Raw genomic sequence first — 230,686 nt, 5'->3', positions numbered from 1 at the left:
AGAAGAATTGCAGCGGATACTGACCGCGCAGCTGAATCTGGGCAGACAGAGCCAGGGCCAGTGACAATGAGGTCAGGAACGTCTCTCCACCAGACAAGGTGGACACCGGACGTTTAACTCCACCGTTTGCATCGTCACAGATGACAAAGCCCCCGCCTGAATCCACCTCAAGTGAATAACGTTGTTTGGTCAGGAAGCGCAGACGCTGTGAAGCAGCCTGACTTACCTGCATCAGTTGTTCTTCTGCAATATACTCGACAAATGCATTACCTCTGAAAGCTGCTTGCAGTTTGCTAAGCATCTCACCTTGTCTGCTCACTTCTACCCGTTTGTTCTCCAACTCGGTCCAGCGAACGTGTCGCTGCTGCACATCTTCCAGATCCCGCTCTGCACGCGCCTTGGCTCTAAGAGCTGCTTCATCCTCTGCACGAGACAGTTTCAGTCGCTCTGAGCATGCCAACCATTGTTCCTCGGATACAACGACTCCGCCCAATTTTTGTTCCAGCTCACGCAATTGAGAAATAAGTTCACGATCACGCTCCCGATGCTGCTGAATTTCCGCGGCAAGACGCTCCGCTTCTTGGGAAGGGAGGGCTGCCTCCACAACATCATTCTCCGAATCAAATGGCGATTGTTCCATCAATTGCTTCCAGCGTTCCTGTGCCTGCTGCAAATGCTCTGCTGCCGAGGCTGCTGCTTGTTGAGCCATGACATCCTTCTTGGCCGATTCCTGTTTCAACACATCCGCTTCCTTGAAACGCTGTGCTGAATCGGCAGCAATTTTCCGTAGTCCATCCAGACGAGTCTGGGCCGCAGCAATCAAATCCTCGACCCGTTGCTCGCCAACCCATTGACGCAGACGTTCTTCCTTCTCGGCAAGCTGTTTGCTGTTGCCTTGCCATTCCGTTTGCCATTGAATCAGCTGTTTGTCCAATTCAACCAGCTTCTGCTGAAGGGACTGTACCAACTGTTCCTTTTCTTCAAGGAACGTCACGCTCTTGTTCAGCCGTTCCTTGATGTCTTCTGCGCGCGCGTCTCGCTCCTGCATCGCCTGGTGAAGGGCCATGGCCTGCTCTTGAACGATGCCGGGCAGTTCCGCGGCCCAGCGGCCGTGCAATGCGGCTGCGGCGGCCTCACTCTCGGCCAACCGGCGCTCCGCCTGGGCGAGTCCGGCTTGGCCGGCCTCCTGCGCAGCAGCCGCTTCCATGCGGCGCTGCTGCGCGCCCACAGCCGCCTGCTGCAACGCGGCGGCTTCCGCTTGCAGCGGCGCTGCGGCTGCGGCCAGCGCCCGCGCGGCTTCGCGCAGTGCGGCGGCACGCTCCGCCCAGTCCGCCGGGGAGCGCCCGTGTACGGGCGAACCGGCGGGCTCTGGCTTCGCAGCCGCAGGCGCGGCCTCGGCTGTGGCCGGGGCTTCGCCGGCCGCAGCGCCAAGCTGCGTCAGCAGGCTGCGACGTTCGTGCAGCTGCTGGCGCAGCCCAAAGCGCAGCTCCTGCAGCTCCGCGTGCAGGCTGCGCAGCAGTTCCAGGTCCGCATCGCCTGCGGGCGGACCTTCTCCCGGCGGCGCAGCCGGGAGCGGGTGGTGTGCGGAGCCGCACACCGGGCATGGCTCGCCGTCGCGCAGCTCGGCGCGCAAGGCGGAGGAGAGCCTGTGCAGCTCCTGCTCACGCATGGTTCCGCGCAGCTGCTCCTCCGCCCTGGCCAGCAGGCTCTGTTCGCGGCCAATGTCCTGCTCACAGGCAAGCAAGGCCTCAAGGCCCACTGCCGCCTGTTCGATCAGATGCTGACGCTGTTCACTCAGACGGGTCTCTTCCTGGGCAGCCAGCTTCAGCCGATCTGCCCCCTGTTCAGCCGACTGCTTATTGGCTTCCATCTCAGCCTTGTTCTGGCGCAATTGCTCCGCCGCAGTATCCAAACGATGCTTCAATTCCAGTGCAGCCTGCAGCTGTCTGCGTTCTTCGGACTTCACTTCATTCGGCTTCAGGCTTTCCTGTAATTCTTCCCGCCGTTTGCGGCCGCGCTGCTGTAGTTCTTTTTCCTTCTCCAGCTGCTGTCCGATGACGCTCTGTTCAGCCTGTCCTTTGTCCAAAAACTGCTTAAGACGGGTACTATCCTCTCGTAGCCCATCCCGTTCCCGTTGCAACTCCTTGGCCTGTTCAAGCTGTTCCAATCGAAGCAGCAGCTTGGGTTCTTCCTCAGCCATCTGTACACGGGCCGTTTCGGCCTTCTCGGCTTCCAGTACAGACAGCCGTTCATGTTCCACCGCTTGCTGGTGAGCAATCCCGGCTGCATCCTCACGTAACTTCTGCTGTGCTGCTGCGTCACGCATCGTCTGCAATGAAGGCAGTATCGCGTCTGCCGCCCCGGCCAGTTTCAGCCGTTGTTCCCCAGCTTCGATCTGTGGTGCACGTGCTTTCAGCTTTTCGTGTTCCTCCATACGAGCCTGGCGTTCATGGCTTAACTCACGGACTTTACCGAGTTGCTCGGCTTCCTTCATCGCTTCATCAAGCGTTTTGCGTGACAATTCAGACTGTTTCACAGCAGCTTGAAGAAGAAGCTCCGTTTCTGCCAACGTCTCTTTGCTGGCATTCCCAAGCCCCTGCTGCTCCGCGGCCAATGACTGATGAACCATATCATTGTCCTTCACCCGACGGCTGAGCTTGATGGCAAGCTGATCTCCATACTTCTCCAGATGGAATAAACGTTGCAGCATCTGGCGTCGTTCACTGCCTTTCAGTGACAGAAACTCAGCAAATTTCCCTTGTGGAAGCACAACGGCCCGCGTAAAATCATCCATTTTCAACCCAATGACATCTTCAACGCATCGGTTCACGTCTGCCAGTTTATCAGCCAGCACCTGTTCCTCTCCGTTGACGGTCTCAATGAATTTGCTTATTGTGTTGCTTACCGATACCTCATTGTTTCGTTTGAAGCGTCGTTCCACCCGAAATCTTCTTGTGCCTTCCGCCGATACAAGTTCAAATGTAAAAGCAACGGACAACGAATCCTCAGCGTGGTTCATGATTCCCTGGGTACCATTAACCGCACGTTCCACTTTTCCGTACATGGCCAGCGTAATCGCGTCGAGCAAAGACGATTTCCCACTGCCTGTAGGACCAAAAATACCAAACAGTCCCGTTTCCGTCAATACAGTAAAATCAATCTCCTGAGTCTCCCGATAACTTTGCAGACCTGCGACTTTCAATAAAATCGGCTTCAATTCCCCTCGACCTCCTCACGCACGCCCGGCTCGTCCTCATCTACGAGTTCCAGGAACAGTTGAACCAGACTGTCTTCAGGTAATGCCCCACCTGTCTGACGCTGATAAAATTTGCGGAAAAGCTCATGTACCGGAAGCTCGGATCGTTGCTCCAAAAGCCCTGCGGCTGCCATCTCGGGATACACCGGACGGATATGGATGATCCCGTCATGCGACTTACGGAGCTGCTGAATTTCTTTCAGAGACATGGCGTCATCCAGCCATACTTCCATATCAATAAAAGCCTGAGGATCACGCCCTTCATCCAGCCACCGATAAACCTCAGCCAGACCGCCACGCGCCTTCCAGCGTACAAGGGGACGTCCGGAGGTCAACAGCACTTCTTCCACGTTTGCGGCGCCTCCTGGTGCCACATCAACCATGGTGACGGACTTACTCTGCCCCGCTTCGGAGAAACTGTAGGCCAGTGGAGAGCCACTATAACGAATCACACCTTCTCCTTTAACTGCCTGCGCACGATGGAGATGCCCCAGTGCTGTATATTGCGCACCTGTCGACAATGCAGAAGGGTCAACCGTATAGGCGCCCCCTACCTGAATGGGACGTTCCGAATCACTTTCCACTCCGCCCAGAACATAAATATGACTCATTGCCAAATTCACCGTATCCGGACGAAAAGAAGCAGCCAGACGCTGCATTAACATGCCAACCCGGCGACTGTATGCCTGGCGAAGCACATTCTCATCCTCATCCGTTGTCAGCAGTTCATTCAGTCGCGCTTCCGAGGGGTATGGCAATGCAGCAATCTGCGCAGTCTCTCCAGTTCTCTTCGCATGGATAGTGACTGCTTCTGAAGTAGGCATACCTACAAGTGTAATTCCCTGTCTGTTCACAAGCGGGGTCACCGAAGCCACTCGCTCTGGCTGATCATGGTTCCCGGCAATTACCACAAGTGGTCTTCCTTGTTCTGTCAGACGCGCCGCAGCCTCATAAAAAAGCTGTTCCGCCGATGCAGGCGGATTTACAGAATCATACACGTCTCCAGCCATCAATATGGCATCTGCCTGCTGCTCATCCGCGAGTCTAACAAGCTCATCCACAAAATCCTCCTGCTCTCGCAGCCGGCTCCGTCCCTCCAGCGTTTTCCCCAGATGCCAGTCCCCTGTGTGCAAAATACGCATCGTCCGTTCAACCCCTCTCTCAAGCAAAATCCGCTGATACAAATTCCATCTGGCCGTTTTAAAATTTCACTTTATAGTTTCACAGCATGTCCGCCATCAAAAAAGTACAGCCACTTCCGGTCGACTTTCCGACCCAGAATATCTTCAATAGCCCGGCCATACAGCTCCAGCTGAAAGCGATAGTTTTCCGTCAGTTTGTCCAGTCCACCGCGATGCTCCAACACCCGGTCTGTCTTGTAATCTAGCAAAACAAGCTCGCCATCCACCTCATACAGGCAGTCAATAATCCCCTGTACTAGCACCGTCTCATTTTCTAGTGATGCCTGCATCTTACCGTCTTCTTCCAAAGTTTGTATCCCTGCATCTGGTGATAGACTATGAAGCCATTCGGCAGGAGAATGATGTGCCGGAAGTCCATAAATAAATGGAATCTCCCGTTTCATCCACTCTGCACGCAACAATTCTGTCCCAGGCTCTGTATTGAAAAATCCAGCCAGTTGATCAGACTCAATAACCTCTGCCTGATGGGGGAGCAAAATCTGGAGCTCAACTAACCGCAAAAGTGTCTGCTCAACGATTTGCGAATCAACGGGTGAACCATCTACAGGAAGATGCAGCATCAACGTATGATACACCGTTCCCCGCTCGGCTCCAGTCAATTGTTTCTCCTCCATGAATTTGGGACGACGTAGATGCAATTTAAAGGACGAGCCTCCATCCTTCACTTCATGGCCCTCATAATCCACAGAAGCCTCAGATTGTTCTTCAACTTCCTCCATCATCTGTAAAGACTGATGGTCTTGCATGGCTAGCAATGTTTTTAGTTCGGTAACCGATGTACTGGCAGCTACTTGCGTTGCTGCTTGATGAGGATACGCCCATGAAAGCCGTTTATCAACTTCACGAAGCAGCTGTACACCCTCTTGCTCACCTATTGTAAATACATCTTCCTCACTGATGTCTCGTAGTGTTGCATCTTGAGTATCCTCGACCATCTCTTCTTCAGTGGAGGAAGGAAACAGCTCCACAGGCTGAACGGCTTTTAGGGCAGCAATTCGATGTTTCCGCACTTCTGTCATGCCCTCTTCTTCACCAAGCGTCTGATCCACAAATATTTCCCGGGATACTTGATCAGCAGAAATGACGGAAATGCCCCAGCGTGATTCATCATCCACAAGACAGGCAGCATATGAATCAGTGCCTCCCGCAAGTTCACGCAGCAAAGCTGCGTCTGGATGTCTCATCAGGGATGGACCGATCCAGTCCAGATAACTCCGTCCGGCTGCAAGCAGATAGTCAGGCAATACCCGTTCCGGACTGTCCTTAATCTGAGACCAGGCCACTGCCTTTTTAACAACATCTTTTACCGTACCGACCAAAATCATTTTCTCTTTTGGACGGGTTAGAGCCACATAGAGCACCCGCATCTCTTCGGCAAGCAGCTCAAACTGGGCACGACGACGAATCGCCAGATTCGCCAAGGTTGGATAGGCAACCCGATTCTCACGATCTACAAACCTCGGGCCAAACCCCAGCTCCTTATGCATCAGAAACGGCGAGTTCAGATCCTGCTGATTGAACATCTTGGATATACCCCCGACAAAAACAATAGGGAATTCCAAGCCCTTACTCCGGTGAATCGTCATGATGCGTACCGCATTGTCCTGCTCACCAGAACCACTTGCTACGGTGCCAAGATCTCCCCCGTTCTCACGTAGTCTGGATACATAGGTCAGGAAGCGAAACAATCCACGATTGGCCGTTGCCTCCTCATATTGCCGTGCGCGATCATACAGAGCCTTCAAATTACTTTGACGCTGCATGCCTCCCGGTAGGCCGCCAACCCAGTCCAGGTAACCCGTTTCCCGGTACATGCGCCAAATGAGTTCACTCAAGCTGCCTTGTCTGGCTTCAAGTCGCCAATGTTCCAACTGACGCATAAATCGAATTAGCTTTTGTTGCAGCTCTGTGCTGGTACCGTTGTCCCTATCCGCATCGTCGCTTATACGTCCACCCATACTTGCATCTATACCAGCATCCATAATCTCATCTTTATCTGCATGTACAGAGGTTTCATGTATACGTTCGATAACGTCTGCTTCGGCGGATACTGCCGACTCCCGTTGCCCCTGTTCCATTTCTGACCAGACTTCGGGCCATTGCAGCTGGATTGCAGATGAATCCGGATTCGAAGCTTTCTCACCATGCTGCCCGAAAACATTCAACGAACTTGAGAATGCTCCTGTAGCTGATATAACAGCATCATAGAAAGACTGTCGCTTGTCCCCAAGGCGAATCTGAGCCAGTTCCTCTTCATCCAGTCCGACAATCGGCGAACGAAGCACGGAAGCAAGCGGTATATCCTGCCTTGGATTATCCACAATCTGCAGCAAGGACAACATCACTTCCACTTCCGTCGCCTGAAAATACCCTTTGCTTTGCTCCCCTCCGGCAGGAATACCCTGCTGTCTGAATTCCTCAATCATGAGTGGAGCCCACATCAGGGCAGAACGCAGCAAAATAACAATGTCTCCATAACGCGCAGGTCGCATGGATTTGAGGGCTTTATCATAAACGTTGAGGGGTGGGTTATCCGTATCTCCGACCATTTCACGAATACGGCGAGCCATGGCCCGAGCCTCCAGCTGAGCGGTTTCAAGCTCGGCACTCTCCAGCTCAGCAGAAGGTAACGCATCCCCATTCTCATCCGTGCTTTCCGTCAGATCAGGTCCTCCGCCTTGACGATCGATCAATATGAGTTCAGGTGTGTATGCCTCATCTCCAAGCGTCTCTGCCGGGAAAGTAGCCCCATAAGCGAGCTGAGCTCGTTCATCATAGGCAATCTCGGCTACCCCTTCATTCATGAGCTGCTTGAATAACATGTTGACCGAATGGACTACTTCTGCACGACTACGGAAGTTACGTGCAAGATCAATACGTCTTCCTGCATGCAGTGATTCTCTCTCTCCGTTCATTTCCATATCCATATCCGAATTCGCTGCGTATTGACGGTACTTGTTCAGGAACAGACCGGGTTCAGCCAGACGAAAACGGTAAATACTCTGTTTTACATCACCAACCATGAATCGGTTTCCTGGATTTTCTCTGGAAATCAGTCGGACGATATCTTCCTGCACTGTATTGGTATCCTGATATTCATCCAGCAGAACTTCATCGAAACGTGCCCGGTATTCCATTGCTGCATCCGAAGGCATGGACAGCTCAGGGGTTGAATCTTCATGGCGCAAAATATGAAGACAGTAATGCTCCAGGTCACTAAAATCGACCTGACCGCGCTCCTGCTTGGCCTGTCGGTATCGCTCTCCAAATGCACTGACCAGCTTGGATAGCTCCTGCATTAGTGGTGCCGCCTGCTCCAGCTCCTGCCAGAAAGAAAACGCACTTCTTCCAAACAATGACCCTTTCAGGTCCGTCACGGCTTTTTTCGCAGCCTCACGAAGTTCCTTGACCTGTTCTTGTAACCCCGGGTCTGTCTGGTCCTTTTTGCAAGGCTTCAGCTTGCCAAAAGCTGCTGGCTGAAACACTTCAGGCAATCTTTCCCATGGCATGACCTCAACAGCTGACAGAAGCTCTTCGACCATTGCTAAATCTTCTTTCAATGTATCTGCATAAGGTTTCGGACCTTCCGGCTGCATCGATATGCTGATCCCTTGACGCAGCAGACCAGCCGCACCACTCAGGGCAAGAGCGGCATCACGCAAAATACTCTGAACCCATGCAGAATGTCCAAGTGCCTCGACACTTTCCACCTGAAAAGCAGATGCCATCTCTACAAGCCAATGATCCGGCCAAGAATGACTGCGTGAGAAATCATACAAACGCTGCACAAGTCGATGCATGGCATCATCGTTCCGTTCCCCACTGAACCAATCCACCAATTCACGGAATGTACTTCCTTCGTCTTCTTCCCCATACTTTTCCTCAAACAACTGCTCCAACAATTCCTGCCGCATAATTTCGGCTTCATTTTCATTCAGAATCCGGAAAGCCGGGTTTAGCGGTATTTGCTGATAATAACGACGAATGACTTCCATACAGAATGAATGCAGTGTCGTAATGGATGCTCGCCCGAGCAATGACAGTTGTTTGCGCAGATGTTCTTCGGCAGGTTGCTCTTCAAGTGCACGTTCCAGTGCTTCCCGAATCCGCTGCTTCATCTCAGCAGCAGCAGCTTTCGTAAATGTCGCAACCAGCAAACGATCTACGCTGAATCCACGGGAAGGGTCTGCAATCTTGCGAATAATCCGTTCAACCAATACAGCCGTCTTCCCGGAACCCGCTGCAGCAGCAACCAGAATGTCTTCTCCACTCTGTGAGATGGCACTCCATTGGTCATCACTCCAGAAGCTTCCCTCCGGTTTTGGCATATTCGTCATGATGTTTCCCCTCCTTTGCCATGAGACAGCATGTCCCAGATTTGCTGTTTGCCCGGTTTGGACAACAGATTATATTCATTACCTTCGATATTTTCATCAAATTGACAGACTGGCTTGTACGGACAGAAGGTGCATGCAACCTCCTGCTGGATACGGTAAGGTTCAATCGCGACATCCCCGTCCGTAATCCGGGTGCCAATCTCACGTATATTGCTGCGAACTGAAGCAAGCAATGTATCCCATTGCTCCGGCGTAGCTACAGCAGCGCTACTATAAAAGCTGCCATCCGCCTTAAGCGCAACTGGAATAATAGCTGAGTAGCCTTTGTCCAGGGTATTGTCCATTTGAGCGATCGCATCCCGATCCGCGAGCAGCAAGCCTTTCATTTTGAACCGTTTCAGCAGTTCTTGTCCTGCCTGCTCAGAAGTCATGCCGTTCGCGGATTGAAGCAACGGATTATGCACATGGAAATAGAGTGTTCCTCCAGGCATCGCCGATTCTCCAAGCCACTCCTCGGCAGCACTAAGCAGCACCTCCAAGTACGTGAGCATCTGTAATGACAGGCCATAATACACTTCATGGAGTTTGAGGTCGGTCTGGCTCGATTTGTAATCAATAACCCGCAGCAGCAGGCCGTTCTCTCCTTCGGCCACATCCACGCGGTCGATCCGCCCCACAATCTCCATCACACAGCCATTTTCCAATTCAAAACGAAGCGGTGGCAGGGGTTTACCTGGCCCAAAATCAAGCTCCAACCCAATCGGTTCAAAGCTTCCTCGTCTGGACTGTTCACCCAGAATAACCGACGCCCGGCTAACGATATCCTTCAGCTTGCGGAAGATATAACCATACCGTTTCGTGCTAAGCAAAATCTCTCCCTGCAACTGTGGTGCAATCTGCTCCACGGTGTGCTCCGCTTCCTTCCGACATTCATCCGGAGACAGACTGCCCCAACTGCGATTCTGCTCACGCAAACGCATGGCAAGCTGACTCAAGGCAGCATGGAACAATTGTCCTATATCAGGGGCTTGCAAGCGGTACAACTGGCGCTCTTTCAGTCGCAGCCCATGGGATGCAAAATGGGAGAACGCACACGCCACAAAACGCTCCATTCTGGAGACACTGGTCCTTACCTCTGTACCATATAATCTACGGCTGGTAGCCGTACGCAGAGGTAACGCCCGATTGCGATAAAAGACCGATCCAAGCAATTGTTTCAGCTGAGGTCTGCTTGTCTCCCGAGAGACATGCCAGTTATAGATCGCCCACCACATTTCAGAAATATCTTCTCCACGGCGCCATCTGCGCAACTGTCCGATGAGATAAGAGAGGCTCTGACCAGGATGAATAACATAAGACCAGTGCACCTCTTCAGCATTTGTAACCGGCGGCTGGGCAAGTAATGGCTGCTCATGCAGACCGAACATCTTACGTACATGTCGTACAATTTCTGAGGGTAGCAATGTTTTCCCTTCATCATCTGCAACGGGATAACTCAGCCATAACTGATTGCTCGCCGCTGTCAGGGCTGTATATATCAGAAAGCGTTCATCCAACATTTGTCTTGTTGCTCCTGGCCCAAGCCCCAAACCTCTCTCCGTCAACAGCAGCCGTTCCTGCTCAGTTAATACACCATCATCCTGAGGCACAGCAGGCAGTTCACCCTCTACTGCACCCAGAATAAATACGTACTTGATACCCTGAAGACGTGTACGATCCATCGATCCAATCAACACTTGATCAAGCGCTGGAGGAACAAGTCCCAGCTTCAGTTCGGTTAATCCGGTCTCCATTAGCCCGGCAAATAAATCGATATCCAGCCGTTCGGCCCCCATCATATCAACCATCTGATCTAATAGATCAAGGACGGCACCCCACATTTGACGATGCTCTCTCGAACGTTCCGGATCACCCTGAGCCTTGGCTTCTGCAGACATCTGATCCAGCTTCCAAGGAATCTCGGCATCTTCCAGTAATCTGTAAAGCGCCGCACATTGGTCTTTAGCTGTCTTTGCCTTGCTCATTCGTTTCTCAAAAGCACCCAGTGGATCAACAATCACCGTACGGCATTTTTCCATTAAGGACAGCATTTGTTCCCGGCCCCGGCTGCGGACATCCTGATCGTTGTCTTCCAGGGACAGGCTGGGTACATACTTCCATGGCTTTCCATCTGTCCAGCGGTATCCGTGAATTCCGCAAGCTAATATATAATTTTCGAGCTGGTCCATATCTTCACGTGTAATGGAACCGCCCCGTGGAAGCAGCAGATCCGTTTTCACACAGCGAAATACATCCTCATAACGCCAGCGACGGCGAACGATATCGAGTGCTGAACGAATAAATTCCGATAATGGATGATGTAGTTCATTTCTTCTCCGATCCAGAAAGACAGGCACGCCATAATCCCTGAACAGAGGCTCAGCAATGTCGGCATATGTATCCAACTGACGAACGAGCACTGCCATATCTCGATAACGCGCACCTTCATCTTGCGCCAGACGACGCATCTCACGAAGTGCTCCTTCCATCTCAGCCCGGCGGTTCTCAGCGGCGTAAAGTCGGACACCCGCATCACGCCCCTCACTCTTCCAGCGGACTCTACGATCAAAGCCAGCCTCCAAATGCGCCAGTCCAGGACTGCCTTCATATCTTGGCAAAACTTCCAGTTGAAGCACGGTTGTCTCATTAAGAACACCCAGATCCTCAGCCATGCCTTTGAGACGTGCATATGCACTCGCTGTGGGATGGAACAGCTCCAGTTCTCCTGGAAGTGCGCCGTGGTCGTAAGCACGATCCAACGTCAATGCAATTGTGACGGAAGAAGCTTGCAGCATCAATCTTCCAATGACACTCATTTCCTGCGGGGTAAATCCCTGAAATCCATCGATCCAGATCTGTGCATCTTGCAGCAGCGTGCTCTCCGGCAACCGCTCTGTTAGTTCAGTCAACGTGTCTTCATCATCGATATATAGTTCGGTTAATTCCTTTTCATAATCACGGTATATAAGAAGCAAGTCATGCAGCTTGTCTCCCAGAATCGGTGCAGAAGAGGAAGTATTCCATGCGGAAAGTCCTTCTTCCAGTGAAGTGGGGTCAAGTTCATAACGTTTAAACTCACTGTATAGATCATTCAAGTCTCCGATAAATCCCAGCTGACTGCCTGATGCTGCAAACAGCTTCAATTCTTCCTTACGACGCTGGAGCACTTTGTAGAGCAGCATTTTTTTACCTTCAGCTCCAATGGGAATACGTGCAGAACCACCTGCCTCCTGCATTACCCGATAGGCCAATCGGCGAAAACCAAGCACTTCAGCACGCATGGTACCTTTTATAGCACCTGAAGAAACCAGTGACTGTTCGGTTCGAAACGAACTCTGTTCCGGGACCAGCAGAATCAGTGGTTTACCTTGCGGTTCCTTTTGTAGCAGGGATGTGATTTCCCGGGTAATCAGCGTACTCTTGCCGCTGCCTGCTCGGCCAATAACGAAGCGTACGGACATGTTTAATCCTCCAAACCATCACGAACAGATTTTAATTCCCAGTATAACATATCTGACTTGGTTCGGAACATACGTTTGCCACTATCCGGCAATTCCAGAGATCATATGCACGAGCATAGCAAAAAGCCCGCAGCTTATGAAAACTGTGGACTCTTTGCGTAAATGTATGTTCGACTTAAATGGAAATCGCTCGATTAATTCTTTTTGCTGCGCACTTCGAAGATGGCAAATTTCAGGTAATGACCTTCGTCTACGCCCAGAATTTGCGGGTGATCCTTACCGGCTGCTTTCCAGTCGATCAGACGCAGTACTTTGCCTGCATCTTCGGCTGCATCCGCAATGGTTTTCAGGAAGAGATCCGGACGCATGTGATATGAACAGCTTGCCGTTACCAGATACCCGCCCTCATTCACCAGCTTCATTCCTTGCAGATTGATATCCTTATATCCACGGCATGCGCCTTTGACTGCTGATTTCGTTTTGGCAAAGGCTGGCGGATCGAGGATGACCACATCAAATGTTTTACCACTGGCTGCAAGCGCCTTGGACGTATCCACTTTCTGTTCGCCAGCACGTGCACGTACGTTACGCTCATCGAGGCCTTTCACCTGCTCACGCAAGTATTGGAATGCATCCGCAACGACAAATTCAACCCGGTCAGTGAAACCGTTCAGCTCTACGTTGGTACGTGCACTTTCAATCGCATGCTCTGAGATATCAAGACATGTTACTTTTTTGGCTCCATATTTGCAGGCGTTCAATGTGAAGCTGCCTGTGTGGGAGAAACATTCCAGCACAGTAGCCCCATCCCAATAAGGGAACGTCACAACCTTGCCACTTTTATTCACAGGAAGCAACTGCTGCGTACCATCCTGCTCGGTCTGTTGGAGCGTAATGCCACTCTTGTAACCCCAACCCTTCATAAGTGGTTCGATGGCTGCACGATTCTCTCGCTGGTCAAAGAAGTACCCTGTCTTCTGGCCTTCTACGATATCCACCTTAATGAGCAATCCATTCTCCGTTACCGTGACATGACGCGGGCAATCCCCATACAATGGTCCTTTCGTCTGCTCCAAGCCTTCCAGTTCACGAATGGACACATCACTGCGTTCATAGATGCCTTCCGGCTGCATCACTTCAATTAGAGCTTGTACGATCGCTTCGCGGCAACGGTCCATGCCCAGTGTGAGCAATTGAACAACAAGGATGCTGCCAAAACGGTCAACGATCAGTCCTGGCAGGAAATCAGCTTCCCCATAAACGAGACGGTATGCCTCTCCATCCTGGATAAAGCGCTCCCGGTGGCGCAAGCAATCGCGGAAACGCGCTGCAAAAAACGCGGTGTCCATCTGCTCAAACTCCAAAGGTTGATAGGCCACGACTCGAACTGTGATTTGAGATGCAGGATTATAGTATCCCGTCGCAAGATAGCGACCTTGATGATTCAATACGTTGACCAGATCTCCCGGCTCGGGGTTTCCTTCAACAGAGGCGATTTCATTGTTATATATCCATGGATGTGCATGTTCAAGCCGCTTTTTGCGGCTGCGTTCCAGTGTAACTGATGGCAAGATAGATCCACTTCTTTCATAGTTAGTTGAAAAGATAGGCTTGCTGCAAGAGAGACCGCTGCGGTGATGGATTGGACTTCGATCGCTGTTATCCCCAGATTTTTCTGATTCCCTTTCTTGAAAGGGAAAATCCGGGGATAAAGGCGCACGCTTCGCTTCTTCAGTTCCAATTCCATCCCCTCCGCTGCGTTTGCAGAATCTCCGTATCTTTTGAATTGTGGTGGTAATTTGGGTGACCGTTAAGGAAACTTATAGGTCTTTCAAACTCTGTTGACTCCAGAATTCCGTTAGCCTGTCATGGTTGTCCTTATTTACTCATAGGATGAGAATAAGGATATGCACGGAAGGAATGATGTTAACTCATGTTCAGAGATGTTGTGCTGCCCCTGTTATATGGGCTTCTTATCTTTTTTGGTGGGATGAAGCTGATGGAAACAGCCTTACAGCGGATGGCCGGGCCCATGCTGGCTGGATGGCTGGGCCGAGCTACCTCTGCTCCCTGGAAAGGCATGGCTTTTAGCGCAGGCGCTACTGCCCTGCTGCAAAGCAGTACCGCCGTCACCGTACTCACTATTGGACTGGCGAACGCCAGATTAATTACCTACGGACGCACACTTGGCATTATTCTTGGAACCAACATCGGAACGTGCCTGACCACCGAGCTGGTCGGACTGCAGATCGGACGGGTTTCCCTGCCTCTGCTTGCCTTGTCACTGACAGGCTGGGCCGTCTTTGTTGTGCTTGGTGAACGAAATCAGTTCGCTCCTGAACGCACGCGTCGGACGCTGTCTACCATGCAATACAGCTTTCTCGCGTCCGCCGGATTTGCCCTCGTCATGACAGGCATTCAAGTGATGCAATCCATTGCCGTGCCCCTGCGTAGTATGGGCGTATTCCAGTGGTTTCTGGATCGCTCAGCCGACAGCTTGTGGTGGGGCTTTCTGGCAGGTGCCTGTCTGACGGCGCTCATTCATAGCAGCGCAGCCGTAATCAGCATGGCCATTACGCTTGCAGCCACAGGCGTACTGCCTGTAGAGATCGGCATCGCCATTGTGATCGGGTCGAACGTGGGGACCTGTATCACCGCCGTGATTGCAGCCGCTGGCGGAGCATTCGCAGGCAAATTTGTCGCAGCCTCCCATGTCGTATTAAACATTGCGGGGGCGCTGCTATTTATGCCGCTGATCGGCCAGCTGCATGCAGCCTCGGCCTGGCTATCAGCGGATAACGGGGCACAGATTGCGCATGCCCAGACCCTTTTTAACGTCACCAGTTCACTGCTTGCCTTGCCGTTCTGTTACTTGCCAATTTGGCACAAAAAACCACCGGTCTCCACCCCAGTGGCGAAGTCACCCGTGGCCTGATGCTCAAAACTCTCTCAACAAACAGTAGCGTTACGTCATTCAATAGAAAACAGCTATACGTTAATGCCTAATTTGTTCAGCGCCACTCGTAAAATGTCATCGTTATTATCGTATCCACTATGCTCCTGTCTAGACCAAGCTTCTTCCGGAGCGTACCAATCCACACCTTTGATTTCTTCAATCTGAGGCTGCAGGTCGCCGCTTTCCGCTTCAACGAGATAATAATGAACTTCCTTGTCCACCGGACCAAACTCTGCATGCTGATACGTGTAGGAAATGATATCGACGGGTTCTACTATTCGGCCGACCATGCCTGTCTCTTCCAGAATCTCACGCAGTGCGGTCTGTTCCACCGTTTCTCCATCTTCCATTTTGCCCTTGGCGAGAGTCGTTTTGCCGTAGCGATCTACAATCAGTTGAATTTGAAGCTTTCCGTCTTCTCCCGTGCGGTAGACGACTCCGCCTGCCGAAATTTCTTTTCTGTTCATGTTGCTCTCCCCCATTACGGAATTGTCTTCATCTTTTTTTGGAAAAAGAAGGACCTCATCTCCACGGGTACGCTCCCCAAGGAAATGAAATCCTTGTTTCTGACGCCTCGATTACATCGCTGCGGACTTGAGATTTTCTTCCAACACACGAACCAGCGTAGCCTGGCTTTCATTCACACCCGCTTCGGTCACTTTGACACGGCATACCTTGCCGACCATATCCATCGAACCATCAAAGACCAGCTGAATGTAGTTGTCACTGTAACCGTGCAGTTTACCACTGCCTTCACGGCCCTTGGCTTCACCTTCAGGAATGACATCCAGTACTTGTCCCACAAACTGCTTGGCGTATGCCAGTTGCATTTGCTCGGATAGATCAATCAGTTCATGCACGCGTGCATTTTTGACTTCTTCATCCACCTGATCTTCCATACGTGCTGCCGGTGTTCCGGTACGCTTGGAATATGGGAATACGTGCATTTCGGAAAAACCAATTTTTTTCATCAACTCGTAGCCATTACGGAACATCTCATCCGTCTCACCCGGGAACCCAACAATAACGTCAGTTGTGATCGCTACATCCGGCATCGCTTCCCGAATGCGAAGCATTTTATTGTAAAACTCTTCGGTCGTATATTTACGGCGCATACGTTTCAGTACGGTATCATCGCCCGCTTGCAGCGGAATGTGGAAGTGGCGTACGAGTTTGTCTGAACGTTTGATCACATCCAGCATCCGATCATCAATCTGACTGGCTTCGATCGAACTGATCCGAATACGCTCCAGGCCTTCAACTTTGTCCAAGTCCCATAGGAGATCCGTCAGATCGTAATTCTCCATGTCATCCCCGTATCCACCAGTATGAATGCCTGTCAGGACAATTTCCTTGTACCCGGCGTGCACCAGTTGATGAGCCTGTTGGATGATGCTATTTGCTTCCCGGCTACGGGAAAGTCCACGTGACCACGGAATAATGCAGAACGTACAGAAGTTATTGCAGCCATCCTGAATTTTCAGAAATGCACGGGTACGATCGGCAAAATCCGGTACGTCCATCTCTTCAAATACCCGCGTTTTCATGATGTTGCGCACAGCATTGACGGGCTGACGTGATTCCTGAATTTCATTGACATATGGCAAAATTTTGTCCCGATCCTGTGTACCGATAACAAGATCCACACCAGGGATGTCCAAAATCTCTGCCGGAGAAGTTTGCGCATAACAGCCTGTAACGGCTACAATCGCATCCGGGTTGCGCCGAATGGCACGACGGATAATCTGGCGGCTCTTTTTGTCGCCGGTATTGGTTACTGTACAAGTATTAATCAAGTATACATCCGCTGTCTGTTCGTCAAAGTCTACCTGATCGTATCCTTCGTTTTTGAACAATTGCCAAATCGCCTCTGTATCATAAAAATTAACTTTGCAGCCTAAGGTGTAAAACGCCACGGATGGCATAATTACATTCCCCCCATTTCTCCGGATTCATATAAGACGCAAGTTAGCGCCGCCATTCCAGCTGTCTCGGCCCGCAAGATGCGTTTGCCCAGTCCAACGGATACAGCACCCGCCTGATCGGCTTCAATCGTTTCCCTCTCCGAGAATCCACCCTCAGGTCCAACAACGATCAACACTTCAGCACTCGCACCAGGTGCAAGCTGCTCCACAAACGGCTTCAATGCGTCTCTTAATTGCTTGCCGTTTTCCTTTTCATAACAATAACATACCAGACTGTAGCCCTCAAAAGAAGATAGCAGCCCTTTCCAGGAAAGTGGCTGCTCGACGGATGGAATGCGGTTCCGATGGCTTTGTTCAGCGGCTTCCTTGGCGATTTTCCGCCACCGCTCCAACCGTTTGCCTTCTTTCTTGGCATCATATTGCACAATCGTACGCTCAGACAGGAAAGGAACAAAGGAAACTGCTCCGATCTCTGTACATCTTTGGATGACCGTCTCCATCTTATCGCCTTTTGGCAAGCTCTGAGCCACGGTTACACGTATCCGTGCTTCATGGTCCATTTCGAGAGGTTCCACAATATTCGCTGTTACTTGCTGGGCTTCGATGCTTTCAATCTCCACCAAAGCTTCTTTGGAGTTTCCGTCACTGACAATCAGTTTATCTCCAGGTTTACCACGCATCACTTTGCCGATATGGCGCGCATCATCACCCGTGATGACTACGGAATGTTCATTAAACTGTTCTGCAGATACAAAATAACGCTGCATTCGTCTATCCACCCATTCTGTCCTGTTATGACTGGAATTCACCCCGCCTGATGGCAGGCGTGAATCCAATCGCCACAGATGATCATACAACTTTTATGTCTATCTGACCAGTATTTCAGCCCTAGAGGTACGTGTTGCTTATCGATATAATTCAATGATTAGTTTTGCCAGATCCACATACATCGTTTGTGCAAACTCATACAACGGTTGAATCGTCACATTTTGCAGCGGAGGTATAACCAAAATCAGCAGGAAGATAAAAATCGACCATTGCTCCACTCCTTGCAGCTTGCGACTGATAGATGGTGGCAATACGTCTTCAAGAATCCGATAACCATCCAGGGGTGGCAACGGTATAAGGTTAAACAGAAACAAGAAAAAGTTCGTCAGGTTAAAAATAGAGAAAAACATGGATATCGCTGTGAGCAATCGCTCATTTTCTATACTCCCCAGCGCTCCCGAACCAACCAATGAAGCGTAAATAATTGTACCAATGATCGCAAGCAGAAGATTGCTTAGTGGCCCTGCTGCAGAGACGATAACACCCATCAATCTTGGTTTGTCAAAGTTCGCCCGATTAACTGGAACGGGTCGTGCCCAACCGAAGCCAGCAATAACGAGCAATAGCACCCCAAACAAGTCAAAGTGTACGACCGGATTGAGGGTAACCCGGCCTAGCAGCTTGGCTGTTGGATCACCGAATTTGTTGGCAAAATAGGCATGAGAGAATTCATGGACCGTAAAAGCAATCAGGATCGTCAACAGGAAAAACGGCAGTTGATCCAGTGGATAACGAAAAAACGAGTTTAAATCCATCGGTTACCTCTTTCTGGCCACAAACGCGATCCAGTCCTCATCGCGATGAACCGAACTTATTTCGAAGCCGGAAGCAACGAGCGCATCATGGACGAGCTGCTCTTTATTTTTCCAAATGCCTGAAGTAATATAAACACCGCCAGACTCAAGCGCATGATAGACATCATCCACAAACAGCATAATAATTTCGGCCAAAATATTGGCAACAATAACTTTCACCGGAAGCTTCACGCCCAGCGCAGGGTCCTGACTGCCCAGAACAGACAGCAAATCACTCTCTTTCACCGTAATTTGTTGTCCCAGCCCATTCAGTTCCACATTTTCTTTGGCACTTGCTACCGCAACTGGATCGAGGTCCAGCGCCAACACATGTTTTGCACCAAGATGAACAGCTCCAATGGCCAAGATGCCAGAGCCTGTACCTACGTCAATGACTTCCTCGCCACCCTGAATGACCGATTCTAGTGTACGCAGACAAAGCGAAGTGGTTGGATGTGTTCCCGTACCAAACGCCATGCCTGGATCAAGCTCAATAATTTTCTCATTTGGGCTTTCCGGCGTATACTCTTCCCATGTCGGTTTAATGGTTAGACGTTCCGAGACACGTACTGGCTTGAAATATTGTTTCCAGGCGTTCGCCCAGTCATTTTCATCCACTGTTCGAGTCTCAAAACGAACCTCCCCCGTTTGGATATCGAATTCGGAAAGCTGCGCAATGCGTGGACTCACTTCAGATTGCAATGCGTCCATGTCCGTACCTTCGGAGAAGTATCCTTTAATGACCGCAAAGCCTTCAGGAATATCATTCAAAGGAGACTCGTACAATTCGCCATACGTCGTATCCCGTTTTTTATTTAAAGTACCGGACTCTTCAATCGAGACCCCTCCAGCACCCGCTTCATGTAAAAAATTCGAAATCATCTCCACAGCTTCTTCTGTGGTATGTATTGTTAGTTCATGCCATAACATACTTCGTTTTTCCTCCTCATTTTTCAAACATCCCAACTATTGTACTACACAAGCGAGCAGGAGTACAAAACCGCGGCAGTAAAGAAACAACAAAAACAGGATACCCGCAGCCTGACTGCTCGAATACCCTGTTTTAATTATGACTAAACTCGATTAACTTGTTAGCAAAAGCGTCCACCGTTCTGCGTAATCATCTCTGCAGCTTGCGGGAGAGAGTCACTGGATACGGATACGGTCAGCAAGATTTCTTGCTTGGACCTGCCTTCAGAGCCAGCATCCGGATCGTCATACACTTGTCCACCCGACAACACCTCGGTCTCATCGCTAATGAGGGAAAGTACATTCAGCTCACCACTGAATCCCCCAATCACAGCCATAGTCGAATTATCTGTGCTCTCAGGCGCTCCAGAATCCACTGAAGACGATGAGTCATTCAGACTCTCGATACTCAACTGGTTTGGGTGCAGCAATTCCAGAGCTCTGCGTGCAGATTCAGCCTCGGACCAGCTCGTAAACACCGCTTCGATAATCACTGCAGAGCGATCTTCAGTCATGAATCTCCCGACCCTGACGACGATCGGCCGCTTCACTGCGGCGCAAAGCCTCTATATCTTCATGATCCGCAGCTTCGGCACTGAATTCCACATCCTCATTTTTGGCGGACTGCATTCGCTTCACCTTTTCCGTTTTCGTTAAAATCTTGCCTGGACGTTCATGTTCTGCCATCGTTATGCTCCTCCTTCAAAATAGGTATCTATATAAAATGAACTAATACTTGTTACACTGTACCACTCCGACTGTAGTACCATCCTCCGATCGCTGTTATCCCCAGATTTCTTCATCTCCCTTCTTAAAGGGAGAAATCCGGTGATAGCGTATGCTTCCGAAGTAGCTTTCTTACGAAAGCTTTCAGGCGAACGCTTCGCTTCTTCAGATTGGTTCTACAATCTCCGTTAAAGTGTAATGCTCTGTCCATCTTATATAGATTTGGTGAAACTAAATCATACCGCCGGCTTGTTCGATAATGGATAGGGCGCGGTGATGTACTGCCTCGTCAACAACGACGGTCAGTAATACATCTCTGCCTGTCGGTCCCTCTTGTCCGCCATCGCTCATACCGCTTGCAGAAGGATCTGCTGCAGCCATGATTCCCGCGCTGGCATTTGTGCCTAGAGCACCTGGTACCCAGGAAGAAAAACTGCCGGAAACACCCGGCGTATAGGATGCTCCACTTGGCCCGACACCCGCGTAACGACTGAATCGATTGATAGACAGGTCTTCCACTCGTAATGCCTCCAGTTTTTTGGCTGCCCCTTCCGCTTGCTCCGGGCTATGGAAATAAGCCAAAATATTTTTTTCGGTCATCCGGTTCACCTGCTTCCCTAGTTTCGGCACATCAGTAAACCACTGAATGCTCATGTCTGGTATCTTTCCGCAAGCGTGCCCATATTATGCAAAAAAGGACACCCTGCGGAAAAACCGCTGTGGTGTCCTTTTTTAAATTAATGATTAAGACTCAGTCTCCACGGAAGGCCCGTTTCACCCGGTCAAAGAAGGATTGCTCATGCTCATGAGTTTGTTCTCCATCCAGCGCAGCAATTTGGCGAAGCAGATCTTTCTGCTCGTCATTCAGCTTGCTAGGCGTAACTACAACGACTTTCACATGCTGATCCCCTTGCCCCATACCGCGCAGGCGTGGTACGCCTTTGCCTTTGAGACGGAAATACGTTCCTGTCTGTGTACCGGCAGGTACTTTCAGCTTCACTTTCTCGGACAGCGTTGGAATTTCAATCTCATCTCCCAATGCTGCCTGAGCGAAGGTAAGCGGAATTTCGCAATAGATATCATCGCCTTCACGCTCGAAGAAATCATGTGATTTCACACGGATGACAATATACAGATCTCCTGCTGGTCCTCCGCGCAGACCACCTTCTCCTTCACCAGTCATACGCAATTGAGCGCCATCATCTACACCCGCTGGAATGCGAACATGAATTTTGCGTTGTTTACGTACTTTACCGCTGCCGCTGCACGTAGTACATTTTTCCTTGATAATTTGTCCCGAACCATTACAGTTCGAACAAGCACGACGGTTGACCATACGGCCAAACGGTGTATTTTGAACCACTTCCTGTTGACCACTACCTTGGCAGACGGAACAGGTTTCTGGTTTGGTTCCCGGTTTCGCACCTGAGCCATGACAAGTATCACAGCCTTCGGTACGAGGAATGGTAATGTCAGTTTCCTTACCAAATACCGCTTCCTTGAACTCAATCGTCATGGTGTATTGCAGATCGTTTCCCCGTTGCGGAGCATTTGGATCACGTCGTCCACCGCCACCGCCAAAGAACATATCGAAGATGTCGCCAAAGCCGCCGCCGCCAAAATCGCCACCGCCGCCGAATCCGCCCTGATTTGGATCAATATGACCGTATTGATCATACTGCGCCCGCTTCTGGCCGTCACTGACCACATCATAAGCTTCTTTAACTTCCTTAAACTTGGCTTCCGCGTCAGCAGCCTTGTTTACGTCAGGGTGATACTGACGGGCAAGCTTGCGGTATGCCTTTTTGATTTCCTCGTCGCTGGCATTTTTGCCGACGCCGAGTACCTCATAATAATCACGTTTTTCAGCCACTCTTCCACCCCCATATCATTCACCATATCGCACATCGTGACAAAAGGAAAGCCAAAGCACGGGAGCCCCGGCTATGACTTTCCCTTCGATCCGAACGTCACCGATGATTAATTCACTAAAAATCGTGAATTAGTTTTGTTTTTTATCTTCATCCACAACTTCGTAATCAGCGTCTACGACGTTGTCACGTTTTGCAGAACCTTGTTGCTCTTCAGCACCTTGAGCTGCTTGCTCTTGAGCTTGTGCTTGCTCATACAGTTTTACGGACAGTTGTTGAACGATCTCTGTCAATTCTTCTGTAGCGGCTTTGATGTCTTCCAGATTGTCGGAAGCCAGAACGCCTTGCAGTTTTTCTTTTGCAGCATTCGCTTTTTCAACTTCACCAGCGTCCGCTTTTTCGCCAAGATCTTTGATCGTTTTGTCAACAGAGTAGATCAGTTGATCTGCGCTGTTTTTCGCTTCAACGAGTTCTTTGCGTTTTTTGTCTTCTTCAGCATGCAACTCAGCATCTTTCATCATTTGTTCAACTTCAGCATCACTCAGACCGCTAGAAGAAGTGATGGTGATTTTTTGAGTTTTGTTAGTACCTTTGTCTGTTGCAGATACGTTAACAATACCGTTGGCATCAATATCGAAGCTAACTTCGATTTGTGGAACGCCACGTGGAGCTGGAGGAATATCTCCCAGCATGAAGCGACCGAGGGATTTGTTACCCGCTGCCATCTCACGCTCCCCTTGCAGAACATGAATCTCAACGCTTGGTTGGTTGTCTGCATAAGTGGAGAACACTTGGGATTTGCTTGTAGGGATCGTTGTGTTGCGCTCGATCATTTTAGTGAATACGCCACCCGCAGTTTCAATACCCAGGGACAATGGAGTTACGTCAAGCAATACAACGTCTTTCACGTCACCTGTCAGTACGCCCGCTTGTACAGCAGCACCCAAAGCTACAACTTCATCCGGGTTAACACCTTTGTGAGGGTCTTTACCTGTAAGTTTTTTGATTGCTTCCTGTACTGCAGGAATACGTGTGGAACCACCAACCAAGACGATTTTGTCGATATCGTTAGCTGTCATTCCAGCATCGCTCAGTGCACGACGAGTTGGTTCAAGCGTACGCTCAACCAGACCAGCAGAGATTTCTTCGAATTTAGCGCGGCTAAGGTTCAACTCCAAATGTTGAGGAACGCCATCAGCCACAGTAATGAACGGTAGGGAAATAGTTGTAGTCAATACGCCGGAAAGTTCTTTTTTCGCTTTTTCCGCTGCATCTTTCAAACGTTGAACCGCTGCTTTATCTTTACTCAAGTCAATGCCTTGATCTTTTTTGAACTCACTTACGAGATAATCAATGATCACTTGGTCAAAGTCATCGCCACCCAGTTGGTTATCACCACTAGTTGCTTTAACTTCGAAGAAGCCGTCACCCAGTTCAAGGATGGATACGTCGAATGTACCGCCACCCAAGTCATATACGAGAATCGTTTGGTCTTCGGATTTCTCCATACCGTATGCCAAAGCTGCTGCTGTTGGCTCGTTGACGATACGCAGAACTTCCAGACCTGCGATTTTCCCTGCATCCTTTGTTGCTTGACGCTGGCTGTCATTGAAGTAAGCTGGTACTGTGATAACCGCTTGAGTTACCGTTTGACCCAGATAAGCTTCAGCATCGGATTTCAGTTTTTGCAGGATGATTGCAGAAATCTCTTGTGGTGAGTAGTCTTTGCTATCGATTGTTTCTTTGTGGGATGTACCCATATGACGTTTGATCGAGATGATCGTACGATCCGGATTCGTGATCGCTTGACGTTTAGCCGTTTCACCGACAACGCGTTCTCCATCTTTTTTGAAACCCACTACGGATGGGGTTGTACGTGCGCCTTCCGGATTTGGAATAACGACAGCCTCGCCGCCTTCCATAACCGCTACACATGAGTTTGTTGTTCCTAAGTCAATACCGATTACTTTGCTCATCGGAAAATTTCCTCCCTCGACAATTTAAAATGGATCAGATTGATCCTTATTTGTATTTGTTGTTCCTAATCGTGCTCTATGTGTGTACTAACCTTTATATTAAACTTCGGTGGCATCGTACAATCAAGAGTGAACTCATTTCATTCTTTAATAGAAATTATGAGCTAACTTTAACCATAGCCGGACGAAGTACTTTATCCTTCAGCATATAGCCTTTTTGGACTTCCTCGACAACGGTACCTTCTTCATACTCGTCGCTCTCCACGGACATAATCGCCTGGTGGAATTCGGGATTAAACGGTTGTCCTACCGTATCCATTGACGTCAGACCTTCATTGTTCAGCACAGTTTCCAGCTGACGGAAGATCATTTGGATACCTTTGGAGAAGGACTCGACTTCAGCACCTTCCGGTACAGTAGCCATGGCACGCTCGAAGTTATCAATGACCGGCACCAGTTCGGTGACCAGCTTCATCGAAGCGTATTTCGCCAGTTCTTCTTTTTCTTTTTGTGTACGACGACGGAAGTTATCAAAATCAGCTTGCGCACGGACAAAACGCTGTTGATGTTCCTCAGCTTCCGCCTTCAAACGTGCGATCTCATCTTGCTCCTGATCTGTCATCTCTTCCGCCTGCGCTTCTGCAGCTCCGGCTTCGTTGACAGGCTCCTGCTCCGCTGCTGTAGTTGCTTGCTGTTCCTGTTCTTCTGCTGCGAATGATTGCTCCTCTTTCAAGATGTTCACCTCCTTATAAGAATGAAATGGTTCATTCCCTTATTTGAAGCGATGCGTTAGCATGGCCGTCAAATCACGGGATAATGTATTTAAAATATGAATGACACGTGCGTAATCCATTCGCGTAGGTCCCAAAATTCCGATGGAGCCCAAAGCCTCTCCATCCAATGAATAGGATGCCGTTATCAGGCTGCAATTGGCGAAGGCTTCATGATCATTCTCGGTGCCTATTCGCACCTGAATACCAGATCCACCCTGCACGGGCATCATCAATTTCATGAGTGTTGGTGTCTCATCCAGCAGGTCAAGAATATCTTTTACCTTTTCAATATCTTTAAACTCTGGCTGGGTCAACATATTGGTGGCACCACTAAGGAACAGACGATTATCATGCTCGTTGTCAAAGGCACTGTTCAGCACCTGCATGACTTCCTCATAACGTGTAATATGCCGTTCCATCTCTTGCCCAAGCTCGGTGTAGAGACGAGACTTTAATTTGTAAATCGGCACGCCGACCAGCTTGCTGTTTAATAAACGAACTACATTCTCCATCTCCGCTACCGAAATTTCAGGTGGAATCTGAACTGTCTTGTTCTCTACCTGACCCGTGTTCGTTACGATGATGGCTACAGCCTCGCTTTCATTAAGCGGAAGCAGTTGAAAATGACGAAGTGACGTGTGGAAAACTTCCGGTCCAAGCAGGATCGAAGTATAATTCGTCATATGTGACAAAATGACTGAGGCATGCTGAATAACTTGTTCCATCACGTTCAGCTTTTCTGCGAAAAATGATTTCAGGTCGTCCAGCTCTTGCGGCTCCACCTGATTCCAGGGAACCAAATGATCGACATAATATCGATAGCCTTTGTGCGAAGGTATGCGACCAGCCGATGTATGCGGCTGTTCCAGAAAGCCCATATCTTCAAGGTCCGCCATTTCATTACGGATCGTCGCCGGACTGTATCCAACATCTCCCCTTTTGGAAATGCTCCGGGACCCTACGGGCTCAGCTGAACGGATATAGTCATCCACTATAGCGTTCAGAATCATTCGTTGACGCTCTGTTAACATGGTGAGTATTCCCTCCTTCTGACTGTACTGTCCCATGTCGTTAGCACTCCGGTTAGATGAGTGCTAAGCGGTAATACAAAAATACCAAAATGACGTGAGCATTGTCAAGTCAGTTTGATGAGTACGCTCATCTATTTATAGTATAGACCAATGTCTCCAAGACATAACAACTTTACTGTACATCTCATGAATTAAAAAGAACCGCAGGTGAGATAGAGTATACTCGGCTCAATCCATACGGTTCATTCATTTATCAGGCTGAAATATTCAACTCTTTCAATACAGCAATCTCATCACAGCAATCCTGCTTGCTGCAATGAACACAGTCGGTCCATACTTTTTCCGGGAAAATTTCCTTGTTCACAACGGCAAAACCGTTTTTGAGAAAAAAGGACACCTCATATGTCAACGCCATGACCTTGGGAATTTGCTGTTTCTCCGCTTCCTCTACCAGCCGGTCCAGCAGCAGTGAGCCAATGCCCATGCCTTTGTGACCTTCGGAGATGCCTAGCGATCTGACTTCCACCAGATCATTTCCCAAACGGCAGAGAGATCCACAGCCTACAACCTGACCATTCACTTCTGCTACAACAAAGTGCTCCAGCTGCCGTTGCAGTACTTCCCGTGAACGCGGAAGCATGATCCCACGCTCTGCATAGCCCTTAATCATTTCAAATAATGGTTCAACATCTTCCGGTACGGCTTTTCTGCATATGGCCGACATCCAGCTCTCCTCCTATAAGAAGCTTTCCAGAGGAAAGCTGACTTCGTAGTTGTATAAATTACACGCTCTGTAAAATCAATATGAATAAATATACAACAGAGCGTATAGAATTTCAAGCTACGAATTCAGCGATATAGACCCGATAAACTCGGCAAAAACGTCATTTCCGAACAGGATGCCCTGTTCACTAAGCCGGAAGCCGTCTGGCGTCTTCTCCAGCAGTCCTGCATTCAGCATTTTGCCCAAAGGCTTCGCAAACACTTCCTCCATAGGCTCCCCGAACTGATCGCTGAACCGTGAGGATGAAGCACCTTCCAGCATTCTCAATCCAACCATCAGATAATCTTCCATTGCCTCGGCGCGGCTGATCTCAAAATGATCGAGACGCGGCAGACCTCCTTTGGAAGCTTCAACATACGGGTTTATACCTTTTATATTCATATGGCGTTCGCGGCCTACATATCCATGTGCACCTGCACCCAGACCGTAATAGTCCTCATTACGCCAGTACGTGATATTGTGACGGCTCTCGAAGCCGGGTTTGGCAAAGTTACTGATCTCGTATTGTCCGTAACCTGCTTCTTTCATACGCTTCATTAATAGAAGATACATTTGCAACTCGTCGTCTTCATGAGGAAGCGGTAGCTGGTTCTTCTGATACAACGTATGGAAAAGAGTATTCTCTTCCACCTTCAGGCTGTATATGGAGTAATGCGGCAAATCCAGTTCCAGCGCTTTATCAATACTCTCGTTCAGCATCTCGACAGTTTGGTTTGGCAAACCAAACATGAGGTCAATGGACAAGTTATGCAATCCAGCTGCTCGGGCATTTTCCAAACTGCGGTATACATCATCTGTATTATGAATCCGGCCAATACCTGTCAGCAGATCATTTTGAAAAGCCTGTACCCCAAAGCTGACGCGGTTCACTCCGCCTTCTTTCATAACGGCGAGTTTCTCCGCATCGGTCGTGCCCGGATTAGCTTCCATCGAAAACTCAATATCATCTGCCCAATTGGGGAAATAGGTCTTAACGGACTTCAGGAATACGGCCATTTCATCCGGTTTCAGTGCAGTAGGCGTACCGCCGCCCACAAATATGGTTTTGATTTCTCCCGGCGGATTCGCTTTAACCGTGTGTTCCATCTCCCGTTCCAGCGCTTCAAGGTACTGCATAACAGGCTGGTCCTTCAATACATAAGAGTTAAAATCGCAGTAGAAACATTTATTTGTGCAAAAGGGAATGTGAAGATACACCGCTTGGGGTGCACCTGTTTTCCGGCTGTGTGCTGCCAATGTCATGGCGAGTCCCCCTCTATTTGAAAAAAGGAAAGCCATCCGGCTTCCCTTTCAGCTTGGTTTATTGGTTATTCTGTGTTGTGCCTAAGTTTGCAAGCAAACGTCTTGCAATTCAATTTTGATACACACACTCAGTGTTGTACCCAAAAATGAATTATTAATCTAATTTGAATACACACATTCTGTGCTGTACCTCAAAAATCCGTTCATCCTTTCATACACAAATTATTGATGTACCGAAAGGGTTCACGTGACGTTTGCAAGCAAACGTCTTTTTAAACGCATTCTCCGATACACAAAATTTGATGTACTCAGAGATTGCGTTCTTAATCATCAATTTTCAGCACCGCCATGAATGCTTCTTGCGGCACCTCTACGTTACCAACCTGCTTCATCCGCTTCTTACCTTCCTTCTGCTTCTCAAGCAGTTTCCGTTTCCGCGAGATGTCACCGCCATAACACTTCGCAAGTACGTTTTTACGCATTGCTTTTACCGTTTCACGAGCTACAACTTTGGTACCTACAGATGCCTGAATTGGCACCTCGAACATTTGCCGTGGAATCAGCTCGCGCAGTTTCTCACAGACAATGCGTCCACGGTTATAGGCACGGTCACGGTGAACGATGAAGGACAGAGCATCCACCTGTTCGCCATTGAGTACAATGTCCATTTTCGCCAGATTGGACTGACGGTAACCGGACAGCTCATAATCAAGGGATGCATATCCTTTGGTACCGGATTTCAGCTGGTCGAAGAAGTCATATACAATCTCGGACAACGGAATCTCATAGGTAATGGTAACCCGGGTTGTGTCCAGATATTCCATATTCACATATTCACCACGTTTATTCTGACACAGCTCCATAATGGTACCTACATAATCATTCGGTACGATAATGTCTGCCTTGACATATGGTTCCTCGACGTAATCAATCCGTCCCACCTCAGGATAGTTGGATGGGTTGTCGATTTTCATCACTTCACCATTCGTTAAGGTGACGTGATAGATTACACTTGGTGCCGTTGTGATCAACGGAATATTAAACTCCCGCTCGATCCGCTCCTGGATAACGTCCATGTGAAGCAGTCCAAGGAATCCGCAACGGAATCCAAAACCGAGTGCACTGGATGTTTCCGGTTCAAAGCTCAGAGACGCATCGTTCAACTGCAATTTCTCCAACGCTTCACGCAGATCAACATAGTCCGATGTTTCAATCGGATAGAGACCACAATATACCATTGGGTTAATTTTACGATAACCCGGCAAAGGTTCCGGTGTTGGATTTTTGGCATCCGTTACCGTATCCCCGACTTGTGTATCGCCTACATGCCGAATACCGGCAACAATAAATCCAACATCCCCGACGTTCAGCTCGTCCACGATGGTCATACGAGGTTTGAACGCTCCAACTTCAATGACTTCAAATGATTTACCTGTTGCCATCATTTTGATTTTGGAACCGGATTTGATTTTGCCGTCAACAACACGCACATATACGATTACACCTTTGTACGGGTCGTAGTGCGAGTCAAAAATCAGCGCTTTCAAAGGCTGTTCAGGATCACCAGTTGGTGCCGGAACACTTTTCACCACTTGCTCCAAAATTTCTTTGATTCCGATTCCTGATTTGGCCGAAGCCAAAACCGCATTACTTGTGTCCAAACCAATAACATCTTCCACTTCCTGCTTCACCCGTTCAGGATCAGCGCTCGGAAGGTCAATTTTGTTGATAACCGGTAAAATTTCAAGATTGTTATCCAACGCCAGATACACGTTGGCAAGTGTTTGGGCTTCAATTCCCTGAGCCGCATCCACAACCAGCAGAGCACCTTCACATGCAGCAAGACTGCGTGATACTTCATACGTGAAGTCTACGTGTCCTGGTGTATCAATCAGATTCAATAAATACTCTTCACCGTCATCCGCTTTGTAAGTCAAGGCTACTGCTTGTAGCTTGATCGTTATTCCACGTTCGCGTTCAAGGTCCATTTTATCCAGAACCTGTTCCTGCATTTCACGTGACGTGAGCGCACCTGTGTGCTCCAAGATCCGGTCCGCAAGTGTTGATTTGCCGTGATCTATATGTGCAATAATTGAAAAGTTACGAATTTTACGTTGTCTTGCCCGAATGTCAGTCATTCCTTACCCCCAGAAACAGCCTAGTGTCAATCACATCATTATAACAGTTGATGCAGGGTGCATCAATCCCGCGTTGCCCCAACTTTATAATTATCGTCACAATTGCGAACTCCCAAGGGTATATTTTGCCTATATTTCATAACCTTTTATTCAGCGACTCCGCTAAATAAGGATACTACCCACTTCATTCCGTTATGGGACAGATTTTGAAGAAGACCTGCCGTTTTGTCAGCCAGCACGTCGACCGGTGCTTTGCTCTGCTCTGCGCCAAGCACTTGACTCGGTGACAGAACAGGTACGGCTGGGGGTTCTTTGACCTCCTGTTGTACCGCCGCGATCGGAACAGACTCGGCAGCCGGTGCCGCCGGCTCAGTTTTCACCACTGCAGGGTTGCCAGTCGAATCATCGCCCCTATTAAAGTTGCTGCCTGCCAGCTGCATTCCAAACAGAACACCCAGCAACATTAATAAACAGATGGAAAACAATCTTTTGCCGAATCTGGACACATTCCTCGCCTCCTGTTATATCTTCAATTCTTCTATTCTCCATATCAGGAATACTAGCCACCTTGTGATGTCTTTTCCGCACTCGCTTTGTCCACCTTCTGATCATTCCAGTACACCTCTGCAATCATGTCGGCGAGTACTTTGGATGTCCGCTCCAGTTCAGCAGCTGTATTGTCGATGCCGCCAATCTCAATCAATATGCTGTTGGGAGAAAGCGTCTGGTTGTATTCACCATTGTTGGCCCCGCCGCCGTCCTTGCCCCATACGCCCCGAGATACCCCTGGATATTTCGCTTCCAGCTTCTTATGAATTTTGGCCGCAAAGGCCTCATTCTGCTGCCAGTTTGGATTTTCATGTCCTATAATAAAATATACTTTGGCATAACCCAGATTATTAATGGTCGTTGTTGTTTTGTTATGACGTTGTGAGTCACGGTGGATATCGATGAGATACGTAAGATCGTCATTTTGAGCGAGTGCAGTTTTCACCGTCTGACGAGAGTATTTATAGGAATAATTCCAGTTATAATCCTTCACCTTGGTCGGATAATCTTCCTGTGCATGCTCCACCCCAATCCCCAGCTTCTCCAAACTGTCGGATAAGTAGGTTCCCACTTGAAAAACATTGCCCGTCGATTTACCAGAAGAAGGATTGTCACTCTTTGTGCCCAAGAGAGGATTGTATCCTTCACGTGGATGGGAATGGTAGACAAGAATCGCTTTTTTTCCTGTCGTTGGTTTGCTCGGTTCATCTTTACCGCCACTCTTCGGTGGGGGATCACCCTTTACTTCACCATCACCCGGATCCTGTGGATCAGATGGATCGGGGTTATCCTGACCTGGTGGGATATGCTGCTCGCCACCTGATTTCCCTCCGCCTGCCGATGCCGTATCAATGAGTCCAGGACCCGGCTGATAATCTTCTGGAGCTTCAGCTTTTTCATTTCCCGAGCCCGGTCGCAGCAGTACGGGTTGATTGGAACCCATGCCAGGCATTTCTCTAGCGATCAGGCTTTTGGGGTCTTGCGGATTCACATTCGTCAGCAGTTGGAACACAAATGAAGTCAGATTTTCACCAGAAAATGCAGAGGCTTGTTCCTTCTGAGTTAGATGCGGCATTTCCATGCCGAGCATGTCCACAAAAAAGCTGCTTGATACGGCTCCCGCAAACCCTTTCATAGAAGAAACTGGTGAGCTATTCAAACGCTTCTCTGCCATGCCCCCTAGACCGAGTACAACAAAAAACAAAGCAGATATGATCATAAGCAACAACAACGTACGGCCCATGGCCAGCACGTGCAAACATCTCTTTTTCCATTTACCAATATTCCAGGCCAATATTTTGTTCATTGCTTCTGTCTCCTTCCCTGCTGGACAACGCTTATACTTCAACTCTATGAGCCTGCCAGATTTGATAGAACAGGAAAAAGAAGATTGCACAAAAAAAAGAAAGTCCGATAGATTCGGACCTTCTTCCCAGGAGTCTCAAACATTTTAGACTTCAAAATGTTAATTAATGAGTGTAAGCAGCTACATTCTCCGCATTTACCGCATCATGGAGAGCTGCATTTAGACCGGTTGCAATAATATTGGCAATATCTTCGACAAATTCGTCGATTTCTTTGGGCGTAACGATCAGATCATGGCCTAGTGGCTCCAGTACCTCTTTTACCAAACTGAGACGGTCATTTTCGCCGATATCGTCCAGCATGCCCATAATCTGTTTCGTTTGATCGGTTTCTTGTCGAAAATGAGTACGCATCATTTCGATGACGTTATTCACGATGGTCGACGCATAACATACGGTAGGTACACCGATGGCAATGCAGGGAACACCCAATATTTCACGTGTCAGTCCACGTCGCTTGTTCCCAATTCCTGAGCCAGGATGAATGCCGATGTCTGCCACTTGAATCGTTGTATTAACACGTTCGAGGGAGCGTGAAGCCAGCGCATCAATCGCAATGATTGCATCCGGTTTCGTTCGATCCACGATCGCTTGCACGATGTCACTGGATTCTATACCCGTTGTACCCAGCACACCTGGCGCAATGGCACTGACTTCCCGATACCCCGGTGCAACCTGATCCGGCACCAGCTCAAAATACTGACGGGTAACCATCAGATTCTCCACTACCAGCGGACCAAGTGAATCAGGCGTGACGTTCAGGTTGCCCAAACCCACAATCAGCACCTTGGACGTCTTGTTAATTCCCGCTTTGGCCAAAAAATCTTCCATCTCTCGCGTGAATTCTGCCGCCACCCGCTCCTGAAGATCGGTATCCCCGTTACGAAGCGATGGAACCTCCAAAGTGACATAGTGCCCCTTTACACGCCCAATTGCTGTAGCGGCTGCATCATCAAGCACATCAATACGTGTGATTTTGATACCGTCTTTCTCATCCACATCCTCCCGCAGCCCGGGAATCGTCTGTTTCTGTCCCCCCTGAGCCATCTCCTTGGAGTCAATTGCCAAGTCGGTACGAACTGCATAATTTTGCAAATCCAGTGTCATCTGTCCCTGCCTCCCTTACCGCATTTGAGCATATTGTGTGGGAAAATGGTGTGCTTTATGCAGCACCATCGAACATCATAGGAAAATCTGTTGCAATTTGCATGCCAGCGTGCTAGAATATTTTAAGTTGTGAAACGTTTGTATTCATGCAAATGCCTTACAGGAGGTGAATGTAATGCCAAACATCAAATCCGCTGTTAAACGCGTAAAAACGAGCGACAAGCGCCGCGCACTCAACGCTTCCCAGAAATCTGCACTCCGTACAGCTGTTAAAGCTGCTGATGCTGCTCTGGTAAGTAACGAAGTTGATACTGCAAAAGCTGCGATTCAAGCTGCTTCCAAAAAGCTGGACAAGGCTGTAACTAAAGGTCTAGTTCATAAAAATGCTGCAGCCCGCAAAAAGTCTCGCTTGGCGAAAAAACTGAACGCTCTTTCCGCACAAGCGTAAGAAGCGTTACTTATACGATCTAATGGAAAAATCCTGAACAGCACGAGCTTTCAGGATTTTTTAGTATCTGATTCTATAAGCACTCATTCAAACGGGCGGCCTCTATTCCGATGATCTCACCATCAACGGAATAGAGGCCGCTTTGTGTTACAGTTATATCTAAGTTTAAGCACCGAGCCTTAACAAGAAAAGCTCTAGTCCGAGCACTTTATCCACTGCCCCGGTCTTCATCTGATAATCCAGTTCACTGAGATGACTCAGAATTAGCCTCAAACGTTCTGCCTGAAACTTGCGAGCCTGTTCACCAGCAATTTTGACAGCATACGGATGCAGACCAAGCTGACTGGCAATCTGCTGTTGGGAGTAACTCTGCTGCCCTAACTCCTTTACCTGAATCATAATTCGAAATTGACGGGCAATCAAGGCAGCAATTTTGATTGGTTCTTCACGCTGCTTCAGCAACTCATAAAAAAGACCCAACGCTTTCTCCAGCCTCAAGTTAGCAAGCTCCTCCACCAACGCGAACACATTCTGCTCGGTACTTCGCGCCACCAAAGATTCGATATCTGCGCGTTTAATCGTGCCTCCGTTACCAGCGAACAAACACAACTTGTCCACTTCCGCAGATAACGTCTGCAAGCCTGTTCCTGCATAACTAACAAGCGTGTCAGCTGCTCCAGTCTCAAAAGATACATCCCGTTGCTTCGCCAGCTTTACAATCCAACCCAGCAGCTCTTCACCACTTAGTGGAGCGAACGCAAGGACAACGGCTTGTTTCTTGGCTGCCTTAACTAGTTTTTTACGCTCATCCAGCTTATCCCCTTGGGCCAGAAACACAATAATACTATAATCTGCCGGATTGTCCATATATGTAAGCAGCCGATCAATCTGGTGATCAATTTTGGAATCCTTGCCTGCTGTAAACAAATTAGCATCGCGAACGATAATGAGTTTACGTGGAACAAGAAAAGGAACCGTCTCCGCTTCTTCAATGACCACCTCCACAGGTGTCTCAGAGAGATCATATGGAATGATCGCAAATTCTCGGTGCTCTTCTTCAATTACCTGTTGTTTTAACATATCCGTAAATTGCTGTATCTGGTACTTCTCCGTTCCGTACAGCACATATACCGGAGCCGTTTCTCCATTACGTATTGCCTTTGTCGCACTCTTTACATCCATCACGGTGCCCCCTTATCCCTCTTATCCTACCAGAAATCGTGACAGACAACAAAGGGGCCTTACATCCGGTTACGGATGAAGGCCCCCTGTCCTACATCTATATAAACGCTGACACCAACAATTCTAGAAAAAGCTGGTGCGCGGTCATACGACGTCAGTTATGCCAACTGAGATAGGACGTTGTTGTTACTTTCAATATATTCTTGATACAACAGAAATGTTCGGCAAGTCTTGAGGCCAAACGTATAATTTACAGCCTATTTGCCAGAGGTCCCGGTTGAACCAGTGGACACATTAAACGATTTCTTCACTGTTGTCCCATCTTGATCTGTCTCGTAATTGAATACGGTGCTATCCTTGGACCAGCTCGCAGATTTTAGTGTACCCTCCACACTACGTTGCTCGACCAGATTAAGCACATCCGGGTCAGCGGCAGGTTTAGAGTAAATGCTGATCTGATCGCCGAGCAGCATGACCAGATAGGAGCCATCGGGTGACTTCCATTCTTTTGGAGTCGTCGTGGCAAGTGCACCTGAATCCTTGGCAGCCAATCCCTTATTTCCTCCCGCTGCATCCATGCCTGTCTCGGAATCAGGACTAGTCACGCCCTCCGTCGGCTCTTCTACCTTAACATCAGGCATATCCTGAGAAGTAGTGAATGATTGTGCATCCCCATTTTCAGGCTCCGTTGCTCCACTCTCAGTAGAACCTGCCGAAGGTCCGGTAGCAGCTCCTGAATCCTGACTTTTTTGCTGATCTGCACTCTTGGTACTATCAGCAGGATTGGAACTGGAAGGGGCGTTTTTCGTTGCATCACTCTTGTTCAATTCTGACCCAGTATCTGGCTGTTTAGAAGGTTGCTCTTCCTTCAATTCTGGTTCCTGCACCTTCTCTGAACCGTTTTCTTCAGGACCAACCTCTTGAGCTTGTTTATCTTCAGCGGATGGCTGACTTTCCGAACTATCGATCCACACACTGTTATCGCTCTGTAGTGAGGAGGAAGAATCTTCATTGTTGATCTCTCTGCTCAGTGGATTTTGATCCTCATTCCCGCCTTCTTGGGTACTGCCCGTGCTCATTATCGTTTCTGCATTTTCAATCTTCTCTGGCTGATATCCAAAAATGGCAACGCCCAGTACAACAGCGGCTGCTGCTGCGCCCATGGACATCCGGCCCGCCATAGAATTCAACCATTTTTGCTTCGGTTTCCGCTCACTTGAACGCTGTAAATTCTCAAATGCAGCAGGGACAGGACTCATTTCCTGTATTGTACTGCTTTGTTCCCTTTTCGCTTCGTCGATTGCATCCAGTTGCGGCATAATGGCATCAACCAGACTGAATCTCGGGGTTACCTGCGGCAAATCTTCCAGTTCTCTGGAGAGAGCTCTGAGCAAACTAAAATTTTCGGCGCACTCCGCGCATTGGGCCACATGCTGTAGCATCTGCGCAGTTTCCGCCTCGCCCAGATCATGATCCAGATACCGGTGCATCCATTCCACCACCTCTTCGCATTTCATCCTGTCACACCACCTTTCTGATACTCCTGTAGTAGATTCTGTAATTGCTGTCTGGCTCTAAATAAATAAGATTTAACCGTATTCAACGGAAGATCGAGGCAATCCGCAATTTCGTTATAGGATAAGTCCTGCAAATATCTTAGAACAATAACGGTACGATGATGCTCAGGCAGCTTGTTAATGGCATCCTGAATATCCTTTGCCACATATGTGGACATCACTTCGAATTCCACATCCTGATTGTCCTGAAAAACCATATCATGCTCGTCAATGGAGACGGAGGGCTTGGTTCTTCTGAATTTGTCAATACAGATATTCGTGACGATGCGTTGAACCCATGTCTTAAACTGGGCCTTTTCCTCATATGAATTAATCTTGGTGTAAATTCGGATCAACGCTTCCTGAGCAGCATCCAAAGCGTCTTGTTCATTATTTAGAATGTAATATGCGGTCCGATAAACATGCTGTTCAATGTCCCGCAATAGGGTAATTAGAGCGTCGCGATCGCCCGATTGAGCGGCTCTGATGAGTTCCGGCTCTACCACAAAGGATCCCCCTCTCCCTGCAACCTTACAGACGTGACCATCAATAAAATTGTTGCAAAGTTAAGTATTTTTTTTATTGCCATAACAAAATAACGGCTTATGTATTGGGGCCGCTGAAATCTTCTCTTAGAATAACAGAAATTGCATAACGAGTCATCAAGCCAGCTCAAAAGTCATTCCAGTACTTACACGACTCAATTTTATTACAATGGCATACATTATAGCTAACAACACTTATAGCATTGAAAATAAAAAAGTTCAAATTTTGTACAAATTTAAGCTCGTTTTAATGTAATTTTCATGAAAACAGTGTATTGTAAATTTACATTCATAACACGAGGTGATGAGCATGCCAGCTCTTGCAAAAATTCAAGCGTTAAAAGAACAAATGCCCAAAGAATATCAAAGCATATCCCATTTTGTGGAACATGCTTTGCAGTCTATTGATACCCTGGTTGAGGAACATCGGAAATACACCGCTGCACAGGCATTATACGGCGATAAAATCGTCGGATCGGAAGAACGCTTGTACAGAGAAACCGTGCTTGATGTACGAGCACAGCTCTTGCTGACGCTTGAGAAAACCGTAGAAGATCTGTTGCACAAAGGCGACAAACATTGGAGTAAACACTTCAAAGATGGCGTTGAATAATTCGTTGTTATAAGTCATTCCAAGATTAGCCCGCTTTCCGGCATTCTCCCCGAGGAGTATAAAGGAAAGCGGGCTTTTGGTTTCATTCTTCGAGCAAATGATGTACTTCATAGAGAAAATTAATAAATGACAACCAGTTGTAGATTGGGACTGTATAGATTTTATCTTTATTGAGCGAACATGATGAACACAGAAGTATTACGTATCTTTCACGAAATTTTACATTAATTTCACATAAACAGCATAATCAATCCCATTTTATAACTTAAAATAGAAAATATAGGCACGTAGAGGAGCGAAATCAGACAACTAACGGAAAACTGGACACTATTTAATAGTAATTCAAGTCGCACAGACGAACTAGAACTCACAACGGCGCAACAAAATTTCTAAGCAGATATGAGGCAGATTAAATGAATTTGAAAATCTTTTTAAAGTACTTCCTGGGATTTTTTCTACTCTGTAGTCTATTATTTATTGTATATAATATGATGATACGCCATAAAACTTGGGATCAAATCGATCACACGATTAACTTATTCAGTGCGACTATAATTAGCTTAATAGTTGGTATTTCAAAAGCAAGAGAGTAATCCATTTTAGCCAACTCCCACAGAAATTCATGAATCATCCATCGTCAACTTGTAGCGCACATCAATCTTCCCATCTTTGATCTTCATCTGAATCTCCCCCATTTGATCTGTTCGATAGATCTCTGTACCCGAATCTACAAGACGTTCAAGCACCCCAGGATTGGGATGTCCATATGTATTGTTGGCCCCAGCAGATATCACGGATGCAGATGCATTCCAGTACTGTAACCAAGCTTCCGTTGACGATGTTTTGCTACCGTGGTGTGCAACTTTTAATACGTCTATGGTGACAGGAACCTCATGATTCTCCCCCAAATGACGTGTAAACATCTCCTGAATAGTAACATCTACTAACGTAGCATCCGCATCGTACTGTCCAAACGAGGCTGAGAGCGATCCATCTTGAATCATATAGAGCAGATCCTGCTCGGCTGCAGCATCCATGTCTCCTGTGAACAATAATGAGGCGCCTGCCATTTCCAGCATAAAGACAACCGAATCATGATTCTGATGTTCCGAGAAGGGCAATCTTTCTTCTGTATCCATCGCTTTCTCCAGATCCGGATATATAAAATGTAGTCTGGTCTCCCCATCCGGAGCGTAGGACATCCCTTGGCGAATGGCATATAACGGAATCTGCTTGTCTATAACGGTATCCAGCAATTTCTCGAAATTGGCTGTACCGCTGGTTGTCCCATTGAACATGAATCGTTCCACTGGAATCTGTTCGAGCACGGCCTGTAATCCACCAGCATGATCCTGATCGGCATGGGTTACGATTACGGCGTCCAGCCGATGAATGCCCCGCTTTTTCAATAAAGGAACGACCACCTTGGCCCCTACTTCGTATGGATCACGCCGTGTCTTCCAGGATTGTTCAGACTTCCCGAACTGGACCGTACCTCCACCATCGACCAAAATATGTTTGCCTTCAGGTGTTGTAATAAGTGTACTGTCCCCTTGTCCGATATCCAAAAACTGCACCACTCCTGTCCCCGCAGGCTGCGGTGTCTGGTATGCCCACCATAATCCCACCACAAAGCTGAGAGCCAGCAGCGCACACATCCATTTGTGGAAGACGTTCATCCGTTCACCAGAGTAAAAACCCGCCCCACGCGCAGCAAATGCACTGGTATATTCCGGCCAGGCAATACTTGCACTTAATGTTGTCATCGAACCCGGGCTAGCCTCACGTCCACCTTTGTTTAATCCTTGTGATGATACATTAGACAACCCAGACAATCCTAGAGCCGCTTTAGGCGTTCCCCCAACAAATCGGCGATCCAGCGGAGCCGTATCCTCTTCTGTGCCCTGAACTACAGGCTGGTCACCTCGACCACGATGAAGGACCCGCAGAAGCGCATAGAGAACGGCATAATATGCTGTTATCCACAGTAGCGATGGGGTAGCCCAGATCAGCACAAATCCAGGCAAACTGTTCATCCACTCCACACTTACAAAGGTCAATTTGTTCAACATAATAGCAATCCACGCCAATGGTTTAGCCAGAGGTATCCAAATGAACGATAAAATCAGGGCAACCGTTCCAAGAGGAAGTACAATGGCACTGATCAAAGATACAAGCAGGAAGTTTGCGACAAATGAAAGCAGTGAAAACTGGTTGAAATACAGAATCGTGACCGGAAAAGAAATGAGCTGTGCTGTTACCGTCACAGAAGCTGTTGCTGCAAGGCCCTTGGGCCAACTGCTAAATATCCGATTAATCAGTGGCATGTAAATCATCAGTCCAGCCGTTACAAGAAAAGATAGCTGAAAGCTCACGCTCAGTAAAAAATACGGGTTCCACCACATCATCAACAACGCTGCTGCACTGATCATCTGCAATCCATCCCTCGCAAGCCCGCGCCGCGCCATATACAAACCAATCATCGACATGATACCCGCACGAATGACTGATGGCGAACCGCCAGACAACAGTACATATGCAGGTATTAGCAGCAACACAATGGTGAGCGAGGTTTCTCGGGTTAACCTAAGCCATGATAAAAGGAGAAGCAGCGATGCCACATACACCGCGACATGTGTTCCGGAGATCGCCAATATATGAGTTAAACCAAGCTGTGAAAATTGTCCATATGTATCCGGATCGATATCATTAGCCATCCCAATAATCAGGCCTTTCATATACCCCGCATGAGGTTCGGGAAATATCTGTTCTACCGCTGCGCCAAGTTTATGCCTGACGATGTCATTCCACCGGAGGATATTGAGTTCCCCCAGCCCTTCCGGCGGAACGGTGGTTACCGAGCTGGCACCCTTCACTTTAAACAACCAATGGATATGAAGAGTCCTTAAGTAATTTCGATAGTCAAACCCACCAAAATTTCTAGCTTCGCTGGGAAGCGCAAGCGCACCCGTCAACGTGATCGTATCTCCTCGCTTCCACCCTGCTGCTACTTGCTGTTCTTCTTCCTCAGCCAGGCGAACTTGGACCATTAGACGTTCTCTCACGTTAGGCGCAGTTCGCGCTTCCGACGCTGGCGCCGAGGATGCATCGGATAGTGGAAGCATCGACGTGACCTGCATTTCAAAATCAGCCCGATCCCCATCTATGCGTACATCCGACATAAGGGTTCCTTCGAGTGTAGCTGCATAACCGTCCAAATCCTCGGCTGTCGTATGTGTGATATCGGGCAGACTACTCCGATTCCGCGCATCATTCCATTCCCAGTGCACAGCACCGCCAACGAGTGCTCCAATCAGTAACAAGATGGACCAACCGCGTATATCAATCCATCGTAGTAAAAGAGGCAGACAAACGAATGCTCCGATCATTCCCACGATCAAGGACCAACCCGATAATACACATGCCATCCCACTACCGCATAACCAGCAGACGGTAAATACGAGTAAAGGTCTACCTTTCATTTTCTTCCCCTCCTTTGTGTCACCCGTATGAACGCAGAAAAACCCCCGGCAGCTGATACAGCAACCGGAGGTTCTTCCCCGCAAATTTGAATATTATATTGGTTCTAGTCACTTACTGTCATCATCGTCTCCCGCGGAGGCTGGTAATTTTCCAGCTTACGAAACGTAATACCTTTTTGCTTCATCATATTTGTTACCTTGCCTGTGTCCTTGGGATACGGGCGATGAAACACGATTTCTGTAATACCGCTATTCGCGAGCATATTAGAGCAAGTCCAGCAAGGTTCATCCGTGACATATACAGAAGAGCCTTCACGGTCAATTCGATCGGTGAACAAAAGCAAATTCTGCTCCGCATGAATAGTACGAATACAGCGTTGCTTTTTAACCATTTCCTCCTGACCGTCGGTTACCACCAGCTCATATTCTTCCGAGATCATGCATCCTGCTTCAGAGCAGTCCGGAACCCCCATGGGCGCACCGTTATAGGCTGTTCCAAGCAGTTTCTTCCCCTGAACAAGTACGGCGCCAACATGGCGGCGTGAACAGCGGGAACGGGTAGAGACCATATATGCGATGTCCATGAAATACGTATCCCAGTCTTTGCGTACGTCTGCTGTGCTCATAACCGTTTCCCTCCCACATGATGAAAGTTGAACCCATACATCGTTCTTATGTCATTTCCAATTCAACTTATATCCTAATATTTAATATTGCGTGATTACCTGATCTGTACATAAGGAGCCATTTTCTCCAGCATCTTCATTCCGATTCCTTTCACCTTGGTCAGATCGCTGACTTTGGTAAAAGGACCATGGGAATTACGATAATCAATAATGGCTTGCGCCTTTTTCTCCCCAATTCCAGGAAGGTCCATAAGCTTCGCTGCCGGAGCTGTATTGACATCAATTTTGCCATTGTCGACATCTTCATTGCTTACCAAAGCTTGGTTATTGTCTGGTGAAACAACCGCTGCCTCGGATTTCGTTTGTGTCCCATCAGTAGGAGTATCCGTTTGCTTAACTGCAACTGTCTGATCAGACACTTTCCCTGCTGCGGCATCAACCAGATTAGTCTCTACTGGGGCCTCTGTTGTTGACGATCTCTGTTCTGCATCGGAAGCCTTCGTTTGTTCCTGAACCAAAGTAGCCGACTGTACAGCAGGGGTTTCCTGCTCTATCGTCGGCTTCTCGGTGGCGAGCTGCATAGGTTCCCAGCCCGAAGGCGGCTGTTCACTTTTGCCCGACCATAATATCAGAATACATCCGACCACCGCCGCAGCAATGGTCATCCCCTTGTTCCATCTCATTTTCTTCCACACCTCTCCCTGGATTCAAAAAAATCTATTCTGAACACGGGCGGTGCTTCCGAACCGTTGGATTTGCCTGGTAAACCAAGCTGTACTATTTTCATGTCATGTGAAGCAGGTCCTGACGCATACACTAGAGGGAAAGAACTGCGCCATTACCGTAAAGCATGAAAGGAGGCCTGAACAATGAAGGTTGGATTTATCGGAACCGGCAGCATGGGCAGCCTGCTGATCTATGCCTTGATTCAATCCGGTGCACTTGAGCCACGGCAGATCGCCGCCAGCAATAGAACCCCTTCCAAAGTACGGCAGCTATCCCTACGTTACCCCGGTCTGCATGAATCACAGAGCAACCGGGAAACCGTCATCCGCAGCAATATCATCTTTTTGTGCGTGAAGCCACTTGAATTCAAACATGTCATTGACGACATCCTGCCTGTCGTGAATCCCAATCATATAATCGTCTCGATCACCAGTCCCGTGCAGCTGCGCCATCTGGAATCTTCACTTCCTTGCAAAGTCTCCAAAGTTATCCCCAGCGTTACGCACCAGGTCGGCAGCGGAGCGTCCCTGTGTATTCACGGTGAGCGAATGACTACCGAAGACCGCGCTGTGCTGGAAGGGCTGCTCAGTCATATCGGCAGACCCTATCAAGTGGATGAAGCCTGCACCCGGATCACATCCGACTTCTCCAGCTGCGGACCTGCATTCATATCGTTCTTTCTGGAGCAATGGATTGAGAGTGCCGTCAAGCTTACAGGCATCAAACGAGCCGACGCCTGCGCTCTTGCCGGCGAGATGCTCCTGGGAACAGGCAAGCTGCTCACCGAAGGAGGATACACCCCGCAAGAACTTCAGGCTCGCGTGGCTGTCCCTGGCGGCATCACCGCACAGGCACTTGCCCTGCTAAAGGTCAGTCTGAATGGGGTTTTTGACAGTCTGATCCAGACGACTCACGACAAATATGATGAAGATTTGTTGAAGCTGGATGAACTATTCAAAGCCGGTGAGATTAACCGGCAACAATATTAACGAGTTTGCCTGGAACGGCAATGACCTTGCGAATGGTCTTGCCTTCCAGTGCCTGTTTCACAGGTGCCAGTTCCATTGTAAAGTCCTGCATGCCCTGTGCGTCCAGATCCTTCGCGATCGTAGCACGGGTTACAATTTTGCCATTCACTTGAACAACAATCTCCACTTCGGCGTCCACCGTCATGGACTCATCATACTCAGGCCAAGCTACGTAAGAGATTCCACCTTCATGACCGAGACGGCTCCACAGCTCCTCTGCCATATGCGGTGCCAGCGGTGACAACAGCTGTACAAAGTTCTCCATTGCTTCACGCGGCAGCGTATCTGCTTTGTACGCATCGTTGATGAAGATCATCAACTGGCTGATCGCTGTGTTGAAACGCAGATGTTCCATATCCTCTGTAACCTTTTTGATTGTCTTGTGTGCAGTCCGCTTGAACTCATCGGTTCCACCATCTGCTGTGATCTTGTCATTAATTGCACCTGTATCTTCATTGATGAACAGACGCCATACACGTGACAGGAAGCGGTGCATGCCCTCAACCCCGTTAGCGTTCCATGGTTTTGTCGCCTCCAGAGGCCCCATGAACATTTCATACAGACGCAATGTATCTGCACCGAATTCATTGACGATCTCATCCGGGTTAATAACATTACCACGGGATTTACTCATCTTCTCATTGTTGGTTCCCAGGATCATCCCTTGGTTGACCAGTTTGTGGAACGGCTCTTTGGTATGCACCACACCCAGATCATACAGCACTTTATGCCAGAAACGAGCGTACAGCAAGTGAAGCACCGCGTGCTCTGCTCCCCCGATATACAGATCAACTGGCAGCCATTGCTGCTGTTTCTCCTGAGAGATCAGTTCCTTGTCATTGTGTGGATCAATAAAGCGCAGGTAATACCAGCAGCTACCTGCCCATTGTGGCATTGTGTTCGTCTCGCGACGTGCTTTCATTCCCGTTTCCGGATCTACGGTGTTAACCCATTCCGTAACATTCGCCAGTGGTGACTCTCCAGTGCCCGAGGGTTTAATCTGGTCAATATCCGGCAGCAGCAAAGGCAGTTGATCTTCCGGCACCGTCTTCATCGTTCCGTCTTCCAGATGCAGAATCGGGATTGGTTCACCCCAGTAACGCTGACGGCTGAACAGCCAATCGCGCAGACGATAGGTTACCTTGCCTTGCCCCTTACCATTCTCTTCCAACCAGGCAATCATCTTCGCAATCGCTTCTTCGTTGTTCAATCCGTTCAGGAAATCGGAGTTCACATGCGGTCCGTCTCCGGAATACGCTTCTTGTGTCACGTCGCCACCCTGTACAACCTCGATGATGTCCAGACCAAACTGTTTCGCAAACTCCCAGTCACGAGCGTCATGTCCCGGAACGGCCATGATCGCCCCTGTGCCGTATCCAGCCAGAACATAATCGGCGATCCAGATTGGCACCTTCGCTCCGTTTACCGGATTGATTGCATAAGTTCCTGTGAACACACCCGTTTTGTCTTTAGCCAAATCAGTACGTTCCAGATCACTCTTGCGAGCAGCCTGTTCCTGATATGCCTTGATTGCTTCACGCTGTTCAGCCGTTGTAATGACTTCAACCAGCTCATGCTCAGGTGCCAATACAGCATAACTTGCACCAAACAAAGTATCTGCACGTGTCGTAAACACTTTAATAACTTCTTCATGACCCTCAATGGCAAAAGTAACTTCCGCCCCGGTCGATTTGCCGATCCAGTTGCGCTGCATATCCTTGATACTTTCCGACCAGTCCAGCTCTTCCAAGTCTTCCAGCAAACGCTCTGCATATTCCGTAATTCTCAATACCCATTGGCGCATCGGTTTACGAACGACCGGATGTCCACCACGCTCACTCTTACCGTCGATAACTTCTTCGTTCGCCAGTACCGTTCCCAAAGCTTCGCACCAGTTCACAGGCACTTCATCTACATAAGCCAGGCCTTTATTGTACAACTGGATGAAGATCCATTGCGTCCATTTGTAATAGTCAGGGTCTGTTGTGCTGATCTCCCGATCCCAGTCATATGAGAAACCCAGTGATTTGATCTGGCGACGGAAATTGTCAATATTGCGGAATGTAATATCCCGTGGATGCTCACCAGTATCCAATGCATGCTGCTCAGCAGGCAGGCCGAAAGCGTCCCAACCCATTGGATGCAATACATTGAAACCGCGCATACGTTTGAAACGGGATACAGTATCCGTTGCCGTATATCCTTCCGGGTGACCTACGTGCAAGCCTGAGCCGGATGGATATGGAAACATATCCAGGGCATAAAACTTCGGTTTAGCGGGGTCTTCACCCGTTTTAAACGTTTTATTGTCATCCCAGTATTGCTGCCAACTTTTCTCCATGTCTTGTGGCTTATAGCCGTGTTTCGGCTGTTGATTCTCACTCATCTATTGTTCCTCCTCTTGGTTATTCGCTTTTATTGCAACAAAAAAACCTCAGCATCCCGTAGCGTTTGCAGCGCTAGGGACGAGAGGTTGAATTCCCGTGGTACCACCCTAGTTAGCGGACGATCGTGCTTCGTCATCCACTCCCTTTGGACCTGTAACGGCGGTTAACCGATGCGGATTTCCATTCCTGAACCCGAATGTAACTTCGGTCGTTTGCAAGATGGTGTAATCACCGCATTTCTCCAAGGCGAGTTCGTGAAATACTGTCAACCGACTTGCACCAACCGCCGGCTCTCTGTCATGTACAGGATTCACTACTGATCCTTATCATCGAAATATGTATACGATATGATCGGAAACATTATATAAAAAAGCAGCATTAAAGTCAATATTACACTGTCTGTTGAGTATAAGCAATGCTATGCATCAGTATACACATTAAGACGACTGGAATCGCTTGATTCCTTCTTCTAGATTATCAATCGACCACTGAATGTGTTCCTTGTTCTCGTATTGACGATACGGACACTCGATTCTCAGCGCCAGATCAAAGTACAGATCATATAAACTTCTTCTTTTTCGTTCACTATCTGTTGTAACCGCTCTTCCATATCCTTTGAGGAATCCCAGTGTATTATTAAAATGACTGAAATAGTGCTCCATGAAAGGATCTGCCCAAAGGGAACGTTCAAAATCGATAATAGCCGTGATTTTCCCCGCTTCTACAAATACATTCCCATCCCACAAATCCCAATGTACAAGCACAGGCTCTTTGACATCATCCAGCACATCCGATTTTTCTTGAATCAAACGCTCCAGTTCCTCATAACGAATCGAAAATTCCAAACCCGCTGCCTTGCTATCTGCAAGCATATCATCCATTAGGCACAGGAAAGCTTCTTTCCACGTCGTATAATGCGATTTCTTTGAGGAAAAGTAACCAAACTTCTCTCCTTTAATTTCATTGATCCGACGATTGTACGCACCCAGCTGCTGCTCTATGAATTCCTGCTCTTCTGCACTGTACTGATCTTTGACTTTGTTATACGGCGTTCCTGGCATGTACTCCATAATAAAATACTCTGCCGGAACCAGGGTGAGCGATGGATCATAGGCCAATACCCGAGGAACGGGTACATCCTGAAGTTCTGCCGCGAGTCGTAGTGCTTCAACCTCAGCAACCATGACATGCTGTTCGCAGCGCATCAGCTTAATGCCATTAGAAGGAGCTATTTTGAGTACAACCTTCTGTCCGTCGTTCTTGGTGATAAAGTAAGCGTGGTTTGCCCAGCCGTCGATCATTTCTTTGTATTCTTGGATACCTGTGTTAAAATGCTGCTGCACAATTCCGTCTAACTGTTCAGAAGTAAGCCTTGTTTTGTATGTACTTTCCATTCTGCATCCCACCCAGAATTTAATTTTTCAGGATTCTACTAATTAGAAAACGTTTTCCATCCAACTATTATGGCTTCCTTTAACCCCACTGGCAATAACTTTTATTACATATAAAAAACATTCTTATAAACAAAGAACTGCCCTTATACAAACATCATAAGGACAGTTCTTTATCTTAATCCTATTTCACGGCTACATAGAATAGACGCTGTGCGCCTTCTCCCGCCTCTTTCCACTCAAAATCAGCATATACACGTACATCTCTGAAGCCAGCCTTCGTGAGCTCCAGCTTCATCCAGTCCGGATCATACGCACGCTGAACATGAACCTCTTCAAACCGTTGGTACATATCCTTGCCGCTCTCAGCCACACGCGAAAAGATACTTAGATGATGCTCAATCTCACACCGTTCATGATCCATATCACAGGTCCAAATATACGATACGGAGCGTTCGTCCAACACAAATGGTTGCTCCTCTTCGTATCGAATAAGGGTATTCGGATGATGTACATCGAACAGGAATGTGCCCTCCGGCTTTAGCATCTCGTAAGTACGCTGAAAGGTACGAACGATATCCTCTTTTTCAAGCAGATAATTCACGCAATCACAGAACGATATCACCGAGTCCACAGGCTCCGGTACTCTCCAGTCCCGCATATCCTGCTGCACCCAGCGGACACTGCCTTCCCGATATAAGCGGTGGCCTTGAGGCGTGGCCTCCATTTTACTGCGTGCAACAGACAGCATGTCCGCTGACAGGTCAATACCTGTAACTTCAAAGCCGGAGTTCACCAGTGGGATCGTAATTGAGCCGGTTCCACAGCCCAGTTCAGCCACACTTTTCGGCATGCCATGCCGTTCCCAAGCCGTTCTCGCAAACCTTATCCAGTCCGGATAAGGCATATCCTCCATTAATTCATCGTACACATAGGCAAATTTCCGGTAAGACATGTCAGGCACCGCACTTTCAATTTCATTTTCGAATCTCTTTTGAACAAAAGAAAAAGCAGGGGCGTCCGGAGTTCACCCAGCCTTGCCCTGCCTTTACTTGTGGATTCAAGCGTATGCTTGATCCATTCTACCCGTTTGTCTACTTGTCCTCGTTCTGATCCTGAGGTACAGACTCTGTCAGATAGGTCCAGTTTTCCTTTTGAGTTACCAGACCGTCCTTCATCAGTTTGCCCAAGGCCCGTTTGAAAGCGGATTTGCTGATACCAAAGCGCTGCTTGATGATGTCCGGCGGGGTTGCATCCGAATACGGCATGCCGCCCGTAGGGCGCTCTTTCATGAAAGCAAGCAGTTTGTCTGCATCTTCGTTGCGACCAACCTCTTTGAGAGGAGACATTGCCAGATTGACACGTCCATCTTCACGGACCATAGTTACCCGGCAGTTTACCTTTTCACCCAGACGCAGCATCCGGTTACGCTCCGAGGAATGGATCATGCCAATGGCTCCAAATCCCAGCACTCCACCTTCAACAAGTACAAACGTACCCATCTGAAGTGTCTTGTACACCGTAGCTTCAACCCATTGATTAACCCATGAGGTTGGCGCATGGAAAGACAATGGTGCAAGCTCACGTTCTCCGGCCAATTTCGCACGCAAACGTCCCTGCTTGTCATGTTCCATAATAACAAAGACTTCATCGCCCACCTGGGGACGCAGCTCTTCCAATTCAGACAGCTCACGAATCGGGAGTAGCAATTGCCGCCCAAGCCCCATCTCGAGGAAACAGCCAAGGCGTGGATGAATGTCAGCCACAACCAGACGTGCCATTTCGCCTAGAGTGAGATATGGTTTTTTCATGGTTGCCGCCAGGCGATCTTCCGTATCAAAGAACAGAAAGACCTCCAGCGTTTCTCCAATTTTAACGTCCCGTGTAAGCTCCGTATAGTGAAGCAGTACATCTTCCGATCCTGTCGTCAAAAAGTAGCCAAACGGAGACACTTCACGTGAAACCGGCAAGTTGACGACTGTTCCTGCGATCAAACTCATACCGTTTCCACCACTTTGGCATCAGACCACAGTCGTTCAATGTTGTAATACTCACGCTCGTCTCGGTGGAAGATATGAACAACCACATCACCCATATCCATCAATACCCAACGTGCGGAATCCATACCTTCGATGCCTTTGATGTTCACTCCGGCTGCATGCGCCTGTTTGCGAATTTCTGTTGCAATCGCCTGTACCTGAGTATCGGAATTCCCGTGACAGATAACAAAATAGTCCGCTACCAGCGAGATACCAATCAGATCCAGTGCTACAATGTTGGATGCTTTTTTATCGTCAGCGGCCGCAACCGCCATATTCATAAGTTCTTTCGATGATACTGTCATGAACCAACCTCCATAATCTAATCTATAAATGTGCAATCAAGTCATTCCGCGACAACATGGTCAAAGGGTAAATGACACGGCGCTGCGAGATCAACAAGCTGATCGTTGAGTCAAAACCGGCAATTAAACCTTCTTCCAGACTGAGCTCAGCCTGTTCGCGAATATGATTTACTCCCGGGAAGTCTCTTCCCGGTTCAATATAATCCGCAAGACATACCACTTTATCCAGCAGGCTCATGCCCACTCGACCCGAGGTATGCCAACGAATAGCATTAATAATTTCGGCATCATCGATGCCGTAGTCACGTTCAGCAACAAAAGCACCCACTTCGGAATGCCAGAGCTGCTTGTCATGCTGCAAAAGTTCTTCGTTCAAACCATTATCACGGATGACCGCTTCCATCTCAGATACGGGCCAATACTTGGCCACATCATGCAAGATTGCTGCCAAATCCGCTTTTACAGGATCAGCACCATATTTTTCAGCCAATAACACTGCCGACTCCATGACACCCAGCGTATGCTTCCAACGCTTCTCCGGCATTTGACCGGAAACTGCGCGGATCAGTTCGTCACGGCTTAGTCCCATATAAACCGCTCCTTACAATGTATTGGTGCACCTCATCAGGAATCATGAAACGTACCGAATGACCTTTGGCAAGACGTCTGCGTACGGCTGTGGATGATATATCCACTAGGGGCATCTCAGCCAACAATACCCGATCCTGCAACGCGTCCGGCAGGTCATCCAGATGTAACTGGAATCCCGGTCTTCCCACACCGATGAAGGTTAAACGTTCGGCGAGCTCTTCGATCTGCTCCCATTTGGGAAGATAGTTCACCATATCCGCTCCAACAATAAAGTAAAATTCATGCTGCGGATAGCGGCGCCAAAGCTCCTTCATGGTATCAATGGTATAGGACACACCGCCAAGTTCCATCTCGATACCCAGCACCTCATATTGCTGCACACCTTTCACAGCCGCTTCCGTCATTTCGAGACGTTGCTGTCCCGAAGCTCCGGCGCCGCGTTTGTGAGGTGGAACATGGGAAGGCATGAACCAGATCTCATCCAGTGCATGCGAATCCCTTGCCGCTTCAGCTGCCAGGAGGTGTCCCATGTGGATCGGATCAAACGTACCACCCATGATACCGATCTTCACCCGCGTCACACTCCCTTATCTAGGTAGTTCGATTTGTTTGTTATCGCGCGATTCTTTGTACAGGATGATTGTGTTACCGATGACTTGTACAAGCTCACTACCCGTTTCACGGGCAACTTCTTCGGCCATCTCTTTTCTGTCCTCGTCATTGTTGTTGAGCACTTGCACTTTCATCAATTCGCGCTTCTCAATCGCATCTTCGATGTGACGGAACAGGTGCTCATTCGTTCCCCCTTTGCCGATTTGAAATACAGGGGTCAGATGATGTGCCTGTGAACGCAAAAAGCGCTTTTGTTTACCGTTTAACATGAATACTCCATACTCCTTATGGTGAGCAAGCCTTAGCAACAGCACAATGTCTGCCCTAGGCCTGACCGTTCAATTATATTTTTACATTCATAAAACGAACTAACAAAGTTTACACAGTGTGACTACGATTGCAGTACCATCTTACGATCGCTGTTATCCCCAGATTTCTTCATTTCATTTATAAAGGGGGAAATCCGGTGAAAGCTTATGCTTCCGAAGCAGCTTTCCTACAGAAAGCTTTGAGGCGAGCACTTCGTTTCTTCAGATTGGTTCTGCACTCTTCGTCATCGTGTAATCTTGTTTTCATTTTACAATATCAAAAACTGTCTAACACAGCTCGCCGCATCGTCTCCACGGGAGCCGGGATGCCCAGCCAGTGCTCGAATGCTACCGCACCCTGGTATATAAACATACCAAGACCACCATGCACAGTACATCCACGCTGCCTTGACTCGCGAAGCAGGCGTGTTTCCAGCGGATTGTAAATAAGGTCGCTTACTGCTGCGCCTGCTCGAATGAGTGCAGGGTCAACAGGTACGTCATCTACATGCGGATGCATGCCTGCTGCTGTCGTGTTAATCACGATATCAGCCGAAGCCAGTACCGCAGCAGCCTCTTCCATTCCACTACCTGTGATGTCACCCAGTCCATGAGCGCGCAGATCGGAAGCAAGGGCAACGGCTCTGTCGGCTGTACGGTTAAGAATACTAATCCGTTCAGGCTTCTCCAAAGCAAGAGCGTATATCACACCTCTTGCTGCTCCGCCAGCCCCCAGAACAGCGATACGTTTACCTGCGAGTTCCGGAACAGCTTCTTCCTTCAAGGAACGCACATAACCGATGCCATCCGTATTATACCCTGTCAGCTTGCCTTCTTCATTGACAATGGTGTTCACCGCGCCAATCAGGCGTGCACTTTCATCAATGACATCAAGATACTGCATCACCTGTTCTTTGTGCGGAATGGTTACATTCACACCGCGGTACCCCAGCGCCACAATGCCTCGAATGGCGGATTCCAGCTGCTCGGGACGAACATGCAGCGGCATATACATTCCATTCACTCCTGCAGCCTGCAGAGCCGCATTATGCATAGCAGGCGATTTGGAATGTGCAATGGGATCACCCATAACGCCAAGCAGGACAGGGAGTGAAGGATTTGTTTTTTTCTGTTCCGACATACTTCCGCCTCCGATCTGGTGAAAATGCTGCTGTAATTACATTAGATCAAGGATGGGCGGATCAGTACACGAATACCTTTTGGAGCATGAACAGCTACAAGCGCCCCATTCTCACCGTTAACCTTAATCCAGCCCAGTCCGGAAATGAATACATCCGACTGGCTGCCACGTTTGATACGGAATTCATGTCTGGTCCATTCAGGCATATCCGCTGCATCTTCACGCGTTGGTGGAGACAGCAACTCACCCAGATGGTCACGATACAAGTCGTCTGCACGTTCCAGCTTCGTCCGGTGAATATCAAGAGCAGTGCTGATAAAACAAGTGAAGGACTGACGATCTCCCTCTACAAAGTCAAAACGAGCCATGCCGCCGAAGAACAGCGTCTGACCAGAATTCAACTGATAAACAGCCGGTTTAAGCGGTTTTTCTGGCATAATGGCAGCCAGATCTTTACGGGACACAATCTCACTGAAACGCCAAGGGTATACAATTCCCGGTGTATCAATAATAGCTTTTCCATCGTCCAGTGGAATATTAACCATATCGAGCGTCGTCCCCGGATAACGGGATGTCGTGAGTTCCTGCTCGAGATCACTGTAATCACGAATCAGACGGTTAATCAGTGTGGATTTGCCCACATTAGTACCACCAACCACATATACGTCACGATCTCCGCGATACGTCCCGACAAGCTCAAGCAGTCGGTCGAAGCCCTGATTTTGCTTCGCACTGCACAGAACGACATCCACGGTGCGCAAACCTTGTTCTTTGGCCTGTTTTTGCACCCAGTTGCGAACCTTGTTCCAGTTGGTTACTTTAGGAAGTAAGTCCGTTTTGTTCACGGCAAGCAATACCGGATTGTTGCCTACAAAACGCTGCAAACCAGAGATGATACTGCCATCAAAGTCAAACAGATCAACGATATGGATGACAAGTGCATCCTTATCCCCGATTTTGCTCAGTAGGGCCAAGAACTCGTCCTGATCCACTGTAACGGATGATGACTCATTGTAATTTTTAATACGGAAACAACGCTGGCAAATGACGGGTTCACGATCCAACGCTTTTTCGGGGATGAATCCTGGTAATTCCGGGTTTTCCGTTTGCAGATGCACTCCGCATCCGCTGCACCTTACGGCAATATTGCCGTTATGCGGTTCTGTCATTTCTTCTTTTCCTCCTCAAGCCATAAGCCTTTCTTGCGCAAACTCGTTAGAGCAATCCGTTCCACACGCCGATTGAAGCGGGTCATGAAGCCTTCATCTCCAATGGAGATCGGCAATACCAGAACCGTATAGAGTCCCAGTCGATTCCCTCCATAGACATCTGTAAGCATCTGATCGCCTACCACAATCGTTTTTTCAGGAGTTAACTCCATCATCTTCATTGCTCTACGAAACGGAACATTCGATGGTTTGCGTGCACTATGCACAAACTGGATATCCAGTGGCGTCGCAAACAGGGATACACGATTCAAATTGTTATTGGACACAATCATGAGCTGGAAACCAGCCTCTTTGACACGTGCGAACCACTCAATCAGTTCGGGCGTGGCATCAGGAGCTTTCGCCCCAACGAGTGTATTGTCCAGATCAGTTATAATTCCACGGTAGCCTTGAGCGTATAGCTCTTCCAGATTAATGTCAAAAACCGTGTCTACACGCAGCTTGGGCATTAACATTTCAAACAAAGAAGTCACCTCAGTTTCATACGACACACTATATCACAAATCCGTCTTTCCTGAAAATGCATACAGCGCCTCACGGTATAGGAAAAAAGGAAAAACGGGACGGGCGACATTACGCCCGTTCCGCTTTAAGTTCCTTACGCAGCCTCGAAGCAGTCTGATAGACGGCCTTCCAATCGTCTGCAGTTACAGAAGCTGGACTATAACGAGTCTGTTCAAACTTCGCTAGAAGTTCATGCAATGTCGCTGCTGCAGCTGGTTTCAGCTGGCTCCAGCGGGTTACCGATTCACGAAGTGTCTCGTCCCCGCTTCGGGTCAATCCTTTGCGCTTCGCATAACGTATCCAGCGTTCGGTCTCTGCCACTACCTTTTGTTCAGGGGTTAGCGGTCCACCTGTCCGGAGACGAAGCACGAAGAATCGAAGCGAGAGGCGATTTCGCCAGAACATATAAGCCACCCACAATACGATGATGGCTCCCGCAGCCCAGATTACAAAAGTCGGGATACTGGATGAAGCCTGTTCAGGCGCAGGAGTCTGCTCTTCCTCTTTTACCGGTTCCTCTTCAGGTTGTTCTTCAGGCTCATCTACCGGCTGTACATCCGGTTGTTCCGTGAGCAACGGCATGTCAAAGCCCGGCGTCGCTTCAACCGGAATCCATCCATACTCGCCAAAATAAACTTCAGCCCAAGAATGCGCGTCTGCATTCGTTACAGTGTACGTTGTCTCGATCTCAGCTCCAGGTTGGCGCGGGGCCTGCATGTCTGAATTCAGCGAAAGCTGTCCAGGTGCGTACCCTTTCACCCAACGAGCGGGAATCCCTTCGGAGCGCGCCATCATAACCAGTGCAGTCGAGAAATAATCACAATACCCTTCACGAATGTCAAATAAAAATCCTTCAACAAAGTCACTACTTACTTTTCGGGATAAATCCGGATTGTTTGTATAATCAAAATTTTGTTGTAAATAGTTTTGCAGTAATGCCACTTTTTCATACGGCGTATTTGCCGATGCTGTAATTTCAGTGGCCAGGTCCGTCACCCGATCTGGGAATCTGGATGGCAGCTGCAGGTACATATCATCTGCCGGATTGCTCGTATACAGATCATCAAAAGATTTGGTACGAAGTTCATCTTCCACAATAACTGGCGCTTCCGATACAATCGTATACGTCTTTGGATATTGCGGTTGCTGACGGTCTGTTACGACATGAAGTTCTGCCTGCTCTGGATTCCATAACATCCGGTCTGAATTTGCCTCACCATTGACAGATGTGACTTTCGAGATGGAATAGGCTCCAAAGAGGATCGGATACACGTTATCATTCAACATCGTCACTTTCTGAGTGACTTGCTTGGTGGTTACATTTCCGGGTTCATCATTCTCCAGTGCTTGTCCCGCCTCAACATCCTCTGTCGCACCTCGTCCGCGATCATCCCAGCCTGTTCCCGTATACTCTGCCCGCGTCTCACCACGCCAGTAACTGCGCTCATTGGTAGTGACAGACATGACAGGTGTATAGTCGAAGTTAAACCCTCCGCCAAGCTGGTTGTCTTCCCTGCTGTACCCTGACTCGGTAGCTGTCGGAATGTCCAGTGTGCCGTTGCCTGTCTGACTCCCCGAACTTCCGGTGTAGTTACGCCACGCGGTATAAGGATCCGTCAAGGTAGGAGGAACTTCCGGCATATTCACACTGGCTACGATAATCAAAGAGAATATGATGGCAATGTTGGCCAGAATTTTGTAGGGATGTCGGATAATTCGCTTCCACCCTTGTGGATATTGCAGTTGGAAATTACGGAAGTGCTGACATACCAGCCATCCCATTCCTGCAAACATAACCCAGGCGATTTCAATCCAGAGTGGAAACTGGGTAAAGGAGTCGAGAATTCCCATCGAGATAATGTTAATGCCCAGAAAAACGAGAATTCGGCGCGTTGTAGTCACCAGGCGCAGGGCAGCTTCAAGCATCACCCACGCGCACAGGGAGAACCAGATGTAAGGTGCCAGGTGCAGCACAAATTGCTCTGTACGCTCCATTAACGTGCCGTAAGGAATATAAACGGTGTAATCGATTAATGTCTTATGCAAAATATATACAAGGACAACCGCCTTGATTATGGTTCGAATCATTATTTTGAAAGGCAGAATCACTTCCAGAATACTGACCGCTGCGAGCGTCCACAGCACCAATGAAGTGGTCTCGGTATACCAGGATTCCTGTGTGAATGATATCCACTGCATGCCAATCAGGAAAATCCAGAGCAACGAAGCCGCATGATACCAGGACCTTCTCCCCACTGTCAGCTCTTTGCCTTTAGTACTCATACACTACCTCCCCCCATAACCGTTGGAAGCTCCTGCAAATGGGAAACGGTAAAGGATCTTGTACCTCTTCCACGCAGCATCGCATTCCACTCGGAACTCCGGCGGGAATCAGTGGGTTCAATCAGAATATGACAAGGGGTCATCCCTCGTGTGTCGGCCCATCGGAGCAGTTCGAGAACTTTTTCATCCTTCTGGGGAGAAATCACTACAAAATACGCGCCTTGAGGAAACTGACGTGACATCTTCTCAACACCGGGCAGCAGCCGATTCTCTTGGCCGTTATATTGGATATCTACCAGATGATGAATCATCTTCTGCCGCTCCATCGGACTTTCACTGGGAGCAAAAAATGATGTCTTCTCCGACAGTGTCAGCAGCCCCATACCCATTCGTTCTCTTGTTCCATACTCCAGCAGCGAGGCAGCCGTGGACACAGCCAGTTCAAAGGCCTCACCATGTTCATAGCTGCCTGACAGCGCATCCAGCACCAGAATCGTTTTCGGAACCGACTCATGTTCAAATTCCTTGGACTTCCACGTTCCCGTCTTTGCCGTTGCATTCCAGTGAATGCGGGAAAGTCGGTCGCCATAAACGTAGTCACGCACGCCGTTAATCTGGGTCGTTTCCCTGCGCGAGCGGGTCAAGGCCGTCTGTGGACCGGATAACCGTGATTTGCGATCATATAGCTGCCAGTACGGGATAAATACCGTGCGCGGCAACACCCGGAATTCCCCTTTGGCTTTGAACGTTCCCCGATGCTCGATCAGACCAAAGATGTCCTCGCTGGCACATTCCGTTTCGGAAAAGACATACTTTCCCCGCTCCAGCGGCGGGGTTTGAAAAGACAATTCACCATACCCTCGCATGCTCGGAATGAGGCTTTCTTTGAAAGACCAGGATTCGCCGTTATGCCGATGCAGCATTTCGCGCACAACCACATAAGGAAGTGGCAGAAATCCCGGGATGTTCAGACTTAACTGCACCTGTACCTGGTCACCGGCATGCAGCAGCTCTTCATGATCCTGACCAGAAGAGAGCTTGCGCACGCCATGAGTACGACGTACACCGCTAAAACCAGCAATCGCAAGGTAAATACAAATCAGAGTCACCATCGACAGCAGCATCAGGGAGGTCTTCCCGCCCTGGAACAAAACATAAGCCAAACAGCACATCCACACCGCCGCGATGCTCCATACGCGGGGGTGGCGTATTCCCCTTCTGACTGTACTCAAAAGCGGCTTCATCAATTATTGCCCCATGGAGACGGGCACTCGAACCTGTTGAAGTACGGATTTTAATACAGCCTCGGAGCTCATGCTGTCCAGTCTCGATTCGGGACGCAGCACGATCCGATGGGAGATGACATAAGGTGCCATCGTTTTCACGTCATCCGGAAGCACGTAGTCACGTTCCTGCAAAAAGGCAAAAGCCTTCACGGCCATCATAAATGAAATGGCTGCCCGCGGGCTGGCGCCCAGCAGTACGGATGGGTGGGAGCGAGTTTTGCGAACCACATCAAGCAGATAATCCATGACCGGATCACCGATGAATACTTCCTTGATTTCCTGTTGAATGGCTGATATCTGATCCATATGGGTTACGGATTCAAGCCGATCAACAGGCTGACCCGACTGATGCTGCTTCAGCAACGTTTTCTCGATATCCTTGTCGGGATAACCCAGACTTATTTTCAACATAAACCGGTCCAATTGCGCTTCCGGCAATGTGTACGTTCCTTCAAAATCGATTGGATTCTGGGTTGCACAGAGCATAAATGGATGAGGCAGATCATACGTATCGCCATCTACCGTCACACTGCGCTCTTCCATGACTTCCAGCAAAGCGGACTGCGTTTTGGTAGTTGCCCGGTTAATCTCGTCTGCCAGCAAAATGTTGGTCATGACCGGACCTGGACGGAAGTAAAAGCGCTCGTCACGTGGATGGAACACGGATACCCCCGTGATGTCACTTGGTAAAATATCAGGATTACATTGAATGCGGCGGTACTCTCCGCGCATGGATTTCGATAACGCTTTAACCAACTGCGTCTTGCCTGTTCCTGGTACGTCTTCAATCAGAACGTGTCCGCCTGCAAGCAAAGCTGTGAGCAAAAGTTGAATTTCAAAGGATTTCCCCATTATGCATGATTCCAGATTAGAACGAACTGCTGATATGATTTGGATCGACTCTTTGCGCACAGGCATATGGTCTAACCTCCTAAAAAAGCATACAGATTTCCTTTTATTGTACATGATCCAAGGGCGCGAGTACACTCGAAGGAACTCATAATTTGTTTCCAGCCGTCAGATTCACCGCAGTTATCGCATGATTACGACAAAAAGAGGCTCGGATAGAAGTTATCCGAAGCCTCTGCTGATTCCATATATAATGGCTAGCTCTGCCATGCTCTGTTACCCTTTCGGCCGAACCACCAATGCCGCGAGAAAAGAAAAGATAATCGCTGAGGAAATACCCGCCGCGGTCAAATCGAATATCCCCGTAATGACACCGATCCATCCCTCTTTCTCCAGTTCCGTCAATGCCCCGTGCACGAGGGAGTTACCAAAACTGGTAATGGGGATGGAAGCTCCTGCCCCTGCAAATTTGACGAGTGGATCATACAGCCCAAACGCATCCGCAACCGCACCAGCCACAACAAGTGTACTCATCGTATGTGCAGGAGTCAGTTTGACACCATCCATCAGAAGTTGTCCCACGACACATATCAACCCGCCAACAATAAATGCCCATAAAAACTGCATCCTTTATCCCTCCTTTTCTATGGCTACGGCATGCGCAATACAAGGAATGCTCTCGCCCTGCTGATATGAAAGTGGAGACAACAATGCACCGGTAGCGACCACTAATACCTTATTGAGTTCACCCTTTTGCATCCGGTTCAAAATGTGACCGTAAGTCACTGTTGCAGAACATCCACAGCCACTGCCTCCAGCGACAACGTAAGGCTGCTTCTCCCGATCATAAATCATCAATCCGCAGTCATTGAAAACCGTCTGTTCCATGGGAATACCCTCTTTTTGCAGCAATTCTTTGGTAATGGGAAGTCCCACGGATGCCAGATCGCCTGTCACAATGAGATCATAATAACCGGGTTCCAACCCTGTATCCCGAAAATGGGAAACAATAGTATCCGCTGCCGCAGGCGCCATCGCGGAGCCCATGTTAAACGGATCTTTGATGCCCATATCCATAATTCGGCCAATAGTCGCTTTGGTAACTACAGGACCTTCACCAGTACGAGAAACCACACCACAGCCAGAACCGGTGACCGTATACTGCGCATATGGAGGCTTCTGGGAACCATATTCCGTTGGATAACGAAATTGCTTTTCCACCGTACAGTTGTGACTCACCGTACCCGCGAGTACATAATCCCCTGCACCCGAGTCCACAATGAGTGAGGCGAGAGCCAACGTTTCCATCGACGTTGAACAGGCACCAAATACCCCTAGATAAGGTACACCCAACTTGCGGGCAGAAAAGGAACTACTAATAATCTGATTCATCAGATCTCCACCAACAAAGAACTGAAGCTCTTCTTTTGTGATATTCGCATTGATTAATGCCATTTGGGAAGCCTGTTCAAGAAGCTTGCGTTCTGCCTTTTCCCAGGTTTTCTCCCCAATTTCCAAATTGTCATATACATAATCAAAATCTGATGTTAGAGGCCCTTTGCCTTCATCCGGTCCTACGACTGCCGATCTGCCGATAATCCGTGGACGGTTCTCAAATTGCCAGGTTTGTTGGCCCAGGCGTTTCATAGATGTCCACCTCCGAAGCCGAGGATGGCATATACAATCCCCACGATGAAGGCAGCAACGACACCAAACACGATAACTGAGCCTGCCAGCTTGAACATGTTGGCACCAACCCCAAGCACCAGTCCCTCGGCGCGATGCTCCAGTGCTGCCGAACACATGGAGTTGGCAAACCCGGTGACAGGGACAGCCGTTCCAGCACCCGCCCATTGTGCCATTTTATCGTAGACACCGAGGCAAGTCAGGATGACTGAAATGAGGATCATGACCGCAACGGTTGGACTGGCAGCTTCTTTCGATGTCATGTCAAACCCGGCCATAAACGCTTCCTGGATAGCCTGTCCAATGACGCAGATGAATCCGCCGACGAAGAATGCCTTAATACAGTTCGTCCAGATTGGACGGGCAGGCTCATGTTTTTTGGCGACTTTTTTATATTCCTGTTCACTGATGGACAGGGATGATGATGATTTTTTACTACTACCCTTAGTTTGAGCTGGCAAGATACAGAACCTCCCTTGAAATGAAAATAAGTCAACAGATGTGACTGCATGTACTGTGTGTAATCCTGTATTCATTGTTTGTTAAGGTTGGGAAAGTTATGTATCCGGCGAAAGACAGCATATGTTTCCAGCACGATTAAGCTGCCGAATGAGATGAGTCGCTCAGCGCCGGATCAGAGGTCTGTGAAATTTATAAATAAAGCAGAATGATCACGAGCAAAATAAAAAGGACGATACAAAGGATGGTTTCATTGCCTTCATCGGGTGGCGTCATCTATTGTCCCAGCTCCTTCCTGTTGTGAGGCAAGTGAAATTAGTGGGTCATTAAATACCTTATGGAATACTGGTTAAGCAAAACGGTTCCTTACTATATGCATATTCAATGCAGCTGCTTGGCGACTGTGCTTGGTGCGGATTTTATGGCCCGATGAAACATTAAACGAGTAACCATTCATGCCTGAGATACGTGACATAACCATGGACAATTACTTGCGCAAGGTTCATACTGTAGTGTGACCAGTGGTTAAATAAAACGTTCTTCTCTTCCGAAGGACAATAGTCCGGCAGCCGTTCTGCTGAGACCTGATCTACATACAAGCAGAGGAGTTGTCGACACATGAATCAAAAAACGTTGGAAATGTTTCGCACGTTAACGGAATTCCCTTCCGTTTCCGGATTTGAACGCGAGCTTCGCGGATGGATGAAAGAACAAATGTCTCCTTATACGGATGAATTTGTCCAGGATCGCTTGGGCAGCCTTTTTGGCGTATTGCGGGGAGAGGAGTCCGGACCCAAAGTCATGGTTGCAGGTCACTTCGACGAAGTTGGTTTCATGACCACAGGCATTACGGAAACAGGCATGATCAAATTCCGCCCACTCGGTGGATGGTGGAGTCAGGCTGTGCTGTCTCAACGTCTGGAACTCATCACTCCGGATCGCCGGATTACAGGGGTTGTTGGTTCAACACCTACTCATCTACTCGATGAATCCCAGCGTAATAAACCGGTTGATCTTAACCATATGTACTTGGATATTGGTGCGGATAACCGTGCAGAAGCAGAGTCTTGGGGCATTCACCCGGGCATGCAGATCGTGCCGATCTGTGAGTTCACTCCGATGGCTAATCCGAAGAAAATTATGGCAAAAGCATGGGATAACCGTTACGGCGTAGGACTTGCACTTGAGCTAGTTGAAGCATTGCATAAAGAAAAATTGCCAAACACCCTTTATTGCGGTGCAACAGTCCAAGAAGAATTGGGACTTCGTGGTGCACGCACGGCTGCCAATCTGATTGAACCGGATATTTTCTTTGCACTGGACTGCAGTGCCGCGAATGATATGACAGGAGACAAACAATCATTCGGACATATTGGACAAGGCGCTTTACTACGTATCTTCGACCCGGGCATGTTCACCCATCGTGGTATTGTTGAATATGTTCAGGACACAGCATCAACAAATCAGATCAAAATGCAATATTTCATCTCTCCTGGCGGTACGGATGCCGGAGCGGTTCATTTGAGCGGTATCGGTGTGCCTTCAACGGTAATTGGCATCTGCGCCCGTTACATTCATACTTCTTCTTCCATCATTCATACGGATGACTATGATGCGGCAAAAGAGTTGCTCGTGAAACTGGTGAAGGGTCTGGATCAGACAACACTGAACACGATTATCGGAAACGCGTAACTTTTTCTATAGAAGATGCCCTGATTTTCAGGGCATCTTTTTTGATGTTCAGAACACGGAAATTCCCTTTAAAGATGTAGATGTAGCTAAATGGAGAAATAGAGAGGGATTATAAAATGCCAGCCTCTGCATTAGCAGAAGCTGGCATGATTGAGTTTACAGAAATAAAGGAGAGAACGCAATCCAGGCCAAAATAAGAGCCAGCACAATGCACACATTTTCCACAACGGCTCCATGCTTCGTGCCTGTACTCATGAGATTGATCCTTATACGCCACTTGAGTGGTGGCAGTGGACGAATGCCGCGATTCGTCAACGAATCTGCCAATAGGTGCATGACATAGGCTGTACCTCCGGCTACCCAAATCTCTGGCCCCTGCAGATGAGTTGTACTGTAGAGCAACCCAGTCCATACGGCGGTTCCATATAATGTGTGTGTCAATCCCCTGTGGGTTAACGTGGTACACAACATTAACAGACTGCCAGCAATTAGATTCCATGGTGCGAATGCATGCCCATAGAATACAAGTCCCAATCCGATTGCAAACATCAACACTTTGCGCAGGGAACGAGATGGTAGAAAAGATACCATTGCAATCAGAATGGCGAGGAGCAGATTCCATGGCTTTGCCTGTACATAGAAGTACACAAATACAGCGACAGGCAGCAGGATTGTCTGTAATAGCCGAATGAGGCTGTTCGGCAATGCCTTGGATACCAATAGCGAATTCGGCTCATCAATGTCTGGCAGCAGCGAACCGATCAGAGCCACGGTAACCGCCGGTGCAGTCACAGTCATACCGGCCAATTGCAGAACAGAGAGGGATACAGTGGTCCCGATAATCAGGTGGGATCTTCCCATCATGGTGCAAAAACTTCCTTTCGAAGAAATAGGGAACATAAACTGCCCACTCCAGATTTTACAACGAAAACAATATAAGAACAATAGTTCGCATTTCTTAATTTACTTACTCCACACTGTGTAATTACGATGGGATCTATGGGCAGACTAATATGTGAACTGATTTTACCTTTACCTCATACGGCGTTAATCCTGTGTTAACATCACTGGTGTATAGTCGGTTCATACCCAACCAACAAAGGATGATTACTTATATGGGAATTCATACGTACTTTAGATCACTCAACGATCTCGAACGCATTATTCGTACGCCGGGGAAATTCAAGTTCGAGGAACACAGCGTATCCGCCCACTCCTGGAAAGTCGTGCAGTATGCCAAAACACTCGCCGATATTGAGGAACAGCATGGGGTCGCCATCGATTGGAAGAAGCTTTACGAAATCACCAGCAGTCATGATTATGGTGAAATTTTCATCGGTGATATCAAAACGCCGGTTAAACATTATTCACTGGAGCTTCGTTCGATGCTACAGCAGGTAGAAGAAGGCATGGTTGAGCATTTTATTAACGAAAATATTCCTGAAGAGTTCCAGCCGATTTTCCGTAGACAGCTGCGTGAAGGCAAAGACAATTCTGTCGAAGGACTTATTCTGGAAGTGGCAGACAAAATGGATCAGGTATACGAAGCGTTTGCTGAACTGCAGCGTGGCAATACAGAAAAGGAATTTATCGTGATGTACCGATATGCCTTGATCAAAATCAAAAATATTGACCTCCACTGTGTACACTATTTCCTCGAACATATTCTCCCCGACATCATTGAGGAAGGTAACCGCTCCCCATTTGATATCCGCCAAATCACAGAAGATGCTTTGTTACAATAATCAGCTCCAGTCATCGTGGTTCTTCAAGAGCCATGGACAGGGCTTTTTTTCGTTATTGTAACCTTTGGCGATACTCGCTGGGATACAGTCCTGTCTTGTTTTTAAAGATACGGCTAAAATAATGGGAATCACTATATCCCACCGCTTTACCTACTGTCTTGATATCCATATCTTCAAAGGCCGCGAGCAAGCGTTTTGCTTCGTTGATTCGAAGCCCTGTCATGTATTTGAGCGGGGTTTCACCCGTCACCTTTTTGAAACACTTCCCCAGGTAATCTACACTAAAATGCATCTGCCCTGCCATGTCCTGCAACGTAATTTCATGCATATAGTTCTGTTTCAGATACAATTTGACTGCCTCTGCGATGTCCTCCGGCTTCACCTGTTCATCCAAAATTGCACTGACATGTGCTAGCGAATCCTCTGCCTTGCCAAGCTTTAATTCCATCGCATCCAGCAGCGATCGAAGCTGTTCTTCTGCGAGGGGTTTAAGCAGATAATCCTCCACTTTGTAACTGATCGCCTGACGTGCAAACTCAAACTCATGATGGCCGCTCAGGATCACGATCTTGACATGCGGATAGGCAAAATAAAGATGTTTCGCCAGTTCCAGCCCATTCATGACGGGCATCTGAATATCGGTAACGACCAGATCAGGCACCGTATGTTCAATCAGTTCCAATGCTTCCTGTCCATTCCTAGCCTCACCTATAACCTCAAACCGTGTGCCCAGCTCGCTGAATTTCCGGGATACGTTACGGCGAATTAACGCCTCATCCTCCACAATAATAGTTCTATATGTCATCACCATGAGTTTTAACTGTGCTCCTTTCGAATGGAACCTCCAATCGTAATGCTGACGCCGCCAGAAGGTTTATTCGTAATATGCATATGTGCCGCGGAGCCATACCATAATTTGAGTCTGATCCAGATGTTTTTCAATCCCATCCCGTTGATCTCAAGTTCAGGCATACGCTCCCATTCCTGTGATTGTTGTATGTACTGCTGGATGAGCGTAAGCGCCTCGGGTTCCATGCCAGGTCCGTTGTCTTCCACTGTCATTAGCCAGGTTTCCTGCAAGGTGTCCAGCTTTCCAATGATATGCGGCTTCCAGGGTGGAGTATCACGTAGTCCATGTTTCATGACATTTTCCAGCAAAGGCTGAATCAGCAGCATAGGCACCTGAAGGTTTTTCATCGAGTCCGGAACATGGAATTCATAAAGCAGATCATCTTCGAACCGAATTTTCATACACTCCAAATACCGCTCACAGTAGTCGATTTCTTTTTCCAATGCAACACCGCTTTTGTTCGGAGCCGAGATGTAACGCAGCATGGATGCAATGTGACCACAGAACGCAACGATCTGTTCATTCATGCCCTCTTCCGCCATGATGCTGATGTTCGTAATGTTGTTATACAGAAAGTGAGGGTTCATCTGGGACTGCAACGCCAGCAACCTGGCATCCGTTTCCTGAGATTTGATTGCCAGCATGTCCTGAAAAGACTGCACAAGCTGTTGATTCAATTGGATAAAGGTATCATTCAACTCATCCATCTCACGGATGGAACCTGGAACTTCCAACTTGAACAACTGACCAGAGTCCTGACCCGTGGTCAGATCGTGGACGCCAGTTTTCTGAATAATGCGCTGCAAACGATGGAGCGGTAAGGTAACACGTTTGGAGATCAGGTATGAGAGGAGCAGAATAAGCATCAAGGTAGCTAAAGTTGCCCCCATGAACAGAAGAGCCATGCGATTCAAATTCGCAAACAGGGATTGTTTCGACTGCATCACAATAACCGTCCATCCGGTCTCCTGCGAGGTCGTGTAGGTCATCATTTGCTTCGAATTTCCATTGGGATCTACGACTCCTTGCATCGTTCCTGGTGAATATTGATCGTTTCGAATCAAGTTAACCACGTCGGAATGGGTTGCTGTTAACGGATGTTCATTGGACAAAAAAGGATATAAAAGCTCATTACGTTCATTCAATACATAGACGCTCAGATTTTCGTTCCCCGCTTGCACATCGTTTAAATGCTGGAACACGGTTCCTGCATCCTGCAAAATTTCCACTACTCCTTGCGAGACATAATTTCCATCCTTATACACCCGGGTAAGGGAAAGATATGGTTTACCTGACTCCCCCTGCCCTGTTGGCATCGGTAATGCCCCACCATCCAGTAAACTTATGACACGCCAGCCATTGCGCGCCCACGTTTCCTCGTACCACGGTCTTTGGGTCAGATCTACGGACAGCTGGCCATTGAACGCACCGGCACCCAGCATTTTACCGTTCACATCATAAATATTGGCTTGTTTGGCTGTGTTAGAGCTGCTAATGATCGCCAGAATGACATCAATCAGCGTTGTTGTATCCTTGTAAAACGCCGGGTCACTTGTCAGCGTCTGTTCATTGTCCTCCGCTGGAGATAAATAGTGACTGAAGTGCTCCTTGACCAGATTGGAATATACGATGTTCATGGAGAAATTATTCATTTTGACGATTTCCTGATTCAGATTGCCTACCATCGAATTCCCCAACTGTTTCTGCTGTTCGGCACTTCGACTACGAATGTCATTGGCAAGAAAAACATACAAGAGACTGGCCACAATCAATGAAAATACAATAAAGACTGCAGAGTAGTAGGCAAACAGACTTTGCTGAAGCGTTCTGAATCGGTACTTAACCATCTCACACCTCGTTATCGGATGATGTCTTGCAACTTACTCGAAAATGTCCACCCAACAGAACGCTTTTGTCTATTGAGCGCATTCTTCGTTCCGCGTAAAGTTGTTCACATAAGAATACGCTTACATGAAGCGTTTCGGCAAGATCTATTATTCTTTATTCCATGGGAGGTTCATTGATGAGAAAACGATTTCTATTATCCCTCGTAGGTGCGCTGTTGCTGTCCAGCCTGCTTCTTGCCGGGTGCAACTCCGGTGAAAGTTCCGAAGGTTCAGGGAAGGTAACACTAACGTTCGGAACAAGTCAGAGCGGCATTCCACGTACGGGTATCATGCAAACGATGGCTAAAGAATATGAGCAGGAAAAGGGTGTGAAAATTGACTTTCAGGTGGTCCCTGATGCCCAGTGGCGTGACCTGATTAAGGTGAAGCTCGCCTCCGGCGAAGCTCCTGATATTTTTAATGTCGATGTGGATCCACTTAGCATGCCTGCCAACGTAAGACCTGAGGAAAATGCAATTGATCTGACCAATGAGGAATTTACAGGACGCATGTCCGAAGAGATTTTACCAACGGTTAGCTATAAAGAGAAGGTGTACGGGGTTTCTTTTGCACCATCAAAAATATGGTATGTGTACTATAACAAACGCATCTTTGAAGAGCTCGGCATCCAGCCGCCAACGTCCTACGCCGAGTTCAAGGCGTTCAGCCAGAAAATCAAGGATAAGGACATCATTCCGTTCTATCAGGCTCCTGCCAGCGGATGGTATCAGGTGCTGCCTCTGTTCGAAACCGGTCCAAACTATGAGCAAGCTGCGCCGGGAACGTACGAGAAGCTGAACAACAATGAGATGAAGGTCGCGGATTTGACGCAGCTCAAGACGGTCATTGAACAGTTAAAGGAATTTGCGGATCTGGGTTACTTCGGCAAGGATTTTCTGTCCAACACGGTCGAGGCTGGCATTGAAGCCTTTGGTCAGGAGAAGGCAGCGATGCTACTTCGAGTTCCGGGCACCGAAAAGGAAGTGTCTGAGGCGTATCCAGACATGAAGGACAATATGGGATTTTTCGTGATGCCATGGGGCGATAATCAGACGATTGGTGTGAATCCGGGCGGTTCGGCTGCGATGTTTGGCAACAAAAACAGCAAGCACCCGGAAGAGGTACTGAAGTTTTTCCGGTGGATTACGGAGCATGATCATCTGCAGCGTGTATTCGATGGTGGTGAAGGCAATCTGACCATCTGCTGGCCTGAAATTGAACCGAAGCTGACACAGGACTATATCGATTATGAGAAAAATCATGAGAAAGGTACGGTCATGCAGGCCGCTGTGAAGTACATTGATCCGCAATGGATGGATATCGGCAAGGATCTCTCCGGCATGTTCGCCGGAGCCATGACCCCTGATCAGATTCTGCAAAATATTGATAAACGCCGGGCTGAGCAAGCCAAAGTGCTGAAGGATGAGGCGTGGCAATAACAGTGCGTATTCTGGGTAAACACATGAGGCATGTGGCTAACCACCATTATAATGCAGCGAGGTGAGGCACCATGCACTCATGCATTTTGGCAGGAAGGACAGGTGTAACAGTTTATGAATGTAAATAAGATATATCCTTGGTATTTCTCATCTGGAGCGATTGTGCTGTATCTGCTGTTCATCGTCGCTCCCGCCCTGCTGGGCATCTATTATTCCTTCACCGATTGGAACAGCTACAGTTCAGAGAAAAACTTTATTGGTCTGGAGCATTTCCGAACCATTCTGGCGGGTGATCCAACGTATTTACTTTTTATTAAAAATACAGTCCTTTTCACCCTGATTACTTCGATCAACAAGACGGTTCTGGGCCTATTCCTAGCTCTATTACTGGTCAGCGGTGTGAAGGCTGCGAATCTGCATCGCATGATCATATTTTCACCTCAAGTACTTTCGTTTCTGATTGTTGGTCTGGTCTTCAAAAGCCTGCTCGATCCCAACAACGGCTTCGTTAACGTGACGCTGCGTTCGCTGGGGCTGGACGTTCTGGCCCAGAACTGGCTGGGCTCCCTTACTTGGGCAATGCCATCCATTATGGCGGTGGATACGTGGAAAGGCATGGGGTACATTATGGTGCTGTTCATTGCTGGACTGCTTGCCATTCCTCGCGATTATTATGAAGCGGCATCGATTGACGGTGCCGGCTTCTGGCAGAAGCTGTTTCGAATCACGATCCCAATGCTGATGCCGACGATTACCATCGCCACGGTACTCAATATTACGTATGGGCTGCGGGTATTTGATGCGGTATATGTACTGACCAATGGCGGACCAGGCAACGCTACAGATGTGATTAACACAGCGGTGTATTCCTCTTTTGCTAAAGGCTATTGGGGGCTCGGCAGTGCATTATCCACGATTCTGTTTGTCATTATGGCGATCATCTCCTTCTTTATCATCCGCTTGATGAACCGAAAGGTGGAATACTAGATGCGTGTGAAAAAACGGCTGGTTTCCATCGGATTAAATGTACTCGCTTGGCTTCTTAGCCTGGTGGTCCTGATTCCTTTTGTCGTCATTGTGCTGAATTCATTCAAGTCCGATGCCGAAGCCAAAGTGCTCAAACTGACCCTGCCCGAGAAGTTCATCTTTGAAAATTATAAAATCGTCTATGAGCAGGGACACTTGGGTGGTTCCTTTTTCAACAGTTTGCTGCATTCAACGGCTTCTTCCCTTCTGCTGGTGTTTGTTGTGGCGTTCTCAGCCTTCACCTTATCGCGTAATTATTCGAAGTTAAGCAAGTTCCTATATTTCTTTCTTATTCTGGGCATTACGCTGCCATTGAACTACATTCCACTAATGGAGGTCATGAAGTCGCTGGGCATGATTAATTCGCATGTGGGCATGATTCTGCTCTATACCGCGATGGGTATTCCGATCTCGCTATTCATCACATATGCGTTTGTATCCAATATTCCGAAAGAACTGGATGAAGCAGCGATCATGGACGGATGCAACGGGATCAAGCTGTTTCTCAGAATTATTGTGCCTTTGTTAACCTCTGTCCTGGTTACGGTATTTGTTCTTAATTTCCTGAGTGTCTGGAATGAGTTTACCGCCCCACTGTACATGCTCAATACCGTCGAGATGTGGCCAATGACGCTCGCTGTCTATAACTTCTTCGGACAATTCAGTGCCCAGTGGAATCTGGTTAGTGCGGATATCGTGCTTACGTCCCTACCTGTATTGATTGTGTTCCTCATTGGGCAAAAATATATTGTGGGTGGTCTGACTTCCGGGGCGGTTAAAGGTTGAGATATATCCAAAATAATAATTCAATACACGGCTACTTTGAAATTCATCATTGACATCACGTTTATTTGTAACTATTATAGTTACAACGGTGGTGATCATGCATGAAACAAATCAGCAGTCGCTTTTCCATTGCGGTTCATACGCTGTCCCTGGTCGCTGTTGTGCCCAATGAGTGTACGGGAGATTTTATCGCCAAAAGCGTGAATACCAATCCCGTCATTATTCGGCGCATTATGTCCAAGCTGAAACAGGCCGGCCTAATTGAGGTCAGACCCGGTGTCGGCGGTGCTTCTTTGTTGAAGGACCCCGCCGATATTACCCTTTTGGATATCTATCGTGCGCTTGAGGTTGTGGAGGATGGCGAGTTGTTTAACTTCCACAAACATCCAAACCCAAATTGTCCGGTTGGCAGCATGATCGAACAAACCTTGCGCGCCGAACTTATTGAGGCTCAGCTAGCTATGGAACAGCGTTTGAAACGTGTAACGATACAACAGATGATGGATCAGATTCACGTCTCTGAATAAAAAAAGCTCATTACGAGCTTTTTTTAAACCTTTCGTTGTAATCACACCTGTTATAACACATACGATTACATCTATTCATGTCGTTGACATTCCACTTTTGTGTCGACACAAAACATACCTTATAGGAGGAAAATACAATGAAAATTTTAGTTACTGGCGCAACAGGTCATTTGGGTTCACTGGTCGTAGAGGCTTTGTTAAAAACGGTATCTGCTGGGGATTTGGCTGTAAGTGTACGCAACCCGGAGAAAGCGGAAGCATTGCGCGCTCAAGGTGTGGACGTTCGTCAAGGTGATTTCGATCAACCGGAAACGCTGGAAAAAGCATTTGCAGGCGTAGATCGGCTGCTGCTGATCTCCACAGACGGGGACAATGAAACGCGTATTCGCCAACATCAATCTGCTGTAGACGCCGCCAAAAAGGCAGGTGTTGGATTCATCGCTTATACCAGCGTTGTGAATGCGGAGAAAAACACCCTTTCACTGGCTGAAGTACATCGTGCCACAGAACAGGCTATCCGCGAATCCGGCATTCCTTATTCCTTCCTGCGCAACAACTGGTACCTCGAAAATGAAGCAGGCAGCGTTCAAGCAGCTTCACAGGGCGCACCTTGGGTGCATGCAACTAACGCCAGCCAAGTGGGCTGGGCTACTCGCAGTGATTATGCGCATGCTGCTGCTGCAGTACTGACAGGTGAGGGACATGAGAATTCAGTATATGAGTTGTCTGGTAAACTTCTTACTCAAGCTGAGCTCGCCGCTATTGTTGGGGAAGTGCTTGGACAGGACATCAATGTGCAAAACGTAGACGATGCTGCTTACGCTGACATCATGAAAGGTGCAGGTCTGCCTGACTTTGTAGTCTCCATGCTCGTTGATATGCAGAGTGCCATCCGTGAAGGCGCACTGGCTGTAGAGAGCGATACATTGGAAAAATTGCTTGGCCGTTCAGCTCAACCATTGAGTGAGGGTGTAAAAACAATTGTAGGCAAGTAAGTCTAAATAGAAGAGAATAGAATGGATATCAAAAAGGGACACACCAACGAATGTTGGATGTGTCCCTTTTGGTGTTATAAAACAATCTTTAAAACGATATAGCAGTTAATCGGATAACTGTACATTGAACCGGTCCGATTGCGACTTGAATTCTCGATTTAGATATCGGTAGTCTCCATCACCGTTACATCGATTATTGCTCGATATATCGTGCCGGAATGTGATCGGCCAGCCAAATATTTTCGTTTCCATGATAGAAAAGAATTCCGTCCTTGAACGCTTGAGCCGCGTTAATTTTCAGTATTACCGGCTGGTCATCACGTCTTCGTCCCACCTGTTTGGCGGTATCCATATCTGCGGACAGATGAACATACTGCCTTTGCCGAGGCTGCAAACCTTGTTCCATAATGGAAGCAACCGACCGCATTGGCGTGCCATGATAGAGTATCTCCGGTGGATCGGCAGGTGTTTTGGATATCTTTTGCGGAGTCGAATGACCATATAATGCGCGGATGCGGCCAGAATTGATCTCATGTCTCTTTTTCTCCGAGGCTTGAATCATCTGCTCCAGATCCGCTTCCGTGACGTCCTTCCACTGTGGACTCTCATGTAAAGCCACCAGCAATTGCGGAATCTCCACCCATCCCTCTTCGTCCAGCTCCAGCTCATACTCCCATGGGGCGTGACGCAAGGCGTAGGAAAGTTCCTTGCTTAATTTCATCAGATCCATTGCGATCATCTCCCAATTAAGTTAACAATTCATTAGACATATACTGTCTGTACCACTACATGAAAGGGTGAACGCTCTGCTTCTTCAGGTTCTCTCCGGTTGTACCGCCGCCAAAATCTCCTGAATGTTGCGGGCGAGTCCCTCATCATCTTCCTGATTAAACTGGCGGTGTCCATCGATCCCACGATGAATAATCGTGTTCATCACCGGATGAACTTCCCGATCGGAAGCAACCCGGATCAGATCATCGGCAAAATCCACAGCCTGCTGCTCGCTATAGTTAAACGGCTTAATCAGCATACGGATGCTCAGTGCATGAGCCTGCAGCTCAGCGAGTTGATCCCGATGGGTTATGCCATATACAGCGCCAAATCCAAAAGCAGCTATCACCTGACGCTCCAGTTCCGTTGTCTGTTCCAAAGGCGTACCGATCAGTTCACATATTTTGCCTACCATCTGCTCCAACTCTGAAGCCGCCGCAGCCAAAATTACGTCATTAATATCGTCAGCATTGATAAATTCAGTCATATTGTAATTCTCCATTTCTGAGCCATATTGGATCCATTCTCTCAGACTCTATGAGAACATTGTATCGGAGATAGGGTGTTCCTTTCAAATTCATCTACGGTTAGACAAACAATGATTCAGCTTACTTGTAAATGAGAAGCTCTATTTGTGCGTAGTACAACTTGGTAAATGATCATACGCGTAACTATTAATCCCGGCGTGATTCATCGTTTTGCGGAGCTCCGAAACAAACTCCATAAAGTACACTTCAGGACTGCGACTTCCTGCATAATATTGCAGGTCGTAATCGTAGTTTAACCTCGAATACACATCATGCAGATCGTCAACTAGCACCTTTTTCATATCTTCTCTTGTAATAGCCGGGTCCATACTGCACTCATTGACCAGGGTCTGCATTGTCTCCTTGAGCGCCTGCTGATCGTATGACGGGTTAGACAACAGATGCTGCAAATCGTACAAGTCTTTGAACCGAGGTCTCACTATCGTTTGATGCAGCTTCCAAGCGATTTGAATGGAGAGTGGCACGGTGTGAGGAACGACAAAAGCTTCTCCAACCATAGGTTGGTACGATAGAGCGATAGACTTCTCATTCAATTCGAGGTTAAAGGATATATCAAGATGCAGCTCATCCTCATCTTCATACTCATTTTCGCTCCTTGGTTCACTATCAATATAAAAGGCAAGCTCCGTGTTCACCGTTGGAAAATCATCTGCCATCGCGTAGTCTATTCTGCGCCAGAAGGCATTCTCACTAAAGCTTCGAAATACGATACCGTCATTCAGGTCCATCTCCGTCACCCGGATCATCCAGTCTGTAAATATTTCATTGGCCTGGTCCTCAGTCTCAATTCGACCTGTATACAGAAAGTCGATGTCGTCCACATAACGAACATTGGGATTCTCCAAATACTGTCTTGTCAATAAGCTTCCTTTTAATATAAATGGACTATTCACCAGAGAAGCGCGCTTCAATAGAGCTTCTAATACAACAATGAATCTCTCATCCTCATTCAAGCTATGTAATTGTACATTTTTCCCAGACACCTGTTCTCCTCCTCTATTCATCGTACTCAACATTCGGTTAGATCCATCCACGATCCAGTTCTTCCCGGCTGTCGTAGATGCACAGTTCATATTGCTGTTTTAACAGTTCGATCTTGTTCTGCTGTAAGATATTATGTATCTTCTCTACTCTGCTGTAGAATTTTTCAGAACTATTGTATTCTCTGACCGTAACAAATCTAATTTCCCCATTCGCATTCAGCGAGTTCCTTGAAATATGTCCGCCTGAGTCAGCGCACAACTGCTTCAACCTGACTACATCATCAACATACACTTTACCGTGCCATTCAAAATATGGCTTGGACTGCGCCAGCATCGGCTGATCAAAATACGTCTCTTCCTTTGCCGGAATTTCCACCTTCGTCCTAACAACTGTGAATTCGTTATCCCGAAACTTCGCGACAACCTCTTCAATAACATTCTTCACTTCTTCATAATCCGCGCTATGTACAATGCCTGTAATCATTGGCTGATTGATGTATTCACCTTGGTCCAAGACGATCAATACGGGCTTTACGTTCTCTTCATTACAGATGTTGATAAAGTTTTCCTTCTCATTCTGCTTCAGATCACTCATGGTTACATGATATTCAAATTCCATCTGGCCGCTTCCTTACTGATTTTTATCATCTGTCATTAGATAGATCTATCTTCTCATCTTCTGTTAATTATTCAGACACATCGTTTAAATTGAATTGTTATAGATCTTATTTTTTCTACAATTCACGTACAAACGCTCCACTGTTTTCTCTACAAGATACTGATAACTGGGTCACGCGTTAACATGAACTAGAACAACCTTATTCACTGAGCATTTCAAAAATTTCTAATATATTGGGGGCGACTTTTTCTGTCACTGGAGAGAACACCTCCGACTCTTCATGAAACCAAATAACTAACTACAACAGGCTCTTTCTTCTCTCTATAATCCAAACAAATAAAATCTCCTGAAAAAGTGCCGCTATAGGAATTACATTCATCCCCACTAAATCTTCATTATCAGTTAATCTATCACCTATTTGTGTAATAATAACTTCAACATCATACCATCCATTAATAGGATCAGACTCACTGTCTTTTAATATACAAAGAAATTTCTCAACTACATAATCTTGCTAATTCAAACTAAAAATATTTGTGATTGGTACAGCTCCATTATTTTGCTTAATAGATTTCCTATGAATTTCTGGAAATGAAACTGCCAAGCTTCTCAACTAAATCTAATAATTCGCCGGTTGGTAATGGAAAGACAATCGTATTAACATCCATTCTCATTGTTTTTCACTCTCTATTCTTATCTTTTAACATGTTCCACATCACCTGAAGCTCTACCACCCTTATGATATACTAAATGGTACTAATTTTTTTTCATTATCTATTGCCATCCAGAACTTTCACACCTTCGATAATTTCTCCTTTAAGCTCTCCACTAATTTTTAGCCTAATTGAAACTATCCCACTCTATATCTTGGCCCCAATAATAGGACAATAATAGAAGCCACAATACTGAATCATATTGTGGCTTCTATTATTGTGTTGTAACATCCTGTTACCAAGATAACTTTGCTTCATTATTTTAAGATCAGCAGTAAGTGTAACTTGAAAGTTATGCCTCCCTCAAATCATTTCATTTTTATTCATTTATCCTCATTATTTGGAACATTATAACTTTCCAGTTTTCATACTTGACCCTCTCAGCCCAAGTATCTGGATAATGATCCAAATCGTATCCAATCCTCACTACTGGACCATTTTTAGTATTTATTGTAATACTATCTGTGACATCTTTACCAAATATAAGGCAGATGATTTCTTCAGATATATTTTTCGGAGCTTCATTCTGCGCTTCAATGAGAGGTCCTTTCCTAAAACTACTTCACTTATCTTGACTGTCCAAATCATCTTTCCCGACATCTTCAGCCTTACTCTACTTAAATTTACTTTTTCTTCTTCCGCCAGCAGTACTGCCCACAATCATCACATATAAAAAAAACATTTTCTGATCCCTTCAAAATGTTTTTTCTTACTACTAATTTATGTTTTCACTTTAAGTTTTCAATACGTAACTATTCTAATGAAATATCTCCATCACTTGAAGAAACTATTTCTTAAAACTTCAAATATACGTAGTATATTAAGCTTGAATGCATTAGATATTAATCATTGTATTTTTTAATTACTTGCATAGATTTATTGAAGAGTCGAGATAATACTAGGTCTGTTAATATTCACTACATCATCAGTTACCTTTTCATTCATTTTAACACGTAAATATTCATAGCCATTTTTTAACGCTATATTTCTTTCTTCTTCATAAATTGGAACTAAAGTATAAAAATTAATTATTTTACCATGTGGGGTAACAAGCCTCTCAAGGCCAGGCTCTTGGACTCCTGATACCATTATACAAGATAACATTGTATTCGCGGCAAAAGGCCGCGGGGGCTCACCATTAGGAAGAATTACACCTTCAGCCAACCAACCATCAAATCGATGTGGAATGTGAGCAGTTTTACGCAACCAAGAAAATGGCCAAGAATATTCTGATTGATTTGTTAAATCTTCAACTGGCCATTCGGATGGTAACTTAATTATCAATTCTGAATAATTAAATTCACTTGCACCCGATGATTCATCCATTGGTGCATCGCTCATACCTGTAGTTACCAGTGTTAAAAAATCATTTTTTTGAGATAGAGGTATGACATGAATATTTACACTAACATTACTTCCTGGAATAATTTCTCTTAATGTTTTCTGCGGGGAACCAAAAAAAATGGCTATATGCTCAAGTATACAATCATGATCATTTGATTCCATAGTTCTTCCGGACAGAGAGTTTCCATTTTTGTGTTCAAGAAAATTAACTATTTCATTTTGTCCTTGTTCTCGAGCAAAAGTAATTGCATCTACATTATTCATAGAACTACCACTGTATTTTACTGTTGTATCAATTCCCGATTGGATTAACAATCTAGCAATATCCGCATGGCCATTACTGATGGCTCCGAATAATGGATTCCTCTCCGGTTCACTAACATCCATATCTGCCTTACATGATAGAAGATACTTTACAACTTCCAAATGACCTTTCGAGGCAGCTTCATTTAGAGCGCCTCCATCATAGGCTCCTCCTCTTCTATTTATATCACTCCCTAACTCAACCAGTTTTTTAACGATTTCTAGTTTACCTTCTGAAGATGCTACATGAAGCCACGTACCAAAAGGGGTCATAAAATTTAAAAGCTCATAATCATGTTCGATAATTTGAGTTACCTTTGCAACCTCCCCTTGTTTAATAGATGAACGCAGTTCTTTAGCAATATTTATATTTGTCATAAAATTATCTCCTTCGTTTTGCAATGTCACCTAGGATTCTTAGCATTCCAACCATATATTCCCTATCTCCGCCAGCTTCCTTAACTTCTTTCAGCTTGTCTACAACGTATCTTAGTGCCTCAATTCCATGTTGTCCTTTTACTCTATTAGGTGCCAATACAGATTCTCCAAACCCATTATTGGATCAATAGCATATTCTATAACACTTTGCCCGCTTTCTTTCTCTATCTATGCTATCTGTTCTATGAAATCATTCATACCTGCTTAGATTCCTGTCCTTGTTTGCCATTTCATTTAGTTTCCTAGTATATTTTCTGTACATAAAAAGCTCATTCCTCCTATATAGTTCAAGAGGGAAGGAGCTTGAAAGTTTAACGCTTATAAAGCTTTAATCATTTAATTTTTGGTTTGTTGATTGTATTGTATGGTCTGTAAACGCAGTCTACATTTTGGTTAGGTAATATTGTTATTGATTATACGATGAAATCATTTGGCAATAGATAACCCAAATATTTACTTTTATCTAATTTATCAAATTGGATCATCCGGAAATTCTTTAGAGTACCTAGTTATCAGATTTTATAGGGCCATATCTTGAGGAGTCTCATTTAAGTATTTGTATTTCCAAATGATAAGTTGTTCACTAAAACTATAATTGGTATCAAACCATTTTGTATAATCAAAGTGAACTTTTAATTTTCCTGTCCTTTCTAAATTTAAAGTAAAGGAATACCCATAATTCTTGACCGTTATCTTTAAATATATCTCTCATTTGTTCTGCTAATAATAGAAGTTTTCTTTTATTTAATTTAAACTCCCTCTCGTTCACTTGATATTTGAAAGGAATTTCAAGGCTATATTCATACCTCTCCGGATTCGTTTCTGGTAGGTAGAAAAAATATATACCTCCACCATCATCAGAAATTTGAGCATAAAAGTAAAATTCTAGCCAATCTTCCTGTATCATTTCATTAACCGTTTCCGCTATCTGCTGGTATAAACTGTTTAGTATTTTCTCCAATTACTTCAGCCTCCTGATTGATTTTTCATTTTTTCCTCAAAAACCCCTTTGTCTTCAATTTCATAATATGCCGAACTCTTAACATTAACCTGCATGACTTACTTGTGCTGGAAGATGATTAATCTGACCACATAGAACCGCACATGGAAGTGTTATGGCTTCCTTCCACTGTGCCGCCGCTACCTCATCGAAGTTCACTCGCATTTCCTCTACAATCAACCTTCGGTAGTAACCCGAAACATCCTTTTGTTGTTGCAGTTCTCCGCTCATTAGCCCATTCACTCTTTCCCGTTGTTTGGGCTTTAAGCGTTCTGGATGAGCCAGATGGGTGCACAGATAAAACCGGTTGAACTTGGGAGGAAACTGTATGATAGCTTCAAGTGGTATCTTCTCATCAGGTACATAAACAATTTCAAACCTCGTTAACTCCTCAATGACCTTCCTATGCTGACTCATCAGTTGACGCTTCTTATCGTAAACTCTACTGTAACCTGCTACTTGCTTTTGATGTTTCTTATTGGAGTAGCGAGTCCCTTTCCAAGTGTGCATATTCCGCCCTGTAAGTGATAAAGTGAACAATTGATATAGGTAACGGAATATCAAACGCTACATCACATCGTACAAATAGGATTTCTTTGGCGGAATCCTTTATTGGCTTTAGCCATGAATAGAAATGAACTAAACTATCGGATGGCTCTCAATTCTTAGCGTATTCTTTCTTGACTTAGGAACAAAGGTAAGTTGATAGGAGATGTGTAGGTAATGCCCACTATCTCAGACATGTAAATGATACTTAAACCCCTTTTCTTTCAAACGAAGGTTAGCATTTAAATACTCTCGAAGACGTAATTGAAAAAGATTAAAGAAATCCCAATATACATCCGTAAACTCTACTACAATACGGTCAATTGAAACTTGTACCCCTTCCATGTTCAGCCCCCAACCGAAATTTTTTAACGAATTTCGGACTATATTAGAGGACAAGGTGGCTATTCCGATACATTAAACAGGTTGATTATGGTCTATTTTTCGCTCATACCCTTCTAAATTAGATACATCATACTTATGACTAATATCATCTGATGTATCCATCTTATTTGCCAGCTTACTCCGTTCACGCCTTAATTTCTTAAGTTCTTCTTTACTTGCCCCTTCTTTTTTCGCGTTTCTTAAGACCTTGCTAGTGCACCAGAGATGGCATCTCTGGCATTTGCCAATAACCGGAATGAAACTAGCCTTATCCAGCACATTTTTGAGTGATACCCATCACTTTGCTCTAGAAGCCATTTTCTCTTCCGGTTCCTCTTCTCTCTCACCTGACCACTGACTAAAAACATCTTTTCTGGCTATTGTAGTCAAAAGAAAAACACTCTCCAATTATTATAAATAACGAGAGAATGTTGATTTCATTTTTCCAATATATTCCGAATCATAGAACAAAATAACGAAGTGTTGAATACGTCTTTTTCGAGTATTTCTTCATCTATAAAAGAGATTCTTTTTTTTGCAGGCTGTTCCAAACCCCAGACTTGTTATAGGCATCAAATTAGTCTTTCTACTTGTTCTCTTATCTCCTCATCGAATTTGCATCCCTCTACTTTAGCTCCTTTCCAAATTACATTTTGAAGATTCGCTCCAGTAAAATCGGCACCACTGAAGTCTCCATTACGAAGATCAGCTCCATTGAAGTTACTACTTATAAATATTGCATTTAGAGCAATAACATCCGACAGGTTTGCTCCGATAAAGTCTGCTTCTTTAAAATTACCATTTGTAAGGTTTGCTCCGCATAAATCGCATTCATCGAAAATAGAAACTTCACCATTTATCCCTGTCATATTGGAAAAGCGAAATGTTGCCTTTTGAAGTGCTGATCCGTACAAACTGCCATTAGTGAAATCAGTATAATCAAAGCATGTATCTGTACATGTACTTATTTTAATTTCTGTATTCTTCATTTGAGCCTTAAAAAAGTTTGCCTTACTCAGAACACAATCAGCTATATCAGCGTATTCAAGATTACAACTATCAAAATCGGTAGAAATAAATTCACAGTCACGAAATGAAACTTCAACAAAAGATGTCGCCCTAAAATTTATTTCGTTTGCATATAAGCGTTTAGCAATAATTTCAGATAGGTCTAAGAATGAGAGATCTGCCTCTGATATTCTCAAGTCATCAATCAATTCCTTGTTTAATTTGTAATTATTTATAAATTCAGAAGCTTCATCTCTGTCTTTTATATGTCTCACAGTTACACTCCTTCGAAAATATTTTAGTTTCTCATGTAATCCTTCCATTTGTTATTTGGGTTAAATGTAACCCCCATGTTGTCTTCAAAGTTTGGAACAGCAATGACCTCAACTTGATTCAAATATTCCATGACTTCCACCCATCGTTCTAACAGATGTTCTAAATCAGATTCCCAAGGATTTTCCACAAGATCAATTCGTATTCCTCCCCAGCTTAAATCTTTAATAACAGCGGGGCTTTTCACTATTACATCTCTACCAAACATTTCTAAAATATCTCCACTCAAGTACGTTCTCATTCCGATACCCAAAGGCCCATTAGGAAAAAACTTTACCGGAACAGGATATGAACTTAAGTTCATCCATTTATGATTTCTTTCTTTTTCAGTCTGCCACGGCGTTACAGCAGGCCAAGAAATATGAGTTACTCCGTAACGTGGCTTAACCGTTTCAGCGATCTGATCAGACAACTCAAAAAAATCTTTCCTATACTTACCATTCATAGATTTATCGAAAGAAAACTTAAGAAAAGATCGTAAGTTAGAATTCAAATCAAAGTAACCTGAATATTTAACAATTTTATCTCGTCGGAGATGTACTTCTGATATTTGCGGAATATCATAGAAAGATTTTGCTATAATTTCATCGCGATTGTAGCTTACACTGGTTGTTTCACTATTCCCCCATGTAGTGGGAGTAAATTTATCATTTGATTCAAAATTATCCAATAAACGATTCAAAGCCTGTTTTTCTCCTAACTTGACTGTCGGATACATTAATATATTAAATAAATTCGGTTTCACTTCTGACATCCTACCTCCTCTTAATGTGTTCTTTAAAGTTTTTTCCAGTAACCTCCCCCTGGTAAGTCAGGGTCAGCTATCCATTGATGCGTTGTTTTACCGTTAGCAGGGTCAACATAGTAAATATCGCTTTGTTCCCCTAGCGGCCCACTGGGTCTTGGTTTTGGAGGAACTCCTTTCAAATCTGGCAAATCACTAGATATTGTTACAACATGACGACCATTTACTTTGTCTTCAATCATTTCACGTTGAGCACGCATTTGATCGTCATTATATATAACCTGATCCTCTCCACCAGTTTTATGCTTATGATCGTGTACTAGCTCTATCTTCCCTTCTTTATTTCGACCTATGCTGTCTGGTCGTGTTTCTACTCCTTCGGATGATTTATATTTAATAACTGGTGCTTCATTGTTATTTTCTATTTTGCGACCTAATTGGCCTTCTAAAGCCTGTCTACCTTTGCCCTCTTCTGTTGCTCCACGTTGACTACTGTTTTTCAACCTATCATTGACTACGTCCCATTTATCTCGGGACAATGGCTGCTTACCAAGATTTTTTTGTTTCTGTACGTAACGTTCATATCTTGCATCATCAGCTGCTTTGTTGTTACCACGTTTTTCAGCCTCATCAATTTTGTTACGGTAGTGCTTCTCTTGCTCACTTGTTAATCCATTCTTATTTAACTTACCAGGTTCATTTTTTGAAGATTCTCCATCTTTTGTATCCTTCTTACTATCTTTATTATCCCCAGAGGATTTAGAACTTCCTGAATCCCCAGAGCTTTTATTGTTTGATGTGATCCCCGGATTCTGATTCTTCTTATACTTACTATTCAACATACTTAATAGAATCATTGCTTTGGTAATTGTATCCGAATCCACATATTGACTTAGTTGTTCTAAGCCATAATTCATCGCCTCACTGATCAGCAAGTTCTGCATGAATCCGGTCGCCATGCCGCCCGCCGTCTTGAGTCCGTTCGCCAGTTTCGGCGACTTCATCATCAGATCGTTCAGCTTACCTTTTAGCTTATTCGCCAAATCCGCTGGACTAAAGTTGCTCATAAGCCCCTTCGCCTTGGTCATGACCTTGCCTAGTGCACCAGAAATGGCATCTCCGGCTTTGTTCGCCAGATCGCCAATCGCCTTCGCTACCTGACCCGCTTTATCCGCAATCTTTGTTGCTATACCCGCGACACTGTCGATCACTTTGCCGGCCTTCTTGATCAACTTGGCGCCTTTCATCGCGAGCTTAGCTCCTCCTGCCGCCCAGCCAACAAACGGAATTGCAGCTGCGGCGGATAATGCAGCGTTGGTATAATCCCCTCGAGCGGCGTAGATACCTGCATTCGCCAAATCGGCGACTTCTCCAATGACCGGAATCATACCGGCGACGTCCAGCACGGTCTGAGTCACATCCAGCACTTTACCCCAGAAGCCTTTTTTCTCCTCTTCCGGTTCCTCTTCCATCTGCACCTCGGACACAAACGGTGCTTCTGGTACCGGCTCCAGATCCTCCACGGTTACGGGCATTTTGATCAATCCGTCCAGTAGCACTTCGCTGCCCTTCAGATCCGTCATGCCGTCCAGAATCATACTGCTGTCTCCGCACTGAAGGAAGATCGTCTCCTGAGCCTCGATCCCTATCTTTTTCTCGCTCTCTAGCGTAATCTCCTGCCCGCCGGAAGCAACAATTCCGCTATTGCTCTGAATCATGACCCCGCCGCCGTCCAGCGTGATGAACAGACTTCCTTCCGTCGCGATCAGGGACATTTCTGAATCGGTCATCTTCATTTCTTTGCCGTAGTTGGTTCCCCAGCTCTTGGTGGCTGGATCAGCGGTCTTCGGGGAAGGCTGACTACCACGACGGACGGAGCCCATCGCAAATGCATCACTCTCTTGCCCACTGGAGAAATACACCTGAACAGCGGAGCCCGCTTCCGGCATACTGTAAAACCCGCCGCCATCTCCGGCATATACCGCAGAATACGGCATCCAGCTTGCTTCCGATTCGGATTGGTCAGCATCCACATCCAGATGAACTTTCACCGTATCTTTGGTAACCCCGATGATCTTCCCTTCCAATGCGGCCCCTGCAATGTCATCGTTCCGAATTTCATTTTGCCGAATGCCACTTTCCGGACTAAGTGTGACGGTATGCCGAAGCATGCCCCTTACCGTTCGACTGGTACAAGCGGCGACCTTCAGTTCTTCTTCGTGGAAGAGAACGGTATCTCCGAGCGCCAACCAGCGATGGGTATCCAGCACGTAACTCGTAAAGTCTTTCTCCGATACATCAGAGGCTCCCACAGACCAGGCTTCTTTTAAAGCTCTCATATCCCGTCTTAGCGTATATGCCTGATCAGGCAGTTCCGTATACCGACCATCTGGCACCCCAATATATAATTTAGGAGAATCAGCCGATATTTCGGGAATGATCGCTGCACCGAACCGGGATGCTAATCGGCGTAGAAATTGCCAATCTGTTTCCCGATATTGGAGGGTCAAGGCCCCAAGCTTCGAACTTCCACTCACATAATCAATGACATCCGATTTCGGGTAAGCTCTCAGTACCTGGCGAATGACGTCTTCGCAGTCCTGATCCTTGTTCTGGAATGAACGGATACGAGGTTCAATGTCCAGCAAATAGGAATAGGACACGGCCTCCAGTTCCAATATGTATATCCCCTGAACTCGGCGGATGCTGACATCCTGCACGAGTCCCTGGAACAGTTTGCGTACTTCCTGCCCCTGATCCCCAATCTCCACCAGGGACACCGTTTCATCCTGAGCCAGGATGTTCAGATCCCGATCTTGATGTTCTTCCGGGATGATGCCTTGTAGATACAGGCGGGCATGATCCCCTGCTTTGCGCTCGATACGCAAATCTTGTATATGCTGCAGCGTGTATGGAGATATACATCGGATATTCCCCATACCCACAGCCGCTTCCACTACACTCATTGTCTCACTTCTTTCCTCTAGCAATGTCAGCACACGGAAAAAAGGACTCAGCTATATTCTAAGATGTACGTTACCTGATGTTACCGCCGAACCCGGTTGTGCCGCCTATGGAAGATCCGCCAAGCTCTTGACCATCATCTTCAATCTGGATGTAGCCTCCATAGAGGCACATGTTCATACAGGTGCTTAATAAGGCAGGTTCATTTTCGATGAGCACATCGGTTTTGCCATCCATCCACGGTGTAGACACGGACGGAATACAGGGTGCTTTCTGAACGCCCTCAATGTCGAATTCGCCGGTCTGCACGACAGGATTCAACTGACTTGTGCAATTTCCAAAAGGCATGATGTGGATCATGGGTGTTGCATCGGCCACATTCAGTTGTGCTTTTTCCTTCAAATGAACGCCGTGACTGTAAGGGATTTTCAATCGATTTAACTGCGTACCGCAAGAACAGCTTAAGATCGCTCCTGCCACAACATACGTTGGGCCCCCGGCCCCTTCATCCATAACATCGGGTCGTGTCGCGCCAATTGCTTCAGCCATTGTTTTTCCTCCTTCTTTGGGCCTTCTCCCAGATCATTTTTAAAGATTCGTTAATAGTTCGGACTCTCGACCCGATCCACGCGTTGCAAACGCAAACCGATATAGTCTCGGCGTAAAATCGCTTCAGCCAACGCCAGATTCACCAAGATCACGGTTTCCTTCAAACGTTCGTCCGTCAACTGAATAATTGGCCAGTTCGTGCTGCTCAATCGTTCGCCATCGACCTGAAGTACGTTCAACTTGCCACTGCTGTCAAATGTACTACTCATGGCTAATGCTTCCAGTTGTGGTAGCACCATGAACCAGTAAGGGTGTAATTGCTGTCTCTCCATATCCATCAGGCCAGTCAGTCTGAACATCAGGCGTGGAGCGAATGTACTCAGCAAACGTTTAAGCTCATCAGACCATAACGGATACGGCCGCTCGATCAGATCCACGGGAACAGGATTTCGATTAGGGCGAATCGTAAACTGCAAATTCGCTTGCTCCAGTTCATTCAATTGATCGCCTCTCATCCACTCGGGCTGAATAATCCCTTTGACACCAATTGGTTCAAGAGCCCCTGTTACACGCATATCCTGCATGATCTGGAACCAATCGTTTCTCATACCATCCGTCCTTTCTGCTGTAGTCTCTGCTGTTTGAATTCTAATAACTGGTCCTCGATCGTCCCATCGATATGCTCCAGGCCTTCTCGTTTCCGGGCTGCGGGACGACCCTGGATGGGGCAGGAAGCCCCCGTATCCATCTGCGCCCCCTCCAAACGTGAACCTGTAAAATCGACCTTGGACACATCCGTTCCACGGAAATCTGCCTCAGCCAAGTTGCATACGCCAAACACAGTGCCTTCCAGCAACGCTCCCGTAAAATCTGCTCCTTGAAGATCCGCCAGTACAAAGTCTGCCTCTCTCAGATCCGCCCCTGCAAAGGATATCGGATGAAATCCTGGGATTTCCCAGGTCTCAGGATCAGCCAATCCCTGTCTCGCCTCTATGCCATGAAATATGGCACCTACCATCCGGCATTTTCGGAAACGAGCACCATACATCTGGCTACTATTCCATCGGGTATCCGTCAAGTCACATTGCTCCCAGACGGTATTCAACAGATTGCTGGCTTCGAATTGACTCCCTCCAAACGCCACATTGCGAAAAGCTGAGTAACGGAAATCCATCCCGCTATAATCTCCTCCAGCCAGATCCAGATGTTCCAAAGCCGCATATCCGTAGGCTCCCTCGATTCTTTCAGCAAGCCATTTTCGCATCTCTGATTCATCGCCTGGATCACTATTCGTTTTGTACACGGATTCGCTCACATCCAGATATTCACCTACCCGAACTTCAAAGGACGGGCACTTCTCCAGATGGATAAACGATTCACATTGCACAGCCTCCGGCATTGCCAGATGAATCAGATTCGTCACATAGGCGTGTCCGTGTTCAGCTTCCTTCAGGAGTATATGTTCCAGATCTGGTCGTGAAATGGAGCCTGCATAGAGCGAACCGGGCCGATGCAATTCTTCTTCCCAACTAGCCAGCATCACATCCAGATAACCAAATGCCCAGGAAGCATCATATTCTCCTTCAATGGGAGAGGGATCAAATAACCACGTTTCGTCAGCCATTTCGGTCAAATACAGGGCCTGGCCGTCCATTAGTCGTGTTCGAAGCATTGAATATGTAACATGTCCCACCGCTCCATGTTCACCGATCTTCTGCGCATTTAGAACGATTTGACATTTCTTGGCAAAATGACGGAGAAACTCTTCTTTCAAACGTTCGCGATTCTGCTGATACATCTGCTCGAAGCGGAGCATCACTTGGTTGCGTAGTGGAATTACGATCTCTTGCTTGAATTGCACAAGCGCAGTAGTCACGAGCATTCCTCCTTTCTCCTTTTCAAAGATCACCAATACATTGTTATAAGAACATTCCAGAAGTTGATTTGTAGTAGAACTCTAGTCACTTTTAATTGGTTTTCAGTTCTGTGCCCACCAATGAGGTTGTTCCGTCCATTTTGATGTTGCTCTCTTTACAGGTCAGGCTTATTTCTTCTTTTGCAGAAAACACAATACTTTTCTCAGCATTCATCATGATATCTTCCTTGGCGGAAATCGTGATCTGCTGACTGCTAATAATTTCGATACCTCCGCCTTCACTCAGCCGAATAAAAATCTCCCCGTCTTTGCCCGTAACAATCACCTCTTCGGGTGTCATCTTCAATTCCTTACCAGCGGCGGTACGGAAGTATTTATGATCCGGGTTACTCAGTTTGTTGCTCTCGCCTTCGTCCGAGTTCTGCCGTACAGAGCTCGTAGCCACGCCTTCTTCTTCCTTGTTACCGGGAAAATAAACCCGCACATGATCCCCTTTTTCGGGCATTACGTACCAACCACTGTTTCCTTCCGCCGTATACACGGACTGATAGGGAAAAGCATGCGCCTCACCCTCGTTTTGCGCTGGATCAATGTGCAGATGCACTTTCAATCGATCCTTGTCGATGCCAATGACGACACCTTGCAGCGAAACTCCGATAATTTTATCGTTATGGAATGTATTTTGCCGGAGTCCCCGATGTGTACTTAGTGTATAACGATGCTTGAGCAGACCATTTTTCATTTCGGTGAATGCCTCATATACATACAGAAGCTTGCCCTTGAATTCGATGGCATTCCCCAGATCCAGTACGCGATTTGTCTCCACTTCGTAATACACGTAATCCTCTTCGCCAACCTCAACCTTGGTGTTCTGCGAGGTGTAACGGAACTTATCCATCCGTTTGCGGACTCTGTAATTGAAATCCTCCAGCTTCCCCTTGGATGACGTATCAAACACACCGAAATAGAATTTGGGAGTATCAAATACGGATGCAGGCATCAAACCCGTTCGAAGACGGGATGCAATACGCTTCAGAAACTGCCAGTCCGTTTCCTCATATTGAAGGGTGAACTTTCCAATGGCTGCCCCATCTGTTGCAGCATCCATGATATCGATGTTTGGATAGTCAGCCGCAACTTGGTCTAACAACTGTGGATACGTCATGCCATGATTTTGGAACGAACGGCTTTTCTTACGGATATCCAGTTCATGGGTATGAGAGATGCCCTCCACTTCGAGCATATAGACGCCACCGGTCACCATTACCCCAACATTTAGAATCAAGCCGCTGAACAGTACAGATGTACTGCCTTCCTCATCGATCTGACTGATCTCGACTAGCGTATCCGAACCGCTTAGACGCACGTATGTATCCTTTTTTTCTTCATCTACAATTCCCGTGAACTTCACACATGCGTGCTCATTCATTTGTTTGGTAATAACCAGTTCATGCAGACTGACCAGTTCGAACGGGCTTACTCTCACATTTTTGTAAGACAAGGCTTCAATACTCACATTACATCGCCCCTTTCCTCATCGACCTCAAAACGGATGGAGTTCATCATCGCGGAAGCCACACGTTTCCAATCGTCCAGTTCCAGATCTGTGCAGTTGAAGGTAAAGATCAGTGCCCGTTCATCCAACGAAGTGAACAGCATGAGATGATACAGATTCGCATTCACGACAGGAGTCAAAAATTCGCAAGTTGCCGCAGCACGTTCTCCCACGGTGCGATCACCGTCCCCGTACCACTTGGTAAGCTTCTGCGTTCGCCGCAAAATCTGAATCATGCTCTGTTTAAACAAGGGCAGATCCTCCCCTGGCAGTGGGTTAACCGTGTGATTCACGGCGATATTAATCGTGCCTTCTGCATTCGTGTAAATCGTACCGGGTCTGTGCTGTGAAGGATACTTTAGATTCATCATGTGCTCAGACATAGGCTTGAAGGTCCGTGGCAGCATCATCCGGGCCTTTCCTTCAAGCAGCTCCGTTTCTTGAAATGAATAGGGCTCACCACCAATTTGTAAAAAAGCAGCCGTTAAGTCCAGGTCTGGTTCTTCCGGAATTTGTCCATATCCATCATCAGGGGCATCCGTTGTCATGCCGTTCATCATTGCAACAATTTTTTCATCCCAATGCTTCATCGTTTACATCCTCCCATTCTCTTGAAAATTTCAATCCACAATCATACGATGTGGTCCGCCCACCGGCATACCCGAACGTCCCGTTCCCCGACCTGCATTCGCCAGTATACGATCCAGATATCGATGAATTTGCGCATTATCGTATTCTCTGTACTCCAGCCCCAATCGACTGGCAATGTGATGCAAAATGACGCTGCGCGCAACGGTTCCTTCATTGAGACACATCATGGCGAAGACCAGATCCTGGGGATCAGAGGTACCCGTTCGAAGCAATCTGTCGGCATAATCCTTCATGACAACAGGGGATAAGGTGCTTGCTTCCTCGGCTGCATAAGGGACATGAATGACATGCAGTGTGTTGAACTCCGTTGCCAAATCAGCAAAGGTCTGGTAGTCCCGCCGCAGCCGGGCCCCTTCCTTCAACTTGAATCGAGCCAGCTCCAACTCTCCAGATGTGCATGTTGTCTCTTCATCCAAAAGCAGTTCCGAATGGCTTATCGTCATGTCACTCACGGTTTCCTCCGCAGTAAACTGAAGCTTCACCACATTGACCCGGCCCGTAGCCTGGTATGCCAGTTCCATAGGCTCTGTCAGCATATAAAGCCTCCCTTTATGCAGCACCATTCCAGGGGAGACGACCAACTTGTCCGGGAACACTTCTACCTCTGCACCTGCAAGGATGCCGTCTGCATAACCACGATAATACAGTTCGATGTAGTCTCTGGGGAAATCGCGTAGCCCCTCCAACATGGATGTTTTCAGAATTCTTCCCTTGTTAAAATGCGGATACGAATATGTGAACATGAGCGGTGTCCCTCCTTTCTGCTCTTGGTCCTCACTTCATTCCGTCAAAGAAGTCGAGTTCAGACAAGTCTGTTTCAAATGGAAGCAGCTTCTGCGGCCCCAGATACAATCGTTCATTCCTGCGGGCAACCGGCAATACATGAAACCCCCAATGACGGTCATCTGGAAAAACAAAAAACTTCGTTTCTCCATTCACAATAGAATCCGTATCATCCTGCGGGATTTTATCTCCGTATTGATCCCGGATGTCTTCGTAGAGCACCTCTTTATAGGCATCCGGACGGTTGGCATAGACGAATTTCTGTCTCAGCTGACCATCGCTTCCGCTCAGGTACAACTCCACTTCTGCCGTCTCGAATGGACGGGAAATGCTGCCCGGAATGCCGTCACTCCGATCCAGACTGCTGATCAGCATTTTTTCACGTCCATTATGCGTGTAGGCACTTACGGTATAAGGAATTACAGCGGCATCATGCGTGATGTCGGCTTGAACGCTTCCTGTTTTGCGGGCACTCAGATAACGAATCGCCCCTCGAAGGCAGGCAAGTTTAAGATCAGGCACACGCCCTTCCGCAGGTTTTTGCCGAAACTCAATGCTTCTGCCTGGAACGAACTCTTTCAGTGCTTCCCGAAATACATCAATGCGGCAGGACTGACCTGTCAACTTGATAATCGAATATTGGCTCATCCGCCCTTGCCGATAGAAATCATCCAAAAACTTGCGAACCACCTCATAAATATCAGCCTTAATCAGCTGGGTAATTTCCTTGATATTAAACACCACATCGGGGAACTCATATTCATCCTTCAGTTCACCACTACGTTCCACGGACAGAAACCAACGTTCCATGGTCGTGATCTGCAGGTCACTATCCCCATCGTCCTCCATCTCCGAGTGGAATCGGTTACGTAAGATGCCTGTTTTGCGAAAAAATTGCTGCTTCATCTCTTCTGCGATTTCCCACAGAAAGTAGAAGTTGCCTCTCACCCGCAAATACTCATCTCGTGAACGATTCTCTCGACGCGCAAACGCGGTAGGGATGATATGTTCTGCCTCCTCATAGCGTTGTTCCAGCTTCTGATAAACGGACTTCACACCCTCTTCGTCCACCTGACGGAACACATCCGCACCCGGTGCCTCGATCAGGCTATCGATATCCGTCACCTGACGTCGTCCGCTATAGTAGTCGGCGAATATGATCTTCATGAACTGCATAATACGATAGGTAATGTTGTGACCTCCGAAGTTCGTGTCCCCATTTTCGTATGTAGTATGGATATCCAGCTTGTAAGCCATATGTCCGTCCTCGATCGTAAATGCACAAGATGACAAGTCAGTTGTTCCACCGCCACAATCAATCACGAGCGCATGATACGTCTGCCCTTCCATGAAAGCACCGCGTTCCATCCCGTCGGCAAGGGTGTTATAGAGCACAGCCATTCCCTCATCCAGCGCATATGTCTGCTCAATCCGATAATCCGGAAGCATCTCTCCGAACATCTGCAAAAATTGTGCTTTCATCTTCACGGGACTGGTAAAATGCACATGGCGAAACTTACACTTGAACTGATGCTCTGCCGTTCGGATGATGTAATTCATGTACGCACGCAGCAGATCCATACGAGAAACCATGGCCGCATTGCCATGAACATCGACGATCTCTTCCATTTTGTTGTAATTGTTCACCCAGCGCTTCATGCTGCGGAAGACACTCGCCCGGCTGCTGTACCCTCCCCGACGCATGCTTCGCAACGCTTCATAGCCGAACTCGTAACGAATGTTCGCTGGATCTGAGCACTCCGCGACACCGATGGCCGTAGGCAGAACCTCGATCCAGTCCGTGTCTTTGTATGTAGGATCGGGAAAAGCCACATAGTTAATGGCATCCATACGAACCCGCCCATTCAGTAAATCCTGGCTGCTTGGTGCCTGAATATAACCATTATGCAAATAGGCGCCTGCCGTCGTGTTGGAGGTGCCAAAGTCAATTGCAAGTACAGCGTCTGTCGGTTCGAGTTCCCGGATGTCCAGATCGGCCAGTGGAATTTGAGTATATTGAATATGAACCGGAGGAAGAGGCCTGCTAGAGTAATAGGTCTGATATAGATATTCCGAATCGCGTTTACGGAAAAAGAGAAGACTGTACTGTCTGTTTCCCGATCGTTTCCAGGTCGATCCACTTCCTGCAGTCAAATAAAAGGTTCCGGATATGGACTCGTCCTTAACCAGATTAAAGATGCCACACAGCTCCATACTCTCATTGACCAAAAGTACGTTGGATTCGGTTAAACCACCCGGTGCCGTGACTACGTACTGATCCAGCTTGTCCACTTTCAATCCTTCGTACAGAATCAGCCGCGCGGGCACACTAATACCTCCATCACTGCTCATAGGAGCCGTCATATGACGAGAAATGGCCTTTTGTATGCGCTCGAATCCGCCTTCCAAAGACTGATCGATCCACAATACATCGTCCGCTCCCAAAAATTTCAGAATAATCCGAATCAGTTCTTCACGCTCCGTGCGGGGCCCCAATCCCTCAACCAGTCGCTCCTTGTAACAAATATTCCGTAATTGAAATGTGGTCATGTCCATCAACTCTTCGCGCGTATAACGCATGGTTCCTCTGGCCCGTTCCCTGCCCGTGGCATCGGGATACAATCGGTATGAATAGCCGTTCATCTATACTTCCTCCTTACAACTGCTGATGCTGCTTAATATAGGGCAATACCGTCCTGTATCATCGTATAGTCCACATCCAGAATGCCAAAATGATGCCCCCAGTATATTTCCGTGTCAAAACGAACCGGCAGGAAGAGTTCAAGAATCAATTCCAGCTTCTCCTTCGCTTCCGTCCGTTCTACCTGACCAATATATAAGAGCAATTCATCCTTCTCCTCACAATTGGCATAAAGGGTTGAACGCGGGAACATCCGGACAAGAGTATCCCTCAGCAGATGAACGGCCTCTCCCGTATCGTACAGACGGAGCATATTGCAGGCGATCACTTCCTGTTCCTCCCGTCCGAACAACTCCAGTCGCCGCCGTATCCGTTTCCCGTATACACCCGAATGCATATCATTCAAAATGAAGCGAATGTAATACTCCCTTTTATTCATCCCCTGCATCAAATCCATATCCGCCAGAAAATGAATGACCAAATCAAAGAGCGTCTCCCGCAATTCCACCTGCTCTTCGTTATTGATATCGAACAAATCCCTGAAAATATCAAAAAAACGATAATACGGATTGACTTCAATCGTACGTTCCACGTCTGAAGCATTCAGGTTCGTATGACTTAATTCCATGTATGGCGAATATACACGTGCAGGAACAAAAGTTACGTCTCTCAGATCAGTTCCATTACGCTTGGCGCGAATAATCAGATCCCATATATAATTCATGTTGAGCTCACATCCATTCCCCTTCGCAGCGATATTCAGGGAAAGCCAACTGGATCTCGGATACCAGAAAGCTCAGCAAATCATCCAGAAAAATAGCCTGCTCTGGCTGAATTCCGTGTTTGCTGAACCTTAAAATCATTCGATGTTTATCTGCCTCAACACGGACATGATCGCTAACAAATCCATTAAGCGGGTACGTGATGCCCAGGGTAGGCCCAGGTGCCACCACTTTCACATCTTCCAGTTCCAATCCCTCCGCTGCCTGGAAAGCATGAACCATGCGGGCAATCTCCCCTTTGGATCGTACAGAGCGTCCTTCCTGACGCGCATATTTACCGGCAAACCCTTCCCGTTTGTTGTTGGAAAACAGCGGAAAGTCCATCCTCCCAATGCGGGTTGCGACGGGACCGGCTATTTTCAACACCGTCCATGAATCGGATTTCTCCAGCGGAGATACGATGGTGATATCTTCTTCCGATCTTTTGATATATCGAATATGCGATTCGTCTCCATCCACTAAATATCCGTGCTCAGTCCCTGTTTTGCGGAGCGGTAACACATGTTCATAATTGATGCGGTCCGAAGCCGGGACAGGGAATCCACCTGTTTTCATATCAAGCTGCTGAATATTCCAAAGGGGGATCATGTTCGTTCTTTTATATGACTCAAACTCCTCCAAATGGATTGAAAGTTCTTTGACCACATGCTGTTTGTCCCATGCATCTCCATCGTCCGAACCCACTAGAACACAATCAACGAATTTGAACACATAGGGTGCATTAATCGATTTCCATGGTAGGCTGTTTTTACGAAAGACCCGGTACAGTTCTTCAATTTTGGAGATATACGCTGTACTTGATTTCAACCGAACCGTTATGGCATGTCTGCCTTCACTCGTTACAATCTCCCCGCGGAATGTCCGATTACTTTTCAGCAGGGATTGGAGCTCCTGTTGCCCACATTCCATGTAGAACGTGAATAAATTCATCTCTTCCTTACGTGCCAGCGCATCTGAAGCCTCGCTCAAATAAACAGTCTGCGGTGCAACATCCTCCGGAAGAATCGGATACAGAAATTCATGAATGGGGTCCAAATCTTCCCGCGGACATAATGTGACATATACATCGTGGCGTTCCTCCAGCGGTACCACCTCGTCAAACACACGTTGCTCGATCTGTTTGTTTAGCGTCTCCTGATACTCCACCAGATTAAGAAAAACACCTGTCATGAGGTCTTTGAGTATGCGACGTTGTTCCAGATCCTCCATCTTGTTTAGACGGTCACGAATAATATCTTTCATCACGAATCTCCTTCTTCCGTTGCTTCCTGTTCATTCGCTTCTGCCTCGGTGGTGTCGGTGCTTCCTTTAGCCTTTGAAGCGGAATTAATGCTAGCATTGCTTGTCGTTTTCCCTGAAGAAGACCCGGAGCCAGAAGCATCCGCAGTCCCACTTCCGGCCGAAGAGGCATTACCCGCAGAAGAAGTACTTCCCACTGAATTGCCTGCGCTCATTCCTCCCGCATTCCCGGTCCAATCCGAGTTCAAACCAGACGTCTCTGTTGTTCCTAACCCTGCCGCATCCTGAGTAAGATCAACCGCCGGTACAGGTGGATTCAGTTTCTCATCCAGCTTATTTATTTTCCGCTCCATAGCCAGCACCCGTTCCAACATATCGATCTCCTGATAAATTTCCTGTGCCGAAGCATAGGCATCCATGGCGCCACTATAATCTCCGGCTTCATTGAAGCGGTCACCCTTCTGTTCCAGCGTATCAGCTTGAAGCTGTCTGGATTGGCGCTTGATATCCGCCCGTTTAGTTTCGGCCGTCTCCAGTTTGGTGGCAACTTCCTTCAGCGCTTCCTTATAAGCTGTTTCCGTAGCCGCTGTTCTGGCCCTTTTATACAAAATGATCGCTCCACTGTAGTCTCCGTTCTGGAGTTTTAGATCGCCCTCGGTGATCCAGTCTTGTACTTGCTGAAAGGTGGTCATCTGTTCCAAACGTTCCTGAATGACTTCACGGTTGAACATATTGTAGGACTCAGACAATTCCAGTGCTTTGGTGTAACTGGCGGTTGCCTTGGGAATATCCCCTTCTTTCAGATGAGCCTCGCCGTCAACCAATGTCTGAGCAGCAGCCATCTTCGAAGTCAGCAACTTTTTGTGCACAGGGTCCTTTACTTTGATCGAATTGTTGCGAGCAAGACTGTAATCTGAGACGGCCTTGGCGTACTCCTGTTCCTTCACGTACTGGTCAGCGTTCTGTTCGTATTGCAGCATATCTACGACCAGCTCGGCTTTTTTGGCTGCGCTTTTCACCGCGTAGAATATGCCGGCTCCGCCAAAAATCAGGAGCATAATCAACATGATGGCAATCCGTTTAATCCATTTCTTACGGTTCTTGGGTTCTTCATGAAAAATCTTGTTCACATAGATGGCTGCCGCACTATAATTCTCGATTCGTGAACGTTGCTTGCTGAGCATCACTTCTTCCAACGTGTCGGCCAGCGCCTGCGGGTCATTGGCACCTTCCACCGCATCAATCATCTCGGCATCCTGCACGCCTTCCCATAATCCAGGGGTGCATAGAACAAGCACATCACCATCGGCAAGCTTGACCTTATCGGATACATACGGTTTGATCATGCCAGGTTTGCCCGCGTATTCATTCAGATTGCCGCGTTCATCATGCTGATCCACACGATCCTCTGCAATCTGGCCTTCCGCTGCCAGTTGGGCAGCTACACTATGATCCTTGCTTTTTAGTGCAAGCCTATTTCCCCGGAAATGATACAAGCGGCTATGTCCGGCCGATGCCCACACCATGCGTGTATAATCCGTTACAACAATAACGAATCCCGCTTTGAGTCTGACCCGGCGGCTTTCATACTGCAACCATTCATGTGCGATCTTGATATATTCCGTGAGTCTGCGTTTGGACATGGTTGGCTTTTCCAAAAAGGATTCCAGAATGGTCTGTACTGTGATCTGTGCACTATTCACTTCCGTATCGGTATCCAGACCATCTGCAATGACATAACAAGCCCAGTCTTCCAGTTCAACGCAGCCGTAGAAATCCCGATTTTTCAGGAAAGACCCCGCCTCTGAGACAAAAGCCGTCTTGAATTCACTGTTCTCCTTCCTCATCCGTCTCCCCATTTCCCGTCCCTGTGCGTTGCCCGATCCGTTACCATCCTTGCTCCAAAATGATAATCGTGGCGTTATCCTGATGCACGAGCTGTTTTTCTTCAATTAAATCAATGATGGCCTGGGCTGCATCAAATGGCGGAATATCTTGCGCCAGAATGGTCTCCAGTTCCATCTCCGTGAGGGAGTTGTATACCCCATCACTGCATAACACAATCTTGTCCGCCGGCTGCAGTGCAAACGGCTCGTCCGCGATTTCCATTTGTTTAAAATGGTCGTACCCCAAATAGTTGACCAGCCTTTTGCGCTGCGGATTGTCAAGTGCCTCCTGCTCCGAGATCTCTCCAGACATATACTGTTCTTCAAGTTGACTTTCCAGTGTATGCTTATGATTGATGGCAAGCAGCTCTCCATTGCGAAACACGGCCAAGATGCTGTCTCCTACCGCACCCCAATACAGATCCTTTCCCTTGATCATGGCAGACACCAAAGTTGTCCCTCCGGGAACGCCCAGCAAATTCCGAAGGATGGCCTGATTTGCCGCATGGGAACAAGCATCCCAGAACTCTTCCGGATCAGGAAACCGCTCCAACTCTTCAAACTCCCGGATAAATGTTTCCACGGCAGTCGTACTCGCCACTTTTCCACCGGACAATCCACTGATCCCATCGGCAAGTACAGCAAGTACACCATGTGGCTGCACGGCACAGGCAAAATAATCGTCCTGTTCATTGCGAGCACCAATGGTCTGTCCATTGCCAATCTGAACTCCAACCGGTCTATCGTCACGCTGCCTTACCGGAATCCGGCTTCGTGCGAATAACAGCAACCAAATCAACAAACAGCCACCCGCAAGAACCCAGTAGGGTGTTAGCTCCTTGTCGTTCCACAAAATCATGAAGGTGTTCACTGTTGCTCCCATTCAAAGTGCACACCGCACAATGGAATGAAAATGAATTTGCTGCGTCCCAATTGAATAACATCGTAGGCAGCCAGTTCCACCGGAGAATAGACTGCTTCATTATTGTGATATGCGAGGCCAGAAGCATCGCCGGGCAGCAAATAGAAATTCCGCTTTTTGGGATCGTACACAATCACCGCGTGATTACGCCGAGAAATCGTGTTATCCCCGAGGATGCGAACATGCATCTCTTCCGAACGTCCAATAAAGTTCTTTTCAGCCATTATTCGATAATCCTGGCCCATCTGCGGACCCTCGATGCACACCATCCATCCCGTTACCGGTTCGATTCCTGTCGTTTCGCCCAGGTATGGCATCGTTCTGTCATCCTCTGCCGTACGAGGTGCGCGTGGGATTGCACCCGCTGCCTCAACATTACTGGTAGCTGGCGATTCAACGGCCAGATTGCAATATGGACACGTATTGCCGTGTCGTCTCGTGCTGAACATATGTCCGTTTCCACATCTAGTCAGACTCATTTCGTTTCATTCCCCCGTAAGCTTGTATGATGTACGCCAACGTTATTTCACCAAAATGCGGGTATTGGCAATATAAATTAAGTCTCCTGCCTCAATCAGGCTGGGTTCTTCGATTTCCAATTTGGATGCTCTGCTTTGATTTCCTTTACGTACACCTACCCCACTGGCCGAGTCGATATCCTCGATAAACCATTGACCCGAGGCTTTGTTCAATACGGCGTGTTGCGAGCTAATGAGAGACGCATAGGGTGTATCGGACAGATCAATGTCAGCCTCGCTGTTCTTCGAACTTTTCCCGATCAAAACACTCGTTTCGCCCTGAATATACCATTCCTTCACACTTGTGCCGTCGTCGTCCAGGAGGACTAGCTTCACGACACGCGAAGACAATTTCTTCTTTTCCACCTTGGTGGCTGGCATGTATTTAAAAAACAGGTATGCTCCTCCAGAGAGGACCACGATAATTCCAGTTACCCATTGGGCACTCATATCCCGGTTGATGATAAATATGTAATACAGCACGGCTAACGAAATCATGGCGACGCAAGCGTCAAGCCCCATCGTCAATACCGACCTTCCTCGTTTCACTTCCATAACCTCCGCCTGAACCGGCTTGATCCATAACGAGCTACCGGTCTACTTTTTTCGAATTCCGAAATATCGGTCAAACATGGCGGACATATCCATTCCTTTATTGGGACCGGCTTTGCCACCGTTTGGACTTTCCTTGCCTTTGGGGTGATAGCCAAAAAATTGTTCGAACTGTTCCTGCATCCGCGATGGATCCGACCACACCTTCTCGGCATTTGCACTCCCGGACTTCGCATTGCCTTTACTGGATCTGGCTGTATCGGATGCTGAACCCTTCGCTTGACCTGTATTACGTCCAGTGTGAAGCTGCTGATCATATGCTGCTCTAAGCTCGGAATTTCCGAGTGTACTGTATGCCTCATGTACTTGCTTGAAACGCGCTTCTGCCTGTGCATCTCCCCCATTGACATCCGGGTGAAATTTCTTCGCCAATTGACGATAAGCCTTCTTGATCTGCTCCGGAGAAGCTTCACGTTCTACACCAAGCACGGCATAATAATCTTTCATGGTATTCTTTCCTGCCTCCCTGCCGTATTCGGGCGTAAATAAAGATTAAGGGGCACCAGGGCCCCTTAACTTGACAGCGTTGTTCTGGACCAAAACGAACTGGCCCAAGACAACAGTTGTTCCCTTTTATACAGGGAAGCCGCCCTCAATTTTAGTGAATTCAGTTTTATCTTTTTTCTGTTTGATGAACAGGCTGAATTCACCTACGCCTTCGGTATCACCGAAGCGCTCTGTGTAATCCACAACAAATGCGTTAGGCAAGTAAATTTTGCGTACCACTTGATCTGCTGCAACCACTTCCAGGGTTACTTTGCGGTAGCAATCCGCTTTTTCAGCAGGCACGAGGGACCACAAAGCAAGTTTCATCGTGTCATCTGCATTGTCACCGTCGGTTGCAGTGATAATTTTGCCGCTGATGCGAAGTGTTGCGCCTACATCTGTGGATCTAGCGTTGGAATCATCTGGTGTATCCGTGTCATACACAACTGTACGGATATTATCCATTCCCAATTCGATTGTTTCTGCGCCTTCTACTTTCAATACAAAACCCATTAATAAAAACCTCCTTAAGATTAGGAAAAAATGTGCCCGGTATGCTCCCCATCTCGGGAGAGGTACCGGAATATATGTATAAAGGCAAGACGATGAAGTCTGCCTCTAACACCAAAATAAATGTCTATAATACGTTGTTTGATGAATCATATTTAATAATCAGACTTGTTCCAATGGTTTTCTTACACTTTCATCGCGCTGGTGCCTTTGGTAATCATGACCTCCAGGTTCTTCACGTTGCCGTTAAATACCAGGTCAATATGGCACATGTTGCTCTTTTCATCGATGATAAAGCTCATATCGTCGCCTTCCTGAATGATCGAATTGATCGACCCTCGAGTTCCCAGCCACCGGCTCTTCTGACTGCTCGGATTGTTGCTGAAGAATTTGACGATATTTTCATGCTTGAAATCACCGGTTTGGAAACGGAGCAAGCGCTCAATGTAAGTACTAACAAGTGTTTTGTACAAGGAATCAAAACCATCTTCGGACATCGCCATGCTTCTCGCTTTATAGACCGTGATCCGTTTGATGTCGCTATCCTGGATTTGGGCATTTTCCGATGAGAAAATAAATCCAAAGTTTTTGCGGTTAATCAAATCCTTGATCGTATTTGTAAATCCGGAAATTTCTTTGGTCATCGTTGTTACAACACGCAAGCTGTTGTCCCCTGCCTCAATGTCAAAACGCACACCTGGATAATCACGGTTGACGTTCTTGAAAGCCCCTTTCAGGTATTCCGGACACTGATACGCAGCAACAATCCCTGCAGATACATAGGACGCTCCAACATACACGCCTTCAATCCACAGTTTCAGAATGTCTTCCTTCTCCTTGGAAAGTTCCACACCATTCTCCGTCTGAAGCATACGGCTGTCGATAACGACACCCGATTTCTCCTTGGGAATAATCGTGAAGTTTGGAGCACTCGGAATGGCAAATTCGCTATATTCCTTACGGGTCAACACTGAACATTTATCGATATACTTATCAATACCTGCGGTAGCCATGCTGCTGAAGGTGGTTTCTTCTCCGGATTCAAAGCTGAAGAACACCTGCACCTTGTAATCCTTAACAACTTGCAGGAGCATTGCCAGAGATTCCATGCTGTTTCCGTCTTGTTTAACCACTTTCTCGTTACCACGGAAACGGGCACGGCTGACTTTGACTTGGCCTGTATTTTCCAGTTCTACGGAAGGAACGATACCGAACCAGATCGTATCGGTAAAATCATTCTTCGCGTTGACAGTGTTGAGATATGTCTCAAGCCGCGGAATATTACTGCTCTTGACGAGCATATCCAGTTTGGCATTGGAGATCAGCATGGAAGGAAGCATGCCTTTGTTCTTAATCGCATATTGGTCAAAGAACATTTTGACACCCAATATTTTCTCGACCAGCGGTTTTACCGTTTTCACAAAATCATCCTTGGCGTTTTTGTAAAACTCCAGGTATGTATTGTAATTCTGCACTTCAACAGCAGTATCCACTTCAGACTGTACCGCAGGAAGCGGGCAGAATGTGCGGACCACCAGATCCTGTACATACGGCGAAGGTGTCTCGGAAAGTGAATCGTAATCTTCGGCAAATACTTGCGTCAAATCAGTGCTTGTCGCTTCATCAAGAAGCATCAGCTCGTTGTTATCACTCTTCGGAGCTTCGATAATTTTCAATTCTCCGCTCTCACCAATCGTAAGTTGTCCTACCTGAATCGCTTCGGAAGAAGTTTCTTCTTGTGCACGGCCCAGCAACAAACGGGTCTTAATATCTTCAATGGCGAGTGGAAGCATGGCCATGACATTGTTATAGTTCCGGCTTGCATCTTCAAACATGACGTTCAGCTTATCCCCGATATCCAGCTTCTTCGGATCGCCGTCATCCAGCTTCTCATGCTGACCATACATGTAATGGATTTCCTTCCGGACCTGACGAATGTCATCCATAACTTTTTTCGGTGAAATCATATCGAGCAAATTTTCAAACTTGAAATCAACGTTCGTAATACCTTGACTGCGCTTGGTATCAATCAGGGTGAACAGCATTCTCAGAAAGTCGTTACTATGGTCGATCTTGATCTCCGAGATAGCCTCGTCCGGGATACCTTCCGGTTTTTTAAGCGTATACATGACTTTCTGGTTTACCGCATTGAAAAAGGAGTACACGCTAGGTGAGAACTTGTCCAGGAACTCATCGAAGCTGCGAACAAGCAAATGTTCGTTAATCTCCTTGATCTTATCGTCACTCAGACTGTCGATGCCCTTAACATCACCAACAATGGTGATCAAGTCCAACTTCTCGGGATTGATTTCTTCAAAAAGCATCGTTCGGTTCGTTTGATTAATAATGTCCATTCAGGCAACATCCGCCAAGATGATGATCCATTCGGGCGAATGCTTCCCCCCCTCCATCAATTTTTGACACTCCGCACGTCTCTATCAGCCTTCGGTCATGATCCAGGAGAATCACTACTCCCAGCAAACACAAGACCAATAGAACGAGCTGTCAACATACGACTGGAACTTATGTACCAGATTATGCCGTTTGCTTTGGAGATTTATGGAATTCATCTTAATCATCAGCGATATGTTTTGTCAATAATCCCCACCATAGGTCTAAAAGCTCATTTTATAACCTTCGATATACCTATAGAACTAATTTTTGGAATTCGCTTCACTTCCTTACGGATCATGCCGATGATATAGAATATCCTATAATTTGGATTAAGTTGAATGATTTAAGACTAGTGGGGTTTTCCCCCTAATCAAGAGTAAAAATACTGAAAGTATGCGGTGTTGCATTATTCTCAATTAATGAAAACTACGCATAACGGCGTTATATCGTGATTAAGCAAAAGTTTTTCAAAAAAATTTAATATTCCCAACAAGTGAACCGAAGTTTTTCAAACCAGAAAGGGGATTCGAAGCCTCACATGATATTAATTAAATGCAAAAAAATACTGCTCTCTCTATTGATGATTAGCATTTTAATTCCAGCAGGGAACATTGGCAGCATCTACGCAGAATCATCTGTCAAGACCCACGCGTATGAAGGACTAGATGCCATGTTTGTCCTGGATGTTAGCTACTCTATGAATGAGACCGACAAAGATCGCATCGCCGAAGAAGTTATACATATGTTTATGGATATGAGTAGTGGACCTAAGACCCGACTGGGATTCGTAGCTTATAATGATCAAATCACTTCATCCGTACCTCTAATGGATATATCATCCTCTGGGGCACGAAATAACCTTCGTAGTCGTGTTGATGGCTTAAAACGCTCAGGCTATACAGATCTTGGACTCGGCTTGCGCCGAGGTGCGAGTTTGCTCGAACAGTCCCAGACGGACAAACGAAAGCCATTTATGATTTTGCTCTCTGATGGGGAAACGGATTTGCGTGGCTCGTCGAGCAGAACACCAGCTGATTCATCCAAAGATGTAGACAAGGTGATTGAGATGGCTCAAAAAGCTAATTATCCAATCTATACCGTCGGACTAAACCGCGATGGTACGGTTAACCCCGCTGAACTGGAGCGGATAGCTCAGGAGACGGGTGGATCTTCCTTTATCACGGGAAGCGCAGACGACTTGCCTGAAATTTTCAACCGGATTTTTGCAGATCAGATTCAATCTGTTCTTGTATCTGTGGCAGCAGTAACAGCAACAGGGGCAATGCAGGAGGTAACTGTGGACATCCCCAATTCAAGCATGGCGGATGCCAACATTATCATGCTCTCTGATCATGCTGTCTCTGAAGCTCAGCTGTATTATCAGTCCAGCAATGTTAGCTTCATCCGATCTGATAAATATGCTCTAATGAAGATCATTCGTCCGGTCAAAGGACAATTCAAGCTGAAATTCAAGGGGCACAGCGGAGATTTAGTGAAGATCAACCTACTTGGTAACTACAACGTGTCTGCGGTTGCACATATGGCAACGAAGCAGCCAGTAAAGGGGAAAAGCATCACATTTGAAGCCTCTCTCTACGATCAGGCTGTGGACCCTAAACCCATTCAGGATTTGAATGTTTACAAGGGACTTGAAGCAGAACTCATTGTCACTCCGTCTGATGGGAAAACAGAGCATATCCCTTTGACCAATACAGGAAGTGGATTTACGGGAAAATACACTTTTCCAAAATCGGATCTATACACATGGGGTCTTCGGATTGATGGTCCTGACTTTTATCGGGAGATCACTCCGGTTGAAGTAGATATTACCAATCAGGCCCCCGTAGCAACCGGGGAGTCCATGGTGTTATCCAAAGACGATAGCAATACAGAGGTTGACCTAAGCAACTATTTTAAGGATGCCAATAATGATCCATTAACGTATGCCTTGGAAGAAGATGGGGGTGAGCGCAAACTCGGAGACGCTGTCATTGAAGGTAATATACTGCGTTGGTCTTCGCTCCACACCGGTAGTTCATCCATCAAGGTGACCGCAACGGATTCTGAAGGCGCGAGTGTAACCGTAGACATCCAGTTGAAAATTCATTCTTTACGTGAAAAGATACTGCTATATACGGGACTCGGTCTCCTCGCAGCCGGGGGAATCTTCGCCCTGTATTGGTTTGTACTGAAACCAAAACCTGTATTTCGCGGAAGATTGGAAGGATACTTCTTGGCCACTGCAAACGGAGAAGATATTCCCGTGACGAATTGGCCACTGACTTCATTGGACCGACGGAAAGTAAGTCTCAGTGAACTATTTGATCGTATGGACATTGGAGTTAAGGTACCGGAGTCAGGACGAATCTGGCTGGAGGCTGGTAAAAAGGAAACGTTATTGGTACGGCATGATACGAACTGCACAGTCGTCCGGGGACGTACACCAGTGAAGCCCAGACATACAGAAGCTCTAGAGTATAATGAAAAGTTGTATATTACATTTGAGGATGGAGTCACAGAGATTGAAATTCGATACAAAGCCATCAAACCAAGTACTAATATCTATGTAGGACAAAAGAAAGATCCACAGCAGGCCATGGCATAATCATCGCAGTGTTGATGAGAACGATCATCTGCAATGACACTATTGTCAAAACAGATGCATAAAGAGAGTTAATCGACTTATAGAAAATGATTCCTGTTCAGAACAGGAATCATTTTTTTATCCCTTTGGTATCTCGAGTGCTTATGTGTTGTGAAGATAGCAACGTTCTCTTAAAAGTCTATCTAACACTCCCCTGCCAGCTCCACTTCTGTCCAATGAAGCTGAACACCCTGCCGAATCAGCTGTGCCTGATAGTCGTGAAGATGCTTCGCCGAAGCCCTCACCTCTGAGGGCTCTACTTGCTGTGAAATGGCATAAGCGGCAAGGGTTCCGGCAGCCTCGCCAATATTCCATTCGGTAGGATGCAGACGGTAACAACCGTTCGCAATCTGGGTCATGGAGATATTTTTGCAAGCTGGGAGCAAGTTCTTGACTCGCACCGGGATGAGTGCACCCAGCGGAATCTCATAGGGATGGTTCGGTATATAAAAAGTCCGCTGACTCACGGTTGTTGGATGGAGATCCAGATGATAACTGCCGACACCCACACTATCCTCGTAACGTTTGGCTCCCTCTGCTCCGCGCAATGCCTTGCTCACATCCTGCTCGGTAATGGTATATACGCCTCGGATTCGCCGTGATTCCCGAATATACGGAGCTTTCGCGAGACCGTCTTCCGTACCGAGCACATCTCCACGCAGCCTTACGCCCGGATAACCCTTTCCGCCGTCCAGGCGGGGAGCTGCTGTCTGAAGCCAGTATACTAAGGAAAGAGTTAGTTGCCTCGCCCCTTCCAGATGCCGCTCTCGTTTCTCCGGCGATACGCCAATGATTGGCCCGGCGTAATAATCGTTCAGTGCCCAGTTGAGCAGCGTGACTTCACCATCATTCAGTGACTCTGTCCATATAGCCGGGTCAACGATCCGCCGATAATCCCACAGGGGGGTTATGCCCTGATCATTCGGGAACATCGTGAACTCTTTCAGCTTGGAAGTATCATTAGCATCCGAAGCGTACCAGCTCAGGATCGGATACAGTGAGAACGAGGGAACATACTGACGCCAGTAATCATAATCCCTCGGACAAGGGATCGTGAAGTCTCCTCCCGGCACATAATCCACTGCCGCCACATGGGTAATCGACTGCATGTCTAGCGGGTTCGCTTCATCCAGGGCATGTGGCTCACCCGTATCCCGCCGGGATTCCGCTCCACTTACATACTCTACTCCCGCAAGGGGAAGCAGATCACCGCATTCTGTAGCATCCAGATAATAGGCACCCTGGAGCTTAATTAATCCCCCATTTCGCTCTTCACGCACAGTCACGCTAGTCACCCGGTCACCTGCTGTATCTACCTGAACTGGCACAGTATGATAGAGCACCTCGATTCGACCGGTGTTCACGTAAGGCGCAAGCATCTCGTGCAAAACGGCAAGCGCGACCTTCGGTTCATGCGCCAAGCGGCTCACCCAGCCATTGCCGGGGTTAAGAACAGGATCGCTCTTGGCGACATCCGTAAGCGGGTAGTTCCGTCTGTAGTAATCTCTGACTCGGCTGCGGAACTCACGATACGATGCTGTACTGCCAGATTGTTCAATCCAGCGGTGTTCATCTGGCGGTACTGCCTGTGAGGTCAATTGACCGCCAAGCCAGTCCGTCTCTTCCGTCAAAAGTACCCGTTGCCCTGCCTTGGCTGCAGCCAGCGCAGCTGCAGTCCCGCCAAGACCACCGCCAATAATGACGATATCACTGTGTTTCTCCTGTTCAATCCCCATGCTTTGTCTCCTCCCTGTCACTGCCTTCAGACCAGCCAACGCCGTCCTTACGTAGACGTTCCAAGGCCAGCTGCGCCGCCCCGATACAGCCTGCCCAGTTACCGAGTTCAGCCACTGCAACCCTGTCTGCCAACCCGACACTGGATAACTTAGCGGTAAGCATCGGCCACCATATAGCCTGATCATGGGTCACACCGCCACCAAGAATAATCAATTCCGGATCTATCGAGGCAGATATATTCGCAATAACCAAGGCCAAATCAGATATGTAACGCTCTAGAATGCACAACGCTATTGCTTCTCCCTGGCTTGCAGCGGTCATAATCTCTCGGCCGTGAGTATACGTGTTGCCCTTCTGTTCCCGCGCCAACCGCATCAGTGCACTACCGGAAATGTATTGCTCCACGCAGCCGCGTTTGCCACAATTACAAGGCCGACCGTCAGGCACCAGCACACTGTGCCCCCAGTCCCCACCGCGCCAGTCTACTCCCCGTAACATCCTGCCAAATGCCATATTGGCCCCACCGACCCCAGTTCCGAGTGTCAGCATAACCAGGTTCTGCTTACCGCGGCCGGTACCAAGCCACGCCTCGCCGAGCAGTGCAGCATTGGCATCGTTATCAGCAGTTGAAGGTAGGCCAAATTCCGCTGTTGCCCACTGTGTCAGTGGCATTCCCTGCCAGCCAGGTAAATTATTCGTTGCGTGGATCACTGCACCCGTTTCCACATTCACCCTTCCTGCCGAGGCAATACCCAGTGCCTTCACTTCTTCACAGCTAGACAACAGTTCACTTATTAACCCGCGCAGCTGGCCAAGTATGGCCTTCCGGCCCAACCGGGCCTCGGTTGCACATGTAGCCTCCACCAGAACGACTCCGGCTTCATTGACTACAAGCCCTTTAATGCCTGTGCCACCTACATCCACGCCAATGACCTGTGGCATATGCTTTCCTCCTATTCACACAAACCCTTCAATAAATACGGTCGATAACTGCCCTGGCCGTTAATTCTTTCATCTTTTTGGTCTCTTCGCCATGCTCGCGCTCCAGCCCCTGGCAGAGCAAGTCGATAATAAACAGCTGAGAGATTTTAGCTCCTACAGAACCGCCTTCAAGGGGAGACTCCTTCCCCGCGGTCAAGAGCAAGATATCCGCAATAGAAGCAATGGGGGATTTGGCATAGTTCGTCATGGCAATCACCTTAGCCCCGTTTTGTTTGGCCTTCATCAGCATATCGTTGGTATCCAGCGTACTGCCGGACACGCTGATGCCAAAAGCCACGTCACCTTCTCCCATCGTTACCGCCATCATGGACTGAATATGGCTGTCGGAATTCGCTTCCGCACGTCGGCCGATGCGCAGAAAACGGTTCTTGGCATCCATAGCGGTAATGCCTGACGAGCCCACGCCGAAGAATTGCACATGTCGTGCGCTGTCCAGAAACTTTACTGCCTGCTCCAACTGGCTGCGATCCAGCATACCCAAGCTGGATTGCAGCACACCCACCATCGCGGTATATAAATGGTCGGCGTAATCGTCCTCTCCCTGCTCGCCGTCTGGCTGGTTCTGCCGTTTCGGCAGCCCTTGGGCCAGCATCAGCTTGAAATCCTGATAGCCTTTAAACCCGATTTTACGGCAGAATCTCATCACCGTGGTCTCTCCGGTACCAGCAAAATCAGCCAGCTCAGTCACAGACAAATAGATTATATTATCCGGATTGTCCCGTACGCACCTGGCCACCTTCTGCTCCGACTTGGTCATGGAAGGATAATACGTATTAATTCGGTCATTCATCTCCATTACTCTTCATCCTCGCTTTTTGGGTCACTGCTGCGAACTGTCGGGTAATTAGCTGTGGCCGAGTTATTGCGGAGCCCACCACAACAGCGTATGCCCCCAGATCAAGCGCCTCTTCTACCTGAGAGGGTTTACTAATCCGCCCTTCGGCAATGACCGGAATCTTCAACCGCTGTGCGCACATCCCCAGCAGCTCCAAATTAGGCCCTTCCTGCTGCCGGGAATACGGTGTATAACCCGATAGTGTAGTCGAAACACAGCTGACTCCAAGTGACTCAGCGTATACAGCTTCCTCCAGAATGGAGATGTCTGCCATGGAAACCACCCCATTTGCGTTCAGATAGGCGGTGATTTGCTCCAATGTATAATTTTCCGGCCTGCTCTGGCGGGTCGCATCAAATGCAATGATATCCGCTCCGGCCTCCAGCAGCTCGTCAATTTCTCTGAGGGTTGGGGTGATATATACAGCAGAATCCGGGTAATTGCGTTTCACGATGCCAATAATCGGCAATGAGACGGTCTGCTTGATCGCACGTACATCTGCTGCCCCATTCGCCCGAATACCCCCGGCCCCTCCTTCCTCCGCAGCAGCTGCCATACGAGCCATCATCGCCGCGCCATGCAGCGGTTCGTCAGCCAGCGCCTGGCAGGAAACAATTAGCCCCAAATGCAGTTTCTCCAGCACTACCTTTGTCAGGGTTTCCACCCTCTCTCTTATATTCTGCTTTCCTTACCTGGGTTGGATGGTACGAATCGTACAGACAGGCCCACTTCGAACATCCGGTTCCATGGCATATAACAATCGGTAATCTGGATACTCCCTGCTGCAGTATCGATCCGCACAGTAAGCTCTTGTCGCAACCTTTCCTCTACTCGGGCGGCAACAAGGCCACGAGACCCATCCAGCAAGTACTTGCCATATCCCATCTCCTGCACCGGGCCATTGCTAAGTTCTCCCCGAACGACTGAACAATAGCAGACATCCTCAGCATAGCGGAGGGCGAGGAAATCAAGATGCGACGGTGTACGACCATAGAGCAGATAGATCATGGCCTGCGAAATGACGGTTCCTAGCGAGTTGGAGCTGGTATTCCAGGCGGCATATCCAGCCAGATCAAATAACATGTCTTTTTGCCGCAGCATCTTGACCAGCTTCTGATCCCCACCATTGGCATATCCCACATCCGCTACAGCCACCGGCTTGTTCTTGCTCCTGAGCAGAAAGTGTCCATATTCCACCAGTTCCATCAGGTTTCGGTATACATCGTAGCTGTAAAAAGAATGCTGCTGCGACACCGCTTCCGCCATCGTCTCTCCGGGTGTGCTAATCAACAGCACCAGATCTGCTTCAGTCTCACTGGATGCAATTAACCCACCTGCAGCCAAAATCTGATATTTCAGCGTCTCATAGAAAAATCGATCCTCGAATAGTGGAGTAACAAACGCCCCCTGAACAGATGATAATCGTGGGTACACCAGCGGCATCCGGCCGTGAGCCTTGTTCATCATTCTGGAGAGCAATACGCAACCAACTTCGTCCGCACCAGGATACATGTAGACTTTAAGTTCCAGATCAAGGGCGGTAATCCGGGCTCGCACTTTCTCCTGATCCTTGGCTGTATGTCCATAAGGCGCCGAATCATCCTGCGGCACAATCATGAAGTCGATAATTCCTTCCTGCACCAGAGCCAGCACTTGCTTGTTAGCTTCAATATTTACGGCCCTGCGTCCCAGGTAATCTTCCAGCACTTCCATTGGTAGACGGTTATCGATATCGGCCAGCTCGCGGATCTCCTCATCCGTCGCAATCCCCAGCTCCATCCGATGGCTGATGAAACCTTTGCGAAAAATCTCTCTTCCCCAGTCGGCATAATAATCCGGCTCCTCATCGGACAGGGAATATTGCGGGCAGCGCATAATCAGTTGAAACGCATACAGGGTTAGCTGCCGGTACCGCTGCTTGATCCCCCGAAGGAGCTCCAGACGGGCCGTCAGTTCATCCGGCTCCAACTGATGTAGCCGGGAAGGAATAATCCCGCCGTAGAGCAACGTATCCAAGGCAACGATTGCTCCATCTGCCCTTGCACAGCTCTCCTCAAACCAGGTCCATAACTGTTCCACATCGCCCGGACGTTTTTTTAGGCCCATGATTTCAAGTGGGGGACGCTCAACTTTGAATTCCGTTCCCTGTGCCAACAAATAAGGAAACTCATAATTGCAAGGCCGTTCATCTAACGGAACAAAGGTTAGCTTATACTGCTTCGGCATGAATGCGATCACCCTTTCTGTGTTTTTATCCTTTAATCGCTCCGGCGATGCCTTCCATATAGTATTTTTGGGTGAAAAGGAACACGATGATAATCGGCAGTACCGAGATCATGGTGCCGGCGGCAATCCAGCCGAAGTTATACGAGAACTGACCGTTCAAATACGTCAGGGCCGCAGCCAGTGGATATTTCTGCGGATCATCCAGCACCACAATCGGCCACAGGAAATTGTTCCAGAATGCCATGACCTCAAGCAAACCAATGACGGCAACCCCTGGTTTCACCAATGGCATGACAAGCTGCACGAAGATACGGAACTCGGAGGCTCCATCCATTTTGCCAGAATCCCGAATATCTGTCGGTATGCCCAGAAACGTTTGTCGCATCAGAAAAATGTTAAATACCGACACCGCGGCCGGAAGCACAACCCCAAGAAACGTATTGCCCAAGTGAAAGGCCTGAATCGTTAAATAATGCACAATCATCGCCGTTGCCGAAGGGATAATCATGGTCGAGATTAGCAGCGTGAACACCAGATTACGTCCCCTGAACCGAAAGGTGGCGAGTGGATACGCCGTAAGGCAGGACAAGAAGATGTTAAACACTACCCCAAGGAGCGTAATCACCACCGTATTTATGATGTAGCGTGGAAAATCCATGAACTCCCACACCTGCACGTAGTTATCGAAAGCGATGAAGGTAGGGAGAATTGCTGGTGGATTCGCGAACACATTACGACCAGGCATCAGCGATACGCTGAGCAGCCACAGAAAAGGACCCATCATAAACAGGGCAAGCAAAATCAACAGTACATAAATGATCAAATGACGAAGGGCTTTTTTCATTTTTTTAGACGAAAGCGTATGCCGAATCAATAGGTATTCACCCCGCCTCTCCGGTTCAGCCGGAACACCAACACACTGAGCGCCGCTACCATCACACTGACGATCAGCCCAAGCGCCGAGGCATACCCGAAATTGAATTGCTCCAGCCCTTTTTGGAAAATATATACGCTTGAGGTCAACGTGGACGTTCCCGGCCCGCCCTTGGTGAGAATATAGACCTCATCGAATACACGAACGGCACCCATCACCGAAATTACGGTGCAAAAAAGAATATGCGGCCGCAGCAACGGAAGCGTCACATGAATAATCAGTCTCAGCGGTCCAGCTCCATCCACTCTGGCGGCTTCATACAGATCTGCCGGAATACTTTGAAGCCCAGCCAGATAGAGCATCATGTAATAGCCGAGACCCTTCCACATGGTGATGAACATCAGCACATACAGCGCAGTACTGCTCGTGGAAAGCCAGGAGACTTGCTCACTGAGAATGCCAACCTTCAGCAGCAGGTAATTGACTACGCCGTTATTGCCCAACAGCCAGCTCCAGATCAGCGCCACTGCGACCATGGAAGTTACAACCGGTATGTAGTAGGCTGCCCTGAACATTTTGACACCTGGAATTCGGCTGTTAACCAGAATGGCCATGAGGATCGAAATGATTTGAATCACCGGTACAACCAGCACATACACCAACGAATTCCACAGCGAAATCAGGAAATTATGATCTTGAAAGGCCCGGGTAAAGTTATCCAAACCAACGAAATGTGTCTCTGTAATGACAGAATAATCGGTTAATGAGAGGGGTATCCCGTAAATAATCGGCCAAAAGGTGAAAACCGCCAGAAACAACATTCCCGGTGCCATAAACGCCCATGCAGCAAAAGATTCGGATCGAATCGCCTTGTACACGGCTACGCCTCCCTCTCTTCTAGGATTGAGGGGGAGTACTCCCCCCTCATCAGACTGTACCGCTTAAGTTCAGGAATCTTGGTTAAGAATTTGGTTAACTTCCTTCTCCACTGCGTTCAAGGTTTCTTTAATATCTGCTCCGTTCATCAAAATTTCCTGCAAGCCCCGTGCCAATGCGGAGTTGATATCTCCTGCATTCGGTACGCCGACCATGTAATCAGTTGCTTTATCTAGACTTTGAGAGGAGGCTACCTTGGCTTCGGCTTCCAGCGATCCGTCGGATTGCGTAAAGAACGGATCTTCAATGGAGGCTTTGCTCGACGGCAGCGTGTTGGCTACCTTGGAGAAGGCAGTCTGGTTCTCTGCATTGGTAATAAAGGCTGCAAATTCCACCGCTTGCTCAGGGTTTTTGGATTTCTGTGGCACGACGAGATCCATGGAATTGGAGAGCCGGAGGTTCGCTTTGCCCGTTGGGAGCGTTACCGCAATCGTATTCTTGTAAACATCCGGTGCAGATTTCTTGATAAAGTTAATAAAGGTTGGACCCGACAATTGAAAAGCGACCTGCTCCCCGGAAAAATACTGGATCTGCTTGCTGAATTCCGCATCCTCCTTCAGCACCACGCCTTCGGCCATCAGATCACGCATTTGAGCGATCATCGCCTCTGCCTCCGGCGTATTGAAAGCGGCAGCCGTTTTGTCCTCATTTAGAATCGGGATGCCGTCGATTGGAAATAGCTTGGAAATAAGCTGCTGCGCATAACCGGCCACTCCGGTCTTTTCATGGACCTGACGGGCCCACTCCACGAGTTCCTCTCGGGTCTGCGGCGGATTTGCCGGATCAAGGCCTGCCTCCTTCACCAGCTTGGTATTCATGAACAGCACTTCGGTACCTGTGTACCAAGGAAGCGCGTAAGCTTTGCCATCCAAAACAGTAGAATTATAAATGCCTTCAAAGTAACTCTTCGCTTCCTCATCTGTCAGGTATTCGCTCAGATTCAGCAGCGCTCCCTTACTTCCCAATTGACTGGCGAATTCGGTATTGAGATTCACAACATCAGGACTTTTGCCACTGGCCGTGCTGGTCAATAAACGTTGCGAAATGGCATCATAAGGATAGTCCTTCCACTCGACCTTCACGCCAGGATGACTGCTCTCATACTTGGCAATCAATTCATTGAAGTAATCGTTGAACGTTGGCTGTAAAGCAATCGTCCAAAACTCCAGTGTCACCGGCTTTCCAGCTTCCGTACCCGTCTCCCCAGTGCTTCCCGGACTCGGCGTACCAGCCGTATTGTCATTTCCTCCGCAGGCGGCAAGCAGCATAGACATCATAACGACTAGCAGCAAAGAAACTGTGAAGCCCTTTCTGTTGGTGGTCACACAACATTCCCCCTCAGTTTGGTGTAAGACGGGAGCCGGCGCTTACGTCAGATTTCCTGGCTAATTACTCCATCTTTCCAATGGAGTATATGCAGACCCTGGAGTTAGAATGAAGTATTCTTCCAGAAATAAATTAAAAAAAGAAATAATTTTTCTTTTAGGCTAAAAAAACACAAAAACAAGCCAGTTCGATCCGTGAAAGGACCAAACTGGCTTGTTTGTTACGACTATATGTATAAGACAAGGCTGCAATCAAGCCGTCTCATGCTGTTTCTTCGGCTCTGCTTCGTAGACTTGGGTATGTTCATTTTCAGCCAAAACCCATTCTACCGTGCCAGGTTTGCGTATTTTCCACATCCAGGCCTGTACTTGAAGCGATCTCTTAACCCATGCGAGGGACGCACAACGTTGCTCGGAACGAACTGATAATCCCCAGTGAATAACGCGTGCGAGCCACCGGTTCACATACTCATTATGAGAACGCACAGATGGCAATTCATCGCGGAACAGTCGCTGTTTAACATCCATAGGGGGCTGCCCGCATGTCCAATAATGAAGCAACGCTGCCAGGCTATATATGTCTGACATCGGTCCCTGACTGGATTTCTCCGAGTAGAACTCAAGCGGCGAATACCCGGCCGATGTAAAGATCGCCTGTTTTTCCCCGGATTGTACAGGCCAACGAGCTGCTGAACCGAAGTCCAGTAGTTTGGGCGTACCGTCTTCCATCACCATAATATTGGATGGCTTCACATCACGATGAAGAATTCCCTGCTTATGAATATAGTCCAGTGTATCTACCAGCGGGAGCAATGTCTCGGTAATAAATGCCGCGTCCAGTGCATGATTTCGCTCAATCAGATATTCGGTTAAGGTTACCCCTGTACAATATTCCATAACAAGATACCCCGTGTCATTTTCTTCAAAATGATCCACATACGACACAATATGAGGATGATTCAACGTGGATAACAGCTCTCCTTCTACCAAAAATGCAGCAAGAAGTTCCTGATACTGACCACTGAACCCTCGTGAAGAACAGAACACACCCCGTTTGTCAGCCTGACGTGCCGCCAGCCTTTGGGGGAAAAACTCCTTGATCGCTACTTTTGCACCTGTATTCCGATCTCTTCCTGCATATACAATAGCCAGCTCACTGCTAGCCATGAGATGTCTTACCTGATATGTATCATTTAAAATTACATTGCGTTGCAATGCCATTTTACAATTGTCCTTTTTCATAACAGACCCTCTTTTCAACCTTGTCGATCGGAAGACTTGCCGCATGTTGCATCATTCGGTCCAACCAGACAGGCGTTTCATCGCCAACCATGTATATAAACCAAATGATGCAATTTGAATCACAACCATGCGGAAATATTAAAAAATTTCTATATTTAATAATTCTTCTGTAAAAATTGCTGAATTTCTTGGTTCATCTGGATCAACACGTCTTGAGACGGGAAATGACCTGTGTCGTATTTGATTGCTTTGACATTCGGAATAATCTTCTGAGCTCTTTCAATGACCTTAACTGCCGGGAAAAAGACATCCTTTTCTCCCACCAGCAGCAGAGTTGGCGATGTATAATTCACCAATTCGTCCTGCTCCGTAAGCTTGGGCATATCCTGCTCCAGACTGACGTATTTGAAGATTTTCCCGATTATATTTTTATCTATTTCTTTCATACAACTGCATGACATGATATCCGCGATCTTTTGCAAAGAAGTTGGAGAAGAAGTCATTTTGTACGTTACGAGTGGCAACACGATATCCTGAGCCATTTTAATTTTAGATCCTACGGCCAGTCCAGCGGGTGCTACCAGAACAGAACATGCAATTCGGTCCGGAATGTAAGTTGCCAGTCTTAGGATAATTCCGCCTCCAAAGGAAGGACCGATAAACGCACTTTTTTCGATCTTGTAGTGATCCAGCAAATCAGAAATCCACAAAGCCAAACTATCAAACCTTGCCGAAATTCGTGTTTCTTCACTGTAGCCTGGATGACCGATCGTATCCGGCGCGATAATCCGGTAATCTTTGAAAAGAGAAGAGAACCATGACAACGTCATCGGATTCACACAATTTCCGCCCTGGAGAATAAATAGCGGCTTACCGTCTTCTGGACCTGTTAATAAAACATGCGTTTGTCCAAAACGTGTCTCGACGTACTCTCGTGTAAAACCTTCGCCCAATTGCTCAACATACGCTTCGTATTCCTCAAGTATGCTGCTCTTGCCTTCTTCACTTCTATAAATGGAACTCATGTCTGCCTCCTGCAAAGTATACTCTTTCAACATTTTATGGATTTTAAGGTCCATAAATATAAAAGAGCCCGCTGATGACAGGCTCCTTCATATGTGTAACTTATCATAATGAACTGATTATAGAATGGAAACTGGAAATTGTAAACATCGTTTCTCATAGAAAATTAATAATATAGAAATTGTAGAGAAATAGGGCTATTTTCGGCCGTAATCTGCCTTGATTTCGCCCCACTGCTTGGTCTGCCATTTTAGCACTTTATTGCTGTACGTATTCGTCCGCAGCCACTGCTCTGCACGGTCAATCATCAGCCAGATCTCTTCGGTGGAAGCATCCCTTGCGAGCGTGGTGGACACCGCTTTTTGCTTCAACCATTTCATCGCATTGACGGAGTCCGTATAAACCGTCTTACCACTGCCCTCTTTTTTGAGATACGCCAAGGCATGTACGATGGCGAGAAATTCACCCAGATTATTCGTACCTTTGGAGATTGGCCCAACGGAAAAAATAATCTCACCCGTGCGGGTATCTACGCCTTTATATTCCACCGGCCCTGGATTCCCACGCGTACCAACATCAACCGAGATGCTGTCATAGTCAATTTCTGCGGAGGTCTCCATGCCCGCACTTCTTCCGCTACTGCCAGACTTCGTCTTCGAAGAAGCGCCTGAACCACTGGCACCCGTACCCCAGTTTCCTTTCCATCCTGCACGATATGCCTCTTCGGCGGCAGCTTTCGATTCATACGATTTATATTTTGCTCCGGTAAAATGATCCGTTTGTGCTTTGCATTCCGCCCATGTGCTGTATACGCCAGGCTGCTTTCCTGCCCAGACGACATAGTATTTCTGCTTTGCCAATATGACCCGCTCCTTCGTTTGCTGCATTCAATTCCTTATTGTAAACGATAGGGAGGTGAGATTGAAAGAAGCGTGTTTATCTTATTCCTGCACTTGATACCTCCATTTCTTCAACATGTCTAATGCTACTTCCAGAAGCTTGCTTTGGTTATGTGAGATTTGCATTTCAATAATTGTTTGACACCTAAGGTTTTGTAAATCAGATAACTTATCCATCATTTGCTCCAGCAACATGAATGACTGCGCGCTCACTTCCAGACTGGAATCACCGATAAATGGAATAATGTTCTCAATATGTACTATGTAATTCAGGTTTTCAAGAGCGTATAGCAATGTGCCTCTGCTTCCTGATGTCTTGGAGTCTGTGATGACTTCAATTAACGGTTCGACTGCTCGATCATCTCCAATGTCAGATAAAGCGATAGCAATTGTGTTGCGTAGTATGGCGTTGTCCGTAGATTTCAGGAGTTCAATCAAGAAAGCGAATTGAGTTATATCCTTTTTTTCACCAATATATGATATTTGTTTAACAACGCCTTCCATATCTCCTTGGGAAAGATGCTTTTGTATCATGTTTGTATACATTGTACGTTGTATCACTCCTCATTTAGTTAGAAGAAAGCTCTCCATAATAATATCGGTCATTTCCTTATTTTAGGATGTAGTATAATGGTCCTTATCATGCCGGGACTATTTTCCTTATCCACATCTCTTGTCCTAAGCAATTGTATATTTCAACCAGATCAGGAACAGGCTAAGAAATACGACACATGATTTGCTACAGAAAGGAATACAACCAATGGACTGGATATGGAAATCCATCTTGCTTGTACTGATTGGCATGATTCTGCTGCGGATTGCTGGACGTAAATCCATATCGCAAATGAGTGTAGCCACAACGGTCATTATTATCTCAATCGGAACAACGATCGTGCAGCCAATTGCGAATCATGAGTTAGGTAAAGCGATCGGGTCAGCGGCGGTATTTATCATCACACTTCTGATTGTTGAACAATTGCAATTGAAGTTTAATTGGTTTGAAAAACTGATGAGCGGAAAATCGAAGGTTGTTGTGGAAGATGGGAAGTTGAATCTGCCGAATTTGAAACGCATGCGCTTTTCCGTGGACCAATTGGAGATGCAGTTGCGGGAAAAAGGGATTACAAGCATTGCCGATCTGGAAACGGCTACGATGGAACCAAACGGGCAACTCGGTTACGTGCTCAAACGGCACGCACGCCCAGTAACCATAGGCGATTTGGAAGCACTCCTGAAGCAAGGTACGTGGCCCACGGAATCCAAAGAACTTTTCCAAGAGGTCATCCAGGATGGACACTCGCGTCCAATTGACTCCAAGATACAGTAAATGAAATAGTTGAACAGATATAGAGATGGCTGGCCGCAGGTGGCCCCTTTCTACAGCATGTAAAAAAGACACCCGAATGCCTTCAGGTGTCTTTTTTTGCCTTAATCTGCAATCCGTTATGAAATTAGGATTTGGAGGTAACTTCCGTTTTGACCATGTGGTCCGGAATGTTGTTATTGGCAATGATTTCTCCAAATGGACCGACAAAGGAATGATCGCCGCTTTCTCCATGTTGCGAGTACTGAAGCTTTGGAAACAGCAGCTCCGCGGTACGATAACATTCTTCCAGATGCGGATAACCGGATAAAATGAAGGTCTCGATCCCCAGTTCTTTATACTCTCTGATTCTGGCTGCCACCTGATCGGGATCACCGACAAGTGCGGTTCCGGCACCACCTCTGACCAAGCCGATGCCCGCCCACAGATTGGGGCTAATCTCTAGGTTGGAACGATCACCATTATGCAGCTTGGCCATTCTCTGTTGTCCTACGGAATCCATGCGAGCATAGATCTTCTGGGCAGCGGCTATCGTCTCCTCATCCAGGTGGGAGATCAGTTCATTTGCGGCCTTCCATGCTTCATCTGCGGTCGGACGCACAATAACATGCATGCGTATGCCAAAACGAATGCTTCTTCCTTTTTTCGCAGCCAGCTCCCGCATTTGATGAATTTTGGCTTGTACCTGACCCGGAGGCTCACCCCACGTTAAATACACATCGACATGGTCCGCTGCCACTTCCATTGCGGCATCCGAGGAACCTCCAAAATAGAGTGGGGGATGTGGCTTTTGGATGGTCGGATACAGGACGGAGCCACCCTTAACCTTCAGATATTTGCCTTCATAGTCAACCGCCTCTCCCTCCAATTCCTTGCGCCAAATGGTCAGAAATTCATCGGCTAACGCATAGCGCTCATCGTGGTCCAGGAACAGCCCTTCTCCTTCAAGCTCAATTGGATCTCCACCAGCCACCACATTGATCAGCAGTCTTCCTTTGGAGAAACGATCCAGGGTTGCGGCCATACGTGCAGCTGTGGTTGGCATCATCAGACCTGGACGCGCAGCGACAAGAAACTTGAGCCTGTCCGTGGAAGAAATCAGCGATGAAGCAACAATCCACGCATCTTCACACGACTTCCCCGTAGGTAACAAAACACCGGCATATCCAAGTTCATCCGCGGCTTGTGCCACCTGCTTGCAGTAATGATAACTGACCGCCCGAGCCCCTTCTTTTGTTCCAAGATACCTGCCATCCCCGTGTGTGGGAATAAACCAAAACAGTTCCATAGGTATGACCTCATTCCTATCTTTATATTTTATTTTTCCGATTGATTTGGTATGTTTTATTTATTATGATAGCTATTATCCGTTGGATATCAACGATCAATTAGCCAGAATCTGACGGTTAAACAACACAATTGACCGATGTGTTGCGAAATGTCTTGTTATTCTACATTCCCAAACCATTTGAAGGCTCAACAAAGTTGATCAATCCGTTGTTTTCGAGGTGATGAGAAGTGAATGAATCCCGTGGAGTGGATCGAAGAATTTTACGGACCCGTGTGATGATTTCCAAAGCTCTCCTGAAAATTTTGCCACAGAAAGCCTTTACCGAAATTAGTGTCGTAGACATCGCGGAACAAGCGAATATCAATCGCTCTACCTTTTACGCCCACTTTCTAGACAAGGATGATTTATTGGATAGCATGGTGAATGAGAAGTTTCAACTGCTTGAGCAGTTACTAGCGGAAAGGAATTCCCACCTTGGGAGTCTACCTTCATTTAACGAGCCAGATCCCATTTTTGCAGTATTGTTCGAGCATATATTGGAGCATGATGAATTCTATCGGGTGATGGTACTCATTAATCCTGCCGGGAATTTCAACAGCCGGTTGAATGAAGTGATTAGAGAGAGGTTTTTGGATCGGATATCCCAATTAGGTATGGAGCAAAAAGAAGTGCCTCTCGATATTTTGCTGGATCACATCAGCTTCTCCACCATTGGAATTATTCACAAATGGCTTACTGACAATAAGGTAAATTCACCTCATCATATGGCTCTTCAACTAACCCGGATTGCCCTGTTAGGAACATATAAAGCGATGGGAGCATCGGTTTAGAGGGAATAGCCACATCTCCAAAAAGGTGATGCACGACATCTGAATACACGTGACATGTGACACTTGAGACTCTAGAACAAAAAGAACTGTCATTTAAGCATATATTCCGCTTAAAGACAGTTCTTCTTTTGCTACTTAGTCCATAATTGCCTGTGCAACCGGAGTTATAGTGGAAGAGATAATGAGAGAACATGTGTGAGTTTCTGTTAAGACAGTCCTTGTCTCACCGTGTACTCAAATAGGCAATACCCAAGCCACCGGTAACCGGATTTTCATAGATTTCACATTCCACGTCGAATACTTCACCAATCATTTCACGGGTCAAGATATCGGCGGGTTTGCCATGAACCACAATCTGTCCCTGCTTCACAACATAGAGGTAATCACAATACGCTGCAGCGAGTTCGAGATCATGAAGCGCAGCCAATATGCCGATATCCAGACTCCGCACAATGTTGAGGATCTGAAGCTGATATTTGATATCCAGATGATTGGTAGGCTCGTCCAATATCAGAAATTCGGGCTGCTGCGCCAGCACTCGTGCGAGGACCACACGTTGCTTCTCCCCGCCGGACAGGGACACGTAATTGCGGTCCGCATGTCCGGTTAGATGTACCTTTTCCAACGCCTGTTCCACGAGCTCATAATCCCGTTCATTATCCGTCTCCAGCAGCTTCTTGTGAGGAGTGCGACCCATCATAACCATTTCACGCACAGTAAAATCAAAGCTCAATTCGTTAAACTGACCCACAACGCCCATGTGCCTTGAAACGACCTTGGGACTGGATTTCAAAATGTCCGTATCATCGAGAAATACTTTGCCTTGCTGTGGTTTGATCACTTTATAGATGCTCTTGAGCAGCGTTGATTTGCCACAACCATTCGGGCCAATCAGTCCGACGAATTGCTTGCCTTTTACCTGTAAAGAAATGTCCCGGATAATATCCGTGTTCAGCACCGATATGGATACATTTTCTACATTCAGTTTCATGTTTATTTTCCTCCAAAACCGTAGCCTTTTTTGACTAACATATACATAAACATCGGCGCACCAATCATCGCTGTAATAATCCCGATCGGCAATTCAACGCTGGAAATCAGTGATCGTGCAATAACATCCGTCCAGATCAGGAAGATGGCACCGAATAGTACGGATACAGGCATGACTTTACGATGGTCCGATCCAACCAGCCCTCTCACAATATGCGGAATAATCAATCCAACAAAACCGATCATGCCGCAGCTTGCCACCATTACGCCGGTGACGAGAGCCGTTAACAGCATATACAACCTGCGATATACACTGAGATTAATCCCTAGCGTAACCGCGGCTTCGTCACCCAGCAGCATCGTATTAAGGACCCGAGATTGCAATAGGAAGAACAGAATGGCTACGAGCACAACGATGCTAATCAGCGGAAGCTTGTTCCATCCGGATGAGGCAAGACTGCCCATGGTCCAGAATGTTACGGTCTTGATGCCTTCGGCATTGTTAGCAAAATAAATGATAAAGTTCGAAAAGGCACTGCACAGCGCATTAATGACCATTCCGGCAAGCACCAGCTTGACCGATGTCATTTTCCCCCGAATACCTGCCAGAGCCAGGACCAGCAAGGACGCCCCCATGGCACCGGCAAATGCCCAGAAAGCCACCCCGGTCTGACCAAGCCAACCAATTGCGCCGAATCCAATCAGAATGGCAAACGTGGCCCCGAGTGAAGCTCCTGAGGAGATCCCCAGTATATACGGGTCTGCAAGTGGATTCTGCACGGCAGCCTGCATAACTGCACCACATAAAGCTAGCCCGGCACCGATAAACATGGCCATCAGTACACGCGGAAAGCGAATCTGCCAGATAATATCCGTAAAAGACCCCGCCTCAATCGGCGTAGAGCCGAATTGAAATCCGGTTAATTTGTACAACAGAATGCGATAAGACTCAGCGAGTGGAATGCTCACCTGTCCAATGGATACTGCAATTCCAACCGAAATAACCATTACGATGATTAAAGCGGCAATCAATACTGCAAAACCGGATTTGCTGTGAATCAGGGACTCCCTTTTTCCCATACGCTGCTTCTGAATTTGAGCCGTCTGTGCCATCTCTTCCCCCATCAATTCCACTTGAATTTGAATAATAAAAATTTAGCTATTTACAAAGCATTTTCTCGGATTATAATTGAGAATGATTATCTTTGTCAATTTAAAAACATAAAGAAAAGGGACACTCGAATACAACCAAAAGAGCAGGAGATTATTCTAGCTGCTCTTTTTTTATCTCCTTTACACACCAATATTGAAATCCGAGGTTGACATTAGTTTGATAACAAACTATATTACAAATATGAAAACGACAGACGCTATATCACTCATATCCAAAATTAAAGAGAAGGTCAACCGCTTCATTTTATCCGAGATGGCTGAACAGGGAATCCATGATCTGGCCACCTCCCATGGGGATATCATCTACGCCCTGTACAATAATTCCCGAATGACCATGGCTGAAATCGCCAAAAAAATTGGCAAGGATAAATCCACGGTCACAGCGCTTGTCGAAAAATTGGTGCGCAGCGGTTATGTCGCCAAAGAACGTGATGTAACAGATTCACGGATTGTCCATGTGACATTGACTGCAAAAGGAGAACAACTTAAACCAGCCTTTGAAGATATCTCGCAGCGCTTGCTAGACGCGTTTTATGCGGATGTTACTGAAGCGGAGAAAAAGGAACTGCTTCGAATTTTGATGAAAATTCACGGCAACTTCTAATTTTTTTTGGAGTGATAGTTTGATATAAAACTAATTTTGGAGGTTGTCCTAATGATCGATTTTACTCAATTGCTACCTAAACATGAAGTCAAAACGATAGGAAAACATGATTTGTACCTTGAAATATATGAAGGTGATACGGCTCCCCACTCTGTAAATTCAGTAACAAAGCCACCTCTCTTGTTTGTTCATGGCGCATATACAGGCAGCTGGATGTGGAGCAAATATATCCCCCACTTCGTTGAACAAGGCTGGAACTGCTACGTTATGAACCTCAGAAGTCATTACAAAAGCCGGGTAATGGACATGACGAAAATTACGTTTGAGGATTATTTGGAGGATATCCGCGAAGTTCTGGCAGAGTGCACAGCACCTCCTGTTCTCATCGGCTTCAGCATGGGCGGAATACTCAGTCAGAAGATTGCCGAGACGATTGCGTTAGCTGGATTGGTCGTGATTGATTCCAGTTTAAGCCAAGAAGTTCATCAATTGATTCCCTATCCTGAGAATGATCGAATTACACCTGACATTGTCCTCCCTCCCCCGGCCCGTGAAGAACATAGCAGTATCGATGAAACTGCGGAGGACATTGCATTTCAGCGTAAATATCTGCAGATGGAGTCATCGAAGGCATTTCTCACGTTCTCGGCGGCATTTGGGTCAAGCGGCGGTGTATCCATCAACGGCAATTTAATTACATGTCCGAGTCTGGTCATCAAAGCCGTAGAATCCGATGATGAGGAGCGAAGAGGTCAATTGACTGCAGAACAGCTTGGCGCTGAATATGCAGGGCTGTGGGATACAACCCATACCGGATTGCTCGTCGGCCAGCGATATTTGGAAGTTGTGGAGATCATCCTGAAATGGTTAAATCGGAAGAATTAAACTCAATGCAACTGAATATTACGTGTAGAATCCCTGCCACGTCTCCAGTGGTAAGCAGTACTCGTACTCTTTGATTTCCGCAGCAACTAAAACAAAAAAGCAACTCATCCGCAGACAAGTCGCTTCCTCTAAACGCTTTTGTTATCAGTATTACCTTGTAGCTTGTAATCTCACTGCTTCGCCTTATAAAACTCGTGATACAGTTTCATTAGCGCCCTCTTCTCAATCCGTGATACATAGGAGCGTGAGATGCCAAGTTCCTTGGCAATCTCGCGTTGGGTGCGCTCTTCCCCGCCTGCCTCCAAGCCGAATCGGCCGATAACAACTTCCTTCTCCCGATCATCCAAGATGTCGAGATTGCGATAAATCTTACTTTTTTCAATCTTGAGTTGCACCTTATCTACAACGTCGTCGGCTTCTGTTCCGAGAATATCGATTAATGTAATTTCATTGCCCTCTTTGTCCGTTCCGATTGGATCATGTAGAGATACGTCTTTGCGTGTTTTCTTCAGAGAGCGAAGATGCATAAGTATTTCGTTTTCAATGCAACGGGCAGCAAATGTAGCGAGTTTGGTCCCTTTGCCTTGTTGAAAACTTTCGATCGCCTTAATCAAACCAATCGTTCCAATCGAAATCAGGTCTTCCTGGTCTTCGCCAGTATTGTCAAATTTCTTGACGATATGCGCGACAAGGCGCAGATTGTGTTCGATAAGCAAATTACGCGAATGTGCGTTGCCTTCAGCCATAAGGCGTAAATGTTTGGCTTCATCATCCTCAGCCAGTGGCTGGGGAAATGCATTATTTTTGACATACGAGACGAGTAACGTTAACTCTTTGATGAACAGGGCAATTGCGGTAAACAATCCGGGCACAGATGACACCTCCTGCAGTTTTACAACGATCTGGCCTGAGCACATGTGGGAACAGGGTCGATTTATTGTATGTAGGCGTGTGCCCAGAAGTGCACGTACACTTGAAAAAGGAAATGTTTCCGCGAAGATTTCATACACTCACTGAAACGATGGAGCCCACCTTTTGAAGGATGAGGAATTCTTTCTCGACACTATCGATAAAATACTTCTTCTCACCAAATATCACGACATCATTCTCGGCTAATTGAACATCGCTTTTGAAATAAATAAAATTGTCCGTTTCTCTGAACGCACCTTTGTAGTAGTACAAGTTGTCACCTTCTCCTTGGAAAAATGAATGATCTCACCTACTGTAATTACTATTCTTTTCGTTTAAAACACATCTTGTAAAGCATAAGCCCCATACCAGATGAACAAATAAGATATCCAAAGAACAAGAACAGTAAATAAATACCATGAAGATCTTCAGAAATCTGATTTACACCTTCAAACCACGCAGAACGAATAGGATACAATAGCGCTACCCAAATGATCAGCAAGATCAGAATATAATTAATTATTTTTCTCACAGTAACGATCCTTTCAGGTTCGAGTGGAAACTGGAAATAATAAATAGCAGCTCTTACAACGAAAGTAAAAAAGCCGCTAGATTAGCGACTTTCTATGGTACAATGTTTCCGCCCCGACACTTGGAGAGTACAAAATCAGCATCTTTTTCTAGTAATGTGAGATTGTTATGCCATGAATGATTCCCTCGGTTGAATTGGAGGCGAAATGGACCCGGGTATCCCCAAAACGATAGGAGAGTAAATATTCTTCTTGAATATCAGGGTTCACACCCTTTTGACCTTTTCCCAATATCTTCTCAATGTCACTGAAGGTTTTCATAGGGAGAGTTTTCCAACTCAAATAAATATGGTCAAGACGGTCTGTGTCTCCCTCCCCAAAATTAAAGGAAGCATACTCTACCCCTTCAAATATCCAGAAAAGTCCTCCCATTTCCGGTTCATAATAGGGTTCACGATCTGAACTTTTCAGCGCTTTTGATACTTCTGCTTTCGTTTGTCCAAAACTTATATTTTCAAACCCCGGTATTCTCCCACTCTTCAACTCTTGAATGGAGTTTTTATTTAAATCAAAAAATGGTCTGCTCAGTTCAGACTGAATTTTGGAGAAAGGAACTTTTACCTCTATAAATCCGGCCGCATAAGGCCCAACTTCGTATGGATTAAATACCAAGACAATTCCTGTGTTTTGGTAGTAAAAGCTAGATGTATTCGACAAGGGAAAGTTATAAAAACTTTCCGGGAAAACATTCTCATTACTCTTTAGGTCTGATTCAATACCCTCAGCTAGATTAACAGCTTGTTTATTGGTTTGAACCACCTGGTTCAAGTAGAGGCGTTTTCCTGTTGTTAGATCATAATTATAAGTCGTTACTTCTTCATACCCGTGCGCGCCGCCTCTGAAATTATAATCTGTATATACAATAGATAGTAGGTTGTTTTGATTGTATTTAGTCTGTGCAGTGGTATTCCAGTAAAAGTAATCTTGCTGTTTTTTTAGATATGTATTCTGTATAGCGGCATTTACGGCATGGATTTTGAGTGTTTTATTTATTTTATCAATTACCTTTTGTTCGCCGCCAATAATTTGAACATACTTTTGCCCTTTATACGAGTAAATTTTTGTCGTTACTGTGCTCGACCCGGCTGCATTCGCATCACTTATTGGGATTATAAATAGAAACACTAATAAGAAGCTTATTAACATAGCAAATGTTTTGTTCAAATTGAAATCCTTCCTTCTAATTATTATGATATACCAATAATACTGTAACTTGGCTGGTTTGTCTTTTTCTAGTTGGAACTGTAATTCTTCCATAGAAAAGCCTCCATCCACACGTTAATGCGGAGTGAAGGCTGCATCTACCTGTCTATATTTAATTCACTGGTGCCGGCTCTACAGCATCGGCGATTTCCGGTACACTCGTTTTGCGTTCCATTGTCACGCTAACGAATAATCCCACAAGTCCAAGTGCTGCAATAACTGCTGCATATAACGGTACCGAGATGAGCCCCGTATGCGTAATTGCAAACCCGCCCAAATAGGCACCACCTGCGTTGCCCAGATTAAAGGCTGAGTGACTCGACGTTGTCGCCAGCAGCGGTGCTTCGCGAGTCATATTCATAATTCGAATTTGTAGGCCTGGCATAATTCCAAAAGCCGCAATGCCCCAGCAGAAGATGGTGATTACCGCGAGATACGGATTATCCAGCGTCAACGTTAAGGCCGCCAACAGAACTGCCAATATACCGAAGTTAACCATCAAGGAAGGCATCAGCTTCCAGTCTGCCAGACGACCACCAAGCATATTACCCAATGTAACGCCGACACCGAACAGCACCAGAATCCAGGTCACGCTCTGCTCAGCAAAACCACTAATATCGACAAGCATTGGTGTTATATAGGTGAATACAGCGAACAGACTTCCACAGCCCAGCGCACCAATCAGCAATATTAATAACACTTGGGGGCGAACCAGATTCCGGAATTGCTGGCCAAGGTTTGCTGGCGGTCCCTGCTGAATCACCGGAATGAAACGAATGATACCAATCAATGAGATAATGCCCAGAATGGTAATAGCTCCAAACGATGACCGCCATCCTAGCTGCTGCCCAATGAAGGTACCAAACGGCACACCGATAATGTTGGCAATCGTTAATCCAGCCAGGACTACGGATACTGCCCCTGCCCTTCTCTCCGGTGCAACCAATCGTGTTGCCATCAGCGAGCCTACACCCAGAAACGTACCGTGGGCAAATGCCGTTAGAATACGTGCCGAGATGAGCAGCCCGTAAGTTGGTGCAATAACAGACAATGCATTACCGATGATAAAAATACACATCAGCAGTACCAGCAGTTTTTTCTGCGGTATCTTGTGTGTGAACACGGTTAGTATAGGCGCACCCACCGCCACACCAAGCGCGTAACCCGTAATTAACTGCCCTGCTTGGGGGATACTCACATTCAAATCCGTCGCTACATTGGGCAGAAGGCCCATAATAATAAACTCTGTCATGCCAATAGCAAAAGCCCCTACCGTCAGGCATAAAAGGGATAAAGGAAACGCCCCTCGTTTAGCAGATTTCGTAACTTGCGATTCCGTTTGAGATGAATCTGTCTTACGCATATGATGTTCTCTTCTCCTGTCTCTTCTATCTAGCTTCCGCCTTTGACCACAATGCCTCTGACAATTCGCCCAGCGTATCCTGCATGGCCAGCTTCTCTCGCCAGTGTGCCGGAATGCCGCTTAATCCATAATACGCTCCGGCGATTTGCCCATATACCGCTCCCGTGGTGTCCGCATCATCACCCAAATTCACTGCGAGCAGCGCACCCTCTTCGAAGGTCGATGATCGATGGAATGCCCATAACGCTGCTTCAAGTGAACGAACAACATAGCCGCTTCCCTGAATATCAGGCGGTGCTTTATCCCGGTATGATCCTTGGACAATTTCTTCAATGGCTGGCGAAAAAGATTTCTCTTCCCTCCACTGACGGCAGGTATCAGGCCATAACATGACATCCTTGTCCGCTCCGCGCAGTCCTGCAACCAATATTGCCGCCAGTACTTCACATGCTTCTACACTTTCAAGGGCGGCATGTGTCGTTCTGGAACTCAACCCAGCATACCTCACTGCTTGATCCGGCTGGTTGGCATATGCCATGGCTACAGGTGCGAGTCGCATGATTGAACCATTCCCCGCAGTCATCGGGTTGGTTGAACCACTATACGCTTCACCGGTTGCTGCAAACCGTTCAAGGGCACCCCGAGTAGCCCCGCCAATATCAAAGCAGGTTCCCGTACTGCTCATATAACCCACCTGATACCAATTCGTATATCTGCGCATCTGGTCCCCGGGATCAAAGTTCTCTTTTCTCACCAAGCTTTCTGCCAGACACAGGGCCATCGACGTATCATCCGTCCACTGTCCAGGCGCCAGATCGAATACCCCGCCGCCCACAATATCGGTAACAGGCGCAAATGTGCCGGGACTGCTGAATTCCACTGTGGTTCCCAGTGCATCTCCCGCGGCAAGCCCAATGAAACAACCTTGGAAACGATCCTTATGCAGCATCGTTGATCCCTCCTCCGCGATTTAACTCTCAAATAACTTCTTCCATTCTCCCACATGGCTTGATATGGCGTAAAGAATTTTAATAGGTTCACACTGAAAATACAGGTTTTCCAGTACACCGCTTACACGCAAAGGGTATAACGCTTTTCCACTTTTATCATTTTCTGAAAACACATCATCCATGTGCAAATTTTCCATGTAAACAATCATAACGCGCTTGACCCTTCCGTTTGTCCTATGTTACGGTTTTATTAGCTTATACACCTGTTTTTTCCCAAATTAATATTTATAACTTTGCTTTCACGTCAACTAATGTACCGCAAGTTAAAAAAATTACGGTGTGTATTAGCAGAAATTCATTTAGCTTTATCCCAAAACTAATTCTGAAACAGGAGGAACAAATTTATGATTAAGGCACTGATTTTTGATTTCGATGGAACGATTATTGATACGGAGACAGCATGGTATGTTGCTTTTCGTGATGCCTACAAGGAACACGGCGTAAACTTAACCCTAGAGATGTACTCGCAATGCATCGGTACCAGTCTGAAAACATTTAATCCTTATGAGTACCTCATCACAGATTTGAATCTTCCGATCGATCGGGAAGCGTTCAGGGAATCCGTTCAGCTGCATCATGCAGCATTAATGAACAAAGAACAGGTAAGACCCGGTATCCAGAACTACCTTGAAGCTGCACGCAAAGCTGGATTGAAACTTGCTGTCGCTTCAAGCTCCAAACGAGAGTGGGTTGAACAGCATCTGGAGCAGCTCAAGCTGAAGGATTACTTTGAAGTCATTCGCACCGCAGATGATGTTGCCCATGTGAAGCCTGATCCTGCATTGTACAATCAAGCACTTGAAGCCCTTGGAGTAACTGCAGACGAAGCCGTAGCGATTGAGGATTCACCTAACGGCGCGCGTGCAGCTGCTGCGTCTGGTATTCACTGCGTAGTCATCTCGAATACCATTACCGGGACACTTGATTTCGATATGCCTCACCAACGGCTGTCATGCCTGACCGACCTCGAATTTAACGATTTGATTTCGAAACCACTCGTCACTACGGTCTAAAGACTGAACGAATTTCGCATTTCAAACTTTAAAGGGGGAGTTCACACATGAAAGCTGTACATTTTGGTGCGGGCAATATTGGCCGCGGATTTATCGGTCATATGTTGTCCGCTTCCGATTATGAAGTCTGCTTTGTCGCACGTAACCCGAAGAAAATCGCCATGCTTCAAAAGAGGCAGGAGTATCCCATTACCCTCGCAAATGCGGATCAGGATACAACGATTGTAAATAACGTAACCGCCATTAATGTCGGTGAACAGGATCGCGTTGCTGAAGTGATTGCTTCAGCAGATCTGATCACAACAGCCGTCGGTGTATCGGCGCTGGAAGATATCGCTGAACCCATCGCCAAAGGCATCTATCTGCGTATGAAAAATAATAATTCTGCACCACTTCATATTATCGCTTGTGAAAATGCCATCGGAGGCAGCACTCGGCTGAAAAAACGGGTTTATCCGTTTCTGGATGAAGCAACCCGTGAAAAAGCAGAACGTTATGTCTCATTCCCCAATGCAGCGGTTGACCGCATCGTCCCCGCTCAGGATCATAAAGACCCGCTACAAGTTACCGTTGAGCCTTTCTATGAATGGGTCGTTCATCGCCCTGCACTGCTGGAAGGATTTAAGGAAATTGAAGGTGTGCACTACGTGGACTCTCTTGAACCTTATATTGAGCGCAAAATGTTTACGGTAAATACCGGTCACTGCGTTGCCGCATACTTCGGATATCTTGAAGGATTCAAGACGATCCGGCAAGCTATGAGTCATGCACCTCTTCGTGCCAAGGTACGCAAAGTGATGGAAGAAACCGGAGCCATGCTCATCGCCAAGCACGGTTTTAATCCACAGAAACACAGCAAATATATCGATACCATTCTTGAACGTTTTGCCAATCCGAACCTAACGGATCAGGTAACACGGGTCGGACGTTCACCCCTTCGCAAGTTATCGCCTTACGACCGGCTTGTTCGCCCAGCGATGCATGCCAGCGAATTCGGAATTGAAATTCCTCATTTAACTTCTGCTATGGCAGCCGCGATGCTTTTCAATCATGAACATGACGAGGAAGCCATAAAGCTCCAACACCTGATTCGCGAAGATGGCGTCTCTGCCTTCATTCGTGAGCGCATGGGAATTCCCGACGAACATCCCGTTCATCAGCATGCCTTTGCCCGTTATGAAGAGCTCAAAGGGCGACAGGAATCAACCATCTTAACCTGATTAACAATAGGTCAATGGGTTTGATCCCGCAAACTGAATAGACATACGAACAAAAAGCCGGGAGGAACCTATGCTTATCGCATCGTTCCTTCCGGCTTTTCAAACTCACGACATACCTATTTAATATCGAAGCACGCTTACTCGTTCATGATGGAATTGATGGAGGCATAAACCATAGGCAGGAAGCCCTCTGAAGGTTCGCCAACCGGTGCATGGATATGGAAAGCAAAGCCATTGCCATCCAGCTCTTTCACGATGAAATACTCCGTTTTCTTATTGTTTTGAGACATCATGAACAATTTTGCCTCTTTCATCGGACCATTGCTAAGCTTTTCCTCACTTAATTGCTTGACCGCTCCGGTTTCTGACAGATCTTTCTTCGCATCCACTTTCAGTTCATTCAGGTTATAATCCGAAGGCAGTTTTTCAATCTCGACCTCGTAATCCGGATCAATCTTCATGGTCAATTCATGATCATCCGCATCGTAAACCATCGGTTCAAACACATATAATGAGTATCCTTTGCCTTGAGCCAGTGTAACCGGGCGCTTTTCGGTCATGCCTTCCACAGCCACTTCCAGCTCAGATGTTTTGGCACGATCAGATCTAACATTACCACCTGCATTCGTACCGTTATCGTCATCGGACTCGACCTTGGCGATTTCCGTAAGCACCAACTGTTTGATCGTTGTATCGCCTTCGATGGCTTTCTCTACATATTTGAATTGAACGGAATCTTCATCGTCAATGTCATCCAAAGATTTCTGCAGATCTTCACCCACCTGGAAAGACATCGGTTCCTCTTTCACACGAATTTCAACCGTGTGCGGATCTGCCCATCCGGTCAAGATGCCTTCCGCTTCAATCACAGCACTTTCCTCAGGCTGCTTCCCTGGTGCCGGTGTCTGTTCTTCTGTATTATTCGCGGGTGGCTGAGCAGTAGGGCTACTATTGCCGCAAGCCACAAGCGAGAATCCCATAACCAAAACAAGTAATGATGCACTAATATTCATAGTATTTCGCATATGAACACCTCCGTTAGCTTATACGCAATGATGTTTGTCCATGTTGCCTGACTTGTTAACTTGACAGCTTAGTATTACTTACACGGCTGACCCGTCGCTCAATCATCGAAAGTGTTCAATGCTCCTTTGACACCATGAATAGTCAGCCAGCTTGCTCCATTTGCACAAGTTTCGCGTTGGCTCCGTTAAAAGCTTTTGTCTGCTTGTTAAACTGCTGTCTTAACTCGGCAACTTTGGCATATTGGCTGTTCCGTTCCCGAATCGCACGTTTGATTTTGACCAGATTGGGCTCCACACTGCCTCTCATCAATCCATATAACTGCTCGTCCGCATCAAGGCTCTGCCTGTAGGAGGCAACAAACGCTTCAAATGACGCAGCTCTTTGCTCATACTGATCCAATACCGTGTGGGCTTGAGCCAGGTTCTCTTCCTTTTCAAAGGATAATTGATCCAACGAAGTTCGCAGCTCTTCCATCTGTTCTTTAGTCCGGCTCATCACCGCTTCAGCTTGTTCCAGCAGTGTTCTTCGCTCGGCAATATGTCCGTCTGCCTGATCGAGCAAGGCCTCCAGATTACTGTTTTTGTTCTTTCCTTTACTCAGTATCGATCCGTATAATTCCATGTCTTCCCGTTCATGATGAACAAGTTCCTTCAGGCTCTGGTTCATCTCCTGATCGGTAAGAATTAGTTGATTAACTTGATTTGCCGCAGGTTCCTGCGGCTTTCCGCAAGCACTGACAAGCAGAGCCAGCAATATGCTGACCCCGGCCAGAGCTATCTTTTTTCTTCTAAGCACCTCGGGGTGCCTCCTCTCTTGCAACTGCTATGTTGTTATTCTTACAAGCGGGTGTCTGCGCTAAAATTGGATACCCAATGAGCATTCGGATCGTAGACCTCAAACTCATAACCCCGATCTTCAAGCAGCTTCAAAATGCGTGGCAGTGCCTGTACCGTTTGCTCGCGCTCATGCATCAGAATCACTTCCTTATCCCGATGCACACTGCTGCTAACCCGCTCCACGATTTTGTCCGGCTGACCTGGAAGATTCCAGTCGAGGGAGTCGGTGGTCCAATCCCACAGTTTGAATCCGGCCGCAGCAATGTCGCCCCTGAAGTCTTCTCCGATCTGTGGGCTACTGCCATACGGAGCACGAATCAGATGCGGCGTAAAACCGATCAGATCCTTGACCATCTTCTGCTCCTTCTTGAACTCCTTCACAAAGTTAGAGGAGCTTCCGCTCTTATACAATTTGTTATAGTTATGTGTCATGCTGTGAAGCCCAGGATAACTGCCCTCTTTGACAAGCCGCTCCACTGCTTCCTTGTGTTGATTCAACTGACGTCCAATCATGAAAAAGGTTGCCTTTGCCTCATGCTGTTTCAAAATATCCAGCAGTTGATCGGTATATACACTTGGTCCATCATCAAACGTTATGTATGCCAGCTTGCGCACCTGACCCTGGAACCGCGCAGGCTCCTCTTTGGACTCCGGTGTCATGTCAATCATGCCAAGCTTGGTTGGCTGTTCAATCGCAGCTACTGGCGGAGGTGCTACATAATCCTTGATCCAGTGCGTCATGCCAATGAATGCATATGTTAAACCGATAATGAGCAGTGCCAGAAGCGCCAGCGCAGCACTCAGTCTCCCATACCGGATTTTTCTTCTTCCATGCGTCTTGGTTCGGCTTGTTCTATGCGGAATGCCGCCACTCTCTCCCGCTCTCTGTTGTTGAACTCTCACTTCCAGGCCACTTCCTTACTTTCATTTTTTCCCGATTATTGGTACATTATATCGTTTCATGTCTCTATATAGAAGATTAATAGAAAAATGGCCCTGGAGAATGACAGAATAGTTACAAGCCCGGTTACAATCTACTTATCTATTTCTTCTCTTATACTTTTCCTGCAGATGCATTCTCCTGTATAATAAATTGATTTACGCCATTTGACTTCAAGAAGGAGCTACATCCATGACTAGCTTGAACCGTGCCGGCAGGTCGATCTATCTGCTATTCTTTGTCGGCATTATTGCCATTTCGTTTTCTTCCATCTTTGTACGCTGGTCCACAGCGGACGTCGCCGTCATTGCGATGTACCGATTGTTCCTCACCAATCTGCTAATGCTGCCTTTTGTGTGGAAATACCGGCACGAGATGATGCGTTTAAACTTCAGACAGTGGGCTTTACTGCTCGCATCCGGCGTGATGCTTGCAATGCACTTTCTGCTCTGGATGGGATCGCTTCGGCTCACGAGTGTAGCCAGTTCAACGGTCATTCTCGCTTTGGAGCCTATATTGATTCTTGCGGGTTCCGTCTGGCTGTTCAAAGCCAAAATCAACCGCATGATGATCATCGGTATGGGCGTTGCTCTGCTTGGGTCAATCGCTATTGGAGCTGGAGATTTCCAGTTGGCAGGCACAGCGCTGCGAGGGGATATCCTTTCTTTGCTCGGAACGATCGCTGTGGCGGTACACATGCTGCTTGGACAGTTTTTGCGTGCCGGACTGAGTGCATTCTCCTATAACTTCTGGGTATTTTTCGTAGCTGCCTGTACGCTTGCGGTATATAATCTGGTTAATGGTCACCCGTTTGGCGGTTATGCGGCTTCCGAGTGGGGAATTTTCCTGTTGCTCGCAATCGTGCCAACCATCTTTGGGCATTATCTTTTCAACTGGCTGCTTCAATATATGAATGCTACAACGGTATCGATGGGGGTACTGGGGGAACCTGTATTTTCCTCTCTACTGGCCTGGATGCTACTCGGTGAATCCCTCAATGGGCTTCAGTTGTCTGCCGGGGTTGTCATTATTTTCGGGGTATGGATCTTCATTCGATATGGCAAAACCAAACCACAGCCTATTCCCTCAGATGCTCCTGTAGCTGGAAAAGGATCAGTCGAACCTACAGTGGTGTAACTTGTGTTTGTATTCAAATATTTGTAAAAAAAACAACTGGGACCTGCATCACGCAGATTCCGGTTGAATCCATCCCATAACGTATAAGGCGGTGTGTTTTCATGAAAAATATTGTATCCATGCGCTGGCTGCTCGCCAGAATGTATGAATCGGATGTCGTCATTGCCGATTGCCGATTCCTGCTCGGTCAACCGGATGCCGGAAGACAAGCTTACGAAGCTGGACATATTCCAGGTGCCGTTTATCTCGATCTCGAAAAAGATCTATCTTCTCCCGTCTCTGCACACGGAGGACGTCACCCGCTCCCTGATCCGGCTGTGCTCGCAAGTCGTCTCTCCAATGCTGGCATCGGCTCCAATAGTCGTATTGTTGCCTACGATGACCAAGGCGGCATGAACGCATCGCGGCTGTGGTGGTTACTTCGTTATCTGGGACATGAACAGGTGTATATCATGGACGAAGGCTTCTCTGCCTGGCAGAATGCCAAGTTTCCAGTGACTACGGATGTGCCGGTTCAGATTCCAGCTTCGTTTGAGGTGAATGTGCAGTCAGGACTGTTGGCGAGTGTTGAGGATGTGCAGCAAGCATCTGCTGACGGCCCAGCTGTACTAATCGACTCCCGTGATGCTCGCCGCTATGCGGGTCTGGAGGAACCGATTGATGCCAAGGCCGGACATATTCCGGGTGCGGTGAATTATTTTTGGAAAGATGTGTTGGATTGGGATGGACGTTGGACAGATACTGGGGTGTTAGAAGAACGTTTCAGCAAGCTGGACAAGGATGGTGCAATTATCGTGTATTGCGGTTCCGGTGTCTCCGCATGCCCGAATGTGATTGCGCTCGAAGAAGCGGGATACTCAAATGTGAAGTTGTATTCTGGAAGCTGGAGTGACTGGATTAGTTATGAAGGGAATCCGGTGGCGACTGGGGAAGAATAAGGACTAAGAGCCCACGTCAAACGTGGGCTCTTTTGTGCTTCATTATATCCATGTAGAATTTTAGATGCTTACATTTTCGACTTCTGTAACGTTCAGATTCAGTTTATGTTTTCGGCATACCTCGTAAAAATCTTTTGAAATAATGGGTTTGAAGATATTTATATAATCCAGCATAAAAAATTCATGCTCGCCAATTCGCTCTTCATGAAGGCAAATTCGAGCTACAACTTTGACGATCTTACGTGGAGGCTGTTGTACAGATGCAGCAATGACCGTTTTGCGTCCATATTCCGAACGTTCATAATCGAAAACATCCAAACGATCAAGCTGATGTGCAGTCCAATAGGTTTTTTCAACCGAACGACCGTCGTGGTAACACACCGTTGTCGGAATAAACTGTGTATTTGTTTTAGTTTCCTCCAACAGCGTTTTAAAACGATCTGATACGTGTCTCGTTCCTGTGATCGTCTCAAAATAATCTACATTCAGGTTGCGCACCGTAGACAGTAACTCAACATCTGCCGTTGTCCCCTCTGGCAGCGGATTCTCTATCGCCAAATAATTCATATCTAATTCGGGAGTGAAGGTCGTTCCGCCACTAATAAACCCTCGACGTGGATATTGAGATTCCAGAAAATAATAGTTCATAGAATGATGTCTCCTTTCCGAATGAAGTGCTTTTCAATCAACTACAAAGAGGTTAAATGGCAGGGTTTACGAACATGGAGTTGTATTCCGAGAGCTGGAGCGAACGGATTAGTTATGAGGGGGATCCTGTGGCGACGGAGGAAGAATAGCAGAATTAAGCAAATATATAGTATGTAATATAGAGTACATCTGTCATGTGGCGATGTACTCTTTTATTTTACCTATAGTCCTAAAATCGGGAGAGTCGACAAGGGTCTAATTCACTTCTTGATTCCCGATCGATGATTTCACTTGCAGCCAGACGTGCAATCAGTGGCGCCAGCGTAATTGCAGAATGCATCACTGTTAGATAAAGTCCCTTTACGTGATCTTGGAAACCCACAATCGGATAGCCGTCTTCAGGCATTGGTCTCAACCCGACCTTTATGCTTTCCAGTTCCAGTTGATTCCCATCTTTCAGACTGCGACGCAACGTGTCGAACGCTCGCTTACCAACCGCCTCTGGTCCGTTTTCCTCCGACTCGTCGATATAATCTTCCGCAGCCAGCAGCGTATATTCTGTCAGTTGACGCGCTTCAAATTGAGCATTTGAGATTAATGTATGTATCAATTTATTCGTCGATTTCATCCGAATCAGAATGGAAGGCGACGACGTAACCGGCACAGGACAACCTAACGGGTTGCAAAGTTCGGGGACGCCTGCACCTGCGGCCAATACTACGACATCCGACTCCAGAAAACCGTTGGACGTATGCACGCCGACCAAGCGGGAACCTTCTTGCTGAAGCTGTGTAACGTTGGTATCGAACTGAACCTTTGCTCCGTACTCCCTCGCTTTGTTCAACAACAGCTCGGTTACCCCTATGGGGTCTACCGCACCTTCTTCGCTGACATACATCGCTTCGTCCGGATAGTCCAGCAGATTCGGCTCCAATGCCTCAAGCTGCTCCCGGTTTAATTTTTGAAAGTGGGGTTGCTCCCTTAGGGGTGGAGTGTCCCAAGTTAGCGCTCCATGCCAATGAATTTTCAGCTCGGGTAACTCTTGCTGAAGCGTATGATATTCTTCCAAAGATGCATCGTACAAATGCCAGTAATCGGGAGCCACCCTATGAGTAGTATGTATCCAGGCAAACGATTTTTCCGTGACTTCACGCGCCGCTGCAGGATGTCGTTCAATAACGGTTACATCTTGATTTCGTTTGGCCAGATGATAGGCCATGGATGCCCCGACAATCCCTGCGCCAATAATCACGATTTTTTGTTTATTCAATAATGACTCCTCCTTTTTCACCCTATTGTAACATAGGCGTTAATGAGTTCAGGCTCTATTCACCTTATCCAACAGAAAGATGATTCTCCAATTAATCCACGGTTTTAAGCAAGCTATCCACAATAAAGTCAAGCTGTTTGTCTAGCGAATATATATCATTGTAGAAAAATAAACCAAAGCTCATATCAATCAGATGTCCTTTTTTGACTGCTGGGAGGTTGTTCCAAATGGTATTGTTCGAAAGATCTATCATTCCTTCAAAGCTAGAACGGAATATATAATCACCTACATATTCATGTAATACTTCATAAGAGACGTCCTTGCTAGTCGCATCGTTCCTTGCGTTTTCAATTTCGCGTTGCAAAACTTCAGGTGCTTTCATCCCTAAATATTGATAAATAATCTGCGAACCCCGTCCATAACCCAAGCCTGTCATTACAGCCATAGAACCTTTGTTGCTTTCCATAATAGTCGCGGTTTTATCCAAAATACCTGCTTGTTTAAGTTTTTCCTTACTTTGCTCAACCTTTTTGCGAAAGTTATCCAGCATTTCCTGAGCTTGTCCCTCTTTACCTAGAATTTCACCAAGCAATTTCATACGTTCTTCTACTGGCAGATCATAAGGAATGTATACTGTAGGGGCAATTTTTTTGAGCCCCTCATATATTTCTTCATTGGTAACGATAATGAGATCGGGATTAAGCGCAGTTACTGCTTCCGGGTCTGGTTTGAATGCACCCAAGGAGGGAACACCATCCAGTTCGCTCGCAAAAGCTGCTCCTTCTTCTACAGAAGAGATCCCAACAGGATTTACACCTAATGCAAGTAAATCACCCATTAAATACAGGACAACTACTCGTTGTGGATTAACCGGCACTTCAATATCCCCTTTTATGGTGGTTACGGTCTTCGTTTGAGATGTTGTAGCTGTAGGATTGGAGCTGTTGGCCTCTACCTGGTTCGTTGACTTTCCGGTGCCTTCATTTGCTGAAGGACTCCCTGCCCCACCAGTTGAACACGCGCTGAGCAATAGGGTTAAACAAAGTAATAATGTGATAGCTAAGGGTGTCTTTCTACTTCTGTACATCAATAATTCCTCCTCAAACATATGCTGATTATGATAATCATTATCAATATATAAGGAAGTCTCATCCTCTACAATACCTAATCGTGCCACTGTGGATGGTACATTAGGACTTGCATGCTGCTTTCGATAACGAATGGGTGCAATACCCATATATTTTTTGAACATTTTAGCTAGATAATATCCATCCGGATAACCAACAGCCTTGGCAATTTCTTGTAAAGTAGCATTTGTAGCAAGCAGCAGTTCCTTCGCTTTGTTCATACGGATTTGAATGACAAAATCAATTGGACTATGACCTGTCTGGCGTTTGAATAGTCTTGATAAATGTCTTGGACTGGTGTCCATGAGCTCTGCTAACAGGTCCATTGTAATGGGTTCAGCATAGTGTTCCTGCATATAGTATTTCATTTGTGCAATCAGGTCTGGCTTTATTGTAGGTACGCGTCGATTGTGGATTTGCCATAGCAACTCGTATACAAATTGATAAAATAATGACTTTACATGGAACTGTTCCAATGGTCCTTGCTCTTCCCATGCTGTCATCATGTATTGTACTTTGTCCGACAAGGAAACAGGATGATCTGGTGCAAAGCCATATTGAAGCCGGAAGGGATTACGGTGTTCCATCATGTCCAGAATGTCTTGACGTTCAGGAAGTGGGATGCTGGCTTTGTAATAAATCATATAATAATCAAGGACTTCTTCAACAGGCAAAATATTCAGGCAACAGCCCTTTCCACCATGCAAAATATGGAATCGTGTGACTTGATGATCATTTCCATCCAGCTGCATAACTGCATTGCCACGCACCGTGTATAAGAAGCAGCTAGCAGGGAACCGGTAGGCGTGAAGGTCCTCCTTCATTTGCATCGTGATATGGCGAATATCCATTATTTTAATAGATGCCTTGTTCCATAGTAAAAGATGTTCATTTAAATGTAAGATGGCTTTTCAGCTCCTCAAATGCAGTAAGTATATTATTATTATAACTATAACTCTCAACGATCGTAGTATGAGGTCGAAAAATAAACCTTGATGTAGTTGGGTAGGTACACCTCTCCCCAGGACATTATAATCATTCCACGAATATGTAAAGTACAGCGAAAATTTACAAATAGCTAAAATGAATCGTTTTGGTTTAATCTGAGTATTTATTCGGAAGGAGAGTTGAGTATGGAATTTATTTACGAAGATGAACGACTTGCAGTGAGCGTTGTCCAAGCGATTCACACTGGGGATATTCCATCGCTAAGGAGACTACTCGCAGAAAATTCAGGGTTGGCCATGACAAGAATTATTGAAAGAGATCCTAGCAACGAAGGTGAGAGTTCTAGCATATCTCGAACGCTGTTGCATGTGGTGACAGACTGGCCAGGTCACTTCCCACATGGATCGGATACCGTAAAGTTATTATTTGAGTTCGGTGCAGAAGTGAACAGTCGCTTCATGGGTTCGAACAACGAGACACCACTTCATTGGGCTGCGAGCTCAGATGACATTAACGTGCTTGACGCGCTTCTTGATGTTGGCGCCGATATCGAAGCGTCCGGTGCAGTGATCGCCGGTGGCACGCCACTGGACGACGCAGTAGCATTCGCTCAGTGGCGTGCAGCACGTCGATTGGTTGAACGGGGAGCGATTATTGCACTTTGGCATGCGGCTGCGCTTGGACAGATCGACGCAATAAAGGCCCATTTTAAAGGGGACAAGCTTCCTGAGCGCTATCCTTGGGGAGCAAGCAGCTCTTTTCCTCCCGACAAGGTTACCATCGCCTTCTGGTGCGCTTGCCACGGAGGACAACGACAATCAGCACAATATCTCCTTGAACAAGGTGCCGAACTGAACTGGATATCCACCTGGGATGGGTTAACACCACTGGACACAGCAAAACGTAGTTTTTCTCATGAACTAATTCAGTGGCTTGACCGTCAAGGCGCTAAATCTGCAAGCGAACTGGATTGATATTTGGGGTTACAGCAGTTAAGGTCTACCTTGCTCATAGACATATCGGATATAATCTTGTGCACTTTGGTTAATTTCTTCATCGGTTGCTTGGAATGAGGCACCGAAGACTGCAAAATACGGTAAGGCTACGGCGCCAACATGATTTATGCTGGCTTTGAAAGGCGTAACCACCTCATCTACGGTAAAGGATACAGAACCATCCCTCGTGTAACTTTCCTTCTTGTCGCCAATGGATATGGCCAAGCCCATCTTTTTCCCATGCAGTTTGTTACCTGTTGATCCATACGCCCATCCATAAGTAAAAACATCATCTAGCCACTTTTTTAGCAAAGGCGGATAGCTGTACCAATATAACGGAAACTGCAAAATAATATGATCATATGCTTCGAGTAACTTCTGTTCTCTGGACACATCGATGTTCCAATCAGGATATGCTTTATAAATCTCATGGATTGTAATCTCGCTCGAGTGTTGCATCAGTTCCTCTTTCCAGCGTTGATTTACTCTTGAAACCTCTATATTAGGATGCGCCAGAATGACGAGTGTTCTCATATTTACATTCCTTTCTCGGTTCAGTTTAAGACTTCTTTTTCGAATATGGCCATTATCATATAAGCCTGAAAAAAAGAAAATACACACCCGAAAGTAAGATGGTTACTTCAAAGTGTGTATGGACTTCATCAGCCATATTGTGAGAAAATAATTAGTTATAGCACATCAACAAGATGTAACATGAACGAGGTGATATGTCATGAAGCAATATAACCTGGGAATCGAAGCGACACTCGAAATTATTGGCGGCAAATGGAAAGCGCTAATCATATGTTTATTAATGTCTGGCGTGAAAAGGACAGGCGAATTACAGCGCAGTATAGACGGTATCTCGCAAAAGGTCCTGATCCAGCAATTACGTGAGCTTGAGAAGGACGGCCTTGTCAGAAGACATGTTTACCAACAGATGCCGCCCAAAGTCGAATACAGCCTTACAGAGTATGGAGTTACCGCCAACAAGATTGTGGATGTGATGTGCACATGGGGGCGGGAAAATATAGCATTAAGGCAACAACAAGGAGAAGAAATTATACTATTGGAAAATAAAGAGCCTGCTCTTTGAGCTGGTACCCATAGAACGACACTTTGAAAAGAAGGTGACTAGAATTGAAAAACTATCTTGTATTTGGTGCTAGCAAAGGATTAGGAGATGCATTTGTCAGGGGTGTGCCCGAGCAAGGCGATAAAGTCTGGGTCGTGTCTCGCACGAAACCTGACAACTTGAAGCTGGACGATGGCGTAGAACGCATATGGATACAGGCAGATCTGTCTGATCTCCATGCATCCAAACAGATCTGCGATGCGCTTCAGAACGAGACTTTGGATGTTCTCATTTACAATGTGGGCATTTGGGAAAAAGAGGGGTTCGAGGACCACTATACGTTCGATAAGGACACCCCAGCCGACATCAGTAATCTGATTTATGTGAATGTAACATCCACTATTGTGTGCATTCAGGCCTTATTACCCCACCTCAGGAAATCAACAGCAGGCAAAATCATTCTTATTGGCTCGACTGCGGGTCTGAGCAATGCGAACAGTACTCAGGTATCTTTTGTGGCCTCCAAATTTGCCATTCGTGGGGTTACAGAAGCCTTGAGAGAACATACAAGAAAAGACCGAATCGCGGTTACGTGTATCAACCCGGGAGAACTCGCAGCCGAAGTTCCATATAAAGATGGCATTGACCGCGCTCTTTCCGAATATAATGGTACACGCATCCCTCTTCAGGATATGGTTTCTATCGTAAAATGCATCGTCAGCCTGTCCAATGCAGCCTGTGTAAAAGAAATTAACATTCCGGCAATTACGGATTTGAACGCTTAATTAAAATTTCAACGGGATTAAAAAGAATTTCCATGACAACCAGAGAAGAATAAACATAAAGAGCGCGTTGGAAACGTGCTCTTTGTGCTGCCGCAAAGGAAGCTAACATTTTATTAAATGGACTAACAGATGGCTTAAATCATTTCAATTTTAAAAAACCTCACTATACTTTAGTCCTGTCCTTACTGGGCTAGGGTCTTGGACAAAGACTGGGCTTGAGTTTGTTCTGATTATGGCAAATCCACTGCTATACTGCAAAGCGATATACATATTTTGATAAAAGGAGCTATCACAATGAGAACAAATTTCAGCACCATGCCCAGCACGAGTTCAGAGGAGGAAAAGGTCCAAAAAGCCAGGCGAGGACTGCTCGTTTTCTTTGCCATGCTCATTCCTCTCTCCATCCTTAGTTATGTACTGATCATGAAAGCACCGATTTTCGGTCTGCTCCTCATGTGGACACCCGGCTTGTCCTCCATTTTCGCACGTATAGTGCTGCGTGAAGGCATCTCGGATATTTCCTTGCGGATTGGTGGGAAGCAAACACTGAAATCGTTGCCCTTCATCTTGCTCTTTCCAGTCGTCATTGGTTTATTTGCTTATGGAATCGCATGGATTACGGGGCTGGTTCAGTATGTTACACCAGACTCATTCATTGAAGGCCCATCTGGTGTTGTCCTTGCAGGAACGATACTTTTTCAAATGTTTGCGGGTACAGCAATCGGTATAATCAGCAGTTCAGGAGAGGAGCTCGGCTGGAGGGGCTATATGCTCACTCGACTTATTAACGCCCGTGTACCTAGACCCGTGCTGACGAGCGGAATTATTTGGGGGGTATGGCACCTTCCCGTAATGCTTTTTGCAAATTATTATTCCGGTCCATATCCTGCCTTATCGGTTATCCTGTTTATGATTTCAGTGACCTCTTTCAGTTATCTGATCAGCCGCTTGCGCTTAACAACGGGCAGCATATGGCCTGCGATTCTCCTCCATGCATGTTGGAATGCCGTGATTCAGGATGCCTTTGATATATCTTCCAGTGGCAAGAACGTTCTGCTATGGACTGGAGAATCCGGAATATTAGTGGCTCTCGCCTTGCTGATTGCAGCATGGTTGATGTCGAGAAAGCCTCTTGTCATAAGGCAGCTATAAACTATTGCTATAGGTGAGGATATATAAAACTTTTTGAGAAGACGACGTTGTTGTAGTCTAGTTAGCCAACGGGTTATGGCCCATTATCCTAATAACGTCTTTGCACAAGAAGCGAGTGACGGAATTCGAAGCTAAGTGAACGTGTTGTCTAGGGAAGAACATCAAAGTCTTAAAATTGACAAAAGCCCGCAAAGTAGCGGGCTTTTCGATTTTCCGTCATTGGATCCTGGCTTTCAGACTAGGTCGCTTGTAAGAATAAAGGCTGGCAAATACATGCAAGCTTTTGTGCTTTTAACAGTTTGAGTTTTTGTGCTTTTGGATATGTTTCATTACCCTATTGAACAGCTCATCATTGAAAAGTCACTTTGATGCTGTCATGCACTCCACCAGTGCCCGCAGTGAGTAATCGGAGGTGGAACACAGCAGAATGCATGCGGCTGTCTGTGGCAGTGCGGTGTCATCATAGGGATTGCGCAACACCAGATTTAGCAGTGGCTTAACCGCAGCCAAAGCCTCAGCCAGATCCAGCTGGCCTGTGAATAGATGGGCATTAAGGGTGCCCTGGATAACGACATCCGCATTAGAAGCTTGCAGTACCAGGGACTTTATCTGCTCGGCATCCGGCTTCATTGCGCAGTAGCGCGTTTGCACAGCCAAGCCTTCATCCCTCAATAGGGAGGCTAACCTGATCTCCGCAGAACCACTATTATCGGCCTGGGTCAGCTGCTCCTGCAGCGGCAATATAAGCAAATATTTCAGCGAATCCTTGAGTGGCACCAGGCCCTGTGGGTCCCGGCTAACTTTCACGGTCATACGAGCCAGCTTCAGTGCCGCCTCTTCCCACTGCTCTCTAGGAATCGGCTGTGCAGCCGCCTGGTACTGCCGGAATTGGTCATACAGCTGCCGAATACGAAGAACCGACTCGTCGATTTGCTCCTCATTGATTCTCCCATCCCGTACAGCTGACAGAATACCCGCGATGACCTGGCTCTGAAACTCCGGCGTATGGCACATCAGAATCATATCGTTCCCCGCCTGAACGGCCAGAACCCCTACCTCTTCCGGGCTGAAATTTTTGCGAATTGCCCCCATTTCTATATCATCCGTGCAGATCACCCCCGTAAAGCCCAACTGCTTCCGCAGCAGTTCCGTGGCAAAAAAAGGACTGAGTGAGGCCGGAAGTCCGCCCGATTCCGGAATGTTAGGAAACACCAGATGACCCATCATGATTGAATCCACACCGGCTTGAATTGCTTCAACAAAGGGAAGCAACGGACCCTCCATCAACTGTTCAATCGTTAGCTCACATTCGGGCAGAACAATATGCGAGTCTCCGCTCACTTGCCCATGGCCGGGAAAGTGCTTTGCCGTAACGGCTACACCCGCTTCATGCATCCCTTGAATATAGGCGCGGCCGAATTGGGCGACCAGCTGCGGGTCCTCTCCAAAGGAACGAACACCCACAACAGGATTATCTATATTCGTGTTCACATCCAGCACTGGTGCCCAGTTCATGGGAATACCAAGGGAATGCAGCTCACTGCCGATGATTTTACCGAGCAAACGCGCGGCTTCCGGATCTTCACTTAACCCCACTGCCCGGTTGCCAGGGACGTAGGGAAAAAAGGACTTAAACTTGGATAGGGTTCCACCCTCTTCATCTACTGAAACGTAATAAGGCAGAGGACTACCACTCTCTCTAGCTATGTTCTTTACTTCTGCAAGTAGCGCATGTGTCTGCTGCTCGCTCTTAATATTATGGGGGAAGATGCCGATACCCCCAAATCGGTGCTGTGCCATTCTGCCGCGAAACTCCGGCTCGGCCCCAGTCGATGTGCCTACTACGCACATCAGGGCTATTTTGTCTTCCAGACTCAATGCCGTCAGATCAGTTTGTGTATGGATTGCGTTCAGACCCAGTTCTTGATAGAGCGTGCGCTCCAGATAATCATGCAGATAGAACCTCGATTTCACAAAATGCTCCGCCATATCAGAGGGCTGGTAACGCTCCAGCGCAGCCTTCATCCGAGGCAGGACACCCTCACGTCCACGGCGGTTTCTCGTATAATTGTTATGGAGTGAGCGCCACTCCGCATCGTCTCCGGGATACAGCTCCCAGCGGTAGGCATACTTATGGATCGCCCGCGAACGATCTGTCGCCACCTCAAAATTATGCATGATCGCAATCAGTTCCGCTTCTTCCTTGTGCTCGCGCACTTCGTCCATCAGCTTCCAGATCACATCATAATAATCCTCCACCCTGTAATTGCCGAGAAGGTTATGTCCGATAACAGGATCAATGCCATGAAACCGTTCCAGAAATCGGTCGATAAAGGTTGCGGCATCTGCCTTGCGGTTCCAGGCCAAATCTGCATGCAGCAGCATGGGGTACCAGGTGGTTTCGAAAATACCATATGGAACACCGAGGCTGAAAGGCCCCGTCCAGTTGGTAGCAACCACGCAGCCAAGATCCAGCTTGTCGGCCGTCTCTGCCCACTGAAGCAAGTTGTCTGTCCGGTTCAGCAGTACCGGGTAATTCTGGTGCTCAGCCCAATCAAAGCTGCGGACTGCTGGCGCTCCCATAACTTCAATGCCGAGCGCCCTGAATTTATTGGCATGCGAAGTAACCTCCGCTTCGATATTGCGCCCGTTGTAGATCCAGATCATGGCGACACTTCGCTGATCCAGCTTAGCCAGTTCCTCTGGCCGGCATTTATCCAGCATGTCATGCCAGAAAATCGGCTGTTTTCCCCGTTTTGCCGTAAATGCAATCAGACGGTTCAAAAAGGCGATAAAAGCTCGTTCCCGCACGCCTCCGAACTCGATTTTACAGCGTTCGCACTCGCATAGGCTGTAGACCTCGTCACACCCGAGGTGAATATAACGCGAATCCGGGTGGGCGTCGATCATCTCTTCGAGTAGAGTGGTTATCAACCCAAAGGTTTCCGGATGCGATGGGCAGATCTCCCCGGTGGACTGCTCTGTCTCGCGAAGATGCCGCCAACCTTCGTGGCGTAATACATATTCCAGATGTCCAAAGCTCTGCTGGAGCGGAATAATCTCTATAAAGTGATCGTGGGCGCTCCGCTTCAATTCTTCCAGCTGTGAACGACTTAACGCATGCTGTGGATGTGCGAACTCGGGATGCGACTGAAATGGGAACTTATCCTCATATTCAATCAAAATCGCGTTCGTCTTATAACGGGCGAATTCAGCCAAATACTTCGTCAACAGTTCCGGCTTGGAGAACGTCTGACGCAGGTCAAAGTTCATTGCCCGCATAGGTGTATCCGGCCAGTCGGTTATGGACACCGCCGGGATAACCCCATCGGGTCCATTCAGTTGTACCAATGTCTGCAATCCATAAAATAGACCCGCCGCATCCAGTGCGTAGACTTCAGCCCTTCCGGCCGACACCTCCAGCTTATACCCTTGTGGACGTCCGTCCAACCCAGTCAGATCCGTTCTGTCTTGTTGAGTAAACGAACTGAAACTAGGGATGGTCGGGCTCTTCTGTTGTGTTCCCAGGACTTCATGAATGGCAGGGGCTCCATGTTCCTCATCGACTACCTGCAGTGTCTCCTGCTCTGAGAGACGTCTGATTATTAACAAATAACCCTTTTCTATTCTGGAGCAAGTATATTCCATCCCCGGAAATGCCCGGCGACAATGAATTTCCAATCTGGGATCATCCTGTTCCATGAAAAGACTCCATCTTTCCTCGCCATTCAGTCGCAAGGCTTCTCCTTCGCTCGATGCAATTTGCTTCGGTTGTGGTATCAAGCTTGGCATCGCTCTCCTCCTATTCTTGGCTCTGTGGACTGATCCGGCCATTCTTCCAGCACTGCAAGACACTTAACTTTCCACCATCAATGTTGAAGCTAACGATATCCGCAGGTGCTCCGACCTCAAGTCCGGCAGCCTGTTCAAGCCCAAGCAGCCGGGCCGGATGCACCGATGCACAGTCCCAGGCATCGGGAAGCCCGCACAACCCCGCTTCCACAAGATATCCCACCTGATTATGCAGCATCATCGCCGAGCCAGCCAACAGCTCAGGCTGGCCGGCGAGGTGCAGCCGACCTTCCGCCGTCAATACCACATCACCACCAATATGCAGGTGGTAGGAACCTGGTGGCATACCGCTCAGCGAGACGGCATCACTGACCAGTATGGCGCGGTTCCGTTTCATCCGGAGAATTACTGCTAGCACGGACAGCGGAAGATGATGACCATCCGCTATCATGCACCCATACAGCTCATCGGCCGCCAGCTGTTCCCACAGGTAGTTCGGATGACGCGGAAGCATCAGGTGTGCACCATTACCAAGATGTGTAGACATCACCGCTCCTGCGGAGACCGCTTCCCTGATCTGCTCTGGCGTTGCTGCCGTATGTCCAATCGAGACAAGAATGCCGGATTCGCAGCACCGGGCAATAAATGAAGCTGAACCAGGCCACTCGGGTGAAAGGGTAATAATGCGAATTAATCCATCGGCGGCATCCTGCCAACGGCTGAGCGCCTCCCAATCAGGGGGAACAATATGCTGCTTTGGGTGGGCGCCGCGTGGGCCATCCTCCGGCGAGAGGAATGGACCTTCCAGATGAATGCCCACAATTCCCTCGGCCGCATCCCGGTTCAGCCGAACGGCTTTTGCAATGATGGAAGCCGCCTCAGCCAACCTTACGGAACTGTTCGTAATCAACGTCGGGCAAAAGCTTGTAACACCTTGACTTTTCAGCTTCCGGGTCAGCTGCACTACCGTATCTGGACATAGCGGGGCTGTGTTCAGATCCAGCCCCCATCCGCCGTTCACCTGTAAATCCACCAGTCCAGGCGCAAGCCAGGGCAGGCAATCTCCGGGAGGCGACATTTCAAGTTCAGTAACAGCAGTGATACGTCCCTCTCTGATCCCGACCTCAATGGGCAACCCTGTTCTGTAGTGCTTCCCGATCATTGACACGCTCACAGGCCGTAGGCTTCCCGGTCTGTGAACATCGTGATTCCGGGATGGGTACGCAGGATGGTGGCAGGACACGCCGTGCTGATCGGATCATGTAAAGCTGCCGCAAGTGCACGCCGTTTGGATCCCCCTGGCACAATTGCGAACAGATCCCTTCCAGCCATCAACGTTGGCACAGTCAGGGTCAACGCCTCCGCAGGCACATCATCCAGATGGGCAAAGCAGCCATCGTTCACCTGCTGACGGCGACAAGCTTCGTCCAGTTTTACCGCTTTGACGATCCTCGAGTCTTTAAAATCGGCAGCAGGCGGATCATTGAAGGCGATATGCCCATTTTCTCCGATCCCGAGGCAGACGATATCAATAGGAGCCGCACGCAGCAGGTCTCCATATCTCTGACACTCCTGCTCCACATCTTGTAGCCCATCCAACAGCTCCACCCGCCCAGGTTGCACCCGATTGAACAGCCGATCCGTTAAATATCGTCCGAAGCGCTGGGGAGCTGTGTCCGCCAGCCCCATATATTCATCCATATGAAAGGCACAGACCCTTGACCAATCGATACCTTGCTCCCGTACCAGACCTTCATACAATTCGTTTTGCGAAGGAGCAGCAGCGAACACCATGCGCACCTGACGCTCCGAATCCTGAAGCAGCTGTCTTAATCTGGCCCCAACCGCAGCCGCAGCCGCTGCCCCCATCTGATTCCGATCAGCATAAACCTGCACAGACATATGTTCAACGATATGAGTCTTGAGCGGTTCCACCAAGTCATTCACATTCATGTGCTTCCTCCTCCATCAAGCCATTTCTCGTCTGCTTGTTCAATTGATGGCATTCAACATCAGCAGCGTTGTATGCGGCGAATCATGACCTACTGCGTAGTAATAGCCGTTGTAACGGATTCTCCGTGGTTCAAAACCAACCTGTCTGCCGGTTCCCACCGCTTCCGAGACAAGCGTCACGCTCCCATCCATTCCTGTTGTCCCGCTGGTGTAACGCCCCGCCGAATAAGTAAATCTCCCCTCGACTTTCGCCCCCGAAATTATTGCGCCTGTATCATAATCTCTGACCTTCATGGTGACGGATACCCCCGATCCCCCATAGACCAGATTCATGTCCGTTACAATCAATGCCTTCATTGTGGTGCTACCAGTGGTCGCCGACACTTCATCGGTGAGAGGCCCGATATTGCCACGCAAATCACGGGCCGCAATACGATAGTAGTATGTCGTATCCGGCAGCAGTCCCTTGTCCTGGTAATTCAGGGCCCGGGCGAGTCCAACAATATCCGCAGCGACAGGCGTGAACCCCTGCACGGTACTTCGGTATATCACATAGCGTTCCACTTCCATGTTATCCGAAGCCATTCCATAATTCAGATGTACAGTCTGATAATCAGTCGCCTTAATGGAAGGAACCCCTGAAAGGGCGGAAGGAGCTTCCTGATCATCCGGCGCTGTCCAAACTACACCGCCCGGCCCCCAATAAGAAGGAAGTGCCCGGTAGGAATCATAGTGATGGACGGCAATACCGCCAAAGGCGCTGCTCTGCCCGTAAGCTGCATATACCTTATCTAGCTCGGCTTCCATGTGGATACGCCCCTCCTCCCAGAAGGTAATGGTCTCCGGGTCTCCGCTATTGGCGATATCCAGCGTTTCAACACCAATCACCACGGAATTCGGCTTGCCGATCTGATCCGCGTAAGCCAGCTCTCCAGCAGCCCCGGCAATAATGCCAGCGGAGCCATCCGCCGTATCCCGGTAATCCATAATGGAGATATAGTCGGAGATATCTTGAACATGCTCAGACAGCCATTTGCTGGATCCATTCCATGAAATATTCACTGCTTGATCCGATGTGTCATACCACTTGGGCACAGCAGGGCCGAACGGAAGCCGAATACCTGCGGTATCCCGGCGATCAATCATCTTTTGCAGGCCATCCAGGTATTCCTTCTGCAGGAAATGACTTGGGTCTTTAAAGTCGGGAGAGATATAAGGCTCAATATCCACATTGATGCCGTCAAACTTCTCCGTATCCCCCGCTGCAAGGTTGTAATTGATCACCTGCTCCATTTCCTGCACAGCATGATGGTGATATTTCTCGTAAGCGCCCATATAGGCCGGTGTAGTGCCGCCTGCAATTAACGCATGCACCTGCAAATTTTTGCTGTGCGCCCAACTCACGAAAGAGCGCAACTCCACTTCCTGGGCTTCCAGTGCATCGTATCCGGCATAACCGCCTACTGCAAGATAAAGCGTCTGGACCGGTGTTTGGCCAAATGTCTGCGTATCGGTGATGAATGACTCCAGCACTTGGCGCGATCCAGGGTTCAGCAGCAGCTTATAACTCTCCGGTTCCCAGATCCACATGGCCCGCTCCTGTACAGGAAGAAGAACGGCAGACTCATGCGTCCCGGTTCCAACCTGAGCATACACCGTCGGGCTATAACCATAACGCTCCGGTGCGCTGGCCGCTCTGGCCTCCAGACTGACCGTACGATCGCCAAGTCCCGCCGTGTCCCAGGTGTATACATATGCAGGGCCTTGCTGAACAGCTTCCTCCCATGGCCCGCGGTTCACCCGAACCTCTACCAGCATGATCGGAAGTGGAGAGCTGGTCTCGACAGAGATCTCCACCTGGCCGCTAAGAGAAACGCCCTCAGATGGTCCCGTGATGGTTACTACAGGAACAGCACCTGCCGGGTTATTAACGGTAAGGGTGGCAGGCGCTCCCCACACCCCGTAACGGGTGGACGTATCCAGTCCACGAACCACCAGTTCCACAGCCCCGTTATAGGCTGAGGTATCCAGCATATAAGACCATGTGCCGCTGTCATCCCCATCCGGATCATTTAATACCACTTCGAATTGAGCCGTTCCGTCCACAAACAGTCGAATGTCATACAAGTCGGTATAACTGCCCCCAATTTCCACCAGCCCTCCATCCGACACATACCCGCCCGCAGGCGCGTCCAGTGAAATTGAACCCGCCGCTTCTGCCTTGCCAGGGACAGCTATTCCAATCGTCACCATACAGATCAACAGAAACAATCCCAGTTTGAATCCGGAGTACACACGCAGATGCTGCTTTTTCATAAGCGAAGCCTCCTTTTGCCATTCTGTAATGGTCTAGGATTCCTGTGCCGTACATTCGCTCATTTCGCGCTCAGCTGAACATTCTGAACACGGTCATACGCTTCCTTATAGGTGTTCAGCAGCTTATCTACCCCGAGATTGTTAATCTCCTCCACATACTTCTCCCAATCTGCCAGACTCCGGGAGCCGGTAACAAATTTGGCAAAGCTCTCGTCACGGTGCTTCTTGATCGCCTGACCAGTAATGGATATGACCTCATTTTCTACTTCTGTAAAAGCAGGTCTTGGCTGCATTGCAGGAGGATCATATTTGACCGCTTCTTCATAGGCATGCTTCAGATCGTCCGAGAACAGCGACAAATGCGCGTTGAAATCAATCCAGGTGTAGGTCCCGCTCGTTTGAAGCCCTGTCTGCTTGCGCATTTCAATGACATCGTTATACTCCGGCTTGAACTTGATCGTATCGCCTTCCTTTATAAAGGTCTCGCCCTCAACCCCCCAGCTGCTGAGTGTACGTCCTTCCTCGGAATAGAAAAAGTCCATGTACTTCATCACATCATCAATGTTCTTGGAGGTCGAGGCCACCGTTAATCCACCTTCCATATAATGAAAATACGGATTCAGCTGTTTGCCGCCTGAAATGCCTGCCGGAGGGGCCAGAAACTGCATGTTGAATTCCGGATTCTCCTGCTGCATGGCATTATTGAAAAAGTCAATCCGGCTGATATAATCAATGGTCACAAATGATTTTCCAGTCGAGACCATATCCTGCCACTGTTTGGTTTGTAATGATAAGAAATCGGGCGGGACCAACCCTTCATCATAAAAGCTTTTCCACATCCCTACCATAGCCTTGTAGTTGTCTTCAGTCGGTCCATAACGCCATTGCTTCTGGTCAAAATCATAATAAGCACCCTCACCCGTTCCGTAGTTCACCGTCATATTGGCATTCATCTCATCCGGGATCTGACCGTAGCGGATCGAGAGCGGATAACTGTCCGGGTATTTCTCCTTCAACGTCTTCAGCGCTGCATGCAACTCTTCATAAGTTGTTGGAGCCTGAATGCCTTCCTTGTCAAAAACATCCTTGCGGTACATCCAGATCATACGATTCGTCTCGCCGAAACCCTGATTGGGGAACATATACATTTTACCGTCGGCGGACAGGGCAGCCTTCGCTTCCTCGGGATATTGCTTCATCCATGCCTTCAGATTCGGCATACTGTCCATATACTGCATCAGATCCACCAGTGCGCCCTGCTGACCAAACTTGTTCGAATCCTTGCGATTGGGCATATACATCAGATCAGGCAGCGTTTTGGAGGCAATCGCCAGGTTCAGGCTCTCATCCAGCTTGCCGGAAGGTGTCTGCACTTCCAGCGTGACGCCCGTCTTTTCCTTCAACCAGCTCCAAATGGGCCAGCTCTTGGAATAAGGAAAAGTGGCATTGTTGTCCAGCAGGGCCGTAAAGGTCTTTCCCGCCCCGGTGGAGTTATTTCCGGTGCTGTTCCCCTTAGTATCTGTTTGCGGGTCGGCACCATTGCCTCCGCTGCACCCTGCCACCATCGTTACTGCAATCAACAGGGGAAGTATTACCGATTTCCATTTGCCCATAAGCTTCTCTCCCTTAATCTGAATTCGCGGTGCATTTCTTGCCTCACTTAACCTTTGACCGCCCCAACCATGGCTCCTTTGACGAAATACTTCTGTACGAACGGATAGATGACCAGAATCGGCAAGGTTGAGACCATAATGGTCGCATACTTGAGCGATTCCTCCACCACCAGATTATCTCCCCCAATGGATGTTACGTCGCCTGAGCTTGCGCTGCCGGCCAGTACGAGATTACGCAGCAGCACTTGGAGCGGAAACAAATCGGGAGACCGTAGATAGAGCAGCGGAAAGATAAAGTTGTTCCACATACCCACGGCATAGAACAGGGCAATCGTGGCAAAGGATGCCTTGGACAGCGGTACAATAATACGTATGAAGATTCCAATATCGTTCAGGCCATCCATTCGACCCGATTCCTCCAGCTCTTTGGGGATGCCTGAGAAGAATGTGCGCATCAGAATGAGGTTCCAGGTGCTGACTGCCCCCGGGAGAACCATGCCCCATACGGTGTCCACCAGATTCAGGGAACGGACCACCAGAAAGGTCGGAATCATCCCGCCGCTGAAGAACATCGTAATGACAATCAGGACGGTGAAGCTATTGCGCAGTGCCATGTCTTTTCTGGACAGTGCGTAGGCTCCAGTGGAGGTAACCACCAGTGAGATCAGTGTGCCAAGCACGGTATAAATGATCGTATTTCGGTAAGCCGTCCAGATTTGCGGATCGCCCAGCACCAATTTGTACATGCTCAGATTAAATCCCTTGGGCCAGAAGGAAATATTATTTTGGATGACGTTTACGTTGCTGCTGAGGGAAACCGCCAGCATATGAAGGAACGGATAGAGCGTAACCACTACAACGAACAGCAGGATCAGCGATGCCACAACGTTAAACCAGGAAAATCGGAATGAGTTCACGCCACACCTCTTTCTACCATAGACTGGTCTCACTTAATCGGCGGCTGAGCCAGTTGGCCGTATAGATGAATATCAGACTGATGACACCCATGAACAAATCAATGGACGCACCATAGCTGAAATTCCCCTGTACCATGCCTACCCTGTAGACATACGTGCTGATAATATCCGCCGTATCGTAGATCGCCGGATTCTGCATCAGGAAGACTTTCTCGAAGCCGATCTCCAGCACTTTGCCGATATTTAGAATCAATGTAATGACGATCGCGGGAGATATACCGGGCAGTGTAACATGCCAGATTTTGCGCAATCGGCTTGCTCCGTCCATATCCGCGGCTTCATACAATTGCGGATCGATGGCCGTCAGCGCGGCCAGATAAATAATGGTCTCCCAGCCGATATGCTGCCAGATTTCTGACAGGACATAGATGCCCCGGAACAGCCCAGGCTCATTCATGAAATTAATCGGTCCAATGCCGATACCTGCCAGCAAATTGTTAATCAGTCCTCCGGTTGGGGACAGAAACATAATCACCATACTCGCCACAATTACATTTGAGATGAAATGCGGCAGATAGCTGACCGTCTGTACAAAACGCTTGAATGCTGCCTTTCGTACCTCATTCAGCAGAATGGCCAGCAGGATTGGAGCCGGGAAGCCGAACACCAGCTTATACAGTCCCAGCAAAAACGTATTCTTCATCAGCGGCCAAAAATCGGGATTCTCCAGAAACATCCGATAATATTTGAATCCCACCCAATCACTGGCCCAAATTCCTTTAAACAGATTGTAATCCTTGAACGTGATGACCAGACCAAACATCGGCGCATAACGGAAGATCAAATAATACAGGAGGCATGGCAGGAATAGCAGCCATAGCGCCTTGTTCCTGTTCCAGGTTCTGATCAAACGCGACTTCCGCCGAGGCGGCCGGTGCGCTTCTTTTTGCGGTTTGCTTTGCATTACGCTAGCATCAGCCATCGGCATGCCCCCTCTTGCTTAGATGAGTTAATTCGACTTTTATGTCAGCTAACTTAACCTGTAATTCCTGGGTTCGTATTCGAATTATAGCTATAAACCTTTAGAAAGCGCTATCTACATGTTATATAACTTTTCGCCTTTACTCCTTTTTTCCAGATATCCGCGTATAATTCAGTAAAAGTGTATATTGTTTGTGTCAGATTTATGCCGCTATGATAGGATTAGCCACTCGATCCAGGGCTGTACTCAAGGGGGAATGTCATAATGAAGGGACTGTCTCAAAACACAATTCTAGCCTCACTCAATCGGATACTGACAGCCAACCTGGGCATTATGTTACACCAGGGGCTGCACTCTTTTGCCCACTTTTGAATAAGGGGAAGGGAAGGCTTCGCTGGGTGAACTACCGGGAAATGGCAGCTATAGAAGTGAAGAAATTACATACACCTAGGAAAGAGCAAGATCAGCAACTTAATTTAGAAGGAAGGTGGCGACACGTGGAAATGCCCGGCGATCAGGATACTTACGTTACTCATATGAAAGCAAACCAACCACCGAAAGCGATTATGAAACGAAGCTTCATCACTCAAATGCGCAGACTGCACGGATTGTCCGCTGAAAAACAAATGTAAGAAGGCCGCACCTTCGCCCTTCACCGGATGAAGAGACGTAGAGCGGATTTTGCAACTGAAAAACGTCATATGGGACAGTGGCTAACACTTGTAAATGCGAGCCACGCCCTTTGACGACGTTTTTAAAATATGTACCCGTTTAAACCATTGAAGACTACAATCCAATTGCTACGGGAAATTCAATCAGTTCATTGTGCTCACCCATTCACTGTTATTCCAGATATCAGGATTGTCAATAGTCTGAGTATCTCCACGTACAGATGAATCATAGCTATCCTTACTACTTGTATACCAATCAACAATAACTAACTTTCCATTCGAATTTTGCACAAGAAATTCAGTAGGTTCAGCAAAGTTACCTATATCCTTATGAACACGTGCATCTAATTTCAAATAGAAAAAACTCTTATCTCCTCCAAAATACTCTACTTGTCTAGCATCAATATCAACGCCTGTCATCTGATTATAGGTAAACTTGTTCTTAAGGAATAAATCATATTGAGATGAAACTTTTTTTTGCGTATATTGTTTAAGGTTTTCGTTATCGATATAAGTATCCAAATCAATTTCCGAGCCGTTCCAAATCGCTTTATAATATCCAGACAGAGCTTCTGCGCACATTTTATAAGCCGTTTCAGAATCCCCAGCAGATAGATCACTTTCGTTCTGAGCTAAAAATTCTGTGGGAACTTTTGATAAATCCCCTTTTGTGCTCAGCGAAATTTCTGTGTTTTTAGAATCCTTCCCATTCGTATCACCTACAACTACGGCAGTGTTATCTTCATTAGTACTAGTATTAATCTGTTCGCATGCGCTAAGGGTAAGCACAATCATTAATAACAAGTAAGCACGTTTCATTACAATTCCTCCAGTGAAAATATTGTTCAACGCCTGTCATTAAGCAGGGGAAGTTCTTTTTGAAGCATAGCACTTTGGAGTGAGGCGCACCCTCTCTTGCTTAGAAGATTGTAAATTGACTTGAATGTGAGGTAACTTCCCTTGTATATCCAATGTACATCTCCACATTATACCATTTACTAAAAGGAAAGCGCTATCTACATGTTATATAACTTTTCGCCTTTACTCCTTTTTTCCAGATATCCGCGTATAATTCAGTAAAAGTGTATATTGTTTGTGTCAGCTTTATGCCGCTATGATAGGATTAGCCACTCGATCCAGGGCTGTACTCAAGGGGGAATGTCATAATGAAGGGACTGCTTACAAGCAAATTTGCGCTGAATGGACTGTTTGTCAAGCTAATGCTGAGCTTCCTCAGTGTCATCCTGATTTTGGCTTCATTTAATCTGTTCTCCCATCTGTACTTAAGCAACAAGGTCTATCAGGAGATGGTCAGACAAAATGAACTCAGCCTTGCACAGACCGTTGAAGGGTATGAGAATCATTTCCGGCTGACCCAGAACATGATTCTGGCCCTCACTCAATCGGATACCTGGACAGCCAACCTGGGCATTTTGAGCCATATTAAGGAGAACCGCCGTTACGATATTCCCGCAGAGGTGAAGTCGGACCTCTCCACGCTGTACGCCAATCCTTTTCTGCATATCGACAATTTCATTCTCTATTTCAAGCAAGAAGACTATGTACTGGAGAAGGAAGGTCTTAGCAGTGCCAGCGATATGTTCGGTAAATATTATTATAGTAAAGAATATCCCCCGGATTACTGGAAAACTCAAACGATGAACAACCAGTTCCTGAAAGTAATGCCTGCCGCAGCTTTTACGGAAAATACCGTTCACTCATCCCGCTCTCTCGGTCAACTGATGCCGGTCATGATGAAAGCTATTCCCTACGAAGATGTGTACGGCATTATTATGCTGGATCCACAACGCATGCAGGACACATATGGCGATGCCGCTAATAATCCGTTCTACATTCTGGACAACGAGGGACGCCTGCTTTTTACCACGATGGAGGGGGAACTGCAGAATTCGCAGCTACCTGCAGACGGAAGCAAACATGAACGTATTGGGGATCAGTATTACTTCTATGAAAAAGGTAAGCAAACCGGATTTACCTATGTCCGGGTCACCCAGGCCGCAGTAATCGCCGCGGAAATGCGGGGCATGCAGCTGCTGCTGGCTTTTCTGCTTGGCGCTGCTGTGCTGATTAGCGTGATCTCCTCCCTGTTTTTCAGCATAAGATTAAACCAGCCGCTCCAGCGCCTTATTGCCGCTCTGGACCGAAATTCGGACAGCGGACCAGACAAATGGAGCAGTGTAAAAGAATTCGCCATGATCGGCGACCGCCTGAGCTCTATTCTGGAGAATAACCGTTACATTCAAAGCGACCTTGCGCAGAAGAACTCTCTCGTACGCCAGTACGCTTATATCCATAAAGTAAAAAATATACCGCTCAGCTCCTATCTGGCGGAGCTTGAGGATGCCCAGCATTCCGAGCAGCCTTATGTCTCCATTCTGTTCAAGGTGGGCTTCAAATTCCAGCCGGATGAATTCGGGCAGCATACCCTGTTATTATGGAAGCTAATTCAGAGCCTGTTCACTAACAGCAAAACCAATAGCGTTGCCATTCAGCCCGAGCAGGACCAACTGCTCTTGCTACTGTTCGATCCAGGTCCACAGAGTGGTATTCTTCAAGCGCTCGATACACTGAAGGAGTTGCTGGCTGTCGAGGAAACCCTTTACCTCACCATCGCGGTAAGTCCGGTGTATTCCGGAGAAATTCCGTTTACCGATGCGTACAGCAATCTGTCCATGCTGTTAAAAGAGCGCAGGCTGAATGGGGAGACACAAGTTATTGTGGAGCCGCGTGCTTCTTCGTCAAATGCCTTCCATGTGAAGGTCACTTATGGGGAGGAACTGCACAACCTGCTGCAATCCGGCAATGAAGAGGCCGTATTCTCTTGGCTGGATCGCCAGCTGGAGCAACTGCAGCACAAGGATGCGGCCGCAGAAGACTTCCGCACCTTTGCCATCGGTGCAGTCGAACAGATCAGCAAGACGGTGATGAAGCTGAATTTGACGAACATCGAATCCGAGCTTCGATCTTCTCCTCCGGGAGAGGCATTTGCTGGTTTCCATTCCATGCAGCAATACAGAGAATGGCTTCAGGCGTTGGCTCAACCGGTACTTGCGGCAGTACGCAGCCAGCTGGAAACGCGTGATCCGGTTATCACCTTTGTGCTGGACTACCTGGATCATCATTATGGAGAAGACATTAATTTGAATATCGTCGCCGACAAGTTGAATTTAACATCGGGGTACCTCTCCAGTATTTTCAAGGAAAAGACTAACATCAACTTCAGCGAATATCTGAACAATCTGCGGGTTGAGCGGGCCAAAGAACTGCTTGTGAATGTAGATCTGCGAATTCAGGACATTGCGACACAGGTCGGCTATCAAAATGTGAATTCGTTCATCCGCATGTTCAAGCGTCGATACGGGCTGACCCCCGGAGAATACCGCAAGCGTCATGCGGGTGATGAGCCATTCATCTCCTCCAGCCATGGCTAACCAGATGTGAGCGGGCAAGAACCGAAGATTGTAAATACACCAGCGTCCGCTCGGAAGCAGGCGCTGGTGTACTGTCAGTTTACATTAGAATTTTGGACAGGTGTACAAGAGCCATCGAAGGAATTCGCTGTTCTTCAGGAATATGTTCATAGAGCAGATGCCCTTTTCCCGCTTCAATCATTTGTTTGCTCATACTAGCAATCCGACCTTTACTATGATCAATAAAACGAAAATCCACCTGTCGTAAACTTTGCATTTCAGTCAAACGTTCGAATGCCTCAGCCTTGATCCCCTTATGTATCTCTTTCAGTTCCAGCACCTCCAATTGATCCGCAGTCCACAGGTTCTCAATCTCTTGCAGAGACTTCATGAAATCCAGTTCAAGCTGCCGCAGATTTTTCATGTGCGAGAAGTCGCACAACCGCTCAATCTTGGGTAGCGAAAGGTGCAGAAAGACCAGATGATGTAATGCTCCTACTGCATCGATCTCGGTCAGATTCTTTACGGACGATAACCTCAGCATACGGATATTCGATTCAGCCAGTACTTCGAGTGAACCAGCCAATGTACAGTGATCGAGAGCCAAATACTCGATAAATGGTAAGTCTACAACAAAATCAAGCTGATCAATGTCACAGTTCAGGACGAGGGTGCTCAACCGAATGCAGTCCTCAATCGGCGAGATATCGGGAAATTTCCCGCTAAGTGCGAGGTAATTCAAGTATTTGTAATTTCGGATGAAGTCCAGGTTTTGTTTTTTGGGTGAGCCAATGTTCAGAAACTCCATCTTTTGCAGCGCACTCAATATACTCAAATCTTGTGTTTGCTTGAGATCCAGCTGCAAAGCAGTGACATGTTTTAAACCAGCAAGTGCCTCCAGAAACTCTTCTGAATACCGCCCCTTCACATCTGTATTGGACACATTTAAAATCAAATCGGGTCGTTTGGCAAACACATGTTCATCCAGTGTTCGCAGATCATGCATCTCGTCCAGCCCGACAACAAAGCTAATCGTAGCCCTGTTCCGCAGTTGTACGATAGCCTTGTCCATTTTATCCTCGTTCCAGGGAACTCCACTCATCGAAGCGGCCCACGGTTCGTTCATTACTGGTCACCCTCCAATTCTCTGATACTTATCCATGTCCAGCTTTCCTTTAATTGTAAATCAAGAAGAGTACATTGAGAAGTCGAATACACATTCCGTGGTTACTTATCACCTGAAAACTCTGCTATAATACCTCCAAGTGTTATTCCCCAAGGGGAGATCAGGATGGAGGATAATCATCATGAAGTTTGCTAAACGTATGGAACATTTCAGTGAGGGGATATTCACACGTTTGCTGGAAATCAAGAGGCAACGACTGGAGAATGGAGAACCTGTCATCGATTTAAGTGTAGGCACACCCAATATTCCCCCTGCCCAACATATCATGACGGCTTTATGCGAGGCAGCAGCAGATGCTTCAAACTATACATATGCTGTAAATGATCAGAGCGAATTGCTGCAAGCAGTCAGTGAATGGTACAAGCGCCGTTACCATGTTGAACTGAACCCGAAAACCCAAATTTGCTCCTTGCTTGGATCACAGGAAGGACTCGCCCATATTTCTTTGGCGATCGTTGATGAAGGAGATTTAGTCCTTGTACCCGATCCTTGTTATCCAGTCTTTGCTGATGGACCTCTACTTGCAGGAGCCGAACTGTATTATATGCCCCAAAAAGAAGAACATGGATATGTTATTCAACTTCAGGACATTCCTGAAGCTGTTGCGCGCAAAGCAAAATTCATGCTTGTATCCTATCCCAACAATCCGACGACAGCAATGGCACCCGATCAGTTCTATCTGGATCTAATTGATTTTGCCAAGAAATACGACATTATCGTTCTTCATGACAATGCATACAGCGAGCTAGTGTTCGATGGGAAAACGTGCGGTAGTTTCCTCGCTTATCCCGGGGCGATGGATGTCGGCATTGAATTCAACTCGTTATCCAAAACCTATGGATTGGCTGGGGCACGGATCGGCTTTTGTGTGGGGAACCCGGATGTGGTATCTGTGCTTAAAAAGCTGAAATCCAACATGGATTACGGCATGTTTCTTCCGATTCAGAAGGCAGCCATTGCTGCAATCACAGGGGATCAGAGTGAAGTTGAGCGGGTCAGAGATATCTACGAGGAGCGCAGAAATATTCTTTGTGAAGGATTCAGCAACCTCGGTTGGCCTATCGCCAAACCCGAAGCCAGCATGTTCATCTGGAGTCGGATTCCAGACCATTACGATACCTCAGAGCAGTTTGCCATGGATCTGGTTACACAAGCGGGTGTAATCGTAACGCCTGGGAGTGCCTTCGGACCTTCGGGAGAAGGATATGTGAGATTCGCTTTGGTTCAGGATAAAGAGACGTTGCAGCAAGCGATCCTATCGGTAGATAACAGTGGAATGCTAAGAGAAAAAACAACTAATTTATAACACGAATGAAAAAAGCTATTATAAGCAAATATCCCCTCTAGGTAAGCAGTGAGAAAAGAGAACATGTCTACATGAACTCAACACTGAAAACCAGAGGGGATTTTTTTTTAGGATCGAATGTTTAGGCCGATTTGCGCCAGTTGGAGCGATACATTAAATAGAGGAAATATGGCGTTCCAATAATTGCAATCAACAACCCGGATGGAATCTCGGTTGGTGCCATAACAGTCCTTCCGATCGTATCCGCCAGTACCAGCATCACTGCACCGACCAAAGCCGACAGAAACATCGACCGTCTTAATTTGTTTCCCGTCAATAGACGGACCATATGTGGAGCGATTAGCCCGATGAATCCAACCGTTCCCACACAGGCGACTGCACCTGCGGCAAGCAAAACACCAACGGTCATAGCCAGCAGACGCGTCCGACGAACACTCAAGCCAAGACCGGAAGCACTATTATCGTCGAATACCAACAGTTCGAATCTTCGCGCCAGCCACCACGCAAGCGGGATCAAAATCAACAGGAACACCCCAATGATCTTCACTTGATCCCACGTACGTGCATAAGTACTGCCTGTCAGCCAGATAAAACCGCTACTGCCATATACAGCGCCGCGAACAATCAGAACCTGAATACCTGCGCCTGCAATTGCAGACATGGCGATACCCAACAATACAACGGCAGAAGGATTGAGACCTTTTTTCCAGGACAAGGAGAATACGACTGCTGCAACGATCCCTGCACCAACAATCGCCGCTATAGGCAGCAAGAACACCGGAAGACCAGGCCATAGGATGATGACCATCATCGCACCCAAGCCTGCGCCTGACGAAACGCCCACGATGGACGCGTCAGCCAGCGGGTTGCGAACGGCCATCTGAATAAGCACACCACTGACCGCCAGTGCAGCACCTGCACCTGCGGCGACAAGAGTACGCGGAATGCGAAGCTGAACAATGGCCGAGTATAGCCCATCCGATTGAAACAGGCTTGGCAGAAGATCGGCCATTGGAATGCGCATCCCGCCAAACATCGTACTAAGGAGAACCAATGCTAACGTTAGTACCGTAAAGATAATAGCAATAGGGCCGAAAGCCCAGCGACGCGAACGTGCTCCTGTGCTCATTGAGGTAGACATGCCTGATCCATTTGCTGCCTTCATGCGTGTAAGTACAAGCCAGATTAGCCATGGTGCACCAATGATTGCCATCACGGCCCCTGTCGGCAACTCCAGACTGGAGTTATGAACCATCTTGGCAAGTACGTCTGCACCGACTAGCAGTGCTGCGCCCCACAAGAAAACACCAGGCAATAACAATCGATTTGAACGAATTCCACTCAATCGAACCAGATGAGGTGCCACCAAACCCACAAAGCCAATTGGCCCAATTACACTGACAATGACCGCAGCCAGCAACACAGCAATAATTAACCCCGTGGCACGGGCCATGCCTACTTTTTGCCCGAGTGAGGAAGCAGTTGATTCATCCAGTTCCAACATATCCCACTGCCGGGATAAAACCAGGGCAACGATCGTAATTCCAATGACCCAAGGCCATGCGTAAATTACACCGCTCCAGTCATTCTGAACAAGCGTTCCTGATCCCCATAGAAATAATGCCTGAGTCTCCTGAGAGAAGAAAATATGCAGCGCGCTTGTAAAAGAACCAAGTACCATCGATACAATCATGCCGGACAGCGCAAGTCGCACCGGACTTGACGTTCTCCCCCCGCCCATGAAGTAGGCTGCGGCAGCTGCCAGTAATCCACCGAGTACGGCGAAAAGGAAAGGCGATTGCTGCATCAAGCCTGGGAAAAAAATCGTTCCCAACACCACGACAAAATAGGCCCCCGCATTGATGCCGAGTGTGTCCGATGCCGCGAGCGGATTGCGTGTAATGGTCTGTAACAACGAACCAGCAACAGCAAGCGCCCCTCCAGCGAGTATACCGATTACTGTTCGCGGCATGCGCAGATCCCAGATCATATTATGTTCCAGTGTGTCCTGCCTGCCCATAAGTGAATCTACAACCGTATGGAGTGGAATTGAAGCTTCTCCATAACACAGGCTTACAAAAAAAAGCACGATGAGAGCGGTTAGACCGCCCCCATAAATGCTTAATGTACGCCAGTTAAACACTGGTCGGGAATGTTGGACCGAACTCATTGGGTAATCGCTCCAACAACCCCGTCAACCAGAGCTTTGGACGAGATAGGTCCACCAAACGTCCATGTTGTGCTATCCAGTTGATAAGTGCGTTTATCTTTGACAAAATTCAGACCTTTCCATACTGAATTGTCTTTCATTGCTGTGCCAAAAACGTCATCATCCGGTTGTGTGATGTAGATGAAGTTGCTGTCCTGAACAGCAGGCAAGGATTCAATACCCACCGTTGAGAAGCCATATCCTTCAATCTTGTCCGGCTGCCAGTCGTTAACCAGTCCAACCTTCGCCAACGTGCCAATTACGACAGCGTTATCGGTAAACATGCGAAGACTTGCTGCATTTTGATACGTAAATGCTTGTGTCAGTACATAATGGAATTCCGATTTGTCGGCAGCAGCAAGTTTATCTTTGGCTTCTGTATAGTGCTGATCGAGTTCATCGAGTACCTTCTTCGCTTGGTCTTCTTTTCCAAGAGCAACCGCGATATTGTTGAACGTTTCCGTCATTTTGTCATAATTATAGCCATCACCCGTATACAGGTCATATTCAAGCGTTGGTGCAATGGCATTGAGCTGATCATAGATATTCGAATTGGAATTGGCGATAATCAAATCCGGCTTCAAAGCTGCAATCGCCTCCAGATTTGGCTCGTCACGTGTTCCAACATCCGTCACCGTGTCATCCAAAGCTGCTTCGGGAGTCACATAGACTTTATAGTTGGCGTTATCTGCACTACCTACTGGCTGAACACCCAGTGCTACTACATCTTCCGTATATGTCCATTCCAGTGTAACAACTCTCTTAGCTGGTTTGTCCAGTTTGAGCTCTCCACCACTATGTTTAACTGTAACAGGACCTGCTGTCTCTTCAGTCGGCGTGCTGCCGGAAGAGGCATTTTCATTTGTATCTGTTGTGCTGCTGGCTTTACCGCAACCTGTCAGAGCAAGCGCCAAAACCGTCAGCAATAAAAATCCGTTTAAGCTTTTTTTCATATCCTACTTCTCCCCTATTTATATGTATTTATATGATAACAATTATCATTATCACTAATGGATTATCCCGTAGGATTGCGATTTTGTCAATTCAAAAGAGTTATTATTTTCATTTTGCAAAATCTTCACTGTCACAGCATAAACAGAAAAAAATGAAAGAACCCGCATTCAAGGCGGGCCTGGATCACATCGAGTCTTTTGAAATGATGTTAGAATGCACCGTACGACGATTTAACTCAACTGCATCGTTGTGATGCACGTATTATCTTCTTCATATGTAGATAACTGTGTCTCTGCAACTTTTCCATCATGCACCACACGAATGAGGTATGACTTATCTCTGGCTAACCAAAAATCTATAAAACCGTTGGAGCCGGCCTTCATCTCAGCATCCTTCATAAGCGTATTCCCTTCAGAGTCATGAATCGTCACAATGAACTTCTTATTCTTCATTTCGCCCTGACATCCGGTCAGGCTATGAATTGCACAAGGATGAGTCTGATCCACATAGGGTGCAATGGAAAGGAAAAACTCCTTTTCAGGCAAGTCGTAGGTTGTCGTTTGGTTACCTTTATCCGTGACGATTAACTGGGTGGCATTAATGGAAGCCGATTCCGGTGTCTCCTTGCCTGTACTGATATCTTCTACTAATTTCTTAATATTGGGTGCTTCCGCGTTACCTACCTCTTCTGTCCCCACATTGTTTGCAATAAGGAAGGCCCCCAACACAATTACAACCACTAAGCTGGCAATGATCCACATTTGTTTTTTCATCTGGAGTTCATCTCCTCGTCCGTTTTGGTTTATTATAATGGAGAACGAACCATCATGGACTGAAAGCGTATGTAATTCACCATTTATTCACATATTTGTATGCTTCATTCGCATTATGTTAGATGTATCATTGATCAGCAAAGGAGGATGTGTATATGCATAAATCCCTATCTATACCCGACATGGATCGCAGAGTCCACAGATCCAAACAGGCCCTGAAAGCCTCATTGTTAGAGTGGATGTCTCGCAAGCCATTCGAGAGTATTACCATTACCGATATCGTGAAATTGGCCGATGTGCACCGCAGTACCTTTTACAAACATTATGTATACAGAGAAGACTTGCTCAATGAAATTTTGAAAGACGTGATGGCAGATCTGATCTTCGCCTATCGTGCCCCTTACCAGCACTACCGGGATTTCGGAATCATGGACCTGAACGCTTCAGCGATCAAAATTTTCGACCATGTTCTTGGCCATGCCACCTTCTATGCCTTGCTGGTTAACACAAACGTGCTCTCGGGTTTTCGAGATACACTCTATGAAACGCTCAAAACTCTGTATCTGGAGGATGTAACCGATATGTCGCCAGACCCCCGAGTGAACAAGGAGCTTCTTGCCTGTTATCAGGCCAATGCAGTTCTTGGTTTAATTACAGGATGGGTGCAAAGCAATTTCAAATACAGTGCCTCCTATATGGCGGAGCAGCTGCTGGAATTTACACGCATGAATCGCTCCAATGAAGTTTACCGTTCGAATCTGAATCCATCATTGGATGAAATGGAAAGAGGCACCGTCTCTCATGACAACTGAGAAGCCAGTACCTCTTTGAATGCTTCGATCACTTTGCTGTTAGTTGCTGATCCAGCCACCATCTACTGGCAGCTCCACACCCGTGATGAATTTGGATTCATCCGAAGCTAAGAACAAGTAGGCATAAGCGATATCCATGGACTCTCCGGCATGCGGAGGCAGTGGGGCGAGATTTTTGTAATGCTCTCCCATCTCCACTTGGGACTTGATGCCCGCTTTTTCCACCATGCCGGTAAACACAGCCCCTGGATGTACAGAGTTCACACGAATGTTATCTTTGGCGAACCACTGTGCACCATGTTTGGTCAGTGAACGCACAGATCCCTTGGAAGCACTGTATGCTGCGCCCTGAGCATCGGCAATTCCTCCAATGATGGCAGCGATGGAGGATGTATTTACGATGGAGCCTTGTCCATTTTGCTGCATATAAGGGATAACCGCCTTCATTCCCAGCCATACACCTGTACCGTTAATGGACATGACCTTGTCCCAATCTTCCAATTCTGCTTCCAGAATGCCTTTGGCGATGTGAATGCCGGCATTGTTGACCAGAATATCAATTTTGCCATAGTTTGCGATGGTTTCTTCCACAACTGCATTCCATGATTCCGGACTGGATACATCCAGCTTTAATGCAATCGCTTCGCCGCCGTCAGCTACGATCTGTTTCACTTGTTCCTGCAAAACGTCAATTGCCACATCGGTAGCAACTACCTTCGCTCCTTCTCTGGCAAACAATTGAGCCCCAGCCAATCCCATACCGCTTGCCGCTCCAGTTATAATTGTAACTTTTCCAGTTAATCTTCCCATGTCCAATCATCCTTTCCAAATGAAGATGGATGCTCCATAAAGACACATCCGACCTTGTTGACACCTTTAGTATACGGATGAAATGAAAGCTCTTTCAATCAGCAAACAAGCAGCTCTTTGTAGGATAACCGATAGTTGGGTGCGGCTTTGTTCATTCCCTGTAAGTAATCCCACAGATGAAGGGTTATTTGTTGTTTTAGCATCGAGGTGAGCCTTCTGCATCTTGGTGACATTGTAAACCTATCATGGCTTGTCCCTGTGCAATCCTATATAATAACCATAAATTATGGAAATCATTTCGAACATTTGAATCCATTATACGTGTCTAACTTATTCTAGCTTGAGGATCAGGAGGAATTTCCAATGAAGAGGTACCGTGTACATAAAGAAAAACCGAATACACCCCATTCTATCGACTGGAACGGATTAATCCCAAGGCATATCGCAATCATGATGGATGGAAATGGAAGATGGGCTACGCGAAAAGGATTACCTCGAAGTGCTGGGCACTATGCAGGAATGCAGACAATGCGGGAAACGATAAGCATGTGCCACAAAAACGGGATTGCTTCGCTCACTCTTTACGCCTTCTCTACGGAAAACTGGAAAAGGCCCAAGGAAGAGGTCGATTACATCATTAGTTTGGTGGTCGAATTTGTACAGGATACAACCGTTCAGGAACTGAATCAGAATAATATCAAAGTTAATTTTATCGGTGATATCTCAAAATTCCCAGAAGAAACACAGGAAGCGATGCGCAAAGTGGTGGAACTAACCCAAACGAACAGCGGGATGGCTGTGTATTTTGCGATGAATTATGGGGGTAAAAACGATATTGTACAAGCGATCAAAACGTACATCGTAGAAAATAATGAAGAAAACAAAGAAACCTCGGAAATCTCCGAGGCGGATTTTGAAAAGTTTTTGTATACCGGACTCAATCCTGCCCCCGATCTGCTGATCCGAACCAGTGGGGAGAAACGGTTAAGCAATTTTCTATTATGGCAAGCCGCTTATTCCGAGCTCTGGTTCACGGATGTGATGTGGCCGGATTTCAATGAGCAATTGTTATACGAATCCATTCTGGATTATCAGCAGCGCAAACAAAGAGCTTTAGACGATATCACACAGTAATATCAACTTGTTTTTGCCGATCCTGAGCTTAAATGACTTTTTAACCAGGGATGGATAATAGGGAGAACGGTGCTGGGCTGCATGGCTTTGGTGTGATCCATATCCGCTCCCTTGATGATTTCGACGGTCCAGCCGAGGTTTTCAAGAACGGATTTATGCTTTTGCAATCGTCCAGCGATATCCACCGTCACATTCCCAAATTTCTCACCGTACACAATCGTATCTTTCTCTCCTGCAAAAGCCAATCTGGGGATATTCAACTGAGTTTGAATACGTTGGTCATCGAAATCAATTAAACCTTGATACAAGGTCGCAAATTGTTTCGTTTGAGCCGGATCGATCTTTAACTCCAAGTTGTCCCAATCCAATTGATCCGGACTCAATTCTTCAGCTTTCATTAGGGTTTCTGCTGAGTGTATTTCTCCCGTTTCTTCATACTGCTTCAATGCTCCCTCATATGTCTTGATGGTCACTACTCTCATTTCCTCATACGGCCCCTCGTATGGCGGGAATCCTCCCATAATGAGACTTTCCATTCGGTCAGTCCGCAGGGCTAACTGCAGCCCGGCGAGAGCCAGCCAGGAGTATCCATAATAACTAAATCGATTCACATTCATCTGATCCGCAATTCGTAACAAATCCTGAGCGATATATTCGGGCGTAAAATGTTCCGGATGGGGATGTGCCATATAGTGGCCTTCATAATCAAAATGCAGGATCTGAAATTCATCGGAAAGTCCGTCGATAAACTTTGCACCCAATTCAGGATCAACCCCCCATAACTTTAGGGTTTCAGCTTCTTGTCCAGTTACGGACTTTTTGGATATGGGCAGCATGATGACACTACGATCTTGCGCTCCCGTCAGACCCACTTCAAGCTGCGAGCCATTTAACAATGTAATCATTTTCTGCAATTGAACCAGTCCTTTACTGTTGATATCCTCAGTGTATAACATAGATGCAATCTTTCGGTTTTCATTATAAAGTGTTGATAAAATATGGACTTTGGCGCGTTGTATGTTAGTGTAGCACTTGAAGGTTTTACTTGAAGCATGAGGAGAAGAAACATGAACCGAACATATACACCTGGGCAGATTGCCACAAGGCTGGATGTAAGTACAACTACACTGCGACGGTATGAAAAGGAGAACCTGATTCCTGACGTTCCACGGACCGCCAGCAATCACAGGTACTATACCCCTGTTCATCTTCAGGCGTTTGTCGCCATTCGTTTATTATTGAAAGGGTATGAGATTCCCGTTGCATATGAGGTTATGAGAAAAGTAAAACAGGGTGATACAATCGATGCCCTCTGGCTTATAAACCAACAGCTGTACAACAGCCAACTGGAGAAGCAACGAATGGAAGACATATGGAAGATGGTGCAACAGGTGGATTTTGCTAACGATCGAAAGGTTGGAACGACGGAGGCGGTGACGATTGGAAAAGCTGCCGAAGCAGCCGGGGTCAACACTTCTGCTATCAGGCATTGGGAAACAGAAGGCTTGATTTGCTCCGAAAGAGACCCTAACAACGGTTATCGAATGTATACCCGAGCCGAGTTAAGAAAGATATTGGTCATTAGCAGTTTAAGAAAATCCGTCTACTACATTGAACATATGAAAGAGCTTCTGAACACTGTCGGCACGCAGGATTATACACAGATTAATAATGCCTTCCAACTGGCTCTGCAAAAGCTTAACAGCCAACTGTCCCTGCAATTTGCAGGCGTGAAGGAACTTATGACATATATTGAATTATTTCAGGAACCACAGGGGTAACTTATTGGTTAGTTGAGATTGGATGTTTTAATAAAAAAAGCCCGACACATGTTCGAGAAATTATTCTCAATACCGGTCGGGCTTCTTACTGTTACTTCACGTTCTAACATGCTGATTTACAGGGTAGAAATGGCTTTGTTTTTCTCAAAGAACCTTGCATTATGGGACGATACTCCTGCCATATCGGAAGCGGTCGGCTCCAGATAGAGCTTGGCACTATTCACTGCGAGTACGGCATCATTAAATGCACCAGCAATCAGACGGACTTTGCTTCCATAGGTAATGAAATCACCTGCTCCGAAGATTCCCGGCTGACTTGTGCACATTCGCGGATCAACCGAGATACCGTAATCTTCACGTTCCAGTCCCCAATGGACCAGGTTACCGAAATCACGATCGTATCCATGACTTACAACCACTTCATCCACTTCAATTGGCATGATCTCCCCATTGTCTACATGGGCAAGTTCGACGCGGCCTATTTTGTCTCCTGTACCATATAAGCGCGAGATGCTGTAAGGAGTCAAGACTTGGGCAAAAGCTTTCATCTGGGCAACAGGCAGCTCATGTGCCGTAAACTCCTGGCGTCTGTGCACCACAATGACCTCCCGCGCCAATCCCTCCATTTCATTCGCCCAATCTATTGCGGAATCCCCGCCTCCCGAGATCAGCACACGTTTATCCTTGAATCTGGACAGATCCGTAATGGTATAGTGTAGATTCGTCAGCTCATACCGATTTGCGCCTTCAATATCCAGCTTCTGAACCTGCGTCATGCCTCTGCCTGCACATAACAAAATCGTACGCGTGTAATGACGCTCTCCTGTCTTTGAGGTGAGTACAAATACTTGATCATCGCGTCGTTCCATCTGAGCAATTTCCTGGCCGAATACAATGGTTGGATCGAAGGTTCTTGCCTGTCTTTCCAGGGAATCAATCAATTTCTCACAACGAATCGGATCAACTCCACCTACATCCCAGACCAGTTTCTCCGGGTACGTGCGCATAAATCCGCCCAATTCCTCTTTGGCTTCAATGATTTTGGTACGCATGGCTCTCATCCCGCTGTAAAATGCAGCATACATTCCTGCCGGTCCGCCACCAACAATCGTTATATCGTAAATGTCCAATTGCTGCTCTGCTTCAGTATTCATCTAGGGCACCAACTTTTCAACGACATAATCCAACAACTTGGCCGACCCAATAGGGCCCACACCTGTTACAAAATCACTCGTTTTCAGCGGAAAGACATGATTGTCTTTCACGGCGTTCAAGCTCGCCCACACTTTGCTTTCTTTCAGGTTATCCATGGATTGCTTCGTATCATAGCCTTTCAGCGTCCTGTCTTCTAGAAATATATAATCCGGGTTCATTTCCGGCAAAAATTCCAGGGAAAACTGGCTAAACCAATCGGTAGAGTCTTTGATGACTTCAGGGCTGTTCAGACCCAAAGTATCATAGAAAAAGACACTGCTGCTTCCTCCTTTGGGACCCATGAAACGGTAACGATTGTGCTCTACTCGAAGAACCAGCACGGTTTTGCCGCCGATGGCTTGAGAAATTTTCTCCTGTGCCTGCTTCGCCTTCTCATCAAATTCAGCCAGCACTTTGGCAGATTCCTCTGTCTTGTCAAAGACAGCAGCCAACTTCGGCATGGCAATCTGCATTTCACTGTTGGAATCCAGAGCCACCGTTGGAGCAATCTTGGATAGTTCATCATATACGCCTTGCTCCATACCTACGCCTGCGGTAACAATTATATCTGGTGACAACGTCAGCAATTGTTCATAATTATATTGATATTGTTCCGCTTCAATCATTTGGACCCCGTGTTCCTCAAAATAAGACGCACGATAGTCCGGTTCAATCTCCGGAACAAATATAACCATCTGCGGTGTAACGCCCATCTCAATCAAGTACTCGGCATAGATGGAATCTAGTACAAGCATATTTTGAGGATTCGTAGGAATCGTCACCTCTCCAAACTGATCCCGAACAACTTTCGTCTCATTTTTCTCTGCCGTTTTTGCTGAAGCTTCCACTTCTTTATCAGAAGAACCGGAACAGGCGGAAAGCACCAAACTTAGTGCCAACAGCACCATTCCCAAACCCTTAAACCTTCGTGACATGATCTACTCGCCCCTTATGTAATATTGATAATGATAATTATTATCAAATACTAGCAAATAGGAAGAGATCCTTCCATAGGAGATGGTGCGTATTTAGTTGGATTATTGTGCTCTACCATACATTGGTGACCAGACTATTCACAATTTCATTCAAAATCATTTTCTGTCCAATAATTCCACGGCCATCCACCCACAGGCGAGTATCCACGAGAAATACCCTGTTGTTTTTTACAGCCTTCAAGTCATTCCATTGAGAGCTCTCCACTAACTTCTTCATATTTTCTTGAGCACTAAAGTGTTGCATAACTCGTTTCTCCACAAACAGGTAATCGGGATTGGCTTTGGCCAACAAGTCGAGTGAGCAAGGATTAAACCACGCCTCCCCTGCTTGCAGCGGCTGTGGCAGAGTTAAACGGAGCTGTTCGTACAGTAAATGGGATACCCCATTAGAATGACCACCCAAATATCGATAACCAAACGGTTCTACCCTCAGTACCATCACGGTAGAGGAAGATTGGACAAGATGCTGCAGTTGCTGCTGTGCTGCGTTTACTTTCAATTTCATCTGCATATGGAGTTTATGGGCTGTATCTTCTCGGTGAAAAAAGCCTGCCAGTTGACGGAGCAGAGCCTCCACATCGTTATTTAAACCGGTTATGATGGGTGCAATTGTGCGCAGCTTTTGTTTGATCTCTTCTGTCCAACAATTTCCCATAATGCATTCAGGATGAACTTGCCGAATCAGTTCCACATCCAGCTCATATTGTGAGACTTCCAACATCTTCACCTGATGCGTTTCAAATAGTTCATGTTGATGTTCATGCAAAAGCAAGGGAGTTACTACAACCGCATGTGGAATAATCCCCAAGTGAATCAGCACTTCCGCACAAAGCGGGGAAAGACATACGATTTTACGCTGGGGTAGCGTTTGTGCATAATTTCTCGGCGACACACCCGTTAACTGTTTGAAACGACGACTGAAATAATGTGCATCCTCGAATCCGGTCTTCTTCGCAATATCCTGAGATGTTGCCGTTGATAACAACAGCTCCTCTTGAGCACGATAGATCCGGTAATGAGCCAGATAATCCAGAGGCGGCTTTCCAAAGCGCTCACTGAATTTGCGGGAATAATGCCAGGGACTGATGCCTGCGATCTCAGCCAATTGCTTGCGTGTGATGACCTGTTCATAATGCTGCTGCATGTAATCCACAGTGCGGAGAATGCTTTGTTCCACGGTCGGTTCCTCTTCTAACAGCTCCCGGTATACATGTTGCAACAGTTCATACACCAAAAGCTGATTTCCTACACGGATTACATTGGGATTAGGAGAACCATCTCCATTCCAATGTTGGCTAAGACTCGCCAGTGTGCCACCGGTTAATTTTACTTTTTGATACGTGTCCCCTGACGGTACATGCCATTCATATTTCACTACTTCACCTCGGTCTGGGAACATCGCGTATGTATCGAACTGAACATGCCATCCGGCCAGATCCAGATTGCCACCCTCAATCACTTCAATCACGGTGTTTTCTTGCACTGCAACTAACTCCCCATAAGATACCTGAACCCTATGACCATTAATATTCCAGATCGCTTTCCCGTCGAGGATAAGTAGTAAGGCATGACTTGAAAAGTGATGCCTTTTGCCCTCACTCATCCATTGGTCTGTAAGTGGCTTAGTTGACTTCCATTGAGCCATCCACTCTATGTTGTTGGGCATTTTGTTATCCTTTCTGTGGCTGTTGTGTTATTAACTCTACAATACACGAAAACCCGCACCATCAGGTACGGGCTTTTCTTAATTTATACGTGTTTCCGTTCTTTTCCTATCATCCAATAGGTGAGCACACCTGACACACAGAAGGAAATAATCAAACCAACGCAGGCATGTAACAGATTCAGGCTCCCTTCCTCCATAAATAGCGGAATTTCCAGCAGACTTCCGGACCCACCCAATGCAACTGCTTTGACGGACATCAGCCCGAAACACAGTCCTCCTGCAGCACCGCCCAGCAATGCCGAATAAAAAGAGGCCCTCTTTCTCATATTGACCGCATACATCGCAGGCTCTGGGGTACCTAATAAAGCAGTTCCTGTTGCCCAGAAAGCCAGCTTCCTGAATTCCCGCTGTTTGCTTCTTAGCCCAGTAGCGAGTGAAGCTCCTGCTTGTGCGACGAAGGCAACTAACATGACAGGGAGAATGAGGGAGAAACCATTCACCATTATTTCATTGATTATGATAGGTAAAAGCCAGTAATGTAATCCAGCGATCATCATTAGGGAATAAACCGCTCCCAGCAGCATAATTGCTACAATCGGGGCATCATTCAGTAGTGAATCTACCACATCCGGTAAATGCTGATCAATCCAAGTACCAATTGGACCGAGTATCATTAGAACCAGTGGAACTAGAATCAGAAACGTCAACAATGGAGCAAGAATTCCTTTAAAAACTCTTGGGCTTATTTGCTCAACGACTTTATCCAGATAGGACGCCGCATATATCGTCAAAATCACCCAAATTGAAGCTGAAAAAAAGATCGCTTGTGACACAATGGGTACACCCATAAAATGAACATCCTCTTCACCTGACAATAAAGCGGTCATTTGCGGGTAGAACATTAGACCGCCAATCGCTGCGGCAACATAAATATTGCTTTTTAACCGATAGGCTGTACTGATGGCTACCAGGATTGGCAACAGATAATACACACTATCTCCAATGGATTTAAATATCAGGAATGTCTGACTATCCATCAGTGAGGATTCGTTAAATAACGTAATGACGGCTAGAACAATCTTGAGCACTGCAGCTCCCAGGATGGCGGGCATCAGAGGCCTGAACACATCGGAAATAAAATATAACAATGATTTTTTACGGGTACGCCTTGTTGCAGGCAGTACGTCCCCTTCTGCTTTCCTCACTCCCATGCCCTGTAGCGTATTATATAGTTGGGAGGATTCGTCCTCATATGCTATGGAGCAATAATCGCCTGTTATACGAATATCGGCGCCAAGATCCAATACATCAGATACTGATAGATCCATTCGAGTACGGTCACGCAATGTCAGCGTAGTGGTATCCATGTCATGCTGCACATGACGAATATTTTCCTTTCCCCCTGCGAGTTTCAATAGTGCTTCGATTTGCTTGTCATTCATATGTACCTTCTCCTTATGCTGCGGTAAACCCGAGTTTTATGATATGCCCTTATCTATATACGCATTTCCATGAAAAAACTTCAATAGGATAAAAAAACTAATTCCCCTTTTATTTCATGGTTTTTGCGCAAGGTACAATGACCTAATCAAAATAAACAGCAAAAGTATATCCAACACACCGCATAGCAAACGAATGAGATTTACCAGACGCGGAGATTCTACCTATGGAGTTCATAAAATTGATAAAGTTTCACTGGTTCTTAGACGCCTGCAAGGTTATATACACAAAGAAATCTAATATCTGAAATCTATGATCCAAGGAGCTGGTCATTTGCAATATTACAGACATAGTGCAGAGGAGACACTTCAGGACGTTCAGAGTTCCACTAATGGGCTCACAACCTCTGAGGCTGCGAAGAGACTGCAGACGGAAGGCTATAACGAGTTAAAGGGAAAAGCTGCAACCCCCATCTGGAAGCTATTTATTGAAAATTTTAAAGATCCTATGGTTATCGTGCTGCTGATCGCGGCCGCTGTTCAGATCGTCCTTGGACACCTGATCGAATCGCTAATCATTTTTCTCGTCATTCTGTTAAATGCGGTAATCAGCGTTGTGCAGACCAAAAAGGCCGAAAGTTCTCTGGATGCACTCCGGCAGATGTCTGCTCCCGAAGCCAAAATCATTCGTGACGGGCAGAAAAAAACGATTCCCGCGCGGGAACTTGTTCCCGGTGATATTGTCTTGCTGGATGCAGGGGATTATGTCCCTGCAGACGGCCGCATTTTGGAGTCAGGCAGCTTACGAATCAACGAGGGAATGCTTACAGGTGAATCCGAAGCAGCGGAGAAACATGCAGATGCCATCCCGGAAGAAGCTCCGATCGGTGACCGTCGCAATATGGCATTCAGTGGATCACTGGTGGTGTATGGTCGGGGTACGCTTGTCATTACGGGTACAGCACTGAAAACGGAAATCGGCAAGATTGCCGAATTGATTGAAAATGCAGAGGCGAAGGAAACTCCGTTGCAACGGAAATTGGAATCCTTTAGTAAGAAGCTTGGCTTCTTTATCCTAGGCTTGTCGATTCTTATTTTCGCCATCGAAGCAGGACGTGTCTGGTTAACTGAGGGAACGGAAAATATCGGGCCATCCATTGTGAATGCCCTAATGTTCGCAGTTGCCGTCGCTGTCGCCGCCATTCCAGAAGCCCTTTCCTCCATAGTGACGATTGTATTGTCTCTGGGAACGAACAAAATGGCCAAGCAGCACGCCATCATCAGACGTCTTCCAGCCGTGGAAGCTTTGGGTTCTGCCAGCATCATCTGTACCGACAAAACAGGAACGCTCACTCAAAACAAAATGACCGTGGTGGACTATTACATTCCCCATGGCACGAAAGACCAATTCCCCGATGATCCCAAACAGTGGTCTGCAGAGGAACGGCGCTTGTTACATATTGCAGTACTCTGCAATGATTCGAATATTAACCAGGAAGGCAAGGAACTCGGTGACCCAACCGAGGTGGCGCTCATTGCCTTCAGTAACCGGGTGAACAAGGATTACAATGAAATTCGTGATCAGTTTCCGCGTGAAGCCGAGCTTCCTTTTGACTCGGATCGGAAATTGATGAGTACTGTGCACACATTTGAAGGACAGACGGCTTTGCTGACCAAGGGTGGCCCGGATGTGCTGTTCAGTCGCTGTAGTCATGTGTTTATGAACGGAGAAGTTCAGCCATTGACGCCTGAGATTCGCATACAGTTTGAAGAAAAGAACGAAGCGTTCTCCAAACGGGCCTTCCGTGTGCTAGCATACGCCTACAAAAAGTTTGATGACAAAAATCAGGTCACGGTAGAGGACGAATATGATCTAACACTTGTTGGTCTGACAGCCATGATTGATCCACCGCGTGAAGCGGTATATGGTTCCATCGAAGAATCCAAGAAGGCAGGCATTCGCACGATCATGATCACTGGCGACCACAAAACAACAGCCCAAGCGATCGGTATTGATATCGGACTTGCAGGCCCGGATGATCTGGCCCTTACCGGAGCAGAGTTGGACAAACTGTCGGATGATGAACTCGATCAGCAGCTCGAACATATCTCGGTGTATGCACGTGTATCTCCTGAAAATAAAATCCGCATCGTGCGTGCGTGGCAACGCAAAGGCAAGATTGCAGCGATGACCGGAGATGGCGTCAACGACGCACCTGCACTGAAACAGGCAGACATCGGCGTAGCGATGGGCAGCGGGACGGATGTCGCGAAAGACGCGGCAGCCATGATTTTGACGGATGATAACTTTGTCTCCATCGTGAATGCAGTCAGTGTAGGGCGTATGGTATTCGATAATATCAAAAAAGCCATTGCGTACCTGTTTGCAGGAAATCTTGGGGCGATTATCGCCATTTTGTTTGCACTTGTAGTCGGCTGGGTGAACCCATTTACGGCCCTCCAGCTGCTCTTCATCAATCTGGTAAATGATTCCCTGCCTGCTATTGCACTGGGTACGGAAAAAGCTGAACCGGATGTCATGCGGCGGAAACCGCGGGATATCAACGAAGGTATCTTTGCCGGCGGAACATTGCAGGCTGTCATTACACGTGGTGTTCTGATCGGGGTGGCTGTTATCGTGTCCCAATATATTGGACTTGGGATCTCGGAGGAAATGAGTGTGGCAATGGCCTTCACGACCCTGATTCTGGCACGGAGTCTGCAAACTTTTGCAGCGCGCTCCAACACACAGACGATTTTCCAGGTCGGCTTCACCACTAACAAATATGTCCTCGGCTCCATCTTGGTTTGTCTCTGCCTGTATGGAATCACGCTGATTCCAGGGGTTCGCAGCATCTTCGCCATCCCGGCAGCCTTTGGCTGGAATGAGTTCCTTATCGCAGGGGGACTTGCTCTCGCAGCGGTCATTCTGATGGATGTCATCAAGTGGATTCGCAATCGTGGCACACCAGCTACTACGTCCTAAAAATAATCAGATGAAAATGCTCATGTGCAAAAACGACGTCCTGGGTCAGGACGCCGTTTTTGTTTAACCACCCAATGAATTCGTATGACATTATTGCCATATACATAGATTGAGCGTAAAATGGTTTATTGAATTCATAGACAGGAATGGTTACGTGAAAGATAAAATTGTAATGCCTCTCTGGACTTGCTGCCTATTCATCGTTGTGATGAATACCACCATGTTTAACGTCTCTTTACCCGTTATTATTCATGATCTTCAGATTACATCAGACCTGGGGTCCTGGGTCATTTCAAGCTACTCCATTGGTTATGCCTTGTCGACGGTGATTTACAGTCGATTGTCTGACCGTATTCCGGTACGCAAATTGTTGACGGTGGGATTGCTTATTCTGGGCTTATCTTCATTGCTGGGATTATTTGCGCACAGCTTTGCGATCCTTTTGCTGACACGTATTTTGCAATCTGCGGGTGCAGGAGTCATGGCCGGGCTTGGACTTGTCATCGCGAGCCGTTATATCCCAGTGGAACGACGCGGAGCTGCCATCGCACTGATCTCATCAGGAAGTGCCATGGCGTTTGGGCTTGGTCCCATTGTCGGCGGACTCATTAGTGAGTACTGGGGCTGGAATGGACTTTTCGCCATTACGGTGCTTGTCCTGCTTGCACTGCCCGTACTGCTCTATTTTCTCCCGCGTGAAACGGCCAAACTGGAGAATCCTTTTGATATGATCGGTGCTGCATTAACCGTGATTAATGCAACCACCCTTCTGGTTGCCATTACTCAGCAGTCTTGGTTATGGCTGGCCATCGGTGTCATTTCACTTGTTGTGCACATCGTGTATATTCGCAGGGCGAGCCTTCCTTTTGTGAATCCACATGTATTCCGAACACCCGGGTTTACCCGGCTACTGATCATCGGCTTCTGTGTTCTGGTCGTAAATCTGGGGAATCTATTCCTGATGCCGCTAGTGCTCGCTGATCTGTTTGGACGCTCGTCACTGGCTATTGGTCTGCTGATTGCTCCTGGAGCCATCGTCTCGGCATTCTGTACCCGTTTTGTAGGTCGCTGGATCGATCGTTATGGCAATATACGTTTTCTGATGATCGGACACATTTTGCTTGCCGCAGTGCTTGCTCTGTTTATGCTGGGACTGAATCAGTCTGCCCTGATCATCACCGGAGGATATCTCTTCTTCTCCCCGGCACTCTCCGCCTCCATAGCTTCACTGAATAACGAAGCGTCTCGGGTGCTGCCCAAAGCGCAAATCGGTTCCGGTATGGGCTTGCTGCAGTTGATCCAGTTTTTTGGCGGTTCGGTATCCGTAGCTGTCTGCGGGCTTATGCTGCACGGCATTCCGGGTGTTCCGGTAGAGGAAGCCTATCATTATGTATATGGGTGTCTGCTTTTAGTCTGTCTGAGCTCGCTTGTCATCGTGGTCTGGCATAACAAAGCTGCACGATCGAACTCTACGGCTACAATGACTGAGACTGGATAGGTTGTAAACTAGGATGTATTCTATATCATTCAATCACAACATTATTTATTCAATTGAGTAAAAGGCTCGCGCATAGCGCGAGCCTTTTGTTGTTCACCCCATTATTCAAACGGTGAATCACTCAACTGGATCACTCGGTCTGGTTTTTAAACAAGCTATGAATGCATTGAAGTTGGCAGCGATCTCACGTACATTTTCCTCCAGCAGTTGCTGGGCTTCCTCCGGGGTCTCTGATTCACTCTCAGCATCTTCACGCACTATCGCCTCTTCATGATCCATAACCAGTACGGCAGGAGATTCTGAATTCTTTCGGTAATCCAATAAATAGTTGTTGCCGCTGCTGACACTCCAAGCAAACGGAATAATCCGGCGTGGATCGGGATTCACATCATCTACCAGATTGTTGTTATTTGCAATGAACTGATGATCGAGAGCGGAGAAACGAATTTCCCAATCGATGACCTCTCCATTTTCAATCATATCAAATGTTTGACCATCGGTCTCCCGTTGAAACTCCAGATATTCGTGCGGAAACACAATGTCGTAATGCTTCTGAATGTTATTGATATTCAAGTTATTCATACACTCCCTCCCCTACAGCCCTGTCATAGCACATCATTTCCCAGCCAATGCTACCTTCCAGGCTTCCTCCACCGCTACAGGAGCTTTGCTGCTGCTCTCGCCGCCGCCCTCCTCCGTCCAAAGCGGTGGATAATAAGCAAATACTTGTCCTGTCTGAAGCTGTCCCATGTCGTTCTGCCAGCCCCTCCAACGAAAGGTCTGATAGTACTGCTCCAGATCACCGTTGGACAACCAGTTGATGAAGCCCGAATAAGCCAGTTCTGTCGATTCCCATTCCAGCGTGTCAGGTGCAAAATAGTATACATGTCCCGTACGGCCATACTTACCCATATCCATTCCGAAAAATCCACCCGCGGCATCGTAGGCGACGATCATCATGCCTTCCAATGCGGGTACACACAGCTTGTCTCCCAAACCATTCCAACTGGTCAGACTCCCAAAGATGCGGTCACCACCCGATCCAAGTAACGTAATCCAGCCATCATCCAACAGGATTCCCTCGGTCTCATAGGCAACGGCTCCCAAATAGGATTTGGTGCTTACTTGGAGGCGATAGAGCGCATCCTCTCCGACCTCCCGCTGTGCAGGAATATAGGTGTATTTATTTTGTCCATGGTCCAACAGCTCCTTGAGTTCCTCCCAAGCGTGATGTTCCCGATCCACTAATTCGTTTGCAGATAGTTTATGCATGATCACTCGCCCCTCTCCAACCTTTAACATTACATATCGTTCATTTCCAATAGCTGATCGTGTTTATTCCGACTTGGCGAAGCCCCTCAACGCTTCAGGGTTCATAATAACTATTTTTTGATTTTGCATTTGGACGACATCCTGCTGCTGCAAATCCTTTAACAATATGCTTACCGTTTCCCTCAGAGTTCCAACCATATCTGCCAGATCCTGATGAGTCAGTCTCAAATTAATGATGGTCCTTTCCTCTTCCAGTGCACCGAATTTGGTATACAGTTTTTGCAGCGTCAGCATTAATCGTGTCTTGGCATCATTGATTTTCATCTCATGCAACTTCTCATTAGCCAGAATCAGACGATCAATCTGAAGCTGTAGCAAACGGTCTTTAACACCTGGATATTGGGCAATCAACTGTTTGAATACCTTACCGTCAATGGTACAGACCACACTGTCACGATGGGAAACCACGGATAACATCCTTTCCTTGATGGGATCGACAAGTTCCATATCTCCAAAGACATCGCCCTGTCCCAGCAAATCGACTGTATGCTCTCTCCCCTGTGTCGTTCTATACACTTTGATGACTCCCGATAACACAATATAAGCATGATGGCTCGGTTCACCTTCATCAAAAATCCGCTTGCCTTTGGGGTAAGATATCGTTCGGAATAAAGGACGGATTCCTTCAAGTTCTTCCGGATACAAGTCTCTAAACAACGGAATATCTTGCCATAATGTCATGTTGTCCATAAGCTTCCTTTCTGTACCTCGGATGATCGTATGCTGGCATACAGCACCTCTTCACCAGCACTGTTATAGTAGGTTACAGCACACGATGCCACAATCAAACCACCTATTTCCCACAACCAGTATGTCCACTATTTTGTATAACGAGGAGAGATTATCATGAGAATTAATCTGGATGGGCTGGGTTTAACCGAGACACCGGAACATGTATGGGATGCTGAAAATTTGCTTGAACTAAGCCTCTATAACAACCGAATCAACACAATTCCCGATCAGCTGTTCCAACATACTGAAATTGAAGTTTTGAATTATGCAGGAAATGAAATTGAGACTTTGCCAAGCCTTATCGGCCGCCTTGCTCATTTGAGAATGCTGGATCTTGGACATAATCGTCTCGAACAGTTGCCCAAAGAAATTGGACAATTAAGCTCGCTGGATACGTTCCTCTACCTGAGCAACAATCGATTTACAAGTCTTCCTGCAGAGCTGTGTAACCTCAAGTCACTTCGATATCTGAATGTTACAGATAATCAGCTTCGGGAGCTCCCAGCAGAATTAGGCAATCTGAAGAACCTCATTGAACTTCGTTCATATTATAACAAACTGGAATCACTTCCCGAATCGCTTACCGAGCTCAGCCAATTGAGAGAACTTCACGTATACGGTAATCTGCTTACTCACCTGCCTCAGGGAATAGGCCACCTTACTGAACTTCGCATATTGGATTGTAACAACAATCGGATTAATGAATTGCCTCACTCTATTCAGGACATGAAAAAATTGAGAAAGCTAAGCCTCAGAACAAATAGAATAACCCATTTGCCTTCAGAAATCGGTGCACTTAGCAGCCTGATTGAGCTCGATCTGAGAGATAACGATATGTCGGAGATTCCGGAATCCATCCTGGAGCTGGAGCATCTGGAGAAGCTTGATCTCAGGTGGAATAGTAATCTGAGATCTACTTCCTGCTTAACTATCCTCGAGCAAAGAGGTTGTGTGGTTTATAAATGAACATTATAACCTTCTGCATGAAAGGACCAAACGAAGGATAGAATCATCCTGGATTTCTCGACTTCACACTTCCTCCACATGCTTCACCCATATATGTTTGTAGTCAATTTTTCCCCATGCATTTAAGGCAATGCCTTCAAGCATGGGGTGATGCTGAGCTCTCTGAAGACTGTGATACAGAAAGATGACATTCGATGAACTTTTGAGCTTTTCCTGAATGTCCAAAAGCTGCTTCATTCGCTCGTCCGGGCTCGGTTCTCTCATGCATACTGTTAACTTGTCATCCACATATGCGGTCAATTCCGGGCTGAGGTGATTACGCAGGAAACTGAAACGGGATTGATACAGCTCCAGCAGGGTAAGGTCTGCCTGCTCACCAAGTACTTCTCCAGCCATGACCAGATCGGCCTGTGCCAGCACTTGGGGGTCAGCCAGATGCTCAATCGGGAGCTTCACCACATTCAGTTGTACCCCCATCTCCTTGCATCGTCTGCTAATCCACACAGCCGTTTTTTCATTCTCCAACCATTCATACGTGTAAAGGTTTAGAGGCTGACCGCCATATTCGGATCCCTGAATCCGTTTTTTTGCTTCATCCAGATCAGAACTCCCTGCGTAATCCTGCTGCGCTCCACTGAGTACAAACCCCTCCGATGCACACTGCCTGAGACCACCCAGTTCCTTAATCATTCGTTCCCGATCCAATCCCAGATCCATGGCCTGACGAAATAAAATATTCTGCTGAATCCCTGCTTTGTTCAGGTTAAAGGTCAGGTAGGTGCTGCCATTCTCCAACTGGCTGAGAGAGGGTTCACTCGTTGATTCTCTACTCGCACCCGAATATAACAGCTGCATATCCCTGCTTGTCCTGTGTGACCCAGGCTGTCCTTCATAGTCCGGCCACACCCACATCTCAATCCGATCCAGATGAGGACGCCCTTCAAAGTAATGGCCATTCGCTTCCAGAACAAGCAGAGATTCATTATTTTTGATCATGCGGAAAGGACCCGTGCCAATCGGCAGTGCTGAGAAACATGCAGCTTTGTCGGGACCTCCCAAATCTTCAGGCACGATCGAACAGCGATCCGTACAGAGAAAAGCTGGAAATACCGCATTGGGCTGGGCAAAATAAAAATCAATGCAATATCTCCCGGGAGTCTCTATAGCTTTGATTAAAGAAAACATCCATTCCGAGGATGTCCTTCCTGACATGCGTTCAAATGTAAATCTCACATCCTGTGCAGTCATTTCCTGACCGTGGTGGAACCGTACTCCCTTACGTAAGTAAAACCGCCACCGGGATGATGAGTCGTCCCATTCCCAATGATGAGCTAGTCCAGGAAGAATACGTTTTTCCTCCGGATCGAATATGAGGAGTGTATCGAAGATCTGCCTTACCCAATGAGATTCAGTACGCCGCTGAACCCACGCAGGGTCCAGATGAGGGACCGGCCGGTAAAAGGGAAAACGCAGTACCTCCCGTTCCTCCCCATCGGTGCGCAAGATGCCCAGCTGTCGTTCCAGCCAATCGGTGAAGTCTTCCTTCATTCGCTGCGTACCGGAAGAATCAATTAAACGCCATGCTTCATTGAGCTGCTCATTCTCCACAAGCTGCTTCGCTTTGGCTGCAAGCAGATCCGACACCGATACGTTAAAAGACATTCGGGATACATTGCCTCTTCCTCGACCGGGTATCCATGTCAAATAACCGGATTCCGTCAATTTGTTCAGCACAAGCTGTGCATTACGCCTCGAACAATCCAGCAGTTCAGTGACCTGTTCCATCATGACTTCAATCATTTCCTGCTCAGGCACACCCTCAAAGTGAGTGCGCAAGATCAGATAATGCTCTTCTGCGTCCATCTTCACCCTCCTAAAAGGCGAAGTCGACTTGGTGAATGCTTCGCTTTTTCTTCCTCTTTTGCAAAAGTATAATGGACCTCATTACCACACGTAAAGAGGAGAGTGTTATCCATGTCTGAAATCAACGTACACGCCACACCTACCACCACACTCGCCACATCCGTATGGAGAAATCCAAGCTTCATCATTCTGTTTGCTGCCAGCGGCATCATTGCTCTTGGCAATCAAATCTATGAATTGGCTCTGCCTCTTATTTTATATGAACTCACAAAGTCTCCTGTAGCGATGTCCACCATGCGTGGCATTGAATTTCTGCCGAACCTGTTTCTAGCCATGTTTATCGGTGTACTGATGGACCGGGTGCATAAGAAATGGTGGTCTATTGGCTCCATCGTGTTACAGGTTATCCTTCTGCTCGCGCTGTTTCTGTCTTTTCAATATGGTCAACCTTCCATTTATGTACTCTACGGATGCGGTTTTATGCTGATGACACTGAGTTATGTTTTTCGCAATGCATCAGCTGGCATGATCAAACAATCGGTGCCTACGCCACTACTAACGTCAGCCAACGCGGCTTTGGGTTTCACCACAACGTTAATTACCATTATGGGTGCCGCCCTATCCGGAATGCTGTTGATGTTATCCAACCTGCATACGGGGCTATTAATTACGGCCATTCTGCTTGCGGTATCCTGTATCATTCTAATACCACTGCACTCCGCACCTGTGTCCAGAGGAACATCTCCTCAGGGCTTCTGGGTAGACTTTAAAGAAGGCTGGATCGAGCTGCGTCGCAACCATATGTTACTGGTTATCAGCATTACGGTCATTTTTCTCAATGCCACCTATGGTATGGTGGATGCAACCGTCATCTTTTATGCCAAAGACACTTTGCAACTGCGTAATCTGGAGCTTGGACTTGTACTATCTGCTGCTGGGGTAGGTGGTTTGATCGGCAGTCTGGTGGTAAGCTCCCTGCGCCGCAAATATTCGGCTGGCGTGCTGATTGTGGTGACCACACTGCTTCAAGGATTCGCCTTTCTGATCCTTGGTTTGTTCCACTCAACCTACGGACTTGCAGTGGGTCTGTTTCTATCTGGTATTTTCCAAACCATCAGCACGATCTGCATCTGGACATTCCGCCAGGAGTCCACGCCACATCACATGATTGGCCGGATCAGTGGGATTACCGGGTCTCTGTTCAAGCTCGGCATGCCCCTGGCTATATGGGGAAGCGGCTGGATCTCCGAGCTGTCCAATCCTGCGTTGGTGTTCGGTATAGCTGCGGCAGCGAATTTCATCATTTTTATCTGCTGCCGCTACAGTGTACTCTGGGACCGAAAATAACGATCAACATATACAAACAGGTGGCGAGATCATACTCACCACCTGTTTCGTTTCTAAGTACCTCTCCCCATTGTGGAATTCTATGAGCATCTTACGCCTTATTTCACCATTCAAATCTGCTATAATCGAACTTCATAGTCAATTCATGAGGAGGAATCAACTTGTATCGTATTACTACAATTGCACTCCTGGCCCTGATCCTGTTCGCAACCGGTTGTCAGAAGGATGAGACTTCATCCGTCCCTTCTCCCGAGGCTGTGCAGGTACCGGATACCCAGAAGATGTATTACATATCACCACAAGGAAACGATTTGAACAAAGGAACCATTCAAGCTCCCTGGAAAACGTTGCAGCATGCTGCCGACCATGCTCCCCCGGGAAGCACCGTTTATTTGCGGGAAGGTGTCTATCACCAAAAAGTCAAAATCACTCGAAGCGGTAATTCCTCCGGCAATCCAACCCTGTTTTCCAGCTATCCGCAGGAGAAGGCCATCATTGATGGTGAAGGTCTGTCGGTACGCGGCATAGAGGGTTTGATTGAAGTCGAAAATGCCAGCTATATTACGATTCAAAATCTCGAAATTCGCAACTTTACAACCTCACTTCGGGGACAAGTGCCTACTGGAATATATGTTCACGGGTCAGGAGAGCACATTCAACTCCTGGGCAATACCGTTCATTCCATTGCCAATGATGCTAAACCTTCAGAACCCAATTTACAGGGCAGGGACGCCCATGGAATCGCGATTTATGGTACGGAGCATCCCCAAGCATTACGGGATATTATCATCAAGGATAATGAACTGTATGATCTCGTGCTAGGTTCAAGTGAGTCACTCGCAGTCAACGGGAATGTGGATACGTTTGCCATACTGGACAATACGATCCATGATACCGACAACATCGGCATTGATCTGATTGGGTATGAAGGAACTTCCGAGGACGACACTTACGATCAGGCGCGAAACGGGATTGTACGGGGAAACGAAGTCTATAATATTTCTTCCAATCTTAATCCGTCTTATGGAACGAACCTCCCCAATGATAGCAATTCTGCCGGGGGAATCTATGTAGATGGAGGCAAAAATCATATCATCGACCACAATCGGGTATATCGTAACGATATCGGAATCGAGATTGCTTCGGAGCATGCTGGGCGTTCCACCAGCCACATTACGTTGCAGGATAATCTGATTTTTCATAACAGGCTTACCGGCATCGCCATGGGCGGCTATGATGAGGAACGCGGTTCTACTGAGGACAGTACGATTATGTACAATACGTTAGTGGGTAACGACCTGCTGGATGCAGGCAATGGGCAGTTATTCTTGCAAGCCCGAACGAAGAACAATACGTTCAAACGAAACATTCTCGTATCCGGCAGCTCTGACGTGCTCATTTACAATGAATACACCAGTAATTCGGGGAATGTGTTTGATCACAATGTGTACTACTCCTCTGCACCACAAGAAGATACGCTGTGGGTATGGAAAAACACGGAGTATTCCGGCTTCACCCCCTACATGGAGGGATCAGGAAATGACGCACATTCATTGTATGTAAACCCCGAATTTATGGATGAGGCCAACGAAGACTTCACTCTCCAAGCTGGTTCTTTCTCCGAAGGATACGGCTACCTTACACCGCGATAATGATTACGGAAGAAGAACAACCAATTCAAGTCAGCTGTCCCGTTTCAAACAAAATAAAAGAGCTTGCGCATAGGGCACTTCCCTTATGATGCAGGCTCCTTAATGTTTTCCTGTTTAACTGTTTAACCCAGCCCTTAATTTCTTACAAGCTCGGCTGCATGGGTCACCCGATTTCGCCCACCCGTTTTGGAGGCATAGAGCGCTTTGTCCGCTTTTTGAAACAAAGACTGATCTGTATCTTCCTGCGAAACCGTAGCTGCGCCAATACTCACTGTAATGTTATACTCGCCCCAATCGGCGGAATCTACCTGTGAACGATATCTCTCCGCTGTAGCCACAGCTTGCTCTCGATCACAATTCGCAAGAATAATGACAAATTCCTCTCCGCCATAACGCGCCACCACATCCGTGCTCCGTGACACCGATTGCAGCAGGCCTGCCAGATTGCCCAGCACCAGATCTCCAATCGGATGTCCATACGTATCGTTGATGTTCTTGAAATGATCAATATCAACGACCAGAAGGGAGAAAACACATTGAGTTTCCCGGAAGAGTGCCAGGCTTTCCACCATTTTATCCTGAAAAAACCTGCGGTTCTTGAGTCCGGTGAGCAGATCCGTCGAAGCCATCGTCTCCAACTGATCATTCACTTTGATTAACGCCTGCTGCTTCACCTTATATTCTTCGTGCAGTCGTTCAAGTTCCTTGTTCGCATCATTTGTGGCTTGATACAGTTCCTGAAGTTTCGTCTTGGTGTTCATTATATCCTTCTCATGTTCAATTCGCTTACGCATCACCACAACCACACAATCTACTACGCTTTCCCCATCGCGATTTTGGCGAATCCCGTTAAGCAAAACTGGGACATCCTGCTGATCACTGGTGCGAAACGTAAAGTACATCTCGTCCACATGTCCATATAACTGAATATAGGGATAGAAATACGTATGAAAAAACAGCTTGTTGGTCACCGACATAGTCGACTCAATATGCCGTCCCAATAGCTCATTGCGTTCATACCCTAGCATGGTCAGCAGGGTTTGATTAATCGTTTTTATGATGCCCGAGTCAGAAATGGAGAAGTATCCACAGGGTGCCATATCTAATTGTATATCCATGGATTAACTGCCTTTCCTCTCATTTTACTTTACACGCTCTGCAAATACTCTTTAATGAAGCGGCTTGTCTCTTCAGGCTGACTTAAATGTGGATAATGCCCCTTCGCCGTCATCTGTTGAAGTCTACTGTTCTTCAGATGCGCATGCAAGTAATCCCCCACTTCAACGGGAGCGATGCTGTCATCCGAGCATTGAAGAATGAGCGTAGGTACCGAGGCACGCTCCAATTCATTCCGACAATCCGAGAAAAACGTCACCTCCGCAAATTGTCTGGCAATATGCGGATCTCTCGAACAGAAGCTTTTTTCCAACTCTTCCGTCAGCTCTTTCCGTTCCGGATTCTGCATAACAATCGGAGCGAGATAGCTGGCCCAACCAATAAAGTTCATCTGCATCATTTCCAGCAACTCATCAATGTCACGCCGATCAAATCCGCCATAATAACCCGGAAGATCGTTTACATAACGCGGGGAAGGCCCCAGCATGACGATTTGCTTGAAATATTTAGGTTCATGAATGGAAGCAAGCATGCCAATCATACTGCTGACCGAGTGTCCAACAAATATGACATCTCTCAAGTCGAGCGCTTCCATAATCTCCAGCACATCCTGGGCATATCCTTGAAGATCACTGTATTTGTTTGAATCATAATAGTTAATTTGAGATTCACCTGAGCCTACATAATCGAATAAAACAACTCGGTAGTGCTCCGTAAAACTCGGAACAATATAGCGCCACATATCCTGATCGCACCCAAATCCATGTGCAAAAATAATCGTTTGGCTGCCTTTTCCCAACACTTTCACATTGTTACGCACGAGGACGTCAATCGTCATCCAAATCACCTCTCTGAGGTAGTATCCTTTTGCTTTGACCTATCTGGTTATTATATCGGAAATTGTTGGGTTATGGATAAGAAATATTAATTTTCATTACTTTGGATACATAAAGAACAATCCACTTTGTATGCCAAAAGGCCCTCTCATCACGAAAGGGCTCTTTGTACTCATTTTTTATTTTTGGCTATTTTACAGTGAGAATCACACGTTGATAATGCTTCAACTGATGCTCCCCATCATCCTGTACTTCGGCTACGATATGAATGGTATCGCCCGATTTGGCATCGTCAGGTACGTTGAACGATACAGCATCGGTGTCACTGCCCTCCAATTGAATCGTATCCAACTTCTCGCCCTTCGCCAGTTCACGATGTAATCCAAGTTGCAGATCACCCGCCATCTCAGGCTGAACTTTCTCCTCCTGGACGTTGGAATCTTTGTACGTATCTGCTTCAAAATATCTCCACCATTTGTAGGTGAGCTGATCTCCATCCGGGTCTTTTCCTTCGGCATGAAGGGTTATTTTCTCACCCGGACTGACGGACAGATCCAGTCCTTCCTTAATCGTTAATGACGGATTATGGTTGGCTGCTTCAAAGTTATCTGCTACGGCCCAATCGGCACGAGCCGCAAAATCATTCTGAATATCGTCAAACCATCTCATCAAAGAGTATTCAGCCTCATATCGTTTGGTATACGGATCGTAATCAAGAACGTTGTTCCTGAACAGCTTCTCATTTACCACACCGAAGCGTCCACCCCATCCACCGTAGGAAGGGTCTTCCATACTGCGCAGTCCATTGTCAATTAGATAGAAGAAGGATGGAGAATCACCCTCAGATATAAAATCGTATTTGTCATATTGCGGATTCTTCTTTAGATACTCAGCACTACCGCGCTGCTCTTCTTCCAGCTCGCCTTCAATCATTTTGCCGTCACCCATAGATGCATACATATCCAACAACTTGCCATGACCATCCAGAATGTTTTTGAGCATCCAATCCCCATGCAGCTTGCTGTTGACTTCCTCTGTATGGAATTTCCACGCATAGGCAAAATGCCAGAAGTTCGATTGGTCGTTCAGAATACGAATGTCAGGCCAATTTTTTGCAATATAGTCGTTATAGCTGTCATCCTGATCGAGGATGATGTATAGCACCAGTTTATCACTGACTTTTTTGCGAATCGTTTCCCACTCAGATGTACCCTTGTACTGTTCTTCAATCGATTTCAGTGCTCTGGCTGTTGTATTTGTACCGCCCCAGGTCTGCACAATCAGATCTCTGGAATCATCGTCGAGGAAAAGCGTTTGGAGAAATTCGGAACCTTCCGTTTCTTTCTCCATCTCCCCTTTGTCGGAGATATTACCGATTTTGGTCATCTTGCGAAGCTGTTCCGGCTCCGGATATCCCTCTGCATGTTTGGACAAGTTGGGATAAATTTCGCCATAGGCATCAATCATGTCGTAAACCCACTGTGTACCTGTCCAGCGGAAAGGTTTGATTCCTGCTTCCTCGTCGCCCGCATAATGATAGACTGAACTGGTCAGCACAATGCCTGCCAGATCCATTTCATTGGAATATAACAGAAAACGAATCACCGAATTCATATCATCCACTTCACCATCGGTTGTAATGACCGTTCTAGCTTTGGTTGCTGAATGATCTACCGTTTCTGTAGATTCATTTTGTTCCTGTTCTGCCGTCTTATTCGGCGTTTCAGTAACCGTTTGCGGTGTTTTGGATGCGCACCCACTGACAATCAGAATCATACTGAGGCAACCAGCCACCAAAACGTTTAACCATTTTCTTGTATTCATGTTCGTGATGCTCCCCTTTCTTGTGTTCCACGCGATGTGTTTTTGGGAATGTCTGCGATGTTGGTCTACTACTTAATATGGTCCGTAAAATGCAAAAAAACCCAAACATCAATATGAGCTGGACAGAGTCCACGCATATCGACATTCAGGTTTTGCCTGCCAAAGCAGTAACAATCCTCATTTGAGAAAAAGTATAACATGTTCGCAGATTGATGTAAACGTATTCAATATTAACTATATAAATTGAACTAAAGAATATTTATATAACCAGAGGGTGTAAGCTTTTCCCATTTTGATATATGCTTATGCTTATGACTATGAATGAATGTAACTATTTGAAAATAATTCTAACACCAGGAGGGATCAGACACCTTGGAACAGCTGAATGCTGCCCTAATCCGTTTTGTGGAGCAGCAAGATTTATATAATAAAGCTTATGGACTTTTCAAAAATCATGATCTGCGTCCTCGTGAACAGCAACACCAGCTGCAAGTGGACGAACGAATCCCGCTCTCTCCAGAGCTCCAATATCTGTACAGCCACTACGAGATGATGGATGAACAGGCCAAGGGCACACTCAAAATGAAAAATGCAGCCGTCGAGATCGGTGATGCAGCTCTAATCTCCTTTGTTGCACCTGAACATCTCCATCGTCAGCAACTAGGTCACCGCTGGATCGGAATGAACGAACCTTATGAGGAGTCAGCCTCTTGGCAAAAAAATCATGTCGTCATTGCGAATTTTAACGATGATCCGATAATTGTGGATACAGCAGCACCGAACTCTCCTGTATATGCGGCCTTTGCAGGAGAAGAACCTCAGCTTATTGCCGATTCATTAACAGTGTTTTTTAATGCACTGGCCATCCTGATTGAAGCTGCACGGGCCTATGCTGGGGAATTGAAGGACGAGGAAACTTATGAAACCAAACCCGAATATCTGGAGCATGTCGAACCTATATTGAATGATTTACTGGGAGAAGAGCATACTGCACATTTATTCGAGTATTTGTCATTTTGTTGAAATTAAAGGATCACAAGATACGGAGGGTTGAATCATGATTTATGTTGCTTTGCTTCGGGGCATTAATGTGGGCGGGAATAATAAAATCAATATGAAGCAGTTAAAAGAAACGTTTGAACAAGCGGGCTTGCTGGACGTGGTGACGTATATCAACTCAGGCAATATTATCTTTGCCGATCATCAGGAACGCGTGGATGCGAATACGGAATTATCCCAGATTCTTGAACAAGCCATAGCTGTCGATTTTGGCTTACAGATCAAGGTGATGGTACGTAATCTGGATGAAGTTCGAACAGTTATTCAGGGACTACCGGAGGACTGGACGAATGATGCCGCGGCCAAAAGTGATGTCATGTTCCTCTGGGATGAAGTGAATGATGTTTCAGTTCTGGACAAACTGCCCATCAAACCGGAAATCGGCACATTGCTATATGTTCCCGGAGCCATTTTATATTCCGTCAGTAAAGAACTTGTCACCAAAAGTGGTATGAACAAGCTCATAGGCTCCAAGGTCTACAAATATATGACGGTCCGGAACGTGAACACGACCCGCCAGATTTACAAGCTGATGCAGGCTGCGGCTGAGAGATGATCAAGGCCAAGTGAAGTGTCTTGCCAGTTTTCAAAGCTTATGTATATCGGAGGGGATTGCATGAATCAGGAGCGGACATGGAACGTTAGTATAAAATCTGTGAAGCGGGAGGAATTTTATTTTGCCCCGAATACGGCTTGGCAGGTGAAGGTACCAGCTTACCGAGTACACTTCAATTCAGATTGCGAATTAAGGCTGCATGCTCAAGATCAGATTTTGATAAAGGTTGGTGAGGTTGGAACAGCAGGCTGGGCCGCATTTATTGGAACGGCAATCAAATGTGGACCTGATTCAATCCTGCTGTATACAAGCCCCCAGTATGAGTCACGATTGATGGAAGCCTGGCAGTTTGAAATGATCTTCTCACCACTCAACTCCATAGAAGGTGCCCAGAACGTGATCGATACGTTGGGGTTCTTCCCACCTTTTCACTACGATGAACTAACCAATGTGAAGCTGCAAAACGCGGATCAAGGCGATAAGTTTGAAAATCTGTCCCTGACGATTACGCATACTTCCACAGACGGGTTGGAACAGCCCCTCGACTTTAATTTTGAAGACGTCCAGTTTAAGAACATCTCTCCCGCCGAGGAAAGCAATGTCTGCTTGCAGCTCAGCTTCGCTTACGAGGGTGAACAGATTGGCGTGCAACTGGACGCGATAGCCGGATTCGCAGCGACATTTCTATGCCGCAAAGTTGTGGTTCAGTTAGGTCTTTAACCTTACCCGGCAACGGAATGGGTTTGAATTTTTCTCGATCCCAACATGACTGCACCCATGACTAGAACCAACAGGGCTACCAGCATGAACGGAATATGTTTATCTACCTGATACAACGTTGTTGTGAGTAAAGGGGTGATCACGGCAGATATGCCTTGAATCGCAGCAACCAATCCGGCTGCGCCGCCCTGTTGTTCTTTGCTGACCGAAAGAGAAGCCCCGGCCATAAAACCAGGCATCATCAGACCCGAGCCCATGCCGAACAGGAAGAAGGAGAGATAATAGACAACCAATTGACTAGAGATCAGAAACAATACCATGCTTGCGAGCAGAAAAAGGGACCCGAGCAAAATCATCGGCCGTGGCTGCCATTTCAACCACTTCATCTGGATCACCTGCATGATCAGCATCGCAGCCCCGGAGAACATCAGTCCAAACGAGACCATTCGGGCTGTAGCCCCTGGAGATAATGCGAGTTGGTCCTGGAAATAAAATCCACCAATAACCTGTACCGTCATAATGCCAATCATCGTAACCAACCCGGCAGCAAGATACATACGCAACCCGCGTTGGAGCGGGTTGACCTTGGGCGCTTTCTCCTGAATGACCGGCTTGGCAGCAGGAATGAGCAACAAAGCAATGATAAAAGCCGCTATCGCAATAAAAATACCAAAGTAAAGCGGCCACAGGAGGCCGATAATGGTAAAAGCGCCTGCAATCGCAGGGCCAAATACAAGTCCCAGCCCATTGGCGGCACTAATAATCGCCATCCCGCTTCCCCGCTCTTCTCCTTCCGTCACATCTCCCATATATGCCTGTGAAGAGGATAGCACTGCCGGAATGAACATACCAATCAAGCTCCGCGTTACAATCAGAAGGGTTAACAAAAGTCCCCCTCCGATCCACGCATTTAATCCACTATACATCGCCAATGCAAACAACGCACAACTTATGGACATGCCTATGAATCCAATCAATATGATTGGTTTTCTGCCTTTCAGATCACTGAATCTGCCCCATACCGGACCCATCACAGCCATGGCGATGGACCCGAGTGAAATAATTAGCCCGGAATGACTTTCTTTCATCCCCAGCTCACGAATAAGTGGCGGCATAATGGGAGCAATAAGCATAAGACCCAACATGGCTGCAAATACGCTAAAAAAGATACTTCCTCTGATTCTGTTCACGCTCATACACTCCTTTATTTTTCAGTACAGTATCCACTGTACCTGGAGTATACAAGGCTGAGAGAATCTCGACTGCCTCCATACGGAACAATTAACGGTTAGACGGATTATTAATATATTTTTTTCATTTCCGATGGCTTCACGCCGAATTTGCGATAGAATTGCTGGGAAAATGCACTGATGTTACTGTAACCAACCGCTATCGCTGCCTCAGTGACGTTATTCTCTTGACTGCGCAGCAATTTCATGGCGTTGTCGAGACGAATCTGGCGCAAATATTCAAATACGGTAGTGCCGAACAGCGCCTTAAAGCCTTTTTTCAATTTAAAATCATTCAGACCCACCTGTTTGGACAACGCCAGCAGGGATGGAGGGTCCACCATGCTTGCCTCCATAATCTCCCGGGCGGTATGCAGCTTCCGTATATCCTCTCTGGAAAATCCCGAAGGAATAGGCGCCAGATCAAACAGCTGAATCATAAACCGATTCAATATCTCCAATGCGGTCGCTTCCATCATTAAGGAAGATCTATAGGGGTTGTTCAATTCCCCAATCAGACTTTCAATCATCGTTCGAATTCTGTGATCCAGCTGAAATATGATGGGTTTGAACACACAATGTCCCAAAATGTCCTGAAACCGAATGGACTGGCTCGTTGCCAATTGTGCGCCCGCATAATTGAACAACGAGATCGGAATTCCGATGGCAAAAGAAGTATAGTTCTCCTGCGCAGGCGGATGGAACCAGGCTTCAAAATCACGCATCATAATGAGTGCTCCCTGTCCAGTGGGCAGCGTATATTGCTGACCGGATATGTCTACATAGCGCGCACCTGACAAGGCAAATTGCAGCTCAATGATGGGAATATTCGATGCAAAAAACGTAGAGCACGGTTCACTATAATTAATCTGAGAATACACAATTTCGATACCACTATACGTGGTTACTCTTTTTATATTGCCACTGCCCGCTTTAGCAGAGAGCAGGTACGTGTTTTCATCTTGCTGACTGAATGGTTCCTGCGTTAAGTAATGCTGGTATACCACAGCTAACGAATCGAAACCCATGTGTTCTCACCTCGTCTATAACTTGATCATGACTCTCAGATAGAGATTTGTTTAATTGAGAATAATTCTCAATAATTCTACCTCAATTTCTGCTTTTAGACCAGCCCCATGACGAGATCACTATTCTACATACGAAAAAAATCCAGAAACCACCTATAGATATGGTATTTTCACATTGAAGAATGAGGAGATACGCCCGCAACTAAAAAAGGACACTAGAGATCATTCTCTCGTGTCCTTTCGCATGACTTATTCCCAAAAAAAGCGTCCGGCAAATACCTTCTCCGTCAGCAACTTGTATGTCTCGTCTGGCAATTCTTTTTTCATTTTCTCCATTACGATATCCTTGCCTACATTATAATGCATAGACATGCCGATCTCCGCTGTCGTATCGGTTGCGTCCAGATGCATAATTGGTGCTTTGGCATCTTTTGTCCAAGGTGTCCATTCGGCCAATTCCGATGATCCACCACAACCCGGGTTGCCTGTATAGAGGAACTGCTTCAAATATGCTGCCATCGCGGAAGACAATGTCTCACGGCCTGGTTTGTTCTGTTCACTAAAATAACCTTCAGGGAAAAGAGCGGCAACGCCGTCTGCGTGTCCTGTGTAAAAGTCCATATCCGCGCCATGCGGTGCGCCCAGCAATGTTTGCAGCCTTTCGGAAATGACCCCAGGCTGTGTACCCCATGCAAAACGATAGGCGTATACCGGCGGCTGTCCCGCTTCACTCGTAAGGAATTCAGCTACCCGCTCTGTATTAAAGCCGGCATAAACCTCACTGCCGTATTTCAGAGCTGCGGCATACTGTTCGGCCTTGGTTTCATCTGTAAACAGAGTTTCATAATGAAATGAGGGTACAAAGTATGGATCACCGAAAGCAAAGCTGGAAAACTCGGTTTCCAAACTGCCCAGCAGAACAGGAACTTGTGCATAATTACCGCTGTTGATGGCATCGAATCCCTCTTTCGGAATGACTGTACCGTCACGGAACAAATGTGGGAATGGCTGCATACGAATCGCCGTTGAACCATATACAGTGACCAGCTTGTCAGCAGGCAACTCACGCAAATAGCTGGCCAGCTGTGCCTGATACTGCTTGCCGATCCATGTTCTCGCATGTTCAATAGAGGTCACTTTACCCTCTTGCACGAGCAATTTCACAAGTGCATCCTCGGATTTTTGCTCGCCTTCCTCCGGTGCAGCCGTGGTCAGACCACCACTGAAAGCAGCTAATTTCTGAAATAGCCCTTTGCTTAGCGGTGAGATTAACGCTACCAGAACATTACGTGCTCCTGCCGACTGCCCGGCCAACGTAACATTGCCTGTATCTCCGCCAAAGCCCTCGATATTATCCTGTACCCACTGCAGTGCACGGAATGCATCAAGCAAGCCATAGTTGCCCGAATCATCAAGGGGATTTCCGGTTTTCAATGCAGCATTTTGAAAGAACCCAAGAGCTCCCAAACGATAGTTCACCGATATGATAATGCTGTTCGTGTTACGCGCAAGCTGTTCACCCTGAAAATCCTTGCCTGATCCGGTCATATTCCCACCGCCGTGCAAAAACACCATAACCGGAAGCTTCGAACTGGTTGTATTCGGACGCCAAATATTGAGATACAGTGAGTCTTCACTTCCGGCTATCGTTTCACCGGATAACTGCAAGCTGCACGCAGCAAATTCCTTGGCGGTTCGAGTCCCTGTCCATGCATCCGGTTCACGCGGTGCTTTCCAGCGTAATTCACCTACCGGAGGTGCTGCATAAGGAACACCTAACCAGCCGAGCGTACCGTAGTGTTCATAGGTTTTTCCATCAATGGCTCCATATTTCGTCTGCTGCAATGTTTGAGGTTTGAACCCCTGATCTTGTTTATGTTTCATCCAACTCTGCTCCAAGGTTCCACCGCCATTGAGCTGTGCCTGCAAAGCTTATGAGTCGCTTCAGCCAACTGGCGATTGGTACGTTCGCTCGTGCTCCTGCCTTGAAGCGCGTTCACCTCCTTAACCGATATGTAAGTGAAAGCCTCTCCTTGGTTGTAGTTATATCTTTCTAGAGTGTTCGTGCCAATCTCTCCAGCAGTTCCACCGCAGGAGCTAGCACTGCTTCATCAATATCGAATTCCGGATGGTGATGCGGAGCAGGCAGCTCGCTGCCAATAATCATATACGTTGCTTTCCCACCTTGTTCCTGCACGCGCCGAATCATGTAACTGGCATCCTCACTTCCGAGTGAAGCACCATCCGAAATAGCCTCCGCATGGGTAAATCCTGCGATGCCTTCACTTTGCTGCACAGCAAGCTCTGCAAGCTCCATATCACAGTGAATAGGGACTGCACCGCCAATGACTTCAACCGTAGAGCTTAACTCATGCATCGCCGCGCTGTGCTCGATGATCTGACGCACCCGTCGCTCCAGCTCACGATTCGTTTCTTCTGTCGTTGAACGGGTTTCAATCACCATCCGTGCGTGCTCGGGAATAATACTGGCCCCTGTTCCGCCTTCAAGAATACCCACATTAATGCGTGTATCTGCCGTGCTAAACCGAGGCAACGCATGAATATTAAGGAGTGCTGTAGAGGCTCCCAGCAAAGCATTCCGTCCTTCCTCCGGTGTAGCTCCGGCATGAGAAGACACACCTGTAAAATGGGCTTCCAGCTTGGTCGTTGCCAGGAATCCAGCAGACGCCCCTCTGACATGACCGGATGGCACACCTGTACCCAGATGTATGCAGAACAGACGGTCCACCTGTTCCAGCATGCCTTTTTCGACCATGGCATACGCACCACGCACACCTTCTTCAGCAGGCTGGAACAGCAGACGGATCTTCCCGGCGAACTTTCGGTTACTCAAACGTTCTGCAAGTGCAAGCCCAATGGCTGTATGTCCATCGTGCGCGCAAGCGTGCATAATGCCTTCATGACTGGAGCGAAATTTCCCCGCTTGTGGTATATGTTTGTCTGACTTGCTCTCACGGATCGGAAGTGCATCCATATCGAAACGGAACGCCGTTGTTGGCCCTTCCATTTCTCCTTGTAACACAGCGACAACCGCCGTAAATCCCCCTCGCATCTGCTGCACAATCGCTGAATCTGCCCCTTCATCGATGGCACGCTGATATGCATCTTCCAACACTTCAGGGTTTGGCAGACCTCGCCGCGATGTGTCATCAATCGCATCTTTTCCATAGGCCACATGGTAACCCAGTTCCGTTAACATCTGCACGACTTTGGTAGCCGTACGAAATTCGGTGAATCCCAGCTCGGGATGTTCGTGAAGGTCTCGTCGAAGCGCAATAATATCAATCATGGTCACTCACCTCTCTCATCAAGCTCTCTATTTCATCATACATACACCTTTACACTACGAATTCTATATTATGGGTCGCTAATCCTGTTTCGCGTTACTTCTATACACATGCTTCACGCCCATACTGGGGACCCTTCGTGTCACAGGATGCGATTGATCTGATTCAATAAAAAAGTTGCCCGCTCATTGAACGGCACTCTTAGCCAAACTGCCCAAGAATATTCTTGGGCAGTTTTTCGATTTCACTTTTAAGTGCAACTTCTATAGGCAAAGGTAACGTGGTATGGTAGGCCCACGCACAAGCTTATCGTATAATAAGCATAACGTTGATGAATATGGCGCAAAAAAAGGAGAAACTCATGATGTTGATTAGACTAAATTGGATCACACTGCGGGTACACGATCTGGAAGCATCGCTCCGCTTCTACCACGATTTGCTCGGGCTGCCGATTCAGCGCAGATTCGAAAGCCGTGGACGGCAGATCGCCATGCTCGGACCAGAAAATGAAACGAAGCTGGAACTGATTGAGGGCAGCGAAACCACACTCAAGCCAGAGGCCGGTGTTTCGATCGGCTATGAGGTAAGGTCGCTGGACGAAGCCATGGAGCAACTCGCCGCATTAGGCATCCCGATTGTACGAGGCCCCGTCCAGCCCAATCCGCATCTGAGGTTTATTTACATTGCCGACCCAGATGGCTTCGAAGTGCAGTTGGCCGAACATGTATGATTAAGGCGCAATTATTTTTGAGGCGAATCTAAATAAGTGTACGTTTCACGATGACTGACCTGTTGTGTGTGGAGCCAAACCTACACGCGCACCCCACATAGGACGGCGTCAGCGCGCTGTTGTGCAAGTTTACAGCTTCATCCGACGCATCAGCGGCACACCTACTCGATTCAAAAGCCGTTCAAGCAGCAGCCAGCACCAGCGTCTGCTCATTGGCAAATGGCGCTCATACACGGCAGAATACTCGAAATCCGACACAGCGCCACGGTTGCGTTTGAACTGCGCAGCACCAGCACTCTCATGCAACAGATGACCGTTCTCACGGGCCTGTCCAATCAGGCAAGCTGATAGCATACGGTACAGTCCGATAGACTGGGGTAGCGCCGTATCGTAACCGAATAACGGCGTTGTCATCACCCCATTCCGACAGAAGTATCCCATAATCGCATCTATACGCCCTTCCTTTCGCAGACCATACAAGGTCAGTGTTCCCGAAGCTTTTGCTGTCGCAATGAACTGTTCACTGAATTGCGGATTATCATAAGAGTATTTTTCGAGGTATAGCAGCCTATACAGCTCCGCAATTCGCGGAATATCTTCCTCCGTCAAATTCGATCCGGAAACGAATTCATATCCGTGCTTGGTCAACAATTCGTAATCCCGCTTCAGCAGCCAGCGCGACTTCGCATTGCCGAAATTCGGATCATTCGCCTGGTACAGATAGATTTGACGGCTCGGAATTAGTTGACAGCCTGCTTGCTTCAGTTCTCCCGTCAGATCGGAGTGAAGCCCTGGGCACAAGGAGCGAAATATGACGGCATGCTCAGGATAACGTTCCCTTACTGCTGCAAGCAGACAAACAGCCTGCTCTCCGGACATGGCTGGATACAGGTTTGTTGATAACAGCCAGTTGTTGATATGTACAACCTTGTTTATTTGTGATTGCCGCATTCCCCACCCCACCACACTAAGCAGCGCGAAAAGCCCCTTTTCCAGCAACGGTTTCCGAAGCATCGTCAACTCCTGCTTGGCATACCTCACATAATGCGTATAAGGTGAACAAACGTAAGAATTTTCATACTCTGCATCATTTACCGTCAACGGAAGCACTAGATCGTCAATTCGAGCAATGAGTAAGGTTGTGTTTACATTTATAATGAAGTCCCGCGTCCCTTGTAACATCATGGGTTCCAAATACGCTCGTGCATCTCTACCATCCTCGGTGTTAGGCCAGTCCATATCTTGGAGCGAATTCCGATCATAGAAACAAACGCGACTATCGCGTCTTTCATTCTTCGCTGGATCTGTAAGATCGCGGCTATCCGTCTTTTTTTCCATTACTGCATTCTTCACGTTCTGCTCCCCCAATTACCCAAACTTCCTGCCATCAATTGTTTTTTTACAAATTCCTATTCCTCCCATTATAGTAGGCCTGGATGAGCATCCACAATTGTTTCGTTAAAAACGGGCGGAGAGATAAGCCATCTAAAAACAAAAAAAGCCTGCCCCCACATCATGGTTGGAGACAGGCTCAGTAACTGAACTTCGAATATAAAATTGGTGTAATCAGGTGACTCCGATGCAGTAGGCTAGCTTCAGCCTAAGTATTTTACAGCGTACCCGTTGCAGAACCTACTTCGTTCTTATCGGATACCAACTCGTTCAGGTCCACAATCAGTTGCTCCAGTTCTCCGAAGCTGTCCACCATCTTCTCGGTCAGGTTGCGCTGTTCCTCCATACTGGCAAGAATTTCTTCCGTAGCAGCACTCGATTCCTGAGTCACACTTGAAATTTCTGAAACCTCATTAACCACTTTCGTAGAGGATTCCCTCATGGTGACTGAACTACTCTCGATATCTGCGGCCTGATTCAATACTTGCTGAGAATTGCTGTTGATCGTACGGAAAACTTCTTCTGCCGTTTGCACACTGTCTTTTCCTGCTTCCAAAGCGAGTCGAATACGCCCAAACCGATCCGTCAACGCCTGTGTCTGTCCTCTCAAACGGGACAAAATAGCAGCAATATCACTGGCCGAATGGCCGGAGTGTTCTGCCAGCTTGCGAACTTCCTCCGAAACGACTGCAAACCCACGTCCATGTTCACCTGCACGGGCTGCTTCAATCGCTGCATTGAGCGCAAGCAGATTCGTCTGGTTGGCAATATCCGAGATGCTGTTCAGCATTAGCGACATGGACTCACTTTCCTCGTTAAACTTACTCATATCATCGGCTGTGGTATTAATCGTTTCATACAGCTCCTGCATCTGAACATTCAGTTGATCCATCTGCGCACTGCCTGTTTCCGTGCTCGTTGCCATGCTGGCTGACAGTTCTTTCATCTGAAGTGAGTAGGAAGCAACATCGCGGATATGCTGATCCGACAAGGACAAGGACTCTGAAATTTCAGCCACACTGGTGGCCTGGAATTCAACCCCTTTGGCCACCTCGCTGAATCCAAGCGTTACTTCATGGGTAATGGAGCCGGTGTCGGTTACTTTTTGCTTCAGTTGATCCGTATAACGAGATAGGCCCTCTACAGATTCTTTGACCCTTACAAGCATTGTTTCCACTCTCATTTTGGAATGCTCTACTTCTTGCCAACGCGCTTCGCTATCCCAAAAGAGTCTTTGATTCAACTGGGAAACCAGCATCAGAATGGCTCCCGTAAGCGCAAACAATCCTACATCAACAATATGGCCAATAAATTCCTCGGAGCTCTTTGTCTCCACCAGAACGACCTGAATAATACTGATGATAAACAACACGAAAAATCCGGTAGTGAACAGTTTCTTGTCGGGATAGAGCAACAATACTGAAGTGATGACCAGACTTAAAGTGATGTTAACACTTCCCCAGCCTGCATAGACTCCACAAACCGTAATCAGGAGTGTACAAAGCCACGGGATCACATGAATATACTTCTTTTTGATATTGGCGTACGTTACCCAACCGGTGAATAAAATAGCTACCCCACTCGAAACAAGCAGTTTGGGTTCCAGAAAGGCCATACCAAAACCGATGGCAACAATAACCCACAGGATGATACAGATCAGCTTGTTCCTTTTCCAGATGATTTCGTCATAACGATTCATGAATTTCCCGTCCTTTTTATCAATTAAATACGATGGTGAAACATTTCTGTACTATCTTTTATCAGTCTTTGGTCCTTGCTTATGAATAAATCGCAAAGTCCTAGGGCTTTGTTATAGTACATTAGGTCTTCATAAACATGAAAACACACTTAATGTATATCGGAATTTTATTATAAATTTTTAATATATGAAGGAATATAATATGTACTTATATTTCAGGAATTTTATTTGGTTTTCTCCATAGTAAAAAAATAGTAAAAACCCGCATCAGGGATACGGGCTTTCACATGTTAAGAAGATCAGCTACCTTTCATTTCCCGAACACAAGTGTGTTGTTAGACGAACCTGCATACTTGGTGACAAACTCGCGGGCATAACTGGCTGTCTGTACTTCATAGCTGTAGTTGGAGCTCGGTCTCCAACTCGTTTGAGGAGAGGATGGACTGCTTAACGCAGGTGTGCTGCCTGTATCCGTAAATTCCCCGTTTCCTTTATCATCCAGAATGCCGCCTTTTTCAGCGCCTGCACCGAAATAATTGTTTTCAGAATAAATGCGTGCTTTCTCGCCAATGGTAATCGCCTGGTTAAAGTTGTTCGCGTAATTGTTTTTGATATGGAAATAACCGTATCTCATGAGACCAGGACCACGTACATACAGGTTTTCAAAATAGTTATTAGCCATCGTTACATGAGGTACACCATTATAGCTGCTGTTGCCATCATTCGGGTATCCGAGAATAATTCCGTATTTGTGGTTTGCAAATTTGGAATTGCTGATCGTTATATAATCTGCACGATCCCCAATATACAAGAGCTTGTCCAGATCACTTCCGCTCGAGCTGTAGCTATGGCCGGAGAACGTCACGTGATCGATCCAGTAGTTGGAGCCTGAAGTAATATACATCTGGATATCGTCGTTAGCATTAATATTGGAAGCGTGTTCAAAAGTCAGATTCTGAAAAATGACATTGCTTGAGCTGGACGTCGATCTGAAATGAATGTTCATCAGTGTGTGTTTATCAAAAGAGCCTACCAACGTTTTGTTCGATCCAAATTCGACTTTCTGCAAGGTAGAGGAAGAAATATTTTGTTCAATAACCAGTATTTTAGCTGTTGTGCCTGCCATATGTGTTCGCAGATCGTTCAGATTGCTGATGTAGATGACCTGACCGTTCTTACCACCTGTCGTGGCTGATTTGGATACACCACTCTCATTTTTGGCGTTACCGGCAAAACCCGTTAAACCATTGGTGCCTGTGTTGGGATAACTGGCCGCACCATATGTAGCGGGTGCCGTAGAGACCGTGGAGACTGTCAATAATAACAGTGTTACAGCGAGTAAAAGAATCGAAAATTTCTTCAAAATTTCACCATCCTTTATAATTTTATCCTGCAAGACAAGTTGATTATATCGTGTAACATCAGATGTGACAATACAAAAATTGCAATTTAACCATTATTTTTATTTTTTTGCAACAGCAGTCCCCGTATAAGAAAAATGAAAAGACGACACAAAGTCATCTACAAAAACCATGACTTTGTATCGCCCTTCTTCTGAATCCTATTTGATTTTCAGTTCCAGCTTGTGTTTCTCCGCTTCCTGCAAATCATCGTAAACTTTGCCCGGTTCACCGTGAAGTTTTAATACCAGAGATTGGGGGGCATCCAGCAGATTACTACTGAAGGAATAGATCATCCCATCTTCCGTCCCGTTACCTGACACACGGGACAACAAGGTCTTCTGCCTGTCCTTGGTGGTGGATACAATCTCGGTAGGGTTGACCACATCACTGACGGAGAGTTTGGTTTTATAATCAATCTTTTGATTAGGTTCATAGATAAATCTTACCCGTGTCACAAGTGGAGATACCTCTGCTTCAGATAACATTACCTCATGACCGCCAATCGTAAATAACTGATTAAGTTTGATCTTCTCGGTCTTGGGCACCGAAAATTTAGGGTCCAGATCGAAGCTCACTTCCATCGGTTTCGAAAATTGGTATTTGGTATCTTTTTTAACCTTATTCGTGTCAGTCAGCAGATCAGGAACTACAGATGAAATGCGAAAATTGAACTTCACTTGTCCAGGAAGCGGTGTATTCCCATCCATTTCAACGGTGCTACGTCCATAAAGTATATACTTTCCATTGGAGCTATACAGACTGCTTATACCGCCATTGCCAAGTGATTGGTTCGTCATGCCATTGACCATACTCGTTTTGGGAACCGAATATATCTCCTGGGAAGCATCCGTCTGGGCTGTGTACAAAACGATTATCTTGTTTTCATCCGCCATAACTGCATTGACGGTTAACTGATATATTCCTGATTTCACAGAACGATTCACGAGCTGTACATAACCATTGTTAATTGCGGATGTAATCGTGTTTCCGTCTACATCCTTTTCAGCCAACTCCCGAAAAGGTTCAAGAACTCCCCAATTCTGTGCGGGCTGGCTGTACCTTGCCTGTTGTGGAGTACCGCCAAGTGGACCCATCAGCAGCCAACCGGCTGCCAGAGCGGTTACGAGCACCGCCGTAATCCACTTTAATTGCACATGACCTGTCATTCGCCGAGTTCTTGCCTTGGCCAGACCTTGCTGAATGGCAAAGGCCGTGTCCGCCGGATTCAATTGCTGTCTCTCCAGCTTAACTTGGGAAGCATCTGCGAAAAGTGCCTGCTCCTCCGGACTAGTTGTCATGCCAATCCCCCCTGATCTTCATCTGTTTCCGTAACAGTTCCAACCCTTTATGCTGCCAGGTTTTAATGGTGCCCTCTGGTTTGCCAAGAATGGAGGCAATCTCAATCGACGTCATGTCGTTATAGTATTTCAGCAGTAATACATGGCGATATTTGGGTTTGATTTTCTCAAGCATGGACCACATCGCAAGTCTATTGTCGCTGCATCCTGCACTGCCAGACTCGGATATCGCCTCCTCCAACCCTTCGCTCGGCAGTGGTGTTGCCCGTTTGCGACGCCTTTGTTCATCAATGCACACATAGATCAGAATACGTATAATCCACGATTTGAACGCCTTCTCATTTTTCAGAGAGCGACGCTTGATCCAGGCCCGGCATGTCATCTCCTGCACTGCTTCGAGCGCATCATGACGATTACGCAGGTAACTGTAGGCAATGGAGATCAGCGTGTCCTGATGCTCCATGATGGATTGGACAAATGTCGTCTCGTCTTCGCTCTGTACAAACAGCATCTTTTTCATCTCGGCTTTGGTTTCCACCCCGCAATCCCCTCCTTCTCTCTCTTTCTGTGGTTTAAGACGGATGAACAAGCCAAACCGTTTTTTATTTATTTCCCATCACAAAAAAGCCCCGCCTAATCCTGAGGAGGAAGCTCTTGTATTGATTTCCGCATCATTATTTAAAGTTCAAACCATTCCAGCTCATTATCATCCTGATTCGTAGCTGCTTCCATTTGTTTCAGCCAGTTTGCTGCGATGTCACCCCAAGTATGGAACAGACAATAGATGTATAACTCTCCCTCTACAATCTCATCCATTCCCGATGCCACTTCAATCGAGACTTGTAAAGCTTCAGGCCAGGGCGAAACCTCCTGAAGCAACGCAAACCCATCTTCATAATGATCCAGCTTATACAAGTCAGAGAAGGTTAAGGCATCCGCCAGTCGCTTCACAATCCGAGGTAAAATGACAGGATTTGATGTTCTGATGCCATATTCCCAGCCCACATGGTACCTCCTTTAATCTAAAAGTTAGCTAAAAACGATTACTCTTGCTCATTCAATTCATTGATCGAGCGGTCCAGCCACAATTCATACCAGTCGAGAAAACCCAGCCGCTCCGCGTTGCCCATATAATGATCCGGATAAATTCCATTACTGTTCGCTCGATCATCGGTCCAGATCTCTCCGTAGGACAATCCCTTCACGATCAGATTGAGCGAGACGCCACATCCAAAATCACTGATTCGCAGCATCCCTGCCGACCATTTCGGATCATAATACTCATGTTCAAGCGCTGCCCACTCGTCCTCTTCTTTGCTGTCGTCGTACCAGTCCACATCCCAATTCCAGGATTCCACATGTGGAAACGGCTCAGAAATTGCATTCAATTCATCATCATAATCCATCACCAAATATATGCCGTTCTCCGGCTTTTCCAGCCCATAATAAGGACCTGTACCACCGCTTCCAATCCCAAGCAAAAAAGCTTGATACTCTTCGGGCAGCGTTATCTTCCATTTCTGTTCAAAAGCTTTAATTTCGTCCAATGTCCATACCGGAGCCATCTCATATTGATGATTCTCTGCCCCAAACAGATTCCGCTTCGGGTCCAGAGTCTGGAGTTTGTTCAACTTTCCCTGTATGCGTTCCAACTGTACCTTGTACATGTACGTAAGCCTCCTTCCATCGCGTTGTACCTATAACGTCAGATTCGAATCAAGTCATTCAAACTATTTTCGCTTTGCAGACTGGGTTTGATGGTAATCCATATTTGATTGCTTTCCCTCAATATCATGCACGCATAATTTCCGGGCTCCATCTGGAGCAACACACCACCGCAAGACTCATCGGGTTCTAGCTCGCCCCCAGTGACATCCTCCGCCGCCCCCAGATACACGTTACCGGAAGGGACACGTAGATGGTATACCTGTGCAATCTCCAGTTCCTTCCCCGCATCATCCAGACTCCATGTCACCTCATACTGTCCATCTTCACCCAGATTCAGAAACAAACAGTTGCCTGCATTTACCTCTGTCAGTTCATCCTCTGCAATAGACCACCAGTCCGGTGTGTCTCCAACACGATGTTTTAGCGCCCCCAGATCGTACAGGCACAATGCTGCCGTATCCGTGAAGAACTGAAACTTCCCGTTCATTCTATCTCCCCTTTCTAATTCAAAATAAACACCTTGACCCTAGGTCAGACCAAAGGTTTATAGTGGAACTATTCCATTCAAGCAGACAGGAGCCAGCTTAATGAACAAATACATTACGATTAGCGAATTATCCAAATTAATGCATGTTTCAATCCATCAAATTCGATACTTTGAGGAAAAAGAAATACTTTTCCCGGCATATGTGGATACCAACCACTACCGTATGTATGGAATGGATGAGATCTACCAGCTTTCTCACATTCTTCTATTGCGCAAGTTGAATGTCCCTGTTCAGCAAATCAAAGAGTGCATGCTCTCCTATTCCGCAGATGACTATAACCGATTATTAACCGATTCACTTCGAGCTGTACAATCACAGATTGATTCGTTAATGCATATGGAACAATTCATTCAAGGCATATTGCAGGAACAGCAGGAATGGATCAGCCAATCCCAGCAGGATCAGTGTATACCCATATATGAGATAAAGGAAATTCCTGTTCGGCATTTCACCACTTGGATCACCATCCCACCAAACGAGTCTCTGCATGCCCGTGCACTTTATCAGCATCGTACGGATCAACCTGCATTGTTTGAAATTGATTTACACTACTTGTATACCTTAGACCAGGTTGCAGTCTGTGTTCCGTTTTCTAATGCTACCAGCGATTCTTTTGTTGAAAAAGGGTTATATCTAACCAGATCATTCACAGTGACATCCGAAGAAAATATTACCCAGGAAATTCATCACCTTAAGGAATATGCATTTCAAGCCACTTACGTGCTGGTAGACCCTATAATCTTGATTGAAAAGTCCTATCTCTCCATGTTAGGAACTGATCAATTACACTATGAGATTCAGGCCAGAATTGAGGTCACTCCTCCTAAAGTGAAAGAAAGGAACCCATTATGAACCTCACGACTCCAATTCAAATTGTGGACTATGATGATCAAAATCAACATCAACTGGCTGTCCGAAAATTAATAGTCCATTCTTTTGCAACCAAGTTTGAGGCTCTTGTTCGGCTCGCCCCAACGGAAATAGTTGACTTGCTTGGCGCTATATGGATTGATCAGGGAAACTCACCCTCCGATAGGCAGTTCATTGCAATGGATGGAAACCAGGTTGTCGGGGTTCTATGCCTGAAATGGTGCCTCAAAAACCCCCTACAGATAAAAAAGGAGATCCATCACATTCCACTCCGTAAGCTTTGCAAGCAATACGGACTACGCAATGTCTGCATGTTTATGGTCGGAATGATTGCCCTGGAATATAAGCCAAGTCCACACGAATGTTATATTGAGCATTTGGCTGTAGCTTCAAGTCACCGAAAGCGTGGGATTGCCAGACAGTTGCTGATTACTGCTCAGCAGTTTGCAAACCAACATCTCCATTGTAAATATATATCTTTGCACGTATCCAGCAGCAACACACAAGCCATTCGTCTTTACCAACAATTGAACTTCAGAGTGGAATCATCACACAACAGCATTTCCCGAAAATTCCTGTTCCGTGAACCTGAATGGATTTTCATGATGATCCCTATCTCTAACATACAGGAGGCATTTCAGTGTTTAAACAACAACCCCCTAGACTAAGATTATTTACGACCTCAGTTTTCAAATGGCTGATCGGTGTAACAATCATCATTCTGGCTATTGTGTCTTGGCTGCTCATTCAGAACACATTCAACATGAAAGAAACACGCATCTCCATTCCAACCTCATATGGACAATTAACGGGTATACTCACACTGCCCAAACAGCATTCAGATAAGGTTGGCCTTGTCGTTTTTGTACATGGTGATGGTCCGATTAATGCCAGTTATGACGGTGGGTACCGACCTTTGTGGGAAAAGCTTGCCATGGCGGGGTATGCCTCCCTCTCGTTGGATAAACGTGGTGTTGGCGGTTCCTCGGGAAACTGGCTTGACCAAACCATGGAGGATCGTGCACAGGATGTCTTAACCGCCATTGAATGGGCCAGAAAAGAACCCTCTATTGATCAAGATCGAATTGGTTTGTGGGGTGCCAGCCAGGCTGGATGGGTCATTCCAAACATCGTGAAACAAGATCCGGATATTGCATTTAGCATTTTGGTTTCCCCCGCCATCAACTGGATTACACAGGGCAGATACAACACCCAGCAGGAAATGCTCCAGAAGGGATATACCGAGGAAGAGATCACTGCAAGGCAGCTCTATAATGACCAGGTTCTGCAGCTGATTCGAAACAAGGCCACCTATGATGAATATAAACTCATAGCTAATAAGGACCAACTCATTTCCAAGGAGCGTTGGACGTTTATCGTCAACAATGTGGAATCGGATGCCACAGATGGGCTCGTTTCGTTTCATAGCCCTGTTCATCTCGTGCTTGGAGGTCAAGATATAAATGTCGATGTTCAAGAGACAGAGCGCGTGTATCGTCAGATGATTCCACAATCACTGCTCAGTGTAACCAAACTACCGGATGCTGATCATTCGATGCTGCCCTCTTCACTGGTACATTCTACGTTCAAAACCTATGCAACGGCCTTGTTCTCGCCACGAAAACTAATGGACGCACAGTATTTGGATGATATTGTTCAATTCTTGAACTCTATTCACGCAGTTGATCAACCGTTTGTTGCACACTTCCGGTTCCCAATCGATTCATTTCTCCTGAAATTCTTAAGAAAAATGACGCAATTTGATCCGCTCCATCCCCTTTGATCCGCAGGCGAGATTATTAGAACCATATTTAACCATTATATCAAGCCCGGCACACAGGTTAAAGGTACTCAAGAGTTAACTAGGTTCATGTTATACATGTGAAGAATTAAGGTGTTAGCAAACAAGGTTATTCTCTTCATTTTTTTAGCAAAAATGACGATATAATCATAACTGACTTTTTTTGATTTTGTGGAGGAAACCATGGCTATCAACCTTAGAAGAGAACCTTTTCGCTATACTTTAAAGGAACCGATAATGTTCGAAATTTTTATACTCAGCATTAACGGCGCCTCAGCACCACCCAAACCCATTCAAGCGGAATTATGCGATATCAGCCGATCCGGCTGTCAGCTTTCATTTCCGTTAAATCTACATGTGGAGTCCAATAACATCCGAATCGGCATGAACTTGCTGCTTTTTGAAGACCCCTTGTATTTGGAAGGAACGCTGCGCTGGGGCAAAGAAGAAAATAACCAATGGCACTACGGCGTACAGCTGGAGATCCAGCAAGGCAATCATGAGCGTTTATCCAGAGAAATGAGAATGCTTGCGGGGCAAGGCAAAATTATGGTGAAGTAACCCGGGAAGCACGAATCTAACAAAAAAAACAGCCCAGTGAACCGGACTGTTTCAATATTTTAAATTTTCAGGCTGCTTTGGTAGCAGTCGTAGTATTGTCCATCTTGGACCAATCCACTGTGGTTTCGAGCAAAAGTGACACCACAACCCCAATGACAAGCCCATTGCTAATGATCGGAATGAGATACATGGGCAGAGCATGAAACGCTTCAGCAGGGATGTTCATTACAGCAACACCTGTAAGAACAGGCAGTGCCACACGATAGATGGTTTTGGAATTAAAGGTGGTGCCTTCAAGTGTTCTTAGGGCTGTACCAAACATTTGCAAATAGGCTACAAACAGCACAGCACTCCCTACACTGGGAGGAATTTGTGCGAAAAAGGCTGTCACGGAAGGTGTCAGACCTAATATACATAACATGCCTGCTCCAACAACAAACGCAGCCCGTTTCAGAATACGGGTGCTCTCCAGAAAACCAATCGAAGAGGCAAATAATCCGAACGGCAGCACACCTACACACGCAGATAACATGGTGAACAATCCCGTGAGCATGTACGATCGTTTATATTGTTGGCTGGACGTTTGTACTCCATATATTTTTTCGACTGAGCTTAACGTGGTTATGGAATTTGTCATATTCACCAGCCCAACAAAAAAAGCTGTGATGACAATACCCGGCTCCCACTTCGGCGTCCCCCACGGAAACCAGGAAAACAAGTTTAAATTCTGTTGACCGGATACTCCTGCATGTTGTCCAGGGAACACAAAACTATAGGCAATCCACCCCGTCACGATGCCAATCAGGATGGAATAGTTGCCGAGCTTGCCTTTTCCCTTAAGCTGGATTAAGGCCACAAGAAACGCAATAGCAACGGACAACGCCGCTACAGGCAGGTTGAATGTGCCAAACTCGGTGTATCCAACCATGCCTTTGAAGAAATTCATGGTCAATTGAATCGTCATCAGAAATAACATCGCACTCTTGACCATTGGTGTGAACAGCTTCTGAAGCACATGCGCCGCTCCAAGCCCGCCAAGAATCATCATCGTCAGACCCGCTAACAGAAAACCTGCAGCCAATCCTCCCCCAATACGTTCCAAACTCATACCTGCCGATGAAGCTGAGGCCGTTAAGCTTAGCGTCAGCCCCCACCATAACCCCGAGGGACCATCCATCACGGCATAACGATGGCCAAAGAACGCCTGTAATATACACACAGCCCCGGTAAGCAAAAAGGCATGCTGCATCGACGCAGCAATGGCCTCCGGTGAAAGCTGAAAATTGTGTCCGATGGATAACGGCACCACCACTGTGTTGGTAAACAGGAAGAAAAACCACTGAATACCTGCCAATGCAAGCGATGACGCACCCTTTAAATTATTTTGCAAAGATTGCTCTTGATGTCTGTTCATGATTGGGTTAACATTCGCTCCATTTCTTTATAATGATGCCTCCGGGCATGCGCAAATGCTGTAACGCCGTCCCGGTCAGCAATGGAAGGATCGGCACCATATTGCAAAAGCAATGCTACGATCTGCTGATGGCGAGTGCCGCCATCCCCCAGAATGACCGCTTCCAGCAAAGCTGTCCAGCCCAGATTGTTGATATGGTTCACATCCACATCCGTGCATTTCAGAAGGATCTCCACAATATCGACATGACCTCGATCTGAAGCAGGAATCAGAGCTGTGCCCCCAAACCGATTCGTAATCTGGGTATCGGCACCTGCTTTTATAGCCAGTTCGACCATTTTACGCAAACCTTCCGCACTGGCATACAGCAGCATGTTGTCCAGTCGTTGATCCTGGATGTTCACATCCGCTCCCGCTTCAATAAGCATACTTGCCGTCTCTGGCTTGTTGCCATGTACCGCGGCCATCAGAGGTGTCCGTCCTCGCGCATCCCGGTCATTCACTCCGGTTCCTTGTGCGATAAACCGCAGCACATCATCTGTATGTCCAGCTTCAGCAGCTGCATGTATTGTTTTCAGCATCGCACCTTCACCCTCCAATTCGTCGTCATCCTCACGGCATATATTCGATAGATCATAATCGACATGTGTGATTTGCAGTGTTTAAATCTTATGTATGGTAACATAGGATGTAAGTATAATAAAAATACATGTTTTGTTGGTTTCCCATATGAAAATCATATCGCTGCAAATAAGGAGAACACACGTGGATATCAAACAATGTCGCTATTTCATCGCGATTGCCGAGGAGAGACAGATCACGGCGGCAGCGCGCAGATTACACATGGCTCAGCCTCCTTTAAGCCAGCAGCTCAAGCTGATGGAAGACGAGCTCGGCGTGGCTTTGTTTGAACGCAAAGGACGCAGCATGGAGCTGACACAGGCGGGTCGAAGCTTCTATGATTATGCGGTCACAATGACCAAATATATGGAAGAAGCCGTCATGGAGATGCAAAGCTTCAGGTATGGCATTCGGGGCAAGCTGTCGCTTGGCATTAATACCATTTCAGATCGTTTGATCCCACAGGCGCTCCAGCAGTTTCGGACAACACACCCTCAGGTGACTTATAAAATTCAGCAAAATGAATCTGCACAGCTCTGCCAGCTCTTGGGTGAAGGCAAAATTGAGCTTGCCTGTGTACGGATGCCTGTCAAAACAGAGCAATATGAAGTGCTGCATCTACCGCAGGAAGCTCTCTTCTATATTTCCTCCACACCACTGAAGTCAGCGGATGAGCGCGGGATTTATTTTCAAAAGCTGGCCGATATCCCTCTCTTGCTTCCTAGCACTGAAGGACTCGGGATGTTCGAACTGATATTACAGAAATTCCGTGAGCATCACGTGAACCCTTCGATTGCGGGCGAATGCTCGGATATTAACATGTTGTTGGAACTTGTGCGACTCGGTTTTGCAAGCTCCATCGTGCCCCATACGGTTCTTCAGCTTTATCATGAGCATCCGTTCCATATCTATCGTATTCAAGATGCGCAATCTAACGTAGATTCTGCGCTTGTGTGGCATCGCAATCGTCATCTTTCCAAGCCCGCGCAGCACTTTGTACAATTGGTTCAGGAGCTGCTGCCTTCTCGCTCGGTGTAGTGTCCAGCAAATATCAGCCATGAAGAATATCGTCCATATACTAAAAAGCAGCAGCCTTGCCGGAATAATTTCATCCGGAAAGACTGCTGCTTTTTGATGTTCGTTAAGCTTTTGCCGTGAACAACAATTCTTTTTCCTTAATCGTTGTACGTCCGGCAGACTCAATTGAATTATATTGATACATGTTCGTAATGATGACCGGCGTAATCGTTGTGTAACCGGCTTTTTCGATTTCTTCTCTGTCGAATTCCATCAGTACATCACCAACGGCAACCTTCGCTCCTGCTTGAACTTTAGGGGAGAAGAATTGACCTTTCAGTTTCACGGTATCAATCCCGATGTGAATCAGCATTTCAGCGCCGTCATCACTAACGAGACCAATGGCATGTCCACTCTTCGACAACGAGAATACTGTACCGTTAATTGGAGAAACCACACGGCCTTCCGACGGCTGAATCGCAAACCCTCTACCCATAATCTCTTCGGAGAATGCAGGGTCTGGAACTTCGCTCAGTGATTTAACTTCACCAGTAATTGGGCTAAATACTTCTTGATCCAGTGCTTTAGTTTCTTCGATAGCAGTTATTGCGGAAGCAGAAGTCGTTGCTGCTGGTGTTGTAGGCTCAGCAGCTGGCGTAGCTTCAGCCGATTGTGGAGCATTGTCTTCTTGGAAACCAAGGATGTACGTCAGTACTGCTGCTGCTACGATGGCAATCAAACCCCCAGCCAGAGCGTAGAGTAACGTGCTAATTGCCGGACTGATAAATGCTGCAATACTTGGCAGACCCACTAGACCTGTAAGTACATAAGCTTTAACATTGACGATCCCCATGAATCCACCTGCAACAGCTCCACCGATCAGGGCAGCAATAAATGGTTTTTTGAACTTCATATTGATCCCGTACATTGCCGGTTCCGTAATCCCCATAATAGCCGTAAGACCTGTGGAATAAGCAAGCGATTTAGTTTTACCATTTTTCGATCTAAGACCAACACCAAATGCTGCACCACCTTGTGCCAAGTTAGCTGCAAACATCAGTGGAATAATAAAATCGTAACCGAGTGATGTCATCGAACCAACAATGATCGGCAGCAGTGCATAGTGCATACCCGTAATGATCAGAAGTGACATCGTACCACCAATCAAGATACTTGCGAATATAGACATATTGTCGAACAACCAGGAAATACCACCTGACAAACCATTACCGAGCACTGTACCCAATGGTCCAACTGTCATCAAGGTCAGAGGAACCATAATTAACAGGGTAACCGTTGGAACAATCAGAAGCTTAAGTGAAGCATGTGTAACACGATCAACCGCTTTCTCTACATAGGAAGCAATCCAGATTGCGAGAATAATTGGAATAACCGTAGAAGAATAGGTTGCTGCTATAACCTTAATGCCCACAAATGTGGTGTCACCATTGGCAAGCAAGGCTGTAATCGTCGGATGCATAATCCCCGCTGCCAACGCTGCAGCAATATACATATTGCTACCTAGCTTACGTGCAGCACTGATCGCCAGAATGATCGGCAGGAAGTAGAATGCACCATCACCGATAGCAGATAAAATGATATAAGTTGAACTGGTATCAGACAACCAACCTACAGCTACCAGGATTGCCACGATCCCTTTGATCATACCGGCACCTGTAATCGCTGGCAGAATCGGCGTGAATATTCCGGAAATAAAGTCGAACAATGCACTTACTGGATTTCTCTTTTTCTTAACCCCAGTCGAAGTACCGGTTGATCCAGCGTCTGCATTCGGGGATTTGGACATGTTGCCTACAAGTGCATTATACACAACGGGCACATCGTTCCCGATAATGACCTGGAACTGTCCGCCATTCTCCATAACGCCCATAACGCCAGGTGTATTTTTCAGCGTCGCTTTGTCCGCTTTTTTGTTGTCATTCAGGTTAAACCGGAGTCTTGTCATACAGTGTGTGACTTGATCGATGTTCTCTTCGCCACCAACAAGCTTCAGAATATCCTTGGACAATTGTTGTTTATCCATTGTGTTTTGCTCCTTTTATGTGTAATGAAGGTTAAAAAAAAACCTAAACACTGAATAATGACAAAGCAGTTTCAGCTTATCATTATTCAACGTTTAGGTTTTGCCTTTTTTGCAGTAACAATCCCAATTATTCAATTGTTTGTTCAGTTCTGACAACTCGTTCAATATGAATGGTCAGATATAGGATTTCTTCCTTGGATAAGACCCGGCTATAGATCTTGCGAGTATAGTCGTTAATCTTACAGGCACAAGCATGTGCCTCAGGATATTGTTTGCTCACCAGGTCATGAAGCGGATTATCTGCTTCCTTATCTTCAATCGCTGTACCGTGTAGTACGCGCTGAGCAAAGAACTTCAAATGTGTCAGGAATCGATAATAACTCAGCGAATCCTCATCCAGCTCAATGACAAAGCTGCGTCGTACAATGTTGAGTATATCTTTTACGATATTCGTAATGCTGATGGTTTCTCTCATCTCACCGTTCATCTGGGCATTGACTAGATGCATTGCGATGAATGCGCATTCGTCTTCAGGAAGCAGGACACCCAATGTTTCTTCAATAATCTGAAGTGCCTTGAGCCCAATGGCATATTCCTTGCGGTACATGCGCTTGATCTCCCAGAATAATGCATTACGAATCTGCAAGCCTTGACGATGCCGGTCAATGGCAAAATGAATATGATCCGTAAGTGAAATGTAGATGCTTTCATGAAGCTTCTCACCCAACACGGTCTCGGCGTAACGAATAATCTCATCCGAGCATTCAACATATTCAACTGGAATATCAGACAGAAGCGTTTTCAGTTTCTGCGATACTTCCTTGCTTTCCAATGAGAATATTTTTTCGACCAGACTGTCGTCTATCGTTTCACCAGTATGCTTTTTGAAGGCTATGCCCCGTCCCATGACGACCAGTTCGTTTCCTCCTGGATCAATCACAGTAACTACATTGTTGTTCAGCACCTTCTCAATTTTCATTTCTTCACATCACCTTGCACCGTCAAAGTAGTAAAAGGCAAAACCAAAGCTGGTCATGATACACATGCCCCGCTTCTGGTTTTGCCTGATTGAACAGTAACAATCCAGTATTCATTAGCCTTAGGCCCATCTTACCATATAATTATCCATCTGACAATGTTTTTGTGAAAGCGGTTAATGTGCTTGAATATGACACAAGAAGATGCTGCCCACATATGTCTTTGGAACTAGAAATTAATGGTTTTCGGATTTTAGACTTGCGCCGTTTGTATCAATAACTTCTTTGTACCAATGGAATGATTTTTTCTTGTAACGATCCAGGGTACCTGATCCATCATTGTTACGGTCCACATAGATGAAGCCATAGCGTTTCTTCATTTCTGCTGTGGATGCACTCACCAGATCGATGCAGCCCCATGAGGTATAACCCATGACTTCAACGCCGTCTTCAATCGCTTCACCCACTTGCACCAAGTGATCATTCAGGTATTGAATCCGGTAATCATCATTCACTGTTTTATTGCCATTTTCGTCTGTGATCAGCTCATCGACTGCACCCAAACCATTTTCGACAATAAACAGCGGTTTTTGATAACGATCCCAGTATTTATTGAGCGTTACGCGCAAGCCTTGCGGGTCAATTTGCCAGCCCCATTCACTTGCTTTGAGGTAAGGGTTCTGTACACCTGCAAACAGATTTCCTTTGCCTTCAACACGCTTCTGTGGGTCACCTGTCTCACAAATACTTACATAGTAACTGAACGAGATGAAGTCCACCGTATGTTTCAGAATTTCAGCATCGCCATCTTCAAACTTGATGTTGATATTATTCTCTTTGAAGTAACGATTGATGTATTTCGGATAATAGCCACGTGCATGAATATCGGCAAAGATGTCATTCCGCTGTTCTGCATGCATTGCAGCTACCACATCATCCGGATTTGGTGTCAATGGATAGGTTGGCATACTGAGTACCATACAGCCAATTTTGGCTTCAGGCATAATCTCATGACCCAGTTTAACCGCTAGTGCACTTGCCACCAGCTCATGGTGGATTGCTTGGTACAAATCCTGTTTGGACAGTTCCGTTTTTGGTGTGAAAATACCGCCACTCATGAATGGTTCTTCTAGAATGGAGTTAATTTCATTGAACGTCAGCCAGTATTTCACTTTTCCTTTGAAACGGTTAAACAGGACGGTTACATAACGCTCGTAGAAATCAATCATTTTACGGTTAACCCAGCCGTCATACGTTTTGGACAAATGCAGCGGTGTCTCATAATGAGAAATCGTTACGAGGGGTTCAATCCCGTATTTGTGGCACTCGTCAAACAGGTCATCATAGAACTGCAGACCTTTTTCGTTTGGCTCCAATTCATCGCCTTTAGGGAAAATACGGGACCAGGCAATGGATGTTCGGAATACTTTGAAGCCCATTTCAGCAAACAATTTAACGTCCTCTTTGTAACGGTTGTAGAAATCAATACCGCTCAATTTCAGGTTATCCTCTGTCGGTCCTTCCGTTCTTGGCGTCGTAATCCCATGCGGCATTACATCCTGAACAGACAGGCCTTTGCCATCTGTATTGTAGGCTCCTTCGAGCTGATTGGCTGCGACTGCGCCGCCCCATAGAAAATCCTTCGGAAATGGTGTTGTCATATCTGTCATTCCTCTCTGGTTACGTTATCTTCATTCTTTGTTAAAACGGTTGACCCTATGCCCGTAAGCACTTGTTTCGATCAGTTCCACATCAATAAGCGGACAACACGCCAACTAAAGGGCTTCAGATCAGATAATCACCGATGGCCTGCTTTATGCTGGGTTTTGCCCGCTTTATGCGGTAACAATCCTCGAATAGCCTAATTACTACAGCGATCCGGGTTTAAGATAAAGGAGTCAGACCAAATTATAGTTGCTCACCATTGCTGGCAATTACGTTCTTGTACCAGTCAAACGAATCTTTCTTCGAACGTTTGAGTGTTCCATTACCTTCATCGTCCAAATCCACGTAGATGAAACCATAACGTTTGGACATTTCAGATGTGGACATACTCACGAGGTCAATCGGCCCCCATGCTGTAAATCCAATCAGATCCACACCGTCTTTGATCGCTTCTTTCATTTGTTCGATGTGTTTCTTCAGATAGTCCACACGATAGGAGTCATGGATTGAACCGTCTTCTTCAACACGGTCATATGCACCCAGACCATTTTCTACGATGAACAATGGTTTCTGGTAGCGATCCCAGAAGTTATTCAACGTTACGCGCAGACCGATCGGGTCGATCTCCCAGCCCCAGTCGGAAGCTTCCAGATAAGGGTTTTTCACACCGCCAGTCAGGTTACCTGTTGTTTCTTCTTTGTCTGCGGATGCAGATTTGGTTACGGACATGTAGTAACTGAAGGAAATGAAATCAACGGTATTGTTGAGCAAGATTTCGTCATCGCCTGCTTCTTTCTGAATCACAATGTTGTTTTCTTCAAAATAACGAGCCATGTAGTTCGGGTATTGACCACGAGCATGCATATCCGTAAAGAAGAGGTTAATCTGATTCTCATGTTGCGCCAGACGAACATCAACCGGGTTACAGGTCGCAGGGTACGTCTCCATACGAGCGAGCATACAGCCCACTTGGGAACCAGGAATAATCTCATGTGCAAGCTTGGTTACCAGTGCACTTGCTACAAATTGGTGATGCAGCGCTTGATATGTCGTTTGCAGTTGGTTGTCCACTTTATCAATCAGGATACCGCCGCCTGTGTATGGGCTAAACAACATCACGTTGATTTCATTAAACGTCAACCAGTATTTCACTTTATTTTTATAACGGTTGAACACAGTCTCTGCATATCTCACATAGTGCCCAATCACTTCACGGCCTGCCCAACCATTGTATTTCTGTGTCAGACCCAGCGGAGTTTCATAGTGAGACAAGGTTACCAACGGTTCAATGCCGTATTTCAACAGTTCGTCGAAGACATCGTCATAGAATTTCAAGCCAGCTTCGTTCGGCTCTTGATCGTAACCATTCGGGAAAATACGTGCCCAGTGAATGGACAAACGGAACACTTTGAAGCCCATTTCAGCAAACAACGCGATATCTTCTTTATAGTGATGATAGAAATCAATACCAAAACGTTTAGGGAAACGTTCTTCAATTTTGCCGGAAAGAATCTCTTCAATTCGTGTAGAGGAGATTTCCATGGCATGTCCGCCTGTACGCTTCTCTTTGGGAACATGCGCAATCATATCCGCAGTAGAGAGACCTTTGCCGTCCTTATCGAATGCACCTTCTAATTGGTTGGCAGCTGTAGCGCCTCCCCACAGGAAGTTTTCGGGGAATCCTTTTTTTGCCGTGGTCATAACGAACAACCTCTTTTCGAATTTTATTTGGGTTTTTCCCGAATACAGCGGCTGTATTTCACGCCAAAAAACAAGAAAAACCTAAACTCAAGGTAAAATAGCTCGCAAAAAAAGAGCCTTCATTTCACCATCAGTTTAGGTTTTGCCTGTCTGCACAGTTACAATCCATCAAAAGATGTTATTGTGTATTCGGTTGTTTTTCTCTTGTAATGTAAGCGTAACATATCTATTTTGCAAAATCAACTTTCCTCTTTATGCACTCGCTGACCACCTTTGGACGTTATCGAGGCATTCGCATAATCGCTGCTCTTAGGGCATTTGTATCCCCGTATTCGAGGTAGCTGGCAGGACTTTCGTCGCCCAATGCAGGAACTTTCATGTCTATCCATCTTAGCGCATATTCACCCATTTCACATAATATAACCTTGCTAATATCTGCCGGAATCTCTCGCTGCTCTGCACATTCAGCCCATTTTGGGTCCACATGTAAATATGATTTTTCAAAGAGTTGCACAAATGAGTCCCAACTGCCTTGATTAAATTCCGCCAGATATAACTCTTTCATACTCATGTAAATTCCCTCCCTGAAATAGACATCGTAACCCCCAAGTCCTACGATAAGCAATTCATCCTTAAGCCGCTTGAAACCGATTTTGAAAAAGGTAGACTTAATTTTAAATGTTTTTCGGGAAAATGGATAGCCAAGGAGGAACACAACAATGACTGAAGAAGCAAACACATCCGGTTGGGATGCCATTGATATAGCAGTTGGTAAGTTATATGGAGATCAGGAACCACTTCACTATGGTACAGCCATTCCTTATATGCTCGGTGGACCTGATCCGCTAAATGGAATTAGCGTATACAAAGTGGATGCCCCCATACCTCACTGGCATTTCATTACCTATGGTTTTTCAGAACTGTATGAGAAGGAATCGGAAGATCTCGAGCATAGCGGTTATGGATTTGAAATGACGTTTCGGCTTACCCGGAGCGAGGGTGAGTCCACACCCCCGTCTTGGGCTCTGAATCTATTACAGAACGTTGGACGATATGTTTTTACTAGCGGGAACGTATTTCATGCAGGAGATTACATGGATGCAAATGGCCCCATTTGTCTCGGCTCAGATACATTACTAACCGCACTTTCTTTTATTGAAGATCCTGATCTGACAGAGATCTCCACACCCAATGGAACGGTGAAATTCATTCAGATGGTGGGAATCACCGGTCTGGAACTCGAAACGATGCAAACATGGAACACCCGCGGATTGTTAGCAGCCTTTGTTGAATTCATGCCAAAATACGTTACGGATCTCATGAGAAATTCATATTTGGATATCCCCTCAGTGATACAGGCTGTTGAGCGCGGGATTGAAGAGGAAGGTTCCAGTACAGCATTTTTATTCATACAACAACTGGCCTGGACATCTCCACGCAAGAGAATACTGCAAAAAAGTGTACCCGCTGAACTCCAGATCGGAGCAAAACAAGCCCAAATTATCGGAAAAATACTACGTAGCCGCTTTTCAAAAGGCGCTCCACTGTCCCTAATCGGATCAGGAGTGAACATTACGTTCGAAGCCGGGGGGACACCTTCATTTTCTGAGGATGGCAACCAGATTAAGGTAATTGTGCATGAACAAACCGTATCGGAGTTAGTTGCAAACCTTCGCCCAGTCGAGCAAACATTTGAAATTGCTTCACTGCCCGGCGTTCTCTTTCGAATTGCCCGCACTGAAATTACCGATCAGGATGGTCATGTGATCGAAACCATCGGTTGATCACAAGGAGGTAACCATATGTCAAGAACATCTTCCTTACGGAAGAGCTGGTCCGAGAGCGAAAATTATACTCACGGTATGGCACATATTCAATATTTAACTAAAACCAATCTGGACAGGATTCGCAAAATCAATCATTTTCTGATTAACGCCTTCCAGCAGAGTCTCTCGGATATCAAAGAAAACCTATCCAGCACGTATCTCTTTCTGCTCACCGACGGGCATGGAGTTCTGCTTGCCATGGATTATAGCCCTGATTTGGAACAGGTGGTGAAACAGTCACCCATCCGCCCGGGTATGATCTTTACAGCTAGAAGCTGTGGCGTCAATGCCATATCCGAATCAATGGATAAACATGGGCCTGTTCAGCTGTCCCCTGAGCAGCATGAGAATCCACTTTTTCAGAACTGGCATTGCTACGCTGCACCTTTGTCGGTCGGTCTTCAACATGTTGGCTACCTGGACGTCTCCACCATTAATGCAGACATCCAGAGTGAGCTGATTGCAATCGCCAAGCTGATCCCGGCCCATATGCAAAATCGGTATCAATCTAACCTTGCCTCGTCGGTAACAGAGCAGCCATCGATTGAATTCACCAAGCGACAGTTAACCATTCTGAAAATGATCTCTAACGGACTGACGGTTAAAGCCATTGCTTTGAAATTGAAAATAAAGGAATGCACCGTAAATCACCATAAAAAAGTGATTTTTAACAAATTAGGTGTACAATCCAGCACGGAAGCTGTTTCAATTGCCAGCCGTCTGTCTTATCTATAAAGGTACACCTATAGATTCCTATAGGTGGTCAACACGAACATCTGTGCTAAGATTTTAGGTACACATGAATTAGAGAGAGAACAAGAACACACACACATTTCAGGAGGGTAATATGTCTAATCCAAAAAAAGCTTCATTGTTTGCCATGTTAATTATGATTCTGTTGGTTGCTGCAGCCTGCGGCGACAAAGCGGATAACAACGCCAAATCGAAGGAATCCACTGCAACAGAAACCACTGCCGGCACAGATACAGACACAGCCAAGACAGAAGATACGGAGAACACGGAGAGCTCCGAAGCATCCACTTCCGAGTCCAAGGAAACAGATAACTCCAAAGACGTTGAATTGGGAACTACGGAAAAAGGCTCTTACAATAATGACTATTTCGGTGTTTCGTTGAAATTCCCCGAAGCTTGGGAGTTCCAGGATGCCGCAGGCATGAACGAGCTGACTAACGCTTCCTCCGAAGTTATTGCTGGAGATGATGAAACGAAGAAAAAACAAATTGAACTATCTCAGGCCAAAACACTGAACCTGTTGATGGCTTCACAATATCCATTGGACGGAAGTCAAGTTGGCCCTTCCGCCATGGCGATTGCTGAAAAAGTAAGCCTGCTGCAAGGAATTCGTACCGGTAAAGATTATCTGAAAGCAACGAAGAAATTCATGGAGGACAGCCAGTTCCCTTATGAATACAAGGAATTCACAACCGAAACCATCGGTGGCAAAGAGATGGATCTGATGCAAATTACGATGGATGCGGGTAATGGTTCAACCATTACGCAAGATTACTACAGCACCATTATTGAAGGTTATGCATTCAACTTCATCTTCACCTATTTGGATGATACTACAAAGGCCGAGATCGATAACATTAAGAAATCCGTGCAGTTCAAATAATACACTCACTGTCACAGTGCTTGCTGTGCATGAATAGAACCCCGCGCAATGACCTTCTACAGATCATTGCCGGGGTTCTTTTTCGAGTAAAAATGAATGTTTCACCTTATCCGGAAATGGCCACCCAATGTCCCTCTTTTACTTCCACCCATCGGGACTGTTCCAGATTATAGCGATCTTCCACTTCTACCGTCTCTCTTGGGGCTTCGTTTACAGCATGACGTTTTTTCTTCGCTTCCACAGCCGGGTCCGGAACCGGAATAGCCGATAACAAGGCCTTTGTGTACGCATGCTGAGGGTTCGAATATAGTTCTTCACTTTCTGCTAACTCCACAATCTTCCCATTATACATGACAGCTACACGATCACTGATATGTTTAACCATGGACAAATCATGTGCAATGAACAGGTATGTCAGACCGAGTCGCTGCTGCAATTCTTCAAGCAGCTGTACGATCTGAGCCTGAATGGACACATCCAACGCAGACAAAGGCTCGTCACATACAATAAATTCAGGTTCCACGGCCAGCGCACGAGCGATTCCGATCCGCTGCCGTTGACCACCCGAAAATTCATGAGGGTATCGCTGGGCATGAGCCGGATCGAGACCCACCATCTCCAGCAATTCCTCCACACGTTTTTCCCGCTCAGCGGGGCTGCCGGCAAGATGGTGAATATCCAAGGCTTCCCCAATAATATCCATAATTCTAAATTTTGGATTAAGCGAGGCATACGGATCCTGGAAAATAATTTGCATATGTCTCCTCATCGTTTTCATCTCTGAGGCAGAGAGGCGGTTGAGCGGCACTCCCTTAAACAGCACATCCCCACCTGTAGGTTCATGCAGTCGTAGAATGGCTCTGCCTGTAGTCGATTTCCCGCTGCCCGATTCGCCTACGACCCCAAGCGTCTCCCCTTGGCGAATCTCGAAACTGATATCGTTCACAGCTTTTAAAGTGTTGCCTTTACCCAAATTAAAATGTTGTTTGAGGGACTTCACTTCCAGTAAAGGCTGATCATCTTCCAGATCGCGTGGCACCAACGAGACGAGTTTTGGCTTTTTCTTCTCATCCAGTCGAGGTAATGCATTCAACAGTCTTGCTGTGTATGGATGTTTCGGATTCGCAAAAATCTCTGTGGTTGTGCCGGATTCCACAATCTGCCCGTCTTTCATGACTACAACCCGATCACACATGCCTGCCACTACTCCGAGATCATGGGTAATCAGAATAATGGAAGTGCCCAGCTGTGCCTGCATATCTTTCATCAAATTAAGGATTTGGGCCTGAATAGTAACATCAAGCGCAGTTGTAGGTTCATCCGCAATCAGCAATTCAGGACGGCAAGCAAGAGCAATAGCGATCATCACCCGCTGACGCATACCTCCGGAGAATTCATGTGGGTACTGGTTGAAACGTATTTCACTCCGGGTAATACCAACGAGCTCCAGCATGGCAATCGCCTGCTTCTTCGCTTCCCCTCTGGAAAGCTTCTGATGTTTAATCAGACTTTCGGTGATCTGTTTTCCGATTTTCACAGTCGGATTAAGCGAGCTCATAGGGTCCTGAAAGATCATGCCGATGTCACGGCCACGGATACTCTCCATCTCTTTTTGCGTTTTATGGACCAGGTCTACCCCTTTAAACAGAATCTCACCCTTTTTCATCTGCGAAGGAGGCGAGGCAAGCAGCCGCATAATGGAACGTGCCGTTACACTCTTGCCACTGCCGGATTCCCCTACGATGCCAAGTGTTTCCCCTTTCCGCACTTCAAAACTGACTTCTTTCACCGCCTGAAATTCACTCTCTCCGGAATGAAAAGAAACGGACAACTCATTTACTTTCAACAAAGGTTGCATGTGATCACCAGCCCTCATCCATATTTTCACATGTGCTCATATGTATACTCTTCCATACCTTGACAATTAAATAGACTCTAAATAATATATACTATATCAATCGGAATAATGCAATTTAAAATGAGATGAAAGGAGGCTCGCATGGTTTGAATCTTGCAAAAGGCAGCAAAATGTCACAGCTTGTTTACACCCTGGGATTTAATTATGGCAAAATGCTGCTTCATCCCTCCTATCGATATGTTCTATTTATTCTCGGACTGCCCGTTAATTTGGTTGTACTTCTGATCTGGCAATCTAGACGAAAAAGGGATGGCTGGGCCGTGGTTCAACAAGATGTTGAACGCGATATGCTCTCCACTTCTTATCGGGATAAACTTAGGACGGACGTTGAAGAACAGTTGAGGCGTAAACACCGTTTCTTTCGGCAGCAAGTTAGTGAGGCAGAGTTTAAGCGTCAGACCGAGGAGTGGCTGGAGGAATCCGTTCAGAAGGAGTTAAAGGAACGAACGTTCAGCAAGCTTCAGGAACAGGGAAAACAGCGCTTGACGATGGCTGATACATTCCAATCGATGATTGATAAACCTTGGTTCCTTGCGATATCAGTTATTCCGGGCTGTCTGATGTACGCCATGATGTTTTTGTATGGCAATCCTTATCTAAAGTACATATTCGAAAGAATTCTGATGACGGTATTCGTCATTCTGGGCGTAGCTACACTTGTATTCACCATCTTGTACCTGTCCCCATTCAATCCGGCGGCCAACATCCTCGGAGAGACAGCGACACAGGAACAGATCGCAGCTTTTAACCATGTCTATGGCCTGGATCAGCCCTATCTTGTCCAGCTCTGGAACAATATCAAGGGCATAGCGCTATTTGATCTCGGTAAGTCTTTTTCAGGGAATGAAGATGTCACGACTACGATCGCCAGAAAGTTTCCAATCACGTTAACACTGGCCGTTATCTCCTTGCTGCTTGCCCTTGTCATTGCATTGCCAATCGGCATCATCTCGGCGATCAAGCCCAATTCACTGTTTGATTACACATTCATGTTTATTGCATTGATTGGATTATCGATTCCGAATTTCTGGCAAGGACTGATTTTCATCCTGAATTTTTCGATCAAGCTGCAGTGGCTTCCGGCTACCTTCAATCCACAGAACTGGCTATCTATTATTATGCCAACGATTGTTCTGGGAACAGGATTAACCGCTGCGGTGGCCCGTATGACTCGGTCTTCCACACTGGAAGTTATTCATGAGGATTACGTGATGACTGCTCGTGCCAAAGGATTAAGTGAACGACAGGTTCTGCTGAAACATGCTGTGCGCAATGCGCTAATTCCAATCGTAACCGTTGTAGGTCTTCAGTTCGGAGGCATGCTTGGCGGGGCGGCTGTAACGGAGAAAGTATTTAATATCAGCGGACTTGGCAGCTACATTGTGGATAAACAGTTTATCCCTGATATTCCGAGCATTATGGGCGGGGTCATATACACAGCGATTACAATCTCCATCATCAATGTTGTGGTAGATCTGTTGTACGCTTTTGTCGATCCCAGGGTTCGTTCCAAGATGAAACAATATTAAAGCAGGTGCACTATGACAAAATCGGGTTCACTTACACAAGAAATGCGTTTTCGGCTTAAGTCTTCACAGGAGTACAGTCAGGCGAGCTTCGCCTGGGTCACTTCCCTTCTCTTGTCAGTGTTACTGTTGTTCAACAGTTATGACTGGAGCCTTCAGGAGTTCAGACCATTTCTGCTGACTGTGCTTGGAATCTACCTATTTTTCACGCTGGTCCAGAGTGTGCTGACGCTCCGGATTCGGAGAGACCTGATTCGGCAGGGGACAATCTCTGTGCTGACTCGCAGACTCGCCTGGGTCCAGCTGTTGGGTATCATTTCAGGCAATATCTTTATCGTAACGGCCGCTTTTCATCTGATCAAGAAAACAAAGAGCATTGAGTATACATTTGCGGTGTATATGCTGCTGACCCAGCTGTTCGTTATTGGGGTCTCGGCACTCAATATGTTTAAACCGTATGTTGCGGATACGTTTTTGCCAGCCATGGCTGTGCTCGTACTTGTCCTTGTCATTGATTTGGTGGTGCTGTTTATCGTATCCCGGTATACCTCAGCCTCGATCATCCCACGCTGGATGCTGGGCGTGAGCGTGATCCTGATTCTGACTTCGGTCACAGGGAATGTGTTCGCACTGCTGCTGGGTATTTCCATCATTGGACGAATCCGCAGGCAGGGTAAACAGAAATCCAACTTCTGGAATGATCTGTGGGAGCGTCTTGCTCCGAATGTCACGGCAATGTCCGGTTTGTTTTTTATCATTTTCCTGTTCTCAATATCGATTTGCAGCTTCTTTACTTTTGATTACAGTATGGCTGTAGAAAATAACTACTCAGCCTTGCTTCAGTCCCCATCGCTCGCCTATCCCTTGGGAACAGATGACTTTGGACGATGTTTATTTTCCCGGATTGTATTCGGTGCCCGTATATCGTTGATCGTAGGATTCATGTCAACCCTGATTCCGGTACTGATAGGCGGTATTCTCGGAGCCTTCTCGGGATTCTATGGAAGACACACGGACAATATCATCATGCGACTGCTGGATATTCTCTATGCCATTCCGGGTATTCTGCTCGCTATCGCCATCATTGCGGCGTTCGGGGCCAATACGGTCAATCTTATTCTCGCACTCAGCTTGGGTTCAATCCCAACTTATGCACGAACCATGAGGGCTAGTGTGCTCTATGTATCTACGTTTGAATTTGTTGAAGCTGCACGTGCACTGGGTTACAACAATCGCTCGATTATTTTCAAACATATTATTCCGAACTCGCTCGCACCCATGATTATCAAGTCTACACTCACGATCGGCGGAGCGGTCATTGCCACCAGCAGTCTGAGTTATTTGGGGCTCGGCGTGGAGCCGCATATTCCCGAGTGGGGCAACATTCTCAAGCTGGGCAGCACGTATCTGGAAACCCATTCGTATCTGGCCATCTATCCAGGTCTTGCGATCATTCTGCTCGTGCTCTCGTTCAACTTTCTGGGTGACGGACTACGTGATGCGCTTGATCCAAAGCTGGAAAAGGCTTAACCACTTCTACAATATTCAACTCAAATTGAATTCCAATGATTATGAACTTATCTGGAGGTATTTTCATGAAAAAACGTATGCTGATAGCACTACTATTAACTTTTGTCCTTGTGGTCTCCGGTTGCAGTGTGAAGACCAAGACGGAATCCCAGTCAGAATCCGCACCGTCAGATACAACAGAAAACACGCAAAACCAAAAACCGGTGGACATCGAATTACTGGCTCAGAGCTCCTCCGAAAATGACGTGAACATTATCCGCGACCAGCTTACCAAGAATGGCTTCAATGTTAAGCTGAACCTGCAGCCGGATTACGGCAGCTACAAATCCCAGCAGGATGCTGGCAATTATGACATTGCGCTGTCCAGCTGGACAACGGTAACCGGGAATCCGGATTACGCAGTTCGTTCACTCTTCAAAACAGGCGGAGACTACAGCATTCTGGCTGATGAAGAAATCGATAAGCTTATTGACCAGGCTGCTACTCAGACTCCGGACGAATACAAGGATACGTATAAACAATTGGAGGATCGCTTGGTAACCGATCAGGCCTATATCGCTCCGTTGTACATTTCCCTGAAAAGTCAGGCTGTGAACAAAGACATTCTCAATGTAGACACCGTTCGCTTGTCCAAATCCCGCGCCATGGCATGGGAACCGATTGAATTCAAAGACAGCTCCAAAAATACAAAAGAACCACTAATTCTTACACAAACCGCTTCCGTCCTGACTTCTCTTGACCCGATCAAAGGAAATGACGGTTCCATCAACCAACTGAACACCAACATGTATGTACGTCTCGTTAACCTGACAGATGACGATCAACTTACACCAGAGGGTTCCCTCTCCCACAATTTCAGCATTGCTGAGGGGAACTCGGAGTATTACTTCATTCTCAGAGACGATATCAACTTTGCCAAGATTGATAATAAAAAAGCGGTAGATACGGGAGAACGTGTCGGTGCAGATGACGTCATCTTCTCTCTTGATCGCGCCAAAAACAAAGATTCCGTACCGGATCACCGGACATACAGCCTGCACGAACATATCAAGGAAGCCGAGTTGGTAACCGATCTGGGCGCCTTGGAATCCGTTCAGCAATCCAGTGGCAGCGGTACGGTTAAAGAAGCACTGGAACAAGGGCTTGGCACCAAAATTACGGAACTGGTCGCGGACAA

The 230,686-nt window shown here is 46.9% G+C and carries 199 protein-coding genes, 1 pseudogene and 1 other annotated feature (2 of these 201 running past the window's edge); of the genes and pseudogenes, 50 read left to right on the top strand and 150 right to left on the bottom strand.

Going from position 1 to position 230,686, the window contains the following annotated elements:
• The 5 genes from BLV50_RS21515 to BLV50_RS21495 all read right to left on the bottom strand — a co-directional run.
• On the bottom strand, positions 1–3,217 hold the 5' portion of the coding sequence (locus BLV50_RS21515) for an AAA family ATPase (protein WP_090809926.1). 203 nt of this gene lie to the left of the window's left edge; 3,217 of the gene's 3,420 nt are visible here — the first part of the coding sequence; it begins with the start codon at positions 3,215–3,217; its stop codon lies off the left edge, out of view.
• Positions 3,214–4,398, bottom strand: coding sequence for an exonuclease SbcCD subunit D (locus BLV50_RS21510; RefSeq protein WP_090809924.1), 1,185 nt, complete (start codon positions 4,396–4,398; stop codon positions 3,214–3,216). Before BLV50_RS21510 ends, BLV50_RS21515 begins: the two co-directional genes overlap by 4 nt.
• A gap of 71 nt (positions 4,399–4,469) precedes the next feature.
• Positions 4,470–8,795, bottom strand: coding sequence for a helicase-exonuclease AddAB subunit AddA (addA, locus tag BLV50_RS21505; RefSeq protein WP_090809922.1), 4,326 nt, complete (start codon positions 8,793–8,795; stop codon positions 4,470–4,472).
• Positions 8,792–12,295 (bottom strand): helicase-exonuclease AddAB subunit AddB, encoded by a 3,504-nt coding sequence (gene addB, locus BLV50_RS21500; protein WP_090809920.1) that lies wholly within the window; start codon positions 12,293–12,295, stop codon positions 8,792–8,794. The genes addA and addB overlap by 4 nt, the downstream gene beginning before the upstream one ends.
• Positions 12,296–12,489: 194 nt before the next feature.
• Positions 12,490–13,866 (bottom strand): class I SAM-dependent rRNA methyltransferase, encoded by a 1,377-nt coding sequence (locus BLV50_RS21495; protein WP_090809918.1) that lies wholly within the window; start codon positions 13,864–13,866, stop codon positions 12,490–12,492.
• Between the two features lie 362 nt (positions 13,867–14,228).
• Between BLV50_RS21495 and BLV50_RS21490 the strand changes: the two genes are divergently transcribed.
• Positions 14,229–15,230, top strand: coding sequence for a Na/Pi cotransporter family protein (locus BLV50_RS21490; protein ID WP_090809916.1), 1,002 nt, complete (start codon positions 14,229–14,231; stop codon positions 15,228–15,230).
• A gap of 53 nt (positions 15,231–15,283) precedes the next feature.
• On the opposite strand, the gene BLV50_RS21485 is transcribed toward BLV50_RS21490, so the two are convergent.
• From BLV50_RS21485 to gpr, 18 genes are all read right to left on the bottom strand, one after another.
• Positions 15,284–15,718: an NUDIX hydrolase gene (locus tag BLV50_RS21485; RefSeq protein ID WP_090809914.1), complete on the bottom strand. Its 435-nt coding sequence runs from the start codon at positions 15,716–15,718 to the stop codon at positions 15,284–15,286.
• 111 nt (positions 15,719–15,829) lie between these two features.
• A complete protein-coding gene (gene mtaB, locus BLV50_RS21480; RefSeq protein WP_063567295.1) occupies positions 15,830–17,176 on the bottom strand; it encodes a tRNA (N(6)-L-threonylcarbamoyladenosine(37)-C(2))-methylthiotransferase MtaB in 1,347 nt (448 codons plus the stop codon).
• A 2-nt stretch (positions 17,177–17,178) separates the two neighbouring features.
• Positions 17,179–17,943: a 16S rRNA (uracil(1498)-N(3))-methyltransferase gene (locus BLV50_RS21475; protein WP_063567294.1), complete on the bottom strand. Its 765-nt coding sequence runs from the start codon at positions 17,941–17,943 to the stop codon at positions 17,179–17,181.
• Between the two features lie 138 nt (positions 17,944–18,081).
• Positions 18,082–18,759 (bottom strand): site-2 protease family protein, encoded by a 678-nt coding sequence (locus tag BLV50_RS21470; protein WP_063567293.1) that lies wholly within the window; start codon positions 18,757–18,759, stop codon positions 18,082–18,084.
• Positions 18,760–18,762: 3 nt separating this feature from the next.
• The gene (gene prmA, locus BLV50_RS21465) at positions 18,763–19,728 is read right to left on the bottom strand and encodes a 50S ribosomal protein L11 methyltransferase (protein ID WP_079696217.1); all 966 of its coding nucleotides are present in this window, start codon (positions 19,726–19,728) and stop codon (positions 18,763–18,765) included.
• A gap of 161 nt (positions 19,729–19,889) precedes the next feature.
• Complete coding sequence (locus BLV50_RS21460; RefSeq protein WP_090809912.1) at positions 19,890–20,282, bottom strand: hypothetical protein; 393 nt, start codon at positions 20,280–20,282, stop codon at positions 19,890–19,892.
• Positions 20,275–20,454 (bottom strand): YfhD family protein, encoded by a 180-nt coding sequence (locus BLV50_RS21455; RefSeq protein ID WP_090809910.1) that lies wholly within the window; start codon positions 20,452–20,454, stop codon positions 20,275–20,277. Before BLV50_RS21455 ends, BLV50_RS21460 begins: the two co-directional genes overlap by 8 nt.
• Before the next feature lie 270 nt (positions 20,455–20,724).
• Entirely contained in the window at positions 20,725–21,093 is a 369-nt protein-coding gene (locus BLV50_RS21450; protein ID WP_063567301.1) for a hypothetical protein, read from the bottom strand.
• Between the two features lie 151 nt (positions 21,094–21,244).
• On the bottom strand, positions 21,245–22,366 hold the full coding sequence (gene dnaJ / locus BLV50_RS21445) for a molecular chaperone DnaJ (RefSeq protein ID WP_063567290.1): 1,122 nt from the start codon (positions 22,364–22,366) through the stop codon (positions 21,245–21,247).
• Between the two features lie 129 nt (positions 22,367–22,495).
• On the bottom strand, positions 22,496–24,340 hold the full coding sequence (gene dnaK / locus BLV50_RS21440; RefSeq protein ID WP_063567289.1) for a molecular chaperone DnaK: 1,845 nt from the start codon (positions 24,338–24,340) through the stop codon (positions 22,496–22,498).
• Positions 24,341–24,497: 157 nt separating this feature from the next.
• Positions 24,498–25,073 carry a nucleotide exchange factor GrpE gene (gene grpE, locus BLV50_RS21435; protein ID WP_063567288.1) on the bottom strand — a complete coding sequence of 192 codons (576 nt, stop codon included), beginning with the start codon at positions 25,071–25,073 and terminating at the stop codon, positions 24,498–24,500.
• A gap of 39 nt (positions 25,074–25,112) precedes the next feature.
• Complete coding sequence (gene hrcA / locus BLV50_RS21430) at positions 25,113–26,144, bottom strand: heat-inducible transcriptional repressor HrcA (RefSeq protein ID WP_062328691.1); 1,032 nt, start codon at positions 26,142–26,144, stop codon at positions 25,113–25,115.
• Positions 26,145–26,397: 253 nt separating this feature from the next.
• Entirely contained in the window at positions 26,398–26,868 is a 471-nt protein-coding gene (locus BLV50_RS21425; protein WP_063567287.1) for an N-acetyltransferase, read from the bottom strand.
• A gap of 117 nt (positions 26,869–26,985) precedes the next feature.
• On the bottom strand, positions 26,986–28,170 hold the full coding sequence (gene hemW / locus BLV50_RS21420; protein ID WP_024628499.1) for a radical SAM family heme chaperone HemW: 1,185 nt from the start codon (positions 28,168–28,170) through the stop codon (positions 26,986–26,988).
• Positions 28,171–28,493: 323 nt separating this feature from the next.
• The gene (gene lepA / locus BLV50_RS21415; RefSeq protein ID WP_063567286.1) at positions 28,494–30,308 is read right to left on the bottom strand and encodes a translation elongation factor 4; all 1,815 of its coding nucleotides are present in this window, start codon (positions 30,306–30,308) and stop codon (positions 28,494–28,496) included.
• Positions 30,309–30,454: 146 nt separating this feature from the next.
• Complete coding sequence (locus BLV50_RS21410) at positions 30,455–30,814, bottom strand: hypothetical protein (protein ID WP_063567285.1); 360 nt, start codon at positions 30,812–30,814, stop codon at positions 30,455–30,457.
• Positions 30,815–30,867: 53 nt separating this feature from the next.
• The gene (locus BLV50_RS21405) at positions 30,868–32,163 is read right to left on the bottom strand and encodes a stage II sporulation protein P (protein WP_063567284.1); all 1,296 of its coding nucleotides are present in this window, start codon (positions 32,161–32,163) and stop codon (positions 30,868–30,870) included.
• A 163-nt stretch (positions 32,164–32,326) separates the two neighbouring features.
• Positions 32,327–33,328: a GPR endopeptidase gene (gpr, locus tag BLV50_RS21400; RefSeq protein ID WP_063567283.1), complete on the bottom strand. Its 1,002-nt coding sequence runs from the start codon at positions 33,326–33,328 to the stop codon at positions 32,327–32,329.
• Positions 33,329–33,503: 175 nt separating this feature from the next.
• On the opposite strand from gpr, the gene rpsT reads away from it, so the two are divergent.
• Positions 33,504–33,776: a 30S ribosomal protein S20 gene (gene rpsT / locus BLV50_RS21395; RefSeq protein ID WP_024628504.1), complete on the top strand. Its 273-nt coding sequence runs from the start codon at positions 33,504–33,506 to the stop codon at positions 33,774–33,776.
• A gap of 165 nt (positions 33,777–33,941) precedes the next feature.
• Here rpsT and holA read toward each other — a convergent pair whose 3' ends face one another.
• The 3 genes from holA to BLV50_RS21380 all read right to left on the bottom strand — a co-directional run bounded on the left by holA (position 33,942) and on the right by BLV50_RS21380 (position 37,020).
• Positions 33,942–34,958: a DNA polymerase III subunit delta gene (holA, locus tag BLV50_RS21390; protein WP_063567282.1), complete on the bottom strand. Its 1,017-nt coding sequence runs from the start codon at positions 34,956–34,958 to the stop codon at positions 33,942–33,944.
• A gap of 257 nt (positions 34,959–35,215) precedes the next feature.
• On the bottom strand, positions 35,216–36,475 hold the full coding sequence (locus BLV50_RS21385; RefSeq protein WP_090809907.1) for an anti-sigma factor family protein: 1,260 nt from the start codon (positions 36,473–36,475) through the stop codon (positions 35,216–35,218).
• The gene (locus tag BLV50_RS21380) at positions 36,472–37,020 is read right to left on the bottom strand and encodes an RNA polymerase sigma factor (protein WP_024628507.1); all 549 of its coding nucleotides are present in this window, start codon (positions 37,018–37,020) and stop codon (positions 36,472–36,474) included. Before BLV50_RS21380 ends, BLV50_RS21385 begins: the two co-directional genes overlap by 4 nt.
• Before the next feature lie 349 nt (positions 37,021–37,369).
• On the opposite strand from BLV50_RS21380, the gene BLV50_RS21375 reads away from it, so the two are divergent.
• Complete coding sequence (locus tag BLV50_RS21375) at positions 37,370–37,672, top strand: hypothetical protein (RefSeq protein WP_053781298.1); 303 nt, start codon at positions 37,370–37,372, stop codon at positions 37,670–37,672.
• A gap of 620 nt (positions 37,673–38,292) precedes the next feature.
• Here the strand turns inward: BLV50_RS21375 and BLV50_RS21365 are convergent.
• The 3 genes from BLV50_RS21365 to BLV50_RS21355 all read right to left on the bottom strand — a co-directional run bounded on the left by BLV50_RS21365 (position 38,293) and on the right by BLV50_RS21355 (position 42,463).
• Positions 38,293–41,154, bottom strand: a complete 2,862-nt coding sequence (locus tag BLV50_RS21365) for a ComEC/Rec2 family competence protein (RefSeq protein WP_090809905.1) — start codon at positions 41,152–41,154, stop codon at positions 38,293–38,295.
• A gap of 104 nt (positions 41,155–41,258) precedes the next feature.
• Positions 41,259–41,780 (bottom strand): deoxycytidylate deaminase, encoded by a 522-nt coding sequence (locus BLV50_RS21360; RefSeq protein WP_063567278.1) that lies wholly within the window; start codon positions 41,778–41,780, stop codon positions 41,259–41,261.
• A gap of 95 nt (positions 41,781–41,875) precedes the next feature.
• Positions 41,876–42,463: a ComEA family DNA-binding protein gene (locus tag BLV50_RS21355; protein ID WP_256338015.1), complete on the bottom strand. Its 588-nt coding sequence runs from the start codon at positions 42,461–42,463 to the stop codon at positions 41,876–41,878.
• 186 nt (positions 42,464–42,649) lie between these two features.
• Between BLV50_RS21355 and comER the strand changes: the two genes are divergently transcribed.
• Positions 42,650–43,495 (top strand): late competence protein ComER, encoded by an 846-nt coding sequence (comER, locus tag BLV50_RS21350; RefSeq protein ID WP_063567276.1) that lies wholly within the window; start codon positions 42,650–42,652, stop codon positions 43,493–43,495.
• Here comER and leuS read toward each other — a convergent pair.
• The 17 genes from leuS to spoVAC form a co-directional block, all read right to left on the bottom strand.
• Complete coding sequence (gene leuS / locus BLV50_RS21345; RefSeq protein ID WP_090809903.1) at positions 43,476–45,920, bottom strand: leucine--tRNA ligase; 2,445 nt, start codon at positions 45,918–45,920, stop codon at positions 43,476–43,478. The genes comER and leuS overlap by 20 nt on opposite strands.
• A gap of 72 nt (positions 45,921–45,992) precedes the next feature.
• Positions 45,993–46,260, bottom strand: a binding site (T-box leader).
• A 98-nt stretch (positions 46,261–46,358) separates the two neighbouring features.
• On the bottom strand, positions 46,359–47,315 hold the full coding sequence (locus tag BLV50_RS21340) for a phosphotransferase family protein (protein ID WP_090809901.1): 957 nt from the start codon (positions 47,313–47,315) through the stop codon (positions 46,359–46,361).
• Positions 47,316–47,496: 181 nt separating this feature from the next.
• On the bottom strand, positions 47,497–48,267 hold the full coding sequence (locus BLV50_RS21335; RefSeq protein WP_063567273.1) for a class I SAM-dependent DNA methyltransferase: 771 nt from the start codon (positions 48,265–48,267) through the stop codon (positions 47,497–47,499).
• Between the two features lie 139 nt (positions 48,268–48,406).
• Positions 48,407–49,312 carry a CvfB family protein gene (locus BLV50_RS21330; RefSeq protein WP_063567272.1) on the bottom strand — a complete coding sequence of 302 codons (906 nt, stop codon included), beginning with the start codon at positions 49,310–49,312 and terminating at the stop codon, positions 48,407–48,409.
• Positions 49,309–49,656 (bottom strand): ribosome silencing factor, encoded by a 348-nt coding sequence (gene rsfS / locus BLV50_RS21325; RefSeq protein ID WP_072734522.1) that lies wholly within the window; start codon positions 49,654–49,656, stop codon positions 49,309–49,311. The genes BLV50_RS21330 and rsfS overlap by 4 nt, the downstream gene beginning before the upstream one ends.
• A 22-nt stretch (positions 49,657–49,678) precedes the next feature.
• Positions 49,679–50,245, bottom strand: a complete 567-nt coding sequence (yqeK, locus tag BLV50_RS21320; protein ID WP_090809899.1) for a bis(5'-nucleosyl)-tetraphosphatase (symmetrical) YqeK — start codon at positions 50,243–50,245, stop codon at positions 49,679–49,681.
• A complete protein-coding gene (locus tag BLV50_RS21315) occupies positions 50,229–50,819 on the bottom strand; it encodes a nicotinate-nucleotide adenylyltransferase (protein ID WP_063567270.1) in 591 nt (196 codons plus the stop codon). Before BLV50_RS21315 ends, yqeK begins: the two co-directional genes overlap by 17 nt.
• A 15-nt stretch (positions 50,820–50,834) precedes the next feature.
• On the bottom strand, positions 50,835–51,128 hold the full coding sequence (gene yhbY / locus BLV50_RS21310) for a ribosome assembly RNA-binding protein YhbY (protein WP_063567269.1): 294 nt from the start codon (positions 51,126–51,128) through the stop codon (positions 50,835–50,837).
• A gap of 316 nt (positions 51,129–51,444) precedes the next feature.
• Complete coding sequence (aroE, locus tag BLV50_RS21305) at positions 51,445–52,308, bottom strand: shikimate dehydrogenase (protein ID WP_072734525.1); 864 nt, start codon at positions 52,306–52,308, stop codon at positions 51,445–51,447.
• Positions 52,309–52,349: 41 nt separating this feature from the next.
• On the bottom strand, positions 52,350–53,477 hold the full coding sequence (gene yqeH, locus BLV50_RS21300) for a ribosome biogenesis GTPase YqeH (protein WP_024628522.1): 1,128 nt from the start codon (positions 53,475–53,477) through the stop codon (positions 52,350–52,352).
• Complete coding sequence (locus tag BLV50_RS21295; RefSeq protein ID WP_064636329.1) at positions 53,474–54,001, bottom strand: YqeG family HAD IIIA-type phosphatase; 528 nt, start codon at positions 53,999–54,001, stop codon at positions 53,474–53,476. Before BLV50_RS21295 ends, yqeH begins: the two co-directional genes overlap by 4 nt.
• A gap of 109 nt (positions 54,002–54,110) precedes the next feature.
• Positions 54,111–56,324 (bottom strand): transglutaminase TgpA family protein, encoded by a 2,214-nt coding sequence (locus BLV50_RS21290; protein ID WP_063567267.1) that lies wholly within the window; start codon positions 56,322–56,324, stop codon positions 54,111–54,113.
• Positions 56,321–57,568: a DUF58 domain-containing protein gene (locus BLV50_RS21285; protein ID WP_090809897.1), complete on the bottom strand. Its 1,248-nt coding sequence runs from the start codon at positions 57,566–57,568 to the stop codon at positions 56,321–56,323. The genes BLV50_RS21290 and BLV50_RS21285 overlap by 4 nt, the downstream gene beginning before the upstream one ends.
• Before the next feature lie 3 nt (positions 57,569–57,571).
• Positions 57,572–58,528: an AAA family ATPase gene (locus tag BLV50_RS21280; RefSeq protein WP_063567266.1), complete on the bottom strand. Its 957-nt coding sequence runs from the start codon at positions 58,526–58,528 to the stop codon at positions 57,572–57,574.
• 207 nt (positions 58,529–58,735) lie between these two features.
• Positions 58,736–59,086: a stage V sporulation protein AE gene (gene spoVAE, locus BLV50_RS21275; RefSeq protein WP_053781314.1), complete on the bottom strand. Its 351-nt coding sequence runs from the start codon at positions 59,084–59,086 to the stop codon at positions 58,736–58,738.
• Between the two features lie 3 nt (positions 59,087–59,089).
• The gene (spoVAD, locus tag BLV50_RS21270) at positions 59,090–60,106 is read right to left on the bottom strand and encodes a stage V sporulation protein AD (protein WP_063567265.1); all 1,017 of its coding nucleotides are present in this window, start codon (positions 60,104–60,106) and stop codon (positions 59,090–59,092) included.
• Complete coding sequence (gene spoVAC / locus BLV50_RS21265) at positions 60,103–60,606, bottom strand: stage V sporulation protein AC (protein ID WP_063567264.1); 504 nt, start codon at positions 60,604–60,606, stop codon at positions 60,103–60,105. Before spoVAC ends, spoVAD begins: the two co-directional genes overlap by 4 nt.
• A 616-nt stretch (positions 60,607–61,222) precedes the next feature.
• Here spoVAC and BLV50_RS21260 point away from each other — a divergent pair.
• Positions 61,223–62,296, top strand: a complete 1,074-nt coding sequence (locus BLV50_RS21260) for a M42 family metallopeptidase (protein ID WP_063567263.1) — start codon at positions 61,223–61,225, stop codon at positions 62,294–62,296.
• 156 nt (positions 62,297–62,452) lie between these two features.
• On the opposite strand, the gene BLV50_RS21255 is transcribed toward BLV50_RS21260, so the two are convergent.
• Positions 62,453–63,160, bottom strand: a complete 708-nt coding sequence (locus BLV50_RS21255; protein WP_090809895.1) for a metal-dependent hydrolase — start codon at positions 63,158–63,160, stop codon at positions 62,453–62,455.
• Between the two features lie 251 nt (positions 63,161–63,411).
• On the opposite strand from BLV50_RS21255, the gene BLV50_RS21250 reads away from it, so the two are divergent.
• Positions 63,412–64,041, top strand: coding sequence for a YfbR-like 5'-deoxynucleotidase (locus BLV50_RS21250; RefSeq protein ID WP_063567261.1), 630 nt, complete (start codon positions 63,412–63,414; stop codon positions 64,039–64,041).
• A 52-nt stretch (positions 64,042–64,093) separates the two neighbouring features.
• On the opposite strand, the gene BLV50_RS21245 is transcribed toward BLV50_RS21250, so the two are convergent.
• Complete coding sequence (locus BLV50_RS21245; RefSeq protein WP_256338014.1) at positions 64,094–64,846, bottom strand: response regulator transcription factor; 753 nt, start codon at positions 64,844–64,846, stop codon at positions 64,094–64,096.
• Positions 64,847–64,857: 11 nt separating this feature from the next.
• Positions 64,858–66,738, bottom strand: coding sequence for a cache domain-containing sensor histidine kinase (locus tag BLV50_RS21240; protein ID WP_090809891.1), 1,881 nt, complete (start codon positions 66,736–66,738; stop codon positions 64,858–64,860).
• 176 nt (positions 66,739–66,914) lie between these two features.
• Between BLV50_RS21240 and BLV50_RS21235 the strand changes: the two genes are divergently transcribed.
• The 5 genes from BLV50_RS21235 to BLV50_RS21215 all read left to right on the top strand — a co-directional run bounded on the left by BLV50_RS21235 (position 66,915) and on the right by BLV50_RS21215 (position 71,550).
• Entirely contained in the window at positions 66,915–68,216 is a 1,302-nt protein-coding gene (locus BLV50_RS21235; RefSeq protein WP_090809889.1) for an ABC transporter substrate-binding protein, read from the top strand.
• A 114-nt stretch (positions 68,217–68,330) separates the two neighbouring features.
• Positions 68,331–69,203 (top strand): carbohydrate ABC transporter permease, encoded by an 873-nt coding sequence (locus BLV50_RS21230; protein WP_090809887.1) that lies wholly within the window; start codon positions 68,331–68,333, stop codon positions 69,201–69,203.
• A complete protein-coding gene (locus BLV50_RS21225) occupies positions 69,204–70,028 on the top strand; it encodes a carbohydrate ABC transporter permease (protein ID WP_072734532.1) in 825 nt (274 codons plus the stop codon).
• Positions 70,029–70,129: 101 nt separating this feature from the next.
• Positions 70,130–70,555 (top strand): Rrf2 family transcriptional regulator, encoded by a 426-nt coding sequence (locus BLV50_RS21220; protein ID WP_090809885.1) that lies wholly within the window; start codon positions 70,130–70,132, stop codon positions 70,553–70,555.
• A gap of 137 nt (positions 70,556–70,692) precedes the next feature.
• Complete coding sequence (locus BLV50_RS21215) at positions 70,693–71,550, top strand: SDR family oxidoreductase (protein WP_090809883.1); 858 nt, start codon at positions 70,693–70,695, stop codon at positions 71,548–71,550.
• A 193-nt stretch (positions 71,551–71,743) separates the two neighbouring features.
• Here the strand turns inward: BLV50_RS21215 and BLV50_RS21210 are convergent, their stop codons facing one another.
• From BLV50_RS21210 to BLV50_RS21075, 28 genes and pseudogenes are all read right to left on the bottom strand, one after another.
• Entirely contained in the window at positions 71,744–72,280 is a 537-nt protein-coding gene (locus BLV50_RS21210; protein ID WP_090809881.1) for an RNA 2'-phosphotransferase, read from the bottom strand.
• 84 nt (positions 72,281–72,364) lie between these two features.
• The gene (imm48, locus tag BLV50_RS21205) at positions 72,365–72,808 is read right to left on the bottom strand and encodes an Imm48 family immunity protein (protein ID WP_090809880.1); all 444 of its coding nucleotides are present in this window, start codon (positions 72,806–72,808) and stop codon (positions 72,365–72,367) included.
• A 141-nt stretch (positions 72,809–72,949) separates the two neighbouring features.
• Entirely contained in the window at positions 72,950–73,852 is a 903-nt protein-coding gene (locus BLV50_RS21200; protein ID WP_256338013.1) for a nucleotidyl transferase AbiEii/AbiGii toxin family protein, read from the bottom strand.
• 37 nt (positions 73,853–73,889) lie between these two features.
• Positions 73,890–74,471 (bottom strand): hypothetical protein, encoded by a 582-nt coding sequence (locus BLV50_RS21195; protein ID WP_090809878.1) that lies wholly within the window; start codon positions 74,469–74,471, stop codon positions 73,890–73,892.
• Between the two features lie 1,589 nt (positions 74,472–76,060).
• A complete protein-coding gene (locus tag BLV50_RS21180; RefSeq protein WP_090809876.1) occupies positions 76,061–77,209 on the bottom strand; it encodes a suppressor of fused domain protein in 1,149 nt (382 codons plus the stop codon).
• Positions 77,210–77,213: 4 nt separating this feature from the next.
• Positions 77,214–77,366, bottom strand: coding sequence for a hypothetical protein (locus tag BLV50_RS32860; RefSeq protein ID WP_157258413.1), 153 nt, complete (start codon positions 77,364–77,366; stop codon positions 77,214–77,216).
• A 422-nt stretch (positions 77,367–77,788) separates the two neighbouring features.
• Positions 77,789–78,230: pseudogene (locus tag BLV50_RS21175) on the bottom strand (immunity protein YezG family protein).
• A gap of 84 nt (positions 78,231–78,314) precedes the next feature.
• Entirely contained in the window at positions 78,315–78,686 is a 372-nt protein-coding gene (locus tag BLV50_RS21170) for a hypothetical protein (RefSeq protein WP_143038139.1), read from the bottom strand.
• 318 nt (positions 78,687–79,004) lie between these two features.
• Entirely contained in the window at positions 79,005–79,160 is a 156-nt protein-coding gene (locus tag BLV50_RS32855; RefSeq protein ID WP_157258411.1) for a hypothetical protein, read from the bottom strand.
• 611 nt (positions 79,161–79,771) lie between these two features.
• Positions 79,772–80,482, bottom strand: coding sequence for a pentapeptide repeat-containing protein (locus tag BLV50_RS21165; protein ID WP_063568432.1), 711 nt, complete (start codon positions 80,480–80,482; stop codon positions 79,772–79,774).
• A gap of 23 nt (positions 80,483–80,505) precedes the next feature.
• Positions 80,506–81,285 (bottom strand): hypothetical protein, encoded by a 780-nt coding sequence (locus BLV50_RS21160; RefSeq protein ID WP_090810042.1) that lies wholly within the window; start codon positions 81,283–81,285, stop codon positions 80,506–80,508.
• Positions 81,286–81,317: 32 nt separating this feature from the next.
• Positions 81,318–84,251, bottom strand: coding sequence for a contractile injection system protein, VgrG/Pvc8 family (locus BLV50_RS21155; protein ID WP_090809873.1), 2,934 nt, complete (start codon positions 84,249–84,251; stop codon positions 81,318–81,320).
• Positions 84,252–84,321: 70 nt separating this feature from the next.
• Entirely contained in the window at positions 84,322–84,798 is a 477-nt protein-coding gene (locus tag BLV50_RS21150; protein WP_063567928.1) for a DUF4280 domain-containing protein, read from the bottom strand.
• Between the two features lie 50 nt (positions 84,799–84,848).
• On the bottom strand, positions 84,849–85,406 hold the full coding sequence (locus tag BLV50_RS21145) for a hypothetical protein (RefSeq protein ID WP_090809871.1): 558 nt from the start codon (positions 85,404–85,406) through the stop codon (positions 84,849–84,851).
• Entirely contained in the window at positions 85,403–86,674 is a 1,272-nt protein-coding gene (locus BLV50_RS21140; protein ID WP_177031233.1) for a pentapeptide repeat-containing protein, read from the bottom strand. Before BLV50_RS21140 ends, BLV50_RS21145 begins: the two co-directional genes overlap by 4 nt.
• Before the next feature lie 91 nt (positions 86,675–86,765).
• Positions 86,766–88,190 (bottom strand): contractile injection system protein, VgrG/Pvc8 family, encoded by a 1,425-nt coding sequence (locus BLV50_RS21135; RefSeq protein ID WP_064636281.1) that lies wholly within the window; start codon positions 88,188–88,190, stop codon positions 86,766–86,768.
• Positions 88,187–88,819, bottom strand: coding sequence for a hypothetical protein (locus BLV50_RS21130; protein WP_090809867.1), 633 nt, complete (start codon positions 88,817–88,819; stop codon positions 88,187–88,189). The genes BLV50_RS21135 and BLV50_RS21130 overlap by 4 nt, the downstream gene beginning before the upstream one ends.
• A 30-nt stretch (positions 88,820–88,849) precedes the next feature.
• Positions 88,850–89,623, bottom strand: a complete 774-nt coding sequence (locus tag BLV50_RS21125) for a DNA and RNA helicase (RefSeq protein WP_090809865.1) — start codon at positions 89,621–89,623, stop codon at positions 88,850–88,852.
• A gap of 31 nt (positions 89,624–89,654) precedes the next feature.
• Positions 89,655–92,306 carry an Hsp70 family protein gene (locus tag BLV50_RS21120; RefSeq protein WP_090809863.1) on the bottom strand — a complete coding sequence of 884 codons (2,652 nt, stop codon included), beginning with the start codon at positions 92,304–92,306 and terminating at the stop codon, positions 89,655–89,657.
• A gap of 32 nt (positions 92,307–92,338) precedes the next feature.
• Positions 92,339–93,028: a hypothetical protein gene (locus BLV50_RS21115; RefSeq protein WP_063567935.1), complete on the bottom strand. Its 690-nt coding sequence runs from the start codon at positions 93,026–93,028 to the stop codon at positions 92,339–92,341.
• Positions 93,029–93,035: 7 nt separating this feature from the next.
• The gene (locus tag BLV50_RS21110) at positions 93,036–94,328 is read right to left on the bottom strand and encodes a normocyte-binding protein (RefSeq protein WP_090809861.1); all 1,293 of its coding nucleotides are present in this window, start codon (positions 94,326–94,328) and stop codon (positions 93,036–93,038) included.
• Positions 94,328–96,172 (bottom strand): SpoIIE family protein phosphatase, encoded by a 1,845-nt coding sequence (locus BLV50_RS21105; RefSeq protein WP_090809859.1) that lies wholly within the window; start codon positions 96,170–96,172, stop codon positions 94,328–94,330. The genes BLV50_RS21110 and BLV50_RS21105 overlap by 1 nt, the downstream gene beginning before the upstream one ends.
• A gap of 40 nt (positions 96,173–96,212) precedes the next feature.
• Positions 96,213–97,070 carry a PP2C family protein-serine/threonine phosphatase gene (locus tag BLV50_RS21100; RefSeq protein WP_090810038.1) on the bottom strand — a complete coding sequence of 286 codons (858 nt, stop codon included), beginning with the start codon at positions 97,068–97,070 and terminating at the stop codon, positions 96,213–96,215.
• Between the two features lie 8 nt (positions 97,071–97,078).
• Positions 97,079–97,612: an FHA domain-containing protein gene (locus BLV50_RS21095; RefSeq protein WP_090809857.1), complete on the bottom strand. Its 534-nt coding sequence runs from the start codon at positions 97,610–97,612 to the stop codon at positions 97,079–97,081.
• Between the two features lie 42 nt (positions 97,613–97,654).
• Positions 97,655–98,206: an FHA domain-containing protein gene (locus BLV50_RS21090; protein ID WP_090809855.1), complete on the bottom strand. Its 552-nt coding sequence runs from the start codon at positions 98,204–98,206 to the stop codon at positions 97,655–97,657.
• Between the two features lie 42 nt (positions 98,207–98,248).
• Positions 98,249–98,710: a J domain-containing protein gene (locus BLV50_RS21085; protein ID WP_090809853.1), complete on the bottom strand. Its 462-nt coding sequence runs from the start codon at positions 98,708–98,710 to the stop codon at positions 98,249–98,251.
• A gap of 126 nt (positions 98,711–98,836) precedes the next feature.
• Positions 98,837–99,262 (bottom strand): hypothetical protein, encoded by a 426-nt coding sequence (locus BLV50_RS21080; RefSeq protein ID WP_053781361.1) that lies wholly within the window; start codon positions 99,260–99,262, stop codon positions 98,837–98,839.
• 182 nt (positions 99,263–99,444) lie between these two features.
• Positions 99,445–101,613: a hypothetical protein gene (locus tag BLV50_RS21075; protein ID WP_064636265.1), complete on the bottom strand. Its 2,169-nt coding sequence runs from the start codon at positions 101,611–101,613 to the stop codon at positions 99,445–99,447.
• Between the two features lie 620 nt (positions 101,614–102,233).
• Here BLV50_RS21075 and BLV50_RS21070 point away from each other — a divergent pair.
• Positions 102,234–104,258 (top strand): VWA domain-containing protein, encoded by a 2,025-nt coding sequence (locus tag BLV50_RS21070; protein ID WP_090810036.1) that lies wholly within the window; start codon positions 102,234–102,236, stop codon positions 104,256–104,258.
• 182 nt (positions 104,259–104,440) lie between these two features.
• On the opposite strand, the gene BLV50_RS21065 is transcribed toward BLV50_RS21070, so the two are convergent.
• From BLV50_RS21065 to BLV50_RS21010, 12 genes are all read right to left on the bottom strand, one after another.
• On the bottom strand, positions 104,441–106,033 hold the full coding sequence (locus BLV50_RS21065; protein ID WP_090809851.1) for an FAD-dependent oxidoreductase: 1,593 nt from the start codon (positions 106,031–106,033) through the stop codon (positions 104,441–104,443).
• Complete coding sequence (locus BLV50_RS21060) at positions 106,023–106,976, bottom strand: ROK family protein (protein WP_090809849.1); 954 nt, start codon at positions 106,974–106,976, stop codon at positions 106,023–106,025. The genes BLV50_RS21065 and BLV50_RS21060 overlap by 11 nt, the downstream gene beginning before the upstream one ends.
• A 28-nt stretch (positions 106,977–107,004) precedes the next feature.
• On the bottom strand, positions 107,005–107,832 hold the full coding sequence (locus BLV50_RS21055) for a MurR/RpiR family transcriptional regulator (protein ID WP_090809847.1): 828 nt from the start codon (positions 107,830–107,832) through the stop codon (positions 107,005–107,007).
• Positions 107,819–108,526 carry an N-acetylmannosamine-6-phosphate 2-epimerase gene (locus BLV50_RS21050; protein ID WP_231952726.1) on the bottom strand — a complete coding sequence of 236 codons (708 nt, stop codon included), beginning with the start codon at positions 108,524–108,526 and terminating at the stop codon, positions 107,819–107,821. Before BLV50_RS21050 ends, BLV50_RS21055 begins: the two co-directional genes overlap by 14 nt.
• 17 nt (positions 108,527–108,543) lie before the next feature.
• A complete protein-coding gene (locus BLV50_RS21045; RefSeq protein ID WP_090809845.1) occupies positions 108,544–110,097 on the bottom strand; it encodes a DUF4127 family protein in 1,554 nt (517 codons plus the stop codon).
• Between the two features lie 25 nt (positions 110,098–110,122).
• Entirely contained in the window at positions 110,123–110,941 is an 819-nt protein-coding gene (locus tag BLV50_RS21040; RefSeq protein ID WP_063567955.1) for a carbohydrate ABC transporter permease, read from the bottom strand.
• A gap of 26 nt (positions 110,942–110,967) precedes the next feature.
• On the bottom strand, positions 110,968–111,849 hold the full coding sequence (locus tag BLV50_RS21035) for a carbohydrate ABC transporter permease (protein ID WP_090809843.1): 882 nt from the start codon (positions 111,847–111,849) through the stop codon (positions 110,968–110,970).
• Between the two features lie 69 nt (positions 111,850–111,918).
• Positions 111,919–113,232, bottom strand: a complete 1,314-nt coding sequence (locus BLV50_RS21030) for an ABC transporter substrate-binding protein (protein ID WP_240321577.1) — start codon at positions 113,230–113,232, stop codon at positions 111,919–111,921.
• A gap of 252 nt (positions 113,233–113,484) precedes the next feature.
• Positions 113,485–114,474, bottom strand: coding sequence for a serine/threonine protein kinase (locus tag BLV50_RS21025; RefSeq protein WP_090809841.1), 990 nt, complete (start codon positions 114,472–114,474; stop codon positions 113,485–113,487).
• Between the two features lie 155 nt (positions 114,475–114,629).
• A complete protein-coding gene (locus tag BLV50_RS21020; protein ID WP_090809839.1) occupies positions 114,630–115,499 on the bottom strand; it encodes an alpha/beta fold hydrolase in 870 nt (289 codons plus the stop codon).
• Positions 115,500–115,694: 195 nt separating this feature from the next.
• Complete coding sequence (gene rnhA, locus BLV50_RS21015) at positions 115,695–116,357, bottom strand: ribonuclease H (protein ID WP_090809837.1); 663 nt, start codon at positions 116,355–116,357, stop codon at positions 115,695–115,697.
• Between the two features lie 81 nt (positions 116,358–116,438).
• The gene (locus BLV50_RS21010) at positions 116,439–116,930 is read right to left on the bottom strand and encodes a HEAT repeat domain-containing protein (RefSeq protein ID WP_161490660.1); all 492 of its coding nucleotides are present in this window, start codon (positions 116,928–116,930) and stop codon (positions 116,439–116,441) included.
• A 226-nt stretch (positions 116,931–117,156) separates the two neighbouring features.
• Here BLV50_RS21010 and BLV50_RS21005 point away from each other — a divergent pair, with 226 nt between their 5' ends.
• Positions 117,157–117,723 carry a DUF421 domain-containing protein gene (locus BLV50_RS21005; protein WP_090809835.1) on the top strand — a complete coding sequence of 189 codons (567 nt, stop codon included), beginning with the start codon at positions 117,157–117,159 and terminating at the stop codon, positions 117,721–117,723.
• Between the two features lie 124 nt (positions 117,724–117,847).
• Here BLV50_RS21005 and ssuD read toward each other — a convergent pair whose 3' ends face one another.
• Positions 117,848–119,008, bottom strand: a complete 1,161-nt coding sequence (ssuD, locus tag BLV50_RS21000; protein ID WP_090809833.1) for an FMNH2-dependent alkanesulfonate monooxygenase — start codon at positions 119,006–119,008, stop codon at positions 117,848–117,850.
• 230 nt (positions 119,009–119,238) lie between these two features.
• Between ssuD and BLV50_RS20995 the strand changes: the two genes are divergently transcribed.
• Complete coding sequence (locus BLV50_RS20995) at positions 119,239–119,841, top strand: TetR/AcrR family transcriptional regulator (RefSeq protein ID WP_090809831.1); 603 nt, start codon at positions 119,239–119,241, stop codon at positions 119,839–119,841.
• Between the two features lie 223 nt (positions 119,842–120,064).
• Here BLV50_RS20995 and BLV50_RS20990 read toward each other — a convergent pair whose 3' ends face one another.
• Positions 120,065–120,832 (bottom strand): ABC transporter ATP-binding protein, encoded by a 768-nt coding sequence (locus BLV50_RS20990; protein ID WP_090809829.1) that lies wholly within the window; start codon positions 120,830–120,832, stop codon positions 120,065–120,067.
• 2 nt (positions 120,833–120,834) lie between these two features.
• Positions 120,835–121,911 (bottom strand): FecCD family ABC transporter permease, encoded by a 1,077-nt coding sequence (locus BLV50_RS20985; RefSeq protein WP_177031237.1) that lies wholly within the window; start codon positions 121,909–121,911, stop codon positions 120,835–120,837.
• 274 nt (positions 121,912–122,185) lie between these two features.
• Here BLV50_RS20985 and BLV50_RS20980 point away from each other — a divergent pair, with 274 nt between their 5' ends.
• Positions 122,186–122,608 (top strand): MarR family winged helix-turn-helix transcriptional regulator, encoded by a 423-nt coding sequence (locus BLV50_RS20980; protein WP_090810032.1) that lies wholly within the window; start codon positions 122,186–122,188, stop codon positions 122,606–122,608.
• Positions 122,609–122,659: 51 nt separating this feature from the next.
• Positions 122,660–123,493 (top strand): alpha/beta hydrolase, encoded by an 834-nt coding sequence (locus BLV50_RS20975; protein ID WP_090809827.1) that lies wholly within the window; start codon positions 122,660–122,662, stop codon positions 123,491–123,493.
• Positions 123,494–123,663: 170 nt separating this feature from the next.
• Here the strand turns inward: BLV50_RS20975 and sigK are convergent, their stop codons facing one another.
• From sigK to BLV50_RS33140, 6 genes are all read right to left on the bottom strand, one after another.
• A complete protein-coding gene (gene sigK / locus BLV50_RS20970; RefSeq protein WP_064636235.1) occupies positions 123,664–124,365 on the bottom strand; it encodes an RNA polymerase sporulation sigma factor SigK in 702 nt (233 codons plus the stop codon).
• 130 nt (positions 124,366–124,495) lie between these two features.
• Complete coding sequence (locus BLV50_RS20965) at positions 124,496–124,675, bottom strand: hypothetical protein (protein WP_063565447.1); 180 nt, start codon at positions 124,673–124,675, stop codon at positions 124,496–124,498.
• 407 nt (positions 124,676–125,082) lie between these two features.
• Complete coding sequence (locus BLV50_RS20955) at positions 125,083–126,249, bottom strand: DUF3298 and DUF4163 domain-containing protein (RefSeq protein WP_064636228.1); 1,167 nt, start codon at positions 126,247–126,249, stop codon at positions 125,083–125,085.
• Positions 126,250–126,307: 58 nt separating this feature from the next.
• On the bottom strand, positions 126,308–127,558 hold the full coding sequence (locus tag BLV50_RS20950; RefSeq protein ID WP_090809823.1) for an MFS transporter: 1,251 nt from the start codon (positions 127,556–127,558) through the stop codon (positions 126,308–126,310).
• Positions 127,559–127,583: 25 nt separating this feature from the next.
• Complete coding sequence (locus BLV50_RS20945; protein WP_090809821.1) at positions 127,584–128,507, bottom strand: ADP-ribosylglycohydrolase family protein; 924 nt, start codon at positions 128,505–128,507, stop codon at positions 127,584–127,586.
• A gap of 21 nt (positions 128,508–128,528) precedes the next feature.
• Entirely contained in the window at positions 128,529–128,705 is a 177-nt protein-coding gene (locus BLV50_RS33140; RefSeq protein WP_218135419.1) for a hypothetical protein, read from the bottom strand.
• 207 nt (positions 128,706–128,912) lie between these two features.
• Here BLV50_RS33140 and BLV50_RS20935 point away from each other — a divergent pair, with 207 nt between their 5' ends.
• The gene (locus BLV50_RS20935) at positions 128,913–129,581 is read left to right on the top strand and encodes an HAD family hydrolase (RefSeq protein WP_090809817.1); all 669 of its coding nucleotides are present in this window, start codon (positions 128,913–128,915) and stop codon (positions 129,579–129,581) included.
• 47 nt (positions 129,582–129,628) lie between these two features.
• On the top strand, positions 129,629–130,801 hold the full coding sequence (locus BLV50_RS20930) for a mannitol-1-phosphate 5-dehydrogenase (protein WP_090809815.1): 1,173 nt from the start codon (positions 129,629–129,631) through the stop codon (positions 130,799–130,801).
• Between the two features lie 137 nt (positions 130,802–130,938).
• On the opposite strand, the gene BLV50_RS20925 is transcribed toward BLV50_RS20930, so the two are convergent.
• From BLV50_RS20925 to BLV50_RS20915, 3 genes are all read right to left on the bottom strand, one after another.
• Positions 130,939–131,826: a hypothetical protein gene (locus BLV50_RS20925; RefSeq protein WP_090809813.1), complete on the bottom strand. Its 888-nt coding sequence runs from the start codon at positions 131,824–131,826 to the stop codon at positions 130,939–130,941.
• 142 nt (positions 131,827–131,968) lie between these two features.
• Positions 131,969–132,622 carry a YkyA family protein gene (locus BLV50_RS20920; RefSeq protein WP_063565438.1) on the bottom strand — a complete coding sequence of 218 codons (654 nt, stop codon included), beginning with the start codon at positions 132,620–132,622 and terminating at the stop codon, positions 131,969–131,971.
• A 41-nt stretch (positions 132,623–132,663) separates the two neighbouring features.
• Positions 132,664–133,566 (bottom strand): polysaccharide deacetylase family protein, encoded by a 903-nt coding sequence (locus tag BLV50_RS20915; protein ID WP_240321431.1) that lies wholly within the window; start codon positions 133,564–133,566, stop codon positions 132,664–132,666.
• Between the two features lie 229 nt (positions 133,567–133,795).
• Between BLV50_RS20915 and BLV50_RS20910 the strand changes: the two genes are divergently transcribed.
• Both BLV50_RS20910 and BLV50_RS20905 read left to right on the top strand, forming a co-directional pair.
• Positions 133,796–134,740, top strand: coding sequence for a DMT family transporter (locus tag BLV50_RS20910; RefSeq protein ID WP_090809811.1), 945 nt, complete (start codon positions 133,796–133,798; stop codon positions 134,738–134,740).
• 101 nt (positions 134,741–134,841) lie between these two features.
• A complete protein-coding gene (locus BLV50_RS20905; protein ID WP_090809809.1) occupies positions 134,842–135,678 on the top strand; it encodes a sulfurtransferase in 837 nt (278 codons plus the stop codon).
• 60 nt (positions 135,679–135,738) lie between these two features.
• Here BLV50_RS20905 and BLV50_RS20900 read toward each other — a convergent pair whose 3' ends face one another.
• The 3 genes from BLV50_RS20900 to BLV50_RS20890 all read right to left on the bottom strand — a co-directional run bounded on the left by BLV50_RS20900 (position 135,739) and on the right by BLV50_RS20890 (position 139,475).
• Positions 135,739–136,326, bottom strand: coding sequence for an imm11 family protein (locus tag BLV50_RS20900; RefSeq protein ID WP_090809807.1), 588 nt, complete (start codon positions 136,324–136,326; stop codon positions 135,739–135,741).
• 229 nt (positions 136,327–136,555) lie between these two features.
• On the bottom strand, positions 136,556–137,617 hold the full coding sequence (locus tag BLV50_RS20895) for an NAD(P)/FAD-dependent oxidoreductase (RefSeq protein ID WP_256338012.1): 1,062 nt from the start codon (positions 137,615–137,617) through the stop codon (positions 136,556–136,558).
• A gap of 70 nt (positions 137,618–137,687) precedes the next feature.
• A complete protein-coding gene (locus tag BLV50_RS20890) occupies positions 137,688–139,475 on the bottom strand; it encodes an AraC family transcriptional regulator (RefSeq protein WP_256338011.1) in 1,788 nt (595 codons plus the stop codon).
• Positions 139,476–139,889: 414 nt separating this feature from the next.
• Between BLV50_RS20890 and BLV50_RS20885 the strand changes: the two genes are divergently transcribed.
• Entirely contained in the window at positions 139,890–140,645 is a 756-nt protein-coding gene (locus tag BLV50_RS20885) for an ankyrin repeat domain-containing protein (RefSeq protein ID WP_256338010.1), read from the top strand.
• 18 nt (positions 140,646–140,663) lie between these two features.
• Here BLV50_RS20885 and BLV50_RS20880 read toward each other — a convergent pair whose 3' ends face one another.
• Positions 140,664–141,200, bottom strand: coding sequence for an NAD(P)H-dependent oxidoreductase (locus BLV50_RS20880; protein WP_090809800.1), 537 nt, complete (start codon positions 141,198–141,200; stop codon positions 140,664–140,666).
• Positions 141,201–141,399: 199 nt separating this feature from the next.
• On the opposite strand from BLV50_RS20880, the gene BLV50_RS20875 reads away from it, so the two are divergent.
• From BLV50_RS20875 to BLV50_RS20865, 3 genes are all read left to right on the top strand, one after another.
• Positions 141,400–141,762: a winged helix-turn-helix transcriptional regulator gene (locus BLV50_RS20875; protein ID WP_063565429.1), complete on the top strand. Its 363-nt coding sequence runs from the start codon at positions 141,400–141,402 to the stop codon at positions 141,760–141,762.
• 44 nt (positions 141,763–141,806) lie between these two features.
• Complete coding sequence (locus tag BLV50_RS20870; RefSeq protein ID WP_090809798.1) at positions 141,807–142,526, top strand: SDR family NAD(P)-dependent oxidoreductase; 720 nt, start codon at positions 141,807–141,809, stop codon at positions 142,524–142,526.
• 294 nt (positions 142,527–142,820) lie between these two features.
• On the top strand, positions 142,821–143,678 hold the full coding sequence (locus BLV50_RS20865) for a type II CAAX endopeptidase family protein (RefSeq protein WP_090809796.1): 858 nt from the start codon (positions 142,821–142,823) through the stop codon (positions 143,676–143,678).
• 360 nt (positions 143,679–144,038) lie between these two features.
• On the opposite strand, the gene nagZ is transcribed toward BLV50_RS20865, so the two are convergent.
• The 7 genes from nagZ to BLV50_RS20830 are packed head-to-tail and all read right to left on the bottom strand — an operon-like array spanning position 144,039 to position 155,251.
• Positions 144,039–147,470, bottom strand: coding sequence for a beta-N-acetylhexosaminidase (nagZ, locus tag BLV50_RS33575; protein ID WP_256338009.1), 3,432 nt, complete (start codon positions 147,468–147,470; stop codon positions 144,039–144,041).
• Positions 147,471–147,480: 10 nt separating this feature from the next.
• Positions 147,481–148,644, bottom strand: coding sequence for an N-acetylglucosamine-6-phosphate deacetylase (locus tag BLV50_RS20855; RefSeq protein WP_256338008.1), 1,164 nt, complete (start codon positions 148,642–148,644; stop codon positions 147,481–147,483).
• Positions 148,641–149,423 (bottom strand): glucosamine-6-phosphate deaminase, encoded by a 783-nt coding sequence (locus tag BLV50_RS20850; RefSeq protein WP_090809794.1) that lies wholly within the window; start codon positions 149,421–149,423, stop codon positions 148,641–148,643. Before BLV50_RS20850 ends, BLV50_RS20855 begins: the two co-directional genes overlap by 4 nt.
• Positions 149,424–149,462: 39 nt before the next feature.
• A complete protein-coding gene (locus BLV50_RS20845) occupies positions 149,463–151,739 on the bottom strand; it encodes an Ig-like domain-containing protein (protein ID WP_090809792.1) in 2,277 nt (758 codons plus the stop codon).
• A 59-nt stretch (positions 151,740–151,798) separates the two neighbouring features.
• Positions 151,799–153,352 carry an extracellular solute-binding protein gene (locus BLV50_RS20840; protein ID WP_090809790.1) on the bottom strand — a complete coding sequence of 518 codons (1,554 nt, stop codon included), beginning with the start codon at positions 153,350–153,352 and terminating at the stop codon, positions 151,799–151,801.
• Positions 153,353–153,399: 47 nt separating this feature from the next.
• The gene (locus BLV50_RS20835) at positions 153,400–154,269 is read right to left on the bottom strand and encodes a carbohydrate ABC transporter permease (RefSeq protein WP_064636184.1); all 870 of its coding nucleotides are present in this window, start codon (positions 154,267–154,269) and stop codon (positions 153,400–153,402) included.
• 13 nt (positions 154,270–154,282) lie between these two features.
• Positions 154,283–155,251 carry an ABC transporter permease gene (locus BLV50_RS20830; protein ID WP_090809788.1) on the bottom strand — a complete coding sequence of 323 codons (969 nt, stop codon included), beginning with the start codon at positions 155,249–155,251 and terminating at the stop codon, positions 154,283–154,285.
• 398 nt (positions 155,252–155,649) lie between these two features.
• Between BLV50_RS20830 and BLV50_RS20825 the strand changes: the two genes are divergently transcribed.
• Positions 155,650–155,883 carry a hypothetical protein gene (locus BLV50_RS20825; RefSeq protein WP_090809786.1) on the top strand — a complete coding sequence of 78 codons (234 nt, stop codon included), beginning with the start codon at positions 155,650–155,652 and terminating at the stop codon, positions 155,881–155,883.
• A 183-nt stretch (positions 155,884–156,066) separates the two neighbouring features.
• Here the strand turns inward: BLV50_RS20825 and BLV50_RS20820 are convergent, their stop codons facing one another.
• The gene (locus BLV50_RS20820; protein WP_090809784.1) at positions 156,067–156,741 is read right to left on the bottom strand and encodes a hypothetical protein; all 675 of its coding nucleotides are present in this window, start codon (positions 156,739–156,741) and stop codon (positions 156,067–156,069) included.
• Positions 156,742–157,088: 347 nt separating this feature from the next.
• Here BLV50_RS20820 and BLV50_RS20815 point away from each other — a divergent pair, with 347 nt between their 5' ends.
• Entirely contained in the window at positions 157,089–159,374 is a 2,286-nt protein-coding gene (locus tag BLV50_RS20815) for a helix-turn-helix domain-containing protein (RefSeq protein ID WP_090809782.1), read from the top strand.
• A 79-nt stretch (positions 159,375–159,453) separates the two neighbouring features.
• Here BLV50_RS20815 and BLV50_RS20810 read toward each other — a convergent pair whose 3' ends face one another.
• Positions 159,454–160,479, bottom strand: a complete 1,026-nt coding sequence (locus tag BLV50_RS20810; RefSeq protein WP_090809779.1) for a leucine-rich repeat domain-containing protein — start codon at positions 160,477–160,479, stop codon at positions 159,454–159,456.
• A gap of 181 nt (positions 160,480–160,660) precedes the next feature.
• On the opposite strand from BLV50_RS20810, the gene BLV50_RS20805 reads away from it, so the two are divergent.
• Positions 160,661–161,845, top strand: coding sequence for an aminotransferase class I/II-fold pyridoxal phosphate-dependent enzyme (locus BLV50_RS20805; protein ID WP_072734584.1), 1,185 nt, complete (start codon positions 160,661–160,663; stop codon positions 161,843–161,845).
• Positions 161,846–161,966: 121 nt separating this feature from the next.
• Here the strand turns inward: BLV50_RS20805 and BLV50_RS20800 are convergent, their stop codons facing one another.
• The 3 genes from BLV50_RS20800 to BLV50_RS20790 all read right to left on the bottom strand — a co-directional run bounded on the left by BLV50_RS20800 (position 161,967) and on the right by BLV50_RS20790 (position 165,781).
• Complete coding sequence (locus BLV50_RS20800) at positions 161,967–164,015, bottom strand: iron ABC transporter permease (protein ID WP_090809777.1); 2,049 nt, start codon at positions 164,013–164,015, stop codon at positions 161,967–161,969.
• A complete protein-coding gene (locus BLV50_RS20795) occupies positions 164,012–165,007 on the bottom strand; it encodes an ABC transporter substrate-binding protein (protein WP_072734586.1) in 996 nt (331 codons plus the stop codon). Before BLV50_RS20795 ends, BLV50_RS20800 begins: the two co-directional genes overlap by 4 nt.
• A gap of 231 nt (positions 165,008–165,238) precedes the next feature.
• Positions 165,239–165,781, bottom strand: a complete 543-nt coding sequence (locus tag BLV50_RS20790; protein WP_090809775.1) for a CueP family metal-binding protein — start codon at positions 165,779–165,781, stop codon at positions 165,239–165,241.
• Positions 165,782–165,936: 155 nt separating this feature from the next.
• Here BLV50_RS20790 and BLV50_RS20785 point away from each other — a divergent pair, with 155 nt between their 5' ends.
• Entirely contained in the window at positions 165,937–166,593 is a 657-nt protein-coding gene (locus BLV50_RS20785; protein WP_090809773.1) for a TetR/AcrR family transcriptional regulator, read from the top strand.
• Between the two features lie 39 nt (positions 166,594–166,632).
• Here the strand turns inward: BLV50_RS20785 and BLV50_RS20780 are convergent, their stop codons facing one another.
• Positions 166,633–167,403, bottom strand: a complete 771-nt coding sequence (locus BLV50_RS20780) for an SDR family NAD(P)-dependent oxidoreductase (protein ID WP_090809771.1) — start codon at positions 167,401–167,403, stop codon at positions 166,633–166,635.
• A gap of 363 nt (positions 167,404–167,766) precedes the next feature.
• On the opposite strand from BLV50_RS20780, the gene BLV50_RS20775 reads away from it, so the two are divergent.
• The gene (locus BLV50_RS20775) at positions 167,767–168,537 is read left to right on the top strand and encodes an isoprenyl transferase (protein WP_090809769.1); all 771 of its coding nucleotides are present in this window, start codon (positions 167,767–167,769) and stop codon (positions 168,535–168,537) included.
• Between the two features lie 2 nt (positions 168,538–168,539).
• Here BLV50_RS20775 and BLV50_RS20770 read toward each other — a convergent pair whose 3' ends face one another.
• Entirely contained in the window at positions 168,540–169,493 is a 954-nt protein-coding gene (locus BLV50_RS20770) for an alpha/beta fold hydrolase (protein ID WP_240321428.1), read from the bottom strand.
• 111 nt (positions 169,494–169,604) lie between these two features.
• On the opposite strand from BLV50_RS20770, the gene BLV50_RS20765 reads away from it, so the two are divergent.
• Positions 169,605–170,318, top strand: a complete 714-nt coding sequence (locus BLV50_RS20765) for a MerR family transcriptional regulator (RefSeq protein ID WP_090809766.1) — start codon at positions 169,605–169,607, stop codon at positions 170,316–170,318.
• A gap of 116 nt (positions 170,319–170,434) precedes the next feature.
• On the opposite strand, the gene BLV50_RS20760 is transcribed toward BLV50_RS20765, so the two are convergent.
• The 4 genes from BLV50_RS20760 to BLV50_RS20745 all read right to left on the bottom strand — a co-directional run bounded on the left by BLV50_RS20760 (position 170,435) and on the right by BLV50_RS20745 (position 175,615).
• Positions 170,435–171,472 carry an NAD(P)/FAD-dependent oxidoreductase gene (locus tag BLV50_RS20760; RefSeq protein WP_063565413.1) on the bottom strand — a complete coding sequence of 346 codons (1,038 nt, stop codon included), beginning with the start codon at positions 171,470–171,472 and terminating at the stop codon, positions 170,435–170,437.
• A complete protein-coding gene (locus BLV50_RS20755; RefSeq protein ID WP_063565412.1) occupies positions 171,473–172,447 on the bottom strand; it encodes an ABC transporter substrate-binding protein in 975 nt (324 codons plus the stop codon). It lies immediately after the preceding gene.
• 112 nt (positions 172,448–172,559) lie between these two features.
• Positions 172,560–174,152 carry a helix-turn-helix domain-containing protein gene (locus tag BLV50_RS20750; RefSeq protein WP_256336604.1) on the bottom strand — a complete coding sequence of 531 codons (1,593 nt, stop codon included), beginning with the start codon at positions 174,150–174,152 and terminating at the stop codon, positions 172,560–172,562.
• Positions 174,153–174,256: 104 nt separating this feature from the next.
• Positions 174,257–175,615 (bottom strand): PTS transporter subunit EIIC, encoded by a 1,359-nt coding sequence (locus BLV50_RS20745; protein ID WP_090809764.1) that lies wholly within the window; start codon positions 175,613–175,615, stop codon positions 174,257–174,259.
• A 331-nt stretch (positions 175,616–175,946) separates the two neighbouring features.
• Here BLV50_RS20745 and BLV50_RS20740 point away from each other — a divergent pair, with 331 nt between their 5' ends.
• Positions 175,947–178,598, top strand: coding sequence for a cation-translocating P-type ATPase (locus tag BLV50_RS20740; protein ID WP_090809762.1), 2,652 nt, complete (start codon positions 175,947–175,949; stop codon positions 178,596–178,598).
• A gap of 172 nt (positions 178,599–178,770) precedes the next feature.
• On the top strand, positions 178,771–180,096 hold the full coding sequence (locus BLV50_RS20735; RefSeq protein WP_256338021.1) for an MFS transporter: 1,326 nt from the start codon (positions 178,771–178,773) through the stop codon (positions 180,094–180,096).
• A 117-nt stretch (positions 180,097–180,213) separates the two neighbouring features.
• Here the strand turns inward: BLV50_RS20735 and BLV50_RS20730 are convergent, their stop codons facing one another.
• From BLV50_RS20730 to BLV50_RS20720, 3 genes are all read right to left on the bottom strand, one after another.
• Positions 180,214–180,678 (bottom strand): SMI1/KNR4 family protein, encoded by a 465-nt coding sequence (locus tag BLV50_RS20730; RefSeq protein ID WP_090809758.1) that lies wholly within the window; start codon positions 180,676–180,678, stop codon positions 180,214–180,216.
• 33 nt (positions 180,679–180,711) lie between these two features.
• Entirely contained in the window at positions 180,712–181,368 is a 657-nt protein-coding gene (locus BLV50_RS20725; RefSeq protein WP_090809756.1) for a DUF2625 family protein, read from the bottom strand.
• Between the two features lie 63 nt (positions 181,369–181,431).
• Entirely contained in the window at positions 181,432–182,109 is a 678-nt protein-coding gene (locus BLV50_RS20720) for a Crp/Fnr family transcriptional regulator (protein WP_063565408.1), read from the bottom strand.
• A 165-nt stretch (positions 182,110–182,274) separates the two neighbouring features.
• Here BLV50_RS20720 and BLV50_RS20715 point away from each other — a divergent pair, with 165 nt between their 5' ends.
• Positions 182,275–183,126, top strand: a complete 852-nt coding sequence (locus BLV50_RS20715; protein ID WP_063565407.1) for a leucine-rich repeat domain-containing protein — start codon at positions 182,275–182,277, stop codon at positions 183,124–183,126.
• 63 nt (positions 183,127–183,189) lie between these two features.
• Here BLV50_RS20715 and BLV50_RS20710 read toward each other — a convergent pair whose 3' ends face one another.
• The gene (locus BLV50_RS20710; RefSeq protein ID WP_063565406.1) at positions 183,190–184,989 is read right to left on the bottom strand and encodes an SgrR family transcriptional regulator; all 1,800 of its coding nucleotides are present in this window, start codon (positions 184,987–184,989) and stop codon (positions 183,190–183,192) included.
• 111 nt (positions 184,990–185,100) lie between these two features.
• Between BLV50_RS20710 and BLV50_RS20705 the strand changes: the two genes are divergently transcribed.
• Together BLV50_RS20705 and BLV50_RS20700 are read left to right on the top strand one after the other, a co-directional pair.
• Complete coding sequence (locus BLV50_RS20705; RefSeq protein ID WP_063565405.1) at positions 185,101–186,336, top strand: MFS transporter; 1,236 nt, start codon at positions 185,101–185,103, stop codon at positions 186,334–186,336.
• Between the two features lie 161 nt (positions 186,337–186,497).
• Positions 186,498–187,988, top strand: a complete 1,491-nt coding sequence (locus BLV50_RS20700) for a right-handed parallel beta-helix repeat-containing protein (protein ID WP_090809751.1) — start codon at positions 186,498–186,500, stop codon at positions 187,986–187,988.
• Positions 187,989–188,122: 134 nt separating this feature from the next.
• Here the strand turns inward: BLV50_RS20700 and BLV50_RS20695 are convergent, their stop codons facing one another.
• From BLV50_RS20695 to BLV50_RS20685, 3 genes are all read right to left on the bottom strand, one after another.
• Entirely contained in the window at positions 188,123–189,106 is a 984-nt protein-coding gene (locus BLV50_RS20695) for a sensor domain-containing diguanylate cyclase (RefSeq protein WP_072734597.1), read from the bottom strand.
• A 29-nt stretch (positions 189,107–189,135) separates the two neighbouring features.
• Entirely contained in the window at positions 189,136–189,942 is an 807-nt protein-coding gene (locus BLV50_RS20690; protein ID WP_072734598.1) for an alpha/beta fold hydrolase, read from the bottom strand.
• A gap of 187 nt (positions 189,943–190,129) precedes the next feature.
• Entirely contained in the window at positions 190,130–191,764 is a 1,635-nt protein-coding gene (locus BLV50_RS20685) for a DUF1593 domain-containing protein (RefSeq protein ID WP_090809749.1), read from the bottom strand.
• 372 nt (positions 191,765–192,136) lie between these two features.
• Between BLV50_RS20685 and BLV50_RS20680 the strand changes: the two genes are divergently transcribed.
• The 3 genes from BLV50_RS20680 to BLV50_RS20670 are packed head-to-tail and all read left to right on the top strand — an operon-like array spanning position 192,137 to position 194,099.
• The gene (locus tag BLV50_RS20680) at positions 192,137–192,787 is read left to right on the top strand and encodes a hypothetical protein (protein WP_063565401.1); all 651 of its coding nucleotides are present in this window, start codon (positions 192,137–192,139) and stop codon (positions 192,785–192,787) included.
• A 34-nt stretch (positions 192,788–192,821) separates the two neighbouring features.
• The gene (locus tag BLV50_RS20675; RefSeq protein WP_063565400.1) at positions 192,822–193,379 is read left to right on the top strand and encodes a DUF1697 domain-containing protein; all 558 of its coding nucleotides are present in this window, start codon (positions 192,822–192,824) and stop codon (positions 193,377–193,379) included.
• A gap of 60 nt (positions 193,380–193,439) precedes the next feature.
• Positions 193,440–194,099 (top strand): Imm50 family immunity protein, encoded by a 660-nt coding sequence (locus BLV50_RS20670; RefSeq protein ID WP_063565399.1) that lies wholly within the window; start codon positions 193,440–193,442, stop codon positions 194,097–194,099.
• Positions 194,100–194,101: 2 nt separating this feature from the next.
• Here BLV50_RS20670 and BLV50_RS20665 read toward each other — a convergent pair whose 3' ends face one another.
• The 4 genes from BLV50_RS20665 to BLV50_RS20650 form a co-directional block, all read right to left on the bottom strand.
• Entirely contained in the window at positions 194,102–195,289 is a 1,188-nt protein-coding gene (locus BLV50_RS20665) for an MFS transporter (protein WP_072734600.1), read from the bottom strand.
• A 110-nt stretch (positions 195,290–195,399) separates the two neighbouring features.
• A complete protein-coding gene (locus BLV50_RS20660; protein ID WP_063565397.1) occupies positions 195,400–196,356 on the bottom strand; it encodes a helix-turn-helix transcriptional regulator in 957 nt (318 codons plus the stop codon).
• 249 nt (positions 196,357–196,605) lie between these two features.
• Complete coding sequence (locus BLV50_RS20655; RefSeq protein WP_090809748.1) at positions 196,606–198,240, bottom strand: carboxylesterase/lipase family protein; 1,635 nt, start codon at positions 198,238–198,240, stop codon at positions 196,606–196,608.
• 169 nt (positions 198,241–198,409) lie between these two features.
• Positions 198,410–199,666: an amidohydrolase gene (locus BLV50_RS20650; protein WP_090809746.1), complete on the bottom strand. Its 1,257-nt coding sequence runs from the start codon at positions 199,664–199,666 to the stop codon at positions 198,410–198,412.
• A 362-nt stretch (positions 199,667–200,028) separates the two neighbouring features.
• Between BLV50_RS20650 and BLV50_RS20645 the strand changes: the two genes are divergently transcribed.
• On the top strand, positions 200,029–200,394 hold the full coding sequence (locus BLV50_RS20645) for a VOC family protein (protein WP_072734602.1): 366 nt from the start codon (positions 200,029–200,031) through the stop codon (positions 200,392–200,394).
• A 129-nt stretch (positions 200,395–200,523) separates the two neighbouring features.
• On the opposite strand, the gene BLV50_RS20640 is transcribed toward BLV50_RS20645, so the two are convergent.
• From BLV50_RS20640 to BLV50_RS20605, 8 genes are all read right to left on the bottom strand, one after another.
• A complete protein-coding gene (locus BLV50_RS20640) occupies positions 200,524–201,747 on the bottom strand; it encodes a GNAT family N-acetyltransferase (protein WP_256338007.1) in 1,224 nt (407 codons plus the stop codon).
• Positions 201,748–202,003: 256 nt separating this feature from the next.
• Entirely contained in the window at positions 202,004–203,485 is a 1,482-nt protein-coding gene (locus BLV50_RS20635) for a methyl-accepting chemotaxis protein (protein WP_090809744.1), read from the bottom strand.
• Positions 203,486–203,795: 310 nt separating this feature from the next.
• Entirely contained in the window at positions 203,796–204,848 is a 1,053-nt protein-coding gene (locus BLV50_RS20630) for a pectate lyase family protein (RefSeq protein WP_090809742.1), read from the bottom strand.
• Positions 204,849–205,046: 198 nt separating this feature from the next.
• Complete coding sequence (locus BLV50_RS20625; protein WP_090809740.1) at positions 205,047–206,186, bottom strand: DUF4179 domain-containing protein; 1,140 nt, start codon at positions 206,184–206,186, stop codon at positions 205,047–205,049.
• Positions 206,176–206,724: an RNA polymerase sigma factor gene (locus BLV50_RS20620; protein WP_256338006.1), complete on the bottom strand. Its 549-nt coding sequence runs from the start codon at positions 206,722–206,724 to the stop codon at positions 206,176–206,178. The genes BLV50_RS20625 and BLV50_RS20620 overlap by 11 nt, the downstream gene beginning before the upstream one ends.
• Positions 206,725–206,864: 140 nt before the next feature.
• Positions 206,865–207,191 carry a hypothetical protein gene (locus BLV50_RS20615; protein ID WP_090809739.1) on the bottom strand — a complete coding sequence of 109 codons (327 nt, stop codon included), beginning with the start codon at positions 207,189–207,191 and terminating at the stop codon, positions 206,865–206,867.
• Between the two features lie 38 nt (positions 207,192–207,229).
• A complete protein-coding gene (locus tag BLV50_RS20610; protein ID WP_090809737.1) occupies positions 207,230–207,853 on the bottom strand; it encodes an SMI1/KNR4 family protein in 624 nt (207 codons plus the stop codon).
• Between the two features lie 38 nt (positions 207,854–207,891).
• Positions 207,892–208,341 carry a DUF6386 family protein gene (locus BLV50_RS20605; protein ID WP_090809735.1) on the bottom strand — a complete coding sequence of 150 codons (450 nt, stop codon included), beginning with the start codon at positions 208,339–208,341 and terminating at the stop codon, positions 207,892–207,894.
• A gap of 100 nt (positions 208,342–208,441) precedes the next feature.
• On the opposite strand from BLV50_RS20605, the gene BLV50_RS20600 reads away from it, so the two are divergent.
• From BLV50_RS20600 to BLV50_RS20585, 4 genes are all read left to right on the top strand, one after another.
• Positions 208,442–209,254: a MerR family transcriptional regulator gene (locus BLV50_RS20600; protein WP_090809733.1), complete on the top strand. Its 813-nt coding sequence runs from the start codon at positions 208,442–208,444 to the stop codon at positions 209,252–209,254.
• A 23-nt stretch (positions 209,255–209,277) separates the two neighbouring features.
• A complete protein-coding gene (locus BLV50_RS20595; protein WP_177031232.1) occupies positions 209,278–209,940 on the top strand; it encodes a GNAT family N-acetyltransferase in 663 nt (220 codons plus the stop codon).
• A complete protein-coding gene (locus BLV50_RS20590) occupies positions 209,913–211,055 on the top strand; it encodes an alpha/beta hydrolase family protein (RefSeq protein WP_256338005.1) in 1,143 nt (380 codons plus the stop codon). Before BLV50_RS20595 ends, BLV50_RS20590 begins: the two co-directional genes overlap by 28 nt.
• A gap of 255 nt (positions 211,056–211,310) precedes the next feature.
• Positions 211,311–211,634, top strand: a complete 324-nt coding sequence (locus BLV50_RS20585; protein WP_231952418.1) for a PilZ domain-containing protein — start codon at positions 211,311–211,313, stop codon at positions 211,632–211,634.
• Between the two features lie 67 nt (positions 211,635–211,701).
• Here BLV50_RS20585 and BLV50_RS20580 read toward each other — a convergent pair whose 3' ends face one another.
• Both BLV50_RS20580 and BLV50_RS20575 read right to left on the bottom strand, forming a co-directional pair.
• The gene (locus BLV50_RS20580; protein ID WP_090809729.1) at positions 211,702–213,048 is read right to left on the bottom strand and encodes a uracil/xanthine transporter; all 1,347 of its coding nucleotides are present in this window, start codon (positions 213,046–213,048) and stop codon (positions 211,702–211,704) included.
• Positions 213,045–213,629: an ankyrin repeat domain-containing protein gene (locus tag BLV50_RS20575; protein WP_072734793.1), complete on the bottom strand. Its 585-nt coding sequence runs from the start codon at positions 213,627–213,629 to the stop codon at positions 213,045–213,047. The genes BLV50_RS20580 and BLV50_RS20575 overlap by 4 nt, the downstream gene beginning before the upstream one ends.
• A gap of 184 nt (positions 213,630–213,813) precedes the next feature.
• On the opposite strand from BLV50_RS20575, the gene BLV50_RS20570 reads away from it, so the two are divergent.
• Complete coding sequence (locus BLV50_RS20570; RefSeq protein WP_063565383.1) at positions 213,814–214,707, top strand: LysR family transcriptional regulator; 894 nt, start codon at positions 213,814–213,816, stop codon at positions 214,705–214,707.
• A 103-nt stretch (positions 214,708–214,810) separates the two neighbouring features.
• Here BLV50_RS20570 and BLV50_RS20565 read toward each other — a convergent pair whose 3' ends face one another.
• The 5 genes from BLV50_RS20565 to BLV50_RS20545 form a co-directional block, all read right to left on the bottom strand.
• Positions 214,811–216,730 carry a beta-glucoside-specific PTS transporter subunit IIABC gene (locus tag BLV50_RS20565; protein WP_072734610.1) on the bottom strand — a complete coding sequence of 640 codons (1,920 nt, stop codon included), beginning with the start codon at positions 216,728–216,730 and terminating at the stop codon, positions 214,811–214,813.
• A gap of 127 nt (positions 216,731–216,857) precedes the next feature.
• Complete coding sequence (gene licT / locus BLV50_RS20560; protein WP_053781440.1) at positions 216,858–217,709, bottom strand: BglG family transcription antiterminator LicT; 852 nt, start codon at positions 217,707–217,709, stop codon at positions 216,858–216,860.
• A gap of 234 nt (positions 217,710–217,943) precedes the next feature.
• The gene (locus tag BLV50_RS20555) at positions 217,944–219,368 is read right to left on the bottom strand and encodes a glycoside hydrolase family 1 protein (RefSeq protein WP_090809727.1); all 1,425 of its coding nucleotides are present in this window, start codon (positions 219,366–219,368) and stop codon (positions 217,944–217,946) included.
• A 247-nt stretch (positions 219,369–219,615) separates the two neighbouring features.
• A complete protein-coding gene (locus tag BLV50_RS20550) occupies positions 219,616–221,073 on the bottom strand; it encodes a glycoside hydrolase family 1 protein (RefSeq protein WP_062325655.1) in 1,458 nt (485 codons plus the stop codon).
• 280 nt (positions 221,074–221,353) lie between these two features.
• Positions 221,354–221,644, bottom strand: a complete 291-nt coding sequence (locus BLV50_RS20545; RefSeq protein ID WP_083584770.1) for a hypothetical protein — start codon at positions 221,642–221,644, stop codon at positions 221,354–221,356.
• Between the two features lie 148 nt (positions 221,645–221,792).
• On the opposite strand from BLV50_RS20545, the gene BLV50_RS20540 reads away from it, so the two are divergent.
• The 3 genes from BLV50_RS20540 to BLV50_RS20530 all read left to right on the top strand — a co-directional run bounded on the left by BLV50_RS20540 (position 221,793) and on the right by BLV50_RS20530 (position 224,535).
• Positions 221,793–222,857, top strand: a complete 1,065-nt coding sequence (locus BLV50_RS20540; protein WP_072734612.1) for a suppressor of fused domain protein — start codon at positions 221,793–221,795, stop codon at positions 222,855–222,857.
• Positions 222,858–222,875: 18 nt separating this feature from the next.
• Positions 222,876–223,634, top strand: coding sequence for a LuxR C-terminal-related transcriptional regulator (locus BLV50_RS20535; protein ID WP_063565379.1), 759 nt, complete (start codon positions 222,876–222,878; stop codon positions 223,632–223,634).
• 112 nt (positions 223,635–223,746) lie between these two features.
• Complete coding sequence (locus tag BLV50_RS20530; RefSeq protein WP_063565378.1) at positions 223,747–224,535, top strand: hypothetical protein; 789 nt, start codon at positions 223,747–223,749, stop codon at positions 224,533–224,535.
• Positions 224,536–224,641: 106 nt separating this feature from the next.
• On the opposite strand, the gene BLV50_RS33705 is transcribed toward BLV50_RS20530, so the two are convergent.
• A complete protein-coding gene (locus tag BLV50_RS33705) occupies positions 224,642–226,393 on the bottom strand; it encodes an ABC transporter ATP-binding protein (protein WP_090809725.1) in 1,752 nt (583 codons plus the stop codon).
• Positions 226,394–226,563: 170 nt separating this feature from the next.
• Here BLV50_RS33705 and BLV50_RS20520 point away from each other — a divergent pair, with 170 nt between their 5' ends.
• From BLV50_RS20520 to BLV50_RS20510, 3 genes are all read left to right on the top strand, one after another.
• Positions 226,564–227,982: an ABC transporter permease gene (locus tag BLV50_RS20520; protein WP_371129274.1), complete on the top strand. Its 1,419-nt coding sequence runs from the start codon at positions 226,564–226,566 to the stop codon at positions 227,980–227,982.
• A gap of 12 nt (positions 227,983–227,994) precedes the next feature.
• Complete coding sequence (locus BLV50_RS20515) at positions 227,995–229,509, top strand: ABC transporter permease (RefSeq protein WP_090809721.1); 1,515 nt, start codon at positions 227,995–227,997, stop codon at positions 229,507–229,509.
• A 65-nt stretch (positions 229,510–229,574) separates the two neighbouring features.
• Positions 229,575–230,686: the 5' portion of an ABC transporter substrate-binding protein gene (locus BLV50_RS20510; RefSeq protein ID WP_090809719.1), read on the top strand. It continues 715 nt past the right edge of the window; the window shows 1,112 of its 1,827 coding nt (coding positions 1–1,112); it begins with the start codon at positions 229,575–229,577; its stop codon lies beyond the right edge, outside the window.

The organism is Paenibacillus sp. 276b (assembly GCF_900107875.1).
In the GTDB taxonomy this organism is placed as follows: domain Bacteria; phylum Bacillota; class Bacilli; order Paenibacillales; family Paenibacillaceae; genus Paenibacillus; species Paenibacillus marchantiae.
Note: the sequence above shows the minus strand (reverse complement) of the source record. Positions and strands in the feature narration are given on the sequence as shown.

What these genes read in the sequence shown, in the direction of transcription:
- BLV50_RS21510 (WP_090809924.1), bottom strand. Translation starts at nt 4,398, where the DNA reads ATGCGTATTTTGCACACAGGGGACTGGCATCTGGGGAAAACGCTGGAG.
- addA (WP_090809922.1), bottom strand. Translation starts at nt 8,795, where the DNA reads ATGACGAATATGCCAAAACCGGAGGGAAGCTTCTGGAGTGATGACCAA.
- addB (WP_090809920.1), bottom strand. Translation starts at nt 12,295, where the DNA reads ATGTCCGTACGCTTCGTTATTGGCCGAGCAGGCAGCGGCAAGAGTACG.
- BLV50_RS21490 (WP_090809916.1), top strand. Translation starts at nt 14,229, where the DNA reads ATGTTCAGAGATGTTGTGCTGCCCCTGTTATATGGGCTTCTTATCTTT.
- BLV50_RS21485 (WP_090809914.1), bottom strand. Translation starts at nt 15,718, where the DNA reads ATGAACAGAAAAGAAATTTCGGCAGGCGGAGTCGTCTACCGCACGGGA.
- mtaB (WP_063567295.1), bottom strand. Translation starts at nt 17,176, where the DNA reads ATGCCATCCGTGGCGTTTTACACCTTAGGCTGCAAAGTTAATTTTTAT.
- BLV50_RS21475 (WP_063567294.1), bottom strand. Translation starts at nt 17,943, where the DNA reads ATGCAGCGTTATTTTGTATCTGCAGAACAGTTTAATGAACATTCCGTA.
- BLV50_RS21470 (WP_063567293.1), bottom strand. Translation starts at nt 18,759, where the DNA reads ATGGATTTAAACTCGTTTTTTCGTTATCCACTGGATCAACTGCCGTTT.
- prmA (WP_079696217.1), bottom strand. Translation starts at nt 19,728, where the DNA reads ATGTTATGGCATGAACTAACAATACATACCACAGAAGAAGCTGTGGAG.
- BLV50_RS21460 (WP_090809912.1), bottom strand. Translation starts at nt 20,282, where the DNA reads ATGACTGAAGATCGCTCTGCAGTGATTATCGAAGCGGTGTTTACGAGC.
- BLV50_RS21455 (WP_090809910.1), bottom strand. Translation starts at nt 20,454, where the DNA reads ATGGCAGAACATGAACGTCCAGGCAAGATTTTAACGAAAACGGAAAAG.
- BLV50_RS21450 (WP_063567301.1), bottom strand. Translation starts at nt 21,093, where the DNA reads ATGACCGAAAAAAATATTTTGGCTTATTTCCATAGCCCGGAGCAAGCG.
- dnaK (WP_063567289.1), bottom strand. Translation starts at nt 24,340, where the DNA reads ATGAGCAAAGTAATCGGTATTGACTTAGGAACAACAAACTCATGTGTA.
- hrcA (WP_062328691.1), bottom strand. Translation starts at nt 26,144, where the DNA reads ATGTTAACAGAGCGTCAACGAATGATTCTGAACGCTATAGTGGATGAC.
- BLV50_RS21425 (WP_063567287.1), bottom strand. Translation starts at nt 26,868, where the DNA reads ATGTCGGCCATATGCAGAAAAGCCGTACCGGAAGATGTTGAACCATTA.
- hemW (WP_024628499.1), bottom strand. Translation starts at nt 28,170, where the DNA reads ATGACATTGGCAGCACACAGCCGGAAAACAGGTGCACCCCAAGCGGTG.
- lepA (WP_063567286.1), bottom strand. Translation starts at nt 30,308, where the DNA reads ATGACTGACATTCGGGCAAGACAACGTAAAATTCGTAACTTTTCAATT.
- BLV50_RS21405 (WP_063567284.1), bottom strand. Translation starts at nt 32,163, where the DNA reads ATGAACAAAATATTGGCCTGGAATATTGGTAAATGGAAAAAGAGATGT.
- gpr (WP_063567283.1), bottom strand. Translation starts at nt 33,328, where the DNA reads ATGACACTGGATTTGCAAAATTATGCAGTTCGTACCGACTTGGCAATT.
- rpsT (WP_024628504.1), top strand. Translation starts at nt 33,504, where the DNA reads ATGCCAAACATCAAATCCGCTGTTAAACGCGTAAAAACGAGCGACAAG.
- holA (WP_063567282.1), bottom strand. Translation starts at nt 34,958, where the DNA reads ATGGATGTAAAGAGTGCGACAAAGGCAATACGTAATGGAGAAACGGCT.
- BLV50_RS21385 (WP_090809907.1), bottom strand. Translation starts at nt 36,475, where the DNA reads ATGAAATGCGAAGAGGTGGTGGAATGGATGCACCGGTATCTGGATCAT.
- BLV50_RS21375 (WP_053781298.1), top strand. Translation starts at nt 37,370, where the DNA reads ATGCCAGCTCTTGCAAAAATTCAAGCGTTAAAAGAACAAATGCCCAAA.
- BLV50_RS21365 (WP_090809905.1), bottom strand. Translation starts at nt 41,154, where the DNA reads ATGAAAGGTAGACCTTTACTCGTATTTACCGTCTGCTGGTTATGCGGT.
- BLV50_RS21360 (WP_063567278.1), bottom strand. Translation starts at nt 41,780, where the DNA reads ATGAGCACAGCAGACGTACGCAAAGACTGGGATACGTATTTCATGGAC.
- BLV50_RS21355 (WP_256338015.1), bottom strand. Translation starts at nt 42,463, where the DNA reads ATGAGATGGAACAAGGGGATGACCATTGCTGCGGCGGTGGTCGGATGT.
- comER (WP_063567276.1), top strand. Translation starts at nt 42,650, where the DNA reads ATGAAGGTTGGATTTATCGGAACCGGCAGCATGGGCAGCCTGCTGATC.
- leuS (WP_090809903.1), bottom strand. Translation starts at nt 45,920, where the DNA reads ATGAGTGAGAATCAACAGCCGAAACACGGCTATAAGCCACAAGACATG.
- BLV50_RS21340 (WP_090809901.1), bottom strand. Translation starts at nt 47,315, where the DNA reads ATGGAAAGTACATACAAAACAAGGCTTACTTCTGAACAGTTAGACGGA.
- BLV50_RS21335 (WP_063567273.1), bottom strand. Translation starts at nt 48,267, where the DNA reads ATGTCTTACCGGAAATTTGCCTATGTGTACGATGAATTAATGGAGGAT.
- BLV50_RS21330 (WP_063567272.1), bottom strand. Translation starts at nt 49,312, where the DNA reads ATGAGTTTGATCGCAGGAACAGTCGTCAACTTGCCGGTTTCACGTGAA.
- rsfS (WP_072734522.1), bottom strand. Translation starts at nt 49,656, where the DNA reads ATGACAGTATCATCGAAAGAACTTATGAATATGGCGGTTGCGGCCGCT.
- yqeK (WP_090809899.1), bottom strand. Translation starts at nt 50,245, where the DNA reads ATGGGACTAAGCCGTGACGAACTGATCCGCGCAGTTTCCGGTCAAATG.
- yhbY (WP_063567269.1), bottom strand. Translation starts at nt 51,128, where the DNA reads ATGTTAAACGGTAAACAAAAGCGCTTTTTGCGTTCACAGGCACATCAT.
- aroE (WP_072734525.1), bottom strand. Translation starts at nt 52,308, where the DNA reads ATGTCGGAACAGAAAAAAACAAATCCTTCACTCCCTGTCCTGCTTGGC.
- yqeH (WP_024628522.1), bottom strand. Translation starts at nt 53,477, where the DNA reads ATGACAGAACCGCATAACGGCAATATTGCCGTAAGGTGCAGCGGATGC.
- BLV50_RS21290 (WP_063567267.1), bottom strand. Translation starts at nt 56,324, where the DNA reads ATGAGTACTAAAGGCAAAGAGCTGACAGTGGGGAGAAGGTCCTGGTAT.
- BLV50_RS21285 (WP_090809897.1), bottom strand. Translation starts at nt 57,568, where the DNA reads ATGAAGCCGCTTTTGAGTACAGTCAGAAGGGGAATACGCCACCCCCGC.
- BLV50_RS21280 (WP_063567266.1), bottom strand. Translation starts at nt 58,528, where the DNA reads ATGCCTGTGCGCAAAGAGTCGATCCAAATCATATCAGCAGTTCGTTCT.
- spoVAE (WP_053781314.1), bottom strand. Translation starts at nt 59,086, where the DNA reads ATGCAGTTTTTATGGGCATTTATTGTTGGCGGGTTGATATGTGTCGTG.
- spoVAD (WP_063567265.1), bottom strand. Translation starts at nt 60,106, where the DNA reads ATGAAACGCCTGGGCCAACAAACCTGGCAATTTGAGAACCGTCCACGG.
- BLV50_RS21260 (WP_063567263.1), top strand. Translation starts at nt 61,223, where the DNA reads ATGAATCAAAAAACGTTGGAAATGTTTCGCACGTTAACGGAATTCCCT.
- BLV50_RS21255 (WP_090809895.1), bottom strand. Translation starts at nt 63,160, where the DNA reads ATGATGGGAAGATCCCACCTGATTATCGGGACCACTGTATCCCTCTCT.
- BLV50_RS21250 (WP_063567261.1), top strand. Translation starts at nt 63,412, where the DNA reads ATGGGAATTCATACGTACTTTAGATCACTCAACGATCTCGAACGCATT.
- BLV50_RS21245 (WP_256338014.1), bottom strand. Translation starts at nt 64,846, where the DNA reads ATGACATATAGAACTATTATTGTGGAGGATGAGGCGTTAATTCGCCGT.
- BLV50_RS21240 (WP_090809891.1), bottom strand. Translation starts at nt 66,738, where the DNA reads ATGGTTAAGTACCGATTCAGAACGCTTCAGCAAAGTCTGTTTGCCTAC.
- BLV50_RS21235 (WP_090809889.1), top strand. Translation starts at nt 66,915, where the DNA reads ATGAGAAAACGATTTCTATTATCCCTCGTAGGTGCGCTGTTGCTGTCC.
- BLV50_RS21230 (WP_090809887.1), top strand. Translation starts at nt 68,331, where the DNA reads ATGAATGTAAATAAGATATATCCTTGGTATTTCTCATCTGGAGCGATT.
- BLV50_RS21225 (WP_072734532.1), top strand. Translation starts at nt 69,204, where the DNA reads ATGCGTGTGAAAAAACGGCTGGTTTCCATCGGATTAAATGTACTCGCT.
- BLV50_RS21220 (WP_090809885.1), top strand. Translation starts at nt 70,130, where the DNA reads ATGAAACAAATCAGCAGTCGCTTTTCCATTGCGGTTCATACGCTGTCC.
- BLV50_RS21215 (WP_090809883.1), top strand. Translation starts at nt 70,693, where the DNA reads ATGAAAATTTTAGTTACTGGCGCAACAGGTCATTTGGGTTCACTGGTC.
- BLV50_RS21210 (WP_090809881.1), bottom strand. Translation starts at nt 72,280, where the DNA reads ATGGATCTGATGAAATTAAGCAAGGAACTTTCCTACGCCTTGCGTCAC.
- imm48 (WP_090809880.1), bottom strand. Translation starts at nt 72,808, where the DNA reads ATGACTGAATTTATCAATGCTGACGATATTAATGACGTAATTTTGGCT.
- BLV50_RS21195 (WP_090809878.1), bottom strand. Translation starts at nt 74,471, where the DNA reads ATGGAATTTGAATATCATGTAACCATGAGTGATCTGAAGCAGAATGAG.
- BLV50_RS21180 (WP_090809876.1), bottom strand. Translation starts at nt 77,209, where the DNA reads ATGACAAATATAAATATTGCTAAAGAACTGCGTTCATCTATTAAACAA.
- BLV50_RS21170 (WP_143038139.1), bottom strand. Translation starts at nt 78,686, where the DNA reads ATGAGTCAGCATAGGAAGGTCATTGAGGAGTTAACGAGGTTTGAAATT.
- BLV50_RS32855 (WP_157258411.1), bottom strand. Translation starts at nt 79,160, where the DNA reads ATGGAAGGGGTACAAGTTTCAATTGACCGTATTGTAGTAGAGTTTACG.
- BLV50_RS21155 (WP_090809873.1), bottom strand. Translation starts at nt 84,251, where the DNA reads ATGAGTGTAGTGGAAGCGGCTGTGGGTATGGGGAATATCCGATGTATA.
- BLV50_RS21150 (WP_063567928.1), bottom strand. Translation starts at nt 84,798, where the DNA reads ATGGCTGAAGCAATTGGCGCGACACGACCCGATGTTATGGATGAAGGG.
- BLV50_RS21145 (WP_090809871.1), bottom strand. Translation starts at nt 85,406, where the DNA reads ATGAGAAACGATTGGTTCCAGATCATGCAGGATATGCGTGTAACAGGG.
- BLV50_RS21130 (WP_090809867.1), bottom strand. Translation starts at nt 88,819, where the DNA reads ATGAAGCATTGGGATGAAAAAATTGTTGCAATGATGAACGGCATGACA.
- BLV50_RS21125 (WP_090809865.1), bottom strand. Translation starts at nt 89,623, where the DNA reads ATGTTCACATATTCGTATCCGCATTTTAACAAGGGAAGAATTCTGAAA.
- BLV50_RS21120 (WP_090809863.1), bottom strand. Translation starts at nt 92,306, where the DNA reads ATGAACGGCTATTCATACCGATTGTATCCCGATGCCACGGGCAGGGAA.
- BLV50_RS21115 (WP_063567935.1), bottom strand. Translation starts at nt 93,028, where the DNA reads ATGAATTATATATGGGATCTGATTATTCGCGCCAAGCGTAATGGAACT.
- BLV50_RS21110 (WP_090809861.1), bottom strand. Translation starts at nt 94,328, where the DNA reads ATGAAAGATATTATTCGTGACCGTCTAAACAAGATGGAGGATCTGGAA.
- BLV50_RS21105 (WP_090809859.1), bottom strand. Translation starts at nt 96,172, where the DNA reads ATGAGGAAGGAGAACAGTGAATTCAAGACGGCTTTTGTCTCAGAGGCG.
- BLV50_RS21100 (WP_090810038.1), bottom strand. Translation starts at nt 97,070, where the DNA reads ATGATTTTGTGGAACGACAAGGAGCTAACACCCTACTGGGTTCTTGCG.
- BLV50_RS21095 (WP_090809857.1), bottom strand. Translation starts at nt 97,612, where the DNA reads ATGAGTCTGACTAGATGTGGAAACGGACATATGTTCAGCACGAGACGA.
- BLV50_RS21090 (WP_090809855.1), bottom strand. Translation starts at nt 98,206, where the DNA reads ATGGAAGTGAAACGAGGAAGGTCGGTATTGACGATGGGGCTTGACGCT.
- BLV50_RS21085 (WP_090809853.1), bottom strand. Translation starts at nt 98,710, where the DNA reads ATGAAAGATTATTATGCCGTGCTTGGTGTAGAACGTGAAGCTTCTCCG.
- BLV50_RS21080 (WP_053781361.1), bottom strand. Translation starts at nt 99,262, where the DNA reads ATGGGTTTTGTATTGAAAGTAGAAGGCGCAGAAACAATCGAATTGGGA.
- BLV50_RS21075 (WP_064636265.1), bottom strand. Translation starts at nt 101,613, where the DNA reads ATGGACATTATTAATCAAACGAACCGAACGATGCTTTTTGAAGAAATC.
- BLV50_RS21070 (WP_090810036.1), top strand. Translation starts at nt 102,234, where the DNA reads ATGATTAGCATTTTAATTCCAGCAGGGAACATTGGCAGCATCTACGCA.
- BLV50_RS21065 (WP_090809851.1), bottom strand. Translation starts at nt 106,033, where the DNA reads ATGGGGATTGAACAGGAGAAACACAGTGATATCGTCATTATTGGCGGT.
- BLV50_RS21060 (WP_090809849.1), bottom strand. Translation starts at nt 106,976, where the DNA reads ATGCCACAGGTCATTGGCGTGGATGTAGGTGGCACAGGCATTAAAGGG.
- BLV50_RS21055 (WP_090809847.1), bottom strand. Translation starts at nt 107,832, where the DNA reads ATGGAGATGAATGACCGAATTAATACGTATTATCCTTCCATGACCAAG.
- BLV50_RS21045 (WP_090809845.1), bottom strand. Translation starts at nt 110,097, where the DNA reads ATGCCGAAGCAGTATAAGCTAACCTTTGTTCCGTTAGATGAACGGCCT.
- BLV50_RS21040 (WP_063567955.1), bottom strand. Translation starts at nt 110,941, where the DNA reads ATGAAAAAAGCCCTTCGTCATTTGATCATTTATGTACTGTTGATTTTG.
- BLV50_RS21025 (WP_090809841.1), bottom strand. Translation starts at nt 114,474, where the DNA reads ATGAAAAAGGACAATTGTAAAATGGCATTGCAACGCAATGTAATTTTA.
- BLV50_RS21020 (WP_090809839.1), bottom strand. Translation starts at nt 115,499, where the DNA reads ATGAGTTCCATTTATAGAAGTGAAGAAGGCAAGAGCAGCATACTTGAG.
- BLV50_RS21010 (WP_161490660.1), bottom strand. Translation starts at nt 116,930, where the DNA reads ATGATACAAAAGCATCTTTCCCAAGGAGATATGGAAGGCGTTGTTAAA.
- BLV50_RS21005 (WP_090809835.1), top strand. Translation starts at nt 117,157, where the DNA reads ATGGACTGGATATGGAAATCCATCTTGCTTGTACTGATTGGCATGATT.
- ssuD (WP_090809833.1), bottom strand. Translation starts at nt 119,008, where the DNA reads ATGGAACTGTTTTGGTTTATTCCCACACACGGGGATGGCAGGTATCTT.
- BLV50_RS20990 (WP_090809829.1), bottom strand. Translation starts at nt 120,832, where the DNA reads ATGAAACTGAATGTAGAAAATGTATCCATATCGGTGCTGAACACGGAT.
- BLV50_RS20985 (WP_177031237.1), bottom strand. Translation starts at nt 121,911, where the DNA reads ATGGGAAAAAGGGAGTCCCTGATTCACAGCAAATCCGGTTTTGCAGTA.
- BLV50_RS20980 (WP_090810032.1), top strand. Translation starts at nt 122,186, where the DNA reads ATGAAAACGACAGACGCTATATCACTCATATCCAAAATTAAAGAGAAG.
- BLV50_RS20975 (WP_090809827.1), top strand. Translation starts at nt 122,660, where the DNA reads ATGATCGATTTTACTCAATTGCTACCTAAACATGAAGTCAAAACGATA.
- BLV50_RS20955 (WP_064636228.1), bottom strand. Translation starts at nt 126,249, where the DNA reads ATGGAAGAATTACAGTTCCAACTAGAAAAAGACAAACCAGCCAAGTTA.
- BLV50_RS20950 (WP_090809823.1), bottom strand. Translation starts at nt 127,558, where the DNA reads ATGCGTAAGACAGATTCATCTCAAACGGAATCGCAAGTTACGAAATCT.
- BLV50_RS20945 (WP_090809821.1), bottom strand. Translation starts at nt 128,507, where the DNA reads ATGCTGCATAAGGATCGTTTCCAAGGTTGTTTCATTGGGCTTGCCGCG.
- BLV50_RS33140 (WP_218135419.1), bottom strand. Translation starts at nt 128,705, where the DNA reads ATGGAAAATTTGCACATGGATGATGTGTTTTCAGAAAATGATAAAAGT.
- BLV50_RS20935 (WP_090809817.1), top strand. Translation starts at nt 128,913, where the DNA reads ATGATTAAGGCACTGATTTTTGATTTCGATGGAACGATTATTGATACG.
- BLV50_RS20930 (WP_090809815.1), top strand. Translation starts at nt 129,629, where the DNA reads ATGAAAGCTGTACATTTTGGTGCGGGCAATATTGGCCGCGGATTTATC.
- BLV50_RS20925 (WP_090809813.1), bottom strand. Translation starts at nt 131,826, where the DNA reads ATGCGAAATACTATGAATATTAGTGCATCATTACTTGTTTTGGTTATG.
- BLV50_RS20910 (WP_090809811.1), top strand. Translation starts at nt 133,796, where the DNA reads ATGACTAGCTTGAACCGTGCCGGCAGGTCGATCTATCTGCTATTCTTT.
- BLV50_RS20905 (WP_090809809.1), top strand. Translation starts at nt 134,842, where the DNA reads ATGAAAAATATTGTATCCATGCGCTGGCTGCTCGCCAGAATGTATGAA.
- BLV50_RS20900 (WP_090809807.1), bottom strand. Translation starts at nt 136,326, where the DNA reads ATGAACTATTATTTTCTGGAATCTCAATATCCACGTCGAGGGTTTATT.
- BLV50_RS20890 (WP_256338011.1), bottom strand. Translation starts at nt 139,475, where the DNA reads ATGCAGCTGGATGGAAATGATCATCAAGTCACACGATTCCATATTTTG.
- BLV50_RS20880 (WP_090809800.1), bottom strand. Translation starts at nt 141,200, where the DNA reads ATGAGAACACTCGTCATTCTGGCGCATCCTAATATAGAGGTTTCAAGA.
- BLV50_RS20875 (WP_063565429.1), top strand. Translation starts at nt 141,400, where the DNA reads ATGAAGCAATATAACCTGGGAATCGAAGCGACACTCGAAATTATTGGC.
- BLV50_RS20865 (WP_090809796.1), top strand. Translation starts at nt 142,821, where the DNA reads ATGAGAACAAATTTCAGCACCATGCCCAGCACGAGTTCAGAGGAGGAA.
- nagZ (WP_256338009.1), bottom strand. Translation starts at nt 147,470, where the DNA reads ATGCCAAGCTTGATACCACAACCGAAGCAAATTGCATCGAGCGAAGGA.
- BLV50_RS20850 (WP_090809794.1), bottom strand. Translation starts at nt 149,423, where the DNA reads ATGAATGTGAATGACTTGGTGGAACCGCTCAAGACTCATATCGTTGAA.
- BLV50_RS20845 (WP_090809792.1), bottom strand. Translation starts at nt 151,739, where the DNA reads ATGAAAAAGCAGCATCTGCGTGTGTACTCCGGATTCAAACTGGGATTG.
- BLV50_RS20840 (WP_090809790.1), bottom strand. Translation starts at nt 153,352, where the DNA reads ATGGGCAAATGGAAATCGGTAATACTTCCCCTGTTGATTGCAGTAACG.
- BLV50_RS20830 (WP_090809788.1), bottom strand. Translation starts at nt 155,251, where the DNA reads ATGGCTGATGCTAGCGTAATGCAAAGCAAACCGCAAAAAGAAGCGCAC.
- BLV50_RS20820 (WP_090809784.1), bottom strand. Translation starts at nt 156,741, where the DNA reads ATGAAACGTGCTTACTTGTTATTAATGATTGTGCTTACCCTTAGCGCA.
- BLV50_RS20815 (WP_090809782.1), top strand. Translation starts at nt 157,089, where the DNA reads ATGAAGGGACTGCTTACAAGCAAATTTGCGCTGAATGGACTGTTTGTC.
- BLV50_RS20810 (WP_090809779.1), bottom strand. Translation starts at nt 160,479, where the DNA reads ATGAACGAACCGTGGGCCGCTTCGATGAGTGGAGTTCCCTGGAACGAG.
- BLV50_RS20805 (WP_072734584.1), top strand. Translation starts at nt 160,661, where the DNA reads ATGAAGTTTGCTAAACGTATGGAACATTTCAGTGAGGGGATATTCACA.
- BLV50_RS20800 (WP_090809777.1), bottom strand. Translation starts at nt 164,015, where the DNA reads ATGAGTTCGGTCCAACATTCCCGACCAGTGTTTAACTGGCGTACATTA.
- BLV50_RS20795 (WP_072734586.1), bottom strand. Translation starts at nt 165,007, where the DNA reads ATGAAAAAAAGCTTAAACGGATTTTTATTGCTGACGGTTTTGGCGCTT.
- BLV50_RS20790 (WP_090809775.1), bottom strand. Translation starts at nt 165,781, where the DNA reads ATGAAAAAACAAATGTGGATCATTGCCAGCTTAGTGGTTGTAATTGTG.
- BLV50_RS20785 (WP_090809773.1), top strand. Translation starts at nt 165,937, where the DNA reads ATGCATAAATCCCTATCTATACCCGACATGGATCGCAGAGTCCACAGA.
- BLV50_RS20780 (WP_090809771.1), bottom strand. Translation starts at nt 167,403, where the DNA reads ATGGGAAGATTAACTGGAAAAGTTACAATTATAACTGGAGCGGCAAGC.
- BLV50_RS20775 (WP_090809769.1), top strand. Translation starts at nt 167,767, where the DNA reads ATGAAGAGGTACCGTGTACATAAAGAAAAACCGAATACACCCCATTCT.
- BLV50_RS20770 (WP_240321428.1), bottom strand. Translation starts at nt 169,493, where the DNA reads ATGTTATACACTGAGGATATCAACAGTAAAGGACTGGTTCAATTGCAG.
- BLV50_RS20765 (WP_090809766.1), top strand. Translation starts at nt 169,605, where the DNA reads ATGAACCGAACATATACACCTGGGCAGATTGCCACAAGGCTGGATGTA.
- BLV50_RS20760 (WP_063565413.1), bottom strand. Translation starts at nt 171,472, where the DNA reads ATGAATACTGAAGCAGAGCAGCAATTGGACATTTACGATATAACGATT.
- BLV50_RS20755 (WP_063565412.1), bottom strand. Translation starts at nt 172,447, where the DNA reads ATGTCACGAAGGTTTAAGGGTTTGGGAATGGTGCTGTTGGCACTAAGT.
- BLV50_RS20750 (WP_256336604.1), bottom strand. Translation starts at nt 174,152, where the DNA reads ATGGCTCAATGGAAGTCAACTAAGCCACTTACAGACCAATGGATGAGT.
- BLV50_RS20745 (WP_090809764.1), bottom strand. Translation starts at nt 175,615, where the DNA reads ATGAATGACAAGCAAATCGAAGCACTATTGAAACTCGCAGGGGGAAAG.
- BLV50_RS20735 (WP_256338021.1), top strand. Translation starts at nt 178,771, where the DNA reads ATGCCTCTCTGGACTTGCTGCCTATTCATCGTTGTGATGAATACCACC.
- BLV50_RS20730 (WP_090809758.1), bottom strand. Translation starts at nt 180,678, where the DNA reads ATGAATAACTTGAATATCAATAACATTCAGAAGCATTACGACATTGTG.
- BLV50_RS20725 (WP_090809756.1), bottom strand. Translation starts at nt 181,368, where the DNA reads ATGCATAAACTATCTGCAAACGAATTAGTGGATCGGGAACATCACGCT.
- BLV50_RS20720 (WP_063565408.1), bottom strand. Translation starts at nt 182,109, where the DNA reads ATGACATTATGGCAAGATATTCCGTTGTTTAGAGACTTGTATCCGGAA.
- BLV50_RS20715 (WP_063565407.1), top strand. Translation starts at nt 182,275, where the DNA reads ATGAGAATTAATCTGGATGGGCTGGGTTTAACCGAGACACCGGAACAT.
- BLV50_RS20710 (WP_063565406.1), bottom strand. Translation starts at nt 184,989, where the DNA reads ATGGACGCAGAAGAGCATTATCTGATCTTGCGCACTCACTTTGAGGGT.
- BLV50_RS20705 (WP_063565405.1), top strand. Translation starts at nt 185,101, where the DNA reads ATGTCTGAAATCAACGTACACGCCACACCTACCACCACACTCGCCACA.
- BLV50_RS20695 (WP_072734597.1), bottom strand. Translation starts at nt 189,106, where the DNA reads ATGGATATACAATTAGATATGGCACCCTGTGGATACTTCTCCATTTCT.
- BLV50_RS20690 (WP_072734598.1), bottom strand. Translation starts at nt 189,942, where the DNA reads ATGACGATTGACGTCCTCGTGCGTAACAATGTGAAAGTGTTGGGAAAA.
- BLV50_RS20685 (WP_090809749.1), bottom strand. Translation starts at nt 191,764, where the DNA reads ATGAATACAAGAAAATGGTTAAACGTTTTGGTGGCTGGTTGCCTCAGT.
- BLV50_RS20675 (WP_063565400.1), top strand. Translation starts at nt 192,822, where the DNA reads ATGATTTATGTTGCTTTGCTTCGGGGCATTAATGTGGGCGGGAATAAT.
- BLV50_RS20670 (WP_063565399.1), top strand. Translation starts at nt 193,440, where the DNA reads ATGAATCAGGAGCGGACATGGAACGTTAGTATAAAATCTGTGAAGCGG.
- BLV50_RS20660 (WP_063565397.1), bottom strand. Translation starts at nt 196,356, where the DNA reads ATGGGTTTCGATTCGTTAGCTGTGGTATACCAGCATTACTTAACGCAG.
- BLV50_RS20655 (WP_090809748.1), bottom strand. Translation starts at nt 198,240, where the DNA reads ATGAAACATAAACAAGATCAGGGGTTCAAACCTCAAACATTGCAGCAG.
- BLV50_RS20650 (WP_090809746.1), bottom strand. Translation starts at nt 199,666, where the DNA reads ATGATTGATATTATTGCGCTTCGACGAGACCTTCACGAACATCCCGAG.
- BLV50_RS20645 (WP_072734602.1), top strand. Translation starts at nt 200,029, where the DNA reads ATGTTGATTAGACTAAATTGGATCACACTGCGGGTACACGATCTGGAA.
- BLV50_RS20635 (WP_090809744.1), bottom strand. Translation starts at nt 203,485, where the DNA reads ATGAATCGTTATGACGAAATCATCTGGAAAAGGAACAAGCTGATCTGT.
- BLV50_RS20625 (WP_090809740.1), bottom strand. Translation starts at nt 206,186, where the DNA reads ATGACAACTAGTCCGGAGGAGCAGGCACTTTTCGCAGATGCTTCCCAA.
- BLV50_RS20610 (WP_090809737.1), bottom strand. Translation starts at nt 207,853, where the DNA reads ATGTACAAGGTACAGTTGGAACGCATACAGGGAAAGTTGAACAAACTC.
- BLV50_RS20605 (WP_090809735.1), bottom strand. Translation starts at nt 208,341, where the DNA reads ATGAACGGGAAGTTTCAGTTCTTCACGGATACGGCAGCATTGTGCCTG.
- BLV50_RS20600 (WP_090809733.1), top strand. Translation starts at nt 208,442, where the DNA reads ATGAACAAATACATTACGATTAGCGAATTATCCAAATTAATGCATGTT.
- BLV50_RS20585 (WP_231952418.1), top strand. Translation starts at nt 211,311, where the DNA reads ATGTTCGAAATTTTTATACTCAGCATTAACGGCGCCTCAGCACCACCC.
- BLV50_RS20580 (WP_090809729.1), bottom strand. Translation starts at nt 213,048, where the DNA reads ATGAACAGACATCAAGAGCAATCTTTGCAAAATAATTTAAAGGGTGCG.
- BLV50_RS20575 (WP_072734793.1), bottom strand. Translation starts at nt 213,629, where the DNA reads ATGCTGAAAACAATACATGCAGCTGCTGAAGCTGGACATACAGATGAT.
- BLV50_RS20565 (WP_072734610.1), bottom strand. Translation starts at nt 216,730, where the DNA reads ATGGATAAACAACAATTGTCCAAGGATATTCTGAAGCTTGTTGGTGGC.
- licT (WP_053781440.1), bottom strand. Translation starts at nt 217,709, where the DNA reads ATGAAAATTGAGAAGGTGCTGAACAACAATGTAGTTACTGTGATTGAT.
- BLV50_RS20555 (WP_090809727.1), bottom strand. Translation starts at nt 219,368, where the DNA reads ATGACAACACCATTTCCGAAGGATTTTCTATGGGGCGGCGCAGTCGCA.
- BLV50_RS20550 (WP_062325655.1), bottom strand. Translation starts at nt 221,073, where the DNA reads ATGACCACGGCAAAAAAAGGATTCCCCGAAAACTTCCTGTGGGGAGGC.
- BLV50_RS20545 (WP_083584770.1), bottom strand. Translation starts at nt 221,644, where the DNA reads ATGAGTATGAAAGAGTTATATCTGGCGGAATTTAATCAAGGCAGTTGG.
- BLV50_RS20540 (WP_072734612.1), top strand. Translation starts at nt 221,793, where the DNA reads ATGACTGAAGAAGCAAACACATCCGGTTGGGATGCCATTGATATAGCA.
- BLV50_RS20535 (WP_063565379.1), top strand. Translation starts at nt 222,876, where the DNA reads ATGTCAAGAACATCTTCCTTACGGAAGAGCTGGTCCGAGAGCGAAAAT.
- BLV50_RS20530 (WP_063565378.1), top strand. Translation starts at nt 223,747, where the DNA reads ATGTCTAATCCAAAAAAAGCTTCATTGTTTGCCATGTTAATTATGATT.
- BLV50_RS33705 (WP_090809725.1), bottom strand. Translation starts at nt 226,393, where the DNA reads ATGCAACCTTTGTTGAAAGTAAATGAGTTGTCCGTTTCTTTTCATTCC.
- BLV50_RS20520 (WP_371129274.1), top strand. Translation starts at nt 226,564, where the DNA reads ATGTCACAGCTTGTTTACACCCTGGGATTTAATTATGGCAAAATGCTG.
- BLV50_RS20515 (WP_090809721.1), top strand. Translation starts at nt 227,995, where the DNA reads ATGACAAAATCGGGTTCACTTACACAAGAAATGCGTTTTCGGCTTAAG.